The 203,426-nt window shown below is 68.8% G+C and carries 178 protein-coding genes, 2 tRNA genes and 2 pseudogenes; 97 read left to right on the forward strand and 85 right to left on the reverse strand.

Annotated features, from left to right (window positions below; all coding sequences use genetic code 11):
- Positions 1-992: HNH endonuclease signature motif containing protein (locus tag E3O46_RS16135; protein ID WP_134562084.1), on the forward strand; the 992-nt coding region annotated here is incomplete at its 5' end.
- Between the two features lie 38 nt (positions 993-1,030).
- Here E3O46_RS16135 and E3O46_RS16140 read toward each other — a convergent pair.
- Positions 1,031-2,323 (reverse strand): ATP-binding protein, encoded by a 1,293-nt coding sequence (locus E3O46_RS16140; protein ID WP_134449242.1) that lies wholly within the window; start codon positions 2,321-2,323, stop codon positions 1,031-1,033.
- A gap of 90 nt (positions 2,324-2,413) precedes the next feature.
- Between E3O46_RS16140 and E3O46_RS16145 the strand changes: the two genes are divergently transcribed.
- Complete coding sequence (locus E3O46_RS16145; RefSeq protein ID WP_241985124.1) at positions 2,414-2,908, forward strand: four-helix bundle copper-binding protein; 495 nt, start codon at positions 2,414-2,416, stop codon at positions 2,906-2,908.
- A 12-nt stretch (positions 2,909-2,920) separates the two neighbouring features.
- Here the strand turns inward: E3O46_RS16145 and E3O46_RS16150 are convergent, their stop codons facing one another.
- A complete protein-coding gene (locus tag E3O46_RS16150) occupies positions 2,921-3,295 on the reverse strand; it encodes a hypothetical protein (RefSeq protein ID WP_134449241.1) in 375 nt (124 codons plus the stop codon).
- A gap of 299 nt (positions 3,296-3,594) precedes the next feature.
- Here E3O46_RS16150 and E3O46_RS18885 point away from each other — a divergent pair, with 299 nt between their 5' ends.
- From E3O46_RS18885 to E3O46_RS16160, 3 genes are all read left to right on the forward strand, one after another.
- The gene (locus tag E3O46_RS18885; protein WP_255454126.1) at positions 3,595-3,720 is read left to right on the forward strand and encodes a hypothetical protein; all 126 of its coding nucleotides are present in this window, start codon (positions 3,595-3,597) and stop codon (positions 3,718-3,720) included.
- A gap of 7 nt (positions 3,721-3,727) precedes the next feature.
- The gene (locus tag E3O46_RS16155; protein WP_134449240.1) at positions 3,728-3,913 is read left to right on the forward strand and encodes a hypothetical protein; all 186 of its coding nucleotides are present in this window, start codon (positions 3,728-3,730) and stop codon (positions 3,911-3,913) included.
- A gap of 86 nt (positions 3,914-3,999) precedes the next feature.
- Positions 4,000-6,852: a putative bifunctional diguanylate cyclase/phosphodiesterase gene (locus E3O46_RS16160; protein ID WP_134449239.1), complete on the forward strand. Its 2,853-nt coding sequence runs from the start codon at positions 4,000-4,002 to the stop codon at positions 6,850-6,852.
- 42 nt (positions 6,853-6,894) lie between these two features.
- Here the strand turns inward: E3O46_RS16160 and E3O46_RS16165 are convergent, their stop codons facing one another.
- Complete coding sequence (locus tag E3O46_RS16165; RefSeq protein ID WP_241985123.1) at positions 6,895-7,902, reverse strand: acyl-CoA thioesterase; 1,008 nt, start codon at positions 7,900-7,902, stop codon at positions 6,895-6,897.
- A gap of 117 nt (positions 7,903-8,019) precedes the next feature.
- The gene (locus tag E3O46_RS16170) at positions 8,020-8,511 is read right to left on the reverse strand and encodes a heme-degrading domain-containing protein (protein ID WP_134449238.1); all 492 of its coding nucleotides are present in this window, start codon (positions 8,509-8,511) and stop codon (positions 8,020-8,022) included.
- Between the two features lie 146 nt (positions 8,512-8,657).
- Here E3O46_RS16170 and E3O46_RS16175 point away from each other — a divergent pair, with 146 nt between their 5' ends.
- Complete coding sequence (locus E3O46_RS16175) at positions 8,658-8,876, forward strand: three-helix bundle dimerization domain-containing protein (RefSeq protein WP_134449237.1); 219 nt, start codon at positions 8,658-8,660, stop codon at positions 8,874-8,876.
- Positions 8,877-8,883: 7 nt separating this feature from the next.
- On the opposite strand, the gene E3O46_RS16180 is transcribed toward E3O46_RS16175, so the two are convergent.
- A complete protein-coding gene (locus E3O46_RS16180; protein ID WP_134562085.1) occupies positions 8,884-9,597 on the reverse strand; it encodes an IclR family transcriptional regulator in 714 nt (237 codons plus the stop codon).
- Complete coding sequence (locus E3O46_RS16185) at positions 9,594-11,117, reverse strand: APC family permease (RefSeq protein ID WP_134562086.1); 1,524 nt, start codon at positions 11,115-11,117, stop codon at positions 9,594-9,596. Before E3O46_RS16185 ends, E3O46_RS16180 begins: the two co-directional genes overlap by 4 nt.
- Positions 11,118-11,391: 274 nt before the next feature.
- Here E3O46_RS16185 and E3O46_RS16190 point away from each other — a divergent pair, with 274 nt between their 5' ends.
- The 3 genes from E3O46_RS16190 to E3O46_RS16200 are packed head-to-tail and all read left to right on the forward strand — an operon-like array spanning position 11,392 to position 15,559.
- Positions 11,392-12,876: an APC family permease gene (locus E3O46_RS16190; protein WP_134562087.1), complete on the forward strand. Its 1,485-nt coding sequence runs from the start codon at positions 11,392-11,394 to the stop codon at positions 12,874-12,876.
- A 58-nt stretch (positions 12,877-12,934) separates the two neighbouring features.
- Positions 12,935-14,998, forward strand: coding sequence for a primary-amine oxidase (locus tag E3O46_RS16195; protein WP_134449233.1), 2,064 nt, complete (start codon positions 12,935-12,937; stop codon positions 14,996-14,998).
- 18 nt (positions 14,999-15,016) lie between these two features.
- Positions 15,017-15,559, forward strand: a complete 543-nt coding sequence (locus E3O46_RS16200; protein ID WP_134449232.1) for a hypothetical protein — start codon at positions 15,017-15,019, stop codon at positions 15,557-15,559.
- A gap of 27 nt (positions 15,560-15,586) precedes the next feature.
- Here E3O46_RS16200 and E3O46_RS16205 read toward each other — a convergent pair whose 3' ends face one another.
- Positions 15,587-16,114: a universal stress protein gene (locus tag E3O46_RS16205; RefSeq protein ID WP_134562088.1), complete on the reverse strand. Its 528-nt coding sequence runs from the start codon at positions 16,112-16,114 to the stop codon at positions 15,587-15,589.
- A 121-nt stretch (positions 16,115-16,235) separates the two neighbouring features.
- On the opposite strand from E3O46_RS16205, the gene E3O46_RS16210 reads away from it, so the two are divergent.
- Both E3O46_RS16210 and E3O46_RS16215 read left to right on the forward strand, forming a co-directional pair.
- On the forward strand, positions 16,236-17,525 hold the full coding sequence (locus E3O46_RS16210; protein ID WP_134449230.1) for a bifunctional glycosyltransferase family 2/GtrA family protein: 1,290 nt from the start codon (positions 16,236-16,238) through the stop codon (positions 17,523-17,525).
- A complete protein-coding gene (locus E3O46_RS16215; RefSeq protein ID WP_134562089.1) occupies positions 17,522-19,654 on the forward strand; it encodes a glycosyltransferase family 39 protein in 2,133 nt (710 codons plus the stop codon). Before E3O46_RS16210 ends, E3O46_RS16215 begins: the two co-directional genes overlap by 4 nt.
- A 220-nt stretch (positions 19,655-19,874) precedes the next feature.
- Here E3O46_RS16215 and E3O46_RS16220 read toward each other — a convergent pair whose 3' ends face one another.
- The 3 genes from E3O46_RS16220 to E3O46_RS16230 all read right to left on the reverse strand — a co-directional run bounded on the left by E3O46_RS16220 (position 19,875) and on the right by E3O46_RS16230 (position 22,678).
- Complete coding sequence (locus tag E3O46_RS16220) at positions 19,875-20,543, reverse strand: HAD hydrolase-like protein (RefSeq protein WP_241975487.1); 669 nt, start codon at positions 20,541-20,543, stop codon at positions 19,875-19,877.
- Positions 20,544-20,687: 144 nt separating this feature from the next.
- On the reverse strand, positions 20,688-21,383 hold the full coding sequence (gene nucS / locus E3O46_RS16225) for an endonuclease NucS (RefSeq protein ID WP_134449228.1): 696 nt from the start codon (positions 21,381-21,383) through the stop codon (positions 20,688-20,690).
- A 44-nt stretch (positions 21,384-21,427) separates the two neighbouring features.
- Positions 21,428-22,678 (reverse strand): MFS transporter, encoded by a 1,251-nt coding sequence (locus E3O46_RS16230; RefSeq protein ID WP_134562090.1) that lies wholly within the window; start codon positions 22,676-22,678, stop codon positions 21,428-21,430.
- Positions 22,679-22,792: 114 nt separating this feature from the next.
- Between E3O46_RS16230 and E3O46_RS16235 the strand changes: the two genes are divergently transcribed.
- The 9 genes from E3O46_RS16235 to E3O46_RS16275 all read left to right on the forward strand — a co-directional run bounded on the left by E3O46_RS16235 (position 22,793) and on the right by E3O46_RS16275 (position 33,031).
- Complete coding sequence (locus tag E3O46_RS16235; RefSeq protein ID WP_134449226.1) at positions 22,793-23,599, forward strand: IclR family transcriptional regulator; 807 nt, start codon at positions 22,793-22,795, stop codon at positions 23,597-23,599.
- A gap of 141 nt (positions 23,600-23,740) precedes the next feature.
- The gene (locus tag E3O46_RS16240) at positions 23,741-25,117 is read left to right on the forward strand and encodes a cytochrome P450 (RefSeq protein ID WP_241985122.1); all 1,377 of its coding nucleotides are present in this window, start codon (positions 23,741-23,743) and stop codon (positions 25,115-25,117) included.
- Positions 25,117-26,232 carry a PEP/pyruvate-binding domain-containing protein gene (locus E3O46_RS16245; RefSeq protein ID WP_134449224.1) on the forward strand — a complete coding sequence of 372 codons (1,116 nt, stop codon included), beginning with the start codon at positions 25,117-25,119 and terminating at the stop codon, positions 26,230-26,232. Before E3O46_RS16240 ends, E3O46_RS16245 begins: the two co-directional genes overlap by 1 nt.
- A gap of 78 nt (positions 26,233-26,310) precedes the next feature.
- Positions 26,311-28,233 (forward strand): PEP-utilizing enzyme, encoded by a 1,923-nt coding sequence (locus E3O46_RS16250; RefSeq protein WP_134449223.1) that lies wholly within the window; start codon positions 26,311-26,313, stop codon positions 28,231-28,233.
- A complete protein-coding gene (locus tag E3O46_RS16255) occupies positions 28,226-29,044 on the forward strand; it encodes an SDR family NAD(P)-dependent oxidoreductase (protein WP_134449222.1) in 819 nt (272 codons plus the stop codon). The genes E3O46_RS16250 and E3O46_RS16255 overlap by 8 nt, the downstream gene beginning before the upstream one ends.
- Positions 29,045-29,084: 40 nt before the next feature.
- Complete coding sequence (locus E3O46_RS16260; protein WP_134449221.1) at positions 29,085-29,405, forward strand: 2Fe-2S iron-sulfur cluster-binding protein; 321 nt, start codon at positions 29,085-29,087, stop codon at positions 29,403-29,405.
- Between the two features lie 5 nt (positions 29,406-29,410).
- Entirely contained in the window at positions 29,411-30,787 is a 1,377-nt protein-coding gene (locus E3O46_RS16265) for an NAD(P)/FAD-dependent oxidoreductase (RefSeq protein ID WP_134449220.1), read from the forward strand.
- A gap of 46 nt (positions 30,788-30,833) precedes the next feature.
- The gene (locus E3O46_RS16270) at positions 30,834-31,478 is read left to right on the forward strand and encodes an HD domain-containing protein (protein ID WP_134449219.1); all 645 of its coding nucleotides are present in this window, start codon (positions 30,834-30,836) and stop codon (positions 31,476-31,478) included.
- Entirely contained in the window at positions 31,478-33,031 is a 1,554-nt protein-coding gene (locus tag E3O46_RS16275) for an aldehyde dehydrogenase family protein (protein ID WP_134562091.1), read from the forward strand. Before E3O46_RS16270 ends, E3O46_RS16275 begins: the two co-directional genes overlap by 1 nt.
- Positions 33,032-33,155: 124 nt before the next feature.
- Here the strand turns inward: E3O46_RS16275 and E3O46_RS16280 are convergent, their stop codons facing one another.
- Positions 33,156-34,517, reverse strand: coding sequence for an MATE family efflux transporter (locus tag E3O46_RS16280; RefSeq protein WP_241987446.1), 1,362 nt, complete (start codon positions 34,515-34,517; stop codon positions 33,156-33,158).
- 80 nt (positions 34,518-34,597) lie between these two features.
- Between E3O46_RS16280 and E3O46_RS16285 the strand changes: the two genes are divergently transcribed.
- The 3 genes from E3O46_RS16285 (at position 34,598) to E3O46_RS16295 (ending at position 39,158) form a co-directional block, all read left to right on the forward strand.
- Positions 34,598-36,562 (forward strand): M13 family metallopeptidase, encoded by a 1,965-nt coding sequence (locus tag E3O46_RS16285; protein ID WP_134449216.1) that lies wholly within the window; start codon positions 34,598-34,600, stop codon positions 36,560-36,562.
- A gap of 104 nt (positions 36,563-36,666) precedes the next feature.
- Entirely contained in the window at positions 36,667-37,575 is a 909-nt protein-coding gene (locus tag E3O46_RS16290; protein WP_134449215.1) for a serine hydrolase, read from the forward strand.
- Positions 37,576-37,658: 83 nt separating this feature from the next.
- Positions 37,659-39,158, forward strand: a complete 1,500-nt coding sequence (locus tag E3O46_RS16295) for a purine-cytosine permease family protein (protein WP_134562093.1) — start codon at positions 37,659-37,661, stop codon at positions 39,156-39,158.
- A gap of 51 nt (positions 39,159-39,209) precedes the next feature.
- Here E3O46_RS16295 and E3O46_RS16300 read toward each other — a convergent pair whose 3' ends face one another.
- From E3O46_RS16300 to E3O46_RS16320, 5 genes are all read right to left on the reverse strand, one after another.
- Positions 39,210-39,842: a YdeI/OmpD-associated family protein gene (locus tag E3O46_RS16300; RefSeq protein WP_134449213.1), complete on the reverse strand. Its 633-nt coding sequence runs from the start codon at positions 39,840-39,842 to the stop codon at positions 39,210-39,212.
- 46 nt (positions 39,843-39,888) lie between these two features.
- A complete protein-coding gene (locus tag E3O46_RS16305; protein ID WP_134560695.1) occupies positions 39,889-41,244 on the reverse strand; it encodes an alpha/beta hydrolase in 1,356 nt (451 codons plus the stop codon).
- 2 nt (positions 41,245-41,246) lie between these two features.
- Positions 41,247-42,254, reverse strand: a complete 1,008-nt coding sequence (locus E3O46_RS16310; protein WP_134560694.1) for an alpha/beta hydrolase — start codon at positions 42,252-42,254, stop codon at positions 41,247-41,249.
- Positions 42,255-42,432: 178 nt separating this feature from the next.
- Positions 42,433-42,711, reverse strand: a complete 279-nt coding sequence (locus E3O46_RS18890) for a YbdD/YjiX family protein (RefSeq protein WP_416172962.1) — start codon at positions 42,709-42,711, stop codon at positions 42,433-42,435.
- 10 nt (positions 42,712-42,721) lie between these two features.
- Positions 42,722-45,031, reverse strand: coding sequence for a carbon starvation CstA family protein (locus E3O46_RS16320; RefSeq protein ID WP_134449210.1), 2,310 nt, complete (start codon positions 45,029-45,031; stop codon positions 42,722-42,724).
- Positions 45,032-45,241: 210 nt separating this feature from the next.
- On the opposite strand from E3O46_RS16320, the gene E3O46_RS16325 reads away from it, so the two are divergent.
- A complete protein-coding gene (locus E3O46_RS16325; RefSeq protein ID WP_134449209.1) occupies positions 45,242-46,627 on the forward strand; it encodes a glycine--tRNA ligase in 1,386 nt (461 codons plus the stop codon).
- A 103-nt stretch (positions 46,628-46,730) separates the two neighbouring features.
- Here E3O46_RS16325 and E3O46_RS16330 read toward each other — a convergent pair whose 3' ends face one another.
- On the reverse strand, positions 46,731-48,083 hold the full coding sequence (locus tag E3O46_RS16330; protein WP_134560693.1) for a glutamyl-tRNA reductase: 1,353 nt from the start codon (positions 48,081-48,083) through the stop codon (positions 46,731-46,733).
- An 83-nt stretch (positions 48,084-48,166) separates the two neighbouring features.
- Here E3O46_RS16330 and hemE point away from each other — a divergent pair, with 83 nt between their 5' ends.
- The 12 genes from hemE (at position 48,167) to E3O46_RS16390 (ending at position 58,755) form a co-directional block, all read left to right on the forward strand.
- Positions 48,167-49,363, forward strand: a complete 1,197-nt coding sequence (gene hemE, locus E3O46_RS16335; RefSeq protein ID WP_134560692.1) for a uroporphyrinogen decarboxylase — start codon at positions 48,167-48,169, stop codon at positions 49,361-49,363.
- Positions 49,364-49,374: 11 nt separating this feature from the next.
- Positions 49,375-50,952 (forward strand): protoporphyrinogen/coproporphyrinogen oxidase, encoded by a 1,578-nt coding sequence (locus tag E3O46_RS16340; protein ID WP_241987447.1) that lies wholly within the window; start codon positions 49,375-49,377, stop codon positions 50,950-50,952.
- Positions 50,953-51,047: 95 nt separating this feature from the next.
- Positions 51,048-51,443, forward strand: coding sequence for a YtxH domain-containing protein (locus tag E3O46_RS16345; protein ID WP_134449205.1), 396 nt, complete (start codon positions 51,048-51,050; stop codon positions 51,441-51,443).
- A complete protein-coding gene (locus E3O46_RS16350; RefSeq protein ID WP_166787372.1) occupies positions 51,440-51,898 on the forward strand; it encodes a phage holin family protein in 459 nt (152 codons plus the stop codon). Before E3O46_RS16345 ends, E3O46_RS16350 begins: the two co-directional genes overlap by 4 nt.
- Entirely contained in the window at positions 51,888-52,181 is a 294-nt protein-coding gene (locus tag E3O46_RS16355) for a DUF3618 domain-containing protein (protein ID WP_134449203.1), read from the forward strand. The genes E3O46_RS16350 and E3O46_RS16355 overlap by 11 nt, the downstream gene beginning before the upstream one ends.
- 79 nt (positions 52,182-52,260) lie before the next feature.
- Complete coding sequence (hemQ, locus tag E3O46_RS16360) at positions 52,261-53,025, forward strand: hydrogen peroxide-dependent heme synthase (RefSeq protein ID WP_134449202.1); 765 nt, start codon at positions 52,261-52,263, stop codon at positions 53,023-53,025.
- Positions 53,025-54,143, forward strand: coding sequence for a ferrochelatase (locus E3O46_RS16365; RefSeq protein ID WP_134449201.1), 1,119 nt, complete (start codon positions 53,025-53,027; stop codon positions 54,141-54,143). Before hemQ ends, E3O46_RS16365 begins: the two co-directional genes overlap by 1 nt.
- On the forward strand, positions 54,140-55,093 hold the full coding sequence (gene hemC, locus E3O46_RS16370) for a hydroxymethylbilane synthase (RefSeq protein ID WP_134562094.1): 954 nt from the start codon (positions 54,140-54,142) through the stop codon (positions 55,091-55,093). The genes E3O46_RS16365 and hemC overlap by 4 nt, the downstream gene beginning before the upstream one ends.
- A 3-nt stretch (positions 55,094-55,096) precedes the next feature.
- Entirely contained in the window at positions 55,097-55,888 is a 792-nt protein-coding gene (locus E3O46_RS16375) for a uroporphyrinogen-III synthase (RefSeq protein ID WP_134449199.1), read from the forward strand.
- Between the two features lie 129 nt (positions 55,889-56,017).
- The gene (hemB, locus tag E3O46_RS16380; RefSeq protein ID WP_416347623.1) at positions 56,018-57,001 is read left to right on the forward strand and encodes a porphobilinogen synthase; all 984 of its coding nucleotides are present in this window, start codon (positions 56,018-56,020) and stop codon (positions 56,999-57,001) included.
- Positions 57,001-58,332: a glutamate-1-semialdehyde 2,1-aminomutase gene (hemL, locus tag E3O46_RS16385; protein ID WP_134562148.1), complete on the forward strand. Its 1,332-nt coding sequence runs from the start codon at positions 57,001-57,003 to the stop codon at positions 58,330-58,332. The genes hemB and hemL overlap by 1 nt, the downstream gene beginning before the upstream one ends.
- A gap of 78 nt (positions 58,333-58,410) precedes the next feature.
- Positions 58,411-58,755 (forward strand): hypothetical protein, encoded by a 345-nt coding sequence (locus E3O46_RS16390; protein ID WP_134449197.1) that lies wholly within the window; start codon positions 58,411-58,413, stop codon positions 58,753-58,755.
- A gap of 25 nt (positions 58,756-58,780) precedes the next feature.
- Here the strand turns inward: E3O46_RS16390 and E3O46_RS16395 are convergent, their stop codons facing one another.
- From E3O46_RS16395 to E3O46_RS16410, 4 genes are all read right to left on the reverse strand, one after another.
- Positions 58,781-59,683 (reverse strand): hypothetical protein, encoded by a 903-nt coding sequence (locus E3O46_RS16395; protein ID WP_174775140.1) that lies wholly within the window; start codon positions 59,681-59,683, stop codon positions 58,781-58,783.
- Between the two features lie 155 nt (positions 59,684-59,838).
- Positions 59,839-61,623 (reverse strand): glutamine--fructose-6-phosphate transaminase (isomerizing), encoded by a 1,785-nt coding sequence (gene glmS / locus E3O46_RS16400; protein ID WP_134449196.1) that lies wholly within the window; start codon positions 61,621-61,623, stop codon positions 59,839-59,841.
- Complete coding sequence (locus tag E3O46_RS16405; protein ID WP_134562096.1) at positions 61,623-62,681, reverse strand: NAD-dependent epimerase/dehydratase family protein; 1,059 nt, start codon at positions 62,679-62,681, stop codon at positions 61,623-61,625. Before E3O46_RS16405 ends, glmS begins: the two co-directional genes overlap by 1 nt.
- An 84-nt stretch (positions 62,682-62,765) precedes the next feature.
- The gene (locus E3O46_RS16410; RefSeq protein ID WP_134449194.1) at positions 62,766-64,127 is read right to left on the reverse strand and encodes a nucleotide sugar dehydrogenase; all 1,362 of its coding nucleotides are present in this window, start codon (positions 64,125-64,127) and stop codon (positions 62,766-62,768) included.
- A 310-nt stretch (positions 64,128-64,437) separates the two neighbouring features.
- Between E3O46_RS16410 and E3O46_RS16415 the strand changes: the two genes are divergently transcribed.
- Entirely contained in the window at positions 64,438-65,775 is a 1,338-nt protein-coding gene (locus E3O46_RS16415; RefSeq protein WP_134449193.1) for a glycosyltransferase family 2 protein, read from the forward strand.
- Between the two features lie 41 nt (positions 65,776-65,816).
- On the opposite strand, the gene E3O46_RS16420 is transcribed toward E3O46_RS16415, so the two are convergent.
- Both E3O46_RS16420 and E3O46_RS16425 read right to left on the reverse strand, forming a co-directional pair.
- Positions 65,817-68,510 (reverse strand): helix-turn-helix transcriptional regulator, encoded by a 2,694-nt coding sequence (locus tag E3O46_RS16420; RefSeq protein ID WP_134562097.1) that lies wholly within the window; start codon positions 68,508-68,510, stop codon positions 65,817-65,819.
- A gap of 366 nt (positions 68,511-68,876) precedes the next feature.
- Positions 68,877-69,893, reverse strand: a complete 1,017-nt coding sequence (locus tag E3O46_RS16425; protein ID WP_134560689.1) for an MDR family oxidoreductase — start codon at positions 69,891-69,893, stop codon at positions 68,877-68,879.
- Positions 69,894-69,943: 50 nt separating this feature from the next.
- Here E3O46_RS16425 and E3O46_RS16430 point away from each other — a divergent pair, with 50 nt between their 5' ends.
- Entirely contained in the window at positions 69,944-71,389 is a 1,446-nt protein-coding gene (locus E3O46_RS16430; protein WP_478213401.1) for an LssY C-terminal domain-containing protein, read from the forward strand.
- Here the strand turns inward: E3O46_RS16430 and trhO are convergent.
- Together trhO and E3O46_RS16440 are read right to left on the reverse strand one after the other, a co-directional pair.
- Positions 71,358-72,251, reverse strand: coding sequence for an oxygen-dependent tRNA uridine(34) hydroxylase TrhO (gene trhO, locus E3O46_RS16435; RefSeq protein ID WP_134449190.1), 894 nt, complete (start codon positions 72,249-72,251; stop codon positions 71,358-71,360). The genes E3O46_RS16430 and trhO overlap by 32 nt on opposite strands.
- Before the next feature lie 112 nt (positions 72,252-72,363).
- Positions 72,364-74,064, reverse strand: a complete 1,701-nt coding sequence (locus E3O46_RS16440; protein WP_134449189.1) for a cation:proton antiporter — start codon at positions 74,062-74,064, stop codon at positions 72,364-72,366.
- 135 nt (positions 74,065-74,199) lie between these two features.
- Between E3O46_RS16440 and E3O46_RS16445 the strand changes: the two genes are divergently transcribed.
- On the forward strand, positions 74,200-74,745 hold the full coding sequence (locus E3O46_RS16445; protein WP_134562099.1) for a YbhB/YbcL family Raf kinase inhibitor-like protein: 546 nt from the start codon (positions 74,200-74,202) through the stop codon (positions 74,743-74,745).
- A 96-nt stretch (positions 74,746-74,841) separates the two neighbouring features.
- The gene (locus tag E3O46_RS16450) at positions 74,842-75,822 is read left to right on the forward strand and encodes an alpha/beta hydrolase (protein ID WP_241975507.1); all 981 of its coding nucleotides are present in this window, start codon (positions 74,842-74,844) and stop codon (positions 75,820-75,822) included.
- Positions 75,823-75,832: 10 nt separating this feature from the next.
- Here the strand turns inward: E3O46_RS16450 and E3O46_RS16455 are convergent, their stop codons facing one another.
- A complete protein-coding gene (locus tag E3O46_RS16455) occupies positions 75,833-76,471 on the reverse strand; it encodes a LysE family translocator (RefSeq protein ID WP_134562100.1) in 639 nt (212 codons plus the stop codon).
- A 42-nt stretch (positions 76,472-76,513) separates the two neighbouring features.
- Between E3O46_RS16455 and E3O46_RS16460 the strand changes: the two genes are divergently transcribed.
- A complete protein-coding gene (locus E3O46_RS16460) occupies positions 76,514-77,077 on the forward strand; it encodes an acyl-CoA thioesterase (RefSeq protein ID WP_134562101.1) in 564 nt (187 codons plus the stop codon).
- A gap of 91 nt (positions 77,078-77,168) precedes the next feature.
- Here the strand turns inward: E3O46_RS16460 and E3O46_RS16465 are convergent, their stop codons facing one another.
- The 5 genes from E3O46_RS16465 to E3O46_RS16485 all read right to left on the reverse strand — a co-directional run bounded on the left by E3O46_RS16465 (position 77,169) and on the right by E3O46_RS16485 (position 81,986).
- On the reverse strand, positions 77,169-77,702 hold the full coding sequence (locus E3O46_RS16465) for an SRPBCC domain-containing protein (RefSeq protein ID WP_134562102.1): 534 nt from the start codon (positions 77,700-77,702) through the stop codon (positions 77,169-77,171).
- 125 nt (positions 77,703-77,827) lie between these two features.
- The gene (locus tag E3O46_RS16470; RefSeq protein WP_134562103.1) at positions 77,828-79,444 is read right to left on the reverse strand and encodes a phytoene desaturase family protein; all 1,617 of its coding nucleotides are present in this window, start codon (positions 79,442-79,444) and stop codon (positions 77,828-77,830) included.
- Between the two features lie 66 nt (positions 79,445-79,510).
- Positions 79,511-80,446, reverse strand: a complete 936-nt coding sequence (locus E3O46_RS16475; RefSeq protein WP_134562104.1) for an aldo/keto reductase — start codon at positions 80,444-80,446, stop codon at positions 79,511-79,513.
- A gap of 147 nt (positions 80,447-80,593) precedes the next feature.
- Positions 80,594-80,986, reverse strand: a complete 393-nt coding sequence (locus E3O46_RS16480; protein WP_241987449.1) for an META domain-containing protein — start codon at positions 80,984-80,986, stop codon at positions 80,594-80,596.
- Positions 80,987-81,053: 67 nt separating this feature from the next.
- On the reverse strand, positions 81,054-81,986 hold the full coding sequence (locus E3O46_RS16485) for a LysR family transcriptional regulator (RefSeq protein WP_134562106.1): 933 nt from the start codon (positions 81,984-81,986) through the stop codon (positions 81,054-81,056).
- 163 nt (positions 81,987-82,149) lie between these two features.
- Between E3O46_RS16485 and E3O46_RS16490 the strand changes: the two genes are divergently transcribed.
- The 4 genes from E3O46_RS16490 (at position 82,150) to E3O46_RS16505 (ending at position 90,844) form a co-directional block, all read left to right on the forward strand.
- Positions 82,150-85,776, forward strand: a complete 3,627-nt coding sequence (locus tag E3O46_RS16490; protein ID WP_134562107.1) for a proline dehydrogenase family protein — start codon at positions 82,150-82,152, stop codon at positions 85,774-85,776.
- Between the two features lie 219 nt (positions 85,777-85,995).
- On the forward strand, positions 85,996-87,018 hold the full coding sequence (locus E3O46_RS16495; RefSeq protein ID WP_134560681.1) for a 3-oxoacyl-ACP synthase III: 1,023 nt from the start codon (positions 85,996-85,998) through the stop codon (positions 87,016-87,018).
- A gap of 11 nt (positions 87,019-87,029) precedes the next feature.
- Positions 87,030-89,873, forward strand: a complete 2,844-nt coding sequence (locus E3O46_RS16500; RefSeq protein WP_134562150.1) for an alpha/beta fold hydrolase — start codon at positions 87,030-87,032, stop codon at positions 89,871-89,873.
- Between the two features lie 5 nt (positions 89,874-89,878).
- Positions 89,879-90,844, forward strand: a complete 966-nt coding sequence (locus E3O46_RS16505) for an NAD-dependent epimerase/dehydratase family protein (protein ID WP_134562149.1) — start codon at positions 89,879-89,881, stop codon at positions 90,842-90,844.
- A 45-nt stretch (positions 90,845-90,889) separates the two neighbouring features.
- On the opposite strand, the gene E3O46_RS16510 is transcribed toward E3O46_RS16505, so the two are convergent.
- Positions 90,890-91,252 (reverse strand): GntR family transcriptional regulator, encoded by a 363-nt coding sequence (locus E3O46_RS16510; protein ID WP_134449178.1) that lies wholly within the window; start codon positions 91,250-91,252, stop codon positions 90,890-90,892.
- Positions 91,253-91,345: 93 nt separating this feature from the next.
- Here E3O46_RS16510 and E3O46_RS16515 point away from each other — a divergent pair, with 93 nt between their 5' ends.
- Both E3O46_RS16515 and E3O46_RS16520 read left to right on the forward strand, forming a co-directional pair.
- On the forward strand, positions 91,346-91,798 hold the full coding sequence (locus E3O46_RS16515) for a YdeI/OmpD-associated family protein (RefSeq protein ID WP_134562108.1): 453 nt from the start codon (positions 91,346-91,348) through the stop codon (positions 91,796-91,798).
- A gap of 108 nt (positions 91,799-91,906) precedes the next feature.
- Positions 91,907-92,680 carry an ABC transporter permease gene (locus tag E3O46_RS16520; RefSeq protein ID WP_198413731.1) on the forward strand — a complete coding sequence of 258 codons (774 nt, stop codon included), beginning with the start codon at positions 91,907-91,909 and terminating at the stop codon, positions 92,678-92,680.
- A gap of 40 nt (positions 92,681-92,720) precedes the next feature.
- Here E3O46_RS16520 and E3O46_RS16525 read toward each other — a convergent pair whose 3' ends face one another.
- On the reverse strand, positions 92,721-93,158 hold the full coding sequence (locus tag E3O46_RS16525; RefSeq protein ID WP_134449176.1) for an Lrp/AsnC family transcriptional regulator: 438 nt from the start codon (positions 93,156-93,158) through the stop codon (positions 92,721-92,723).
- Positions 93,159-93,433: 275 nt separating this feature from the next.
- On the opposite strand from E3O46_RS16525, the gene ddaH reads away from it, so the two are divergent.
- Together ddaH and rocD are read left to right on the forward strand one after the other, a co-directional pair.
- Positions 93,434-94,291 (forward strand): dimethylargininase, encoded by an 858-nt coding sequence (gene ddaH, locus E3O46_RS16530; RefSeq protein ID WP_134449175.1) that lies wholly within the window; start codon positions 93,434-93,436, stop codon positions 94,289-94,291.
- Positions 94,288-95,586, forward strand: a complete 1,299-nt coding sequence (gene rocD / locus E3O46_RS16535) for an ornithine--oxo-acid transaminase (protein WP_134449174.1) — start codon at positions 94,288-94,290, stop codon at positions 95,584-95,586. Before ddaH ends, rocD begins: the two co-directional genes overlap by 4 nt.
- A 66-nt stretch (positions 95,587-95,652) precedes the next feature.
- Here rocD and E3O46_RS16540 read toward each other — a convergent pair whose 3' ends face one another.
- Together E3O46_RS16540 and E3O46_RS16545 are read right to left on the reverse strand one after the other, a co-directional pair.
- The gene (locus tag E3O46_RS16540) at positions 95,653-96,915 is read right to left on the reverse strand and encodes an alpha-hydroxy acid oxidase (protein WP_134449173.1); all 1,263 of its coding nucleotides are present in this window, start codon (positions 96,913-96,915) and stop codon (positions 95,653-95,655) included.
- 86 nt (positions 96,916-97,001) lie between these two features.
- Positions 97,002-97,811: a FadR/GntR family transcriptional regulator gene (locus tag E3O46_RS16545; RefSeq protein ID WP_241985118.1), complete on the reverse strand. Its 810-nt coding sequence runs from the start codon at positions 97,809-97,811 to the stop codon at positions 97,002-97,004.
- 262 nt (positions 97,812-98,073) lie between these two features.
- Between E3O46_RS16545 and E3O46_RS16550 the strand changes: the two genes are divergently transcribed.
- Complete coding sequence (locus tag E3O46_RS16550; RefSeq protein ID WP_134560677.1) at positions 98,074-98,841, forward strand: dienelactone hydrolase family protein; 768 nt, start codon at positions 98,074-98,076, stop codon at positions 98,839-98,841.
- Between the two features lie 6 nt (positions 98,842-98,847).
- Here the strand turns inward: E3O46_RS16550 and E3O46_RS16555 are convergent, their stop codons facing one another.
- Both E3O46_RS16555 and E3O46_RS16560 read right to left on the reverse strand, forming a co-directional pair.
- Positions 98,848-99,438, reverse strand: coding sequence for a DJ-1/PfpI family protein (locus tag E3O46_RS16555; protein WP_134562109.1), 591 nt, complete (start codon positions 99,436-99,438; stop codon positions 98,848-98,850).
- Positions 99,439-99,591: 153 nt separating this feature from the next.
- Positions 99,592-99,987: a sortase gene (locus E3O46_RS16560; protein WP_134449169.1), complete on the reverse strand. Its 396-nt coding sequence runs from the start codon at positions 99,985-99,987 to the stop codon at positions 99,592-99,594.
- Positions 99,988-100,114: 127 nt separating this feature from the next.
- Here E3O46_RS16560 and E3O46_RS16565 point away from each other — a divergent pair, with 127 nt between their 5' ends.
- The gene (locus tag E3O46_RS16565) at positions 100,115-101,581 is read left to right on the forward strand and encodes a peptide MFS transporter (protein WP_134560675.1); all 1,467 of its coding nucleotides are present in this window, start codon (positions 100,115-100,117) and stop codon (positions 101,579-101,581) included.
- Between the two features lie 154 nt (positions 101,582-101,735).
- Here E3O46_RS16565 and E3O46_RS16570 read toward each other — a convergent pair whose 3' ends face one another.
- Both E3O46_RS16570 and E3O46_RS16575 read right to left on the reverse strand, forming a co-directional pair.
- On the reverse strand, positions 101,736-103,067 hold the full coding sequence (locus E3O46_RS16570) for an MFS transporter (protein ID WP_166787371.1): 1,332 nt from the start codon (positions 103,065-103,067) through the stop codon (positions 101,736-101,738).
- The gene (locus E3O46_RS16575; RefSeq protein ID WP_241975505.1) at positions 103,064-103,540 is read right to left on the reverse strand and encodes a MarR family winged helix-turn-helix transcriptional regulator; all 477 of its coding nucleotides are present in this window, start codon (positions 103,538-103,540) and stop codon (positions 103,064-103,066) included. Before E3O46_RS16575 ends, E3O46_RS16570 begins: the two co-directional genes overlap by 4 nt.
- Before the next feature lie 90 nt (positions 103,541-103,630).
- Here E3O46_RS16575 and E3O46_RS16580 point away from each other — a divergent pair, with 90 nt between their 5' ends.
- Entirely contained in the window at positions 103,631-104,494 is an 864-nt protein-coding gene (locus tag E3O46_RS16580) for an alpha/beta fold hydrolase (RefSeq protein WP_134449167.1), read from the forward strand.
- A gap of 9 nt (positions 104,495-104,503) precedes the next feature.
- The gene (locus tag E3O46_RS16585; RefSeq protein ID WP_134449166.1) at positions 104,504-105,553 is read left to right on the forward strand and encodes a lipoate-protein ligase LplAB; all 1,050 of its coding nucleotides are present in this window, start codon (positions 104,504-104,506) and stop codon (positions 105,551-105,553) included.
- A 36-nt stretch (positions 105,554-105,589) separates the two neighbouring features.
- Here E3O46_RS16585 and E3O46_RS16590 read toward each other — a convergent pair whose 3' ends face one another.
- Positions 105,590-105,943, reverse strand: coding sequence for a GNAT family N-acetyltransferase (locus tag E3O46_RS16590; protein ID WP_134449165.1), 354 nt, complete (start codon positions 105,941-105,943; stop codon positions 105,590-105,592).
- Positions 105,944-105,977: 34 nt separating this feature from the next.
- On the opposite strand from E3O46_RS16590, the gene E3O46_RS16595 reads away from it, so the two are divergent.
- Positions 105,978-106,934, forward strand: a complete 957-nt coding sequence (locus E3O46_RS16595; RefSeq protein ID WP_134562110.1) for a DNA-methyltransferase — start codon at positions 105,978-105,980, stop codon at positions 106,932-106,934.
- A gap of 27 nt (positions 106,935-106,961) precedes the next feature.
- Positions 106,962-107,885, forward strand: coding sequence for an LLM class F420-dependent oxidoreductase (locus tag E3O46_RS16600; RefSeq protein ID WP_134562111.1), 924 nt, complete (start codon positions 106,962-106,964; stop codon positions 107,883-107,885).
- A gap of 133 nt (positions 107,886-108,018) precedes the next feature.
- Here the strand turns inward: E3O46_RS16600 and E3O46_RS16605 are convergent, their stop codons facing one another.
- Positions 108,019-109,047, reverse strand: coding sequence for a LacI family DNA-binding transcriptional regulator (locus E3O46_RS16605; RefSeq protein ID WP_134449162.1), 1,029 nt, complete (start codon positions 109,045-109,047; stop codon positions 108,019-108,021).
- A gap of 306 nt (positions 109,048-109,353) precedes the next feature.
- Here E3O46_RS16605 and E3O46_RS16610 point away from each other — a divergent pair, with 306 nt between their 5' ends.
- The 3 genes from E3O46_RS16610 to E3O46_RS16620 all read left to right on the forward strand — a co-directional run bounded on the left by E3O46_RS16610 (position 109,354) and on the right by E3O46_RS16620 (position 112,823).
- A complete protein-coding gene (locus tag E3O46_RS16610; protein WP_134560671.1) occupies positions 109,354-110,685 on the forward strand; it encodes an ABC transporter substrate-binding protein in 1,332 nt (443 codons plus the stop codon).
- Positions 110,686-110,769: 84 nt separating this feature from the next.
- Positions 110,770-111,897, forward strand: coding sequence for a carbohydrate ABC transporter permease (locus E3O46_RS16615; protein ID WP_134449160.1), 1,128 nt, complete (start codon positions 110,770-110,772; stop codon positions 111,895-111,897).
- Positions 111,894-112,823 carry a carbohydrate ABC transporter permease gene (locus E3O46_RS16620; RefSeq protein WP_174775141.1) on the forward strand — a complete coding sequence of 310 codons (930 nt, stop codon included), beginning with the start codon at positions 111,894-111,896 and terminating at the stop codon, positions 112,821-112,823. Before E3O46_RS16615 ends, E3O46_RS16620 begins: the two co-directional genes overlap by 4 nt.
- A gap of 93 nt (positions 112,824-112,916) precedes the next feature.
- Here the strand turns inward: E3O46_RS16620 and E3O46_RS16625 are convergent, their stop codons facing one another.
- Entirely contained in the window at positions 112,917-113,597 is a 681-nt protein-coding gene (locus E3O46_RS16625) for an SDR family oxidoreductase (protein ID WP_134562112.1), read from the reverse strand.
- 80 nt (positions 113,598-113,677) lie between these two features.
- Complete coding sequence (locus tag E3O46_RS16630; protein ID WP_241987450.1) at positions 113,678-115,462, reverse strand: MDR family MFS transporter; 1,785 nt, start codon at positions 115,460-115,462, stop codon at positions 113,678-113,680.
- 155 nt (positions 115,463-115,617) lie between these two features.
- Here E3O46_RS16630 and E3O46_RS16635 point away from each other — a divergent pair, with 155 nt between their 5' ends.
- The 3 genes from E3O46_RS16635 (at position 115,618) to E3O46_RS16645 (ending at position 118,794) form a co-directional block, all read left to right on the forward strand.
- The gene (locus tag E3O46_RS16635; protein ID WP_134562113.1) at positions 115,618-116,463 is read left to right on the forward strand and encodes a M15 family metallopeptidase; all 846 of its coding nucleotides are present in this window, start codon (positions 115,618-115,620) and stop codon (positions 116,461-116,463) included.
- Positions 116,464-116,561: 98 nt separating this feature from the next.
- Complete coding sequence (locus tag E3O46_RS16640; RefSeq protein ID WP_134562114.1) at positions 116,562-117,932, forward strand: amidase domain-containing protein; 1,371 nt, start codon at positions 116,562-116,564, stop codon at positions 117,930-117,932.
- A gap of 97 nt (positions 117,933-118,029) precedes the next feature.
- Positions 118,030-118,794 (forward strand): amidase domain-containing protein, encoded by a 765-nt coding sequence (locus E3O46_RS16645; protein WP_134449156.1) that lies wholly within the window; start codon positions 118,030-118,032, stop codon positions 118,792-118,794.
- 85 nt (positions 118,795-118,879) lie between these two features.
- Here the strand turns inward: E3O46_RS16645 and pgm are convergent, their stop codons facing one another.
- Positions 118,880-120,496 (reverse strand): phosphoglucomutase (alpha-D-glucose-1,6-bisphosphate-dependent), encoded by a 1,617-nt coding sequence (gene pgm, locus E3O46_RS16650; protein ID WP_134562115.1) that lies wholly within the window; start codon positions 120,494-120,496, stop codon positions 118,880-118,882.
- A 35-nt stretch (positions 120,497-120,531) separates the two neighbouring features.
- On the opposite strand from pgm, the gene pheA reads away from it, so the two are divergent.
- Positions 120,532-121,467 carry a prephenate dehydratase gene (pheA, locus tag E3O46_RS16655; protein WP_134449154.1) on the forward strand — a complete coding sequence of 312 codons (936 nt, stop codon included), beginning with the start codon at positions 120,532-120,534 and terminating at the stop codon, positions 121,465-121,467.
- A gap of 153 nt (positions 121,468-121,620) precedes the next feature.
- Here the strand turns inward: pheA and E3O46_RS16660 are convergent, their stop codons facing one another.
- Positions 121,621-122,622 carry a diacylglycerol/lipid kinase family protein gene (locus E3O46_RS16660; RefSeq protein WP_134449153.1) on the reverse strand — a complete coding sequence of 334 codons (1,002 nt, stop codon included), beginning with the start codon at positions 122,620-122,622 and terminating at the stop codon, positions 121,621-121,623.
- A 48-nt stretch (positions 122,623-122,670) separates the two neighbouring features.
- Between E3O46_RS16660 and serS the strand changes: the two genes are divergently transcribed.
- The 5 genes from serS (at position 122,671) to E3O46_RS16685 (ending at position 126,478) form a co-directional block, all read left to right on the forward strand.
- Entirely contained in the window at positions 122,671-123,936 is a 1,266-nt protein-coding gene (gene serS / locus E3O46_RS16665) for a serine--tRNA ligase (protein ID WP_134449152.1), read from the forward strand.
- Positions 123,933-124,742, forward strand: a complete 810-nt coding sequence (locus tag E3O46_RS16670) for an HAD family hydrolase (RefSeq protein ID WP_134562116.1) — start codon at positions 123,933-123,935, stop codon at positions 124,740-124,742. Before serS ends, E3O46_RS16670 begins: the two co-directional genes overlap by 4 nt.
- 141 nt (positions 124,743-124,883) lie before the next feature.
- Positions 124,884-124,968 (forward strand) — tRNA-Ser (locus tag E3O46_RS16675).
- A 41-nt stretch (positions 124,969-125,009) separates the two neighbouring features.
- Complete coding sequence (locus E3O46_RS16680; protein ID WP_241975523.1) at positions 125,010-126,293, forward strand: LCP family protein; 1,284 nt, start codon at positions 125,010-125,012, stop codon at positions 126,291-126,293.
- 94 nt (positions 126,294-126,387) lie between these two features.
- Positions 126,388-126,478 (forward strand) — tRNA-Ser (locus E3O46_RS16685).
- A gap of 103 nt (positions 126,479-126,581) precedes the next feature.
- On the opposite strand, the pseudogene E3O46_RS16690 reads toward E3O46_RS16685, so the two are convergent.
- The 3 genes and pseudogenes from E3O46_RS16690 to E3O46_RS16700 form a co-directional block, all read right to left on the reverse strand.
- Positions 126,582-126,746 (reverse strand): annotated as a pseudogene (locus E3O46_RS16690) (tyrosine-type recombinase/integrase); the annotation flags it as partial.
- Between the two features lie 415 nt (positions 126,747-127,161).
- Positions 127,162-128,262 carry an SDR family oxidoreductase gene (locus E3O46_RS16695; protein ID WP_241975246.1) on the reverse strand — a complete coding sequence of 367 codons (1,101 nt, stop codon included), beginning with the start codon at positions 128,260-128,262 and terminating at the stop codon, positions 127,162-127,164.
- 10 nt (positions 128,263-128,272) lie between these two features.
- Positions 128,273-129,073, reverse strand: coding sequence for an alpha/beta hydrolase (locus E3O46_RS16700; protein ID WP_198413732.1), 801 nt, complete (start codon positions 129,071-129,073; stop codon positions 128,273-128,275).
- 228 nt (positions 129,074-129,301) lie between these two features.
- Here E3O46_RS16700 and E3O46_RS16705 point away from each other — a divergent pair, with 228 nt between their 5' ends.
- Complete coding sequence (locus tag E3O46_RS16705) at positions 129,302-129,874, forward strand: TetR/AcrR family transcriptional regulator (RefSeq protein ID WP_166787370.1); 573 nt, start codon at positions 129,302-129,304, stop codon at positions 129,872-129,874.
- 677 nt (positions 129,875-130,551) lie between these two features.
- Here E3O46_RS16705 and E3O46_RS16710 read toward each other — a convergent pair.
- Positions 130,552-131,874 carry a replication-associated recombination protein A gene (locus E3O46_RS16710; RefSeq protein ID WP_134562118.1) on the reverse strand — a complete coding sequence of 441 codons (1,323 nt, stop codon included), beginning with the start codon at positions 131,872-131,874 and terminating at the stop codon, positions 130,552-130,554.
- A gap of 82 nt (positions 131,875-131,956) precedes the next feature.
- Complete coding sequence (locus E3O46_RS16715; RefSeq protein WP_134562119.1) at positions 131,957-132,346, reverse strand: MmcQ/YjbR family DNA-binding protein; 390 nt, start codon at positions 132,344-132,346, stop codon at positions 131,957-131,959.
- A gap of 87 nt (positions 132,347-132,433) precedes the next feature.
- Between E3O46_RS16715 and E3O46_RS16720 the strand changes: the two genes are divergently transcribed.
- Positions 132,434-133,042 carry a TetR/AcrR family transcriptional regulator gene (locus tag E3O46_RS16720; RefSeq protein ID WP_134449146.1) on the forward strand — a complete coding sequence of 203 codons (609 nt, stop codon included), beginning with the start codon at positions 132,434-132,436 and terminating at the stop codon, positions 133,040-133,042.
- Here the strand turns inward: E3O46_RS16720 and E3O46_RS16725 are convergent.
- A complete protein-coding gene (locus E3O46_RS16725) occupies positions 133,039-133,929 on the reverse strand; it encodes an NADPH:quinone oxidoreductase family protein (protein ID WP_241975245.1) in 891 nt (296 codons plus the stop codon). The two genes, E3O46_RS16720 and E3O46_RS16725, sit on opposite strands and share 4 nt — an antisense overlap.
- Before the next feature lie 256 nt (positions 133,930-134,185).
- On the reverse strand, positions 134,186-134,659 hold the full coding sequence (locus tag E3O46_RS16730; RefSeq protein WP_134562121.1) for an aromatic ring-opening dioxygenase LigA: 474 nt from the start codon (positions 134,657-134,659) through the stop codon (positions 134,186-134,188).
- A gap of 244 nt (positions 134,660-134,903) precedes the next feature.
- On the opposite strand from E3O46_RS16730, the gene pgi reads away from it, so the two are divergent.
- Positions 134,904-136,631 (forward strand): glucose-6-phosphate isomerase, encoded by a 1,728-nt coding sequence (gene pgi, locus E3O46_RS16735; protein WP_134449144.1) that lies wholly within the window; start codon positions 134,904-134,906, stop codon positions 136,629-136,631.
- A gap of 56 nt (positions 136,632-136,687) precedes the next feature.
- On the opposite strand, the gene arr is transcribed toward pgi, so the two are convergent.
- Both arr and E3O46_RS16745 read right to left on the reverse strand, forming a co-directional pair.
- Positions 136,688-137,116, reverse strand: coding sequence for an NAD(+)--rifampin ADP-ribosyltransferase (gene arr, locus E3O46_RS16740; protein WP_134449143.1), 429 nt, complete (start codon positions 137,114-137,116; stop codon positions 136,688-136,690).
- 63 nt (positions 137,117-137,179) lie between these two features.
- On the reverse strand, positions 137,180-138,007 hold the full coding sequence (locus E3O46_RS16745) for a helix-turn-helix transcriptional regulator (protein WP_134562122.1): 828 nt from the start codon (positions 138,005-138,007) through the stop codon (positions 137,180-137,182).
- A gap of 85 nt (positions 138,008-138,092) precedes the next feature.
- Between E3O46_RS16745 and E3O46_RS16750 the strand changes: the two genes are divergently transcribed.
- The 3 genes from E3O46_RS16750 to E3O46_RS16760 are packed head-to-tail and all read left to right on the forward strand — an operon-like array spanning position 138,093 to position 140,769.
- Complete coding sequence (locus E3O46_RS16750; RefSeq protein WP_134558332.1) at positions 138,093-138,773, forward strand: SDR family NAD(P)-dependent oxidoreductase; 681 nt, start codon at positions 138,093-138,095, stop codon at positions 138,771-138,773.
- 57 nt (positions 138,774-138,830) lie between these two features.
- Positions 138,831-139,718 (forward strand): helix-turn-helix transcriptional regulator, encoded by an 888-nt coding sequence (locus E3O46_RS16755; protein ID WP_134558331.1) that lies wholly within the window; start codon positions 138,831-138,833, stop codon positions 139,716-139,718.
- A gap of 34 nt (positions 139,719-139,752) precedes the next feature.
- Entirely contained in the window at positions 139,753-140,769 is a 1,017-nt protein-coding gene (locus tag E3O46_RS16760; RefSeq protein ID WP_134449139.1) for an aldo/keto reductase, read from the forward strand.
- Between the two features lie 122 nt (positions 140,770-140,891).
- Here the strand turns inward: E3O46_RS16760 and E3O46_RS16765 are convergent, their stop codons facing one another.
- Entirely contained in the window at positions 140,892-141,533 is a 642-nt protein-coding gene (locus E3O46_RS16765; protein ID WP_134449138.1) for an NADPH-dependent F420 reductase, read from the reverse strand.
- Between the two features lie 70 nt (positions 141,534-141,603).
- Positions 141,604-142,725, reverse strand: coding sequence for a baeRF11 domain-containing protein (locus tag E3O46_RS16770; RefSeq protein WP_134562123.1), 1,122 nt, complete (start codon positions 142,723-142,725; stop codon positions 141,604-141,606).
- A gap of 186 nt (positions 142,726-142,911) precedes the next feature.
- Between E3O46_RS16770 and E3O46_RS16775 the strand changes: the two genes are divergently transcribed.
- On the forward strand, positions 142,912-143,901 hold the full coding sequence (locus tag E3O46_RS16775; RefSeq protein WP_134449136.1) for a potassium channel beta subunit family protein: 990 nt from the start codon (positions 142,912-142,914) through the stop codon (positions 143,899-143,901).
- Between the two features lie 38 nt (positions 143,902-143,939).
- Here the strand turns inward: E3O46_RS16775 and E3O46_RS16780 are convergent, their stop codons facing one another.
- Together E3O46_RS16780 and E3O46_RS16785 are read right to left on the reverse strand one after the other, a co-directional pair.
- Positions 143,940-146,459: a putative bifunctional diguanylate cyclase/phosphodiesterase gene (locus tag E3O46_RS16780; protein WP_134562124.1), complete on the reverse strand. Its 2,520-nt coding sequence runs from the start codon at positions 146,457-146,459 to the stop codon at positions 143,940-143,942.
- 182 nt (positions 146,460-146,641) lie between these two features.
- Positions 146,642-147,088 (reverse strand): VOC family protein, encoded by a 447-nt coding sequence (locus E3O46_RS16785; RefSeq protein ID WP_134449134.1) that lies wholly within the window; start codon positions 147,086-147,088, stop codon positions 146,642-146,644.
- Positions 147,089-147,401: 313 nt separating this feature from the next.
- Between E3O46_RS16785 and E3O46_RS16790 the strand changes: the two genes are divergently transcribed.
- The 3 genes from E3O46_RS16790 to E3O46_RS16800 all read left to right on the forward strand — a co-directional run bounded on the left by E3O46_RS16790 (position 147,402) and on the right by E3O46_RS16800 (position 152,265).
- Positions 147,402-148,421 (forward strand): ABC transporter permease, encoded by a 1,020-nt coding sequence (locus tag E3O46_RS16790; protein WP_134449133.1) that lies wholly within the window; start codon positions 147,402-147,404, stop codon positions 148,419-148,421.
- Positions 148,422-148,507: 86 nt separating this feature from the next.
- Positions 148,508-149,620: a substrate-binding domain-containing protein gene (locus E3O46_RS16795; RefSeq protein ID WP_134449132.1), complete on the forward strand. Its 1,113-nt coding sequence runs from the start codon at positions 148,508-148,510 to the stop codon at positions 149,618-149,620.
- Positions 149,621-149,718: 98 nt separating this feature from the next.
- Positions 149,719-152,265, forward strand: a complete 2,547-nt coding sequence (locus E3O46_RS16800; protein WP_241985115.1) for an ATP-binding cassette domain-containing protein — start codon at positions 149,719-149,721, stop codon at positions 152,263-152,265.
- Positions 152,266-152,343: 78 nt separating this feature from the next.
- Here the strand turns inward: E3O46_RS16800 and E3O46_RS16805 are convergent, their stop codons facing one another.
- Positions 152,344-153,222 carry an NAD(P)-dependent oxidoreductase gene (locus tag E3O46_RS16805; protein WP_134449131.1) on the reverse strand — a complete coding sequence of 293 codons (879 nt, stop codon included), beginning with the start codon at positions 153,220-153,222 and terminating at the stop codon, positions 152,344-152,346.
- 295 nt (positions 153,223-153,517) lie between these two features.
- Here E3O46_RS16805 and E3O46_RS16810 point away from each other — a divergent pair, with 295 nt between their 5' ends.
- The 5 genes from E3O46_RS16810 (at position 153,518) to E3O46_RS16830 (ending at position 158,386) form a co-directional block, all read left to right on the forward strand.
- On the forward strand, positions 153,518-153,748 hold the full coding sequence (locus tag E3O46_RS16810) for an SDR family oxidoreductase (RefSeq protein ID WP_134449130.1): 231 nt from the start codon (positions 153,518-153,520) through the stop codon (positions 153,746-153,748).
- A gap of 69 nt (positions 153,749-153,817) precedes the next feature.
- On the forward strand, positions 153,818-155,200 hold the full coding sequence (locus tag E3O46_RS16815) for a M24 family metallopeptidase (protein ID WP_134449129.1): 1,383 nt from the start codon (positions 153,818-153,820) through the stop codon (positions 155,198-155,200).
- A gap of 7 nt (positions 155,201-155,207) precedes the next feature.
- On the forward strand, positions 155,208-156,266 hold the full coding sequence (locus tag E3O46_RS16820; RefSeq protein WP_134449128.1) for a zinc-dependent alcohol dehydrogenase: 1,059 nt from the start codon (positions 155,208-155,210) through the stop codon (positions 156,264-156,266).
- Positions 156,263-157,321: a 2,3-butanediol dehydrogenase gene (locus tag E3O46_RS16825; protein WP_134449127.1), complete on the forward strand. Its 1,059-nt coding sequence runs from the start codon at positions 156,263-156,265 to the stop codon at positions 157,319-157,321. Before E3O46_RS16820 ends, E3O46_RS16825 begins: the two co-directional genes overlap by 4 nt.
- 84 nt (positions 157,322-157,405) lie before the next feature.
- Complete coding sequence (locus E3O46_RS16830; protein WP_134449126.1) at positions 157,406-158,386, forward strand: zinc-dependent alcohol dehydrogenase; 981 nt, start codon at positions 157,406-157,408, stop codon at positions 158,384-158,386.
- A 78-nt stretch (positions 158,387-158,464) separates the two neighbouring features.
- Here E3O46_RS16830 and E3O46_RS16835 read toward each other — a convergent pair whose 3' ends face one another.
- Positions 158,465-159,550: an SDR family oxidoreductase gene (locus E3O46_RS16835; protein WP_241975243.1), complete on the reverse strand. Its 1,086-nt coding sequence runs from the start codon at positions 159,548-159,550 to the stop codon at positions 158,465-158,467.
- 262 nt (positions 159,551-159,812) lie between these two features.
- On the opposite strand from E3O46_RS16835, the gene E3O46_RS16840 reads away from it, so the two are divergent.
- The 3 genes from E3O46_RS16840 to E3O46_RS16850 all read left to right on the forward strand — a co-directional run bounded on the left by E3O46_RS16840 (position 159,813) and on the right by E3O46_RS16850 (position 162,904).
- The gene (locus E3O46_RS16840; protein ID WP_134449124.1) at positions 159,813-160,460 is read left to right on the forward strand and encodes a helix-turn-helix domain-containing protein; all 648 of its coding nucleotides are present in this window, start codon (positions 159,813-159,815) and stop codon (positions 160,458-160,460) included.
- A 177-nt stretch (positions 160,461-160,637) separates the two neighbouring features.
- On the forward strand, positions 160,638-161,846 hold the full coding sequence (gene eboE, locus E3O46_RS16845) for a metabolite traffic protein EboE (RefSeq protein WP_134449123.1): 1,209 nt from the start codon (positions 160,638-160,640) through the stop codon (positions 161,844-161,846).
- Positions 161,843-162,904: a 2,3-butanediol dehydrogenase gene (locus E3O46_RS16850; RefSeq protein WP_134562125.1), complete on the forward strand. Its 1,062-nt coding sequence runs from the start codon at positions 161,843-161,845 to the stop codon at positions 162,902-162,904. The genes eboE and E3O46_RS16850 overlap by 4 nt, the downstream gene beginning before the upstream one ends.
- Positions 162,905-162,925: 21 nt before the next feature.
- Here E3O46_RS16850 and E3O46_RS16855 read toward each other — a convergent pair whose 3' ends face one another.
- Complete coding sequence (locus E3O46_RS16855) at positions 162,926-163,618, reverse strand: GntR family transcriptional regulator (protein WP_241975242.1); 693 nt, start codon at positions 163,616-163,618, stop codon at positions 162,926-162,928.
- Positions 163,615-164,148 carry a VOC family protein gene (locus E3O46_RS16860; RefSeq protein WP_134449121.1) on the reverse strand — a complete coding sequence of 178 codons (534 nt, stop codon included), beginning with the start codon at positions 164,146-164,148 and terminating at the stop codon, positions 163,615-163,617. The genes E3O46_RS16855 and E3O46_RS16860 overlap by 4 nt, the downstream gene beginning before the upstream one ends.
- A 173-nt stretch (positions 164,149-164,321) precedes the next feature.
- Here E3O46_RS16860 and E3O46_RS16865 point away from each other — a divergent pair, with 173 nt between their 5' ends.
- From E3O46_RS16865 to E3O46_RS16875, 3 genes are read left to right on the forward strand one after another with little or no spacing between them, the layout of a single operon-like run.
- Positions 164,322-166,508: an alpha-ketoacid dehydrogenase subunit alpha/beta gene (locus E3O46_RS16865; protein ID WP_134562126.1), complete on the forward strand. Its 2,187-nt coding sequence runs from the start codon at positions 164,322-164,324 to the stop codon at positions 166,506-166,508.
- Positions 166,508-167,836: a 2-oxo acid dehydrogenase subunit E2 gene (locus E3O46_RS16870; protein ID WP_134562127.1), complete on the forward strand. Its 1,329-nt coding sequence runs from the start codon at positions 166,508-166,510 to the stop codon at positions 167,834-167,836. The genes E3O46_RS16865 and E3O46_RS16870 overlap by 1 nt, the downstream gene beginning before the upstream one ends.
- Positions 167,837-167,887: 51 nt before the next feature.
- Positions 167,888-168,163: a hypothetical protein gene (locus E3O46_RS16875; RefSeq protein WP_134449118.1), complete on the forward strand. Its 276-nt coding sequence runs from the start codon at positions 167,888-167,890 to the stop codon at positions 168,161-168,163.
- Between the two features lie 18 nt (positions 168,164-168,181).
- On the opposite strand, the pseudogene E3O46_RS16885 reads toward E3O46_RS16875, so the two are convergent.
- A pseudogene (locus E3O46_RS16885) lies at positions 168,182-168,665 on the reverse strand (winged helix-turn-helix transcriptional regulator).
- A gap of 92 nt (positions 168,666-168,757) precedes the next feature.
- On the opposite strand from E3O46_RS16885, the gene E3O46_RS16890 reads away from it, so the two are divergent.
- Together E3O46_RS16890 and E3O46_RS16895 are read left to right on the forward strand one after the other, a co-directional pair.
- Positions 168,758-169,612 carry an NAD(P)H-binding protein gene (locus E3O46_RS16890; RefSeq protein WP_134562130.1) on the forward strand — a complete coding sequence of 285 codons (855 nt, stop codon included), beginning with the start codon at positions 168,758-168,760 and terminating at the stop codon, positions 169,610-169,612.
- 168 nt (positions 169,613-169,780) lie between these two features.
- Positions 169,781-170,278, forward strand: coding sequence for a GNAT family N-acetyltransferase (locus E3O46_RS16895; RefSeq protein WP_134449115.1), 498 nt, complete (start codon positions 169,781-169,783; stop codon positions 170,276-170,278).
- A gap of 228 nt (positions 170,279-170,506) precedes the next feature.
- Here the strand turns inward: E3O46_RS16895 and E3O46_RS16900 are convergent, their stop codons facing one another.
- The gene (locus E3O46_RS16900) at positions 170,507-171,523 is read right to left on the reverse strand and encodes a zinc-dependent alcohol dehydrogenase (protein ID WP_134562131.1); all 1,017 of its coding nucleotides are present in this window, start codon (positions 171,521-171,523) and stop codon (positions 170,507-170,509) included.
- A 78-nt stretch (positions 171,524-171,601) separates the two neighbouring features.
- Complete coding sequence (locus E3O46_RS16905) at positions 171,602-171,985, reverse strand: VOC family protein (protein ID WP_134449113.1); 384 nt, start codon at positions 171,983-171,985, stop codon at positions 171,602-171,604.
- A 99-nt stretch (positions 171,986-172,084) separates the two neighbouring features.
- On the opposite strand from E3O46_RS16905, the gene E3O46_RS16910 reads away from it, so the two are divergent.
- Together E3O46_RS16910 and E3O46_RS16915 are read left to right on the forward strand one after the other, a co-directional pair.
- Entirely contained in the window at positions 172,085-172,648 is a 564-nt protein-coding gene (locus E3O46_RS16910; protein WP_134562132.1) for an isochorismatase family protein, read from the forward strand.
- A 145-nt stretch (positions 172,649-172,793) separates the two neighbouring features.
- Positions 172,794-173,591, forward strand: coding sequence for a glycoside hydrolase family 25 domain-containing protein (locus E3O46_RS16915; protein ID WP_134562133.1), 798 nt, complete (start codon positions 172,794-172,796; stop codon positions 173,589-173,591).
- A gap of 25 nt (positions 173,592-173,616) precedes the next feature.
- On the opposite strand, the gene E3O46_RS16920 is transcribed toward E3O46_RS16915, so the two are convergent.
- Together E3O46_RS16920 and E3O46_RS16925 are read right to left on the reverse strand one after the other, a co-directional pair.
- Positions 173,617-174,435: a shikimate 5-dehydrogenase gene (locus E3O46_RS16920; protein WP_134449110.1), complete on the reverse strand. Its 819-nt coding sequence runs from the start codon at positions 174,433-174,435 to the stop codon at positions 173,617-173,619.
- An 88-nt stretch (positions 174,436-174,523) separates the two neighbouring features.
- Positions 174,524-175,381: a PhzF family phenazine biosynthesis protein gene (locus tag E3O46_RS16925; protein WP_134562134.1), complete on the reverse strand. Its 858-nt coding sequence runs from the start codon at positions 175,379-175,381 to the stop codon at positions 174,524-174,526.
- Positions 175,382-175,440: 59 nt separating this feature from the next.
- Between E3O46_RS16925 and E3O46_RS16930 the strand changes: the two genes are divergently transcribed.
- A complete protein-coding gene (locus E3O46_RS16930; protein ID WP_241987451.1) occupies positions 175,441-176,829 on the forward strand; it encodes an alpha-amylase family glycosyl hydrolase in 1,389 nt (462 codons plus the stop codon).
- A gap of 138 nt (positions 176,830-176,967) precedes the next feature.
- Here the strand turns inward: E3O46_RS16930 and E3O46_RS16935 are convergent, their stop codons facing one another.
- Positions 176,968-177,657 carry a DUF2461 domain-containing protein gene (locus tag E3O46_RS16935; protein WP_134562135.1) on the reverse strand — a complete coding sequence of 230 codons (690 nt, stop codon included), beginning with the start codon at positions 177,655-177,657 and terminating at the stop codon, positions 176,968-176,970.
- Between the two features lie 103 nt (positions 177,658-177,760).
- Between E3O46_RS16935 and E3O46_RS16940 the strand changes: the two genes are divergently transcribed.
- Positions 177,761-178,357 carry a DinB family protein gene (locus E3O46_RS16940; protein WP_134449107.1) on the forward strand — a complete coding sequence of 199 codons (597 nt, stop codon included), beginning with the start codon at positions 177,761-177,763 and terminating at the stop codon, positions 178,355-178,357.
- Positions 178,358-178,394: 37 nt separating this feature from the next.
- Here E3O46_RS16940 and E3O46_RS16945 read toward each other — a convergent pair whose 3' ends face one another.
- Positions 178,395-178,838, reverse strand: a complete 444-nt coding sequence (locus E3O46_RS16945; protein ID WP_322188778.1) for an Lrp/AsnC family transcriptional regulator — start codon at positions 178,836-178,838, stop codon at positions 178,395-178,397.
- A gap of 190 nt (positions 178,839-179,028) precedes the next feature.
- On the opposite strand from E3O46_RS16945, the gene ald reads away from it, so the two are divergent.
- Complete coding sequence (ald, locus tag E3O46_RS16950) at positions 179,029-180,144, forward strand: alanine dehydrogenase (protein ID WP_134558307.1); 1,116 nt, start codon at positions 179,029-179,031, stop codon at positions 180,142-180,144.
- Here the strand turns inward: ald and E3O46_RS16955 are convergent.
- The 3 genes from E3O46_RS16955 to E3O46_RS16965 are packed head-to-tail and all read right to left on the reverse strand — an operon-like array spanning position 180,141 to position 183,789.
- Positions 180,141-181,631 carry an alpha-amylase family glycosyl hydrolase gene (locus E3O46_RS16955; protein ID WP_134562136.1) on the reverse strand — a complete coding sequence of 497 codons (1,491 nt, stop codon included), beginning with the start codon at positions 181,629-181,631 and terminating at the stop codon, positions 180,141-180,143. The two genes, ald and E3O46_RS16955, sit on opposite strands and share 4 nt — an antisense overlap.
- 42 nt (positions 181,632-181,673) lie before the next feature.
- Positions 181,674-182,159 carry a DUF1003 domain-containing protein gene (locus tag E3O46_RS16960; protein WP_134562137.1) on the reverse strand — a complete coding sequence of 162 codons (486 nt, stop codon included), beginning with the start codon at positions 182,157-182,159 and terminating at the stop codon, positions 181,674-181,676.
- Between the two features lie 25 nt (positions 182,160-182,184).
- Entirely contained in the window at positions 182,185-183,789 is a 1,605-nt protein-coding gene (locus E3O46_RS16965; protein WP_134449102.1) for an APC family permease, read from the reverse strand.
- A 311-nt stretch (positions 183,790-184,100) separates the two neighbouring features.
- Here E3O46_RS16965 and E3O46_RS16970 point away from each other — a divergent pair, with 311 nt between their 5' ends.
- Positions 184,101-187,166 carry a cell wall-binding repeat-containing protein gene (locus tag E3O46_RS16970; RefSeq protein ID WP_134562138.1) on the forward strand — a complete coding sequence of 1,022 codons (3,066 nt, stop codon included), beginning with the start codon at positions 184,101-184,103 and terminating at the stop codon, positions 187,164-187,166.
- 76 nt (positions 187,167-187,242) lie between these two features.
- Here the strand turns inward: E3O46_RS16970 and E3O46_RS16975 are convergent, their stop codons facing one another.
- From E3O46_RS16975 to E3O46_RS17035, 13 genes are all read right to left on the reverse strand, one after another.
- The gene (locus E3O46_RS16975) at positions 187,243-187,905 is read right to left on the reverse strand and encodes a TetR/AcrR family transcriptional regulator (protein ID WP_134449100.1); all 663 of its coding nucleotides are present in this window, start codon (positions 187,903-187,905) and stop codon (positions 187,243-187,245) included.
- Between the two features lie 136 nt (positions 187,906-188,041).
- The gene (locus tag E3O46_RS16980; protein ID WP_134562139.1) at positions 188,042-189,871 is read right to left on the reverse strand and encodes a hypothetical protein; all 1,830 of its coding nucleotides are present in this window, start codon (positions 189,869-189,871) and stop codon (positions 188,042-188,044) included.
- Positions 189,868-191,136 (reverse strand): hypothetical protein, encoded by a 1,269-nt coding sequence (locus tag E3O46_RS16985; RefSeq protein WP_134562140.1) that lies wholly within the window; start codon positions 191,134-191,136, stop codon positions 189,868-189,870. Before E3O46_RS16985 ends, E3O46_RS16980 begins: the two co-directional genes overlap by 4 nt.
- Entirely contained in the window at positions 191,133-194,654 is a 3,522-nt protein-coding gene (locus tag E3O46_RS16990; protein WP_134562141.1) for a hypothetical protein, read from the reverse strand. The genes E3O46_RS16985 and E3O46_RS16990 overlap by 4 nt, the downstream gene beginning before the upstream one ends.
- A complete protein-coding gene (locus E3O46_RS16995; RefSeq protein ID WP_134562142.1) occupies positions 194,651-195,796 on the reverse strand; it encodes an endonuclease/exonuclease/phosphatase family protein in 1,146 nt (381 codons plus the stop codon). Before E3O46_RS16995 ends, E3O46_RS16990 begins: the two co-directional genes overlap by 4 nt.
- The gene (locus E3O46_RS17000) at positions 195,793-196,182 is read right to left on the reverse strand and encodes a response regulator (protein ID WP_134449095.1); all 390 of its coding nucleotides are present in this window, start codon (positions 196,180-196,182) and stop codon (positions 195,793-195,795) included. Before E3O46_RS17000 ends, E3O46_RS16995 begins: the two co-directional genes overlap by 4 nt.
- Before the next feature lie 9 nt (positions 196,183-196,191).
- Positions 196,192-196,560, reverse strand: coding sequence for an STAS domain-containing protein (locus E3O46_RS17005; RefSeq protein WP_134562143.1), 369 nt, complete (start codon positions 196,558-196,560; stop codon positions 196,192-196,194).
- Positions 196,557-197,015: an ATP-binding protein gene (locus tag E3O46_RS17010; protein ID WP_166787369.1), complete on the reverse strand. Its 459-nt coding sequence runs from the start codon at positions 197,013-197,015 to the stop codon at positions 196,557-196,559. Before E3O46_RS17010 ends, E3O46_RS17005 begins: the two co-directional genes overlap by 4 nt.
- Positions 196,999-198,411: a PP2C family protein-serine/threonine phosphatase gene (locus E3O46_RS17015; RefSeq protein WP_134562144.1), complete on the reverse strand. Its 1,413-nt coding sequence runs from the start codon at positions 198,409-198,411 to the stop codon at positions 196,999-197,001. The genes E3O46_RS17010 and E3O46_RS17015 overlap by 17 nt, the downstream gene beginning before the upstream one ends.
- Positions 198,408-198,740: an STAS domain-containing protein gene (locus E3O46_RS17020; protein ID WP_134559335.1), complete on the reverse strand. Its 333-nt coding sequence runs from the start codon at positions 198,738-198,740 to the stop codon at positions 198,408-198,410. The genes E3O46_RS17015 and E3O46_RS17020 overlap by 4 nt, the downstream gene beginning before the upstream one ends.
- A 9-nt stretch (positions 198,741-198,749) precedes the next feature.
- Positions 198,750-199,586, reverse strand: a complete 837-nt coding sequence (locus E3O46_RS17025; protein ID WP_134562145.1) for a dolichyl-phosphate beta-glucosyltransferase — start codon at positions 199,584-199,586, stop codon at positions 198,750-198,752.
- Positions 199,583-200,860 (reverse strand): oligosaccharide flippase family protein, encoded by a 1,278-nt coding sequence (locus E3O46_RS17030; protein ID WP_134562146.1) that lies wholly within the window; start codon positions 200,858-200,860, stop codon positions 199,583-199,585. The genes E3O46_RS17025 and E3O46_RS17030 overlap by 4 nt, the downstream gene beginning before the upstream one ends.
- Positions 200,857-202,044, reverse strand: a complete 1,188-nt coding sequence (locus E3O46_RS17035) for a glycosyltransferase (protein WP_134449088.1) — start codon at positions 202,042-202,044, stop codon at positions 200,857-200,859. The genes E3O46_RS17030 and E3O46_RS17035 overlap by 4 nt, the downstream gene beginning before the upstream one ends.
- A 321-nt stretch (positions 202,045-202,365) precedes the next feature.
- On the opposite strand from E3O46_RS17035, the gene E3O46_RS17040 reads away from it, so the two are divergent.
- The coding region (locus E3O46_RS17040; protein ID WP_198413733.1) for a class-II aminoacyl-tRNA synthetase family protein at positions 202,366-203,426 on the forward strand (1,061 nt) is incomplete at its 3' end.

Raw genomic sequence — 203,426 nt, forward strand, 5'->3', positions numbered from 1 at the left:
CCCCGGAGAAACTCGCGACGGCCCTGGCCCGGCTCCTCGCCGAAGCGCGCACGGTGAACGCTGACCAGCTGTTCAAGCGCGCCCGGCGGGTGCGGGACGTGCTCGATGAGGCCGGCATCGCCGCCCGCGAGAAGGCCGTCTACGACGACCGGTCCCTGCGGTTCTGGCGGCTCCACACCGGGCAGGTGCGCATGGTCGGCCTGTTCGCCCCGGAAGACGGCGAATACCTGATGAACACCTACGACGCCATCACCAGCCCCCGCCGGGGCGGGGTCCGGTTCGTGGACAAGGAGCAGGCCGCGTGGGCGAAGCGGGTGCAGGACGACCCGCGCAGCACCGAGCAGCTCACCGCGGACGCGTTCCTGGCCCTGATGAAACTCGGCGTGAAGGCCGACCCGAAACGCATCGCCGGAGGACGAAGCCCCGCCGTCCGCATGGTCACCATCCGCCCCACCGGCACCGCACCCACCGATGCCGCGCCAACCGAGGCCCCGTCACCCACAGCCGACGCTGCGGCGAACCCCGAAACCGCGGCACCCGCGCTCCAACCCGGCGTCATCGAGGGGACTGCGGTGACGGTCTCGGCCGAGACCTTGGAACGGAACCGGTGCGACACCGGGATCCTCGACGTCACCTTCGACGACCACGGCCACGGCGTCGACCTCGGCCGCGAACAACGCACCTTCAGCCCCTCCCAAAGGGTGGCCCTCTCCCTCCGCGACGGCGGCTGCCGGTGGCCCGGCTGCGACCGGCCACCCTCCTGGACCGAAACCCACCACATCCACCACTGGAAAGACGACACCGGCCAGACCAACCTCGACCACGGCATCCTGCTCTGCCGGGCCGACCACCTCAGGCTCCACAACGAACACTGGCGCATCACCCGCGACGACACCGGCCAGTACTGGCTCACCCCACCACCCGGACTCGACCCCGACCAGAAACCCGTACTGCTCACCAGCAAGAACGCGATCCTCCGCGACGATGACTGACGAGGTCGGGCGGTATTCGGACCGGTTGCCGGTACCGGTCAGAGCCGGGCGAGCCGCTCGATGTCCTCGAGGAACTCGGCCGCGACCTGCGGCGAGACCGTGGTACGGGTGGCACGGATCGCCGCGAGGTAGTCCTCGGTCCGGGGACCGCTCGGCGCATCCGCTGGAACCTCGTCCGCGGTGAAGAGTGCCCGTTCGAGTGCCTCCTGCGAAGCGCGGCGGGCTGCGTACTCGATATCGGCGGGCGAGAAGCCCTCGCTCGCGGCGACGAGGGCGCGGAAGTCGACCGTGCCGGCGACGAGCGCCGGCACGTAGCCGGCCCAGATGGCCGCGCGCGCCGCGGCATCCGGAAGCCCGATCGGGATGACGTAGTCGAAGCGTCCGTGCCGGAGCAGTGCGGAGTCGAGGGCGCGGATGAAGTTGGTCGCGCAGACCAGGAGGCGCCCCGGCCGCTCACGGAAGGCCGGGATGATCTTGAGCAGCTCGTTGGTGACGCCCTGCAGCGGCGACGGCGGTTCGCCGCCGCGCTGGGCCGCGATCTCCTCGACCTCGTCGATGAAGACCACGGCGTGCTCGAGTTCGGAGATCTTGAGGAAGGTCTCCCGCAGGGCGCCGGCAAGTCCCTTCGGGTCGCCGGCCAGCCGGGAGGGGAAGACCTCGACGAACGGCCACTCGAGCCGGGAGGCGATCGCCTTGGCGAAGGTGGTCTTGCCTGTTCCGGGAGGGCCGAAGAGCACGACGGCCTTGGGCGGAACGACCCCGTACTGTTCGGCGAGGTCCGGTTCGGCGAGCGGCATCACGAGCCGGCGCTCGAGGAGTTCCTTCTCGGCGCGCATGCCGCCGACGGCCGCCCAGAGATCGCGCGGCAGGATGCGCCCGCCGAGCTCACCGAGCGCCTTCAGCCCCTCGCGCTGCACCGGGATCTCGCGCTCGAAGTAGCTCAGCTGCTTCTTGACGACGAAGCCGCGGTTGAGGAAGGCGTCGACCCGGCTCTCGGTCTCCGGCATCAGCGCCGAGAGCTTGGTCAGGCCGTGCGGGGCCATCTTCGATTCGAGTGCTGCGAGCATGGCCGTGCCGATGCCCTGGCTTTGCCAGGACTGCGCGGTCGCGAGGAACACGATCCAGCCCTGGGCATGCGCAGCACGGCCGACCGCGGCCCCGATGACCTCGTCGCCGTGCATGGCGACGACGGCGTGGTCCTTCTGGCAGGAGGCGAGCACTTCGGACAGGCCGTAGACCGGTTCTGTCTTGGTCTCGGTGACCTCCTGCCAGAGCCGGAGGATCCCATCAAGGTCGTCAGCGTGGAAATCGCGGATCCGCCAGCCGGTCATGGTGCTCCTTCGCACGGGAATGTCTGTTCCCACAATCTAGGGCACTCGCCCCTTGAGGGCGCGTGAGCGTGCGGCGTAACATTTCGTAACGTGGACGCCGCGGTCATCAGCCGGCACGGACCGACGCCGGGCTTCCGGAGCGGGATGACGGAAATGATGAGCATGACAGCGCAGATGATGGACTCTTCGATGGCGATGAAGAGCATGAGCGGCCTCGACATGGCGGCGATGCAGGACATGATCGAGTGTTGCAGCGCGTGCGAGCAGGCCTGTACGGTCTGCGCGGACGACATGATGGCCATGGGCATGACCGGTATGTCGAAGTGCATGAGCATGTGCCTCGACTGCGCCGACATGACCCACACGATGATGCGAATGATGCTGCGCCCCTCCGGCTACGACATGCAGGTCATGATGGCCCAGATGGATGCCTGCATGAAGATGTGCATGGCCTGCGCCGCCGAGTGCATGATGCACGCCGAAATGAGCGAAGAGTGCAAGATGTGCGCTGAGGCCTGCCGTCAGTGCGCGGCCGCGTGCGAGCGGATGATGTCGGCGATGAAGTCCATGATGCCGATGGCGTAAAGCAGAGGTCCCTTAGGACAGGCCGACGAGGTCGGAGAAGCCCGACAGCTCGACCGGCGCCAGGAGCACGTTCACGCGCTCGGCTCCGATCGCGAGCACGTGATAGACGTCGTGCAGTGCGACTGGTTCACCGACGGAGGCCGAGGCGCCGAGGTCTGCGTGGTTCCACACCCACACCGTGGCGTGATCGTCGAGGGTCGTTAACGCGAGCCAGCCCGAGTGGGTGACGGCGGTCACGATCGCGTCGCGCCACTTGCTCGGCGTCGCCGCGGACACGCGCTGCTGGATCAGCGGAAGGGCATGACCTGGTGCACTGCCGGTGCAGGTGTGACCCTGTGAGCAGTCGGGACGCGGGATCTTCCGGAGGGTGGGGTGCTGCTGGGTCATTGTGGTCTCTGTCCCTTCGTGTCGCGGTGTCTATCTCGGTTGTCAGCAGCCTAGGTCGGCGACCGGCGGATGTCCCGGCATCCGTCATCCAAGGAAACAATGCAGCCCCGCCGTTCAGGCCTCCCTCGATGACCGGATTCCGGTCGGCGGATGTACCATGAATGTGCGATCCCGTCCACCCCTCGTGATGGGTCGGGTTTCCATCCACGGATGCGAAACCGTGTCAATCTCGATCGCTCACACAATGAACCAGGCTCAGCGGCGCGCCGTTCATCAACCGTTTGAGACTGAGAGAACCCATGGCCGACGTGACGAAGAACTCCACCATCCACTACGTGTCCGCCGTGCGCTGGTCGGCGCTCAAGCGCGAGTTCGCTGCCCGCCGCGGTCCGGTCGCGACGACGCGTGACGACGACGAGGACTGAGAACACCGTGTCCGAAGCGCCATCGTCAGGCGAACCCAACGCGGCTTCGCCGGCCAACCAGGTCTCACTGCCGCGCTGGAATGAACTCAAGCGCGAGTACAACCTGCGGCACAAGTCGCTGATGCGGTACTCCGCTCCCGCTGCGGACACCGCGACGACCCCGGCGACGAGCCCGGACGGCACCGCCGGCTGACCGACCGCTGTGCCCTCGCCCGCTGAGCAGCCGGCTCCAGACCGCCTCGTGTGCGGGTCCAGTCGATAGTATGCAACCAGGGGGCGATGATGACACTGGAGCCACGGGAGACGTCGAGCACGACAGTTTCCCTTCTCCTCGGCCATGTGCGCGCACACGGCGGAGTGGCTGCCGTTGCCGATGTCCTCGCCAGGGCCGGGGTCACGGAGTCGATCGACTGGCTTGAGGACACAGCAAACTGGGTGAGCTACGACACCAGGATCCGGCTCTTCGAGGCCGCGACGACCGTGCTTGACGACCCGCGCACGATGTACACGGTGGGCTCGACGGTCGTCACCGACGGGCTGCATCCGGTGCTCGTGCAGCTCCTGAGCGCCTTCGCATCACCCGCAGCGGTGTACCGCCAATTGCCGCGGTTCATTCCCAAGTTCACGACCACCTCGACAATGGACTCCGTTTCCGTGCGGGGGACGTCGGCAAGCCTTCGCTACCGGCTGCACGAGGGCTATCGTCCGTCACGTCTCGACTGCCAGTACGCCCAGGGCCTGTTCGCCGCTCTGCCGTCCATGTTCGGGCTCAATACCGCCATCGTGGTCCACCCGGAATGCCAGTGCGACGGATATGAGTGTTGCGTCTACGAAGTGACGTGGTCGACCCGGCGCCGCTGGTGGTCGTTGCGGTCATGGACCCATCCGACCAACAGGTCCCTTGTGCTCTTGCGCGAGAAGGTCAAGGAGGTTCAGCTCGCCGCAGCAGACCTCGTCGGAAGCGACGATGTCGACGACGTTCTCGCCCGCATCGTCGCCCGTGCGTCGTCTGCAGTGCTTGCGCCGGCGTACCTGCTCATCATGACGTCCGACCACGGTGAGCCCGTGCTTCGCTTCCAGGGACTCGATGCCCCCAAGGCGGCCAGGGTCGCCGCGCGGATCCTCCACGGCGACGCCCTCGGCGACCGGGCGGTGATCGTGGACGTGGCCTCCAGCCGGCGCACCTACGGACGCCTTGCCGCACTCTATTCCCTCGGTCACACCGCGATGGAGGGGGACAGGACCCTGCTCGAGGCATACGCCGGCCACGCCGCCTCGGCGCTCGACCTGTTCACGGCCCTCGACGACAGCAGGCGCGAAGAGAGCAGGGCGGCGGCCATGCTGGTGCTCGCCCATGAGCTCGCGACGAGCAATGGCAGCGAGGCCGTCGCCGATGCCGTCGCACTCGCGGTACCGGCGATCGCCGGCTGCGATGCCGCCGCGGTGCTGCTCTGGGACGCCGGCCCCGGCGTGATGCACGCGGTCGCAACCGCCGGGCTCGATATGCCCCAGAGGGAGCGGGTGCTCGCGTCGCCGATCCCCGCCGCGCAGACGCCCGAACTGGTCGAACTCCTCGCCCACCAGCGGCCGGTCCCGCTCTCGGCGACGACCGCGAGCCCGCAACTGGCCGGCCTCCTCGCGGAATGCGGAATGACCACGGCGATCATCGTGCCGCTGCTCGCCGGCGATGTGCTGATGGGCGTCGTCGCCGGCGGGTGGCGTTCCGCTCCTGCCTCGGGCATCTCGCCGAGCACGCTCGCGCGGATCGAGGGCGTCAGCCATCAGGGCGCCATCGCGTTGCAGAACGCCCGGCTCCTCGCCACGGTTCGTCACCAGTCCCTGCACGACCCGCTGACCGGCCTCGCCAACCGGATGCTGTTCGCGAGTGAGCTCGATGCTGCAGTGTCGACGTGCGCGGAGGGCTCGTGCACCGCCGTGATGTTCTGTGACCTGGACAACTTCAAACAGGTCAATGACGTGCTCGGTCACGGCGCCGGCGACGAACTCCTCCGCCAGATCGCGGTTCGGCTCCGCGGGTGCCTGGGTACCGAGGCGACCATCGGACGTCTCGGTGGCGATGAATTCGCGGTCCTCGCCCACGAACTTGCCGGTCACGAACAGGCGGTCCACCTCGCTCATCGCGTCGTCGACAGCCTCAACCGGCCCTTCCATGTCTCCGGCCACGACCTGCGCATCACCGCGAGCATCGGGGTCGCGGTGCACAACGGCCCGGGGGATGGCGGAGAACGGCTGCTCGCCGCCGCGGACACCGCCATGTACGACGCGAAACGGACCGGCCGGAACCAGGTCGCCCTCGCGGACGACAGCAACCGGACCGACCCGGTCTCCTCACTTCACAGCGAGCTCGTCGAGGCACTCGGACGGGCCGAGATGCGGCTGCACTACCAACCCGTCGTCGCGCTTTCCTCCCCTGACCGGGTCGTGGGGGCAGAAGCCCTGATCCGCTGGGACCATCCCCGCCTGGGCCTGCTGGCCCCCGCCGCTTTCCTGCCGCTCGCGGAGGAGACCGGCCTCGTCGCCGACCTGGACCTGTGGGTGCTCGGCGAGGCGCTCGCCGACCTCGCGGCCCTCGGCGACGCCGCTGACCTCGCCGCCATCGGGGAGGCACCGCTGCACGTCGCCGTGAACCTCGCCAGTGCCACCCTCGTCGATCCGCGGCTGATCCCGACCGTGCGCGCTGCCCTCAACCGCAACCGGCTCCGTCCTGAGCGGCTGGTCCTCGAGATCGTCGAGAGCAGGGCCCTCATCGATCTTCCTGGCGTCGTGGAACGCCTCACCGAACTCCGGCGGCTCGGCGTGTGCATTTCGCTCGACGATTTCGGGACCGGGTTCTCGACCCTGGCCTGGCTCAACACCCTGCCCGTCGACCAGATCAAGATCGACAGGACCTTCACCGCGAACCTGCCGGATGCAGCATCCGTCGCCCTGGTCGAGGGGATCATTGCGCTCGCGCAGAAGCTCGACATCGACGTAGTCGCCGAAGGAGTGGAGACCGAGGACCAGCTCGCTGCGCTTCGGGAAGCCGGCTGCGCTTTCGCCCAAGGTTACCTGCTCGGCCGGCCGAAGCCCGCGTTCGTGTCCGTAACGCAGGCGACGGTGAGCCGCGCCTGAGCCCACCGCCATCGGGTATCCCGCAGCAAGAAGCCGGCGGGGTCAGGGCTGTCGCATCAACTCGACGGGTACCGGCGCTAGTTGGGCACGCAGTGTGATCAGGTCACGAGCGTGGGCATCAAGCCGCAGATCCTCGTCGGTGTCGAGGGGCAACGGGGCGACCGCACGCGAGTGGCCATCCGAATCGAGTGTGACGAAGATGCTCATGCACTGCGTGGTGAGCTTGAGGTCCTCCGGCGTGCGCGGGCTGCCGGATCGCACCCGGATGCTGATGTGCATGCTGCTCGGCCCGGTGTGGATCAGCCGTGCATCCACTTCGACGATGTGGCCGATGTGGATCGGCCGGTAGAAGTGGATGCCGCCGGAGTAGACGGCGACAGCCGACTCCGAGCTCCAGCTCGCCGCACAGGCGAATGCGGCCTCGTCGATCCAGCGCATCACCGTGCCACCGTGGGCGTTCCCGCCCCAGTTCGCGGCGGACGGAGCGGCCAGGAAGCGGAAGACCGTACGCGGAGTGGTGCCGACCCCGGTGTATTCCTGGGATCGCATAGTGTTCTGGATGGTGCGGCGCAAGGCGAGCCGGGCCTTGGCGTTCTCCTCGAGTTCACGATCGGCTGCTGAGGTCGCGACCCATTCCGGCACCGGAATGGGCTTCCCGTCTTCGTCGATCGCCACGAAGACGAGGATGCAGTGTGTGGCCGGGGTGAACGTACGTTCGCGCACGTTCGCGGTGTCGACGGCGACGAGCACGTGCATGCTCGTGCGCCCGGTGTGGATCACACGTGCGCGGACCTCCACGAGGCTGCCAGGTGGGATCGGGCGGGTGAAGTGCACGTTGCCGACATAGGCCGTCACCGTGTCCGACGCGCTCCAACCGACCGCGCAGGCGTATGCGGCCTTGTCGATCCACTCGAGCACACTGCCTGCCGCGACAGTGATGCCGTCGGCGGCGGTGTCCTGCGGCACGGCCATGAACCGCAGGGTGATCCGGTCCCTGGAATCAGTGGCGGAGGCCGAGGCATCCTCGGTGTGTTCAGGGCTGCGAATCACGGGCACTCCAGGGGCTCGGCGTCGGGCTTTCAGCCAGAATCCCACAACCGCCGAGGAAGCGGAACCCGAGTGTTCGGATACTGACCGGCTGCTGGTGCGGCGAGCCGTGACCGGGTATCAGCCGCGTGTGACCAGGTGTGCCCTGAGCGCCTCGACGACGAGGTCGTGATCGAGCTGCTGGGCGAGACCGGAGACCCCGACGACGCCCATGAGCGCCCCGCGCACCCGCAGCGGAAAGGCGCCGCCGTGCGCGGCGTGCGTTCGCGGGTCAAGCCGGGAGGAGGTGTCGAAGTCGCGGCCCGCCGCGCGGAAACGGGTGCCGACGGCGAGCGAGGAGCTCGCAAACCGTCGCACGACCCTGAACTTGTTCTCGAGCCAGCCGTCGTTGTCCGCGCATGCCCCCGGCAGGGACGCGTGGAAGACCCGCTGGTCCCCGAACATGATCGCGATCGCGATCGGATGGTCCCGTTCGAGTCCGAGTTCCACGAGCAGGGAACCCACCGCCCAGGCGTCCGCGAAACCGAAGGAATCGAACTGGATGCTGCGCTCCTGCTCGAGGAGGAAGTCCAGCAGGCGTTCCTCCGCGGACTGTGTTGGTGCATCGGTCATCTCGAACCTTCCCAGGAAGTGCGGCAGGCGCCGCCCCGGACAGTCTTTCACTTCGGGTCTCCGTACGGGATGGTTCCTGAGCGTGGCGCGGCACGGAGTCGTCCTCCGCGTTTGACCCTGCCGGTCAGCAGGCAGAGACTGAAGGGGTGAATCGAAAAGAGGAAGACCGCGCGGTCGAGCAGATCATTGTGCGACTGGAAAAGAAGTTTCCCAACGAACCGCCGACGAGTATTGAGAAGACCGTGCACGAGCAGCAGCTCGCTCTCGCCCGGAACCCGCTGCGGGACTACATCCCCGTGCTGATCGAGCACGCGGTCAAGGACCGGTTGCGCCGGGCCGCACTGCACCTGCCCGCCGCGGCCTGAACCACCCTCAGGCGAGCAGGGGCGCGAGTTCCCGTGCGCCCATCCTGAGCAGGGCGAGGAATTCCGCAGGGTCGCCGATCCGTGCAGCAGGGGCCGACAGGCAGAGCCCAGCGACGAGCGTTCCCTCCCGGTTCCGGATCGGGATCGCGAGACAGCCGTTCCCCGGCGCCCACGGGCTCGGGAAGTACGCGTAGCCGTCGGTCCGGACCGTTGCGAGCTGCCCGGCCAGGTCCGGGTCCTCGCCGAGTACCCCCGACTCGGCCCCTCGACGTTCTGCGAGCAGCAGCCGGCCCATCGCGCTCGTCTCGAGCGCCCGCGCGCTCCTGACGGACACGCTCGGCGGGTAGTCGGGGTCCGGATCGATCACCCGGACCCCGTCGCTGTCGTAACGCACGAGGTGGATGCCGCCACGGATGCGGGAGCGCAGCCGGTCGACGACCTCGCGCACAGCCTCCGGTGGCTGGGCGGGCGCGACCAGGCGGGCGAGTTCGACGACCTTGCGGCCGAGGGCGAACCCGCGCAGGTCCGGCATCCGCACGAGGTACTCGTCCTGGACCAGCAGGTTGAGCAGCCGGTACGCTGTCGCCTTCGGCAGCCCGAGGCTGTCCGAGATCTCCCGCGCTGTGACCCCCGACCCGCAGCGGGCCACCTCCTCGAGCACCGTCAGGGCGCTCTGGATGGCCTTCGGCTGGCGGGCACCGAGGTGCGCGGCGCCCGTCACGGGCCGGCCCGGCCCGATTCCCGCGCCGCGGCATCCGCCGGGCCCGGCCCGCCGAGGACGTCGCCGGTCACGGGCACGTCATAGACCCCGATGGTGTCCCGAAGCCAGGGGCGCCTCCGCAATCGCAGGCCGCACCAGGCGAGGCCGAGCGCCATCACGCCGAGGAAGACCCAGACCCCGAGCGCCCTGGCCGAGCCGCTCTCGACGGCGAGGTAGGTGACGAGCACGGCGCCCAGCAGCACGGCGGCGAGCACCGCGAACAACACCGGCCAGAAGGTGGCCTCGCCGATCCGCCGGAGGAACACGGGCGCGGCGACGCAGACGAGCAGGTACGCGGTCATGTAGCCGCCAGCGGCCCCGACGATGAGCACCTCCATGGTCTGCCAGATGCTGCCGGACAGCGCGATCGTCGTGAGCAGCACCGCCGTGATCACCGTCATCGCGACGAGTGCAGCGCCGAACGGCGTGCGATAGCGCGGGTGGGTGCGCCCGAACCTGCTCGGCAGCAGGCCCTCCCGGCCCATCGAGAAGAGCACCCGCACGAGCGCGGTCGTCGACGCGATCGCACAGGCCAGGAACGAGGTCGCGATGCTGACGTCGAGGAGCAGGCCGACCGCGTCGATCCCGTATGCGGCGGCGAGATCGTTGACCGGGGACGCGCTCGCCGCGATCGTGCCACCGAGGGCGGAGAACCCGACGAGCTGGCTGAACGAGGCGAGCAGGTAGAGCATCCCCGACCCGAGCACGGTGAACACGATCGCCCGCGGGATGCTCGCGTACGGGCGTTTCGCCTCGACACCGAGGGTTGAGGCGCTCTCAAAGCCGACGAAGGCCGTGAGGGCGAGGGCGGACCCGACCGCGAAGTTGGCGGGGTCGATTCCGCCCGGCGCGAGCTGCGACCAGTCGAGCACCGGCCAGAGTCGCACGAGCAGCGCGACAACGAGCACGACGATGATGAGCACCGAGACCGCCTCGACGAGCAGGGTGATCCTGGTCGAGAGACGGATGCCGCGGGCCAGCACGAGCAGGCACAGTGCCGCCATGACGACGATCAGCAGGCCCGCGACGAGGACGGACCCGGTGAGCGCCGGCCAGAACCTGCCGACCACGATCGTGAGGTAGTACCCGGCGCCGCCGAGCGCGAACATCGAAATGAATCCGTAGCCGACGAGCAGGCCGACGCCGGCGACGAACGCCGCCATCGTGCCGAGCCCGCGGGAGACGAAGGTGTAGATCGACCCGGCAGCGGCGATGCGCCGGGTGAACTGGTTGATCGTCGTCGCGACGAGGAACGCGAGCAGCATCGCGGTCGCGAGCGACCACACCGTCGCGCCGCCGGCGACGACGGCGACGAGGAGCGGGATCGTGGTCGCGGCGGCGGATGGGGCGACGGCGGACACGGACTGCGCGAGCACGTCGAGGAATCCCACGCTGCGCCGGTCGAGGCCATCGACGGGCGAGCGGGTTCCGATGCCGTCGACCGGCTGCGGATCGTTGATGGCCCTGGCCAGTGCGGTCATCGGTCCGGCCTCGTTCTTTCTCGTTCACAAGCTCACGGTCGGGGGCGGCGGTGCGGAGCCTCAGGCTAACCATCCGGCGTTGCGGCCGCGCTTCGGGAGTGTTTCGGTCGCGTGACCGCCGAGTGGGACAACGGGCGGCCCGTGTCTCATTCGGGCCGCCCGGACGTTTACCCCGGCGAGACCGGTCGGCAACAGGGGTCCGACAGGCTGGCCGCAGACCTTCCGCACCGCCTCCCCGACTTTCCCTGACGAACCCGCTCGAGCTGGAGATGACATGACCCTCACGAAAGATCCAACGGCATCCGTTGGCACACTGCCCGCCGAACGTTCCCTGACCGGTTCCCTCGGCGTCACGTCGATCGTGCTGATGGTCGTGGCCGCCGCAGCGCCGCTCACCGTCATCGGCGGCTCGGCTCCGCTTGGCATCCTGCTCGGCAACGGGGTCGGATTCCCCTCGATGTTCGCCATCGCGGCGATCGTCCTGCTCTTCTTCTCCGTCGGCCTCGCCGCGATGACCAAGCACGTGCCGAAGCCCGGCGCGTTCTTCACCTTCGTGAACTACGGGCTCGGCAAGCCGGCCGGCCTCGCGACGGCCTTCCTCGCGCTTCTCACATACACGACCATCCAGGTCTCGGTCTACGGGTACGTCGGCTACATCCTGAGCGTCACGCTCACGGGCCTCGGCGCACCGGCCCTGCCCTGGTATCTCTACTCGCTCGCGGCCGTCGCCCTCGTCGGGTTCCTCGGCTACCGGCACATCGACCTGAGCTCGAAGGTGCTCGGGGTGCTCCTGCTCGGCGAGGTCGGCGTCGTGCTCGCGCTCGTCGTCGCGGTGGTCGTCAACGGCGGCCCTGAGGGCCTCTCGATGGCGCCCTTCGAACCGAACAACGTGCTCACCGGCTCCCCGGCGATCGGCCTGATGTTCGCGATCGCCGCCTTCATCGGCTTCGAGTCCACCGCGATCTTCCGTGACGAGGCGAAGGACCCCGGCCGCACCATCCCGCGGGCCACCTACGTCGCCGTGATCGGCATCGGCGTCTTCTACACGCTCGCGTCCTGGGCGCTTGTGATGGCGTGGGGACCGAGCGGCGTCGTCGCCCAGGCCGCGGAGAACCCGGGCGCGATGATCCTGATCACGACCCTCGCCTACCTCGGACCGATCGGGCAGGTCGTGATGAACGTGCTGCTCATCACGAGCATGTTCGCGTGCGTGCTGTCCTTCCACAACGTGATCACCCGCTACCAGCACTCGATGTCCAACGCCCGGGTCCTTCCCGACTTCCTCGGCCGGGTGCACACGAAGCACTCCGCACCCCACCTCTCCTCGATCGTGCAGACCGCGACAGCCGCGATCCTGACGATCCTGTTCGCGGTGCTCGGCCTCGACCCGGTGCTCCAGGTCTTTACCTGGTTCTCCGGCGTCGCGACCCTCGCGATCGCCGTCCTGATGGCCGTCACGAGCGTCGCGGTCGTCGTCTACTTCGCCCGCACCAGGAAGGACAGGCGACTCTGGAACACGGTGATCGCCCCGGTGCTCGGCCTCCTCGGACTGCTCGGCGCCGCGGTGCTCATCGCCACGAACTTCCCCTTCCTCGTCGGTGACGTCGACGCCGACGGTGCCCCCGTGTTCGGCGTCGTGAGCGCGGTCCTGCTCGGCCTCGTCGTGCTCTTCCCGCTCGGCGGACTCGTGCAGGCGCTCATCCTCAAGCGCACCAACCGGGTCGCATACGACCAGATCACGGATGCCATCGGCGGGTGACCCGCTGACCCCGCCCGCAGCATCCGCTCACCTCTCACCACCCTTCGACTGGAGAACCATGACCATCACCGATCTCGACACCCCGCACGGCCACCACGAACACGGCGGCCACGATCACGACCACGGCCAGCACGACGCCGGGACCGTGCCGAGCCACCCGGTCGGCAGCCTCACCGCCGCAGAGTTCGAGACCGTGCGCGACGTCGTCACGGCGGGCGCCGACTGGAACGCGACCACCCGCTTCGCCTATGTCGGGCTGTGGGAACCGCACAAGCGTGAGGTCCTCGCCTGGCAGGACGGCACCGGGCCGCTTCCCGACCGGCAGGCCCGGGTGATGCTTCTCGACATGGAGACCGGCCGGTCGACGGATAACATCGTCTCCATCCCCGGTCGCGCGGTGCTCACGACGAGCGTGCTCGACGGGTCGGCCGGCCAGCTGCCCGTGCTGCTCGCCGAGTTCGACGCGATCGCCGGGATCGTCGCCGAGGACCCGCGCTGGGTCGCCGCACTCGCCGCGCGGGGCACCACGATCGAAGAGGTCGTTGTCGTGCCGCTCTCTGCCGGGCACTACGACTACCCGGAAGAGGTCGGCCGCCGGATCGTCCGGGTGCTCGCGTTCCGCCAGGACTACCCGGAGGACCACCCCTGGGCGCACCCGGTCGATGGGCTCTCCGCCTACGTCGACACCGCCTCCCGCACCATCACGCGCCTCATCGACGTCGGCACCCTCGACATCCCGGCGGAGAGCGGCAACTTCGACGACCCGGCCGTGCAGGGCGCCCCGCTCACGACCCTCAAGCCGATCGTGATCTCCCAGCCGGAAGGACCGAGCTTCACGGTCGACGGCGAGTGGGTGAGCTGGGCGAACTGGAAGTTCCAGGTCGGCTTCGATACCCGCGAGGGCCTCGTGCTGCGCCAGCTCTCCTTCACGGACGCGGGGGAGGAGCGCCCGGTCATCTACCGGGCCTCGATCAACGAGATGCTCGTGCCATACGGGGACCCGTCCCCGGTGCGGTTCTGGCAGAACTATTTCGATACCGGAGAGTACCTCTTCGGCCGGTTCACCAACTCCCTCGCGCTCGGCTGCGACTGCGTCGGCGAGATCAAGTACTTCGACGCCGTCCTCGCCGACGAACTCGGCAACCCGTTCACGATCAAGAACGGCATCTGCATGCACGAGGAGGACGTCGGAACGCTCTGGAAGCACGGCGACATGTTCACCGGCTCCAACGAGGTGCGCCGGCAGCGGCGACTCGTGATCAGTTTCTTCACCACCGTCGGCAACTACGACTACGGGTTCTACTGGTACCTGTCCCTCGACGGCACCATCGAGTGCGAGGCCAAGCTCACCGGCATCCTCTTCACATCGGCATACCCGGGGATCGGGGAGCCTATCGGAGAGACCGCGATCGAGGGAGACTACGCGTATGCCAGCGAGGTCGCTCCCGGGCTCGGCGCCCCGTACCACCAGCACCTCTTCAGCGCGCGGCTCGACATGATGGTCGACGGGCTGTCCAACGCCGTCGACGAGATCGACGGCGTGCGCTTGCCGATGGGGCCGGGCAACCCGCACGGCAACGCCTTCACCAAGAAGACGACCCGGCTCACGAGTGAGGCGGGCTCCGGGCGGGTCGCCGACGCATCCGTCGCCAGGGCCTGGCACATCGTCAACACCGAGAAGACCAACCGGCTCGGGCGCCCGACCGGCTATGTTCTGCAGCCGGAGCAGTCTCCGACGCTGATGGCCGACCCGGGGTCTTCGATCGCGAAGCGCGCCGAGTTCGCAACGAAGCACCTCTTCGTGACGCAGTACGACCCGGCGGAGCAGTTCGCGGCCGGTGACTTCGTGCACCAGAACCCGGGCGGGGACGGCATCACGAAGTACATCGCGGGCGACAGGTCGATCGACGGCGAGGACATCGTGCTCTGGCACACCTTCGGGCCGACGCACTTCCCCCGGATCGAGGACTGGCCGGTGATGCCGGTCGACTACGCGAAGTTCACGCTCAAGCCATACGGCTTCTTCGGTGCGAACCCCGCGATGAACGTGCCGGCAAACGAACCGGTGTCGCACTGCTCGCACGGCCACGACGGCGCGGCGCACGAGCACACGCACCACTAGGACGAGAGGAGAGCGCTGGTGACCTGGGCACTGCACGGAATCATGATCGGCGGCGCGTCGCTCAACCTCTGCTGCGTGCTCGGCAGCCGGCGCTCCCGGTCGGGCCTCGCGGTCGTCTCCACCCTCGTGATGCTCGCCGCGATGACGGATTCCGCCTTCGGTGTCTTCGGCCTCGGGCCCTTGCCGTGGGCGGCGATCCTGATCGCCTGGGGACTGACCTGTTCGGCGCTGCTCCGCCGCCGTACCGCCACGGGCGCGCCTCGGAATGCGACACCTCACGGAGGTGCGGGGCAGACGATGCTGCTGCACCACCCGCTCGGCCTCGTGGTCACGGCCGGCCAGCTGATGGCGCACACGGTGATGTCCCCGGGCGGCGCCGCCGCAGCGGGGCACACCCACTCGGATTCGCTCTTGCTGCCCCTGGTCTGCGTGGCAGGCGGGGCGTTCGTGGTGTGGTCCCTCGTGCTGCTCGTGACCGAGAGCCGCACCCGGCTCGAACGCGGCAACCTCCTCGGGATGTCGGCCATGACGGCGGCGATGGCCGTGATGCCCTTCGCCTGAGCCGCTACGCAGGACTCCCGGTGGGAATCAGGCGGGCTCCCACGGCAGGCGCTGTTCGAAGGGGACCGGCGCGAGCGGGATCATCACGACCGGCCGGTGCTGGCGATGCGCGAGGCGCACCGCGATCGAACCGCTGAAGAAGGCCTGAAGTCCCGCTCGGACGCTTGACTCCCGGGTACCCACGACGATCATGGCGGCGCCGAGGGTGTCGGCGAGTGTGCCGATCGCGAGGGCGGGGTCCCCGGCGAGTGCCCGGGTGCTCCACGCGACCGGGCGGCCTTCGAGCGCAGCCGTGAGCCGTGCGGCGAGCCGGGGAGGAAGAGCCTCGTCGGCGAGGTCAACGACATCGGGATCGAAGGAGAGCGAGGTCACGCTGCCGTCCGGGTGTTCCTCGATCACGTAGCGTCCGGTGTCGACCCACGCGCAGACGAGCTCCGCACCGAAGTGCTCCGCGAAGACGGCGGCCTGCTGCACGACGGCATCCGGCTGGCCGGTGTCGACCCCGACGACGATCCTCGCGGTCTGCCGGCGATCATTCGGCTGTGCGGTGGTCACGGGGCCTCCTTCGACCCCACCCTAGCCCTGTCGGGCAGCACAGGCACCTCACAGGTCTTCCTTTCCGCACTCATAACGCGGCCAGTGCTCCGGCATAGGCTCTGGGCGGAGAGTGGCCACCATGACCCGATCAGCAGCTCTCGCCCTCGACGTCGTCGTGCCCGTGTACAACGAACAGCAGACCCTCGCGCGCAGCATCCGTGTGCTGCACGCGTACCTGACCGACCAGTTCGAGGAACCCTGGCGCGTCACCATTGCGAACAACGCCAGCACCGACAACACCGCCGCGATCGCCGACTCGCTCACGGCCGAACTGCCGGGCGTCCACGCCGTGCACCTCGTCGAGAAGGGCAGGGGCCGGGCGCTCAAGCGGGTCTGGCTCGCCTCGCCCGCCGCAGTCGTCGCATACGTCGACGTGGACCTCTCCACCGACCTCCGCGCGCTCCCGCCGCTCGTCGCCCCGCTGCTCTCCGGCCACTCCGATGTCGCCATCGGCAGCCGGCTGTCGCGCGGGTCCCGCGTCACCCGCGGCGGCAAGCGCGAGTTCATCTCCCGAAGCTACAACGCCCTCGTCCGCACGACGATGGGCGTCGAATTCAGCGACGCCCAGTGCGGCTTCAAGGCGATGCGCCGCGACGTCGCCCAGCGGGTGCTCCCCCTCGTGGAGGACAACGGCTGGTTCTTCGACACCGAGATGCTCATCATCGCCGAGCGCGCCGGGCTCCGGATCCACGAGGTGCCCGTCGACTGGATCGACGACCCCGACAGCCGGGTCGACGTCGTCGGTACCGCCGCCGACGACCTCAAGGGCCTGGTCCGGGTGGCGCACTCGCTCGTTACCGGCAGGATCCCCGTCGACGAGATCTACGCCGAGCTCGGCCGACCGCCGTTCGAACCGCCGACCCCGCCGACCTTCCTCGGCCAGGTGCTGCGCTTCGGCGTGATCGGCGTGCTGTCGACCATCGCGTTCGCGCTGCTCTACCTCGTGCTCCAGTACGTGATGCCGGCCCAGCTGGCCAATTTCCTGTCCCTGCTCATCACCGCGATCGCGAACACCTGGGCCAACCGACGCCTCACCTTCGGCGTGCGCGGGCGGCGAGGCGCGGTCAAGCACCAGGCGCAGGGCCTCGTGATCTTCGGCCTGGCCTGGCTCGTGACGAGCGGATCCCTCCTCGTGCTGCACCTTGTCCGCGCGGATGCCGGGCCCCAGGCCGAGATCATCGTGCTCACGGCGGCCAATCTCCTCGCGACCGTGATGCGGTTCGTGCTGCTGCGGCTCTGGGTCTTCCGGAGCCAGCGGACGCCGGCCCCGACCAGGACGGAACCACGCACCTCCCGCGACGAAGTGACCTCCCGCGACGAGCCCTCCCGGAGGGACGCCCCCGCCAGACAGGAAGTGACCAGTTCATGACGACCCAGGTTTCCCCGCGCCCCGCCGTCTCTCCGCTCGGCGCCCGCTTCGGTGCCCGCTTCGTGGCCAGCCTCGCGGCCCTGCCGCGCACCCTCGTGCGGGGCAGGGCCGGCTCCGCGCGCTGGGAACGGCCGGCCCTGCTGGGTCTCCTGCTCGCGACAGCGGTGCTCTACATCTGGGACCTCGGCGCGAGCGGCTGGGCCAACTCGTTCTACTCCGCCGCTGTGCAGGCCGGCTCGGTCGACTGGACCGCGTTCTTCTACGGGTCCTCCGACGCCGCCAACGCGATCACCGTCGACAAGCCGCCGGCGAGCCTGTGGCTGATGGCGCTCTCCGTGCGCCTGTTCGGACTCAGTTCGTGGAGCATCCTCGTGCCGGAGGCCCTGATGGGCGTCGCATCGGTCGGCGTGCTCTTCGCCACCGTGCGCCGCCGCTTCTCGGCAGGCACCGCCCTGCTCGCCGGCGCCGTGCTCGCCGTGACCCCCGTCGCCGCGCTGATGTTCCGGTTCAACAATCCGGATGCCCTGCTCGTTCTCCTCCTCAGCCTCGCCACCTACTTCACCCTGCGCGGTATCGAGACCGGCGCCCTGAAATGGGTGCTCTGGGCGGGAGCGATGGTGGGCTTCGGATTCCTGACCAAGCAGCTGCAGGCATTCCTGATCCTGCCTCCGCTCGCGGGCGTCTACCTGTACGCGGCGCCGCACCGGTTCCGCACCCGCCTCTGGCACTCGTTCGCGGCCCTCGGCGCCGTGATCGTCTCGGCAGGCTGGTGGGTCGCCATCGTCGAACTCGTCCCGGCGAACTGGCGTCCGTACATCGGTGGCTCGCAGACGAACAGCTTCCTCGAGCTGACGTTCGGGTACAACGGATTCGGCCGGCTCACCGGGAGCGAGACCGGGAGCGTCACGGGAGGCGCCGGCGGCACGGGTGCGGTGACGGGCGGCATGTGGGGTGAGACCGGGATCTTCCGGCTCTTCCTCGGCGAATTCGGCGGCCAGATCACCTGGCTGTTGCCCGCCGCGCTGGTGTTGTGCGTCGCGGCGCTCGTCGTGCTCCGCCGCGCCCCGCGGATCTCGCTCCGCCGGGCCACGCTCCTCCTCTTCGCCGGGTACCTCATCCTGACCGCGCTGGCCTTCAGCTTCATGGCCGGGATCTTCCACGCCTATTACACGGTCGCCCTCGCGCCCGCGCTCGCCGGAACTTTCGCGATCGGCGCGAGCCTCGTCTGGATGAAACGCACGGCGCTCTGGGCCCGGATCACGGCGGCCGTCGCGATGCTCGCGACGAGCGCCTGGGCGTGGGTGCTGCTCGACCGCGCCACCGACTGGCTGCCGTGGCTGAAGTTCGTCGTAGCCGCGCTCGGCCTGGTCGCCGCCGGACTGCTGATGGTGCCGCCGCGGGCGGCCTGGCTCAGGAGGCTGCCGGGGAAGTGGTGGGGCAGGGCTACGGTCGCGATCGCCCTCACCGGCGCACTGCTGGCACCCGTTGCCTACACGCTCGAGACCGTGTCGACGGCCCACACCGGGTCGATCGTCACGGCCGGCCCGACCGTTTCCGGCGGCATGGGCGGGATGGGCGGCGGTGGAATGCCCGGCGGACGGGCCGGGTTCCCCGGCGGCAACGCCGGCGGATTCGCCGGGGGCGGCACTCCGCCGGCCGGCCCGACTGGCGGGAACGGCACCGTCCCGAACGGCACCGTCCCGAACGGCACGACAGGGACGCTGCCGACCGGAGGGCGCCCCGGCGGTGCCGGAGGATTCATGGGATCAGCGAGTGTCAGTGCAAGCCTCGCCGCGCTGCTCTCTGTGAATTCCGGCAGCTACACCTGGATCGCCGCGGCGATCGGGTCGGACTCGGCCGCCGGCTACCAGCTCGCGACCCAACTGCCGGTGATGGCGATCGGCGGCTTCAACGGGAGCGACCCCGCCCCCACCCTCGCCGAGTTCCAGGCCGATGTGGCAGCAGGGAAGATCCACTACTTCATCGGTGGAACGACCGGCCAGGCCAACGGCGGATCGAGTGCCTCGAGCGAGATCGCCGCCTGGGTCGGGGAGAACTTCACCGCCCAGACCGTCGACAGCGTCACGCTCTACGACCTGTCTGCGGGTGCAACGGCGGCCAGCTCGTAGCGGGCGGACGGGCGAACGCCCGCAGCTACGGAAGGGACCGGGCCGCTGCAGTGGGTCCCGTCAGCGCCACGGCTCCACTCCAGGGATGATCTGCTGCATCCGTGGCTGAGTCGTTTCATGGCGACAGGGTCGCAGGGACCACCGACATTCGGTCGGAGAACACGATCGCTGCGGATGCCGGAGCGGAGCGTCGGGCGCGCGCCGCGGCATCCGCTGCAGGTCAGCCGAGGAGGAGCTTGGCGAGCTGGTCGACGGAGTAGACGGTCGCGGTCGCTGCGGCGGCCTCTGCGGGAGAGCCGTAGCCCCACTCGACGAGGATCGTCGGCACGCCGTGGGCTGCGGCGCCCTCCGCGTCGTAGCTGCGGTCGCCGACCATGACGGGGGTGCTGAGGCTCGTGCCGACGGCGGCGAGGCGGTTCAGGGCCTCTTCGACGATGTCGGCCTTGGCGCTGCGGGTCTCCGCGTCACTCGCCCCGACGATGACCGTGAAGAACCGGGCCAGGTCGAAGTGCTCGAGGATCGTGATCGCGGCGTGCTCCGGCTTGCTCGTGGCGAGGGCGAGGGGGATTCCGGCCTCGTGCACGCGCTGGAGCAGGCCGGCGACGCCCGGGTAGACGGCGGTGTCGAGCATGGCTTCGCCGTGATAGTCGGCGCGGTAGACCGCGACGGCCTCAGTGGCCTCCTCTGCCGTCATGCCGGCGTACTCACGGAAGGCGGCGAAGAGGGGCGGGCCGACATAGGCGAGCAACTCGGCGTCGGTCGGAACCGGTCGGCCGAGAAGGGCGAAGGTCCGGGCGAGGGAGTTGGTGATGGCCGGGGCGGAATCGGTGATGGTTCCGTCGAGGTCAAAAAGTATTGCACTCCAGGTGCGAGTCAAAGTCGAATTCACTCGCTAATCCTAGAGGCCAGAGGCCCGATTTCCCACGAAATGGGTAATTTTCTACTTTATGCCGGAATCCGATGGGCTGCTACTCCTGCCTTCATGAGAGCGCTCCCTCGAAAGAAAACGCCCGTCAGGGCCCTCCCGGGCAGGTCAGAACAGGCGGGATTGCGTGTCGTCGAGGCCGCGCATCGCGTCGTAGTCGAGCACGAGGCAGCGGATGCCGCGATCCTCTGCGAGCATCCGGGCCTGCGGCTTGATGACCTGTGCGGCGAAAACCCCGGCCACCGGGGCCAGGTGCGGGTCGCGGTTCATCAGCTCGAGGTACCTGGTGAGCTGCTCGACCCCGTCGATGTCGCCGCGGCGCTTGAGCTCGACCGCGACCGAGTGGCCGGCGGCGTCCCTGGCGAGGATGTCGACAGGGCCGATCGCCGTCATGTACTCGCGGCGGACGAGGGTGTGGCCGTCCCCGAGAAGATGGATGTGCTCGGCCAGCAGCTTCTGCAGGTGCGCCTCGACGCCGTCCTTGATCAGGCCGGGGTCGATGCCGAGTTCGTGGGCGGAGTCGTGCAGGACCTCGTGGATGCTGACGATGAGCTGGTCTGCGGTCTTCGCGTGGGTGACGGTCCAGACCTGGGTGATGCCGGCATCCGTCTGTTCGTCATCGGGGACCTGCTCGACGAGGGAGCACGGCGGGCTCATCCAGTTGAGCGGCTTGTAGGAGCCGCCGTCGGAGTGCACGAGCACGCTGCCGTCCGACTTGAGCAGGAGGAGGCGGGTGGCGAGCGGCAGGTGTGCGTTCAGCCTTCCGGCATAGTCGACGGAGCAGTTGGCAATTACGAGGCGCACGCATCGAGCTTAACCGGTCTGAAGCAACCGCTCGACAGGAGGGGTCAGCGGCGGTGGCGCTCGCGGGCGGCCGGAGCGGCGAGGCCGGCGAGGGCCATCAGGGCGACGATGAGGTACAGGGCGTTCAGGATGCCCCAGTTCTGGCCGAGAAGGCCGAGAACGGGCGGCCCGACGAGGAAGGCGAAGTAGCCGATCATGGCGACGGCGCTGACCCGGGCCGCGGAATTCCTCGTGTCGTCCGCGGCGGCCGACATGCCAACAGGGAAGCCGAGTGAGGCTCCGACGCCCCACAGCACGGTGCCCGCGTAGAGTGCAAAGTCGTTCGGCGCGAGGATGAACAGGAGCAGCCCGAGCACCCCGATGACGGCGCAGGCCCGCAGCACGGGAACACGGCCGAACCGGTCGATCACCGGCCCGCCGATCACCCGGCCGACGGTCATCGCTGCGACGAACACGCCGAAGACGATCGCGCCGGCGGTATTGCTGAAACCGTGGCCGTCGACGGAAGCGAGCGCGATCCAGTCGTTCGCCGAGCCCTCCGCGAACGTCATCCCGAGCACGATCGCACCGATCAACAGGACGCCCGGGTCTGCCCACACCGACAGGCTCGCTCGCAGCCGGCTGCGCCAGGTGCTGGCCGGCTCGCCAGGCGCACTCGTCTCGGCGGTGTTCTCGAGCTCAGGAATGGACCGAACGGCCACGACCGCGATCAGGAACACGAGCACCGCAATCGCCGTCAGGTGCCAGAACACCGAGACGGAGAGTGCGGATGCCGCGGCACCGAGCAGCGCCCCGACGACGGTTCCGAGGCTGAAGCAGGCGTGCATCAGCGGCATCAACGTCTTGCGAATCGCCCGTTCGGCCGCAGCGCCCTCGACGTTCATCATCACGTCGAGCGAACCCATCCCGAGGCCGACGGCGGCAAGGCCCGCGAAGACGACCGGGGCGGATTCGAGCAGGGTCGCGCCGGCACCGACCACGACCAGTCCGATCGAGGACGTCGCGACGCTGATCGTCATGGCCCGGGGGGCGCCGAAACGGGCGAGGAGCCGCACCGCGACGACCAGGCCGAGCACAGAGCCTGCCGAGAGGCCGAAGATGAGCACGCCGACGAGTGCGGTGTCGAGCCGCAGGCTGTCGCGAACCGCGGGGATGCGTGCGACCCAGCTGGCGAGGCCGAGTCCGCTGATGAAGAAGACCGCGAAGACGGCGTTGCGCCAGGCGAGGGTGCCGGGGCCGTTCGGTGATCCGGGGCTCGGAGCGGACGCATCCGTCGGTTCGGAGGGCGCGGTCATGGTCGTTTCCTTAACAGGCTCGGTCGGGGGGGGTATCCCGTCAACGCTATCCGATCTCCGGCGACGTACGATGGGGCTGGAGTCGAGCGCAGCGGGGCGCGAGGGGGGGGAATCGTGGCAGGACGCACCACCTCACCGGGGCAGACGGTGACCTCGCGCGTGCTCAGCATCCTGGCCGTCTTCGAGTCCAGCCCCTCCGCGCGGACCCTCTCCGAGATCTGCACCGAGAGCGGCCTTCCCCAGAGCACCGTGCACCGCCTGCTCGGCGAGCTGGAGGAATGGGGCGCCGTGCAGCGGGATGCCCGCGGCCGGTACCAGATCGGCCTCCGGCTCTGGGAACTCGGCCAGCATGCCGGACGGCAGCTGCGCGACGTCGTGCGCCCGTACCTGCAGGACCTGTTCGGCCTCACGCAGGAGACCGCCCACTTCGCCATCCGCGACGGCGCGGACGTGCTCTACATCGACCGGGTCTACGGGAGCAGGAGAGTCCCGCAGGCCTCCCGGGTGGGCGGGCGGCTGCCGATGCACGCGACCGCTGTCGGCCGGGCGATCCTCGCCTTCGAGGCGGGCTGGGTGCGTGACGCCGTGCTCGGCGCGGCGCTCGTGCAGCGCACCCCGTTCACCAAGGCCGACCCGGAGCAGCTCCGCCGGGAACTCGACAAGGTACGCGGCCAGGGCTTCGCCGTCGCCTCAGAGGAGGTGCGGCTCGGATCGTGCTCGCTCGCCGTCCCGGTGTTCCAGGCCGACGGAAGTATCTTCGGCGGACTCGGGATCGTGCTGCCCACCTCGCGGGCGCACCAGCTCGAACGCAACCTGCCCATCCTGCTCGGCACGGCCGAGCGCATCCAGGCGGGGATCGCGCACCTGCCGAAGGCTGCCCTGCAACCGTCGGCGCGTGCCCGCAAACCGCAGCAGTCCTGAACCGGCCTGAACGGGCGCCTCCCCAACTCCACTTCCGCCCAGTGGGACAAGCCCGGCGCTTCCCAGCTCCGGGAGCATTAGATGGAGCCAGATCCCCGCAGAAGTGGACAGTCCCCGCAGAAGTGGACAGAAGGAGCACTCGTGAACGCTCAGCCCGTGACGGCACAGCCCGCCACCACGCACCCGGCCGCAGCCCAGCCGGCCCCCGGCCAGCCCGCAGCAGCCCAGCCCGCAGCAGCCCAGTGCCCGGTCGATCACCGCGCGCTCGCCGCGGCCGCCGGCGGCCACCACGGCTATTCCCCGTTCGACATGAACGACCCGTTCCCTGCATACGCCGAGCTGCGCAACGAGCAGCCCGTCATGTTCGACGAGCGCATCGGCTACTACGTCGTCTCCCGCTACGCGGACGTCAAGGCCGTCTTCGACAACTGGGTCACCTTCAGCAGCGAGAACGCCCAGGCCCCCGTGCGGCCGCGCGGAGCCGCCGCGACGAAGATCATGAACGATGGCGGCTTCACCGCATACTCCGGCCTCTCGGCCCGCGTTCCCCCAGAGCACACCCGGATGCGCACGATCGTGCAGCAGGAGTTCAGCCCACGCCGGTACAAGGCCCTCGAGCCCACCATCCGCGAGAACACCGCGCGGCTCCTCACCCAGATGCTCGCGCATCCGGATGCCCGGGGCGATTTCCTGAAGGACGTCGCCGTCGACATCCCCACGATCACGATCCTCGGCCTGCTCGGCGTCGGGCCGGAAATGGTCCCGACCTACAAGAAATGGTCGGACTCGCGGGCCGCGATGACCTGGGGTGACCTGAGCGACGAGGAGCAGATCCCGCACGCGCACAACCTCGTCGACTACTGGACCGAATGCCGGCGCCTGGTCTCCGCCGCCCACGGGGCCATCGACGCCGGAACTGCCGGAACCGACCTCGTCACCGACCTCGTGCGCGCCCAGCTGGCCGGCGGAGAGATCTCCGACCACGAGATCGCGTCGGTCTGCTACAGCCTGCTCTTCGCCGGCCACGAGACCACGACGACGCTCATCTCCAACACGATCCGGATGCTGCTCAGCAACCCCGGCGAGTGGCAGAAGCTCGTCGAGGACCCCAAGCGGATTCCCGGGGCGATCGACGAGACGTTGCGCTACAGCCCCTCGATCGTCGGCTGGCGGCGCAAGGCCCTCGTCGACACCGAGATCGCCGGCACCCCGATCCCGAAGGGCGCGAACATCCTGCTGCTGATGGGATCTGCCAACCGGGACCCGAGCGTCTTCGAGGAGCCCGAGGTCTTCGACATCGAACGGGCCAACGCCCGCACCCACCTCTCCTTCGGCTTCGGCATCCACTACTGCCTCGGCAACATGCTCGCCAAGCTGCAGGACAAGATCGTTGTCGAAGAGACCATCCGGGCCGTCCCCGGCCTGAGGATCGTCGATTCCGAAGCGATCGTCTTCGGAGAAAACCTGTCGTTCAGGGCGCCGACGTCGGTTCCCGTCACCTGGGAGGGCAACGCCTGATGGAAACCGCAACCCCCGCTGTCACCGCAACACCGGCATCCCACGCCGCCTACATCCAGTTCTTCGACGGCGGGCTTCCGCCGCTGCACGAGCAGCTCGGCGGCAAGTGCGCGTCCCTCGTCGCACTCACCGCGGCCGGGATGCCGGTTCCCCCCGGCTTCGCCATCACGACGGCAGCATACGACGCCTTCATCCGCGAGGCCGGCATCGAGAAGGACATCCACGAGATGCTCGCGAACCTCGATCCCGACGACGTGACCGCCGTCGACCGGGTCTCGGCCCAGCTGCGCCTCGAGATCACCTCGCGGCCGGTGCCCGCCGAGTTGCACGCCACGACCATCGAGGCATACGAGGCACTGCAGTCGCGCTTCGAGTCCCCTGTCCCTGTCGCCGTGCGGTCCTCGGCGACGGCAGAGGACCTGCCGGATGCGAGCTTCGCCGGCCAGCAGGACACCTACCTCTGGCTCCTCGGCGTCAAAGACGTCACCGAGCACATCCGCGCGTGCTGGGCCTCGCTCTACACCTCCCGCGCCATCATCTACCGGCTGAAGAACAAGATCCCCAACGAAGGCCTCTCGATGGCCGTCGCGGTGCAGAAGATGGTGAACGCCCGGGTCGCCGGCGTCGCGATCACCATGGACCCGACCAATGGCGACCGCTCCAAGATCGTGATGGAGGCCTCGTACGGGCTCGGCGAGCTCGTCGTCTCCGGGCAGGTGACGCCGGACAACATCACCGTCGACAAGGTCATGCTCATGGTCGTGAAGCACTCGATCGGCGACAAGCACGCCGAACTCGTGCCCGACCCCGCGAGCAAGTCCCTCGTCGAACGCGAGGTCCCTGCCGACCGCCGCGGGCGCCTCTGCATCAGCGACACGGAGATCACCGCGATCGCCGCGATCGCCAAGCGCGCCGAGAAGCACTTCAAGTGCCCCCAGGACATCGAATGGGCCCTCGACCGCGACCTGCCGGACGGGGAGAACCTCTTGTTGCTGCAGTCCCGACCCGAGACGGTGTTCTCCTCGACGGCGTCGGGTTCGATTCCGACGCAGTCCGCCGGGTTCGGCATCGAGAGCATCACCCGCTCGCTGATGACGCAGGCCGGCAAGGCCTGATCTCCCGCGCATCCGCTGCGCCTCATCTTCCCCGCTCGTCCCCTCCACCCGCGTTTACCCACACAGAACGGTTGAACCATGACAGAGAAGTCATTCCCCAGCCCGTACGACCAGAAGCCCGCGGCCTCCGCAGAGGGCTGGAAGGACCTCTACGCCTACAACCTGGTCTTCCAGGAGAACCGGCGTGAGGTCGAAGAGGCCAAGTTCTGGTTCTGCGACAGCCAGCACTGGCCGACGGTGACAAAGCCCTTCGAGACCATCGGCTTCGAGTTCGCCGTCTCCTGCCTCGGCCAGTACAACTCCCGCCACCTGCTGATCCCGCCGGCCAACGGCATCGAGTTCCGCATCCACAACGGCTACGTGTTCATGTCGCCCGTCGGTGTTCCCGAGACCGAGATCGCCGCCCGCGTTCCCGAGTTCATGGCCCGCGCCGGCCACTACTTCCAGAACTGGGACGGCCTGCTCGAAAAATGGCAGGGCAAGATCCGCGGCACGATCGACGAGCTCAACGCCCTGTCCTTCGAGGCGCTGCCGAACGCGGTCCCGCTCGAGGACGTCACGAGCGGCAAGGGTCTCGGCCCGAACGACGAGCTCCTCGGCAACTTCGACAAGCTCGTGTCCCTCACCTACCGGGCCTGGCAGTACCACTTCGAGTTCCTCAACCTCGGCTACGTGGCCTACCTCGACTTCTTCAGCTTCTGCAAGGAGGTCTTCCCCGGCATCCCGGACCAGGCCGTCGCGAAGATGGTGCAGGGCGTCGACATGGAGCTCTTCCGACCGGATGACGAGCTCAAGAAGCTCGCCAAGCTCGCCGTCGAACTCGGCGTCGACGGTCACTTCGGCAACACCGAGAACCCGGAGGAAACCCTCGCCGCGATCGGCGCGGCCGCGGGCGGAGCGGAGTGGCTCGCGGCCTGGACCGAGGCACAGGATCCCTGGTTCAACTTCACCGTCGGCAACGGCTTCTACGCCCACGACAAGTACTGGATGGACCACCTCGAGCTGCCGCTCGGCTACATCGCCGACTACATCGTTCGCGTGCAGAACGGTGTCGGCATCGACCGTCCCGTCGCAGAGCTCGTCGCCGAGCGCGACCGCATCACCGAGGAATACTCCGAACTGCTCAGCCCAGAACAGCTCGCCGCGTTCCAGGGCAAGCTCGGTCTCGCGCGGCAGGTCTACCCCTACGTGGAGAACCACAACTTCTACATCGAGCACTGGACCATGGGCGTTTTCTGGCGGAAGGCCCGCCAGCTCTCGAAGATGCTCTCCGAGGCCGGGTTCTGGCCGGAGGCGAACGGAATGTTCTACCTCCGCCGCGACGAGGTGCGCGAGACGCTCTTCGACTACGTCACCGGCTGGGCCGTCGGCGCCCCCGCGATCGGCCCGGACTACTGGCCGGCCGAGGTCGCCCGGCGCAAGGTCATCGTCGACGCGCTCTCCGAGGAGCGCCCGCAGCCGGCGCTCAACACGCCGCCCGTTGTGATCACCGAGCCCTTCACCCTGATGCTCTGGGGCATCACGAGCGACCAGATCAAGAACTGGCTCGGCGACTCCGACGCGCCGGAGGGCGAGTTCCGCGGAATGGCCGCCTCGAGCGGCGTCGCGGAGGGTCCGGCCCGGGTCATCAGCAGTTCCGACCAGCTCTCCGAGGTGCAGGAGGGCGACATCCTGGTCGCTCCCGTCACGGCGCCGTCGTGGGGCCCGATCTTCGGGAAGATCCGCGCGACCGTCACCGACATCGGCGGCATGATGAGCCACGCGGCCATCGTCTGCCGTGAGTACGGGATGCCGGCGGTCACCGGAACCGGAACCGCTTCCGCCCAGATCAGGACGGGACAGTGGCTGCGGGTCGACGGCAACAACGGGACCGTGACGATCGTCGAAGATCACGGCGCCGAGCAGGACGTTGCCGGCCTGGCCCACGAGCACGACCTCGCCCTGGCCCCTGCCGCGGCCGCCCAGCTCGACGCCGTCCTCGCCGAGAGCAGCCATGCCTGAGCGCGGCGCGGCCGGGGTCTCGCAGAGGACGGTGCTGATCACCGGCGCCGCCGGCGGCCTGGGCCGTGCCTTCGCCCTGGGCTTCGCGGCCCAGGGCGACCGGGTGGTCGTCGCCGACGTCAACCTCGAGGGCGCGCGGGAGACCGTCGTTCTCGTGGAAGAGGCCGGCGGAACCGCCCTCGCCCTCCCGGTCGACGTCACCGACCTCGCCTCGGTCACCCGGCTGGCCGCGGATGCCGCCGGCTGGGTCCCCGAGGCCCGGCCCGGCGCATCCGCCCCCGGTACGGTGCCCCCGGCCCAGGCCGGCGTGATCGACGTCGTCATCAACAACGCCGCGATCTACGCGACCGTGACCCGTGCCCCCTTCACCGACCTCGACCCCGACGAGTGGGACCGGGTGATGGCCGTCAACCTCAAGGGGCCGTGGCTCGTCACCCGGGCCTGCACGCCCTACCTGCCGGACGGCGGAAAGGTGATCAACCTCTCCTCCGCCACGGTGATGAGCGGATCGGCCCAGTGGGCCCACTACGTGGCCTCGAAGGGCGGCGTCATCGCGCTGACCCGGGTGCTCGCCAAGGAACTCGGTGACCGCAACGTGACCGTCAACGCGATCGCTCCCGGCTTCACCCTGACCGAGGCCAGCTACGGGCTCATCGCGGGCGCCGAGAGCTACGGCGTCGACCGCGGCTCGCTCAAGCGGGCCTGCGAACCGGAGGACATCGTCGGGGCGGCCCTGTTCCTCGCCGCACCCGGCAGCGACTACGTCACCGGCCAGACCCTCGTGGTCGACGGCGGCCGGCAGTTCCTCTGACCCACCCGTAACCCAGAGAACCGAACCAGGAGACCGAGAAATGCCAACCGTGAGCTACGTCGCCTTCGACGGCACAGAGACCATCGTCACCGGATTCGCGGGCGATTCCGTGATGGAGACCGCGGTGCGCAACGGCGTTCCCGGGATCGTCGCCGAGTGCGGCGGCAGCCTGTCCTGCGCCACCTGCCACGTCTTCCTGTGCGCAGAGAGCGCGGGGCTGTTCCCGCCGAAGCTCGACCTCGAGGACGACATGCTCGACGGAACGGCCGTCGACCGGGAGGACAATTCCCGGCTCTCCTGCCAGCTGAAACTGACCGACGACGTGTCCGTGCACGTGCAGACCCCCGAAACGCAGGTGTGACCGGCATGGGCGACACGACCGCAGCACCCCGGCTGGGCACCCTCATCATCGGCAACTGCCAGGCCGGGGTGCAACTAGCCTCGACACTGCGCGAACTCGGCGACACCGACCCGATCACCCTCGTCGGCGAGGAGCCGCACGCCCCGTACCAGCGGCCGCCGCTCTCCAAGGCGTTCCTCAAGGGCGAGGCGACCGCTGACTCCCTGGCCTTCCGCACCCACGATTTCTACCGCGAGCATTCCATCGACCTCGTGCCGCGGGAGCGGATCTTCCGCATCGTCCGGAACGCGGACGGCGGCGTCGCGACGGCGGAGTCCGGGCGCACCTTCGCATTCGCCCGGCTCGCTCTCACCACCGGAGCCGCACCGCGCACGATCCCGTTCGAGGGCTCCGAGCTCGAGGGCGTCAGCTACCTGCGGACCGCGACGGAGGCGACCGTGCTCGAGCAGCAACTGCGTGAGGCGCGGAACGTCGTGGTCGTCGGCGGCGGCTTCATCGGCCTCGAGGTCGCAGCGGGGGCCAGGGCCGCCGGTAAGAACGTCACTGTGCTCGAGGCGGCTCCCCGCCTCGTCGGGAGGGCGGTCTCCGAGCAGACCAGCGAGTTCTACCTGCAGGCGCACCGGCGCCGCGGCATCCGCGTGGTGCTGAACGCGCAGGTCGTGCGGTTCGTCGGCGAGCACGACCGGGTCACCGGCGTCGAGCTCGGTCCGCGTGACGGCGACGGCTCAGGCGAGATCGTGGCGGCGGATGTCGTGCTGATCGGCGTCGGGGTCGTCCCGCGCACCGAGCTCGCCGTGCAGCTGGGCCTCGAGGTCGACAACGGGATCGTGGTGGACGCAAGGGCCCTCGCCTCCGACGGACTCACCGTGGCCGCCGGGGACTGCGCGAACATGCCGAACCCGTCGATCGGGGACTTCGGTGTCGGCCGCATCCGCCTCGAAAGCGTGCAGAACGCGGTCGAGCAGGCCAAGGTGGCCGCGGCCACCCTGCTCGGACTCCCGGCAGAGCACCGCACGGTGCCGTGGTTCTGGTCGGACCAGGCCGACCTCAAACTGCAGATCGCCGGGCTGAGCGGCGGGCACGACCGGGTCGTTCTGCGCGGCGAGCCGGACTCCGAGAAGTTCTCGGTGCTCTACTACCGGGGTGGCCGGCTCATCGCCGCTGACTGCATCAACAGCCCGCTCGACTTCATGGCCGTGAAGAACGCCCTCCACAAGGGCCTCTCTGTGCCGGCGGATGTTGCGACCGACACCACCGTTCCGCTCAAGAAACTCCTCGCGGCCGTCGAGACGGCGGATGCCGGGCGTGCGGTGCCTGCGCCGGCCGCCGTTGATCTCGCTCCTCCTGCAGTCCCCGTTCCCGCCGGCAGTCCGGCCGCTTAGCCCCAGCCTCCGCGCTCCGGCGCCCCAACCTCGAAGTGAGAACGCCATGACACTGCAGACCGACCAGTCCATCGACACCTCGCCCATCGCCGTCGCCGCGGACGGCCCGAGCGACCTCGACCCGCTCTGGCGCGCCGTCGAGACCGAGATGCGCACGCGCAGCAACGACATCCACGTGCCGATCTCCTTCGCTTTCGCCGAGCGGCTCTGCGAGGCCTACCCGGAGGCTGACGCCCTCGTCGTGCGGGTGGCCATCCTGCTGCACGACAGCGGCTGGGCCAGGGTGGACGAGACCAAGATCATCTCGGAGGGCTTCGGCGCGAACTGGCGCCAGGCCCAGATCCGCTTCGAGCACGAGCTCAAGGGCTGCATGATCGCCAGGGAGGTGCTGCCGGGCCTCGGCTACGACGAGGCCTTCATCACCCGGGTCACCGACATCATCGACGGCCATGACACCCGCGTCGAGTCGTACTCGATCGAGGACTCGCTCGTGCGCGACGCTGACCGGCTCTGGCGCTTCACCCCGGCCGGCATCGCCCTCGCCTCGAGCTGGTTCGGCCAGACGCCGTCGTTCTACTGCCGGCGCCTGCGGGCCGAGATCCTGCCGGAGCTCATCACCGCTGCCGGCCTCGAGATGGCGACGATCGAACTCGACAGGGCAGAGGCGCTGCTGAAGATCGCGGTGCTCTGATGACGGGGCAGTCGATCGACGCGGCACCGACAGCGGCGGCCACGGCTGCGGCCGGCCAGCCCGTCCAGACCACGAGGTTCCCGGCCACGCTGCCCTATCGGCACACCGACGACCTCTTCATCGACGGTGCCTGGCGTGCGGCGAGCGGAACCGGTCGGACCACGGTGACCAACCCCGCGACGGAAGCGGAGTGGGGCAGTGTACCGGTGGCATCCGCCGCCGACGTCGACCTCGCCGTCGCGGCCGCCCGCCGCGCGTTCGCGCGTGCCGGCGCCGGCGCTGACGGGTGGCGCGGGCTGGCCCCCTCGGTGCGCGCCGGGTACCTGGAACGCCTGGCCGGCGAGATCGAGAAGCGGGCGGCGGCGATCTCGCACACCAACACGTGGGAGAACGGCTCCCCGGTCGCCGAGACCGGGCGCGCGGCCTCGAATGCCGCAGCGATCTTCCGTTACTTCGCCGGACTGGCCGGGTACCTGGAGACCGCAGACGTGCGCCCGTTCCCCGACGGATCCGCCGAAACCGTCGTGCGGCAGGACCCGGTCGGCGTCTGCGCGCTCATCGCGCCGTGGAACTTCCCGATCAACCTCGTCGTGGCGAAGCTCGCGCCCGCGCTGATGGCCGGGTGCACCGTCGTGATCAAGCCGGCATCGCCGACGCCGCTCTCGATCCGCTTCCTTGCGGATGCCGCGGCAGCGGCAGGCATCCCGGCGGGCGTCGTGAACATCGTCACGGGGGACAGCGCCGTCGGCGACGCCCTCGTGCGGCACCCCGGAGTCGACAAAGTCGCCTTCACCGGCTCGACCCCGGTCGGCCGAAGAATCGCCGCGGCGTGCGGCGAGCTGCTGAGGCCGGTCACCCTCGAGCTCGGCGGCAAGTCGTCCGCGCTCGTTCTGCCGGACGTCGACCTCACGGCCATGCAGCAGGTGCTGATCCGCAGCTGCATGCGCAACACCGGGCAGACCTGTTACATCTCCACGCGTATCCTCGCGCCGGCCGGGCGCTACGACGAACTCGTCGACATGGTCACGGCGACGATCCAGGCCGCGCAGCAGGGCGACCCGATGGACCCGGACACCGTCTTCGGACCCGCCGCGACACGGGCGCAGCGCGACACGGTGCGCGGGTACATCCGCTCCGGCATCGCAGAGGGCGCCAGGGCGACCACGGGCGGTGACGTGCCGAGCGGCTTCGACCGCGGCTTCTTCGTGAAACCGACCGTGTTCGCCGACGTGACGCCGGGGATGCGGATCGCGCGCGAGGAGATCTTCGGGCCGGTCCTGTCGATCCTGCGCTACGACACGCTCGACGAGGCGATCGGCATCGCGAACAACACCGCGTTCGGCCTCGGCGGCACGGTGTTCTCAGCGGATGCCGACGCCGCGTTCGATGCGGCCGCCCGGATGGACACCGGTTCCGTCGGCCTCGGCTTTTTCGCCTCCAACCACAACGCGCCCTTCGCCGGGCGGCACGATTCCGGCCTCGGCGCCGAGTTCGGACGCGAGGGCCTGCACGCCTACCTGCGCCCGCAGTCCGTGCACCGCCGCATCCGCTAGCCGGGACTCTCCGGCACCGCCTGGCGCGCCAGGTGCGCCGGTGCGCGCCCGGTGTGCCTGGCGCGCGGGGGCGCACAGGGCGCGCGACGGGTGAACCGGGAGCGGTGGTGTCGGTGCGGGCGCGTCAGCGGGCGCCGACGACCATCCAGCGCGCGGCGCGGGCGCGCAGGCCGAGGGTGAGGCCGCGCGCGCCGAGGTAGCCGAAGGCGAACGCCGCCATGAGCCAGGCGAGCCCGACGGCGCCCTGCGGTGCCCAGGCGAGCACAGCCCAGGCCAGCGGCACGAAGACGAGCAGGTTCACCAGCCCGGTCACGGCGAGGTAGCGGGCATCGCCGGCGCCGATCAGCACGCCGTCGAGTACGAAGACGAGGCCGCAGAGCGGCCCGGACAGGCCGAGGACCACGAGTGTCAGGGGGAGGAGCGAGCTCACCTCTGCCGCCGTCGTGAACAGCCCGCCGAGCAGGGGGCTCGTCACGACGAGGAGGGCGCCGATGGCGGCACCCCCGAGCACACCCCACTCGAGGCAGCGCCGCAGCACCGCGCGCACCCCGGGGAGATCGCCGGCCCCGAGGCCGCGCCCGACGAGGGCCTGGGCGGCGATCGCGAGCGCGTCGAGGGCGAACGCCATCGCCGCGAACAGGGTCATCGCGATCTGGAACGCCGCGAGCTGGGGCGAGCCAAGGCTCGTGGCGACGAACACCGCGAGCAGCATCGCCGCACGCAGGCTCACCGTGCGCAGGAACAGCCAGCCGCCGCTCGACGCCCCCCGCAGCATCCCGCCGCGGTGCGGCCGCAGCCGGGCGCCCTCGCGCCTGGCGTGCCGCACGACCACGACGAGGTAGACCGCGACCATCGCCCACTGCGCGACGACCGTGCCGAGCGCCGAGCCGACCAGCCCGAGCCCGAGACCGTAGATGAAGAACAGGTTGAGCACGATGTTGGCCGCGAAGCCGAGCCCCGCCACCCAGAGCGGCGTGCGGGTGTCCTGCAGTCCGCGGAGGAGTCCCGTCGCCGCGAACACGAGCAGCATCGCCGGAAGTCCCAGCATCGACACGGTGAGGTACCGGGCGGATGCCGCGGCGACGGCAGGCTCCGCGCCGAACGCTCCCACGAGCTGCGGGCTCAGCGCCGCGCCGAGCAGCGCGAGCACCACACCGAGGCCGAGCGCGAGCCAGAGGCCGTCGATCCCGACGGACACGGCCCTGCCGCGGTCGCCCGCGCCGAGCCAGCGGGCGACGGCAGGGGTCGTGCTGTACGCGAGGAACACCATCAGCCCGACGATGGTCTGCAACACCGCGCTCGCGAGGCCGAGTCCGGCCAGGTCGACCGCGCCGAGATGCCCGACCATCGCCGAGTCGGCGAGCAGGAACAAGGGCTCGGCGACGAGGGCGCCGAACGCAGGGAGGGCGAGGCGCAGGATCTCACGGTCGATGGGCCGCTGGCGGAAGATGGCGATGCTCCCGACTCTAGCGTCGCTCGCCGACACCGCACGGTCCGGCGCCGTCCGGCGTCGCCCGGCGTCGCACCCCGGCTCGAATTCCCGGGCACAGCGAATAGCATGGACGCATGACTGAGCTGGGGACCGCATCCGGAATCGACCGCGACGAACTCGACCCGGGCATCCGCCCACAGGACGATCTCTTCCGCCACGTGAACGGGAAATGGATCGACCGCACCGAGATTCCGGCGGACAAGGCCCGCTGGGGATCCTTCTACCTCCTCGCCGAGGAATCAGAGAAGGCCGTGCGGGAGATCATCCTCGAGGCGCAGACCGCTGAACCCGGAACAGAAGCCCGCAAGTTCGGCGACCTCTACTCGAGTTTCATGGACGAGGCGCGGGTGAATGCGCTCGGCGCAACGCCGCTCGCGGCCGACCTCGCGACCGTCGACCGGATCGACTCCGTCGCCTCCCTGCTCGGCACCCTCGGCCGCCTCGAGCGCGCCGGCGTCGCAGGCGCTTTCCAGCTCTATGTCGACAATGACCCGGGCAACCCGGAGCGCTACCTCGTCTTCCTGGAGCAGGGCGGGCTCGGCCTGCCGGACGAGTCCTACTATCGCGAGGAGAAGTTCGCGGCCGTCCGCGAGGCGTACCGCTCCTTCCTCGAGCGGATGTTCGGCCTCGCCGGCGTCGACGACGCCGCTGCCAGGGCGCAGCGCGTCTTCGACCTCGAAACCGAACTCGCCGGGCACCACTGGGACAACGTGCGCTCCCGCGACAGCGAGAAGACCTACAACCTCAAGACCTGGGGCCAGGTCACGGCCCTCGCCGCCGGAGCGGACCTGCACCTCTGGCTCGCGGGCCTCGATGCCCCGGCGGGAGCCCTCGAGGAGATCGTCGTCCGCCAGCCGAGCTTCGTGACCGGCCTGGCCGAGATGCTGACCGAGGACGGGATCGTCGGATGGAAGGACTGGCTGCGCTGGCAGATCATCCGCTCGAGCGCCTCGTACCTCTCCGACGACTTCGTCGAGGCGAGCTTCGACTTCTATGGCCGCACCCTCACCGGGACACCTCAGCTGCGGGACCGCTGGAAGCGCGGCGTCTCCCTCGTCGAGGGATCCCTCGGCGAGGCCGTCGGCCGGATCTACGTCGAACGGCACTTCAAGCCGAGCGCGAAGGCGAGCATGGACGTGCTCGTCGGCCACCTCGTCGAGGCATACCGCCAGAGCGTCGCCGAGCTCGACTGGATGACCCCGGAGACGCGGGCGCGTGCCCAGGACAAGCTCGAGAAGTTCACGCCCAAGATCGGCTACCCCGACAAATGGCGCGACTACTCGACCCTGTGGATGGAGGCGGGCGACCTGATCAAGAACGTGCGTGCCGCGAACGAGTTCGAGTTCCAGCGCGAACTGGGCAAGATCGGCAAGCCCCTCGACCGCGACGAGTGGTTCATGACCCCGCAGACAATCAACGCCTATTACAACCCCGGCTTCAACGAGATCGTCTTCCCAGCGGCCATCCTGCAGTTCCCGTTCTTCTCAGACGAGCGGGATGCCGCGGCGAATTACGGCGCCATCGGTGCCGTCATCGGGCACGAAATCGGGCACGGCTTCGACGACCAGGGTTCGAAGTACGACGGCGACGGGCTCCTGACCGACTGGTGGACCGCTGACGACCGTGCGGCCTTCGAAGAGCGCACGGGCTCGCTCATCGAGCAGTTCAACGCCCTGGCGCCGAAGCAGATCCCCGAGCACCACGTGAACGGCGCGCTCACGATCGGCGAGAACATCGGCGACCTCGGCGGCCTTTCGATCGCCTGGAAGGCCTACCTGATCTCGCTCGACGGCGCAGAGCCGCCCGTGATCGACGGTCTCACCGGCGCCCAGCGCTTCTTCCTGTCCTGGGCCCAGGCCTGGCAGCTGAAGATGCGCGACGAGGAGGCCATCCGCCTGATCTCGATCGACCCGCACTCGCCGAATGAGTTCCGCTGCAACCAGATCGTGCGGAACATCGACGAGTTCTACGCGGCCTTCGGCGTTGCGGCAGGCGACGAACTCTGGCTCGACCCGGACAAACGCGTCACCATCTGGTAGCCCCGCCGGCGTCCGGCCCCGGCGTATGTCGGCTGTCTGGGCTATGGTGCTGAGGGGAACACGGAGCCGGAAATCGGAGCCGGAACACGGAGGGACCCGAAAAAGTGTCCACGCCAGCGCGGGAATCGGAGCGACGGTCGCGTCGCGGTGCCCCGAGCAGGGCGCGGCACGGCGTTTCGGAGTCGATGGCGAACTTCGGCCGCGGGTTCCAGGCCCTCGGCACCCTCGCCGTCGACGGCGTGCAGGTCTCGGCCCGCGCCACCGACCTCGCGACCGGCAAGGTCCTCTTCTCCGTTGACGACCACGTCGTGATGCCGACAGCGGGGATCGGAACCGTCCTCCTCCTCATCGAGGTCGCCGCCCGGCTCCCGAACGCCGAATTCGGCGCCCTCACCATCCTCGACCGCACCCCGGCGGACTCCGTCGGAGGGTCAGGCGTCTGGCAGCACCTGCAGGCCCCGTCGCTTCCCGTCGCTGACCTCGCGGCCCTGGTCGGGGGTCTCGGCGACAACCTCGCAGCGAACGTGCTGCTGCGCGCGGTCGGCCTCGCGGCCGTCCAGGCGCGCACCGAACAGCTCGGCATCTCCCACACCGCTCTGCTCGACCTCGTCCGCGACGAACGCGGCCCCGATCACGCACCCCAGCTCTCCGTCGGCAGCGCCCAGGAACTCACGGGACTCTTCATGTCCCTCGCCCGCGGGGAGGTCGTGGATGCCGCGACGAGCGAACGCGTGATCGGCTGGCTGTCCCTCGGCGCAGACCTCTCCCTCGTCGCGAGCGCCTTCGGGCTCGATCCCTTCGCGCACCGCGGCGGCGACCACGGGCTGCTCCTCGTCAACAAGACCGGAACGGGACCCGGCGTCCGGAGCGAGGCCGGCGTGCTCCGCGGCCCGCGGGCCGGCGTCGCCTATGCCGTCTCGATGTCCTTCGCCGACACCCGCCTGCCCCTGCGCCTCGCTGTCCTCGACGGGATGCGGGCCGTCGGCCTCGACCTGCTCGAGTACGTGCACTGAACCTGAGTTCCTGAGTTCCTGAGTTCCTGACCACCCGAACCGCCTGAACACCCCAAGAGACCCGCCGACGAGAGGGGCAGCGGATGTCCGCCAACGACCGGAAGCACACCGAAACGGACACCGGCCTGCCGGGGGCGAGTCCCGGCATCCGCCCGGTCTTCGAGGTGGAGCTCAATGGCATCAACGCCGTCGAACGCACGGAACACCGCGGCCGCCCGAGCGAGTTGTTCTGGCCGTGGTTCGCGGCGAACGTCTCGGTGCTCGGCATCAGCTACGGCTCGTTCCTGCTCGGTTTCGGCATCTCCTTCTGGCAGGCGACGATCGTCGGCCTCGTCGGGATCGTGCTCTCCTTCGCGCTCTGCGGGTTCGTGGCGCTCGCGGGCAAGCGCGGCCACGCGCCGACGATGACCCTGAGCAGGGCGGTCTTCGGAGTCGACGGCAACCGGGTGCCGTCCGCGTTGTCGTGGCTGCTCACCGTCGGCTGGGAGACCGTGCTCGCCTCGCTCGCCGTGCTCGCGACGGCGACGGTCTTCACCGAGCTCGGCTGGGACGGCGGGGCGCTCACCCAGGTGGTGGCCCTCGTCGTCGTGGCCGGCCTGATCGTGCTCGGTGGCGTCTTCGGCTTCGACCTGATCATGCGGCTGCAGAAATGGATCACGATCGTCACGGGCCTGCTCACTGTCGTCTACGTGTTCCTCGTCGTCGATCACATCGACTTCCCGGCCATCGCGGCGATCCCCGCAGGGGACACCCCCCACGTGATCGGCGCGCTCGTCTTCATGATGACGGGCTTCGGCCTCGGCTGGGTGCAGGCCGCCGCCGACTATTCCCGGTACCTTCCCCGCTCGGCCTCGAGCCGCGGCGTCGTCGGCTGGACGACGGCGGGCGCCTCGCTCGCCCCCGTCGTGCTGCTCCTCTTCGGGCTCCTGCTCGCCGGGTCATCGAGCGACCTCAGCGCCGCCATCGCCGTCGACCCGATCGGGGCGCTCACGACGATCCTGCCGGTCTGGTTCCTGGTTCCGTTCGCCCTCGTCGCGGTTCTCGGCCTGATCGGCGGCGCCGTCCTCGACATCTACTCCTCCGGGCTGGCGCTCCTCGCGGCGGGGCTTCGGGTGCCGCGCTTCGCGGCCGCCGGGATCGACGGGGTGATCATGGTGCTCGGCGCGATCTACGTCGTGTTCTTCGCCGGGAGCTTCCTCGGTCCGTTCCAGGGCTTCCTGATCACCCTCGGCGTGCCCGTCGCGGCCTGGTGCGGCATCTTCCTCGCCGATTTCGCGCTCCGCCGCTCCGACTACGACGCCGCGGGCCTCCTCGACCCGCGCGGGCGCTACGGGAGCGTGCGGGTCGGCGCGCTCGCACTCCTCGGGCTCGGGTCCGTCGTGGGCTGGGGCCTCGTCACCAACGGCTTCGCGGACTGGCTCGCCTGGCAGGGGTACCTGCTCGATCCCCTCGGCCTCGGCGGCCGGACGGGCGACTGGGCGTTCGCGAACCTCGGCGTGCTCGTCGCCCTCGTGATCGGCTTCTGCGGCATGCTCCTCGTCGGCCGCGGCGCCGTCCGCGCCCAGGAGCGGCAGCCCGTCTGATCCGCCCGCGTCGGCAGGCAGCGCGGCGCGGGGGCGCGGACGGGGCCGCGCTCAGTCGGGCGCCGGTGCGGGGTCGGCCGGGGGTTTCGGCTTCCACTGGTTGGCCCGTTCGCCCCGGCCGGCGAGCACAGCCGTCTCATCGATACGTTTTTGGCGGGTCGCCGGAGTCTTCGCCTGCACGATCCATTCGAGGATGCCGCGGCGAGCCGAGGGCGGGAACGCGTCCCACTGCGCGCGGGCACCCCCGATCCCGTCGAGAGCTGCGCCGAGGTCCGCGGGAACCGTGAGGTTCTCGACCTCGTCGAGCCGGGTCCAGGAACCGTCCGCCTCTGCGGCCGCGACGACGGCCTCCCCGGCCGGCAGCATCCGCCCCTCGCGCCTGAGCAGTTCGATGCGCAGCTTGTTCGGCCTCGCCCAGGCGCTGCCGCGCTTCCGCGGTGAGAAGTAGAGCATCGTCCGGTGCTCGTCCAGCCGGGCCGGTTTGCTGTCGATCCAGCCGACGGAGAGCGCCTCGAGAACGGCGTCCTCGTAGGCGAGGATCGGCCGGCCGGCGGCCTTCCGCCAGAAGACGAGCCAGACCGCGGTCGACACCGCGTGGTTCTCCACGAGCCAGGTCCGCCACTCCTCGACCGACTCAGGGTGGATGCGCGGTACCTGGTCACCGCCCGCGTCCCGTTCAGTCATGCGACGACCATACCCGCGTCCCGCGCCGCCCGGGTCGGGGGAGGGGTCAGGAGGGCGGAGCGAGGCCGAGGCGCGGGTAGAGCGCGGCGAAGCCGGCGTCGAGGCCTCCGTTCAGCGCCCCCACTTCGTGCCCGACGCCGGGGATCTCGGCGTATGACGCGGTCATTCCCGCGGCCTGGGCTGCGTCGACGAGCATCCGTTGCCCGGCGGCGACGCCCGGGTCAGCTGCGCCGGCAGTGAAGATCGCGAATGTCCCCGGGTAGCGGTGCCCGGCGAGAAGGTTCACCGGCTTCTGCGCGTCATAGGCCGCCTGGCTGCCGCCGAACACGTCGTTCAGGGTCTGGTCCTGGATCTCGGAGCCGGGGAATGACTCGCCGGAGATGTCGATCACGTTCGACCAGATGTCGGGATGCTTGGCCGCGAGGGAGATCGCGCACTGGCCGCCATTGGAGAACCCGGCGATCGTCCAGTACCGGTGGTCGTGCGTCACGTTGAGGTTCGCGGCAGCCCAGCCGACGACGTCCCTGGTGAGGAAGGTCTCCGCGTTTCCGTACCTCGCGGTGTCGAGGCACAGCGGGTCGACGGAGGGATCGCCCAGCTGGTCGGCGACGACGACGATCGGCGCGAGACCCCCGTGCTGGGAGGCCGCACGGTCGAGGCTCGCCGCGACGTATTCCGGGTCGGGGTTGCCGGGCTGGCCCAGCAGCATGATCACGAGCGGCAATGCCGGCGCGTCCGGGACGAGCGCCGCAGGGGGCAGGTAGATTCCGGCCGGCCGGGAGCGGAATCCGGAGACGGTGTTCGGGATCACCTGGCTCCCGGTGTTTCCCGCGGCGGGGATGTCGGCGGGTGGATTCCACGTCTGCCAGAGGGCGCGGCCCGTCCGGTCAGGGTTGGGGTCGACTCTCGAGCCAGGGTGGGAGCCGGTGCCTGCGACCGGGGTCGAGCGTGGCGCTGCCGGATTCAGTGCGATCGGCGGCAGCACGTTCACCCCGAGAAGCGCGCCGAGGGTGCGGTCAAGGCCATAGCCCGCATTGATCCCGAGCGCCCCCGTCGCGACGAAGAGCAGCACCGATGCGGCGGCGAGGCTCCGGCGTGCCGGCCGCGTCTTCCACAGGTTCACGAGTGCGATCCCGACGGCGGCGCAGGCCGCGCCGAGCCACGCGTACGCCACGGGTACGAGGCCCATCCCGAACACGTTGAAGACCCGCACCAGGAAGAACCAGAGGAGCACCGCGACAACGCCTCCGGAGGCGACCGCGACCGCGACGGTCATGAGCCAGCGCGGGGTCGGTCGTCGGGCGAGCAGGAAGACCACGGCCGCGCCGGACAGGGTGTACGCGCCGACGATGACGGGGCCGTGCAGGATATCCGTGCGCAGGAGCGCCTGGAGGGCGTCCACGCCTAGCCGAGCCCGAGTCGGCTGGCGAGCACGCCGAACGCCTCGGTGAGTCCACCGCCCAGCGCCTCGAAGGAGTGGCCCTCGCCGGGCACCTCGTAGTACGTCACCGCCACCCCCGCAGCCCTGGCCGTTCCGCTCAGATCCTTCAGCCCCGGTTCCATCACCGAGTCCTCCGAGCCGACCGTGAACACGGCCGTGGTGTCAGGGTAGCGGCTCCTGCCCAGCAGCGTGGCCGGTTTTGTCGCGTCGTAGGCAGCCTGGTCACCCCCGAACACGTCAGCCAGGACCTCCGGCTCCGTCTCGAGTCCCGCATACACCGTGCCGGAGGCGTCGATGAGGCTGCCCCAGACCTCCGGGTACCGGAGCGCGAGCGACAAGGCGCACTGGCCGCCGTTCGAGAACCCGGCGACGGTCCACGATTCGCGGCCGGCCTCGATGTTGAGGTTGCCCCGCGCCCAGGCGAGAACGTCCTCCTCGAGGTACGTCTCGACCCGGCCGTATTCCGCCGTGTCGAGGCACAGCGAGTCGACGTCCGGGTCGCCCAGCTGGTCGGCGACGAGCACGATCGGGGCGAGGCCGTTGTGGGCTGCGGCGAAGGCGTCGAGCACGGATGCGATCGGGCCGGCGTCCGGGTCGCCCGGCTGTCCCATCATCATCAGCACGAACGGCAGGGCTGGGGCGTCGGGGACGAGCGCGGCCGGCGGGAGGTAGACCTCGGCGTCGCGCGCGCTGAAACCCGAAGCGGTCGCCGGGATCCGGACGCTGCCGATGGTGCCCTGGGCGGGCAGGCCGGCCGGTGGCCGCCAGGTCGCGGAGAGGGGGGACGAGTCATCCACCCCCGGCGCGGGCGGTGCCGGCCTGTCGGGGAGAGACAGCGCGGGGACGGCCTGGTCCGGCTGCGCGAGTCCCGTCGCGACGCTGACCGTGAGGACGACGGTGGCGACGAGCAGCACCAGGCCGGCGGCGCCTGCGGCGATCCAGCGGCGCCGCGGGGTGAACCCGTTGCCCATCCGACCACCCTCTCCTGAAGCCGACGCGAGCCCTGCCACTCTGTCATTGCCGACGTTAGGAAGACAAGCTGGACATTCGGTGCGAGCGGCTGATTCCAGGCTCGCGAAAGCGGGTGAGCCGTCGGTCTGCCCCAGTCATGACGACGGCTCACCCGCTTTCGCGAGCCTCAGGAGTGGGTCAGCAGCAGCGGCCCTGCGGGTTGGCGTCCTGGCGGTCGGTCTGGTCCCGCCAGAACTCGCGCTCGGTCATCATCCGCTCGGTGGGGTGAGCAGGGTCCGCGGTCCCGTGCGCGGCCTCGTGGTGCGCCCGGTACTTGTCCCAGGCGTCCTCTCCCATCACCCCTTTGACGTACCAGGCCACGCTCCGCGCTGCCCGGCGGATGCCGCCGAGGAGCGCAGCGAGCGAGGTCCCGCCTGCCGAGGGCATCCGCTGCCCCCGGCGTGCCCCTGCTGTCATCACCGGACCGTCACCGGCCAGGGGTGCCCGCGCCGGCGTTCCGCGCCGTCCTGGCGTTCTTCTCGGCGGCAGCCTGGGCTTCCCAGCGGCCCTGCAGCTCCTTTTCGGCCGGGGTCGGCAGGAAGCCGGAGGGCGCGAACATCTGCGACGGGAGCGCAGGGTCCTCGTTGGTGCCGAAATCGCGGCTCTTCCAGGACTTCCAGGTCGCAACGACCGAGGAGACGATCACGATGATCGCGAGGGTGACGAAGAGGATCGACAGGAGACCCTGCACCATCGTGTTCCGTACCACGGCCTCCATGGCCGCGACGCTCGGCGCCGTTCCGAACGAGGTCTTCCCCGCCGCGAGGGCGTCGGAGAATGCCTTGTTCTGGGCGAAGTAACCGACCGCGGGGACGGTTGAGAAGATCTTCAGCATCGAGGCGTAGATCGTGATGATCGCGGCGAACGCGAGGGGCACGGCGACGATCCAGATGTACTTGAATTTGCCCTGCTTCGCGACGATCGCCATGCACACCGCGAGTGCGATTGCGGCCAGCAGCTGGTTCGCGATCCCGAAGAGCGGGAACAGGGTGTTGATGCCGCCGAGCGGGTCCGTGACGCCCATGATCAGCACGGCGCCCCAGAGGAGAACCATGATGCCCGTGGTGAGCCAGGCCCCCGTGCGCCAGGAGGTGTTCTTGAACTTCGGGAAGAAGTTGCCGAGGCTGTCCTGGAGCATGAAGCGCGCGACGCGGGTGCCCGCGTCGACGGCGGTGAGGATGAACAGCGCCTCGAACATGATCGCGAAGTGGTACCAGAACGCCATCATGCCCGAGCCTCCTGCGACCTGCTGCATGATGTGCGCGAGCCCGACCGAGAGCGTCGGGGCGCCGCCGGAGCGGGAGACGATCGTGGCCTCTCCGACGTCCTTCGCCGTCTGGGTGAGCATGTCGGGGGTGAGGTTGACCCCGGTGAGCCCGAGGCTGTTCACGAACGCGACAGCGCCTTCGACGGTGCCCCCGGTGAGGGCCGCCGAGGAGTTCATCGCGAAGTAGATGCCGCGGTCGATCGAGACGGCGGCGACGAGGGCCATGATCGCGACGAAGCTCTCCATGAGCATGCCGCCATAACCGATGAAGCGGGTCTGGCGTTCCTTCTCGATGAGCTTCGGGGTCGTGCCGGAGGCGATCAGGGCGTGGAAGCCGGAAAGGGCACCGCAGGCGATCGTGACGAAGAGGAACGGGAAGAGCGACCCGCTCACGACCGGTCCGCCGTTGGCGACGAACTCGCTGAATGCCGGGACCGTGATCTCCGGGCGCACGATGATGATCGCGATCGCGAGCATCCCGATCGTTCCGATCTTCATGAAGGTCGAGAGGTAGTCGCGCGGGGCGAGCAGCAGCCAGACCGGGAGGATCGCTGCGACGAAGCCGTAGATGATGATGCCGATCGCGAGCGGCACCGGGTCGACGTGGAAGAACGATGCTCCCCACGCCGTGTTCGAGATGGCGCCGCCGCCGATGATGGCGGCCAGGAGCAGCACGAACCCGATGATCGACACCTCGCTGACCTTGCCCGGGCGGAAGAAGCGCAGGTAGCAGCCCATGAAGAGCGCGATCGGGATGGTCATGCCGACTGAGAAGACGCCCCAGGGGCTCGCCGCGAGGGCGTTGACAACGACGAGGGCGAGGATCGCGACGATGATGACCATGATCGCCATCGTGGCGATCAGGGCGGCGGTGCCGCCGATCTTGCCGAGCTCGTCGCGGGCCATCTGGCCGAGCGAACGTCCGCCTCGGCGCATCGAGTAGAACAGCACGATGTAGTCCTGCACCGCACCGGCGAGAACGACGCCGACGATGATCCAGATCGTGCCGGGCAGGTAGCCCATCTGCGCGGCGAGCACCGGGCCGACGAGCGGGCCTGCCCCGGCGATCGCGGCGAAGTGGTGGCCGAACAGCACCCGGCGGTCCGTCGCCGCGAAGTCCTTGCCGTCCGCCTTGTACTCTGCGGGGGTCGCCCTGCGGTCATCGGGCTTCAGCAGGTGCTTCTGGATGTAGTTCGAGTAGAAGCGGTAGCCGATCAGGTAGGTGCACACCGCGGCGAAGACGAACCAGATGGCGTTCACGGTCTCGCCGCGGACAACCGCGAGCATGACCCAGCTCAGTCCGCCGAGGAGGGAGATGCCGGCCCAGAGTGCGATCTTGGCCGGGGTCCAGCGTCGCTCCTGGGCGTCGTGCTCGGTCTGGTCGAGTGCGACAGGGAGCAGGGACGGATCGCGATCGAGCGGACCGGCCCCCGTGAAAGCGTCGTGCGGCGTGCGGGGCCTGGTGCCCATGATCTCTCCTTTGAGGGTGGTGCAGATGGTGCTGAGGTGCGGTTCACGACCGTGCCGAATCCAAGCTGAGAAAAAGCTGAATTCGTGATGATTCCTTAGCAAGGCTAACAGCCAGAGGGGCGCACCGGGACGAGCGCCTAAAATGGGTACGCCTGACCGGGATTTTCCGCACGGCACGCCCCACATCCACCCTCGACCATTGGAGCCACCGTGGCCGCACCCTCCCGCCTCGATTCCGTCATCGCCCTCGCCCGCCACCGCGGGTTCGTCTTCCAGGCGGGTGAAATCTACGGCGGATCCCGGTCCGCGTGGGACTACGGGCCCCTCGGCGTCGAGCTCAAGGAGAACATCAAGAAGCAGTGGTGGCGCTTCATGGTCACGAGCCGCGACGACGTCGTCGGGCTCGACTCCTCGGTGATCCTGCCCAGGAAGGTGTGGGAGGCATCCGGTCACGTCGAGGTCTTCAGCGACCCCCTCGTCGAGTGCACGAGCTGTCACAAGCGTTTCCGCGCCGACCACCTCGAGGAGGAGTTCGAGGAGAAGAAGGGGCGCCCCGCAGAGGGCGGCCTCGACGGCATCCCCTGCCCGAACTGCGGCAACCGGCACATCTGGACGGAGCCGCGCGCCTTCTCCGGCCTGCTCAAGACCTATCTCGGTCCCGTCGACGACGAGGCGGGCATGCACTACCTGCGTCCAGAGACCGCGCAGGGCATCTTCGTGAACTTCGCCAACGTGCTCCAGGCTGCCAGGATGAAGCCCCCGTTCGGCATCGGCCAGATCGGCAAGAGCTTCCGCAACGAGATCACACCGGGCAACTTCATCTTCCGCACCCGCGAGTTCGAGCAGATGGAGATGGAATTCTTCGTCGAGCCCGGCACAGATGAGACCTGGCACGAGTACTGGCTCGAGCAGCGCATGAGCTGGTACACCGGCCTCGGCATCGAGCCGGAGAACCTGCGCTTCTTCGAACACCCGGCCGAGAAGCTCTCGCACTACTCCAAGCGCACCGTCGACATCGAGTACCGCTTCGGGTTCAGCGGGAGTGAGTTCGGCGAGCTCGAAGGCGTGGCGAACCGCACGGACTTCGACCTCAAGACGCACGCTGCGGCATCGGGCAAGGATCTCTCGTACTTCGACCAGACCAAGAACGAGCGCTGGGTGCCCTACGTGATCGAGCCGGCGGCCGGGCTCACCCGCTCGCTGATGGCGTTCCTCGTCGACGCGTACCACGAGGAGGAAGTGCCGAACGCGAAGGGCGGCGTCGACAAGCGCACCGTGCTCAAGCTCGACCCGCGCCTCGCGCCGATCAAGGCCGCCGTGCTTCCGCTGTCCCGCAACGAGGCGCTCTCGCCGATGGCGCGCTCCCTCGCTTCCCGCTTGCGCGAGTCGTGGAACGTCGACTTCGACGACGCCGGCGCGATCGGGCGCCGCTACCGCCGCCAGGACGAGATCGGCACCCCGTATTGCATCACGGTCGACTTCGACTCTCTCGAAGACCAGGCCGTCACCGTGCGCGACCGCGACACCATGCAGCAGGAGCGGGTGCCGCTCGACAAGCTCGACGCCTACCTCGCCGAGCGCCTCCGCGGAGCCTGACCCGAGCGCGGGCTTTTCGCCGCTGCGCGTGTGGTCCGCCACCCGCGCAGCGGCGCAGCTCCCGCGCTCGCCGAAGAGACGCCGAGACGCCGCGCGCGAGCGCTCAGGAGGCCCGGTGCGCCGATCCGGGGAACGGATCCAGGGGCGGAGCGGACTCGGCCACGGAGCCGGCGCCGGACTCGACCCGGATGCCGAAGAGGGCGTCGAGGCCGCCGGTGAACGCGGCCTGCTCACCGGCCCTCGCGAGTTCGCGTGAGCGCACCATCGGCGTGTGCAGCAGGACGCTCGCGAGATGCCGCAACGCCCGCTCGGTCTGTTCGGTATCGTCGCCGTGCGCGCGCGCCCGTTCGATCTCTGAATCGAGCAGGTCGAAGACGTGGCTGCGCAACGCGACGACCGCTGGGGTGAGGCTCTGCTCTTCCGCGACCGCAGAGAACTTGCGTGCGGCGCGGTCGACGAGCAGGCGGGCCTCGCTCGTCGCATTGAGCTCTTCGAGCGGGGCGTGGATGCGGATGGTCTCGAGGTCGAGCAGCTCGACTCCCGGGACCTCGGTGACGTCAGGAGCGACGTTGCGCGGCAGGCCGAGGTCGATGATGAGCCGTCGGCCGGCCGGAGCGACCGGCTGTGCTCCGGCGTCGACATCCGCGGTTGCTGCCGCGCCCTCCCGGAGCAGTGCGGCCGTGACGACGTGGTGTTCGACGGTCGTGCAGGTCAGGATCAGGTCGGCACGATCGGCTTCGACGGCGAATCCCGACTCGGTGATCGCGGTGATGCCATGCGAGCCCGCGAACTTGACGGCGCGCCCGGTGGGCGAGTAGACCCGCACGTCGGAGACGCCGAGGTCGCGGAGCGCTGCGAGGGCGGCGCCGGCGTAACGGCCGGTTCCGACGAGCAGCACGCGGGTGCTCGCCCAGTTCACGATGCGGGTCTCGGCGAGCTGCAGGGCGAGGCGCACGAGTGACCGCCCGGCCGCGCCGATTCCGGTGCGGTTCTTGATGCCGCGGGAGGTCTGCGACGCGCGCTGGAACAGCCGCTCGAGTTCGGGGGTGGTCGTGCCGCGCTCGCGGGCCTGCTCGAGGGAGCGGCGCACCTGGCCGGCGATCTCGCCCTCGCCGACGACGACGGATTCCAGGCCGCTCGTCACCGCGAACAGGTGCTCGGCGACGCCGTTGCCGTGCACGAAGTCGAGGGTCTCGCGGAGGACCTCAGCGGTGACGCCGGTGCCGGCGCTGACGCCCGCGATCGCGGCCTGTACGGCCTCGAGGGGGGAGGCGCCGTCGGGTTCGTCGAGGTCGAGGTAGGCCTCGAAGCGGTTGCAGGTTGCGACGATGACCGCTCCGGACAGGCTCGGGTATCGCTCGATGATGCCGCCTGCCGTGCCGGGCGCGCCGACGGACAGCTTCTCGAGTACATCGAAACTCGAGTTCTTGTGGTTCGCGGACAGGCAGATCAGCACTCGGTGAGTCTACTTTGTCCATCTGGGCGTGGATCATCTGCGGAAAGCGCTTGGCTCCTGAAAGTTTGACAGAATTGACACAAATGAACCTCGACGCTCAACACCCCCTCGCCTCCGGACTCACCGCCGATTCCCGCCTCATCCGCGCATACCAGGGCACCCGCCCGGAGGCCACCCCCGTGTGGTTCATGCGCCAGGCCGGGCGTTCCCTTCCCGAGTACCGGTCGCTGCGGGTCGGCACCCGGATGCTCGATGCGTGCCTCGACCCGGAAATGGCCAGTGAGATCACCCTCCAGCCCGTGCTCCGGCACCAGGTGGACGCGGGAATCCTGTTCAGCGACATCGTGATCCCGCTCAAGCTCGTCGGTGTCGACGTCGAGATCGTCGCCGGGATGGGGCCGGTGCTCGGCAAGGCCGTCCGCACCGCCCGCGACGTCGCCGAGCTCGTCTCCCTCGACCCCGCCGTGCTCGAGACCACCCTCGACCCGATCCGGAAGGCCGTCGCCCGAACGGTCGCCCAGCTCGGCGGGACCCCGCTGATCGGGTTCGCCGGGGCGCCGTTCACCCTTGCGGCCTACCTCGTCGAGGGCGGCCCGTCCAAGGACCACATCCACGCGCGCACCCTGATGCACGCCGACCCTGCGGCCTGGGCCTCCCTGATGGACTGGACCGCAGAGGTGACCGGCCGCTTCCTGCGCGCCCAGGTGCTCGCGGGAGCGAGCGCTGCACAGCTCTTCGATTCCTGGGCCGGTGCGCTCTCCCTGGCCGACTACAGCCGGTTCGTCGCCCCGGCGTCGGCTGCTGCGATCGCCCACGTGCGCGATCTCAGCTATGCCGAGACCGCGCCCGGTGCGGACGCACCGATCCGGCGCAACGTCCCCGTCGTGCACTTCGGCGTCGGCACCGGCGAACTTCTCCACGAGATGCACGCCGTCGGCGCGGACGTCGTCGGCGTCGACTACCGGGTGCCGCTCGACGAGGCCAATCGCCGACTCGGCGGGAACGTCCCCCTGCAGGGCAACCTCGACCCCGCGCTCCTCGCCGCGCCGTGGCCCGTCCTCGAGGCGCACGTCCTCGACGTGCTCGAGCGCGGGCGCACCGCTCCTGCCCACGTGCTCAACCTCGGCCACGGCGTCCCGCCGCTGACCGACCCGACCGTGCTCACCCGCCTCGTCGCATTCGTGCACGAGGTCACTGCCGGCGCTCACGGGGAGACCGGAGCACCCGGGGCATCCGCCACCGCACCGAGCGAGCCGGCGTCCACGCCGGCCGCGTCCTGAGCCGGCGAGCGATGAGCGAAGCGCCGCGGGGCGGGCGGATGAGCGGCGTGCGTGACGTCGTCGTCGTCGGCGGAGGGGTGGCCGGCCTCTCGGCTGCCCGCGAGTGCGCCAGGGTCGGGCTGAGCGTCACCGTGCTCGAGGCTGGACGCGACCTCGGCGGCGCGCTCGCGAGCCACGAGGTCGCCGGGCTCACCCTCGACAGCGGGGCGGAGAGCTTCGCGGTGCGCCGCAACGCCGTGGCCGAATTCATCGAAGGACTCGGTCTCGCCGAGCGGGTCGTGCAGCCGAACGCCGCCGGCGCGTGGCTCTGCCTGCCATCCGATCGTCCTGGCGGACCCGCGGTGAGCGTTCCGATGCCCCGGGCTGGCGTCCTCGGCATCCCCGGCTCCCCGCTCGCAGAGGACGTGCGCCGCGTGATCGGCTGGCCGGGAGCCCTGCGGGCCTGGCTCGACCGCCTCATGCCCGTGCTCACGATCGGCAGGGAGCACAGCCTCGGCGAACTCGTCCGCAAGCGGATGGGCCGCCGCGTCCTCGAACGCCTCGTCGAGCCGGTCACCGCGGGCGTCTACACCTCCTCAGCAGACGATCTCGAAGTCGACGTCGTCGCTCCCGGCCTCAACGCCGCCCTCACCGTGACCGGGTCGCTGTCCGGCGCCGTGCTCTCCCTCCGCAGCGCCGCTCCCGCCGGCTCCGCGGTCTCCGGGCTTCGCGGCGGCATGGCCGGCCTCGTGACCGCGCTCCGCGCCGAACTCGACCGCTTCGACGTCGAGGTGTTCACGGAGGCCGCCGTCACCAGCATCCGCCCCGTCACGGCCGGACCCTGGCAGGTCACGATCGCGCCCCGGCCGGAAGCCTCCGAAGAGTCCGGTGCCCCCGAAAGCCCCGAGAGCCCCGATACCCCCGAAGCTACCGCCGCGCCAGGGGGGCGCGAATCCGGCGACCTGCCAGAGACCCTGCCGGAGACCCTGTCGGCGCGGTTCGTCATCCTCGCGACGCCCGGCGCCCAGGCCCTCGCCCTCATCGCGCCGCTCGGACCTCAGCAGAAGGCGCTCGGCGCCCTGCACTGGCCGAAACCGACCCCGATCGAACTCGCCACCCTCGTGCTCGCCGCCCCTGAGCTCGACGCGCATCCGCGCGGCACCGGGGCCCTCGTCGCCGCCGGCGCACCCGGCATCACCGCAAAGGCACTGACCCACGTCACCGCGAAATGGGACTGGGTCGCCGAGACCGCGGGTCCCGGCGTGCACGTGCTCCGGTTGTCCTACGGCCGCGCGGGGCAGAAGAGCCCGAGCGCCCGCCTCACCGACGACGAACTCCTCTCCCTCGCCCTCGCGGATGCCTCCGCCATCCTCGGTACCCCGCTCTCCGCGGACCAGGTGCTCGGCTTCGACCGCACCCGGTGGGGCGACGCCCTCTCGCCGGCGACCGTCGGCGCCCGCGACCGCGTCGACCAGGTGCGTCGGGCCGTCGCGGCCCTCGAAGGGCTCGAGGTCACCGGGGCCTGGCTCTCCGGAACCGGGCTCGCCTCCGTCATCCCCGATGCCCTCGCGACCGCCGGCCGGACCCGTCGCGATGCGCTGGTTCTCTGAGCCGTTCTCCCCAGTAGTCCGGCAGTTTGCCCTCCACCGTTTCCGCAGGCGGGATACTCTGAGACGTACGTGAACGACGAAGAATGGAGTGACAGATGCGGGGAAAGCTTCTTTTTATCACCGGTGGACTCGTCGGTTACGTCCTGGGCTCCCGTGCCGGACGTAAGCGCTACGACCAGATCGTGGCCTCTGCCGAGAGCCTCTGGAACGCCGACCCCGTGCAGCGCCGCGTGACCGAGGTCCGCGACTTCGCCCTCGAGCGGGTCGGCGACGTGCCGGCCGCGCTCATCAACGCCGGCAAGAAGCTCGTCGGAACCCTCACGGACAAGACCGCGAAGGCCACGGATGCCGCGGGCCCAGGCCCCCGGTACGGCACGTCCTGGCCCACGAAACGCCCGGCAGCGTCAGCACCGTCGGCCACCCCGACGGCGACCCCTGACCACGGCACCCCCGACCCGGGCGCGCCCACATCGGAAGCACCCTCACTGTGACCGGATCGCCGGCCGCGACCGGAACCCAGACCGACAGCGCCCGCGCAGGCGGGTTCGGCCCGCGCCCGCGCAAGACCCTGATCACCCTCGTCTCCGAGCTGCCCGGGCAGATCGCCGCGCTCATCCACGCCGAGATCGAGGCCTTCAAGTCCGAGATGGCGGGCAAGGCGAAGAACATCGGCGTCGGCATCGGCCTCTTCGTCGTGGCCGGCGTGTTCGCATTCCTCGCGGTCATCGTCTTCGTCGCGCTCGCCGTGATCGCCCTCGCGCTCGTGCTGCCGCTCTGGCTCGCGACGCTCATCGTCGCGGTCGCCCTGCTCCTCATTGCCGCGATCCTCGTGCTGATCGGCGTCAACCGGGTGAAGGCCGGTACGCGCGCCGACCCGGACGGCCTCGCGGCAAGCATCCGCCGGGACGCAGACGCGATCAAGGGAGTCGGAGACTATGAGCACTGAACAGGACAAAACGACCGGTGCTGCAGCGACTCCGTCGAAGTCCACGCACGCGTTGCGCGCCGAGGCGACAGCCGCGCGCGCCCAGCTCGCGCTGACCCTCGACGCTATCGAGTACAAGCTCAACGTCCCGAAGCGGATGCGTGACCAGGAACGCCTCGCCCGGCGCCGCCTGCACAAGCTCGGCGAGGAGAACCCCACGGCACTGCTCGGGGTCGCCCTCGGCAGCGCCCTCGCGGTCGGAGCCGCGGTCTGGTTCGCGCTCAGGGCCGTCCTCGACGACTGAGGCCGACCGGACGGGCGTGCCCAGCCGGGCGCCAGCTGAGTCTTTTGGCTCTGGTCACAAAAAAGTAGAGACTGTACTCATGACTCAGCCGGCTGCCGGAGAGGCAGTAACCTCTTCCCACCCCGCCCCCGACGCCGACACCCTCACCGGTGACGCAACGGGTGCGGCATCGCCCCAGGGCTTCACCCTTTTCGCGGTGCTTCGCAAGGACCCGACGAACCCGGACGACCTCGACGGCCGCGACGTACCGCACGCGGTCCTCGAGCTCGACGACATCGTCGAACTCGTCGAGGCGGAGGGCGTCACCGTCCGCGGCTTCTACGACGTGTCCGGCCTCCGCGCCGATGCCGACCTGATGATCTGGACCCACGCCCCCGAGGCGGAGACCCTGCAGTGGGCGAACCGGGAGCTGCGCCGCAGCCGGCTCCTCAAGAGCCTGCTGCCGACCTGGAACGCGATGGGCGTGCACCGCGACGCCGAATTCAACAAGAGCCACGTGCCCGGCTTCCTCCGCGGCGTCGAACCGAAGGCCTGGCTGACCGTCTACCCGTTCGTCCGCAGCTACGAGTGGTACCTGCTCCCCGAGGCCGAGCGCAGCGCCATGCTCGCTGACCACGGCCGCAAGGGTGCCGCCTTCCGCGGTGCGATCGCGAACACCGTCTCCGCCTTCGCCCTCGGCGACTACGAATGGCTCCTCCCGATCGAGAGCGACGAGCTCACCGAGCTCGTCGACCTCATGCGCGAGCTCCGCAACACAGAGGCCCGCCGCCACGTGCGCGAAGAGGTCCCGTTCTACACCGGGCGCCGCATCTCCACCGCGGAACTCGTCGAGGTGCTCCAGTAGTGAGTGCGTACGACGCCATCCTCCTGGCCGGCTTCGGAGGACCCGAGGGGCAGGCCGACGTGATCCCCTTCCTCCGCAACGTCACGGGCGGCCGCGGCATCCCGGAGGAACGCCTCGAAGAGGTCGCGACGCACTACCGCCACTTCGGCGGCATCAGCCCGATCAACGCCCAGAACCGCGTGCTCCGCGCCGCACTCGAAGCAGAACTCGACCGCCGCGGCATCGACATCCCCGTGCTCTGGGGCAACCGCAACTGGGACCCCTACCTCCGCGACGTCGTCGCTGAGGCGCACGCCAACGGCCAGGACCGCCTGCTCGCGATCGTCACAAGCGCATACAGTTCTTACTCCGGCTGCCGCCAGTACCGTGAAGACCTCGCGGCCGCGCTCGAGGTCACGGGCCTGACCGGCGTGGTGCACATCGACAAGGTTCGCCAGTTCTTCGACCACCCCGGCTTCGTCACCCCCTTCATCGCCGGCGTGAGCAAGGGCCTCGCGGATGTCGCCGCCCAGATCCCGGGCATCGACCTCGCCACCGAGGTGGAGGTCCTGTTCTCGACGCACTCGATCCCGTCGACGGACGCCGCGAAGAGCGGACCTGCCGAGCGCGGCTTCGGTGAGGGCGGCGCATACGAGGCCCAGCACCTCGCCGTCGCGCACACGGTGATGACTGCTGTCGCCGCAGCGGATGCCGCGGCGAGCGAGACCCCGTGGCAGCTCGTCTTCCAGTCCCGGAGCGGGCCGCCGAGCATGCCATGGCTCGAGCCAGACATCAACGACGCCATCCGGCTGCTCCCGGCCAGGGGCATCCGTGCCGTCGTGATCGTGCCGCTCGGTTTCGTGAGCGACCACATGGAGGTCATGTGGGACCTCGACAACGAGGCGACGGAGACAGCGCACGAGCAGGGACTGTTCTCGGTGCGCGTACCCACGCCCGGGGTCGACCCTGCATACGTGAGCGGGCTGATCGACCTCGTGGTCGAGCGCCTCGAGGACACGCCGGCAGCCGAACGCCCCGCGATGACCCCGCTCGGACCCTGGTACGACGTCTGCCGGCCGGGCTGCTGCGAGAACGTGCGCCTCGGCTTCAAGCCAGCCCTCGCCGGGATCGCGCCGTGAGCACGATCAGGATCGGCACCCGGGGGAGCGCCCTCGCCCTCGCCCAGACCCAGGCGGTCGCCAACCGGATCGCAGCAGCAGCGGGCACCGAGGTCGAGCTCGTCGTGATCACGACCCACGGCGACACCTCGAAGGAACCCCTGTCCGGCCTCGGCGGGACGGGCGTGTTCGCGAGCGCCCTCCGCGAGTCCCTGCTGAACGGCGACTGCGACGCGATCGTGCACTCCTTCAAGGACCTGCCGACCGCGCTGTACCCCGGCCTCGTCGTCGGCGCAACGCCGCGCCGCGCAGACGCCCGCGACGTGCTCTGCGCCCGTGACGGACTGACCCTCGAGACCCTTCCGGAGGGCGCCAGGGTCGGCACCGGTTCCCCGCGCCGGGTCGCCCAGCTTCTGAATGCCCGGCCGGACCTGCACGTCGTCGACATCCGCGGCAACGTGGACACCCGGCTCGGCAGGGTCGCCGCAGGCGACCTCGACGCCGTTGTGCTCGCCGCGGCCGGCCTCAGCAGGCTCGGCCTCCTGAGCGCGGTCGAGGGCGAGTACCTCGAGCTCTCCGACTGGCCGACCGCGCCCGGCCAGGGTTCCCTCGCGATCGAGGTGCGGGAGGGCAGGCTTGATCGCCCGCTCGGAACCGCGCTCGCCGCGATCAACCATGCGACGAGCCAGGCCACCACGACCGCGGAGCGTCTCGTGCTCGCGCGACTCGAGGCCGGCTGCGCGGCCCCGATCGGCGCGATGGCGGCGATCGACGACGGCCTGTTGTTCCTGACTGCCACGGTGTACAGTCCTGATGGTGCCCGAAGTATCGTGAGTTCGCACGCCGCGACGCCCGATTCACATTCCGTCACCCACCTGGTCGAGGCCGCCCAGGACGTCTCCGAGCGTGTGGCCCGTGATCTGATCCAAGGCGGGGCTGCCGATTTTGCCCCCATGAAGGTGACTTCTTAAGAAATGACCTGGCGCTACAAGACCCTCTCCAATCCCACCAAGCCGCTTGCCGGCTGGCGGGTCCTCGTCCCGCGCGGCGGCCCGTGGGGTGACCACGTCGCCGCGGACCTCCGCTCCCGCGGTGCGCAGCCGATCGTGGCCCCGATGATCAACTTCGCCGCGACCGACAACGCCCCCGCGCTCGACGCGGCGCTCGCACGCCTCGCGGACGGTGACTTCGACTGGATGACGATCACGAGCGCGACGACCGTCGATGTGCTCTCCTCGCACCGCGCCGTCGTGGCTCCCGGCACCCGGATCGCCGCCGTCGGCGAGACCACCGCGGCGGCTCTCATCGCCGCCGGCTATCGCGTCGATCTCGTCCCCGCCGAGGACAACTCCGCCCGTGGCCTGCTCGCCGAGTGGGAAGCCGCCACCCAGGGTGTCGTGCCCCTGCGCATCCTCACCCTGCGCTCCGAGATCGCCAAGCCCCTGCTCACCGAGGGTCTGCGCCGGATCGGCCACGAGGTCGAGTCCGTCGTCGCCTATCGCACGATCGGCGTTCCCGTGGACCCGCGGGTCGTTGCGGATGTCGCGGCCGGCAAGGTGCAAGCGCTCCTGGTCACCTCGGGGAGCGTCGCAGAACAGGTGCAGGAGCAGTTCGGACCTGTCCCCGAGACGACCCTCGTCGCCTGCATCGGTCCGCGCACCGCCAAGGACGCCGCGGCCCTCGGACTCCGCGTCGACCTCGTTGCGGAAGCCCCCAGCGCCGAGGCGCTCATCGAGGCCCTCTCGCACTTCGCCGAACTCCGCTAGCGCCTCAACCTTCCCGCCCTCCCGCGAAAGCGGGTGAATCGTCGGTTTGGGCGCGCGTGAACGACGATTCACCCGCTTTCGCGGCGGCTCGAGTGGTGTCTCGTCTGGCGTGGGTAGGGTGGATGGGTGATTACTCCAGTTATTCGGCCTCGACGGATGCGTTCGAGTTCCTCGCTCCGCCGGCTCGCCCGTGAGACCCGCATCCACCCCGCCGAACTCGTGTTGCCGATGTTCGTCCGCGAAGGGCGGGAGTCGGTGGACATCACCTCCATGCCCGGCGTGGTGCAGCACTCGATCGACAGTGCGCGCCGGGCCGCAGCCGAGGCCGCCGCAGCAGGTATCGGCGGCGTGATGCTCTTCGGAGTGCCGGATGTGCGCGACGCCATCGGCTCCGGCGCGACCGACCCGCTCGGGATCCTCAATGTCGCGACCCGGGCCATCGCAGACGAGGTCGGCGACGCGCTCGTCGTGCAGACCGACCTGTGCCTCGACGAATTCACCGACCACGGCCACTGCGGGGTGCTCGCGCTCGACGGCAGTGTCGACAACGACGCGACCCTCGAGCGGTACAACGAGATGGCACTGATCCAGGCGGCCTCCGGTTCCCGGCTGCTCGGGCTCAGCGGCATGATGGACGGCCAGGTCGCCTCCGTTCGCGAGGCCCTCGACGGTTCGGGATTCCAGGACACCGCCGTCCTCGCATATTCGGCGAAGTACGCCTCCGCGTTCTACGGCCCCTTCCGCGAGGCCGTGCAGTCGACGCTCACGGGCGACCGGCGCAGCTACCAGCTCGACCCGGCCAACCGCAGGGAGGGCGTGCGCGAGGCCCTGCTCGACATCGAACAGGGCGCGGACGTCGTGATGGTCAAGCCGGCAGGCAGCTACCTCGATGTGCTCGCAGACGTCGCGGCCGTGAGTGATGTCCCGGTCTGGGCATACCAGGTGTCCGGTGAGTACGCGATGATCGAGGCGGCCGCCGCCCAGGGCTGGATCGACCGCCGCCGTTCGATCGAGGAATCGGTGCTCAGCATCCGCCGGGCAGGCGCAGACGCCGTGCTCACATACTGGGCCGTCGAACTCGCCGCCTGGCTTACCGAAGGAAACCGCCCGTGATGACCCGCAACGACGAGCTGTTCGCCCGCGCCCAGCGCGCCATCCCCGGCGGCGTGAACTCGCCGGTCCGGGCCTTCCGCTCGGTCGGCGGCACCCCGCTGTTCCTCGTGAAGGCCTCAGGAGCCTACGTCACCGACTCAGACGGCCGCGACTACGTCGACCTCGTCAGCTCCTGGGGGCCCGCGATCCTCGGCCACGCGCACCCCGAGGTCGTCCACGCGGTCCAGGCCGCTGCAGCACTCGGCTTGTCGTTCGGTGCGTCCACTCCGGGCGAGACCGAACTCGCCGAGCTGATCGAGGGCCGCGTCTCGGCCGTCGACAAGCTTCGCCTCGTCTCGACGGGCACGGAGGCGACGATGACCGCCATTCGCCTCGCCCGCGGCTTCACCGGTCGCGAGCTCCTGATCAAGTTCGCCGGCCACTACCACGGCCACTCCGACGGACTCCTGGCCCAGGCCGGCTCCGGGCTCGCGACCCTCGCCCTGCCCGGTTCCGCCGGTGTGACCGCTGCGACTGCGGCGCAGACCCTCGTGCTCCCGTACAACGACCTCGAGGCCGTGCGCGCCGCGTTCGAAGCCCACCCGGGGAGGATCGCCGCCGTCATCACCGAGGCCGCCGCCGCGAACATGGGCGTGGTCGCGCCAGACCCCGGCTTCAACGCAGCCCTGACCGAGCTCGCGCACTACTACGGTGCGCTGCTCATCATCGACGAGGTGCTCACCGGCTTCCGGGTCGGGCCGGCCGGGTACTGGGGCCTCGACAACGCGGGAGAGACCCCCGCGAAGCCGTACAGCCCCGACCTCTTCACGTTCGGCAAGGTCATCGGTGGCGGCCTGCCCGTCGCGGCCCTCGGCGGACGTGCCGACGTCATGGACTACCTCGCCCCCGCAGGCCCGGTCTACCAGGCCGGAACCCTGTCCGGGAACCCGGTCGCCGTCGCAGCGGGCATCGCGACCCTGCGCGCCCTCGACGACACCGTCTATCCGCGGCTCGATGCGACGGCGCTGCTGCTCTCGAACGCGGTCTCCGCCGCCTTCTCAGCAGAGGGTGTCGCGCACAGCGTGCAGCGGGCGGGCAACCTGTTCAGCTTCGCGTTCGGGGCGGATGCCGCAGCGCACCCCCCACGGGACTACGCCGCCGTGCAGCGCCAGGAGGCCTTCCGGTACGGCCCGTTCTTCCACGCGATGCTCGACGCCGGGGTGTCACTGCCGCCGTCGGTGTTCGAGGCCTGGTTCGTCTCTGCGGCCCACGACGAGCAGGCGATCGAGTGGATTCTCGACGCGTTGCCCGCGGCGGCGAAGGCGGCAGCGGCGGCCGTCGTGCCCGACTGACGGAGCGCACAGTTCCGCGTTACTGCATTGTGAGGTTTCGACAGCGGGAATACCGGCCGAACGGGGCAGACTAGGCCTATGGCTTCCTTGCGCGTTCATCCCGATCGGCTCGAGGTACACCTGACGAAGGCCGAGAAGACGCTCGCCTTCCGCCGCGAGGACATCGTCGTCGCACGGGACAACATCCGCTCGGTGACGATCACGGACGACCCGTGGATCTGGATCCGCGGGATCCGCGCCCCCGGCCTCGAGGTTCCACTCGTGCTCGCGGTCGGCACCTGGAAGTTCCACGGGGGCAAGGACTTCCTCGCGATCAAGCGCCGCCGCCAGGCCGTCGTGATCGACCTCATCGACGAGGACTTCTCGCGCGTGATCCTCACCACCAACCACGCTCCAGACCTGATCGCCTCGCTCAAGCTGTAGCCGGTCGCCGGTCGCGGGTCGCGTGCTACGGGCGCACTCCGCTCGTGGTGACGATCTTCGTCCAGGGCCCCGGCGGGACGTCGGCCGCCTCGACGAACTGCCAGTCGACCGTGTCGTTCTCCCCGTTGATGTCGCTGAATCGCAGGCAGCCGTTCAGGGCCGGGGAGACGTCCATGCCCGCTCCGTTGAACTTCTTGTTGGCCGGCCGGGCATCGTCCGCACCGAACACGTATGCGGCATCGTGGTACTGGCCGGGCCCGGCGTCCTCGATCTGGCCGTAACAGGTCTGGCCGTTCGAGCGGATGCGGACCCACCTGTTCTTCATCAGGCTCACGGTGTCATCGCCCGCCGAGCCCGCGTACGCAGACTGGCCGGCCCACGGCACGACCTTCTCGCGGGTCGCGAACGCCTGGGCGTCGTTGAGGTCGTCGAACGGGAGATCGAGGTAGAACGGGTTCTCCTTCGGAGCCAGCTGGGTCGGGAAGTAGTCGTTGGCCGCCGTCCGCACCTCGGTCTGGCAGTCGTCCGCCGTGCGGACGCCGTCGCAACCGCCATAGCTCGCCATCCACCCCGAGTCATACGTCGAATAGACCTGGCTGCCGTCCGCGGCGTTCGGGTCGAAGATCTCGCCGACCCAGAACGTCGTCGAGACGATCCCGGTGTGCCAGGGGTACGCCCCGACCGTGGGAGCCGTCGGGGCCGCGCTCGCGGACGGCGCGGGGGTCACGGATGGTGCGGGGCTCCCGCTGGGTGTCGGAGTGCCGGGGGACCGGCTGGCCGAGGGGGGAGCTGTGCTCTGGCCGGGTCGCGGAGCGGTCGACACCACGATCGTCAGCACGGCCAGAACCGTCAGGCCGATCGCGAGGAGACTGATCAGGAGTGCGCGCCGGCGAGGGGTCCCGCCCGCTGGCTCATCGTCTTCCGGCATTCGCCCTCCTCCAGCACACAGAACGTCCACATCGGGTCGGCAGCCGATGGCGTTGAGATGCTACCCGGCCTCTCGCGCGCTCACGGGTCATCTTCACCACCTTCCCAGCGGACCGTCGGCCGGCTCGCACCGGCCGCCGGCCGCCACCGCCCCGCTCAGTCGACGGTGACCGACTTGGCGAGGTTGCGGGGCTTGTCCGCGTCGAAGCCGAGCTCGACGGCGAGGCCGAGAGCGAGCATCTGCAGTGGAACGACGGCCGCGAGCGGCCCGCACGGTGCTCCGAGCGACAACGGGACTTCGACGCTGCTGCCCGGCCGGCCGATCGTGATGATGCGCCCGCCGCGCGCGCGCACCTCGGCGATATTCCCGGCCAGCCGGGGATCGTCGTCGTCGATCACGACGACAGGGGTGCCCTCCTCGACGAGCGCGAGCGGACCGTGCTTGAGTTCGCCGGCCGGGTAGGCCTCCGCCCAGCGGTACGTGATCTCCTTGAGCTTGAGTGCGCCCTCCGCGGCGTATGCGACGCCGGCGCCCCGCCCGAGGAACAGGAACCCCTTGGCGCCCCGCACCTCCTCGACGAGGGGAGGAAGCAGCGCCCGCGCGGCGGCTGCGGCCTCCGCGAGTTGTTCCGGAATCAGGTACAGGTCGTTGACGAGCCGGTGGGCCCTGGCCACATCCATCCTGCCGCTCGCGACGAGCGACGAGATCACGAGCCCGGTGCCGACGATGACCTGGCAGACGAACGTCTTCGTCGCGGCGACACCGATTTCCGGCCCGGCCGCGCAGCTCACGACGGCGTCGACCTTGCGACCGAGCGTCGAGTGCACGTTGTTGACGAGGGCAAGCACCGGGGAACCCTCCGGTCCCTCCTCGAGGGCCCGGAGCACGTCCGCGGTTTCGCCAGACTGGCTGATCATCACCGTGAGCGTTCCCGGTTCGACGACGGAGCCCGCCGCTTCGCTCGCGACGACGGAGGAGTGCCCGAGCCCGCCGAGCCGGCTGAGAGCGGAACCGATGACCTCTCCTGCGTTGAGGGAGGTCCCGCACGCGACCACACGCATCCGGTCGAACCGGGGCAGGCCGAGGTCGTTCCAGAGCTCGCCGGTCGCGATCCGGCCGCCGACCTCGTCGAGAAGGCGGGCCGCGGCCTCCGGCTGCTCCCGGATCTCGGCGGCCATATGGTCGTCGGCCTCGACGGTCAGCGAGAACTGCGGCCGCGGCGGCCGCGGGATGGCCGGGGGAACGGCGGCCGGGATCCCGGAGTTGGTCCAGACCAGGTCGTTCGTGACCTCGACGACGTCGCCGTCCGCGAGGATGTGGAATTCGTCGACCCAGTCGCCGATCGCAGAGATGTCGCTCGCGAGGAAGATCCCCGCCGCGGAACGGGCAGCGAGCAACGGCGAGCGGTGTGCGGCGGCGACCATGCGCCCTGTCCGTGCGTCGAGGACGACGAGGGCCCACGAGCCGGTCAGCTGGGCGACCGCGGCGCTCACCGCACCGAGCAGGTCGTCGGAGTCGAGCAGGCGGTCCTCGACGAGGTGGCAGATGACCTCACTGTCGACCTCGGAGGAGAACCGGTGCCCGGCATGCACGAGCTCGGCGCGCAGCCGGTCCGCGTTGTCGAGGATGCCGTTGTGCACGACGCTCAGGCGGCCCTCGCAGTCCTGGTGAGGATGCGCGTTCTGAACGCTCACGCCGCCGTGGGTGGCCCAGCGGGTGTGGCCGATGCCGGTGCCTGCGAGCAGGGGGCCGCCCCACTCCTCGACAAGCCCGGTGAGGGAGTCGACGCGCGAGATCGTGCGGAACACGGCCGTCGTGCCGTCTTCCGCGGACACGGCGATGCCCGCAGAGTCGTAGCCGCGGTACTCGAGGCGTTTGAGTCCCGCGACGAGATAGCCGGGCGCAGGTTCGATGGCGCGACAGGCGATGATCCCGCACATCAGAGCAGCCCGGGGATCTGGCTGCCGGCGGCGACGAGGCCGGGGGCGTGCGGATGCAGCGGCGAACCCGCGAGGGCCATGGCCTCGTTGGCGTTTCCGCCGCCCGCCGCGGCACCGGCCACGTTCCGGATCACGTCGTCGAGCGGGGTACTCGGTTCGAAGTCGACGAGCTTCCGCGCGAGGCCGTTGTTGGGGACCCGGCGACGCATGTCCTCGTAGCCGGGGGCGTACGCCTGCTCGTAGGGAATCAGGCTGATGTCGCTCGTCGAGCCGAGGACGTCGATCACGCGCTCGGCGAGGCCGAGGATCGAGATCTCCTGGGCGCCGCCCATGTTGACGGCCAGGCCGTACGCGGCCGGAGTCTCTGCGAGCCGGACGAGGGCGGGCACGATGTCGCCGACGTAGGAGAAGCAGCGGGTCTGTCGTCCGTCGCCGAAGACCGTGAGTGGTTCCCCTCGCTGCGCCTGGCCGACGAGGTTGGGAAAGACCATGCCGTAACGCCCGGTCTGCCGCGGCCCGACCGTATTGAACAGGCGCACGATGGCAACCGAGAGTCCGAACTCACTCCAGTAGGCGTGCGCGAACGCCTCATCGATCCCCTTCGCGGCGGCGTACGTCCACCGGGACTTGAGGGCGGAGCCGAGAATGCGGTCGGACTCCTCGTCGAGGCTGTCAGCGGTGTTCTTCCCGTAGACCTCGCTGGTCGACGCGAGCAACAGGGTCGCCCCCGCGGCGACGCACGCGTCGAGGACGTTCTCGGTGCCGTGGATGTTGGTGCGCAGGCTCGTCAGGGGCTCCTCGACGATGAGCTTGACGCCGACGGCCGCGGCGAGGTGGAAGACCCGGTCACGCCCGGAGATGAGGTCGGTGACGAGTGCCCTGTCGAGGATGCTGCCCTGGACGAACCGCAACCGGGGGTTGTCACTGACCCTGGCGAGGTTGCGGAGCGAACCCGTCGAGAGGTTGTCGAGCACGATGACGTCGTCACCCTGCTCCAGCAGGTATTCGGTGAGGTGGCTGCCGATGAAGCCGGCGCCGCCGGTGATCAATGATTTCACGGTGGTTCTCCGATCGAAGGGGTGGGCAGGGCAACGGATGCCGGGGGCCGAGCGGCCCCCGGCATCCGCCCGGGAAAGAAGGGGTCAGAGCTGCACGCGGCGGGGCAGGTCGGTGCGACGGTAGGTCGTGTCGAGCACGAGGACCTCCGGGGACAGCCACTCCCAGTCGACGTTGTCGTGGTCGGTGTGCAGGACCACGAGGTCGGCGCCGAATGCGTCCGGGTCGACCGTCGCGGTGAGCTCCCTGCCGTTCCTGAGCCGGACGGACCCGAAGAACGGGTCGTGGAACCCGACGTCCGCGCCCTGGTCGGCCAGCATGCTGAGGATATCCAGCGCAGGCGACTCACGGAGGTCGGCGACGTTGGGCTTGTAGGAGACTCCGACAACGAGCACGCGTGCGCCGCGGAGAGGCTTGCCCTGGTCGGCGAGGGTTTCGCGCACCCGCTCGAGGACCCGGCGCGGGCGGCCGGCGATCTCGCTCATCGCGTGTTCGATGACCGGCGCGTCGACGTGAGCCTTGCGGAGCTGCCAGAGCAGGTAGTGCGGGTCGCACGGGATGCAGTGCCCGCCGACGCCGGCGCCGGGGAAGAAGGGCATGAAACCGTAGGGCTTGGTCGCTGCGGCGTTGATGACCTCGATGACCGACAGCCCGAGGGCGAGGCACGCCTCGGCGAATTCGTTCGCGAGGGCGATGTTCACCGCCCGGAAGGTGTTCTCGAGGAGCTTGCTCATCTCGGCGACCTCGAGGGAGCTGACACCGTGGATGTTGCGGGCATAGCGGCCGAGGAGGGCGGCTCCTGCGGCCTGGCAGGCCGGGGTCGCGCCGCCGACCACCCGCGGCACGTCCTCGTGGGCGTAGCGGTCGTTGCCGGGGTCGATGCGTTCCGGGCTGAAGGACACGAAGATGTCCTTGCCTGCGGTCAGGCCGCGAACGAGCAGCGGGGTGACGAGGAGGTCCCTGGTGCAGCCGGGGTACGTCGTGGAAGTGAGCATCAGGAGCTGGCCGGGAACGGCGGCGTCGACGACCATCGTGCACGCGCTCGCGAGGATCTCGAGGTCGGGCGTGAGGTGTTCGTCGATCGGCGTGGGGACGCAGATGATGACCGCTGCCGCGTCGCCGAGGAGGTAGGTGTCACCCGTGATCTGGAAGTCGTCGCCCGACATCGCCGTCTCGAGGCGCTCCCGGTCTGACTCGAGGAGGTCGGCTTCACCGCTGCGGATCACGGCGAGCCGGCGTTCGCTCACGTCGACGCCGAGTACGCGGAGACCTGCGGCGTGCAGGGACAGCGCCGTCGGCAGCCCGACGTATCCGAGGCCCACGATGGCGACGTCGAAGTCGAACTGGGTGCGGGGGATGACCGGGATGAGCAGGGCGTCCGCGTTCGTGCGCTGGCGGCCCTGGTGCGTGAGCGGCAGGGAAGAGTCGTCGACGATTTCGATTGACATTCCAGGTCCTTTGTTCGGGTAAGTCTGTGTGGTTAGGTGCGGTTCGGTGGTTAGGTGCGGTTCGCGGATGCGCCGCCGTCAGTCGAGGAGTTTCGGGACTCGGCGAGGTGCGGCGTGTGGTGTTCCCTCGGCCAGTCTCTGCAGATGTTGCGATCCGGGCAAGCCATGGCCGGGACTCTGCGGGATCGTGTGGGCATCCCGCACCCGGATGTGGTTAACCGCACCTGTCTGCCGTCGCGGGCGCCCCGTCCCGCGTGTACGGTCGGACCACCGGAGCGACCCCGCGTCCGGCCGGTCGACGGAGAATCACATGCTGAGCCTGGTCGTGGTGCTCGTCCTCGTGGTCGGGGTGAACACCGCCCTGTGGGGCACGGTCGGTCTGGGCCGTGTTGTCGCGCAGGCGTTCCGGAAGCGGCCGCGGAGTGCGCGCCACCGGCTCGCACAGCAGGCCGCTGGCGGGGCGGCCTCCGGAGCAGGCGGCCGCGTCACCCCGAAGGACGTCGCCGTGCTGATCGCGGCGCACAATGAAGAACTCGTGATCCGCAACACGATCCGCTCGGCCGCCAGGCTCGTGCCCGTCGGCAATATCTTCATCGCCTCGGACGCGTCTAAGGACACGACGGCGGTGATCGCGGAGGAGAGCGGGGCGAACGTCGTCGAGCTCCTGCCCAACCGCGGCAAGGCCGGTGCGCTCGTCGCCGCGATCACGCACTTCCGGCTTGCCGAACGCTTTGAGATCGTGATGCTGCTCGACGCGGACACGCAGCTCGCGGACGACTACATGGAGACGGGCCTGCCGTACTTCGATGATCCCGGGGTCGTCGCCGTCGCCGGCCGCGCCGCGACGGTGACGGACCCGCCATCACCGACCCGGCTCGGCCGTTTTCTCGTGGCGTACCGCGAACGCTTCTATGTGGTCGTGCAGTTCCTCCTCAAGTACGGCCAGGCCGCCCGCTTCGCGAACGTGGTGTCGATCGTCCCCGGCTTCGCGAGCATGTATCGCAGCCGGATCCTCGCCGACATCGACATTTCCGCCCCGGGGCTCGCGATCGAGGACTTCAACATGACATTCGAGGTGCATGCCAAGAGGCTCGGCCGCATCGCCTTCCACCCCCTCGCGGCGATCGCGTACACCCAGGACCCCGACACCTTCCGGGACTACACGAAACAGCTGCGCCGGTGGACGCTCGGCTTCTGGCAGACGGTCCGCCGGCACGGTTTCCGGTTCGGGACCTTCTGGGGAGCCCTCGCCCTCTACGTCTTCGAACTCGTGACGAGCAGCATCATGATGCTGATCTTCCTGCCGCTGCTCCTGATGTCGCTTGCGGCCGCGGCCTGGGGCGAGGTCTCGGCAGACCCGGTGTCGATCGCGGTCGCGCAGGCCGTCCCTCCGGCGTCCATCGTCATCGGGGTGCTGGTGCCGGACTACCTGCTCACGATCCTGGTCGTGATCGTGACCGGGCGGGTGCATTACCTGGTGCTCGGGATCGGCTTCCCGCTCGTGCGCATCGTCGACGCGTTCATCTGCCTCCGGACCATCCCGCAGGCGTTCTTCGGCCGGTCGAGCGGCACCTGGAAGAGTCCGGAACGACGGAGCAACACGGCGGCGACACCCGGGATCGCGGTCGGCGACGCCCTGCCGGGGTAGCGCGACCTGACCGGTCCCTTTCGATCAGACCATCCCGTATATCAGACCATCCCGCTTGCCGCACCGTCTGACAGCACCGTGCCGGTGCCGGAGAGCAGCGCGATCAGGTGCGACCGGGACTTGGCACCGAGCTTGTTGTATGTGCGGGTGAGGCGTACCTCCACGGTGCGCAGGGAGACGAAGAGCTCGGCGGCGATCTCCTTGTTGCGCTTGCCCTGTTGCACGAGTTCGGCGACGAGCCGTTCGTCGGGGGCAAGGGTCGCGAGGAGGGGATTGACGCTCGGGGCGTGGGTGCCGAGACGGACGGCATCCGCTTTTCTGGCCCACGGGATGGCACCGAGCTGGGTGAAGATCATCCGCGCGGCCAGGTACTGGTCTGCGCCTTCCCTGCCGTGCCCGAGGCTCACGAGCCGGTCGGCGAAGCTCAGGAGGGTGCGGCCCTGCTCGAATTGCGAATCGCCAGGCTGCCAGAGGCCGGCGGCCTGTTCGAAGACGGCGATGGATGCCTCGCCGGGTGTCAACAGGGCCTCGGCCCGTGCCGTGGCGAGCACCGTCCACCGGGTGTGGAAGGGCCGGGCCCTGGCCCGGAACTCACGGAACTGGATCACGGCCTCCCGCAGCCGGCCGGACAGCACGTATGCCTCGATCAGGTCGACCTGGCTCCGGAGCAGCGAGGGGTTGCGGAATGCTGACCCTATTGCTCCGGCCCGGTGCAGGAATGCGATCGCATCGTCGAACCTGCCCTCCATGAGGGCGAACCGGCCCTGGTCTGCCACGAGCCGGGCGGCGAGAGCCGGATGGTCGCTCGTCGCGAAGCTGCGGTTGCAGAGCTCGATCGCCGCGTCCGCGCGCGCTCGGTCTCCGCGGGCCTGCCAGTACCAGGCCGTCAGCAGCTGGAGCGGGCGGCGATGCACCTGTTCCGTCCCGGATCCTGTGAGCGATTCGATGATGGCCATGGCCTCGAATTGGTTGCCGGCGAGGATCTCGTTCTCTGCGAGGTAGTACCTGGCCGTCTGCAGGACGATCGGGTCCGGCGGGGGCTCGAGGCCGACGACGGTGCGCAGCACGCGCCTGGCGTCGCCGTATCGGTCGATGAACGTGAGGCTGCGGCCGAGGACGGACAGTGCCCTGGCGCTCGTCTCCTCGGTCCAGCCGTGCCGGGACAGCCGCTCGAACATCCGGGTCGAAGGGCCGGGGTCACCCTCGAGAGCAGACAGCAGCAGTGCGGACAGCTCGTGGAGTTCGATGGACTCCGGGGTCGCGCTTTCGAGGAGGTGACGGCCCCTGGCGAGGGCTTCCCGCGCGGCGTCGACCTCCCAGCGCTCGGCGTGACTGAGGGCGCTCATGCCGAGCAGGCGCGCGAGGTCTTCCGCCCTGCCGCTCGCGCCGCGCGGTCCGACCCAGTCGTCGAGGTCGGTCGTGAGCAGCTGGTGGGTCGACATGAATTCGATCCCGCTGCGGAGGGTCGCGAGCTTTGTGACCGTGGCGATCGAGCCGGGCCTGCGCTGGCCGAGCCTGGCATAGCGGGCCGCATAGGAGAGTTCGCCCTGCAGGTACAGCGCCTCCGCGACCTCGAGCAGGGCTTCGGGGCTTCCGGTGGCGTCGAGCGCGAGGGCGAGGGCGCGTTCGGCGAGTTCGACGGACTGCCAGATCAGGCCCCTGCGGCCGAATTCGGCAGCGGAGGCGAGCAGTTCGTCCGAGGAGAGGCTGCCGGCATCCGCCCAGCTGCGGTGCCACGCGGCGAGGCCGGGATCCCCTCCGGGTGCGTCCTCGCTGCGGGCGGCACGGGCATGGAATTCGGCGCGGGTACCGGCGTCGATGGACCAATAGAGGTGGGAACGCAGCGCTGAGTCCGAAATCCGGAGGTACCGGCCGTCGCGGATGACGGTTCCCGCCGACAGGAGTTCTTCCAGGGCGCCGCGGATGGGGTCGCCGCTCTGGCGGATCGGATCCTGGCTGCTGAGGTAGGAGCAGGACAGCATCGCCAGGAGGAGGTGCTGGTCGTCCGGTTCCTGTGAGGTCCGGGTCGAGGGAGCGCGGGAGGCGCGGAACGGCAGGGCGACGGGGGCGGCGTTCCCGAGGTGCCTGCTGGTCAGGAGCCGGGCGTTCCTGGCGATTTCGGACGGACTTCCCGATGAGGAGGATGCCAGCATCCGCCGGAGTGCCTCGTCGGACTGGGGCCCGAGAAGCTCGGTGGCGAGGAGCATCGATTCGGCGAAGGTGAGGCGGTCGAGGGTGATGCGCGGGAGCGAGGCGAGCGGGCCGACGGGGGGCTCCGCGCACACGGTGCCCACGAGGCGCAGCCCCGTGCCGCCGAGGCGCGCCGCGACCATCGCGAAGACGGTCTGGCTCGGGAGGTCCATCAGGTCGAGGTCGTCGATCAGGAGGAGGGTTGTCTCGGGGGTGAAGTCGCGGATCAGGGCGAGGAGTTCCGCCGCGCGGGCGGCGAGCTGGGCATCCGCTTCGCCGGGGATGAGGAGTTCGCTCGAGAGCGCTGCGGCGGCCGGGGTCTGGAACGAGGCGACGAAGGCCGAGAGGCCGGAGAGCGGGAAGCCGGCTTCCGCAGGATTGATCCTGACCCGGAAGATCTCGATCCCTGGGATCGGTTCGACGGAGGCGAGCAGGCGCGATTTGCCGGATCCGGGCTCCCCGACGACCAGCATGGCTGACTCATGAGGGGCGGTTGCGAGTTCGAGGATCGCGCCCAGCGTGTCGCGGTGGATGCTGGACTTCATGCGACGACCCCAGGAATCATTCCGGGCCATTCCGGGGGTCGGTGAAGGAGTTCATTCATGAGACGGCGCTTCGTTTCGGGTAACGAGTGCGTGCGGATCACTCTGTTGGGGGAGTACAGCAGCCGCCTCGGGGATGAGTCGGTGCTCTGCATTACTACCTGTGTGCGGTCCCGGAATGGGTGGTCCGGGACCTGTCACCCCCGGTGAAGGGGGTTCCTGTTATGCAAGGTACGCTCATTTTCTTCCAAGGTATCCCCCACTAGTGGGGGATTACGGCGCGCCGAAAGCCTGGGGGTGCGCGGAGGGGCATCCGCTGTGATACCGGTACTGGGCGGTTCTGCCACGACTAAATCGTGTTTGACCGCGCTATTCGTGGATCGCGACGACCGTGCGCCCGTGCAGCCGACCCGCGAGGATGTCATCGGCCGCCGGGATCGCTTCCTCGAGCGTGATGCTCGACGTCAGGCCGTCGAGGAGCGCCAGGTCGAGGTCGGATTCGAGCCGCGACCATGCCTGTTCCCGGAGGGCCAATGGAGCCTCGACGGAATTGATGCCGACAAGGCTGACCCCGCGCAGGATGAAGGGCATCACCGTCGTCGGGAGGTCGGCGCCCTGGGCGAGGCCGCACGCGGTGATCACGGCCCCGTAGTTCGCCTGGGCGAGGACATTGGCGAGGGTGGCGCTTCCGACGGAGTCGACGGCCGCGGCCCAGCGCTGAGCCTGGAGCGGTTTTCCGGGCTCGGAGAGGCTGCTCCGGTCCAGGATCGCCTCGGCCCCGAGGCCGCGGAGGTAGTCGCCGAGTTCGTCGACGCGACCGGTCGATGCCGTCACCCGGTAGCCCCTGGCCGAGAGCAGGGCCACCGCGATCGAACCGACTCCGCCTGCGGCGCCGGTGACGAGCACAGGGCCGGAGTCCGGCGTTGTCCCGGCGCGTTCGAGCGCGAGCACGGCAAGCATGGCGGTGAATCCGGCCGTGCCGATCGCGGCGGCCCTGAGGGCGCTGATTCCGGCGGGCAGGCGTACCAGGGACGCGCCGGAGACCCTCGCGCGTTCGGCGAGGCCGCCGTGGTGGGTCTCGCCCAGGCCTGAGCCGTTCAGGATGACCCGGTCTCCTGGCGCCCAGCGCGGGTCCTCGCTCGACTCGACGGTGCCGACGAGGTCGATCCCGGCGATGAGGGGCCAGGAGCGGATGACCCCGGGGCGACCGGCGAGCGCGAGCCCGTCCTTGTAGTTGAGGCTCGAGTAGTCGACGGTGATGGTCACGTCACCCGGCATCAGGAAGGAATCGTCGACGAGCGTGAGCGCCGCGTGCTGCGACGTGGCGCCGTCCTCCGCAACGGTTCGTTCGACGACGATGGCGCGGAACTGAGTCTCAGGAGTCATGCTCCGAGCCTACTTCCCGCCCCTCGCCCGCGTTCGGCCTAGTCGGTAGCATGAGCGCTATGACCGCCGCCGTCGTGCCAGAGAAGGTGCGGGTCGTGCCGCGCCGGCTCTCGGTGAGCGCGGGAATCGACGCCTTTTTCTTCGTCTTCGCGGGGTTCGCCGCGGTCTGGCTCGCCGTTCTGCTCGTGAACGAGAGTTTTCAGCTCGGCTGGGGTGCGCTCTGGTTCGCTGTGCTCTTCTGGGTGCTTCTGGCCTACCTTGTGCTTCCGAGGCTGCACCGGATCCTGACCCAGCTGTACGTTCCCCGCTACTTCATCGGCAGGACCCGCACAAGCGACGGCCTCCTCGGCGACCCGGTCAACCTCGCTATCACCGGCACGGCGGAGCAGCTGCAGCAGGCGCTCGCCGCGGCAGGCTGGACGCGGGCGGACGACATCACGCCAGGCACGACCTGGAGGATGGTCTCGGCGACGCTCGCGAGGCGCAGTTATGACGAGGCGCCCGTCAGCCCGCTGTTCCTGTTCGACCGGATGCAGGACTTCGCCTACCAGCAGGAGGTCGCCGAGAATCCGGCCAAGCGGCACCACGTGCGGTTCTGGCGCTGCCCGGACGGCTGGCTGCTCCCCGGAGGGACGAGGGTCGACTGGCTCGCGGCGGGGACCTTCGATCGTGCCGTCGGCTTCTCGCTGTTCACCCTGCAGATCACGCACAAGATCGACGAGAACACCGACATCGAGCGGGACCACATCGTCCACTCGCTTCTGCACGCCGGCTCGGGGGCTCGGGTGCACCTGATCCGGGACTTCTCGAGCGGATACCACGCACGCAACGGCGGCGGCGACACGATCCAGACGGACGGCGACCTGCCCGTCGTCGACGTGTCCGGCATCGCGGTCTCCGGCGCTGCGGCTGCACGTGCGGGGTCTGCCGCGCCGGAACCGGCACCGACCGCGGCAGCGGCAGCGGCATCGACGGTGGCATCGACCGCGGCACCGACCGGGAACGCGGTGCCGTCCGAGCCCGGCACTCACCGGCGGCGGCCGGCATCGATCAGCGTCGGAGCCCTGATGCTCGGCGCGCGGGTCCTGTCCGGTCTCGGTGTCATCGTCCTCGCGGCGCTCGACTGGCCGGAGTTCGTCTCGGCCGTCGCACTCGACGGCACGACGGCGGGCACCGTCGACCCCGCGACGGCCGGGGTCGCCCTCGGGATCCTGCTGGCCGGCTACGGAGTCGTCCTCGCCCTCAACATCGGCTTCGCCGCATTCGTGTACTTCGGCCGGAACTGGGCACGGATCGTCGCGATGTCCTTCGCGACGGTGAGCATCGTCACGAGCTTCGTCGACTATGCCGTCAACGGGGCCGCGATCACCCTGCGGACCTCGCTCGTGAGCGTCACCTTCGACATCCTGATCCTGCTCGCCCTCTCGGCCAGGGACGCGAGGGAGTTCGCCCGCGCGCGGCCGGTCAGGAGTGCGCGGGGCAGGCGGGCGCCGTAGCGGCGCAGTCAGGGCAGACGACGAGCTGTGCGCGGCAGGACGGCTCGCGGCAGTTCTGCATCCGGTTGGTCGCTGCCGCGCAGCAGGCGCAGCGGCCGAGGACCGCGGTGTCCCCTGCGAAGTCGACGGACATCCGCTGGTCGAAGACATAGAGCGAACCGTCCCAGAGACCGGCATTCCCGTAGGCCTCGCCGTACCCCACGATGCCGCCATCGAGCTGGTAGACCTCGCCGAAGCCGCGGTCCTTCATCAGTGAGCTGAGCACCTCGCAGCGGATGCCGCCGGTGCAGTACGTCACGACCGGCCGGTTCTTGAGGTGGTCGTACCGGCCGCTGTCGAGCTCTGCGGCGAAGTCGCGGGTCGTCGCGACGTCGGGAACGACGGCGCCCCGGAAGCGTCCGATCTCCGCTTCGAAGGAGTTGCGGCCGTCGAAGAAGACCAGGTCGTCGCCGTGCTCGGCGGCGAGTTCGTGCAGCGCGGCGGGGGAGAGCCGGGTGCCGCCGCCCTGCACTCCTGCCGCGGTGACCGTGAGGTCGCCGGGAGCGCCGAAGCTCACGATCTCCTCGCGCACCTTCACCACGAGGCGCGGGAAGTCGAGGCTCAGGCCGGCCTCGTCGAGCCCGGTGCCTTCGCTCCACCGGAAGTCGATGTCGTGGAACGCCGGGTACTCGCGCGTCTTCCGCACGTAGCGTTTCACGGCCGGGAGGTCGCCGCCGATCGTGCCGTTGAGCCCGTCCTTCGAGATCAGGATGCGGCCGCGGAGGCCGAGGGCTTCGCACAGGTCGCGCTGCCAGAGCCGTACGGCCTCGGGGTCGGCGAGCGGCGTGAAGACGTAGTAGAGCAGGATCTTCGGAATGGCCACCGCGCCATGTTACCCGTCCTGGTTCGGCATAACTCCTGCAGATTCCCGCGGTTGACGGCCGGCGCCCCGGAATCACGCGGCAGGAATTCCACCGCCGGGGAATGTGCAGGAGTCATGCCCAGGGGTTGGAGGACAGCCGGGTTTCCTCGAGGTCGAGCATGCGCTGGGCCCTCTCGATGAGGTGCGAGCCGTATGCCCCGGTCTCACGGGCGTCGAGCAGGGCGGCGCGCTCACGTGCGAGCACGTGCAGCCGCAGCGCACGGTGCTGGTGGTGCGGGGCGCCGGTGGCCGGGGCCGCCGTCTCGTCGAGCGCCTGTGCACGGCGGATGCTGTCCGCACGCACCCGGGACAGCGCCTCCGCGGTGAACGGTTCACCACCGTCCTGCGCGAGCGCAGGGTTGCCGAGGCTCTCGAGACCGGCCGCGCTGATCTGGCCGACGAGGGCTGCGAAGCCACGCTGGTCATCCGCCTCGGCGCTTCCGGTGAGCCCGAGCCTGCGGATCAGCAGAGGCAGGGTGCCGCCCTGCACGAGCAGGGTCACGAGGGCAACGGTGAACGCGATGAAGATCAGCTGCGGCCGGTAGGGGATGCCGGTCGGCAGCGACTGCGCGGCGGCGAGTGCGACGACGCCTCGCATCCCCGACCAGCCGAGCACAGCGCCGTCCCGCCAGCCGAGGCTCTCGACCGTCTGGAAGTCGAGGTCCGCCCGCTTCCTGGTCAGCCTCCTGTGGGCCCTGGCCTGGGCGACGTCCTCGTGCCTGGCCGTGCGCAACCGCCGCAGTGCGGAGTCGACCTCCCGGCCGCCGGCGCGGGCCCTCCGCTCTTGTCGTTTGAGCTGGGCGATAAGGGGGACGACGAAGGCGCCCCGGACGACGACGAGGACGACGGTCGCGAGAAGCCCGATGCCGACGGCCTCGATGACGCTGACATGGTCCTCGTGCACCTCGCCGACCAGGTATTTCAGTTCGAAGCCCATCAGGAGGAAGACGCCGTTCTCGAGCACGAACTGGATCGTCCGCCAGTTCACCCGTTCGCTGATCCGCACCTCCGCCGTGAAGACCAGCGGCCCCCGATGCCCGGTCACGAGCCCGGCGACGACGACGGCGAGCACCCCGGACGCGTGGACGTGGTCGGTCGGGATGAACGCGAGGAACGGCACCGCGAATGAGATCGTCGTGTTGAGTACGACGTTCCCCAGGCGCGACCTCAGCCACACGGTCAGGTGCCCCACGACGAGACCGATCCCGATCGCGACTCCGACCGCGAACGCGAAGTCCCCGGCCACGCCGATCAGGGACACCCCGCCTGCCGTCGCCGCGATCGCACAGCGGAGCAGCACGAGGGCCGAGGCGTCGTTGAGCAGTCCCTCACCCTCCAGCAGGGTCACCACCCGGGGTGGAAGTCCCAGCCGGCGCCCCATCGAGGTCGCGGCGACCGCATCCGTCGGACTCACGACCGCACCGAGCGCGAGGGCGCCGGGAACGCTGAGTCCGGGCAGTAGCCAGTGGAACAGTGCTCCGCTCGCGACGGCGCTCACGATCACGAGCAGCACAGAGAGTCCGGTGATCGCCGTCGCGTTGCGGCGGAAGTCGTGCAACGGCACGTTGACCGCCGCCGAATAGAGGAGTGGAGGGAGGACGACCGCGAGGATGAGCTCGGGCGGGAAATCGAAGGCCGGTACGCCGGGGACGAGGCTCGCCGCGATCCCGATGAGCACGAGGAGGAGCGGGGCGGCGACTCCGAGCCGCGGCGCGATGACGGCAACCGACACGATGGTCAGGATGCCGAAGACGCCGAGAAGGGGATAGTCCATTGCTGGACCGTAGCGAGCCGGGCTGGACCCGACCGCTGTGCGACCTTGGCGGCGCCTGAGGATCTTCGAAGCGAGGACGCCTGGCGCCTAAACTGGGGGCAGCCCGCACAAGAACCCCCGCCGCCAGGAGGACCCATGACCACCGCCGATCCGCTCGCCGTCTACGGCGAGGTGCCGCTCTTCACGCTCTCGAGCACGGATGTGACCGACGGGGCACCGCTTTCGGCCGCGCAGTTCGGCGAGGAAGCCGATGGCCTCGACCGGTCGCCGCAGCTGTCCTGGAGCGGGTTCCCCGCCGACACGAAGAGTTTTGCGGTCACTCTCTACGACCCGGATGCCCCGACCGGCTCTGGCTTCTGGCACTGGGCGGTCTTCAACCTCCCGGCCGCCGTCACGTCCCTTCCCGCCGGAGCCGGCGCCCCCGGCGGTACCCAGTTGCCCGCCGGCGCGGTCACCCTGCCCAACGAGCTGCGGCTCACCTCCTTCATCGGTGCCGGCCCGCCGCCCGGAACCGGCACCCACCGCTATCAGTTCATCGTGCACGCAGTGGATGTCCCCACTCTCGACCTCGACCCCGGGTCGACTCCCGCCGTGCTCGGCTTCACCCTCCGGTTCCACACCCTCGGCCGCGCGGTCATCGAGGCGACCGGAGCATTCGGCGGGGCGGCGCTGCACCCCTAGAAGGCCTGTCCCCGACAGGAACATGAGGGCTTCTCAGGTCGCTCACACGCGCGGGACCTAGGTTCGTGCTGTGAACCAGATCCGCAGCACCCTCGCATGACCGCAGGAACCACCCTGAAACCCCGAGAAACCAGCCTCCGCCGTGTGCCCGTATGGGTCTGGCGGGCCTTGATGATCCGGCTCTCACCCGGCGAACTGCACAAGTTCAACCTCCAGCCGATCGATACTGTGGACTACCACATCGACGTCGACTACGTCGGGGATGAGAGCCGTGACCACCGGCTCGACGTGATGGTGCCGCACGACCCTGCCGGGCCGCTTCCGGTCTACGTGTACTTCCACGGGGGCGGCTGGACCTCCGGCGACAAGGCGCCGCTCACCAAGTACTGTGCGAGCCAGGCCGCAGACGGCATGGTCGTCGTCAACGCCAACTACCGGATGGCCACCCGGTTCCAGCTCAGGCACATGCTCGAGGACGGCAATGCGGTGCTCGACTGGGTGGCCCGCAACATTGCCGACTTCGGCGGGGACCCCACCCGGATCGTGCTCGGGGGGGATTCGGCCGGCGGTCACATCGCGGCGCTCCTGGCGGCATCCGCTTTCGAGCCGGAGCTCGCGGCCCACTACGGCATCGAACCCCACGTGGATCCGGGCAACCTCCGCGGTCTCGTGCAGCACTGCAGCATCGCCGACCTCTCGGTGATGTTCGAGCGCGGCTTCGTGCTGAGCCTCAACTTCCTGCGCATGCTGCTGCCCGAGCGGGGGCGCGGAGTCGTGCTGCGGGCCGCGGCGCGGTTCATGAACCCGATCGAATGGCTCGACAGCGGGTTCCCTCCGGTCTTCGTCACGACGAGCGAACGGGACTACTTCTACCGGGCGAACCTGAACTTCATCGCGGCGCTCAAGCGCAGGTCGATTCAGGTGGACAGCCTGATCTACGACCGGCGACAGGCGAACACCCATCACACCTGGCAGCAGGACGCGCGGCATCCGGAATCGCAGGAGGTGTACCGCCGTCTCGGCGCGTTCGTCCGTCGCGTCGCGGCCCTGCCCGTCCCGGTCCCCGTCGCCGTCTAGGGACGGCGGGTCAGCTCTGGGCGCCGGTCGCGGCGAGGACGCCGCCGAGGCCGATCATCATGACCCCGCCGCCCGCTGAAAGCTTCTCCAGCCGTTTCGGCGACTTCGCGAACCGGTCCCGCGCCGAGCCGGCGGCGATGGCCCAGACGCTGTCTCCGGCGAGGGCGAGCACCACGAAGACCGTGCCGAGGGTGAGGAGTTGCAGCGGCACCGCGCCCGCACGGTAGTCGACGAACTGGGGAAGCACGGCGACGAAGAACACGATGGACTTGGGGTTTGTGGCGCCGACGACCGACCCTTCGGCGAGCAGCCGCCACCACGGCCGGGCGACGAGCGTGACGCCGCGGGTCCGGGTGACCGCGCCGCGGTACCGGATCGCGTGGATGCCGAGGTAGACGATGTATGCGGCCCCGACGACCTTGACGATCGTGAACACCACGATCGACTGGGTCACGATCGCGCCGAGGCCGAGCGCGACGGCCGCGATGAGGGGCAGCATCCCGAGGGCGTTCCCGAGCACGCTCAGGAATCCGCCGAGGCGCCCGAGCGCCAGGGAGCGTCCGATCACGAACAGCACGGTCGGCCCCGGAAGCGCGATGAGGGCGACGGAAGCGAGCGCGAAGGTGAGCAGGTGATCGATCGGGACCATACCGGAATGCTACCCAATCGCCCGAGGCGTTAACATCGCAGGATGCATATGCTGATCCGCACCCTCTTCCACGGCTGGCTGTCGAAGCGGGGCCCCCGCGTCGGGTCCTACGACGTCGTCAGAACCCGGTTCGTGACCCTCCCGACCGACCAGGACATCCTGCGGCACATGAACAACGGGGTGTACCTGTCGATCATGGACATCGCCAGGCTCGACCTGCTGCACCGTACCGGCATCTGGCCGATCTTCACCGCACGCGGCTGGTACCCCGTCGTCGTGAGCGAGACCATCAGCTTCCGTAAATCGCTCACCGTCGGCCAGCGGTTCACCGTCGAGTCGCGCATCCTCGGTTTCGACGAGAAGGCCGTCTACGTGGAGCAGCGCTTCGTGCGACCGGATGCCGACGGTAACCCCGAGATCCTCGCGCTCGGCTTCATCCGGGGCCGCTTCCTCAAGCGCAGCGGGGGCGTCGTCGGAATCGAGGAACTGCTCGCCGCCGTCGGACCGGCGCCCGCCGGCCTCACCGTCCCGGCGTGGCTGCTCGAGTGGAGCGCCGACGTCGCCCTGCCCGCGACCCGCGCGGCCGCGCCGAGTCTCTGGGAGTAGCCGGCGGCAGCGGCCGTTTCGGCAGCGGGCACAGCAGCTTTGGCGCGCCGACGTCCGGGAGGGCTCGCACCCTCGGGGACGGTCGGCAGGACTATGCGCGCGGCGGTGCGGGGACGGGAACGACCGGGGGCTTGTCCGGGACGATGAGCTCGGAGTAGTAGAGCTCGTGCGCGCCCGCGTAGTGCTCGTGGCCGGGCACGGGGTGCCCCGTGCGCATCGCGACGAGGCGATCCAGGTAGTAGTCCCAGAACGGCCCGACGCGTGCCGCATCCGCAGCGGAGTGCAGGCGCTGCCCGAGGGTGAGCGTGGTCATGCCCGCGCCTTCGACGAGGTGCAGGATCAGGTGCCTCGCCGCGTCCCCTTCGCCGAGGTTGATGGTGAACCGCTTCGGCGGGATGCACTTGAGGATCGTCACGTACGTCCACTCGGCATCCGTTTCGGAGAGCTTGAAGCGCACGGCGCCTGTCTCCGGCGCACCGGTGTACGTGCCGATCCACCCGGCGAGGCCGCCTGGCCGGCTGACGCTCGCCCAGACGTCGTCGATGGGGGCGGTGAAGAGCCGATCGAGCATGAGGTACAGCCCGTCCTCGCGATGGGCAAGGCGACCGGTGGGTTTGGCTGACATGGGGACCTCCGCGATGAGTGAAACACGAGCCGTGCCTTCAGGCTAAACCCGTTGGGCGTCCCCGTGCCACAGCATCGCCCGACGGCTCCGTCAGCGAGCCCCCGGCCGCGGGTTCGGCCGTCGTTTCAGTCGTCGAGCTCTGCCTCGAGGACCGCCATTGCGGCGTTGTGCCCGCCGATGCCGCTGACCCCGCCGCCGCGCCGGGCGCCCGCGCCGCAGACCAGGATGCGCGGGTGCCGGGTCGCGACGCCCCAGCGCTCCGCCGCGGTGTCCCTCGGGGCGTCGTCGTCGAGGAACGGCCACTCGAGGGGACCGTGGAAGATGTTCCCGCCCGGCATTGCGAGGGCGTGTTCGAGGTCGAGGGTCGTCTTCGTCTCGATGCAGGGCCTGCCGGCGGCATCGGTCAGCATCAGGTCCTCGATCGGCTCGGCGAGAACCGAGTTGAGCGAGGCGAGCACGGCCTCCTGCAGCCTCGTCCGGGTGGCGTCGTTGTTCTCGTCGCTCAGCCAGCGGTTCGGCGCGTGCAGGCCGAAGACGGTGAGGGTGTGTGCGCCGGATGCCGCGAGTTCCGGCGAGAGGATGCTCGGGTCGCTCAGGGAGTGGCAGTAGATCTCGCACGGCAGCCGGTCCGGGATGATCCCGCGGACGGCCTCGTCGTACGCGCCTTCGAGCTGGGTGTACGTCTCGTTGATGTGGAAGGTTCCGCCGAACGCAGCCTCGGGGGAGACCGTCGTGTCGCGGAGCCGCGGCAGCCGGCGCAGCAGCAGGTTGACCTTGACCTGGGCGCCCTCCGGCTTCGGGAGGGCCCCTGGCGCGTCCGCACGCGCGGCCCCTGTCGTGCCCCGGCCGCCGGCATCCGCTTCGAGGAGCTGCTCGAGCACCCAGGGGGCGACCCCCGAGAGCACGACCGTCCCGGCGACCTCGCGGATGCTGCCGCCGCGCCGGTAGCGCACGGTTCCGTCCGGGCTGACGCTCGTCACCTCGGCGTCGGTCACGATCCGGGCGCCCGCCTGCCGCGCCGCCTTCTCGAGTTCGCCCGTCACGGCGCCCATCCCGCCGATCGGAACGTCCCAGTCCCCGGTCCCGTTGCCGATCACGTGGTAGAGGAAGCAGCGATTCGCGGCGAGGTCGCCCGCCTCCGCCGACGTGAAGGTGCCGATCAGGCCGTCGGTCGCGACGACGCCGCGCACGAGGTCGTTCGTGAATGCCTCGGTGATGGTCCGGCCGAGCGGATGTTCGACGAAGCGCTCCCACAGGGAGTCGTCGCCGAGCAGGCGCCTGGCCTCTGAGCGGGTCGGCAGGGGTTCGCAGACCGTGGGGAAGAGCGCCAGGGCGAGCCGCCCGGTGTCGGCGTAGAAGGCGGCCCAGGCGTCGGAATCGGCTCCGGCGCCGATCCGGTCGAAGCTCGCCCTGGTGGCTTCGGCGTCGCCGTTGTCGACGAGGAGGCCGCCGGCCGGGTCGGCCGGGTTCGGCGTGTATGAGGAGAAACGCCTGCGGGCGAGGTCGATCTCGAGGCCGAGTTCCTCGATGATCCGCTGCGGCAGCAGGCTGACGAGGTAGGAGTAGCGCGAGAGGCGGGCGTCGACGCCTGCGAACGCCTCGGCGGAGACCGCGGCACCGCCGACGTGTTCCGCGCGCTCAAGCACGATCACGCTGCGGCCGGCGAGGGCGAGGTACGCGGCGGCGGTCAATCCGTTGTGGCCGCCGCCGACGATGACAACGTCATGAGTGGGTTCCGTCACGCCTCGAGACTAGCAACGGGTGCCGCAGCGTGCGGGCCGGCGCGGGACATCCGGCCCGGACGGCGATCAGGGAACGATGTGCCCGGCGGCGCGGAACAGCTCGTACCACTCGGCCCTGGTGAGGGTCACATCGGATCCCTGGGCCGCCCCGGTGACGCGTCCGGGGGTGGTGGTGCCGAGAACGACCTGCATCCTGGCGGGGTGGCGGAGGATCCAGGCGGTCGCGATGGCGATCGGCGGGACGCCGTAGTGGGCGGAGAGCCTGTCGATGACGGAGTTGAGTTCGGGGTACTCGGGAGAGCCGAGGAAGACCCCCGTGAAGAAGCCGGCCTGGAACGGCGACCATGTCTGGATGGTGATGTCGTTCAGGCGGCAGTAATCGACGATTCCGCCCCCGTCGCGGGTCACGGCCTGCTCCTGCCCGCTCATGTTCGCGGCGACCCCCTGCGCGATGATCGGCGCATGCGTGAGCGAGAGCTGCAGCTGGTTGACGACGATCGGCTGGCGCACGTGCTTCCGGAGCAGGTCGATCTGGCGCGGTGTGTGGTTCGAGACGCCGAATGCCCGGACCTTGCCCGTGGCTTCGAGTTCGTCGAACGCGCGGGCGACCTCCTCGGGTTCGACGAGGGCGTCGGGGCGGTGCAGCAGCAGGATGTCGATGTGGTCGGTCCGCAGGGCTGCGAGGGACCCCTCGACGGATTCGATGATGTGCTCGTAGGAGAAATCGAAGTACGGCCCGTCCCCGACGATTCCCGTCTTGGTCTGGATCGTGATCTCGTCACGCTGGGAGGGGGTGAGCTGCAGCGCCTCCCCGAAGCGGCGTTCGCAGCCGTGCAGTTCGGAGCCGTAGATGTCGGCGTGGTCGAGGAAGTCGATCCCGGCGTCGCGGGCGGTGCGCACGAGTTCGCGGACCTCGTCGTCGCTCTTCTCCTGGATGCGCATCAGGCCGAGGATGACGTTCGGAGCGACGATATCGGTGCCGGGCAGGGTGAAAGTCTTCATGTGGATTCACGCTAGGCGAGGCGGGTACAGAAGTAAAACAACTGACGGTGATGCGATTGAGAAGGGCGAACGATCAATGTGTCGGCCGGGGCGGCGCGGTCGCCAGCGCCGCTCACCGCGGTCGCTGCTCCCCGCTGGCGTTGCCGATCAGGTCGGGTTGCTCGTCGGCTGGCGTTCGAGGGTGCCGATCTCTTTCCCGCCCTGGTCCGTGAGGGTCATCGTGGAGCCGTCGATGGTCGCGGACGTCGCGGATCCCAGCCAGGTATCGACACCCTCGCAGGCCATCAGGGTCGAGGCGATGGGCCCGAACTCGATCCGGTCCCCGCTCGTCTTCCAGGTGCCCACGAGCCGGTTGCAGCCGTCGGTGCCCGAGAGCGAACGGTCCTCGTGGAGCTCGAGGCTCGGCATCCGCGTGGCGTTGGGGTCGCCCCAGACGCCTGTCGCGGCGCTTTCGGCGGATGCCCCGCACCCGGACAGCGCGACGGCGACGCTTGCCGCCGCCGCGCCCACGAGAATTCGGCGGGCGAGGATGGTGATCACGGATGCTCCCATTCCGCACGCTGTCGCGGGCGTGCTCACCCCATTGAAGGCCCGCCCGTGACCATCGTCAAGGCGTGAGCATCGTCGCGGCGCGACCGTCGTCGCGGCGCGACCGTCGTCGCGGCGCGACCGCGCGGGCGAGCGCGTCGCGCACGGCGACGACGCCCGGCCGCTTCGTGCTCGAGCGGCGTGCCGCCGAGAAGAGGGTGCGGCGCGGGTGGCCGGGCAGGTCGACGAGGCGCACCGTGGGTTCGGCGCCGGCCCAGACCAGGTCGGGCAGGATGCCGACGGCGTTCCCCGATTCGATCAGGCGGATGTGCGCGATCAGGTCCGCGGTCTCGAACCGGACATCGGGTTCGAACCCGGCTTCGCGGCAGAGCTGGCTCGCCCACGACCGGGAGACGGTTCCTTCCGGTTCCATGACCCACGGCATCCGCGCCAGGCCTGCGAGATCAGCGCTCGCGCTCGCGGACGGCAGCGCGAGTCGCAGCGCATCCGTCGCCAGGTTGACCCTGTCGAGGTCCGCCCTGTGGGCACGCCCGTGCCCCGGGTACTGCTCGGCGAGGACGAGGTCGAAGTCCCTGGCACTCACTTCGAACAGGCCGCGCTCCGGCTCGCGCTCGGTCACCTCGACACGCAGCTGGGGGAATTCGGCGGCCAGGAGGGTCAACGCCCGGGGGATCACGGCGTGGGACGCGGACTGGAAGACCGCCACCCGCACGGTGCCCGAGACGGTCGTGAGCGAAGCCATCATCTCGGCCTCGGCGATCTCGAGCCGTTCGAGCAGGTGGGTGGTGTGGTCGACGAGGATCTCGGCCTGCGCTGTGAGCTGCACGCGGCGACCCACCTTGTGCAGGAGCTCGACGCCCGCCTCCTTCTCGAGCAGGGCGAGTTGCTGGGAGACCGCGGACGGGCTGTACGAGAGCGCCTCGGCGACCCCGGCGAGGGTCCCGCGGATCTTCAGTTCACGCAGCAGGCGCAACCTCCGGACGTCCAGCATCCCGTGCACCTTCCGCTCGGCTCCATTGCACACAAATCCTAACCACTACTCTGCACAAACGGTCGCTTTTACTTATCGGAAGTTCCCGCGACACTGGACTCAGATTCCGTCCCCCCGGAACGGCTCCCGGCCGTTGCGCGAGCGAAAGACTACCCTCGTGACCATGAGCAACTCACCGTCCGTCGTGCACCAGGCCCAGAGCGCGGAGGTTGTCACGCTCGTCAGGAAGTGGCTCGCGGAGAGCACCGCCATTCCGGCGGACGTCTCCGCGGAACGCCTCGCCGGCGTGCTCAAGGACCCGAACGGCCTCGACTTCACGGTCGGCTTCGTCGACGGCGTCATGCGCCCCCAGGACCTCATGGTCGCCGGCTACAACCTGCAGGCCGTCGCGAAGAAGGCCCCCGGCTTCCTGCCAGGGTACCTGCGCGGCGCCATCGGCCTCGGCGGCGTGCTCGGCCCCGTGCTGCCGTGGGTCGTCATCCCGGCCGCCCGCAAGGTGCTGCGACAGATGGTCGGCCACCTCGTCGTCGACGCGACGCCGGACAAGCTCGGTCCCGCGATCGCGAGCCTGCGCGAATCCGGCAACCGGCTCAACATCAACCTGCTCGGCGAGGCCGTGCTCGGAGAGAAGGAAGCCCTCCGCAGGCTCGAGGGCACGAGGGAACTGCTCGCCCGCCCCGACGTCGACTACGTCTCGATCAAGGTGTCTTCGATCGCGAGCCAGCTCTCGATGTGGTCGTTCGACGAGGCCGTGACCCGGGTCGTCGAGAGGCTGACCCCGCTCTACGAGCTCGCCGTGGCATCCGCTGTGCCGAAGTTCATCAACCTCGACATGGAGGAGTACCGCGACCTCGACCTCACGATCGCGGTCTTCGAACGCATCCTGGACCAGCCCCGCCTGCTCGGCCTCGAGGCCGGCATTGTGCTGCAGGCGTACCTGCCCGACGCGCTCGGCGCCCTCCAGGGCCTGACCCACTGGGCGCAGAACCGGCGCGCGGCCGGGGGAGCCCCGATCAAGGTGCGCGTCGTCAAGGGCGCCAACCTCGCCATGGAACACGTCGACGCGATCGTGCACGACTGGCCGCTCGCGACCTACGGCACCAAGCAGGACGCGGACACGAACTACAAGCGGGTGCTCAACTGGGCGCTGACCCCGCAGAACACGGATGCCGTCCGCATCGGCGTCGCCGGGCACAACCTCTTCGACGTGGCGTGGGCCCACCTCCTCGCCAAGCGGCGCGGCGTCGACGACCGGGTCGAGTTCGAGATGCTGCTGGGCATGGCGACGAGCCAGGCAGAGGCCGTGAGCCGGGACGTCGGCAGGCTGCTGCTCTACACGCCCGTCGTCAACCCGGCCGAGTTCGACGTGGCGATCAGCTACCTGATCCGCCGCCTCGAGGAGAACGCGAGCCAGGACAACTTCATGTCCGCCGTGTTCGAACTCACGACCTCGCCCCCGCTCTTCGAACGCGAGAAGGAGCGCTTCCTCGCCTCACTCCGGGCTCTCGAATCATCGGCCGGCCCCGAGGCCTTCGTGCCAGCGCCGAACCGAAGCCAGGACCGTTCTGCGGTCACCCAGCTCGAGGCGACAGAGTCGGCGGCCGAAGCGGCGCAGCACACCGACGATGACCTCGGCCTCACCAATGCCGTGCTCGGCTTCACCCGCGGCTCGCTCAGCGACACGGCCGCGGTCCTGACCCACGCGGGCGCGGGCGACGTGGCCGCCGGCATCCGCCGTTTCCACAACGAGCCGGACACCGACCCCTCGCTTCCGGCGAACCGCGCGTGGGGGCGCCGGATCCTCGCCCAGGTCGAGGGGTCACGCCTCGGCATCGACACGATCCTCGCCGCCCGCGTCGATACAGAGGAACAGCTCGACGCCATCATCGACACCGTCGCCGCGAGCGGCAACGAATGGGGCCAGCGCCCCGGCGGGGAGCGGGCCGCGATCCTGCACCGCGCCGGCCTCGCGCTCGCCGCGAACCGCGACCGCCTGATCGAGGTGATGGCCGCAGAGACCGGCAAGACCATCGCAGAGGGCGACCCCGAGGTGAGCGAGGCTATCGACTTCGCGCACTACTACGCCGAGAGCGCCCGGGCGCTCGACGCCGTGCAGGGCGCCATCTTCGTGCCCCCGCGCCTCACCGTCGTGACCCCGCCGTGGAACTTCCCCGTCGCGATCTCCGCCGGCGGGGTGCTCGCCGCACTCGCGGCAGGCTCCGGCGTCATCGTGAAGCCCGCGAAGCTCGCCCAGCGCTCCGGAGCGGTCATGGTCGAGGCGCTCTGGGAGGCCGGAGTGCCCCGCGACCTCCTCGCGCTCGTCGACCTCGCCGACCGGGAGCTCGGCACCCGGCTGATCGGGCACCCCGCGGTCGACCGGGTCATCCTCACCGGAGCATACGAAACCGCGCAGCTGTTCCGGAGCTTCCGCGAGGACCTGCCGCTGCTCGCAGAGACGAGCGGCAAGAACGCGATCATTGTGACCCCGTCCGCCGACCTCGACCTCGCCGCCGCCGACGTCGTCAAGAGCGCGTTCGGGCACGCCGGACAGAAGTGTTCCGCAGCGAGCCTCGTCATCCTCGTCGGTTCCGTCGCCAGGTCCGAGCGTTTCCTCGGCCAGCTCGTCGATGCCGCGACGAGCCTGCGGGTCGGACGACCCTCCGACCCGGTCACCCAGATGGGCCCGCTCATCGAACCTGCCAACGGCAAGCTCCTGCACGCCCTCACCGAACTCGGCGTCGGCGAGAGCTGGCTCGTCGAACCGAAACAGCAGGGCGAGGACGGCGCGCTGTGGTCGCCGGGCATCCGCACGGGAGTCGCTCCCGGTTCCTACTTCCACCTCACCGAGTTCTTCGGGCCCGTGCTGGGAGTGATGCATGCGCGCACACTCGAGGAAGCCATCCGCTTTCAGAACGCGGTCGACTACGGGCTCACCTCCGGACTGCACTCGCTCGATCCCGAGGAACTCGCGACCTGGCTCGAGACGATCGAGGCGGGCAACCTGTACGTCAACCGGGGGATCACGGGCGCGATCGTGCAGCGCCAGCCGTTCGGCGGCTGGAAGCGCTCGTCGGTGGGAGCAGGCACGAAGGCCGGCGGCCCGAACTATCTCTACGGCCTCGGCAGCTGGGTGACCAACCCGGGCAGGAACAGTTCGACCCTGCACCTGCGCGGCCTCGAACCGAGCGTCACGCAGCTCATCGAGGGGTCGCAGCCCGTGCTCGACTATGCCGACTTCGACGTACTGCGCCGCTCGGCCCTCAGCGACGCGCTCGCCTGGCGCGAGGAGTTCGCGGCGGTCAGGGACGTCTCCGCGCTCGGCGTCGAACGCAACCTGTTCCGCTACCGGACGTTGCCCGTCACGGTGCGCCTCGCCGAGGACGGCACCCTGTCGAACCTGCTGCGGGTGCTCATCGCCGCGACCCTCTCGAAGTCGCGTTTCACGGTGTCGAGCGCGCTGCCGATGCCGCCGATCGTGCGGGGCGCCCTCGCCGAGCGTGAGATCCCGGTCACGGTCGAGAGCGACGCCGAATGGCTCGCCCGCGCCGCAGCCGGCGGCATCACGACGAGCCGGGTTCGGCTGATCGGCGGCGACCCGCTGACCGGGGCGACGGATGCGGCGGCCCAGCTCGCGCACGCCCTCCGCGGCAGCCCCGACGTGGCCGTCTACGCCCACCCGGTCACCCAGGCAGGCAGGGTCGAGTTGTTGCCGTTCCTCCGTGAGCAGGCGATCTCGATCACGGCGCACCGCTTCGGCAACCCGAGCACCCTCTCCGCCGGCATCATCTGACCGCCCCGCCCCGCCCCGCGCGCTCACCCGAACCGCGAGAGCGGAGATTTGGCCCTTAAACCACGATGTTAAGGGCCAAAACTCCGCTCTCGCGGACGGGGTGGGCGGTCAGGGGGGAGCGGCACACAGCCTGCATACGAGGAACGATCAGTTGAGTGGGGGATAATACCGGGGACCGTGGCGTGCCAGCGGCGCCACAATTCGACAGGGGAACAGCACTTGGACGGAAACGCAACGACGTCGCACACAAACGTCGCGCTCTTGGCGGTCGCGAGCACCCTCGCACCGATCGTCACTACCTCGATCGAGATCGACCGTCGACTGCAGCCGGCCCTGAAACGCCTGCGTCTCCCGAGCGGCCTGCTCCAGCGCGTCGCCGGCGTCTACGAACGCCGCAACTGGGGCAGCGACCTCGCCTTCGACGACGCGGCCGTGTCAGCGGGCAAGCGTGCCCTGCGCGACGCGGGCGTCGAGCCGGGCCAGGTCGGTCTCCTGATCAACACCTCGGTCACCCGCAAGCACCTCGAGCCCTCCGTCGCCGTGCGCATCCACCACGGCCTCGGCCTGCCGTCGTCCGCCACCAACTTCGACATCGCGAACGCGTGCCTCGGGTTCGTGAACGGGATGACCCTCGCCGCGCAGCTGATCGACTCCGGCCAGGTCGACTACGCCGTGGTGATCGACGGCGAAGACGCCGACGAAATCCAGTCCAACACGATCGACCGGCTCGGGCGGCCCGACATCGGCCGCAAGGACTTCATGAGCGAATTCGCGAGCCTGACCCTCGGGTCAGGGGCGGCCGCGGCCGTCCTCGGACGTGCAGACCGGCATCCGGAAGGCCATCGCATGCTCGGCGGCGTCACCCGCGCCGCTACCCAGTTCAACGGGCTCTGCGTCGGCAGCGTCGACGGCATGTTCACCGACGCCAAGGCGTTGCTCAAGGGCGGCATGGAACTGGTCGTGTCGGCCTGGACGGAGGCGAAGCGCGACTGGAACTGGTCGAGCATGGACCGCTACATCCTGCACCAGGTCTCTGACGTGCACACCAACGCGATCGTGAAGGCCACCGGGCTCGACCGGGCGAGGGTGCCCCTCACCTACCCGCTGTTCGGCAACGTCGGGCCGGCGTCGATCCCGATCACCCTGGCCGAAGAGGCCAAGACCCTGCGTCGCGGCGACCGGGTGCTGCTCATGGGGGTCGGCTCCGGCCTCAACACCGCCATGATGGAACTGGCCTGGTGACCGGCCGCACCATGACCCACCCCCGGCAACAGCACCAGTACCGCCTGCCGCGCGCCGCTGCGACGCCCGCGCCGGCGTCCCTGCCGCCCGAGGGGCTGCCGGGACTCGACCCCGCGTTCTCGAGGCTGGTCGAGGCAGGGGAGCCGGGCGCCGGCATCCGCACCTGGCACCTGCTCGACAACGGGCCCGTGCTCGCGTCCCGCGGCATCACCCCGGTCGGCACGGTGCTGTGCGTGCACGGGAACCCGACCTGGTCGTACCTGTGGCGGTCGCTCGTGACGCAGGCGACGGATGCCGCCACGCGCGGCGAAGAGGCCTGGCGCGTGATCGCCGTCGACCAGCTCGAGATGGGCTTCTCCGAGCGCACCGGGACGGTGCGCCCGCTCGCCCGCCGGGTCGCAGACCTGGGCGACCTCACGGACGCGCTCGGCGCGGAACCGCTGGGACTCACCGGCCCGGTCGTCACCTTCGGCCACGACTGGGGCGGAGTCGTCTCGCTCGGCTGGGCGATCGACCACCCGGACCTGCTCGCGGGCGTGCTGCTGCTCAATACCGCCGTGCACCAGCCGGAGGACGCCGCGATCCCGGCGCCCCTGCGGCTGGCACTCCAGGGCGGCGTGCTCGGCACCGCGACCGTCACGACGCCCGCGTTCCTCGACACGACGCTCGCGCTCGCGCATCCGCCGCTGTCCGCCGCCGTCAAACGCGCCTACCGGGCGCCGTACCGGGGAGCGGCCCGCCGGGGCGGGATCGGCGCGTTCGTCGCCGACATCCCGGTCGGTCCCGGATCCGTCAGCACGCCGGAACTCGACCGCATCGCCTCTGGCCTTCGCGGCCTCGAGGTGCCGGCCCTGCTGCTCTGGGGTCCCACCGATCCGATCTTCAGCGACCGGTATCTCGACGATCTCCTCGACCGACTGCCCGACGCCGACGTTCACCGCTTCGAGGGGGCCGGGCACCTGGTGGCCGAGGACGTCGACTACGCCGCGGCCGCACTGACCTGGCTCGCCGACCGCGCCCCGCTCGCCGCCGTGCCCGCCGCCCTCACCGCCGCCGGGCCCGTTCCGGTCGAGAGCGCACGATCAGCAGGTCACTCTCGACCGGAACAGGACGTTTCGGACGGGGAACCCGCGCCCGAATCCGGCCGCGGCGACTACCGGCCGCTCTGGCACTACCTCGATGAATTCCGGGAGAGCGACGACATCGCCCTCGTCGACATGGCGCCCGGTCACGGTGCCGCCCAGCTCAGCGTCAGCTGGCGCGAGCTGTCCGCGCGCGTGCGCCGGCTGGCCGCAGGGCTCTACCAGATCGGCGTCCGCAAGGGCGACCGGGTCTCGCTTCTCGTTCCTCCGGGCGCCGACCTCACGGCCGTGTTGTATGCCTGCGTGCGCATCGGCGCCGTCGTCGTGGTCGCGGATGCCGGTCTCGGCCTCCGCGGCCTGACCCGGGCCGTCCGGGGCGCGCGCCCAGACCACGTCATTGGAGCGACCCCCGGGTTGGTCGCCGCCCGGGCGCTCGGCTGGCCCGGCCAGAAGATCGCCGCGGTCACCCTCGCCAGGCCGCTTGCCAGGCTCCTCGACGTCTCCTTCACCGTCGCCGAGCTGGAGTCGCTCGGCGCGGATGAGGGCCTGCCACCAGAGCCCACCGCGGCAGACACGGCAGCCGTGCTCTTCACGTCCGGGTCGACAGGGCCGGCCAAGGGCGTCGTCTACACGAACGGCCAGCTCGCCGCGGTCAGCCGGGCGCTTCGCGAGCAGTACGGCGTGGGCCCAGGGACGGGCCTCGTCGCCGGCTTCGCGCCGTTCGCCCTCCTCGGCCCCGCCCTCGGCGCACGCTCGGTGACCCCCGACATGGACGTCACGTCGCCGAAGACGCTCACCGCGACCGCGGTGGCCGCCGCTGTCGCCGCGATCGACGCATCCGTCGTGTTCCTGTCTCCGGCAGCCCTCACGAACGTCGTCGCGACCGCGGCACGCCTCACCCCCGCCGACCGGGCGTCTCTCGCCGCGGTGCGCAGCTTCCTGTCCGCAGGCGCGCCGGTCGCAGAGCCGCTCCTCGCGGCCGCAGCGCGGTTGATGCCGGACGCGACAGCGCATACCCCGTACGGCATGACCGAGGGCCTCCTGATGACGGATATCACCCTCGAGGGCATCCGGGTCGCGACCGCGGCCTCCGCTGGCGGCGTCTGCGTGGGATGCCCGACCGGGACCACCCGGATCCGGATCAGCGCTCTCGACGACCGGGGCGCGGCCACAGGCGCACTGTCCGAGGAGACCGGTGTCACCGGTGAGATCGTCGTCTCCGCGCCCCACGTCGAAGACCACTACGACCGGCTCTGGCTCACCGACCGGGCCGCCAGGCGCGGCGCGATCGCGGGCGAACGCTGGCACCGCACCGGCGACGTCGGCCACCTCGACGCCGACGGCCGGCTCTGGGTCGAGGGCCGGCTGCCGCACGTCATCGTCACCGCGGAGGGCGTCGTCACGCCGGTCGGCCCCGAGCAGGCCATCGAACGCGTTCGTCTGACCCCGCGCGATGCGGTCACCGCGGGCATGTCCGGCAGGCCGAACCCCGGACACCCCGGTGTCGCCCGTGCGGCCCTCGTCGGGGTCGGACCGGTGGGCACCCAACAGCTGGTCGCCGTCGTCGAGACGAGCCCGCCCGCCCGGCGGGTCGGACTCGCGACGGAGGCACTCGCTGCCGCGATCCGAACGGCATCGCCGGCACCTCTCGCTGCGGTGCTCGTGGTTCCCCAGCTGCCGACGGACATCCGGCACAATTCCAAGATCGACCGCAGCCGGCTCGCCCGGTGGGCGGGCGGCATCCTCTCCGGCGGGCGGATGACGCGACCGTGACCCCGTTGCGGGTGCTCGTCACCGGGGCGAGCGGTTTCCTCGGTCGCGCGGTCGCGGCAGAGCTGGTCGCGGCCGGACACGAGGTGAGCTGCTTCCAGCGGCGGCCGTCCGGCGTCGCAGGGGCCAGGGACCTGCTCGGTTCCGTGACCTCGGCCCGGGACGTGGATCATGCCGTCATCGGCATGGACGCCGTCGTTCACCTCGCGGCCAAGGTCTCCCTCGCGGGCGACCCGCGCGATTTCGAGGCCGTCAACGTCGGGGGCACCCGCTCCCTGCTCGCCGCGGCCGCGGATGCCGGGGTCTCGCGCTTCGTCTTCGTGTCGTCTCCCTCTGTGGCCCACGCCGGGACATCCATCGTCGGCAGCGATGCCGGCCCGGCGGATCCCGCTTGTGCCCGCGGCGACTACGCCCGGACCAAGGCCCGCGCGGAATTGCTCGCGCTCGACGCCGACTCTCCACTCATGCGGGTCGTGGCCGTGCGGCCGCACCTGGTCTGGGGCCCCGGGGACACCCAGCTCGTCGCCCGGATCGTCGAGCGGGCCAGGGCGGGGCGCCTTCCCCTGCTCGGGCACGGCGCAGCTCTCATCGACACGACCTACGTGGACAATGCGGCCACGGCGATCAGTGCAGCCCTCGACCGGGCGCGCGAGGTGCACGGCAACGCCTACGTGATCACCAATGGCGAGCCCCGGCCCGTCGCCGAGCTGCTCGCCGGCATGTGCCGGGCGGCCGGGGTCCGCCCACCGGCCTGGTCGGTTCCCGCCGCGCTCGCACGCGGCGGCGGCTCCGTGATCGAGGCCGCCTGGCGAGTGCGCCCGGGAGCCGACGAGCCCCCGATGACCCGCTTCCTCGCCGAACAGCTCTCGACCGCGCACTGGTTCGACCAACGCCGCACGCGCGCCGACCTGCACTGGACCCCCCAGGTGACCCTCGACGAGGGCTTCCGTCGCCTCGCCGCCGCATACACCTAGCTCCCCGCTTTCGCGGCTGGGCTGGGCGGGGCGCGTGCGGAGTGATCAGGGGCGGATGCCGAGCGCGGCCGAGACGAGCGCGAGCGCGTCGTCCGCGCCGAGGCCGAGCACGCGCATCCGTTCGGCGAAGTCGGCAGCGGCGCGTTGCGCCTGGCGCAGGGTCGGGTCGCCCGTTGCGGCGATGAAGGAACCCTGGCGGCCGCGGGTCTCGATCACCTCGCCCCGCTCGAGCTCGCGGTAGGCCCTGGCCACCGTGTTCGGGGCGAGTCCGAGTTCGTCGGCGAGCCGGCGCACGGTCGGCAGCTTGTCTCCGGGCGCCACGGCACCGGTCCGAACGGCCTCGAGCACCTGAAGCCGCAGTTGCTCGAACGGCGGCGTGGGGGAATGCTCGTCGATGGTCAGCTTCATGGTGCCGCACCCGGTTTCCTTGTGTTGGTTATGTACCAAGCTAGCCCGCAGGGACCCGTGCGCGGAACCGCTCGCTGCGGCATACTCGGTTCCATGAGATTCACGACCGTCCTCGAGCTTTCCGGCAAATCGGCAACGGGCATCCGCGTTCCCGAGGAGGTCGTCGCGGGCCTCGGCCCCGGCAAGCGCCACGCCATCACGGTCACGATCGGCGGTCATACCTACCGCAGCTCCGTCGCCCCCTACCGCGGCGCATTCATGATCGCGCTCAGCGCCGAGAACCGTGAACAGGCAGGCGTCGCCGCAGGGGACGAGATCGAGGTCGACGTCGAGCTCGACACCGAATCCCGGGTGGTCGAGGTGCCCGCAGACTTCGCCGCAGCGCTCGACGAGCAACCGGATGCCCGGGCCGCCTTCACGGCGCTGTCGTACAGCAACCAGCGCGCCCACGTCCTCGCGATCGAGAGCGCGAAGACGCCGGAGACCCGCCTGCGCCGGATCGAGGCGGCCCGGTCCGCACTCACGCCGGCCGCACCGACTCCCTAGCCTCCGGCCCGCCGTCGATTCCCGGTTCGGGAAGTGCTTTCCACTCAGAGGGCATGACTGACCCCGTGTGGAGCGAGGTCGAACCGGATGGCTCGCTAGGCTCAGAAGGTGACCTGGCCCGCCGACCTCCCCGCCGAACTGGGCGGACTCCTGCCCAGCCTCATCGGGGTGCTGCTGCTGATCGCGGTCGTGACCGCCCTGCTTCGCGGCTTCCACGTGCCCCGCCCGTACGCACCCGCCCTCGCGATCCTCCGGGGCACCCTCCAGCTCGCGGCGATCAGCCTCATCCTGAGCGGCATCATCTCCGATCCGCTCTGGGTCGGAGTCGGGCTCAGCGTGATGTTCATCGCCGCCGTGAGCACGGTCAACCGGCGTCTCGGGGCGACCCGGCAGCACTTCGGCTGGATCGCCGCAGCGATGGGCCTCGGCATCCTTGCGACACTCATCGTGGTGTTCTCGGTCGGCGCCATCGAATTCTCGCCGCGGTATGTGCTCTCCTACGGCGGAATCATCATCGGCAACGCGATGTCGATTGCGACCCTGACCGGCCGGCGCTTCGGCGAGGCCGTCACCGAGCACTGGGACGAGGTCGAGGGCTGGATGGCGCTCGGGGCGACCCCGCGGCAGTCGACGCTCGACCTGGCGCGCCGCGCCGTCTATTTCGCGATCATCCCCACGACCGACCAGACCAAGACCACGGGCCTCGTCACCCTGCCCGGAGCGTTCGTCGGCGCGATCTTCGGCGGAGCCTCGCCCCTCGAGGCCGGGCGCTTCCAGATCGTCGTGCTCGCCGGCATCCTCTGCGCCGGTGCGATCACGGCCGTCACCCTGATCCAGTTCCTCGCGCCGATCCGCATGAAGCCCGCCACGATCCCCACCTAGTCACCACCGACGAAGACCGCTCTCGCGGGCAGCGGCGCGGCTACTCGGCGGCGCGGTGGATGAGCCGGGAGAGCACGATCGCGCTGCGGGTGTGGTCGACGTTGGGTGCGAGGCGCACCTTCTCGAGTGCGGCCTCGAGCCCGGGAATGTCCCGCGCCCTGATGTGTACGATCGCGTCGGCGCTTCCCGTGACGGTTCCTGCGTCGACGACCTCCGGTACGCCGGAGAGGATGCGCAGGAGTTCGTCGGGGGCGACGGTCCCTCGGCAGAAGAGCTCGACATATGCCTCGGTGCTCATGCCATCGATCGCGGGGTCGACCTGGATCGTGAACCCGCGGATGATCCCGTCGGCGACGAGCCGGTCGACCCGGCGCTTGACCGCGGAGGCGGACAGCCCGACGACCGAGCCGATGTCCCCGTAGCCCGCGCGCGCATTCTGTCTCAGAAGGTCGAGTATGCCGCGGTCGAGGTTGTCCATTCCGAGAGTCTAGGGGGAATTCCGCGCACTGGCGTGGAATTCCTGCGCATATGCCGACGATCACGCCGATTATGCGCGCATATTGGCGTGCAACGTTGATTCACGCTGTGTGAGAATGAGCACGGCGTCTTTGCGCGGTGCCGTTCACCCGTTCGTTGTTCACTGTTCGACGTTCACGTTCGACCGCGCGGAGCTCTCATGAGTGACCTGGTCCGCCATCCACCCCGCGTTCCGATTCCGTCAGTAGCAGACGGAGCGCAGCCGAAGGAGACCTCATGACCATCGATCTCGACCCCACAACGACGCCGGAGACCGCGGCCACGGCCCCGGTGCGCACGGCCGTCAAGCGTACGGTGCTGATGTGCAAGCCCGACTACTTCACCGTCGTCTACCGGATCAACCCGTGGATGGACCCGGCCATCCCGACCGACACGAGCCTCGCCGTCGCCCAGTGGCAGACCCTCTACGACACCTACATCGGCCTCGGCTTCGACGTGCACCTGGTCGACCCGATCGACGGCCTGCCCGACATGGTCTACGCCGCCAACGGCGGTTTCGTCATCGACAACATCGCCTACGGCGCCGCGTTCACCTACCCGGAGCGCCAGCCGGAGGGCCCCGCCTACATGGACTGGTTCCGCGACAACGGCTTCGACGTCCGCGTGCCCGTCGAGATCAACGAGGGCGAGGGCGACTTCCTGCTCGTCGGAGACGTCATCCTCGCCGGCACCGGCTTCCGCAGCGCCTCGAACAGCCACGAAGAGGTGTCGGCGATCTACGGCCGCCCGGTGATCACGCTCAACCTCGTCAACCCGAGCTTCTACCACCTCGACACCGCGGTCGCCGTGCTCGACGACACCAACATCGCCTACCTGCCGAGCGCCTTCGACGAGCAGAGCCTCGCCGTGCTGCGCGAACGCTACCCCGACGCCATCATCGTCACCGAGGAGGACGCGGCGATCCTCGGCCTCAACTCCTACTCCGACGGCTACAACGTCGTCATCGCCGCCCGCGCGAAGGACTTCGAGCGCCAGCTCCGCGAACGTGGCTACAACCCGATCGGCGTCGACCTCTCCGAGCTCCTGCTCGGCGGCGGCGGCGTCAAGTGCTGCACCCTGGAGCTGCGCCGATGAGCACCGACACGAACATCCGTCCGGACGCGAACCGGGCCGACCAGACGAAGGATGCCGCACTCGGCACGCCGGGACAGGCATCCGCAACGCCCGCCGCCTTCATCGCCCTCGAAGAGGAGCATGCGGCCCACAACTACCACCCGCTTCCCGTCGTCGTCGCGACCGGCGACGGCGCCTGGGTGACGGATGTCGACGGCAAACGCTACCTGGACTGCCTCGCGGCGTACTCCGCGGTCAACTTCGGCCACTCGAACCCCGTGCTTCTCGATGCCGCCCGAGCCCAGCTGGGCCGGATCACGCTCACGAGCCGCGCGTTCCACAACGACCAGCTCGGCCCGTTCGTCACGGCTCTCGCCGAGCTCGCCCACAAGGACATGGTGCTCCCGATGAACACGGGCGCCGAGGCCGTTGAGTCCGGGATCAAGGTCGCCCGCGCCTGGGGTTACCGCGTGAAGGGCGTCGCGCCGGACCAGGCGAACATCATCGTCGCCGGGGGCAACTTCCACGGCCGCACCACCACCATCATCAGCTTCTCCGACGACGAGTCGGCCCGCGCCGGCTTCGGCCCGTTCACGCCCGGGTTCCGCACCGTCCCGTTCGGCGACGCCGCGGCCCTCGAGGCCGCGATCGATGAGAACACGGTCGCCGTGCTGCTCGAACCCATCCAGGGCGAGGCCGGCATCGTCGTGCCGCCCGCCGGGTACCTCCCCGCTGTGCGCGAGATCACCACGCGCCGCAACGTGCTCTTCATCGCCGATGAGATCCAGTCCGGTCTCGGCCGCACCGGAGCGACCTTCGCGTGCGACCTCGTCGGCGTCGTGCCCGACCTGTACCTCCTGGGCAAGGCCCTCGGCGGCGGGATCGTGCCCGTCTCTGCGGTCGTCGGCAACCGGGACGTCCTCGGCGTCCTGCAGCCCGGCGAGCACGGCTCGACCTTCGGTGGCAACCCGCTCGCCGCGGCCGTCGGCCTCGCCGTCGTGCGGATGCTGGCCGAGGGCGAGTACCAGGAGCGCGCCCGCGTGCTCGGTGCGCACTTGCACGAAGCCCTCAATGGCCTCGTCGGGCGAGGAGTCGTCGCGGTCCGTGGCGCCGGGCTCTGGGCCGGAATCGACATCGACCCGTCGCTCGCGAGCGGCCGCGCCGTGTGCGAGGCACTCATGGTCCGCGGCGTCCTGGCCAAGGACACCCACGGCTCCACGATCCGGCTCGCCCCGCCGCTCTGCGTGTCCGAGGCCGACCTCGACTGGGCCGTCGCCCAGCTCGCGGCCGTCCTCGACGGGTTCGCCGTCGCCTAGCGTCCGCGTCAGGTCGGCGCGAACTTCAACGAGTCGGCTCGGCTGAAACGGGCCGTCTCGGCCTCGCTAGCTTCGCGTCGCGGTCACGCCCTCCGGCCGGGCGATACGGCTCAGCCGGGCCAGCTGGGTGACGTGCCCGGGCTCGAGCTCCTCGAGGGACTTCACGCCGAGCAGTCGCATCGTGCGGGTGATCTGCTCCGACAGGATCGCGATCGCCCGGTCGACGCCGGCCTCGCCGCCGGCCATCAGCCCGTAGAGGTAGGCCCGGCCGACGAGGGTGAACCGTGCGCCGAGGGCCACGGCCGCGACGATGTCCGCGCCGCTCATGATGCCGGTGTCGAGGTGCACCTCGAGGTCGTTGCCCACCTCGCGGGCCACCTCGGGCAGCAAATGGAACGGGATCGGCGCGCGGTCGAGCTGGCGACCGCCGTGGTTGGAGAGGATGATCGCGTCGATGCCCATTTCGGCGAGCCTGGCGGCATCCGCCACGTTCTGAACGCCCTTGACGACGACCTTGCCCGGCCACTGCGCCTTGATCCAGGCGAGGTCTTCGAAGGTGACGGTCGGGTCGAACATGGTGTCGAGCAGTTCGCCGACGGTGCCGCTCCAGCGGTCGAGGGAGGCGAAGGCGAGCGGCTCGGTCGTGAGGAAGTTGATCCACCACTCCGGGCGCGGCAACGCGTTGACCACGGTGCCCACGGTGAGCTGCGGCGGGATGGAAAAGCCGTTGCGCTTGTCGCGGAGGCGCGCTCCGGCAACGGGCACGTCGACCGTCACGAGCAGCGTGTCGAAACCGGCCTTGGCGGCCCGGTCGACGAGCGCCATCGAACGGTCCCTGTCCTTCCACATGTAGAGCTGGAACCAGTTGCGTCCTGTGGGGTTGGCGGCCTTGACGTCCTCGATAGCGGTCGTGCCCATCGTGGAGAGCGAGAACGGGATGCCGGCCTTCGCTGCCGCGTGCGCGCCGGCGATCTCGCCCTCGGTCTGCATCATCCGGGTGAACCCGGTCGGTGCGATCCCGAACGGGAAAGCGACCGGAGCCCCGAGCACGTCCCAGCCCGTCGAGACCGTCGAGACGTCGCGGAGGATGGCGGGGTGGAACTCGATGTCCTCGAAGGCCTGGCGGGCGCGCGCGAGCGAGATCTCCGCCTCCGCTGCCCCCTCGGTGTAGTCGAAGGCAGCCTTGGGAGTGCGCCGCTTGGCGATCGCGCGCAGGTCATAGATGGTGAGGGCGCTCTCGAGGCGGCGCTTCTTCGCGTTGAGCTCCGGCACCTTGAACTGCATGAGTGGGGCGAGGTCTTTGATCTTGGGGATGCGTCGTTGGACCATGGTCAGGATTTCCGTTCTGGGGTTGGGCAGGGCGGGTCGGGGGCTGCGGCGGTCGGGAGATCGGGTGATCGGTGGGTCAGGTCAGGTCAGGTCAGGTCGGCTCGGGAGGGGAGCGGCGCCCGGACGGGGTCGGGATCGCGCGGTCCCGCCGTGAGCCGGGTCTCGGCGTAGTACCCGGCGATGTGGGCCTGGACGGCCCGGCGGGCCGCGGCGGGGTCGGCCGCGCGAATGCACGCGACGATCTCGCGGTGTTCGAGCCTGAGGCGGGCGGATGTCTCCGCCCACGACCCGAGCGCGGCAACGCCCGCGCGTGCGTACGCTTCGATCGCACTGCGTAGTCCGGCCATGGTCGCGGTGATGACCTGGTTCCCGGTTGCCTCGGCGAGGGCGAGGTGGAACTGGGCGTCGAGCGCGAGGAACTCGGACTCGGTCCGGCCCGGCGCATCCATCGCGTCGAGGAGCTGTTCAGCCGGTTCGAGCGACGCCGGTTCGAGCGACGCTGGGTCGTGCGCCTCGGCGAGTTCTGTGACGACGGCGGCCTCGAGCACGAGCCTGGTCTTCACGACGTCCTCGACCGGGAAGCCCTGGGCCGCGACCTGCAGCCGCATCAGCGCGGACATCCCGCCGCCGGGAAGCGCCACGATGATCGCCCCCGATGTCGGCCCGGAGCCCGTCGCGGTACGGATGAGTCCGAGCACCTCGAGCACCCGGATGGCCTCGCGCACGCTCGACCGGCCGACGCCGAGGGAGGCGGCGAGGGAGCGTTCGGGTGCGAGGCGATCCCCGGGTCGCAGCCGACCCGAGAGCAACTCGCCCTCGATCGATTCGAGCACGAGTTGCCAGGCCCTGCGCTCGTCGGGGAGTGCGCCCTGCGCGGGCACGGCGTCAACGGTCACGGGCTCCTCCTCGGCAATGGGGTGGTGTCGGTCGTTGCGGCGGCGGCCGTGAGACGAAGCCGCTGTGGTCTGACCACACACTACACGGCGACGCCTGCCCGGGTCCAGCCCTCTCCCCAACCCGCCCCTCCAACCGCGAGAGTACGAAAATGGCCCCTTCACGTCGTGCGGAGGGGCCATTTTCGTACTCTCGCGGAGTCGAAGGCGCGAACCATTGCGATAGGGTTCCTCCAACCCGAGCACGTCCAGGCCAGGAGGCCCCATGACCGCGAACCCAGCTCCCCAGCTGATCGACCTCGAACTTCCGGCCGCGAACGGCGGAAGCGCCGGACTCCGCGCGGTGCTCGGAGTGCCTGCCGGCTCCGGTCCCTGGCCCGGGGTTGTGCTCGTGCACGAGGCCTTCGGCATCAGTGACGTGATGCGCCGGCAGGTCGAACGACTGGCGGCGGCCGGCTACCTCGCACTGATGCCCGACCTCTTCACGGAGGGCGGCGCCCGGAAGTGCCTCGTCGCGACCTTCCGCGCCCTGACCGCGGGCGAGGGGCGCGCGTTCGTCGACATCGAGAACGCGCGGCACGCGCTCATCGCCCGGGCGGACTGCACGGGTGAGGTGGGTGTGCTCGGCTTCTGCATGGGCGGCGGCTTCGCGCTCGCGGCCGCCACGCGGGGGTTCGCCGCGGCATCCGTCAACTACGGCCGGCTGCCGAAAGACCTCGACGCAGCCCTGGCGGGTGCGTGCCCGATCGTCGGCAGCTATGGCGGCAGGGACCGCTCTCTCGTCGGCGCCGCTGCCCGGCTCGAGGGCGCGCTCGAGGATGCCGGCGTGCCGCACGACGTCAAGGAATACCCCACGGCCGGGCACTCCTTCCTCAACGATGCCGAAACAGGCCCGGCCGCGGTGCGCTTCCTCACGCAGCGTATCCTCGGCGCCGGCCCCGACCCGGAGGCCGCCGCTGACGCCTGGATCCGCATCGAGGCGTTCTTCGCCGAGCACCTCGCCTCGGCCGCGGACCCCGCGCCCGCCGACTGACCGGTCTCAGCGAGCCGATGCGAGGGCGGGTTCGGTGGGAGTGACACCGGATGCCGCGAGCAGCTTCATGAATTCGCGCATCCAGCTGGGGTGGTCCGGCCAGGCCCTGCCGGAGACGAGGTTGCCGTCGACGACGCCCGCGCCGTTCTCGAACACGCCCCCGCCGAGTTCGACGTCGATCTGCAGGGCCGGGTACGCAGAGCTCGTGCGGCCGTGGAGCACCCCGGCGGCGGCGAGCAGCATCGGGCCGTGGCACAGTGCGGCGACGGGAGCGTTCCGTTCGAAGAAGTGCCGGACGATCCGCTTCGCGTCCTCGTCGTTGCGGATGTACTCCGGTGCGCGGCCGCCGGGGACGACGATGGCCGCGTAGTCGGCCGGGTCGACGTCCTTGAACGCAACGTCGGCGTCCCAGGTGTGGCCGAGCTTCTCGGTGTAGGTGTCGAAGCCGTCCACGAAGTCATGGACGACGAACTGGAGCTTCCTCTTCTCCGGGGCGCCGATATGCACCTCGAAGCCCTCCTCGAGCAGCCGCTGGTAAGGGTAGAACACCTCGAGGGTCTCGGCGGCGTCGCCGGTGAGAATGAGGATCTTGGTCATGACGTTCCTCTCTGAACGGTGTGAATCTGAACGTTGCTGAACTCAGCGGACGGGTCGTCCGTTGACGCCTTCAGTGTTCCCCCGACCGGCGCGCCGGGCAAGTGCCACCGGCGCAGGCCGGTGCGGAACAGCTGGGAAAGGGTCCAGGCCGGCTCAGACGAACATCAGCACGACGCCGAGGACCGCCGATGCGAGCCCGGTGCCGAGCAGGATCAGCCCGGTCAGGCGCAGGGCCTTGCCCTCCGATTCCGGGGCATGCGTCACCCCGCGGGATGCGTCACGGGAGTGGTACCAGACCTGCACGTCGTCGCCCGGCGCGAGCCGGTGGCTCTCGTGCGTGTTCGCGGCCCGCTCGTGCACGTCCCCCGAGCGGTCGAACCAGCGGATGACCGTGTGCGATCCCGAGGACGCGATCACGCCATCCGTGGCGACCCAGCCGCCCTTGACACCGCGGATCGCAAGCCCGAGGACATAGAGGACGGCGCCTCCGACGAACCCGACGAGGGTCAGGACCTCGCTGATGAGCCCGATGAGGTCGTGCGCGTCCATTCGCCCCACTCTCGCCCGCACGTCTCGTGCTCGTTCGCCCTGTGACCACGATCGTATCGTGCCCCGGCGCGGCGCCGTGAGGGTCCCCGATGCCCCTGATCCGGGGGCCAGCGGATACAGTCGAGAGATGACCACGGTCGAAAAACCCGTCCCCGCCCACAAAGACCGCAGCTTCTTCGGGCAGCCGCGAGCTCTCGCCAATATCTTCGGCGTGGAAATGTGGGAGCGGTTCTCCTTCTATGGGATGCAGGGCATCCTGCTCCTGTACCTGTACTACTCCGCCGCCGAGGGCGGCCTGGGGATCGAGCAGGCGACGGCCGCCGGCATCGTCGGCGCGTACGGCGGAGGGGTCTATCTCTCGACGATCCTGGGCGCCTGGATCGCCGACCGGGTGCTCGGCAGCGAGAGGGTGCTGTTCTACAGCGCCATCGTGATCATGCTCGGGCATCTCGCCCTCGCCCTCGTGCCCGGCGTCGCAGGCGTGACCGTCGGACTCTTGCTGATCGCGCTCGGCAGCGGTGGCCTGAAGGCCAATGCGACGAGCGTCGTCGGTTCGCTGTACACACGGGACGACCCTCGCCTCGACGCAGGCTTCTCGCTCTTCTACCTCGGGATCAACCTGGGCGCGTTCTTCGGCCCGATCCTGACCGGGCTCCTGCAGACGACGGCCGGCTTCCACTTCGGCTTCGGCCTCGCCGCCGTCGGTATGGCGATCGGGCTCACCCAGTATTCCTTCGGACGCAGGAGCCTGCCCGAGATCGTGCACCAGGTTCCGAACCCGCTCCCGCGCTCGCGCTGGACCCCCTACCTCGTCGGCGCGGTTGCCGCCGCGGCGCTCGTCGTGGTGCTCGTGTTTGTCGGCGTGATCACAGCGGACGGCCTCGTCACCCTCGTGATCGCCCTGACGGTCATCGCGACGATCAGCTACTTCGTCGTCATCCTGCGCAACCGACAGATCAGCATCGTCGAGCGCAAGCGGGTCTACGCCTTCATCCCGCTCTTCCTCGCGAGCGCCGTGTTCTGGTCGCTCTCCCAGCAGCAGTTCACGGTCGTCACGATCTACACGGACGAGCGCCTCGACCGACACTTGTTCGGATGGGAAATCCCGGTGTCCTGGATCCAGTCCTTCAACCCGGTCTTCATCATCCTGCTCTCCGGCGTCTTCGCCGCGCTCTGGACCCGCTGGGGTAGCCGCCAGCCGTCGACTCCGGTCAAGTTCGCGCTCGGCACCGCGGTGATGGGCGTGGCCTTCCTCGGCTTCCTGCCGTTCGTGGGCGGCGGTGCCAACTCGACGCCGATGCTCGCGATGATCGGCATTCTCTTCGTGCTCACGGTCGCCGAGCTCCTGATCGGCCCTGTCGGCCTCGCGCTCACCACGAAGCTCGCGCCCGCGCCGTTCCGAACCCAGATGGTCGCCCTGTTCTTCCTGTCGATCGCCCTGGGCACTGCCGTGTCCGGTTCGCTTGCCCAGTGGTACACCGAGGTCCCCGAGACGCTCTACTTCAGCGTGATCGGCGGCGTCGCGATCCTGTTCGGCATCGGGCTCGCGGTCTTCGCCCGTCCGGTGCTCCGCCTCATGGGCGGCGTGCGCTAGCGGGGTCCCTGCCGCCCTGCGTATCGGCGAGCGGATGCCGCTGGCCGGGCCCACGGCATCCGTCGCCCCGCCGGTGCGGTCGCCGCCGCGCCGCTTTCGTCAGCCCGCTCCCGAAACGGCGGGCGCGGCCTGCCGAAACCGGCGCGGGCGCGACCTAGCGGGTCGCCTCGATGATCGCGATCTCGCGGGTGGCGGTCTCCACGTCGATGGGGTCGTGGTCGCGTCCGTCGCCGTCGTGGTGCACCTGCATGTGGGGCACGACCCCTCTGCGGTACCGAACGCGCAGGCTGCGGTACCTGATCAGCCAGAACAGCATGGCCCCCGCGGCCAGGATGCCCGAAAGAGCCGCGACGCCCAGCGCCCAGCGCGGGCCGAAGCGGTCGGCGACCCACCCGACGAACGGGGCGCCGAGCGGGGTGCCGCCGGCGAAAATGGCCATGTAGAGCGCCATCACCCGGCCACGCATCGCGGGCTTCGTGGTGGTCTGCACATAGGCGTTCGCGGTCGTCATGAGCGTGAGCGAGAACAGCCCGACGAAGACGAGCGAGACCGCGAAACTGAGATACGTGGGCATCACCGCGGCGATTCCGCACGCCACGCCGAAGAGCGCGGCGCCGGCGACGACGAGGCGCAGTCGCGGGCGGCTGCGACGGGCCGACAGCAGCGCGCCCGCGACCGAGCCGACGGCCATGATGGAACTCAGCAGCCCGAATTCGCCGGCGCCCATGTGGAATTCGACCGTCGCCATGGTTGCGGTGAAGATCGCGAAGTTGAGCCCGAAGGTTCCGATCAGGAAGACCGCGATCAGCACGACGATGATGTCTGGCCGATGCGCGACGTAGCGGAACCCGGCCATCAGCTGGCCCCGCTTCCGCGGCGCCCGCGGCTGGGGGCGCAGCTCGCTCGTGTGCAGCAGGGTCATCGCGACGACCGTCGCGGCGAAGGTGACGGCGTTGATCAGGAACACCCAGCCCGCGCCGACCGCGACCGTCAGCAGGCCGGCGACGGCCGGGCCGATCAGGCGGGCGCCGTTGAACGAGGCCGAATTCAGTGCGACCGCGTTGGACAGGTTGCTGTCGGGGACGAGCTCGGAGACGAAGGTCTGCCGTGCGGGAGAGTCGATCGCGGCGACGATCCCGAGTCCGAGCGCAAAGAGGTAGACATGCCAGAGCTGGGCGACGCCGGTCACGACGATCAGCCCGAGCCCGAGGGCCAGGACGCCCATCAGGCTCTGGGTCATGATCAAGAGCCTGCGCCGGTTGAACCGGTCCGCGATCAGGCCGGACCACGGCATCAGCAGGAGTTGCGGCCCGAACTGCAGGGCCATCACGATCCCGACCGCCGTTGCGTTGTGGTCGGTGAGCATCGTCAGGACGATCCAGTCCTGGGCGGTGCGCTGCATCCACGTTCCGATGTTCGACACGAGGGCGCCTGCGAACCAGATTCGATAGTTCGGGACGCTCAGGGAGCGGAACATGGTACTCAACTGTCGGTGAGCTCCTTCATGACGGTGATGGCCTCGGTGAGCACGCTGCGCTGTTCGGGGTTGAGCTTGGCGATGCGGAGGGCGAGCCAGGCATCCCGTCGGTTGCGGGTCTCGTGCATGAGGGTGCGACCGGAGTCGGTCACGGTGAGGATGATCTTGCGGCCGTCGTCCGTGGAGCCCGCCCGGTGGACGAGGCCGGCCGATACGAGCACCCCGACGGTGCGGCTCATCGAGGGCGGAGTGACCCGCTCATGCTCGCTGAGTTCGCGCAGGGTGAATGGACCGTTGAAGAAGAGGGAGCCGAGGGCGGAGAACTGGCTCGCGCTCAGCTCGTTGTCGGCCTTCTCCTGGCGCAGGCGGCGGGCGAGGCGACCGTTTGCGACGCGGAAGTCATGGCTGAGCTCTGCAACGCTCGGCCGATGTCCGGCGTGGGTGTCCGGCGGGGTCACGGCCGGTTCGAGCATGGATTCCATAACTCATAACTGTAACCGTTTAGCGAGGCTAAGTATTCCCGTGAATTCTCCCGTTCTGACAGAATTCTCCCGTTCTGTCAGACTGGCCGCGTGCCTACCTATACGGATGACTATGGCGTCACCTTCGAGTACTACGTCTGGCCGGTGCCGCGCCCGCGGGCGGTCGTTCAGGTGGTGCACGGCGTCGGTGAACACGCCAACCGCTATACCGAGCTCGTCGGCCGGCTGAACGAGGCCGGCTACACCGTGTACGCGGACGACCACCGCGGCCACGGGCAGACCGGGCTGCGACAGTATGCCGGCGACACGACCAGGCTCGGACGGCTCGGCCCCGGCGGGTTGCGGGCCGCGGTCGCCGGCGTGTATCAGCTGAGCGGCATCATCCGCTCGGCGCACCCGCACCTGCCGCTCGTTCTGCTGGGGCACAGCTGGGGCTCGTTCATGGCGCAGATGATCCTCAACGAGCACGCGGATGCCTATGCCGCGGTGGTCCTGACCGGTACCGCCTATCGCTGGCCGGGCTACCTCAACGGCGGGGACCTCAATGCGCGGCACAAGCACCTCGGAACGACGGGCGTCGAATGGCTCAGCCGTGATCCCGCGGTCGCGGACGCCTTTGTCGCCGATCCGCTGACGACCATGACGCCGCTCGCGAAGCTCTTCGGCCTCCGGGAGGCCGCGCGGCTCTTCGGACGTCCGGCGCGCGGACTGCCGGCCGACCTCCCGCTCCTGATCCTCGTCGGCGGGGACGACACCGTTGGCGGGGAGCGCAGCGCAACCATGCTCAAGAACGCATACGCGCGGCGCTCAGGGTTGCGGGACATTCGCCTGGTGGTATATCCCGGTGCCCGGCATGAAGTCTTCAACGAAACGAACCGCGCCGAGGTCTTCGACGAGCTGATCGGCTGGCTCGACAGGCAGTTACCCCCGGGGGTCGGCGGGATCGACGGTTAGGCTGGCCTCATGCATGGTGAATACAAGGTCCCTGGTGGCAAGCTCGTGGTCGTCGACCTGGACGTCGTCGACGACACGATCGTCAATTTCCGGCTGGCTGGGGACTTCTTCCTCGAGCCAGACGATGCCCTCGGGGCGATCAATGCGGCCGTGACCGGCCTGCCGGCCGGCACAGATGCTGCAGGGCTCGCCGCCGCGGTGCGCGCGGCCCTGCCACCCCAGGCCACCCTGCTCGGGTTCTCCCCCGAGGCCGTGGCGGTCGCGATCCGCAGGTCCCTCGCGCAGGCGAGTGGCTGGCGGGACTACGACTGGCAGCTCGTGCACTCCAAGGCCGTGCCCCCGGTGATGCAGATGGCGCTCGACGAGGTGCTCGCGATCGAGGTCGGCGAGGGCAGGCGTAAGCCCACGCTGCGGATCTGGGAGTGGACGGAGCCCGCCGTCGTCATCGGAAGCTTCCAGTCGCTCCGGAACGAGGTCGACGCCGAGCAGGCGGAGGCCCACGGCTTCACCGTCGTCCGCCGGATCAGCGGCGGCGGCGCCATGTTCATGGAGGCAGGCTCGGTCATCACATACTCGATCTACGCTCCCACCGCGCTCGTGCAGGGAATGACCTTCGCCGACTCCTACGCCTTCCTCGACGAATGGGTGCTCACCGCGCTGCGCTCGCTGGGCATCGACGCGCACTACCAGCCGCTCAACGACATCACGAGCCCGACCGGCAAGATCGGCGGCGCCGCGCAGAAGCGTCTCGGCAGCGGTGCCGTGCTGCACCACGTGACTATGAGCTACGACATGGACGGCGAGAAGATGGTGCAGGTACTGCGCATCGGTCGCGAAAAGCTCAGCGACAAGGGCATCACGAGCGCCGTCAAACGGGTCGACCCGCTCCGCAGCCAGACCGGCCTCAGCCGTGCCGAGATCATCGACAGGATGAAGCAGACCTTCACAACCCTGTACGGCGCGGTAGACGGGGACATCACCGAGGCGGAATACGCCGCCGCCGAGGCGCTCGTGGCGAGCAAGTTCGGCACCGACGAGTGGATCGCCCGCGTCCCCTGACCGACGGTCGAGGCCTGCTCGAGGGGGGGACGGCGGCTACCGGCCGCGGGTCAGCAGGTCCTGGTATTCGGCGTGCTTGTCGATCCACGCGACGACATAGGGGCAGACGGCGACGACCGTCAGGTCAGTGCGCTCGCGCATGTCGTCGAGGGCCTGCTCGACGAGGATGCTCGCGAGTCCTTCGCCCCGGTGCCGGGGGTCGACTTCGACGTGGGTGAAGAGCACCCGGGAGCCGTCGATCTCATAGTCGGCGAAACCCGCGGTCGTGTCCCCGAAGAGCAGGCTGTACCGGGAGAGGGCCGGCTCATGCCGGAAGGTGGGCCGCGCGGTATCCTGCGTCGTCGCATCCGCCGGAGTCGTTGATTCGGTCGTCGGGGAGTCTGTAGTCATCCCCATAGAGTAAGCCGACTGACACAATGAGGGAATGCCAACCGCGTGGTCCCCGTCCTCCCCCAACCGTGTCGTCCATGCAGACAACCTCGAAATCCTGCCTGCCCTTCCCGACGGGGCGTTCACGCTGATCTATCTCGACCCGCCCTTTAATACCGGTCGCAAGCAGAATCGGCGCACGACCACTTCGGTGCGAGTGGCTGCGGTGACCGGGTCTGTCCCTGACCCGGCATCGGCGGACGCCCCCCTGATTGGGGTCGCTGTGTCTTCGCCGCGAGCGGGCGGTTTGGCGGCCGCCGGCACCATCACGGGGTTCAAGGGGCAGCTCTACGAGCGGATCAAGGGCGACCTGCTCGGCTACGACGACCAGTTCGAGGACTACTGGGCCTTCCTCGAACCCAGGCTGATCGAGGCCTGGCGACTCCTCGCCGAAGACGGCACGCTCTACCTGCACCTCGACTACCGCGAGGCGCACTACGCCAAGGTCCTCCTCGACGCGCTCTTCGGCCGCGACTGCTTCCTCAACGAACTGATCTGGGCATACGACTACGGCGCGAAGTCCAAGAACCGCTGGCCGACCAAGCACGACACGATCCTCGTCTACGTGAAGAACCCGCAGCACTACTACTTCGACTCGACGACGGTCGACCGCGAGCCCTACATGGCCCCCGGCCTCGTCACGCCGGAGAAGGTCGCGCGCGGCAAGCTGCCCACGGATGTCTGGTGGCACACGATCGTGTCGCCGACGGGCAAGGAGAAGACCGGTTACCCCACGCAGAAGCCGGTCGGCATCCTGCGGCGGATGATCCAGGCCTCGAGTCGCGAGGGCGACTGGGTGCTCGACTTCTTCGCGGGCAGCGGCACGACGGGTGCCGTCGCCGAGTCCCTCGGCCGCCGCTTCCTGCTCGTCGACCAGAACCCGGAGTCGATCCAGGTGATGCGCACCCGGTTCGCGGCCCTTCCAGAGGTCGAATTCCTCGACGCGTCCTGATTCCGGGCCGTCTGGGAGACTGGACGGATGAGACTCCGCATCTTCACAGAACCCCAGCAGGGCGCCAGCTACGACGACATCCTCGCGGTCGCGCAGGCCACAGAGGCGCTCGGGTTCGATGCGTTCTTCCGCTCAGACCACTACATGGTCATGGGCGACGGCGGCGGGCTGCCCGGACCGACGGATGCCTGGACGACCCTCGCCGGACTCGCCCGCGAGACCAGCCGCATCCGCCTGGGCACCCTCGTCTCCTCGGTGACCTACCGGGCGCCGGGGATCCTCGCGATCCAGGTCGCCCAGGTCGACCAGATGTCGGGAGGCCGGGTCGAGCTCGGGCTCGGCACCGGCTGGTTCGAGAAGGAGCACCTCGCCTATGGCATCCCGTTCCCGGCCAAACGCTTCGGCATGCTCGAGGAGCAGCTCGAAATCGTCACCGGGCTCTGGGAGACGCCTGTCGGCGATCGATATGACTTCACCGGTGAGCATTACACCCTCGTCGTTTCCCCCGCCCTCCCGAAGCCCGCCCAGCAGCGGGTTCCCGTGATCGTCGGCGGCGGCGGGGCGAAGCGCACCCCGGCCCTCGCGGCCCGCTTCGCGACCGAGTTCAACCTGCCGTTCCCCGAGTTCGCCGATATTCCCGGCAAGTTCGCCGGCGTGCGGGCGGCGTGTGCGACGATCGGGCGGGACCCGGGGGAGTTGCACTATTCCGTGGCGCTCATCGCGGTCGCCGGGCGCGATGAGTCCGAGTTCGCACGCCGGGCCGCTGCGGTCGGCCGGGAGCCCGCCGAGCTGCGCGAGCACGGCCTCGCCGGTACCGCCGCGGAGGTCGTCGACCGTCTCGGCGCCCTCGCAGAAGCCGGCGTCGACACCGTCTACCTTCAGATCATGGACCTCGCCGACCTGGACCACCTCGACTTCATCGCCCGCGAGGTCGCACCCCGGCTTCCCTGAGCGTTCGAGCGCGGCTGTGGCCGGGCGCGAAGTTCCGCGAGAGTACACTTTCGGCCCCTAAACCGCGGGTTTAAGGGCCACAAGTGCACTCTCGCGAGCAGGGGGCGGTGCGGGGCGGATGCTGCGGAGCGGGTCAGGCGGACTCGCGCAGCACCAGGCTGGTCGGCATGATGTTGCGGTGCGGCACGGTCTCGTCGTCCGCGAGCAGGCGCAGGAGCAGGTCCGCCATTGCGAAGCCCATCTCCTTCGAGGGCTGGCTCACGGTGGTCATCCCGATCGGCCCCGAGGTGGCTGCCGGGCTGTCGTCGTATGCGACAACCGCGATGTCCCTCGGCACGGCCCTGCCCAGCTCGGCGAGGACGCCGAGCGCGCCGGTCGCCATCAGGTCACTCGCCACGAAGAGGGCGTCGATGTCCGGGCAGCGCTCGAGCAGGCGGCGGGTGGCCGCCGCGGCACCGGAGGCCGTGAAGTCGGCGTGCTCGACGGCATCCGTCGCGAGGCCCGCGTTCTCGAGCACCCGGCGGAACCCGGTGAGGCGGTCGATGCCTGCCGGCATGTCGACGGGCCCGGTGATCGTGCCGATCCGGCGCCTGCCGATGTCGACAAGGTGCTGGACGCCGCTCATGGAGCCCGCGATGTTGTCGACGTCGACGAAGTAATTGTTCGCGCCGGAGTCGTTGGTCGGGCGCCCACCGAAGACGACCGGCATCGTGGATTCGAGGTCGGCGACGAAGTTGTCCCCGGTGTGGTGCGAGATGACGAGTGCCCCGTCGACGTTTCCCGCGCGCAGGTAACGCATGGTCTTGTGACGCGGGTCAGTGGAGGCGACCAGAAGGTTGAGCGTGTAGTCGCTCTCGTCGAGGCGCTGGGTGATGCCCTGCACGACGGCGGCGAAGTAGGGATCGCCGAAGAACTTCGTCATGTCTTCCGGCACGACGAGGGCGACAGACTGGGTCTGCCGGCTGGCAAGCGAGCGGGCAGCGCGGTTGGGCACGTAATTGAGCCGTTCGATCGCGGCCGTGACCGACACGACGACCTCCGGCCGCACCTTGGGCGACCCGTTGACGACGCGGCTCACGGTGGCGCGGGACACGCCGGCCTCGGCCGCCACCATTTCGAGCGTCGGCTGCGGCGGACGCGCGTTGCGGACTCCCGATGTCATGGGGTCAGTCTATTTGGATGCGCGCAGCGCGCTGGCACACCGGAGCCGGAGCGCCGTCCCGAGGCGGGCGCGGGGCACTCCGCAGGGTCGCGGCCGAATGGGTTTCGTGTCGCCTTGACAAGGGATCGGTGGGTGACCTAGTGTTGCGTTGATCAGTGAGAGCGCTCTCATACCAAAATGAGAGCGCTCTCACAACCCCGTTGGGCGGGCGCCTCTCCCTGAGAGCCACCCGCCAGGCGCCGGTCGCTTGCAACACACATTTCTCGCATTACACACACGCACAAACACGCACACAAAGGAGTGACAGTGAAGTTCTCACGACGCACCAAGGTCGGGGCAGCAGTAGCCTGCGCCGCATCCTTCGCCCTCATTGCGACGGGCTGTTCATCGGCAGGAACCGGCACCTCAGCCAGTGCCGCACCGGTCGAGCTGACCGTCACGACGTTCGGCACCATGGGCATGGATGCTCTCTACGCCCAGTACGAGGCCTCGCACCCCGGTATCACCATCAAGGCCAACAACATCGACACCGGTGGCAATGCCCAGACGGATGCCTTCACCAAGATCGCGGCAGGCAGCGGCCTCTCCGACGTTCTCGCCGTCGAGGAAGGCTGGCTGGGCGCGATTCAGAACGTCTCGAGCCAGTTCACCGACCTCAAGGCTTACGGTGCAGACTCGGTCAAGGACCGCTGGGTTTCGTGGAAGGTCGACCAGGCCACCGACAAGGACGGTCGCATCATCGGATACGGCACGGATATCGGCCCGGAGGGCATCTGCTACAACAGCAAGGCCTTCGCAGCAGCCGGTCTCCCGACCGACCGCGCCGCAGTCGCCACCCTGCTCGGGGGCAGCGGCTCCACCTGGGACAAGTACTTCGCGGTGGGCGAGCAGTACCAGAAGGCAACCGGCAAGGCGTGGTTCGACCAGTCCGGCTTCATCTGGAACTCGATGGTCAACCAGCTCCCCGAGGGCTATTACACCAAGGACGGCAAGCTCAACGTCGAGAACAACGCAGACCTGAAGTCCGCATGGACGAAGCTCGCCGCCGCAAACGCGGCCGGCCTCTCCGCCAAGCAGACCCAGTGGGACTGGAACAAGGGCACGTCGTTCACCGACGGCACCTTCGCAACCTTCATGTGCCCGGGCTGGATGCTCGGAGTCGTCCAGGGCCAGGTCAAGACCGCCGGCGGCGACGCCGTCGGCGCGACGGCCGGCTGGGACTTCGCCGACGTCTTCCCCGGAGGAGCCGCCAACTGGGGCGGTTCGTTCCTGACCGTTCCGACGCAGTCCAAGCACCCGAAGGAAGCCGCTGAACTGGCCACCTGGCTGACCGACGCCAAGCAGGAAGTCGCCGAATTCCAGGCGGCAGGCGCGTTCCCGAGCGTCACGGCCGCCCAGACCGATCCTGCACTCGCTGCGGGGACCGGCATCTCGGCCTTCTTCAACGACGCACCGATCGCATCCATCCTGAGCAAGCGCGCCGACGGCGTGAAGGCCCAGTACAAGGGACCGGATGACTCCACGATCCAGGAGAAGGTCTTCGGACCGTCCACGATCTCCCTCGATCAGGGCGTGTCAGGCGACAAGGCCTGGTCCGACGCCATGACGCTGTTCAACCAGCTCATCGTCAACAAGTAGCAGCAAGCATCCGCTCGGTGGGAGTGCCCCGGTACCTGCGCCCGCAGGCGCCGGGGCACTCCCGCTCGAAGGCAGAAAGCCACCATGACACTCACACGTGAACCAGAAGCCAGCAGCCCGCCGCGGCCCGACCGTACCGGTCGCAAGAGCGCCCTCACCTACAAGCACCGGCTCAGCCGCCTGGACGTGAAGCTCTCGCCCTACCTGTACATCTCGCCGTTCTTCGTGCTCTTCGGCGTCGTCGGCCTGTTCCCGCTGGTCTACACCTTCGTGGTGTCGCTCAACCACTGGAACCTGCTGAGCGGCCCGGGGGAGTGGGTCGGATTCGACAACTACGCCGCCGAACTGAACGACCCGCTGTTCTGGAACTCGCTATTCAACACGATGAGCATCTTCCTGCTCTCGAGCATCCCGCAGCTCATCGCCGCGACCTTCATCGCGGCGGTTCTCGACCAGAACCTGCGGGCCAAGACCTTCTGGCGCATGAGCGTCCTGATCCCGTACGTGGTGACTCCGGTCGCCGTCGCGCTGATCTTCTCGAACATGTTCAGCGAGCAGAACGGCATGATCAACCACCTCCTGAGCTTCGTCGGCGTCGATCCGGTGATGTGGAAGACGGATGTCTTCCCCAGTCACATCGCGATCGCCAGCATGGTGAACTGGCGCTGGACCGGGTACAACGCCCTCATCCTCCTCGCCGCCATGCAATCGGTGCCGCGCGACATCCACGAATCGGCAGCCCTCGACGGGGCCGGATTCTTCCGCCGGTTCTTCTCGATCACGCTGCCGAGCATCCGCCCCACCATGATCTTCGTGATCATCACCGCCACCATCGGTGGCCTGCAGATCTTCACGGAGCCTCGCCTGTACGATGCGACGACCCCGACGCCGGGCGGCGCCCACCGGCAATTCCAGACCACCGTGCTCTATCTCTGGGAGATGGCGTTCCAGCGGCAGAACTTCGGCAAGGCCTCGGCCGTCGCCTTCATCCTGTTCCTCATCATCGTGGCGTTCGGCGTCCTGAACTTCCTGATTTCTCAGCGCATCGCCACCACGGATTCCCGCACGGACGTCAAGTCTGCGAAACGGGTGCTGCGGCGCAAGGCCGCGGCCGACCGGGAGGCTGCACTGGCGGCATCCGGAGCGGGCGAGCCCGTTGATTCCCCTCCATCCAGCACGCTCCCCACCGGCGCGAAGGAGCCCAGATCATGACCGGCACACTCACCCCAACTCCCACCGAGCCGGTTCGGCCGGCCCGGCCCGTCAAGCTCCGCGCCGAGAAGAACCCCGCCGGGCGGATGAAGGGCCACAAGGGCCTGGGGATCGACAGACGACCCGGTTTCCTCACGTACGGCATCCTGCTCGCCCTGTTCCTCGGTGGTGCGTACCCGCTCTGGTGGTCGGTCGTCGTCGGCTCGAGCTCGTCATCCGTATTGAGCCAGGAATGGCCGCCCCTCCTCCCGGGCGGACAGTTCTGGATCAACGTCGCCGCCGTCTTCGACACGATCCCGTTCTGGCAGGCGCTGCTCAACAGCGTCGTGGTGTCGACGATCATCACGGTCTCCGTGGTCTCGTTCTCCACGCTCGCCGGCTACGCCTTTGCGAAGCTGCGCTTCCGAGGCAGCAACGGGCTGATGGTCTTCGTCGTCGGGACCATGGCGATTCCCACCCAGCTTGGGATCATCCCGTTGTTCATCCTGATGCGTCAGTTCGGCTGGACCGGTTCCGTCGGTGCCATCATCATCCCGACCCTCGTCACCGCGTTCGGCGTGTTCTTCATGCGGCAGTACCTCGTCGACGTCATCCCCGACGAGCTCATCGAGGCAGCCCGTGTCGACGGCGCGAACATGATCACGACCTTCTGGAACGTCGCGGTGCCCGCGGCACGACCGGCGATGGCGATCCTTTCGCTGTTCACCTTCATGATGGCCTGGACGGACTTCCTCTGGCCGATGATCGTGTCCCCGCAGAACCCGACACTCCAGGTCGCGCTCAGCCAGCTCCAGTCCGCCAAGTACGTGGACTATTCCGTCGTCCTCGCCGGCGCCGTGCTCGCGACGCTTCCCCTGCTGATCCTGTTCGTCCTCGCCGGCAAGCAGCTCATCTCCGGCATCATGGCGGGCGCCGTCAAGGGCTGATTCCCGCCCGATCAGAAACGCGAAAGCGGGTGAATCGTCGTTCTCGAATGGTGAGAACGACGATTCACCCGCTTTCGCGTGCTACCGCCCGGGTCAGGCGAGGGCGGAGACCGCAGCCTGGACCGGCGTGCGGCCGGAGACCAGGTACAGCGTCTCGAGGGCGCCGGAGCCCGAGACGATGAGCGCGGCGAGAACCGCCGCGACGTCCGCGCGGGGGATCGTGCCGCGTACCTCCGGGATACCCGGACCGGTGTGCTCGAGGGTCACGAGCCCGGCGGCCGGCTCGTCAGTGAGACCGGCCGGGCGCACGATCGTCCAGGCGAGGTCCCGGCGCACGAGATCCTCCTCCGCGGCGAGCTTGGCACGGAGGTAGGCCACGAAGTCCGCGGGCACTCCGGCAGGCTCGGCGTCGTCGCGCACGAGGTCGGCCCCGGTCGACGAGACCTGCAGGAACCGGCGCACGCCTGCTGTCTCCGCCGCATCGGCGAGTAGAACGGATGCCCCCAGGTCGACGCTCGTCTTGCGCGCGTCGCCGCTGCCCCCGCCTGCGCCTGCGGCGAAGACGGCCACGTCGGCCCCGGACAGAACCTCCGCGAGCTCGGCGGGAGTCGTTGCCTCGAGATCGAGCACGACCGGGGTCGCGCCGTCGGTGCGGAGGTCGTCCGCCTGGTTCGGGTTCCGGATCAGTCCGATCACCTCGTGGCCGTCAGCCGTGAGGTCCCGGGTCAGAAGCCGGGCGATCTTTCCGTGTCCACCTGCAATTACAATACGCATCTCAAGGACAACGCCGCCGGGCGCTCCCGAATTCCCGCGCCCGGCATCCGCCCGCCAACCGCCCGTGTCGGGCGCCCGTGTCAGGCGCGGCCCGGGCGTTCGAATTCGTCGGTGTCGAGCCCCGGCTCGACGAGGGCTCCCATCGTGTCGGCGGCGTGCTGCGCGATCATGGCCTCGGAGGCCCGCTCGGTTGCCTGTGTCGCGGCGTGCTCGTCGGCCGCTTCCTGCATGGCGCTCGTCTTGCGGAGCGGATCGACCCTGAGGAAGAGGCTCAGTACGAAGGCGATCAGCACGACGACGAGGCTCACCCAGAACACCGTGACCGTGGCGTCGTTGAAGCCGACGAGGAAAGGCTGCGAGAGCCGAGGGTCCGCCGCGTTCAGGAACGAGGTGTCCCCGTCGAGGGCCGTCCCGAGCCCGGCCGGTTTCTGCAACAGGGCCAGGATGCCGGCGTTGGCTGGGTCGGCGAGCACGGCCGGATCGGAGGCGGCCGCCTTGACGCCGGCGACGATCGTCGGATTGCCGAATGCCGCGCCGAGGGTGTCCGGGATGCGGGTGAAGAGCACCGAGAACAGCACGGCGGTGCCGAGCGTGCCACCGATCTGACGGAAGAACGTCGAAGCGGATGTCGCGACGCCGATGTCCCGCGGTCCCACCGAGTTCTGGCTCGCGATGGTCAGCGTCTGCATGAGCTGGCCGAGACCGAGACCCACGAGGAGCATGCCCGTCATCATGAACCAGACCGGCTTGTCCGCGGTCGCGAAGGTGAAGAGCAAGAACCCGCCGGCCATGAACGCGGTGCCGACCGTGGGGAAGACGCGGTACTTGCCGGTGCGGGCGATGATCTGGCCGCTCACGATCGAGGAGATCATCAGGCCGAGGATCATCGGGAGCATCATGAAGCCGCTCTCGGTCGGGGTGGCGCCGTTCACGAGCTGCAGGTAGAGCGGGACGGTCATCATCGCGCCGAACATTCCGAAACCGACGAAGACGCCGAGCACTGTCGCCATCGAGAACGTCGCCGACCGGAAGAGCTTGAGCGGGATGAGCGCGTCATCGCCCATCAGTCGCTCGGCCACGATGAACAGCACGATGCCGAGCACGCCGGTCACGTAGCAGGCGACCGAGGTGAACGACCACCAGCCCCAGGTGCGGCCCTGTTCGGCGACGAGCAGCAGCGGCACTGCGGCGACGATGACTGTAACGGCACCCCACCAGTCGATCCGTACGGGACGCTTGAAGTGCGGGATGTGCAGGAAGCGGATCACGATGATGAGCGCGACGATGCCGATCGGGATGTTGATCAGGAACACCCACCGCCAGCCGGTGATGCCGAGGATCGTCGTCGCGCCGGAGAGGACACCGCCGATGAGCGGGCCGATGACGCTCGAAATGCCGAAGACGGCGAGGAAGTAGCCCTGGTACTTGGCGCGCTCCCGCGGCGCGAGCATGTCGCCCATGATCGTGAGCGGAAGGGCCATCAGGCCGCCGGCGCCGAGGCCCTGGATTGCCCTGAATACCGCGAGCTCATACATCGAGTGCGACATCCCGGCCAGGAGGGACCCGATCAGGAACACGGTGATCGCGATCAGGAACAGCGGCCGGCGCCCGAAGATGTCACTGAGTTTGCCGTAGATCGGCGTGCTGATGCACGAGACGATCAGGTACGCGGTCGTCACCCAGGCCTGCAGCGACATTCCGTCGAGGTCGTCGGCGATGGTGCGCATCGACGTCCCGACGATGGTCTGGTCGAGAGCCGACAGGAACATCCCGGCCATCAGGCCGAAGATGACGAACAGGATCTGCCGGTGCGACATCAGGGGAGCGGAGGCGGGCGAGGAGGCGGAAGCGGGAGGAGTTTGCATCGTCTGCAAAGTTACACGACGGGCAGGGAATCATCAACAGATTCCCGGACCCCGTTCCCGGCCGTTGGGGGGTGTTTCGGCACGCTCGTGGGGCGAGTCCCGGGACTAGGCTCATGAGCGTGCGTACAGAAGGTCAAACGGGGGGTTCACACAGGATGGGTTGGCGACGGATCACGGCTATCTCCCTCGCTGCCGTTCTCGTGGCCGGCGGGGCCGTCGCGCTCGGTTTTTTCGCGACGCACGCCCCGGCATCCGTCGCAACGGCGCTGCCCGGCGCGACGCCAGACCCCGGGTCTCCCGCGACGCACACGCCCGGCGACCGGCCGACACCCACGGATGCCGCGCGCCCGGCCCCGACCGCATCACCGACGCCGATAGCGTTGGTCCCGCGCTTCGACAAGGCGGCGCGTTCGCACGATGACCCGACCAGCATCTGGGTCGTCGTCGACAAGGACCGCCCCCTGCAGCCGGCCGATTACACCCCGCCGGATCTCGTGACCGTGCCCGTGCCGCACGTCTGGGAACCGCAGCTCCGCCGGGAGGCATCCGACGCCGTCGTGGCCCTTTTCGCCGCCTTCACGGCCGAGACCGGGCTGAAGCTGCAGTCGCAGAGTTCCTACCGCAGTTATCCCACCCAGGTCGCGGTGTACAACGACGACGTCTCGGCCCACGGGCAGGCCGTCGCGGACACGAGCACCGCCCGGCCGGGCACGAGCGAACACCAGACCGGCCTCGCGATCGACATCAGCGCCCTGCCGGCGAGTTGCTCCCTCGACGCCTGCTTCGGGGCGACTCCCCAGGGCACCTGGCTCGCGCACAACGCCTGGAAATACGGTTTCCTGCTCCGTTATCCGGAGGACAAGGTCGCCGTGACCGGCTACGCGTATGAACCGTGGCATTTCCGCTACATCGGCGTCGACCTCGCGACCGAAATGCACACGGATGGCGTGACCACTCTCGAGGAATTCTTCGGTCTCCCGGCGGCCCCGACCTATCACTAGGTCCGGCTCACGCATGGGTTTCGGAGGTTCCGCACAGGGTTCTGGCATGTGCGCGTGTTCGCATGTCGGGTCCCCGTCCGCCGTCCAGAAACGATTTCGTGCGCCCCCATACACGTCCTGAAGGTCCCGCCCGCTCCCGCCATCGCCGGGAAGATCCACTGCCCCTCCGCCCCATCAGCCCTCCACGGCCGACCGATTCGCCGTCCTCGGACTCCCTGTCGACAGGCTCCCTGGCGACCGCCGCCCGCTCCTCCGACTCCCTCGGCGTCGTCCGTTCCCGGCACCGCCTCGAGAAGGCGCCGTCCGGCCACCGCCCGCTGATCTGGCTGGCCGGCTCGGCCGCCGCCGCCAGCCTGTGCTTCGGCCTCTTCGTCCCGCTCTCGAGCCAGGCGTCCCCCGGGGTCGCCACCGCGGCATCCGCCCCACTCGCGGCCTCGCGCCCGGTGCCGGCGAGTGTCGTGGCCGCCGTGCCCGTCGTGGCCGGCAGCCCCGTCATCTACAGCGCGGTGAGCGCCGGCGACGGCGGCTCTGCCGGACCTGTCACCGGCGGAACGGTCGTGAGCGTCACCGGCTCCGGGCTCGCGGGAGTGTCGGGCGTGAGCTTCGGCGGCAACGCCGGCACCGTGCTCTCGGCGACCGACACGACGGTCACCATCTCGACGCCCGCGTCGACCGACTACGGCACCGGTTCCGTGGCGGTCTCGCTCGTCGACAGCACCGGGGCGATCGTTCCCGTCGCGAGCACCCCTGCGGATGCCGCGAACGCCGCCGCAGCGGCCGCGACAGCAGCCGCCGCGTCGAAGGCGTCTTCGGTCGCGTCGCTCTCGCAGGCGATCACGCCCCTCGTGGATGCCGCGGCCCCCCTCGCCGCCGCGACCCCGACCCCGGCCCCGAGCGGCGCAGCGAGCGCCCTCGCGAGCACCGGCGCCGCGGCCGACACCGCACCCGCTGTGGCCGTCGCCGCCGGCGTGAGCCCGCTCACCTTCCAGTACGTCCCCGACCCGCGCATCACGGCCCAGATCGGCTACGTGCGCGCCCACTGGAACTCATACAACTCCGCCGTCTACGGCGCCATCGGCGGCAACGACTGCGTCAACTTCACGAGCCAGTCGCTGATCGCGCGCGGGTGGACGATGGACGCCGAGTGGTCCTATAGCGCTGCAGGCGCCGGATACAGCTCCGCCTGGTCGAGCTCGACCGCGTTCGCCGCGTACCTGTCCGCCCACCCCGAGCGTGCCACGCCGCTCACCGCCGGCGAAAGCAGCCGGGTCAAGGTGGGCGACATCGTGCAATTCGACTGGGACCGCTCCGGCGACAAAGACCACACCGGAATCGTCACCCGCGTCGTCAAGGACGCCTCGGGAACGCACCTCTATTACGCAGGTCACACCGAAGATAGCCTCGACAAGTCCGTCGAGGAATCCCTCGCGAACACCGGGGGAACGGTGAGCTACTGGAGCGTCGCCTAGCCCGGCGATTCAGCGACACTTCATAGCTTGGCGGGCAGTTTTCCCATTGAAGTGTGATTATCTGGATATATCCCCCCCCAAATGAGACGAGGAATTCGTGCAGTTCACCCGACGCTTTCGCATCAGCGCAGCCGCGCTCGCGTTCGCTGCTCTCGTGATCGGCACCGCCGCCGTCGCATCCTGGGGCGACGACGATTCAGACTCGGCGCGAGCGGAGATCGCCACATCGGTGACCCCCACAGACACCGCGACCCCTCGGGCGACGCCGGCGGATGCCGGTGCTCCCGTCGCCGTCGACACCGCGCCTGTCGCGACCGCAACGCCGACACCCGCTCCGGCGCCCGTGACGACCGCCGCGCCCGCCCCCGTCGCGGCGGCTTCGACCGGCGGAGTGCAGGCCCAGGTCGACTACATGATCGCGCACTGGACGAACTACAACACGGCGGACTACGGCGTCGTCACCGACAACGACTGCGTCAACTTCACGAGCCAGTCCCTGATCCAGCGCGGCTGGGCCATGGACGGCAGCTGGTGGTCCAAGGGCACCGGCTCGTCCTTCACCCACTCGAACGCCTGGGTCAGCTCGACCGCGTTCCGCAACTACCTCGCGAGCTCTGGGCGTGCGACCGCGCTCACCGACCAGCAGCGCGACCAGGTCAAGGTCGGCGACGTCGTGCAGTTCGACTGGGACAACTCGGGCGACCGCGACCACACCGGCGTCGTGACCCGCATCGAGGGCAGCGGCGACGACATCGTCATCTACTACGCAGGCCACACCGACGACACCGACTACCGTTCCGTCGACTACGCGATCACCGTGAAGCACCCGGGCGCCACCGCGTACTACTGGAGCATCCCCTAACCACCGGCCGCGTCACACGACGGATGCCGCCGCCCGCGCCCGCCGACCGGCGAACGTGCGCGACGGCATCCGTCTACGAAAGTGTCTACGCGATGGCGGCGTCGACGATCGCCTTCGCCTCGAGCTGCACCTGGCGGAGGTGCTCCGGGCCCTTGAAGGACTCGGCGTAGATCTTGTAGACGTCCTCTGTGCCGCTCGGCCGGGCGGCGAACCAGGCGTTCTCGGTGACGACCTTGAGGCCGCCGATCGCGGCCCCGTTGCCTGGGGCGTGGCTGAGCTTCGCGAGGATCTTCTCGCCGGCGAGTTCGGTCGCGGTGATCGCGTCGCCGTCGAGCTTGCCGAGCTGGGCCTTCTGCGCGGGCGTCGCCGCGGCATCCACCCGGGCGTACGCCGGGTCGCCGAAGTGCTCGACGAGTTCGGCGTAGCGCTGGCTCGGGCTCTTGCCGGTGACGGCGAGGATCTCGGAGGCGAGCAGGGCCAGCAGGATACCGTCCTTGTCCGTCGTCCAGACCGTGCCGTCGAAGCGCACGAAGCTCGCACCGGCGCTCTCCTCGCCGCCGAACGCGACCGAACCGTCGATGAGCCCGGGCACGAACCACTTGAACCCGACCGGCACCTCCCAGAGGTCGCGGCCGAGGAAGCCGGCGACCCGGTCGATCATCGTCGAGGAGACGAGCGTCTTGCCGATCGCGGCGTCAGCGCGCCAGCCCTCGCGGTGGCTGTAGAGGTAGTCGATCGCGACGGCGAGGAAGTGGTTCGGGTTCATCAGGCCGCCGTCCGGCGTGACGATGCCGTGCCGGTCGGCGTCGGCGTCGTTGCCGGTGAGGATGTCGAAGTCGTCCTTGTGGGCGATGACCGAGGCCATCGCGGAGGGGCTCGACGGGTCCATCCGGATCTTGGAGTCCCAGTCCAGGGTCATGAAGCGCCAGGTCGGGTCGACCTTGGGGTTCGTGACGGTGAGATTGAGCTCGTAGCGGTCGCGGATCGCTCCCCAGTAGCCGACGCTCGCACCGCCGAGGGGGTCTGCGCCGATGCGGATGCCGCTCGCCTTGATGGCGGCCATGTCGATGATGTTCTCGAGGTCGTTCACGTACGCACCGCGGAAGTCGTAGGTCTCGACCGCGCTCGGTTCGCTCATCTTCACGTCGACGAGTCCGCCGGCGATGAGCTCGTTGGCGCGCGCGGCGATCCAGGAGGTGGCGTCGCTGTCGGCCGGTCCACCGTGCGGGGGGTTGTACTTGAAGCCGCCGTCGGTCGGGGGGTTGTGGCTGGGGGTGACGACGATGCCGTCGGCCTCATCGGTGTTCCCTGCCCGGTTGTAGGCGAGGATCGCGTGCGAGAGCGACGGGGTGGGCACGTAGTCGTCGAACTCGTCGACGAGCACGCGCACGCCGTTGCCGACGAGCACTTCGAGCGCCGTCGTGTACGCCGGGGCGCTCAGCGCGTGCGGGTCCGTCCCGATGAAAAGGGGGCCCGTGATGCCCTGATTGGTGCGGTACTCGACGATGGCCTGCGTCGTCGCGATGATGTGGTTCTCGTTGAAGGCCGTGTTCAGCGAACTGCCACGGTGCCCGGAGGTGCCGAATGCCACCCGTTGGGCGGGCACGGTCACATCGGGTTTCAGGTCGTAGTACGCCTTGATCAGCGCGTCGACATCGATCAGGTCTGATTCCAGGGCCGGAGTGCCCGCACGTTCATTCATGTCCCCAGTCTGGCACTGCAAGTAGGCTGTGAGCCATGTCCGAGACGCGCAAAGCCAGCTACAGCTTCCTGGGGCCGGCGGGCACCTTCACCGAGGCGGCACTCGCCCAGGTGCCCGAGGCGCGCGGCCAGGCCTGGCGCTCCGTCAACAACGTGGGCGAGGCGCTCGCCGACGTCGTCTCCGGTCGCAGCGTCGCCGCGATGATCGCGATCGAGAATTCCGTCGACGGCGGCGTGTCCGCCACCCAGGACGCGCTCGCGAAGGTGCCGGACCTCCGGATCATCGGCGAGTATCTCGTGCCGGTGAACTTCGTGCTCGTGGCCAGGCCGGGCACGACGCTTGCCGACGTGAAGATCGTCGCCGCGCATCCGGTCGCATACGCCCAGTGCCGGAACTGGCTCGAGACGAACGTTCCGCACCACGGCCACATCCCCGCCTCGAGCAATGTGGCGGCGCCGGCCTCACTGCTCGAGACCGAACAGGCGGATGCCGCGGTCGCCCCTCCGGGGATCGAGAACCATCTCGACCTCACGGTTCTCGCCACCGACATCGGTGACAACCCGAACGCCGTCACCCGGTTCGTGCTGGTCAGCCGCACGACCGTGATCCCGGAACGCACCGGTGCGGACAAGACGAGCCTCATCGTCGAGCTGCCGGAGGACCGCGCGGGGGCGCTCCTCGAATTGCTCGAGCAGTTCGCGACCCGCGGGGTCAACCTTTCGCTGATCCAGTCGCGTCCGATCGGCGACGCGCTCGGTCGCTACCGGTTCGTGATCGACGCCGACGGGCACATCCACGACGAACGCGTCGCCGACGCCCTGCTCGGCCTGCGCCGGTTCAGCCCGAAGGTGATCTTCCTCGGCTCGTACCCCCGGGCCGACCTGCAGCAGAACGAGTACACCAAGCGCTACGACGACGACGTCTACATCGGCGCGCGCGCCTGGCTCGACGCCCTCCTCCGCGGCGCCTGACCCGCCACCCCCGCCCCGCGCCCCGCCGCGCCGCTCCCCGGTCTCCTTCGGTCCGCGAGAGTACACTTTTGGCCCTCAAACCGCGGGTTTAAGGGCCAAAAGTGTACTCTCGCGAGCAGGAAAGCAGGCGGAGTGGGGCGGGGCCGGGGGGCGTTACGCGGAAGCGGGCGCGGGCATCCGCACCGTGAGCGCGCCGGGGTCGGCACGCAGGGAGACGGCGCGCACCGGGCCGAACTCGTCGCCGTCGATCTCGAACTCCTGCGGGTGCTCGAGCACGATCCTGATCCGTGAACCCCGAAGCGTCGTCATCACCCGTTCGTTGCTCGACTCGCTCTGGGCGATGATCCTGCGCCCGACCGCGGAGCGGCGCAGCACGCCGTTCTCCCACGTCACCCTGCGCCAGATGGTCAGCCAGCCGAGGACGCCCTTGGGCTGCAGCACGGCGATGTCGAGAATCCCGTCGTCCACCTGGGCATCGGGCAGGAACTGGATGTTGCCCGGCAGGACCCCGCAGTTCGCGACCAGGATCGTGCTCACGTGCGCCGGCCGGTCGGTGCGACCCTCGAGGCTATAACGGATGCGGAATGGCTTCGACTTCGGGATCACCCGCATGCCGGCATCGACATACGCGAGCCAGCCGACCTGTTTCTTGAGATCGGCGCTCGTGTTGGCGATCATCTGGGCATCGAGCCCGAGGCCGGCCATCACCAGGAAGACGTGTTCGGCTTTCTCACCCTCGGTGTCGGTGAGCACTGCGACGCCGAGGTCGATCGCCCGGTCCACGCCGCCGAACGCGATCTCCACCGCCGCATCGAGGCTCGCGAGCGGCAGCGCCAGGTTTCGGGCCAACAGGTTCCCCGTGCCGGCCGGCACGATCGCGAGGGCAACGCCCGTGTCGCGCAGGGCCTCGGCGACCGCGCGCACGGTGCCGTCCCCTCCCGCCGCGAGCACCACGGATGCCCCTTGTTCGATCGCCGTCCGGGTCGCCCGCTGACCGGCATCCGTCTCGGTCGTCGACAGCCACACCGTGCCCGACCACCCGGCGGCGGACTCGGCCGCTGCGACGCTCGCGCGGAGCTTGACCACGTCAACCTTGATCGGGTTGTACACGACGGCCGCTCGACGGCCGCTCGGAGTCTCACCGGGAGTATTCACGGGGTAAGGCTAGCAAGGCGCTCCGGCGGGCGCTTGTAGACTGGCACGGTGATTGATCCTGTACTGCTGCGAGAGAATCCCGATCTGATCAAGCGTTCGCAGAAGGCGCGGGGCGCTTCGGTCGAAGCTGTCGACGCCGCGCTCGCCGCGGACACGGCCAGGCGCACCTCGATCAAGGCCTACGAAGACCTGCGCGCCGCCCAGAACCAGTTCGGCAAGCAGGTCGCGAGCGCGCCCCCCGCCGAGAAGAAGGCCCTCGTCGCAGAGGCCCAGGCCCTCGCCGCCCGGGTCAAGGCCGCTGCGGCGACCGCGACGGATGCCGAGGCGGACTTCACCGGGATCGTCCGCACCCTCGCCAATCCCATCATCGACGGCGTCCCGGCCGGAGGCGAGGAGAACTTCACCACGCTCCGCACCCACGGCGAGATCCCCACCTTCGACTTCGAGGCCCGCGATCACCTCGAGCTGGGCGAAATGCTCGGCGCGATCGACATGGCCCGCGGCGCGAAGGTGTCCGGAGCGCGCTTCTACTTCATGCGCGGCATCGGAGCCCGGCTCGAGATCGCCCTGATGAACATGGCCCTCGACCGCGCGCTCCAGGCCGGGTTCATCCCCCTGATCACGCCCACGCTCGTCCGCCCGGAGATCATGGACGGCACCGGCTTCCTCGGCGAGCACGCCGACGAGATCTACTACCTTCCCGCCGACGACCTCTACCTCACCGGCACGAGCGAGGTCGCGCTCGCCGGGTACCACTCCGACGAGATCCTCGACCTGAATGATGGCCCGCTGCGCTACGCCGGCTGGTCCACCTGTTACCGCCGCGAGGCCGGCTCCGGCGGCAAGGACACCCGCGGCATCATCCGGGTGCACCAGTTCAACAAGCTCGAGATGTTCACCTACGTCCTCCCCGAGAACGCCGAGGCAGAGCACGACCGCCTCGTCGCCCTGCAGGAGGGCATGCTGCAGTCCCTCGGTCTCAGCTACCGCGTGATCGACGTCGCAGCGGGCGACCTCGGGTCGAGCGCGGCCCGCAAATTCGACATCGAGGCGTGGGTGCCCACCCAGAACGCCTACCGCGAGCTGACCAGCACGAGCAACTGCACCACGTACCAGGCCCGACGTCTGGACATCCGCTATCGCACCGAATCGGGCAAGACCGCGCCGGTCGCCACCCTCAACGGCACCCTCGCGACCACGCGTTGGATCGTCGCGATTCTCGAGACGCACCAGCGAGCGGATGGCTCGGTGCTCGTCCCCGAGGCGCTGCGGCCCTGGCTCGGCGGCCTCGAAGTCCTCGAGCCGATCCGATGACCGCGACCGTCTCGCCCTGGCTCGTCGCCCTCGACATCGACGGAACCACCGTGCACGAAGACGGTTCGATCAGCCCCTCCGTGCTCGAGGAAGTACAGCGGCTCACCCGCTCCGGGCACGAGATCATGCTCGCAACCGGTCGTTCGACGGCGGCCACCCTGCCGGTGCTCGAGCGCCTCGACATAACGCCCCGCTACGTGGTCTGCTCTAATGGCGCGATCACCCTGCGCCGGGACCTGACCGCGCCGACCGGGTATCGCCGCGAATGGGTCGAGACCTTCGACCCGAGCGAGGTGCTGCTCTCGATCCGCTCGCACCTCGGCGACGCACGCTACGCCGTCGAAGACGAGCACGGCTTCTACCGGTACACCGAACCCTTCCCGGATGCCACCATCGGCCTCGACAGTGAACACGTCGAGTTCGACGAGCTGCTCCGCCACGAGGCCACCCGCGTCGTCGTCATCTCGCCTGACCACGAGATGGAAGACTTCCTGCAGGTCGTCGAGCAGATGGGCCTCAACCGGGTGAGCTACTCGATCGGCTGGACCGCGTGGCTCGACATCGCGCCCGACGGCGTCAACAAGGCCACCGCAATGGAGCGGGTCCGAGCCGAGCTGGACATCCCCCGTGCCCGGGTGATGGCCGTCGGTGACGGACGCAACGACATCGAGATGCTCGAGTGGGCCGGGCTCGAGGGCCGCGGCGTTGCCATGGGCCAGTCCCCCCATGAGGTGCTCGCGGCGGCCGGGGAGATCACGGGAGCCGTGCTCGACGACGGCCTCGCCACGGTTCTCGCGTCGCTCTGACGCCGCTCCGGCACCCCTCCGAACCGCCTCGCTGCGGGCGTCCCAGCCTGCTGGCAGGGTGAGGAAGGCGCGATCGGCTAGAATCGGTCGGTATTCGTGTGTTGTCGACCGGGCGTTCTTCGCCGGACCGGGCCGCGAACGGGAGGGCTGTCCGAGCGGCCGATGGAGCCAGTCTTGAAAACTGGTGGACAGAAATGTCTCGTGGGTTCGAATCCCACGCCCTCCGCACGAACCCGTTACCCGGCCGGCACCACAGAAGGGATCTGAGTGAGCGACCAACCGAGACTCCGTTCCGCACGATCCCACAAGCTCAGCACCATCGCGCGGCACGGCCGGTTGAAGCACTCGAACCCGGTCGTCACCGTCGTCAAGTTCCTCGCAGCGGCCATGGCCGTCGTGCTCGTCAGCGGCGTCTCCGTCGCCGCGATCGCCACCCTCGACGTCGCATCGAGCGCGCAGCCCGGTGTGCACCTCGCCAACGAGACGAACGGCCCCGTCCCGCAGATCGGCGCCATCACAGGCGGCGTCAACCTCCTCATCGTCGGCAGTGACAGCCGCAAGGGCCAGGACCCGTCGTTCGGCCCGGAGGACTCCACCGGCGACCTCAACGACGTCACCATGCTCCTGCACATCTCGCAGGACCACACCAACGCCTCCGTGATCAGCTTCCCGCGCGACATGTTCGTGCCGATCCCGGCCTGCCCCGACCCGAGCGGCGGCACGTTCAATTCGATGAGCCGCCAGAAGATCAACACCACGCTCACGTACGGCGGGCTCGCCTGCACGGTGCTCACCGTGGAGAAGCTCACCGGTCTGACCATCCCCTTCGCGGCCGAGGTCCAGTTCAGCGGCGTGATGGCCATGTCCACCGCCGTCGGCGGCGTACCGGTCTGTGTCGCCGAGGAGATCCAGGACGAGTACACCGGCACCTTCCTCAAGCCCGGCATGCACACCCTCGAGGGTGTTGCGGCCCTGCAGTTCCTCCGTACCCGCCACGGTGTGGGCGACGGCAGCGACCTCACCCGGATCAACAACCAGCAGGTCTTCATGTCGGCCCTGGTGCGCACCATCAAGAGCGCGAGCACGCTGTCGGACCCGCTCAAGGTGTATTCGCTCGCGAAGGCCGTGACCGCCAACATGAAGCTCTCCGATAGCCTCAACAACGTCTCCGTGATCGCGTCGATCGCGGTCGCGCTCAAGGACATCGACCTGAACCAGGTCGTCTTCGTGCAGGTGCCCACCGGCGGCACGACCGGCGGAGTGCTCCCGCTCCAGCCCGACTTCAAGGAACTCTTCACCGCGGTCGCGGCCGACAAGGCCCTCAAGCTCGGCGGTACAACGGGGCGCGGCGCGACGCTCGACCCGAGCGCGACCGCGACTCCGACGCCCGCCGCGACGACGGATGCTTCCGCGACGCCCGATCCCACGGCATCCGCCGGCGCCACCCCGATCCCTACCCCGACGGACGCCACGACCCTGTCGGAGTCGGCGACCGGCCAGACCGCCGGGGAGCTGACCTGCTCCGTCGGCCGCACCCTCAACAACCAGTAGGCGCGGGCCTTCGGGCACCCGTGCAAACGGATGCCGCCGGTACGGTTATGATTACACTCGTGTGTTTGCTCGGTGAATTCTGCGCAGGCGCCAAGGAGACGTCGCATAGTACGGCTTAGTGCACCACCCTGCTAAGGTGGAGTACCCTTCACGGGGTACCGTGGGTTCAAATCCCACCGTCTCCGCACGTGTCTTCCCCCTACATCCCAGTGTTTTCAAGGGATGTGGGGGTTTTTCTTGGCCAAAATCCTCCCGTGGCAACACTTTGGCAACACTTGAGAACGTGGCAGCCTGATTCAGGAGGGTGGCAACGGCGTCCAGGTCGGCATCGAAGAGGTCCGCGTAGATGTCCAGGGTCATCGCGGCGGAGGCGTGGCCGAGCATCCGCTGCACCGATTTCACGTTCGCGCCGACGCTCACGGCGAGACTCGCGGCCGTGTGCCGGAGGTCATGGAGGGGCAGGTGACAGAGCGTGATCTGGCGATGGTCGACTGGCTGGGCATTGTGCGTTGGCGGAAGTCGATGCGATCCGGTGGGCCCTGGGCGCGATCTGGGCGACGCACGATGCGATCGGGCGGCAGCCGCCGAACCTGTTCCGGCAGACCACAAGGCATGAGGTCTCGGTCGCGACGGTCTCGGCCCGATATCTCGCTCTCGGCTGGCCATGCTCTTGAAGTGCCAACGTGGCTCGTGCAGTTGTCAGAGTCGAATCTTGACCGGAACGATAGACGAGGGCGCCGTCGGCCCTCTGCGATGCAGCTCCTGAACACCTGTTCCGATATTTGATGCGATGAGGAGTCGTTGAAGACCAAGGTGGTCGTGCGGCAGTTGGCTCACATGTGCTGCCGCACGACCCGTGGATCGTCCTTTAGCTTGCGCTGCGCGCTCCGACTACTCCGCCGTCGACGAGGAGGTCGGTGCCGGTGATGAAGGAAGCCGTCGGGCCGAGGAGGAAGGCTGCGGCGTCGGCGATGTCGTTCGGGGTTCCGAGTCGGCCGGCGCCGGAGGACTCGATCATGGCACGCATGACGTCGCCGTGTTCGCCGTTGAGTTCCTGCTGGCCGAGTGGGGTGGCGATAACCCCGGGGCTGATCGAGTTCACGCGGGCTCCGCGGCGGCCCCAGGCGACGCTCGCGGCCTCGACGCGCAAGATGTTGCCGCGCTTGGCGTAACCGTACGCCGCACCGGGGTCGGTGAGGGCGCTGATGAACGGCAGCTGCGCGAGACTGGCCGGGTCATCGTTAGCGAGCGCCTCTTCGTCCTGCTGTGTCAGGTCGATGCCGTATCCGGCCATGCTGGAAATGACGAGACCGGCACCGCCTGCCTCGACGACGGCCGCGAACTCCTCCAGCATGTTTGCCACACCGACCAGGTCGACGGCGGTGATTGCGGCGGCGGATGCCTGGACGGGCGACAGTCCGGCGGTGTGGATGACCTGGAACACGGGGCCCAGGGCCGCCGCCTCCGCCGCGAGCGCGGCCATCGATTCGCGGGAGGACACGTCGACCTTGCGGTCTGTCACGTCGTACCCGTCGCCGCGCAGGGCGGTGCGCACCCGGTCGAGGGCATCCTGGCTGAAGTCGGCGATGAGGAGGCGCTTGCCGGTGCCCTGGCGGCGGGCGATGAGCTCACCCATGCCACCGACCCCGATGACGACGACGACTTCGCCCCTTAACTTCGACGGGAGGTTGACCGGGGCTGCGAGGTCGCCCGCCTCCTCTTCAGCGTCTTCGGAGGGCGCTTCGCCGCCATTGGCGCGCAGGACGAGGTCATCGATCACGGACTGGGGCATCTGTCCCTGGCTGAGGCTGACGAGTTTCTGGAGTGCGAGCATGCGAACCGGCCTCAGCGCCGATTCGGTCTGTCCGCCGCCCGCGAGCAGGTCCCGGATCAGAGGAGCACCCACCGGATGCTTCAACCACTCGCCGATCGAGGACTTCGCGGTGAGGGGCTTGTCTGTCTTCGCCATGGGATTCTCCTTAGTTATTTCCGGTGATCGTGAGCTGTTGCTTCAGCCACGCGAGCGCGTCTGCAGAATATTTTTTTGCTATAGGAGCGCTGATGGCGACCGATTCGAAAGCGTGGGGTGCACCGGGGACGACGACGAGAGTGCAGTCGACGCCCGCCGCCGAGAGTCCTTCCGCATAGCTGCGGTCCTCTGTGAAGAACAGTTCGATGTCGCCCGTCCCGATCCACGCGGCAGGCAGGCCGGAGAGGTCACGACGTCGCGACGGCGCCGCGTAGGCAGGAACCTCGGGACCGCCGGGCGCGTCACCGAGGTACGCAGTCCAGCCGGTCAGATTAGATCGGTTGTTCCAAAGGAAATTGTTCTCGGCGTCTCGCGTGCGGTCTGCTGCCGTCCGATCGTCAAGCATCGGGCAGAACAGGAGTTGTGCGATGGGCTGCACCTGAAGTTCGTCGTGGATGCGCAGCGCGAGGCCCGCAGCGAGGCCCCCACCCGCGCTTTGTCCGCCTACCGCGATGCGCTCCGGGTCGATGCCGCGTGCTTTCGCATTGTCCTGCAGCCAGCGCCACGCCTGGAGGCAGTCGTCGAGTGGGGCAGGATAGGGATTCTCGGGTGCGAGGCGGTACTCGACGGACACGGTGACGATGTCGAGCTCGTCGGCGATCTGGATGAGGCGCGCGTCTTCCTGCGACGCCGCGCCGATCACCATGCCACCGCCGTGTAGGAAGAGCAATGCGGCGCCGGATCCCCCCGAAGCGGGAGTGAAGACGCGCACGCCAGCACCTGGTCCGAAGTCGATCTTCTCGAAGGTCATTCCTTTGGGGCGCTTCGGTTGGGTCGCAGCACGGAGGAGTCGACGGATGGCCCTGATCCGCCACAGTCGCCCGGTCGGCAGGTTCGGGACGAAACGATAGATTGCGCGCAGTTCAGGGTTGAGCTGGGAAGCCTTGATGGGAATCTCCTTGGTTGCGCGGCGGATGCGCTAGCGCCGATATTACGATACATCTGCCTCGTAATGCGAGTACGAACTTATACTAGACACATGACGAATGCTGCGCGAGGGAGACCCCGCAGTGAATCCGTTCGACGCTCCATCCTGGAAGCAGCCCGGGACCTGATCGCCGAGCGCGGCTATCAGCAGCTCAGCTTTCAAGCGATCGCAACGCGGTCAGGGTGCGGGCGCCAGACGATCTACCGGTGGTGGGCCTCCAAGGCCCTCATCGTCGCGGACCTCGTATTGGAGGGGCAACTCACGCTGCCCCAGCAACCGGTGCCGGACACGGGATCGCTCGACGTCGACTTGACTGAGTGGCTCGAACGGATCACGGCGTCCCTCCGGGACCCTGCCGTCGCCGCGCTCACGCGTGCGCTGATCTCGGCGGCCTCCGACGATCAGGGTCACGCCCAACTGCTGTACGCCATGACGACCGGTCCCTATCACCAGGGCCTGGTTGATCGGCTCGCGCGCGGCCAGTCGCTCGGCCAGCTTCGTGAGGCCGCGGACCCCGCGGCACTCGCGGATGCGCTCATCGGGACGGTGCTGTTCAGAACCCTCATCGCGGGTGCTCAGCCGGCGGGAGCGTCCGCCGTCATTCGGGCACTCACGGCTCCGTGATTATTCTCGCGCCGCGCCACGCCACGGCTGGCATGGACATCGTGGGCTTCGAGGTGCGGGACCGGGCTGTCGGAGCTAGTCACCAGGGCGGTCCCCGAGCGCGTCGAAGCTTGTACTGATGATGTTGTCCGGCCAGGCCGACGTGTCATCGACAAGCGGATTTGGAACGTCATCGACAATTCCAACCTAAACGCAGTTTGTGTTGGAGAGTGAACGACGAATCAAAGTCGAGTTGGAACGAGATCTCAAATGCAAACGAGATAGGTGTACTAGGCAATCGAGAGAAGGCCCGTGCTCACATCCTGCCTGCAGCTCAAGCAAAATGCGTTTGTCGCGAGTGAGTCAACAGCACCCTAACTCCGTGAATCTACGGGATTCGCGGACCCTCGGCTGTGCTTCGAGCAGCCGGTTTCGACTACGGATCAGGAGGTCGGGAGCGACGACCGCGTCTTGGCTCCAAGAAGGGCCGTGGCAACAAAATGGCAACACTAGTACAAAAACCCAGTGATCGAGCGACGTCCGAGTTATCGAACTTCCGCGTAATTATGCGGTTCGTGAGCGTCGAAGAGTCCAGATGATTGCTCGGCCAGAGTTCAAATCCCACCGTCTCCGCACTGTAAGGCCCCCGAGATCCGCGTAATCACGCGGAAGTCCGGGGGTCTTCTTCATCGCCCGGATTAGTCGGGGTCGGATTCGGGAGTACGGCCACTGGCGGCACCGTCCCGGAGCTGGGCCCAGTGGCGAAGCCGTGCGGAAATGGCTCGCTCATATCCCTCGGCGGAGGGTTCGTAGAAGGTCTGTCGGGGTATGCCCTCTGGGAAGAAGTTCGCGCCTGAGAACCCGTTCTCGGTGTCCGGGTCGTACTGATAGCCCTCGCCGTACCCGAGATCTTTCATGAGGCGGGTTGGGGCATTGAGGATGTGCGCGGGCGGCATCAGCGATCCGGTCCGCTTCGCGGCGGCGCGGGCCTTGTTGAATCCGCGATACACGCCGATCGACTTCGGCGCGGTTGCCAGGTAGATGACGGCCTGCGCGAGTGCGAGTTCTCCCTCTGGTGAACCGAGGCGGTCATAGACGTCCCAGGCGGCGAGGGCCTGTTGAACGGCGTTCGGGTCAGCCATGCCGATGTCCTCGGTGGCGAATCGGGTGATGCGGCGGGCGATGAACAGGGGGTCTTCACCGCCGTCGAGCATCCGTGCCAACCAGTACAGGGCTGCGTCTGGGTCGGAGCCGCGCATCGACTTGTGGAGAGCGGAGATGAGGTTGTAGTGGCCTTCCTGCGCTTTGTCGTATAGCGGTGCCCGTCTCTGCACGGCGGCCGCGAGGGCTGCCGGGTCGACGGGTGCGGGCAGGGCGTGTACCTGCTCGATCATGTTCAGCAGGTACCGGCCGTCACCGTCCGCCATCGCGATCAAAGCCTGACGCGCCTCATCGGTCAGCGGTAGCGGCTGACCGATGAGCGTTTCGGCTCGGGTGATGAGGGTGCTGAGTGCAACGTCGTCGAGGCGCTTCAGAACGAAGACCTGGGTGCGGGAGAGCAGTGCTCCGTTGAGTTCGAAGCTGGGGTTCTCCGTGGTCGCGCCAACGAGGATGACGGTACCGTCTTCGACGTAGGGAAGGAACGAGTCCTGCTGGGCGCGGTTGAAACGGTGGATCTCGTCGACGAACAGCAGCGTGCCTTGACCGACCTCGCGCCGGCGCCGCGCTGCTTGAAACACTTTTCGAAGGTCGGCGACGCCGGCGAAGGTGGCAGAAAGGGGTTCGAACGCGAGGTTGGTCTGCTCGGCGAGAAGCCGCGCGATCGTGGTCTTGCCGCACCCGGGTGGCCCCCAGAGCACCATCGACATGAGTCTCTGTGCGTTGACCATTCGCCCGATCGGTGCGTCCGCCCCAAGAACATGGCCCTGCCCGATGACGTCGTTCAGGGTGCGCGGCCGGAGCCGATCAGCCAGCGGCCGTGACTCGTCGTCGATGTCGAAGAGAGACGGTGCCTCGCTCACGACTGCCGCTTGTCAAAATAGTGACCGCTCGTGATCGTGCCGACGCTAGGGGTGTGCTGCTGCAGCTGCCCGCGCGAGAGCGTCACAGTCCGCTCCGGTGGCCGAACAGTTCGGGATCGACCGGGCGTTTTGCGCGTGGCAGATTCTCGACCACGAGGAGGTAGGACTCGGTGACGAGATCGTCGATGAGAGACTCGTGCAGGTCTCCGCCTGGATTCAAGGTGATCCAGTGCTGCTTGTTCATGTGGTAGCCCGGCGTGATGTCCTTGTGCTGCTGGCGGAGAGCTCGGCTGTCTTCCGGGTCCGCCTTGACGATCACGATCGATTCACCAGTAATTTCGGTGATCAGCATGAAGACCTTTCCACGGACTTTGAATACCTCCCAGTCGGGTCCGAAGGGGTACTCGAGCTCCGCGCCGGGAAGCTCCCCGACACGCTCTCGGGCGTGCTGCTGGAGTGTGTCGCCCTGCATGTCGTCCTCCTGGGGTCACTGCCCGTTTCTGGGATATCTGAATCTGCGTACAATGGTACATACTTTATCCGGCATCGAGGAGGTCGCGTGAGGAAGGGCAAGCCGAATGACCCGGAGCGCCGAACCCGGATCCTTCGGGCAGCACTGGAGGTCATCGCGTCAGAAGGCGTGCACGCGGCGTCATATCGACGCATCGCCGTGCAGGCCGGCGTGCCGCTCGGGTCCACGACGTACTATTTCGCCGACCTGGAGACGTTGATCGTCAGCGCGTTCGAGACCTTGAGAGACGGACTCGAACCGCGATACGCGGCCCCGATGCGCGACGCCCGTCTCGACACTGATGTCGTTGACGCGCTCGTGGCCGCCACGTGCGGGTCGACAGCTCCAACGCTCACGGACATCCGCTTGTATGAGGAGATGCACCTTTACGGCGCGCGCAGTCCCCGGGTTGCGGAAGTCCTCCGCGACCTCCAAGAGGAGTCCCTCATGGTTCTTCGCCGCTCTCTGCCTGATGGCACGGCCCGTGCTGTCGACGCCCTCATGTGGGGGTGGTGGAGCTACCGGGCACTCCACCCCGGCGATCCGCTCGATCAGGGCATGGTGCGCAGCGCCTATCGAGCTCTGGTCGATATAGCCGTCACCCGCATGGAGCGCGGCGACCGGCGAGGAGTAGCCGAGAGCACCCCCGGCGTCTAACGGCGGGGGTGCACCGTGAGAACGGTCTTTCCGACAGCCCGTCGTTCATCCAGGGCGGCGACCGCTTCGGCGGCCTCCTCGAATGCCACCACCTCGTGGATCACCGGGGCGAGCGCGCCTCGAGCGACGACCGGTGCCAGGCGTTCCCATTGGGCCGTAAGCGAGACGGAGCAGGTCGGCATCAGTCCCTCCCACGCGACGCCGATGATGGTCGTGTTGTTCAGGAGCAGGCGGTTCACCTTCACGGTGGGGATGCTGCCGCCCGTGAAACCGAGAACGAGGAGCCGCCCGCGGGTCGCCAGCGCACGCAGCGAGTCGGTGAACCGTTCGCCACCGACAGGATCGAGCACCATGTCCACCCCGCGGCCGTTCGTGATTCTGCGAGTCTCGCTCAGGAAGTCGTGAGGCCGGATGACGTGGTCTGCCCCGACGTCTCGCGCCAGTTGCGCCTTTTCCGGCGTGGAGACGACGGCGATGACCTCGGCGCCGCGCAGCTTCGCCTGTTGGGTGAGTGCGACTCCGAGACCGCCCGCGGCGCCATGGATGAGCACCGTCTCGCCCGCACGGAGATTGCCGCGTTCCCCCAGGGCGAATTCTGCGCTCAGGACGTTGATGGGCATGGCCGCCGCCGCGATGAAGTCGATCTCATCCGGAAGGGGCAGGACGCGATCCGCAGGCGTGACCACAAAGTCTGCGAACGCGCCAGAACCGGCAACGCCGAGAACGCGGTCGCCGGCCGTGAATCCCGAGTCGGCATCGGCGTCGACGACGATCCCGGAGAACTCGCTCCCAATTGTGAACGGAACCGGGACGCGCAGCTGGTACTCGCCCCGAGATTGCAGCACATCCGGGTAGGCGATCCCTGCGGCATGAACCTCTACGAGCACTTCGCCTCGTGCGCGGACGGGAATCGGGATCGTGTGTGTTTCGAGTAGCCGGGGTCCACCGTGTGTGGTGTTCCGCACTGCCCGCATTGTCGTCGCACGTGAGTTCATACGTTCAATCATGCCGACAAGTGACTTTGCGTCGGCCGCCAGACCTGGGATCTTCCGCGCGCCAACAGAGCCCGGGGCGAAAGTCATCCCTGGAGCGGCACGGCGCCAGCGGTGACAGCCCCGAGAATTCAGGCGCCAGATTGGTGAATCAGCGCGATCCACCTGCGTCGACTCGACGCAGTTGCGTACCCACGATCAGAAAGAAGGCCCCGAGTCCGCCGGCGAAGGCGCTGACCCCGTAGGCGAGCACGGACGTCAGCAGCGAGGTGCGCAGCGATGCCCCTGTTGAAAGCGCCGCGCTCTGTTTGCGCAGCTCGACTGCCTCGTCGCTGGTCGCGTCAAGGCCTCTCAGGGCCGCACTGATATCGGCGAATGTGCGCCCACCCGCTCCGCGCTCAGCATTGTTCTTGATGACGATCGCCTCGACGTAGGCCGTCACCGGCCCCTGCACCGTCTTGCCCGCGAGAATGGGCGCGTTGCAGGGTACTGTGATCTTTTCATCGCGCAGCTGCTTCGTGACCGTGAGCCACGCACCTGCTCCGACGGCGACGAAAAGCGAACCGGCCGCAATGGTAAGACCTGCGGTGCGGCGAAGGGCGATTGCAGTGGGCAACGACGACATCGATCATCCTTTCGTGAAGCGGAACACTCGAGTGTCACACAGTTCTGCATGCCGACTCCAGATGAAACTCGCTTGTGACGTGAGATCCGATTGCACCGAGCCCGCCGCCCGTCCCTGCTGCGTTCTGGTTGAACCGGTTGGCGTTAGACGGTCGCCGAACACGGCCATAGGCTGGTAAGCGGTCCGCCTCGCTGAACTGCGGGAGTCGCGGGCGGTTTGCTGATCCATTGTCCAGGAGGAATCCATGACCGAATTCGCCCCCGTTGATCCCACGTCTACCGACGCTTGGAGTCAGCTCGCCGGCATCGCCGAGGGATTCTCGCCTGATCTCCGCGAGTGGTTCGCCACCGACCCGGGACGAGCTGGTCGCTACACCTTGCAGGCCGGCGACCTCACGGTCGACCTGTCGAAGAATCTCCTGACCGAAGAGATCCTGGCCCACCTCGTGCAGCTCGCGAAGGACGTCGACGTCTCAGGCCGGTTCAACGCCATGATCACCGGCGAGCACATCAACGTCACCGAAGACCGTGCGGTTCTCCACACGGCGCTCCGCCGCCCGAAGAATGGCGCAGACCTCGTGCCGCCGACCGGCTTCGTCGTCGACGGTGCGGATGTCGACGCCGACGTCCACGCCACACTCGACAAGGTCTACGCATTCGCCGACAAGGTGAGGTCCGGCGCGTGGACCGGTATAACGGGCAAGGCCATTAAGACTGTCGTCAACATCGGGATCGGCGGGTCCGACCTCGGCCCCGTCATGGTCTACGAAGCGTTGAAACCGTATGTGCAGGCGGGCCTCGAGTGCCGCTTCGTCTCGAACATCGACCCGACGGATGTCTACGAGAAGACGGCGAACCTGGACCCGGAGACCACCCTTTTCATTGTCGCGTCCAAGACGTTCGGTACCCTCGAGACCCTCACGAACGCCCGGTTGGCACGCGAGTGGCTCTGGAACCAGCTCCTCGCCTCCGGCGCCATCGAGGACACTGACGCCGCCCGTGCTGCGGCCGTCGCCAAGCACTTCGTCGCCGTGTCGACCGCCCTCGACAAGGTCGCCGCATTCGGCATCGATCCCGAGAACGCCTTTGGATTCTGGGACTGGGTCGGCGGCCGTTTCTCGATCGACTCCGCCATCGGCACGTCCGTGGTCGTCGCCATCGGCCCGGACAACTGGCGCGAATTCCTGTCCGGTTTCCACACCATCGATGAGCACATGCGCACGGCGCCCCTCGAGCAGAACGTCCCGGTCCTGATGGGTCTTCTCAACGTCTGGTACTCCAACTTCCTCAAGGCCCAGAGCCATGCTGTGCTCCCATACGCCCAGTACCTCCACCGCTTCCCGGCGTACCTCCAGCAGCTCACCATGGAATCGAACGGAAAGAGCGTCCGCTGGGACGGGACAAGCGTCACGACCGACACCGGTGAGATCTTCTGGGGCGAACCGGGCACGAACGGACAGCACGCCTTCTACCAGCTCATCCACCAGGGCACGCGCCTGGTCCCCGCGGACTTCATCGCGGTCGCGAATCCCGCCCACCCGTTGAAAGATGAGACGGGCGACGGCGCCGCCGTCGAGCCAGGACAGGACGTCCACGGGCTGTTCATGGCGAACTTCTTCGCCCAGACGAAGGCGCTCGCCTTCGGGAAGACGGCCGCGGAGGTTCGTGCAGAAGGCACGGACGAGTCCGTGGTGCCGGCCCGCTCGTTCAGCGGGAACCGTCCGACGACGTCGATCCTCGCGCCGGCCCTCACGCCGAGCGTCGTCGGCCAGCTCATCGCGCTCTACGAGCACATCGTGTTCACCGAAGGCACGATCTGGGGCATCGATTCGTTCGACCAGTGGGGCGTCGAACTGGGCAAGCAGCTTGCGCTTCAGGTCGCTCCCGCCGTCGACGGGGATGCGGACGCACTCGCAGCCCAGGACTCCTCGACGAAGGCCCTGATCTCGAAGTACCTCGAGCTGCGCAACTGACGCCGACCGGGTACGTCACGCATGGTGACGTACCCGGTAGGGGTCTCCGGTCGCTCCTAGTCGTAGATGACCGCGAGACCCTGGCGCTTGAGTTCGGCGAGACCGTCGCGCATGGCCTGGAGCCGGTCGGGGGAGTGCCCTGTCCAGTCCTCGAGTTCGCCGACGATCGTGACCGGCTCCGTGGTGCGGTACGACAGGGTCGGGTTCCCGGGGAACTTCTTGTCCGTCACGTTGGGGTCGTCTTCGAGGGCACCCGTCGGTTCGACGATGTAGATCCGGCCGCGGCCGTCTCCGGCCGCGAGCTCGGCCCCCCACGTCGCGGCATCCAGGGTCGCCGTCAGGTAGACGTAGTTCGTCGTCCGTCCCGCTTCGAAGTTGGACCCGCGCCCGGGCACCAACAGGTCCCCCACGGCCAGGTCGGCTTTCGTGCCGTGAAAGAGGGCCCCCGATTCGTGGACTTCGAATGGTGTGGGTTCGTTTGTCATGCGCACTCCCTGAAAGGTCGATTCACGATCGTACCCGGCCGACCCCGTGCGAGAACAGGGCGGTCAGGCGAACGTCCGGATGGCGCTCACCCGCAGGAGGTCGAGCCTGGCAGCATCCGTTGAGCCAGGAACCACCGTGTACACGACGATCTTCAGGTCACTCCCGGGCGCCGCAAGGACATCGCAATCGAAGGTGATCGGGCCGACGAGAGCGTTCTGCACGGTCTTGCGGGACTCGCGGTGTTCCCCGAACGTCGCCGAACTCCATAACCGTTCGAACTCCTCCGAGGTCGCGCGCAGGTCGGCGATGAGTTCAGAGAGCGCGGTGTCGTCCGGGTACCGGGTCGAGGCCACGTGAACATCGGCGACGAGGTCCCGATGGAACTCAACGAGGTGCTCCGGGCTGTGCTCGACGAACGACGGGCCCCCGGCGAACCGGTTCCAGAGCAGGTTGGAACCGCGTCCCGCCGCCGGAGCCTCACCGAACAAGGTCAGCCAGAGGTCGTTGACCAGCAGGGCATCCCAGGCGGCAGAGAAGACCGCAACGGGGACTTCACTGAGCCGGTCGACGATGTGCCGAACTCCCGGCGTCACGTGCCGGGGGACCATGGTCTTCGTCGGCACCGCTACCCTGCCGATGCGGAACAGGTGGTCCCGTTCGTCGTTGGTGAGTCGAAGCGCGCGGGCGAGCGACCCGAGCACCTGCGGTGACGGATGCGTGGCGCGGCCCTGCTCGAGACGAACGACGTAGTCGACGCTGAGGTTGGCGAGCATCGCGAGCTCCTCGCGGCGCAGCCCGGGCGAGCGTCGGTCTCCACCGGACGGCAAACCCGCCTCAACGGGAGAGATCCGGTCGCGCCACGCGCGAAGCAGGGAAGCGAGTTCTGGCATGGCTCCACTCTGCCCTTCCCGGCTGGGCAGCGGGTGGTACTGGCAATCCCAGCAAGTGTCGCGGGCACGCCCGCAGGCTGGAATCATGACAACAACACTCATCACCGGTGCCAACAAGGGCCTCGGACTCGAAACCGCCCGCCGCCTCCTCCGGGCCGGACACACCGTCTATGCCGGCATGCGCGACACGGCCAACGGCACGGATGCTGCGGCTCTCGGCGCCCACGTCCTGCAGCTGGACGTCACGGACGACGAGTCCGTCGCATCCGCGATCGCCTCACTACCCGAGCTGGACGTTCTGATCAACAACGCCGGGATCGTCGGCTCGCACGCCGGAGTCGACGAATTCGGTGCGGACGACCTGGCCGCGGTCTTCGACACCAACGTGTACTCGATCGTCCGCGTCACCCGGGCCGCCCTGCCGCTGCTCAGAGCGTCCGGCAACGCCCGGATCGTCAACGTCGCCAGTGGGCTCGGGTTCCCGCGTTTTGTCACAGACCCCGCCCGCGTCGAATCGACGATCACCGGCCTCGGCTACATGACGTCCAAGGCCGCGGTGATCATGCTCACCCTGCAATACAGCAAAATGCTGCCGTCGATGCGGGTGAACACGATCGATCCGGGCTACACGTCCACCGATCTCAACGGTCACAGCGGGCCGCAGACCGTATCCGAGGGCACGGATGCTGCGGTGGCGATGGCGACGATCGGTCACGACGGTCCGACCGGAACGTTCAGCGACCGTGACGGTCTCATCGCCTACTGACGTTCCGGGTACTGGCAGGACCTCCCACCCTCGAGGGATGTGACGTACCGTTTTGGCGTGGACAACAAGACCGAGATTCGTGACTTCCTGGTGACGCGGCGGGCACGCATCACGCCCGAACAGGCCGGGCTGCCTGACTTCGGTGGGAAGAGGAGAGTCGCCGGACTCCGCCGCGAAGAGGTCGCGATGCTCGCCGGGGTGAGTGTGGACTATTACGTCAGGCTCGAACGCGGCAACCTCGGCGGCGTCTCCGAGAGTGTCCTCGAGGCCCTGGTACGTGCTCTCCAGCTCGATGAAACCGAGCGGGCTCACCTGTTCGACCTGGCACGGACGGCCAATGCTTCTGTCGGTACGCGGCGGCGACCAGCCGTCAGCCGGGTTCGCCCCGGTGTCATCATGGTGCTGGATTCGATCGCCGCACCGGCGTGGCTGCGTAACGGGCGGATGGACATCCTCGCGACGAACGCTCTGGGGCGCGCGTTGTACGCGCCGGTCTTCGACGGCCCGCTGACGCCCCCCAACACCGCGCGGTTCGCGTTCCTCGATCCGAGAGCGGTCGACTTCTGGCCCGACTGGAACCTGATCGCTTCCGGCACGGTCGCGACGCTCCGGGCGGAAGCGGGCAAGAACCCGTATGACAAGGGCCTGACCGACCTGATCGGGGAGCTCTCGACGAGAAGTGAGGAGTTCCGCATCCGCTGGGCTGCCCACGATGTCTACCAACACACGTCAGGGGAGAAACGGCTCCACCACCCCGTGGTCGGCGACCTCGAACTCACCTACGAGGCCATGCAGCTTGTGACGGACGAGGGGCTCACCCTGCTCGTGTACGGCGCCGAGCCGGGCTCGAAGTCCGCAGACGCCCTCGGCCTCCTGGCGAGCTGGGCTGCGACAGAGGCGCGGGAATCTCGCGCCCTGTCGATCGACGAGCACCACGCGGGCTGAGGAACCCCAGCCCGCCAACGAAAGGAAGAACCAGATGGACTACCGCCTCTTGGGACGCACCGGTGTAGAAGTGAGCCCCCTGTGCCTCGGCACGATGATGTTCGGCGCCTGGGGCAACCAGGACGTCGACGACTCGATCCGGGTCATCCACCACGCCCTGGATGCCGGGATCAACTTCGTCGACACTGCCGACGTCTACTCCGGAGGCGGATCAGAGGAGATCGTCGGGAAGGCGCTCGCGGGACGTCGTGACGATGTCGTCCTCGCCACCAAGTTCTTCATGCCGATGGGGAAGGGCCCGAACCAGAGCGGCGGGTCGCGTAAGTGGATCATGCAGGCCGTCGAAGGATCACTGCGCCGCCTCGGGACCGACTACCTCGACCTGTACCAGGTGCACCGCCCGAGCGCCGCGATGGACGTCGAAGAGACGCTCGGCGCGCTGACCGATCTGGTCAGGCAGGGCAAGGTCCGTTATATCGGCTCGTCGTCGTATTCCGGCAGCCAGATCGTCGAGGCGCAGGTGGCCGCACGCGACCGGAACCTCGCCAGGTTCGTCACCGAACAGCCGCCCTATTCGCTCCTCGTCCGCGGCATCGAGCAGGATGTCCTTCCCACGGCACGTCGCTACGGCATGGGCACCCTCACGTACAGCCCACTCGCCGGCGGGTGGCTCTCCGGCAAGTGGCGCAAGGACGCCGCTCCCGTCCCGACCTCGGCGGCACGCCCGAGCGCCCGTTTCGATATGACGAGCGTCGCCAACCAGCAGAAGCTCGAGGTCGTCGACGCCCTCGCCCGGGTCGCTGACGAGGCCGGTCTCACACTGATCCAGATGGCGATAGCGTTCGTGATCAACCACCCGGGAGTCACCTCGGCGATCATCGGCCCGCGCACGATGGAGCAACTCATCTCGCAGCTTCCCGCCGCGGACGTGATCCTTTCCACCGAGGTGCTCGACGCGATCGACGCTCTCGTCGCCCCCGGCGTCACCTTGAACCCCGACGACAACAGCTACGGAGCGACCGAGCTCACCCCGGCCGCGCGCCGCCGCTGACGATCGCCGTCCTGTCTCCGCGAGAGCGGAGTTTTGGCCCTTAAACCATGGGTTTAAGGGCCAAAACTCCGCTCTCGCGGTAGGGCGGATGCTGCGAGGCCGACGATGAGACCGTGCGAAGGTCAGACCGTGCGCGGGGCCTTCGCGAGGTTGGCCTCGAGCTCGGCGGTGTTCTGGCGGATGACGTAGGCCGGGCGGTCGCGCTCGACGCGCCAGCTCTCGGAGAGCGGGCCGATGTTCACGGTGTCGAAGCCGAATTCGTCATACAGCTTCGTGACGAAGTCGGAGGCATCCGCGAAGTCAGACGAGGTCGCGAGCGCGCGCCGCGCCGGGTCGCCGGCGGGGTGCGCGTCTCCGGTGATGTCGACGGCCATGATGTGGTTGAAGCCCTTCGCGACCCGGGACGTGGGCAGGTGCGCCTGCAGCATGCCGGTGACGGTCGCCTCGCCCTTGTCGAGGGCGTCGATGTGGCCGTCGCGTTCGAAGTAGTAGTTGTTGGTGTCGATCACGATCTTGCCGGCGAGTGGCTCGACGGGCACGTCCGCGTATGCCTTGAGCGGCACGGTCACGACGGCGACGTCTGCGGCCTCTGCCGCCTGGACGGCGGTTCCGGCCGTCGCCTTCGGGCCGAGTTCGGCCACGAGGTCCGCGAGGGTCTCCGGGCCGCGAGAGTTGCTGATCACGACGTCGTAGCCGCTCTCGATCGCCTTGCGGGCGACCTGGCTGCCGATGTTTCCTGCTCCGATGATTCCGATAGTTGTCATGATCGCGACAACGAGGTCCGGGCGGAAAATGTTCCCGCATCAGCGAAAAGTACGCGCCTGGCGAAATCGTTCACACGGCGAATCGGGTGATGGCCGCGGCCGGCCCTCCGCCGGGAACGTCGTCGGCGCGGACCGCGAGCACCCGCGCGCCCGAGAGCAGGGCCCGGCGGGCGATCTCGTCCACGACGCCGTAGTTGTGGGCGTCGTCGACGTCGTCGAAGGTGATCGCACCGGATTCCTCGTCGACGTACCCCGGGATCTTCCGGTCGATGTCGACAACGAGGGTGTCGATGGCGCCGTAGGTGGCGGCACGGGCGATATCGCTGAGGTCGGTGGCGCCGCGGCCCTCGTTGAAACGGGCCTCGATCAGATCGGAGAGTTCACCGAACTGGGCGGCATAGAGCCGGTCCAGCACGGGACGCGCGACGGCCGCGAGCTCCTCGGGAGTCCGTTCGTCGGGGTTTCCTTCGATGGTCGGGGCGGCGAGGAGCGGATACCCGCTGACCCCGCGGAAGATGCTGTTCAACGGTTCCGCGGTGGCCAGAATGAGTGGCAGGCCCGAACCCGTCACGAGTGGCCTGATCGCGGCATCCACCGATCGGGAATACTGGGCGAGGCGCACCTTCTGCCCCTCTGAGCCCTGGATGCGCCCGGACGGTGATCGGCCGCTGATCGACGGAAGACCGACGGCGCTCGCCGCGTCAGCAGGCAGGCCGGGCACGTCGACGACGTAGGCTCCCGCGTCCGGCGAGACCTCGACCAGCCGGGCCGCATTCTGCGACACGGCGAGCACGAACGCCGTTTGCGGGAAGGTGATCGCCCGGAGCAGGGGCTTGATGTACAGGCGATCGGCCACCTCGAGCACGGAGGGGAGCACGTTGGGCACCCGAAACGTCTGCAGGTGGCCCGAGTAGTGGAAGATCGCGAGCGACCGCGACAGGTAGGACCAGAACTGACGGTCCTGGATGAGGTCCGCGATCGCGTCCTCGAGCTCTTCGACGGCGGCCCGGCCCGCCCCGGCCTCGGTGAGCTGCCGGGCTGCGGCCGCAACCTGGTTGCGGAGCTCGATCCGGGACGGTTCGGATTCGGTCGGAACCGGACTCGTGGGCAGATAGATCGAGACGCAGAACGGTTCCCGCACGGCCGCCAGCTGCCGGATCGACGTTGGATTGGGGATGTCGGTGTGCAGCATGTCTGGCCCGTACCTTCCGGAGAGTCGTTGTCTGGTTTCTCGTGCGTCCCCCGCGACGACGACAGTGTAGCCCCGGCTCCGGAGGGCCGCGCGGCGCATCCGTGCAGCTGCGGGCCGTAGTGTTCCAGTGAGGTCCGATCGCCAGGATGTCTGGTTCGGGCCGGTCGCGACTGAGAGGGATTGAACATGGAGTATCGCCGTTTGGGCAAGTCCGGGCTGCAGGTCAGCGAGGTGTCCCTCGGGTCGTGGGTGACGTTCGGCAAGCAGGTGCGCGAGGACGACGCGCTGGCGTTGATGACGCTCGCCTATGACTCGGGGATCAACTTCTTCGACAACGCCGAAGGCTATGAAGCAGGTGCATCGGAGGCCCTGATGGGGGCCGCGCTGGAGAAGCTCGGCTGGGACCGTGATTCCTACGCCGTGTCGTCGAAGGTCTTCTGGGGCGGATCGAAGCCCACACAGCGGGGCTTGTCGCGCAAGCACGTGACCGAAGCCTGCCATGCCGCGCTGAAGCGCCTGCGGGTGGACTACCTCGACCTCTACTTCTGCCACCGTCCCGACATCGATACGCCGATCGAAGAGACGGTCTGGGCGATGCACAACCTCATCATGCAAGGCAAGGTGCTGTACTGGGGAACGTCGGAGTGGAGTGCGCAGCAGATCACCGAGGCCCACGCCGTCGCCCGTGCCCTGCACATCACGCCGCCGACCATGGAACAGCCGCAGTACAACATGTTCACGCGCCAGAAGGTGGAGAGCGAGTTCCTGCCGTTGTACGACACCTTCGGCCTCGGCACGACCATCTGGTCGCCGCTGGCCTCCGGGGTCCTCACCGGCAAGTACAACGACGGGGTTCCCTCGGACAGCCGGATGAACCTCCCGGGCTACGAGTGGCTCAGGGCGGAGTGGGAATCCGAAGCCGGGAAGGCCAAGCTCGAGAAGGTCCGCAGACTGGCGATCGTCGCCTCGGATGCCGGGCTGCCGTTGACGCACCTGGCGCTGCTCTGGTGCCTGCGCAACCCGCGGGTGTCGACGGTGATCCTGGGGGCGAGTAAGAAGGAACAACTGGCCGACAACCTCGCGGCCCTGGACTCGAAGGCCGCTCTGACCGCCGAGGTGGTCGCAGCGATCGAGGAGATCCTCGGCAACGAACCGCCTGCCCCCCAGCGCTACTGACCTCACCCGCGGGGCGCTGGCACCGTCCTTCGGTCGTCTTAGTGGACGAGGACCGCGACCGAAATGTCCGGCTGCGGGCGCGCGAAGAGATAACCCTGACCGTAGCGGCAGCCCATATCGCGGAGGAGCTCAAGCTGTTCGCTGGTCTCGATTCCCTCGGCGACGACGTCGAGTCCGAGGGAATCGGCCAGGTGCAGGATTCCGCGTACGATCGCCTGGTCGCGGTCAGAGGAGACAAGGTTGTCGATGAAGGTCATGTCGATCTTGAGTAGATCGACCTCCAGCGAACGGAGCTGGGCGAACGAGGAATAGCCGGTTCCGAAGTCGTCGATCGCGAGGCGGACGCCGAGATCACGCAGTTCGTCGAACGTGCGGGTCGCCGAATCCATGACGTCGATAACGGCGCTCTCGGTGAGTTCTAGCCAGAGCTGGCCGGGCGCCAGCCCGGTCTCGAGGAGGGCACGGCGAACGACGGTGCCGAAGTCCGAGCGCACGAACTGCCGCGCGGAGACATTGACGCTGACGGCTTGATCGGCATCGAGCGAAGTGGCCGCAGAACACGCCTGCCGAAGCACCGCGCGGCCGATGTCCCTGATCAGCCCGGTCTCCTCGGCGATCGCGATGAAATCGCCCGGCGCGACAATGCCGATTTCCGGTCGCCGCCAGCGCGCCAGGGCCTCGGCGGCCGCGACCCGCGGGTTCTGCAGGTCGACGATCGGCTGGTACCAGGTCTCGATCTCACTGCGTCCGACAGCAGTGCGAAGCCCGATCTCCGTGTCGACCCGCCGGCGGATGCGCCCGCGCAGGTCGTCGTTGAACACCTCATACCGGGCGCGACCCTGGTCCTTCGCCAGGTACATCGCCTGGTCGGCCTGCCGGAGCAGCGTCTCGGCGTCCTCGGTACCCGTGCTGACGGCGATGCCGATGCTCGTGTCGACCATTGCGGTCTGGTCGCCGATCTCAATGGGCAGGGACACCGCGGCTTGCACCGCCTTTGCGATCCGGCGTGCCTCCGCGCCCGTGCCGATGTCGGGACAGAGCACGACGAATTCATCGCCGCCGATCCGGGCGACCGTGTCAGAGGCCCGGACCGCCGCGCGCAGCCGGACCGCGATCTGGGCGAGGACCGCGTCGCCGGCGTGGTGGCCGAGGCTGTCGTTGACGACCTTGAAGCGGTCGAGGTCGATGAAGAGCAGGCCGACTCCACGGTGCGCCCTGGCGGCGAAGAGGAGTGCCTGGTCGAGCCGGTCGAGCAGGAGCAGGCGGTTGGGCAGGTCCGTCAGGGGGTCGTGAAAGGCGAGGTGCTCCACACGCGCCTCCGCCGCTCGCACGGCCGTGACGTCGGTGACGCTCAACAGGTAGCCGGTGACGCCGGTCGTGTCGAGAATCCGGGTGGCGCTCGCCTGCACCCATTTCGCCTCACCGGTCAGGGTCTGGAACCGGAACGTCGATTCAAAGGCGGCACCGGATGCGACGGTCGTCCTCCACGCGTCGATCACCCGCTCCGCGTCGTCGGCGTGGATGTTCCGGCCCCAGCCGTCTCCCCGCGACGCCTCGACGCTCAGTCCGGTCATTCGCATCCACTGCTCGTTGGTTGTGACGACGCCGCCGCCGGCGTCGAATTGCACGATGCCGACGGGCGCGATGCGGATGAGCGCGTGCAGTCGCTCGGCGGTCCTGGCCAGTTCGCGGGTACGGTCGTGCACCGCGCTCTCCAGGGTTGCATTGGCCACGGCCAGGGCGTCGAAAGCGCCGTCCCGTTGGATGTCGAGCGCGCGGAGCCGTCCGGCCGCGATCCAGGCGACGCCGAGGACGAGCCCGATGGTGGACGAGACGAGCAGCGCGTTGCCCAATTCGGCGTCGAACCAGCCTTCTCGCTGGGCCCAGAGGCGCAGCCAACCAAGAAAGAACGGACCGAGAATGATAATGGGGAGACCGCTTCGGAGTAGCCGGCCCGCACTCCGGCGGTCGCGGACCAGGCCGACCAGCCCGATATCCGGTCGTTCGTACAGGATGGCCGCGGCGATCGCGCCCACGCAGAGAACGGTGAGCGTGGAGATGTTCAGCGGCCGGCCGGGGTCACTCACGGCCGATACTCCGTAAGCGGCGCTGAGGATCGTCAGGAGCACCAGCAACAGGGTGAGAACGGCGAAGCCGGCGGTGACGGCGGCACCCGCCACGCCACGGAGGCAGAAGGCGAGTCCGAGGAGCACGAGGGAGAGTGCGGTCCCGATCGCCATTCTTGGTGGCGAGCCACCGAGGCGGAGCCCCGGCAGGAGAACGTCGACGCCCAGGCCAACGCCCGAGACGTATTCGGCGAGGGTCAGTCCGCCGATGACGGTCGCGACGGCGCCCAGCGCTGTCGCGACCGCCGGGCGGTCGGCGAGGGCGAGGGCGACCGCGAGAACGAGGAGCCCAACGATCGTTGTCGGCTTCATGACGTCGTGTGGCAACGCTGCGCCGGTCGACAGGTCGAGCATGTACCACCGGACCAGGGAGAAGAGGGTCACCAGGGCGACGAGGGCGGAAACGACCCGACTGTCACGGCTGACGCGCACCACCGCTCCCCCCAACTGCCGGGCATTGGTGCCGGTCGACACTTGAACAGTACTGGCTTCCGATGCGGTGCCGTGCACGCAGTCCGGTTCGCCTCCGCGAGAGCGGGTGAATCGTCGTTCTGCCGCGCTCAGAACGACGGCTCACCCGCTTTCGCGAGGAAGGGGGAGGTGTGGGGGCGGGCTCAGGCGGGCGACTCCCAGATTTCCAGCTGGATGCCGTCGGGGTCGCGCAGGTAGGCCCACTTGGAACCGATCAGGGCGCCGGAATCGAGAGTGACGGGCGGTGCGTTGAATACCGCGCCCTTCTCGACCAGGTCCCGGTATGCCGCGTCGAGGTCCGACACTTCGAGGCACACATGCGCGCTGCCGACATCACCATTGCTTCGATCGAAGTCGCGCCCCTCCGGGTTGTGGTATTCCAGGAATTCCAGGCGGGTGTTCCCGATCATGATCATCGAGAATGCCAGCGCGGCATCGTTCACCTGGACGCTGCGGGAGAGTGCCTCTCCCGAACCCTCGCTGACGGGACCAGGAGTGAGCCCGAACATTCGCGAGTACCACTCGAAGGAACGCTTCATGTCGCGCACCGTCACTCCGACGTGGTGCACTCCGAGAACCTGGAAGGCCATCTGACTCTCTCCTCTGCGTCCCGCCGCACTGCGGGTCGCTGTCGTCGTGTTGTCACTCGACTCACATTCTGCTGCGTCGGGATCGCTTTGTACAGTGTCACTACACAAGTGTGCACCGATCGCGCACGCCGGATCGCGGGGGATGGTCCTTCGCGGTGGTCGAGGACGATCCACCTTCCCCAAACCTCGGCGTTGCCGATTCTCGAATCGTTACCGGCAACTACTTGTGAACAGCTCAGGACTTTTGTAAAGTGACGCTCAACACACAGCGCGTGACATCGACGTTGCCCGGTGAGAATTGTTGGGAGAAAGCATGATCGACGCAACGGTGCGTGAACCGGCGAAGCTACTCAGTTCGCGACCTGTCGTCTCCAAGGGATTCGTCACCGTCGGCGTATCCACGGTGCTGCTCTTCGTGGTCTGCGCCCTTGTCGCGCCGACGAGCGTCTCCGGCGGGGCTGTGCTCGGGATGATCCCCTTCGCCGCCGTGCTTGCAATCGTCGGCCTCGGCCAGATGCTGGTCGTGCAGCAGGGCGGAATCGACCTTTCCATCCCCGGCGCCGTGTCGCTCGCCATCGTGATCGTCAGCCACGAGCCGGACGGTGACAACAGCAGGCTGTTGCCCGCGGTCGTTCTGGCGCTGGCCTACGCGATCGGGGCCGGCCTGCTCAATGGCTTCATGGTCGGCCGTCTCGGACTCAACTCGATCATCGCCACCCTGGGAACGAACGCACTGCTCTTCGGGGCCGTCCTGGGCATTTCCGGCGGCACGCCGCGCAGCACGACCAGCCTGCTGGCCGGAATCGCCGGCGGCCTGACCTGGGGCATCCCGAACTCAGCATTCTTCGCTCTCGCCGCGCTGGCGCTCGTGACCGTCATGGTCAAGCGCACGGTAGCCGGGCGGCGTTTCGAAGCCGTCGGGGCGAACCCGCTGACTGCCCGTGCGACGGGCCTGCGCGTGACGATCCATCAGTCGCTGGCTTTCGTGTGGGCCCAGCTGCTGTACTGCCTGGCCGGCATTCTGCTCGCCGGCATCACCAACCAGCCCACTGCCTTCCAGGGCGACGCATACCTGCTCCCGGCGGTCGCGGTCGTCGTGCTTGGCGGCACATCGTTGCTGGGTGGCCGCGGGTATCCCGTCGCCACGGTCATCGCGGCGTTGTTTCTGAGCCAGCTCGACCAGTTCGTGCTGTCACTCGGCGTGCCCTATGCGGTGCGCACCCTCGTGCAGGCGGCGGCGCTCGCCGTCGGCGTGGCACTGTACACGGTGGACTGGGCGGCATTCCGCCAGAGGTTCATCCGCAGGTCCCCCCGGATCGGCACCCCGGCATGACTGCTGCACACCGGGGACAAGGTTTTCGACGGAGCGGTCGAAATAGTGCGACAGAGGCGTCGCTCTCACAATGGAGGAAATCAAACATGAAACGTCCCAAGAGTCTCGCAATGCTCGTCATGTCCCTCGCCGCAGCTTCGCTGGCGCTCGCGGGCTGCAGCGGAACGTCATCGGGCTCGGGCTCCGGCTCGACGGCGGATGCCGGAACTTCTGTGGCAGGAGCACCGTCGTGGTGTGGTCCGAAAAAGATCTCCCTCGGTCTGCTCGACGGCTTCGGCGGAAACAGCTGGCGCCTGGTGACGACGGCGGCCGGTGCCGATGAGGCCAAGCTGTGCCCGAGCGTCACAAGCTACGAATACGCGGACGGCCAGGGTGACACCCAGAAGGCCATCTCGGACATCCAGGGCATGGTCGCCAAGGGTGTCAACGCCCTCGTCGTGTTCCCGGACGCCGGCCAGGCCATGCTGCCCGCCCTGCGCAGCGCATACAAGGCCGGCGTCGTGACCGTTCCCTACCGGGTCGACCCGGGCGGCAAGGACGGCGTGGACTACGACGCCTGGATCGGCGCGGACTTCGTGACCGATGGCAAGAACTGGGGTAACTGGCTCAAGACCAACCTCCCCGACGGCGGCAACATCCTCTTCATCAGCGGACCGAAGGGCAACAGCCAGGCCGTCGACGAGCTGACGGGCATGAAGTCGGTCATCACCGACCCGAAGTACGTCTTCATCGGCGAGACGCCCGAGGTCACCAACTGGGACCCGGCACTCACCCAGCAGGTGCTCACCGCGGACATCGCGAAGTACCCGAAGATCGACGCCATCGTCTCGGACTTCGGCCCGTCGCTCGTGGGCGCCCTTCCGGCCTTCGCGAAGAGCGGGCGTTCCGTGCCGGCCATCGTCACCTCTGACGGAAACTCCCTCGGTTGCTTCTACACGGACAACAGCGCGGCCAACCCGGACTTCAAGCTGATGACGGTCGCCACCGGAAACGACAACGTGCGACTCGCCGTCGACTACGCGGTCGCGAAGGCGACCGGTGGCGTGCTCCCGACCGACACGGTCTTCAAGGCCCCGGCCTTCGAAGACTCCGTGAGCGGAAAGCCGAGCACCGTGCAGTGCAAGAAGGACCTGCCCGGCGACATCTACCTCTCGGCGAAGATGTCGCCTGAGGACCAGGCGGCCCTGCTGAAGAAGTAGGCCAACCGGTGCCGCCGTCGGGTCGGTCGCGACTGTCGCGACCGACCCGACGGCTGGTTCGTTTCCCCACATTGCACAGACAGGAAAAGGTCACAACTGTGAACAACCACGACACCGTCGACGTGACGACGCCGGACAAGGTCGAGCCCGCCGCCCCCGCAACCCTCGTGATGTCCAACATCTCGAAGCTCTACTCCGGCGTCGCGGCCCTCTCGGACGTTTCCGTCGAGATCCTGCCCGGCGAAGTCCACGCCATCCTCGGCGAGAACGGCGCGGGCAAGTCGACGCTGATGAACGTGGCATCGGGTACGGCGCAACCCGACGGGGGCAGCATCACCTTCGAGGGCACCCCGATCGGCGTGCTGACACCGGCCATCGCCGTGCAGCTCGGAATCGCGATCGTCCACCAGCATCCCGCCGTGCTCCCGGACATGACCGTCCTGGAGAATCTGCAGGTCGCCCTGCCCGCCGCGGTCCTCGCGTCCGGTACGTCGCTGGAAGCCACTGCTCAGGCGCTGCTCGCCGACGCCGGCCTGAGCGTGCACCTTCAGGATCGCGTGGAACTCCTGTCCGTTGCCCAGAAGCACTTGCTCGAGATCGCCAAGGCTCTTGCCCTCAAGCCGAAACTCCTCATCCTCGACGAACCGACAGCGCCCCTCGGCCAGGGATCCGTCGACCTGCTGTTCGAACGTGTGCGGAGGTCCGTGTCGAACGGAACGGCCGTCGTCTACATCACCCACCGCCTGGCCGAAGTCCGTGAGCTCGCCGACAAGGTGACCGTGCTTCGGGACGGCCGCGTCCGCGGCAGCGCCCGCGTCGCCGACATCACCGACGACGAACTGCTCGCGATGATCGTGGGACGCAAGCTCGAATCGACCTTCCCGCCCAAGCACATCGGCTCGCCGGACGACGAGACGAACTTCTCGATCAACGGGTTGAGCGGCTCGGGATTCGCGAACATCTCGATCAGCGCCCGCCCGGGCGAGATCATCGGCATCGCCGGGGTCGTCGGAAACGGCCAGAGCGAACTGATGCGCGCGCTCGCCGGTCTCGACTACTTCACGGGAACGGTCGCCATCGCCGGCAAGACCTTGAACTCCCGGCAACTCCTGCAGGAGGCGGCATACATGCCCGCCGATCGGCACCGCGAGGGCCTCCTGATGTCCCTCTCGGTGCGCGAGAACGCCGCCGTCTCGGCACTGGCGAAGTTCAAGCGGGGACCGCTGCTCAGCCGCAAGCGTGAGTTGGGCACGGTGGCCGAGACGCTGGGTTCGCTCGCGGTCAAGGCCGCGTCGATGGATTCCGTCGTCTCCTCCCTGTCCGGCGGCAACCAGCAGAAGGTCGTCCTGGCGCGGGCGCTGCTCTCCGAGCCGCTGCTGGTCGTGGCCGATGAGCCGACGCAGGGCGTCGACGTGGGTGCCCGGGCCGAGATCTACCGGATCCTGCGTGAGGTCTCGGCCTCCGGCATCCCCGTCGTCGTCGCCTCATCCGACGCGAAGGAGCTCGAGGGGCTGTGCGACCAGGTCATCGTGATGTCGCGGGGGCACGCGCTCGAAGTGCTCCAGGGCGCTGCGATCAGCGAAGAACGCATGATCCACGCCGCCGTCCGCTCGACGACCCGATCGGTGTCCGTCGTCGCGGATGAATCGGTCTCGAAGCACTCCGGACTCCGTCGTTTCCTGCAGGGCGACTATGCCCCCGCGGTGCTCCTGGTCGGTGTCATTGCACTGCTCGGGTCGTTCCTGTTCAGCCAGAACGCCCGCTACCTCTCCGACTTCAACATCTACTCCGTGCTCACCCTCGTCACGGCGCTCGGTTTCATCGCTCTGGGGCAGACCATCTCGCTGCTGATCGGAGGTATCGATCTGTCCGTCGGGCCCCTCGCCGGGTTCCTGGTGGTGATCGGGTCGTTCTTCATCAACGACGACAAGTCCGTGGTGATGATCGTCCTCGGATTCGTGCTCATGATCGTCGTGGCGGCCGTCATCGGGGTGGTCAACGGCTCGCTGATCAGGTTCGCCCGGTTCACTCCCATCGCCGCGACGCTGACCGTGTACATCGCGTTGCAGGGATTCAGCTTCCTGCTCAGGAGCTCCCCGGACGGGTACATCAACTCGACGGTCACCGGAATCATCGGGTGGCAGCTCGGGCCGGTGCCTGTCGCATTCATCGTGCTCGTCGCGGCCACGCTCGTGACCGAGTTCTTCCTGAAGAAGCGACGCTGGGGCTGGAAGCTGCGCGCGACCGGGTCCAACGAGGAATCGGCGCGCAGGAACGGCATCAATATCAACCGGACCGTCATCCTCGCGTATGTGGCCACTTCACTGTTCGCGTTCGTGGGTGCCGTGATGCTGATGGCGCAGATCGGGGTCGGCGACCCCGCCCAGGGCGTCGGCTACACGCTCACGAGCATCACCGCGGTCGTGCTCGGTGGAACGAGCCTGCTCGGCGGGCGGGGCACCTTCATCGGCACACTCCTCGGTTCCATCCTGCTCGTGCAGGTACTCAATGCGACGTCTTTCCTCGGCTTGTCCCAGATGTGGCAGTACCTGTTCCAGGGGCTCCTCATCCTGGTGGCGGCGATCGTCTACTCGGTCGCACGACGCAACAACAAGCGCAGGAAGACGTCCTTCGCGCTCAGGTAGGCCGCCCGGTCACCGGTTCCGAGACGACAGAGCGCCGAGCCCGATCCGGTCCCGGCGCTCTGCCATCTGTCTTGCGCTTCACTCTGCGGTGCTGAGCCCGCGGGTGATCTCGGCGATGGCCGACCAGTCAAGGGGCGCGAGTTCGGGATCGGCGAGAGCCCGCTCGAACATGTCGCGCAACACGGGCGCCGTCGGGAGCACGACGCCGCTCGCAGCAGCAGCCCGCTCCGCGAGGGACAGGTCCTTGAGGCCGAGCCCGACGCTGAAACCGGGCGGGCTGTATGCCTTGCGGGCGATCAGGTTTCCGTAGCCCGTGTAGACGCTGCCCGTGAACGCGGCATCCGTCAGGATCTCGACGAACGTCATGCCATCGACTCCACCGTGTTCGACCAGGGTCACCGACTCGGCGAGGGCCTGGAGCGCGTGGATGAGGTTGTAGTTCACGCCGATCTTGACCAGGCTTGCCGTGCTCGGCCGCTCGCCGACGGCCCAGGTGCGCTTGCCGATCGCGTCGAGGTACGGCTGCGCCCTGGCTATGGCGCTCTTCGTGCCTGCCGCGACCACATTGAGCTTCCCGGCCGCCGCGATATTGGACCGGCCGAGCACGGGAGCCGCCACGTAGTCGATCCCGGCGAGGGAGTGCAGGTCGGTCAGCCGATCCGTCGCCTCGACGCTGAGCGTGGCGCAGTTGATGTGCAGGGTGCCGGCCGGCGCATCCGCGAGGGCCTCCGCACTGAAGACGGCCTCGGCGGCAGCGTCATTGGCGAGCATCGAGATCACGGTACCGACGCTGAGGGCGTCGGCGATGGAGACCGCCCGGGTGGCGCCGGCCGCGACGAGGGCGTCCGCCGCACCGGTCGATCGGTTCCAGACGTGCACCGAATGGCCGGACTCGATGAGCCGGCCTGCCATGGCAGAGCCCATTTCGCCGAGTCCGATGAAGCTGATGTCCGACATAGTTCACGCCTTCCAGATTGTCCTGAGGTTTCCGGATCCCGGCCAGCGGCCGGGCGCTCCGTCGCGCCGGATTGGGGCGCAACCGCCCTTTGTGCAGTTCCAGTGAACACTACCGTGAGTGCCCGGTCTGCTCAACGTGATTCCCCCGCGATGGCAGTGTTCGCTTGACAAGCCCGACGCCGCTGAGTTGAATGTCAACCAACACCTTGTGCAGTGAGACTGTACAAAATAGTATTGCTGCGATACCCCGGCCCCGACCGGACACCAGACTTCGTACTGCAAAGGAGCAGAACACGTGGGCATTCGACTCGCCGAAAAGACCGTCGTCGTCACAGGCAGCGCATCCGAGCTCGCCGAAATGGGGGCCGGCGACTCCCGCTTCGACTCGATGGCCGGCGACATCCTGATGGGCCGGCCTGCCGCGCCCGAAGACATCGTGCCCACAGCGGTGTTCCTCGCCGCGAGCGATTCCGACTGCATCACCGGTCAGGTCATCCCCGTCGAGGGCGGCATGAACCTCGTCTGATCCGGCAGCCCGCCCTCCGGCACTCTGCACGACACTCTGCACGACACTCAGCAAAGGAATGACACGACCGTGACCACAGCCACTTTCGGAACCAACGCCGTCGACTGGGAGGAGCGCATCCAGTTCGATCGCCTGCGCACGGACAGGCTCGCCAAGCTCCGGCGCGAGTTGTCCGGCTCGGACCTCGGGGCCGTGCTCGCCTTCGACTTCTCCAACATCCGCTACATGTCGTCGACCCACATCGGCACCTGGGCCATGGACAAGCTCATCCGCTTCTCGCTGCTCACCCGGCACAGCGACCCGATCGTCTGGGACTTCGGGTCCGCGGCCAAGCACCACCAGCTCTACAACCCCTGGCTGCAGACCACGACGGCCGAAGCGGATGCCGACCCGCACGCTCCGCACCACGGCGCGGTCCGGCCGCGGGCCGAGAACGGTGCCCGCGCCGGAATCTCGACCCTCCGCGGAGCCTTCCACCCCGACGCGGGGATCGCCGAGGGCGTCGCCAAGAAGATCAAGCGCGAACTGGAGAAGTTCGGCCTGCAGAACGAGCCGCTCGGCGTCGACGTGATCGAGCTGCCCATCCTGATGGCCCTGCAGAAGGAGGGGATCCGCGTCGTCGACGGCCAGCAGGTGTTCCTCAACGCCCGGGCGGTCAAGACCGGTGACGAGATCGCGCTGCTCACGCAGGCCGCGTCGATGGTGGATGCCGCGTACGAATCCCTGTATGAATTCCTTAGGCCGGGCGTGCGTGAGAACGAGGCCGTCGGGCTGGTTTCCAAGGTGCTCTACGACCTGGGGTCTGAGTACGTCGAGGGCGTGAACGCCATCTCGGGGGAGCGTTGCTCACCGCACCCGCACGTCTTCTCCGACCGGTTGATCCGGCCGGGCGACCCCGCCTTCTTCGACATCCTGCACAGCTACCAGGGCTACCGCACCTGCTACTACCGCACCTTCGCGGTCGGGTCGGCGAGCCGGGCGCAGCACGACGCCTACAAGATCGCCCGCCAGTACATGGACAGGGCGATCGCGCTCGTGCGCCCGGGGGCCACCACCGCCGACATCGTCAAGGTCTGGCCGACGGCCCAGGAATTCGGCTTCCCCGACGAGGAAGCCGCCTTCGCCCTGCAGTACGGCCACGGCGTCGGCCTGTCCATCTGGGAGAAGCCGATCTTCTCCCGGCTCGTGTCCCTCGACCACCCGGAGGTGCTCGTGGAGGGCATGGTCTTCGCCCTCGAGACCTACTGGCCGTCCGCCGACGGCATCGGGGCGGCCCGCATCGAAGAAGAAGTCGTCGTCACCGCCACGGGGTGCCAGGTGATCACCAAGTTCCCGGCAGAGGACCTGCTCGTTGCCGGCCAGCGCTACTACAGCGTCGGGGGGCCGTTGTCCCTGGTGCGCGACTCCCAGTCGCACCTCAACACCGCCGCCGGTCGCGGCGAAGCCGAGTAGGGCGCCGATGCGCGCCGCGGTCTACCACGCTGATCACGATGTCCGCCTCGAGGAGGTGCCCCCGCCCGTCCGGGCTCCGGGCGAAGCGCTGCTCGAGGTGCTGCGCAGCGGCATGTGCGGAACGGACGCCACCGAGTGGAAGGCCGGCCCGCTCACCTTCCCGGTGCAGCACCGCCACCCCGTCACCGGCCAGACCGGCCCGATGATTCCCGGCCACGAATTCGTCGGGAAGGTCCTCGAGGTCGACGAGTCGAGCCACTTTTCCGTCGGCGACATCGTCGCGAGCGGTGCGGGTGTGTCCTGCGGCGTCTGCGACCGGTGTGCGGAAGGTCGCACGAATCTCTGCGACCGGTACTACACACTGGGGCTCAACACCGACGGCGGTATGGCCGAGTTCGTCTCCTGCCCGGAGAGCACCCTCGTCCTCGTTCCCGAGGGACTCCCGATCGACCTCGCTGGCCTCGCCCAGCCGCTCGCCGTCGGCCTGCACGCCGCCCGTCGGTCCGGGGTGCGTGACGGTGACCGCGTGGTCCTGATCGGGGCGGGGGCGATCGGCTCCTTCGTGCTCGCCGGGCTGAAATCGCTCGTGTCCGCCGACGTGACCGTGATCGACTTCCCGGGGGCGCGGCTCGAGCGAGCCCGTCGCCTCGGCGCGACACGGGTCGTCGAGGCAGGTGCGGATGCCGCCGCCCGCGTCGCCGAGGCCATCGGGCCGTTCGGCGCCGACGTCGTGATCGAGGCCAGCGGGGCGCCCGGACAACTGAACAATGCCCTCGCGATGGTGCGCAAGGGCGGAACCATCCTCCAGGTCGGGCTGCCGTCGACAGAGCAGTCTGTGGACATCCATTCGCTCGTCATGCGCGAGATCACCGTGCGGACGACGCTTGCGCACGTGTGCGGCACCGACCTCGCCCCCGCTCTGGGTATTCTGGCGACGACCAATCTGGGCACCGAACTTCTCGACTCCGTCCGACCTCTTGACGACCTCGCCGAACAGCTCGAGCGACTCGCGACGGGCCGGCTCGAGGGCAAGGTACTTTTCGATCCACGACAAGGGGCAGCATGAAGGCAGCAGTTTTCCACGGCGCGCACGACATCCGCATCGAAGACGTGGACGGACCGCCACCCCTCGGCAGCCTCGACGTGCTGCTGCGGCCGTACTGGTGCGGCATCTGCGGCACAGACCTCCACGAGTACGCCATGGGGCCGATCGTCATTCCCTCGCACCCGCATCCGCTCACCGGGGCCACCGCCCCGCAGATTCTCGGGCACGAGTTCTCGGCGGAAGTGCTCGAGGTGGGTTCCGGCGTGCGGTCGGTGCGCGTCGGCCAGCGGGTGTCCGTGATGCCGTTGCTGTACTGCGGCAGCTGCTACTACTGCCGCCGCGGCCTGAACCACCTGTGCCAGTCGATGGCCTGCGTCGGCCTGAGCTTCGCCTCCGGAGGAATCTCGGAACTCGCGGTCGTGCCGGCCAGTCACGTGAGCGTGCTGCCCGATTCCGTCTCCGACCTCCAGGGCGCCCTCGTCGAGCCGGGAGCGGTGGCCGCCTACGGAGTCGACACGGCGCAGGTCCGGCCGGGGGACACCGTGCTCATCACCGGCGCCGGTCCGATCGGCGCACTCGCCTCGCTCTACGCCTCGGCTCTCGGTGCCCGCGTGTTCATCTCCGAGGTCAATCCGACCCGCGTCGCGCTCGCGAGGAGCCTGGACGTGGGCGAGGTGATCGATCCGTCCAAGATCGACGTCGCCGCCTGGGTCAAGGACCAGACCGAGGGAATCGGCGTCGACGCGGTGATCGAGTGCTCGGGCAACGAACGGGCCCTCCAGACGGCCATCGCCTCGGTGCGCTCGGCCGGGCGCATCTCGCAGACCGGCCTGCACACCAGGCAGGCGGCCATCGACCCCATGGTCCTCTCCGAACACGACATCACCCTCGCAGGCACCTGGTGCTATCCCGTCACGGACTGGCCGCGCATCATCGACCTGATCGCCCGCGGCCGGTACCCGGTCGAGAAGGTCGTGAGCGCCCAGATCAGCATGGCGGATGTCGTCGAGAAGGGCTTCGAAACCCTGCTCTCGCCGACCGGCGACCAGGTCAAGGTCCTCGTCAACGCACGCTGACGTCGATTCACACGGCTGACCTCGATCCACACTGACGCGCACCCCTCGCGCACCCTCTCCCGTCCCCACGATTGGAATCCCGATATGAAAGCGCTGCGCTTCGCGGAACAGAATGTTCCCCGGATTGACGAGCTGCCCATCCCCGCGATCGGAGCCGACGAAGTGCTCGTCGCCGCGCGATCCGTCGGGGTCTGCCACTCCGACATCGACCTGCTCGAGGGTCGGTACATCATCCCGTTCGAGTACCCGATCATTCCCGGACACGAATGGTCCGGTGAGGTGGTCGCGGTGGGAAACCGGGTGCAGGACTTCGCGGCCGGCGATCGGGTCGTCGGCGAGTGTGTCATCGGGGAGGACCACTTCGGGTTCTCGATCAGCGGTGCGGCCGCGGAGTTCTTCGTGGCCAGGCCCGAATGGCTGCACAAGCTTCCCGCGAGCGTGTCGTACACGAACGGCGCTCTTGTCGAGCCGTTCAGCGTCGCGTACTACGCGCTGATGCGGGTCGGGAACGTCAACGCGAGCGACACCCTCGTCGTGCTCGGTGCCGGACCGATCGGACTCGCCGTCACCGCGGCCGCCTCGGCCCTCGGCGCCGTGACGATCGTCGTAGAGCCTTCGCCAGAACGCCGGGATGCCGCGCTGCGACTCGGCGCCAGCCACGCCGTGCACCCCGACGATATCGTCGAGTTCCTGAACGAGCAGACGGACGGGCGCGGAGCGGATGTCGTCGTCGAGGCGAGCGGCCGGCCGGCCGTCATGGCCCAGGCGCTCGAACTCGCCGCCTTCCGGGGCCGGGTCGCCTACATCGGCATCGACGTCGGGCGCGAGGCGCCGGCGAAGCTCGGGCTCATCCAGTCCAAGGAGCTCAAGATCACCGGTTCGGTCGGCTCGCCCGGAGTGTGGCCGGAAACCCTGCGCTTCCTCGCTCACACCGGAATCGACCTGAGCCCGCTCGTCACCCAGAGGTTCGGGGCCGCCGACGCACTGGGCGCCCTGGAGGCCGCGCACCACCCGGCGACCACGATCAAGGCGCACATCGAATTCGACGCCGTGCTGCCCGCATAGCGAACAGATCTGAACGACGGATGTCCCGGACGAGCGCTGCTTGTCCGGGACATCCGTCGTTGGGGTGGGGGAAACGGCCTAGGGGATGATCTTCGCCGCGCGGTACCGCTCCACCTTGTCGAGGAAGCTGTCCGGCGTGGACCGGAAGCCCAGGAACCCGGCTTGGCGGCTCTTGTTCATGTCGGTGAAGCACTCGATGTTGCGGCCGAGGTCGCTGTCGGTGTGCCACCAGGAAGCGAGGCGGGTGACGTCCGTTTCAACGAGTCCTTCCCGTTCGGCGATGGCGCTCCAGACCTCGTCCTTGCCGGCCATCTGCGCGGTCAACGGGCGGGGTTCGCCCTCGAAACCGGCCCAGGGAACATCGAAGATCGCGGCGACCCGCGGCCAGAGCCAGCGCCAGCGGAAGACGTCGCCGTTGGCGATGTTGAACGCTTCGTTGGCACCCTCCGGGTGCGTGCCCGCCCAGATGATCTGCTCGGCGAGCAGGTCGACGTCGGTGACGTCTGTGACGCCGTTCCACTGGGTGGCTGAGCCGGGAAAGGTGAACGTCAGCCCGAGTTCCTTGCAGATCGCGGCGTAGACGGAGAGGGTGAGCACCATGTTCATCGCGTTGTCCGTTGCGAACCCGAAGACGGTGTGTGCGCGGTGCACGCTCCAGGTGAAGCCGTTCCGGGCGGCGGACCCGAACAGCTCGTCCTCCTGCGCGTAGTAGAAGTTCGGCTGCGGCAGCCGTGGCTCGTCCTCGTGGAACGGGGTCTCCGCGGTGACGCCGGTCGCATAGTTGTCGAACGGGCCGAGGTAGTGCTTGAGCCCGGTCATCAGGGCCACGTGCCTGACCGACTTCTCGCCTTCGAGCGCCGCGAGCACGTTGCGCACGAGGGCGCTGTTGACCTCGATGTTCTCGGTCTCGGTATCCCGCTTCACCCACGCCGTGATCACGACGAGTTCCGGGCGGGTGCCCGTGAGCGCGGCGGCGAGGGACTCGGGGTCCAGGAGGTCTGCCGTCACGGCGGTGATGCCGGGCGTCTCGGAGTGGCCTCGCCTCGAGAGGCCGGTCACGTCCCAGCCCGCGTCGACCAACTGCTTCACGACCGTCTGGCCCGTGATGCCCGTCGCTCCGACGATGAGCGCGCGCCGCCGGGGAACTGTTGAGGGGGATGTCACAAGTCGATCCTTTCCTGATGGACGGGACTTCCTTGTCGCCGTCCTGAGGTGTTCAATGATACTTAACATTGGAATTCCCGGCAAGCCGCGCCGGAACCGCCAGAACCGCCGATTTGGCCCTAGTGGCGGGGTATTCGGGGCTCTTCCTGTGTATATTTGTCCGTACTCACCTTTTTTTCGGAGCGTGGGGTGTGTAGCCGGGCTTCAATGATGATGCGAGGCAGGTCCTCGTCGTCGTCATGCTGATGTGTGACAGAGGAACATGATGGACAATTTAGGGTCTCGGCTGAAAGACATCAGGCTCAAGGCCGGCCTGACGTTGCGCGAGCTGGCCAGACAGGTCGACGTTTCGCCCTCCTTCGTCTCCCAGATCGAGAACGGCAAGTCACAGCCGTCCGTCGCGACCCTGTATGCCTTCGCCCAGTTGCTGAACGTGTCCGTCGACGACCTCTTCGAGAGTAAGCCGGCCCTCGACCCTGGAGTTCCGGCAGTCCACCCCGAAGAAGTCCTGAATCGGGGCGACGTGACGAATCCCTCGGAGGCGTGGCATCCGTCCGAGTATGCGAACCGGGTCTCCGTGGTGCATCCCTCTCATCGGTCGCGGCTCAACATGGCCGCAGGGGTCAACTGGGAACGTCTTGCCGCCACGCCGGAGCGCGACGTCAACTTCATGAAGATCGTCTACGCGCCGGGAGCCACGTCGACGGACGAGGGCGACACCGTCTCCCACGCCGGCTACGAGTACGGCTATGTCATCGCGGGTGAGTTGCAGGTGACGATCGGCGACGAGGCATTCACGCTGCATGCGGGCGAGTCGCTCGGCTTCGATTCCTCGATCCCGCACAGCCTGAAGAACACCGGAAGCATCGACGTCCAGGGAATCTGGTTCGTGCACGGCGCGCACGCTTAGCCGCTCAATTCCGTAAGGCACGCGTCGGGCGTTCGGTTGACAGCGATGCTGGAGACGTCGTAGCCTGTGTGTTAAGGAATACTTAACGGGTGTTCACTCTCGTCTTAGACGACGACACCCTTCCTTGATATCACGACGATGTGAGCCGGATGACCGGCGGAAAAGGACCAGACCTCCATGGATCTCGGACGCGGCCTCGGCCACCTGTCATATTCCACCCTCGTGCACGCGGGCGACACGTGGGCGGAGATGAAGGAGAGCCTGCACACCTTCGTCCCCGACGTCAAAGCCCGGGTCTCGCCCGATCAGCGCTTCGGCGTCTCACTGCGCATCTCGGCCGACTCGGCGAAGACCCTCGCAGCAAGCCCCGGAGAACGGGCAGAGCTCCGGACGTTCCTCGACGACAACGACCTGTACGTCTACACGGTGAACGCGTTCCCGTATGGGCCGTTCAAGGGCGATCTGGTGATGGAACGGGTCTATGAACCGGACTGGTCGACCGACGACAGGGTCGCGTATACGAACTCGGTCGCGGACATCCTCGCGGAGATCGCTCCGGCGGACGTGAGCCCCAGCATCCAGACGGCCCCGCTCGCGTTCGCTCCGAATGTCACGGACGACGACTACGTCGCCCGGTTCACCACCAACCTGTTCCTGGTCGTCGCCCACCTCGTCGAGCTCGAGGCGCGCACGGGTCGGCGGGTCAAGCTCGCCCTCGAGCCGGAGCCCGCGTGCTTCCTGGAGACCACGGCGGAGACCGTCGCGTTCTTCACCGAGCGGGTCTACTCGCCGCAGGGCATCGCCGAGCTCGCCCGGCTCGCCGGGCTGCCCCTGTCGGAGGCCGAAGGTGCGATGCGCCGATACCTCGGCATCGTCTTCGACATCGGCCACCAGTCCGTCGGATTCGAGGATATTCCGGCATCGCTCCGCAGCCTCGTCGACGCCGGGATCCCGATCTTCAAGCTCCAGGAGGCGGCGGCGCTCTGGGTCAGGGACCTCACCCCTGCACTCGTCCCCCAGCTGCGCGTCTTCACCGACACGATCTACCTGAGCCAGACGACGATGCGCCAGGACGGTGCGGTCACGAAGTACCTCACCCTCGGCGACGCGCTCGACGCGTTCGAGGCGAACCCGGTGCCCACCGAGATCCGCACCCACTTCCACGTTCCGGTCTTCCTCGAGGAACTCGGCCCGTTCGTCACGACGCGGTTCGCCGTGCAGCAGGCGCTGCAGATGCACCGTGAGACACCGCTCTCCGACCACCTGGAAATCGAGACGTATACCTGGGACGTGCTCCCGGCGCACCTCAAGACCGGCGACATCACCGACTACGTGACCCGCGAACTCGAGTTCGTCCGCGCCGAGCTGCTGGACCCCCGTCCATGAGGGCTGCCGTCTTCCACGGAGCCGGCGACATCCGCGTCGAGGAGGTCACGGCTCCCGAGTCGCCCCGCGCAGGCGAAATCCTGGTCAGGCCGTTGTGGTGCGGCATCTGCGGCACCGACCTGCACGAATACGCCCAGGGCCCGATCGTGATTCCGCGGGAGCCGCATCCGCTCACCCGGGTGTGCGGCTCGCAGATTCTGGGCCACGAATTCTCGGCCGAAGTGGTCGAGGTCGGCGACGGGGTGACCGCGGTGCGGCCGGGCGAGCGGGTGTCGGTGATGCCGCTGCTGTCCTGCGGGCACTGCTACTTCTGCCGCAGGGGACTGAACCACCTCTGCCGCACCATGGCCGCCGTCGGGCTCAGCTACCAGTGGGGCGGCATCGCCGACCTCGCCATCGTGCCCGCCGCGAACGTCACAGTGCTCCCCGACGGCGTGTCCGACCTGCAGGGCGCCGTCGTCGAACCGGGCGCTGTCGCGGCGTACGGGGTGGACACCGCCCGTGTGCGCCCCGGCGACAACGTGCTCATCACCGGGGCCGGTCCGATCGGCGCCCTCGCGTCGCTCTACGCAGCCTCGCTCGGGGCGAACGTCTTCGTCTCGGAGGTCAATCCGGTGCGCGCGGCGCTCGTGCGCAGCTTCGACGTCGGAGTGGTGCTCGACCCGACCGCCGTCGACGTGCCGGGCTGGCTTCGCGACCGGACAGACGGTATCGGTGTCGACGCGGTGATCGAATGCTCGGGGAACGAGCGGGCGCTGCAGGCGGCGATCGCCTCGGTGCGTTCTGCCGGGAGGATCTCCCAGACCGGGCTGCACACGAAGGCTGCGGCCATCGACCCGATGGTCATCTCCGAGCACGACATCACGATCTCGGGCACCTGGTGCTTCCCGGTCACCGACTGGCCGCGCATCATCGACCTGATCGACAGGGGTCGGTACCCGGTGGAGAAGGTCGTGACAGCCCAGATCGCGATGAAGGATGTCGTGGCCCAGGGCTTCGACACGCTGCTGTCACCGACCGGCGACCAGGTCAAGGTGCTCGTGCGCGCCGGCTCGTGATGCCGCGCCCCGAGTGGCCGCCTACTGGGCGAAGAGCGCCGGATGCGTGGACAGCTCGAGCCTGGTGCGGCGGATGTGGCCGGCCAGCATCCGCTCGGCCTCGTCGCCGTCGCCGCGCCTCAGCGCCCCGACGAGCAACTGGTGTTCGTAGTGGACGGCGCGGTTGACATCGGGCCCGATCAGGGTCGTGAAAGCGCGTCGATAGTGCTGGGTCGAGTTCCATAACCGGTGGATGGTCTCGCCCAGGATGGACGTCACGGCGCCGGAGTAGGAGAGCAGGTGGAACTCGCGGTCGAGGCGCAGGAACGTTTCGACGTCCGTGCCGGCCTGCATTTCATCGGCGAGTTCCTGCAGGCGGCCGAGGGTCTCCGGCGACAGATTGGGCAGGCTGTAGCGCAGCAGCAGGGGTTCGATGCGCTCGCGGATCTGGTACATCTCCTCGCACTCCGCGAGGCTCAGGTGGGAGACCCAGGCGCCGGTGTTCGCGACGAGGGTGACGAGGCCATCGGATTCCAGGATGCGCAGCGCCTCGCGAACGGGGAGCCGGCTCGCGCCGAACTGTTCGGCGACGTCCTCCTGGCGGATCCGGGTGCCGGGGGCGTATGCGCCGGACAGGATCTCGTCCCGCAATCGCGTGGCGATACGGCTGCCGGCGCTGCCGTCGCGGCTGGGGGCGCTGGCCATGGGGTCCGTCCGGTCGGTGGTGTCGGTCATTCGGCGGGGTGGGCCGGATGCCACAGTTTAGTGGCAGCATCCTTTTCGTAGGCCTTGCCGTCCGGGTAGCTCACGAGCTCGAACTGCATGCCCCAGGGGCTGCGGAAGTAGACCCAGCGCTGGCCGGTGCTCCAGCTGGAGCTCGACGTCGGTGCGCCCATGATCTCCACACCGTGCTCCTGCAGGTGCTCGAGGGCGGCATCGAAGTCGTCCACGTAGAACGCCAGGTGATGCCCGCCGATGTCGCTGTTCCTCGGTTCGGGAGCAGCGCCATCCGCCGGCTCGTACTGGAAGACCTCGAAGTTCGGCCCGTGACCGCATCGGAAGAATCGGAGTTCGCGCATCACCGTGCGCGGGTGCACGCCGAGGTGCTCGAGCATCCACTCGTCGTCGGGGTGGGCGAACGGCCCGAGCGCGTAGACGAGCTCGCAGCCGATCACGTCGACCAGGAACCGCTCGGCCTCGTCGAGGTCGGGAACCGTGAAACCGATGTGTTCCGTGCCGCGCAGACCCGGGATGCCGTGGACCATCGAGAACTCCTTCGTTCGTCGTTGATTTCTCTCATTGTATCCAAAGACCCGAAATCCGTGCATCCAGATCGGAGATATTGCGGACAATCCTTGGCATTGGATTCAATCAACGATACAGTGTTGGTCACATGTAGTCGATCCCCGCGATCGACACGACCAATGGAGACCGGCACATGCCTGAACGACGACGTTTGGATCCCCTGGCCCCGTGGATCGAACTCAGCACCACGGCGCAGGACTGGGCGAGTGCGGACCCGGCACTCCTGGCCACCATGCTCGGCCAGCTGCATCTCATCCGTGCCTTCGAAGAAACCGTGCTCGAACTCGCCGGCGAGGGCCTCGTGCACGGGCCAGCGCACTCCAGCATCGGCCAGGAGGGCGGGGCGGTCGGCTCGATCGTCGGCCTCGGGTCGACGGATGCGATCAACGGCTCGCACCGAGGGCACCACCAGTTCCTCGCCAAGGCGATCAACCATGTCTCCGGCGGCGCCCTCGACCCCGCGGCGCTCGTGACCGCGGACATTCAGACCGTGCTGCAGCGCACCCTCGCCGAGATTCTCGGGCTCGCCCAGGGCTACTGCCGGGGCCGCGGCGGCTCGATGCACCTGCAGTGGTTCGAGGCCGGCGCGCTCGGCACCAACGCGATCGTCGGCGGCGGGGTTCCGCTCGCGGCCGGCAACGCCTGGGCCCAGAAGCACGCGGGAACGACGGATGTCACGGTGAGCTACTTCGGGGACGGCGCGACCAACATCGGCTCGGTCCTTGAAACGATGAACCTCGCTTCGGCGTGGAAGCTGCCGCTTGCCTTCTTCATCGAGAACAACCTCTACGCTGTGTCGACCACGGTGGCCGAGTCGACCGGTGAGCCTCGGCTCTCTGCCCGCGCGCTCGGGTTCGGCATTCCCAGCTGGCGCGTCGACGGTATGGACCCGCTCGCCGTGCACCTGGCGACGAAGGAGGCCGAGCAGGTGATGCGGTCCGGCCAGGGACCCGCTGTCGTCGAGGTCGAGGTCTACCGCTTCTTCCACCAGAACGGACCGTACCCGGGCAGCGCCTTCGGCTACCGGACCAAGGAGGAAGAGGCGGCCTGGCGGGCCCGTGACCCGCTGGACCGGGTCGCCCGCGAAATGATCGCGCTCGGCCAGATCGACACGGCCGGCATCGCCGCGGTGCGCGAGCAGGCCCTGTCCGCGATGCGGGATGCAGTGGCCCAGCTGCTCGAGGCCGACCCGGAGTCGGCGGGGAAGCGCCGGATCCGGCCGGAGCTCTGGCCCGACGTCGACTTCGTCAATGTCGGGGTGCGGGGCGACGCGAGCGAACTGACCGGACTGCGCACGCTCGAGCCGACCGAATACCGGGGCGAGCTCGAAACAAAGAAGTTCGTCGACGCCGTCGCCGGCGTGATGGACCGCCGCATGGCAGAGGACGCACGGATCGTCGTGCTCGGCGAAGACGTGCACCGCCTCAACGGCGGCACGAACGGCGCCACCAAGGGGCTTGCGAAGAAGTTCGAGGGCCGTGTGCTCGGCACGCCGATCAGCGAGAACGCGTTCGCCGGCCTCGGCGGCGGGATGGCGCTCGACGGGCGCTACCGCCCGGTCGTTGAATTCATGTATCCGGACTTCATGTGGGTGGCCGCCGACCAGGTCTTCAACCAGATCGGCAAGGCGCGGCACATGTTCGGCGGCGAGAATCCGGTGCCCCTCGTGCTGCGCACGAAGGTCGCGATGGGAAGCGGCTACGGCTCGCAGCACCTGATGGACCCCGCGGGCATCTTCGCGACGAGCCCCGGCTGGCGGATCGTCGCACCGTCATCGGCGGCTGACTACATCGGCCTGATGAACACCGCTTTGGCCCTGCAGGACCCGGTGCTCGTCATCGAGCATGTCGACCTCTATGCCGACAGCGGTGACGTGCCCGCCGGCGACCTCGACTACTTCATCCCGCTGGGGAGGGCGGCCCTGCGCCGTGAAGGCACCGACGTCACCGTGATCAGCTACCTGTCCATGGTCAAGCACTCCCTCGAGGCCGTCGAACTGACCGGCATGAGCGCCGACGTCGTCGACTTGCGCTGGCTCGACCGGGCCTCGATCGACTGGGAGACCATCGGCACGAGCATCCGCAAGACCAACAGCGTGCTCATCGTCGAACAGGGGGCCCGCGGCACGTCGTATGGTGCCTGGCTGTCCGATGAGATCCAACGCCGGTTCTTCGACTACCTCGACCAGCCGGTCGAACGCGTGACCGGCGGCGAGGCAAGCCCGAGCATCTCACGCGTGCTCGAGCGGGCGGCCATTGCGCGCACCGAGGACGTCGTCGCCGGCCTCGAGATCATCAAGCTCGGTCTGGGAACCCGCTGATGGCAACGCTCGTGCGCATGCCGGAGGTGCTCGCCAATGCCGCAGAAGCCGCCATCCAGACCTGGCTGGTGAAGGTGGGCGACACTGTGGCGATCGGCCAGCCGCTCGCCGAGATCGAAACGGAGAAGGCGGTCGTCGAGTACCGCGCCGAGACGGAAGGTGTGCTCGCGCGCGTCATCGTCCCCGAGGGCGTGCCCGTCGAAGTGGGCGTGCCGATCGGCGTGATCGCCGCCGTCGGTGAGGCGGAGTCGGACATCGATGCCTTCCTCGCCGGGGACGTCCCGGAGCAGGCAGGGCCGGCGACCCCGGTGACGGCGGCCGCGGAGGCGGCGACGCCGGTCGGAGTGGTCCCGGCCGAATCGGCCCCGGACGGGGCGCAGGTACCGCTCGCCGCAGCCAGCGGCCAGCGTCAATTCGCCAGTCCGCTCGTGCGCCGCATCGCCAGGGAACGCGCGCTCGACCTATCCCGCGTCGTCGGCAGTGGCCCGAACGGGCGGATCGTGCGCCGGGACCTCGACACCCTCAAGCCCGCGCCCGTGACTGCAGCCGAGTCCCGGCCCGAGCCCGTCATGCCTGTGGCGTCTCCTGCGGTGTCCGTTCCAGCGGCACTCTCGGCCCGCACCACCGGCACATCCGTGGTCGACGCCTCCGGGTTCACCGATGTTCCCCACACGGGGATGCGACGGGCGATCGCGCGCCGCCTGACCGAGAGCAAGTCGACGGTTCCACACTTCTACATCACGGCGGACTGCCGCGTCGAGCGCCTCCTCGCCCTCCGCGGCGAGATCAACGCGACGTCGCCGCGGAAGATCTCGGTCAACGACTTTGTGGTCAAGGCCGTCGCGGTAGCGCTTGTCCGGGTGCCCGCGGCGAACGTGATCTGGACCGAGACCGCTACGAGACGATTCGAGCACGTCGATCTCTCGGTGGCGGTGTCCACCGAAACGGGACTGCTCACTCCGGTCCTGCGTGGCGTCGACGGCCTCACGCTGACGAGCATCAGCGAGAGGGTCGCCGACCTCGCCGGACGGGCGCGGAAGGGGAAGCTGAGGCAAGAGGAACTCGAGGGCGGCAGCTTTGCCGTCTCGAATCTCGGCATGTTCGGGGTCGACCAGTTCTCGGCCATCCTGAACCCGCCCCAGTCCGGCATTCTCGCCGTCGGCGCCGCGAAACAACGGCCGGTCGTCGACGCGGGACAGCTCTCGGTCGGCACCGTGATGACCGTCACCCTCTCGGCCGATCACCGTGTGGTCGACGGTGCGGTGGCCGCCGAATGGATGGCGCAGTTCGTGGCCTGTATCGAGAATCCACTCTCTATAATCATTTGAAGTCGGCGGGCTCTGATGACCGTCGACTTCCCCGTGAGCAAAGGCGCGCATATGGATCCCCGACTCGAACGTCTCGTAGCAGAGCGGGCATCCCTTGCCGCGGAATCGGAACGGCTGGCCGCGCTCCTCGCTGCAGAACGGAGCGGCAGGGCGCTGCGAGCGATCTCCCTCGCCTACGGGACGGGCTGCAAGGATGACTTCGAGCGGGAGCGCCAATGCCGCGCGGATGAAGAGCAGATGAAGCAGGTGCGTTCCCTCACTCGCGCCCTCGATCGTCAGTACCACCATCTGACCACAAGCGCCCGCGCCGCCCGCGAAAGCGGGTGAATCGTCGTTCTGTCGCGCTCAGAACGACGATTCACCCGCTTTCGCGCCAGGGAAAGCGGGCGTGCCGGTGATCTCGTCGGCGTTGTCCGCGATCCAGTCCATCAGGGGGACGAGGCGGTCGGCGAGCTCGTGGCCCCTGGCCGTCAACTCATAGTCGACGCGCGGCGGGATCGTCGCCTGCGCCTCCCGGTTCACGAAGCCGTCTGACTCGAGGGTGCGCAGGGTCGATGCGNCGCGGCGGGATCGTCGCCTGCGCCTCCCGGTTCACGAAGCCGTCTGACTCGAGGGTGCGCAGGGTCGATGCGAGCATCTTCTCGCTGATGCCCTCGATGGACCGCCGGAGCTCGCCCCAGCGGAGCGAGTCCTGCTGCAGGGCGAGCAGGATGAGCACGCCCCACTTGCTCGTGACGTGGTCGAGCACGGTGCGCGTGGCGCATTTGGCCGGGTAGACGCCGGCGACGGCACCGGGACGCGCCCGCGAGACGTCGAAACTAACCTTCATGCAGGTAGCTTACCTAAAGGTGGGTACCTGTGCGCGGGAAGGTACTCGGCCGTCCCGTGGTTGACTCTGACACGCCACCGAAAGGACAACACATGTCATACATCGTCACCGCCACCTCTGGTCACCTCGGCCACCTCATCGTCGAATCCCTCCTCGCCCGCGGCGCGGCCCCGGAGAGCATCGTTGCGACAGCCCGCAAGGTCGACAAGCTGTCCGCTCTCGCCGCACTCGGCGTGCGCACCGCAGTCCTCGACTACGGCAACCCCGAGACCGTGACCGCCGTCGTCGAACCGGGCGACGTGCTGATGCTCGTCTCCGGCAGCGAGGTCGGCCAGCGCGTGCCGCAGCACACCGCCGTGATCGCGGCCGCCCAGGCCGCCGGCGTCGGGCGCATCGTCTACACGAGCGCCCCGAAGGCCACGACCTCCGCGCTCGTGCTGGCCCCGGAGCACAAGGCCACCGAGGAGTTCCTGATCGCCTCGGGGGTCCCCTTCACCATCCTGCGCAACGGTTGGTACACCGAGAACTACACCGGTGAAATCGAGAAGGCACGCCAGGCCGGCGAGATCGTCGCGAGCGTCGGCGACGGCCGGGTCGCGAGCGCGAGCCGGGCCGACTATGCGGATGCCGCGGCCGCGGCCATCCTCGACGACTCGCTCGCGGGCAAGACCCTCGAGCTCTCGGGCGACCACGCCTGGGACTTCGCCGAACTCGCAGCCACGATCGGAACCCTCATCGACTCATCGGTGGCCTTCCGGAACCTGACACCCGCAGCACACGCGGAGCTGCTCGCGTCCTTCGGCCTCGACGAGGGCACGGTGGGCTTCGTCGTCGGTCTCGACGCCAACATCCGCGACGGGCTGCTCGGCGAGACGAGCGGCGACCTGGCCCGCCTGATCGGACGGCCGACGACGCCGCTCGCGGAGGGCCTCGCCGCGAGCGTCTAACCTCGCCTGTCCCGGCCCGGCCATGCCCCGGAGGTGGACCTGACGGCATCCGCCCCGGCCACGCCCCGGGGGGTGGACGCGGCGGCATCCGCCCCCGGGTCGGTAGGCTGTGCGATTGCAGAGATCGCACTGCACACACCCGAGCAGACGCAGATGAAGGACCCGACGATGAGTGGCAGTACCGAACGCCTGTTCCGTTTCGAGCGGGTGGAGTGGGACGACCCGCGCGCCGCCGTGCTGCGCGCGCGGATGGACGTGGAGATGACCGCGCGCTACGCCGGCCCTGGCAGCCCCGAACTCGATGACGCCGTGACCGCGGCGCTCAGGATCGACCCCGCCGACATTCTCGCGACCGTGCTCGTGGTCGACGGCGACGGCACCCCCATCGCCCACGCGGCCCTGCGCACCCATGATGGCGACTGGGAGGTCAAGCGCGTGATCGTCTCCGACGACCAGCGCGGGCGCGGGGTCGGCCGTGCCCTGATGAACGAGCTCGAGCGCATCGCCCGTGCCGCCGGCGTGCCGCGGCTCATCCTGCAGACCGGCAGCAAGCAACCGGATGCGGTCGCCCTCTACGAGAAGATCGGCTACACGCCGATCCCGATCTACGAACCGTACATCGAGGCGATCCCGCACTCGTTCTGCTTCGAGAAGCTGCTCGCCTGACCTGCACCGCTCCACATTCCCGCGTCGCCCCGCATCCGCTCGCCCCGCCGTGCCCCGAGAGTGCACGTGTGGCCCTGAAGGCCGCTTGACTTTGCCTGCGATTCAACGGCCGAAAGCGCACTCTCGCGAACGCCGGCGCGGGAGACGCTCCGTCGAATCGAATCGAATCGAATCGAATCGGTGCAGTGCGGGGCGGTGTCGTTTTTGGCGGCGTTGTCGGGAACGACGTCAGGCGAGCCGGGGGTCGACGTGCAGTTTGGGACCGAGGCCGGCGCCGGCGGGGCGATGCCCGGCCAGGATCTCTCGCACACCGCTGAGCCCGACCGTCGCGGCGACGAGCGGGCGCGGGTCGACGGCACCGCTCGCGTAGAGGTCGATCGTGCCCCTGAGCCCCGGGGAGGCGCTCAGGATGCCGACCGCCGTCACGTCCTTGAGAGCGAGGGTTCGGGTGTCGATCAGGCTCGGGCTGCCGGCGAGACCGACGTAGACCACGCGCTTCCCCGGCTCGACCAGGTCGAGGGCGCGGGCGGGCAGGGCGGCCGCGTTGGAGGCGTCGATGACGGCGTCGAAGGGCGACTCCGGCAGGTCGGCGTCGGTCCAGACTCCGTCGAAGCCGAGGCTCCTGGCGTAGTCCAGTGAGCGCGCGGACCGTCCCATCACGTGCACCTCTGCACCCTGCTGCCGGGCGAACAAGGCGATGAGCAGACCGATCGTGCCCGCTCCGAGGACGAGCGCCCGGTCGCCGGGTTCCAGTGCTGCACCCCGAACGGAACGCAGCGCGTTGCCGCCCGGTTCGACGAGCGCGCCGAGCACGTCGTCGACGGTGTCGGGCAGCTCGAACAGCGAGGTGGCGGGCACCGCGAGCTGTTCGGCGAGGGCACCGGGGAAGCCGCCGAGGATGCCGACCTCGAAGCGGAACTCGCAGACATGCTGCAGGCCGCGGAGGCACCGACGGCACACCCCGCAGCCGAGCATGGTGTCACCGGTGACCCGGCGACCGAGCCACCGCCGGTCGACGCCTGCGCCGAGCGCGGTTACGGTCCCGGCCCACTCATGGCCGATCCGCATCGGGTACCGGGCCTTGCCGTCGTGCAGGTACTGCATCTCGCCGGTGAAGAACTCGACGTCGGTTCCGCAGACGCCGACTCTCGCGACATCGACGACGACCTGGCCGGGCCCCGCAACCGGCGGGGCGACATCCTGCACGGATGCTTCCCCGGGCGCGGTGATGACAAAGGCCTTCATGGTGCTTCCTTTCGGCGTGGATCACGAGATCAGCCTGGGAAGCTCCACGAGCTGGTACGAAGCGGGTTCGGGTGCGCGTCAGGCAGGCTTCGCGTACCGGCCGATTTCCTGAAGCGCCCAGGAGTTGCCGTCAGGATCGCTGAAGTACGCGTACTTGACGCCACCCATGTCGTGGATCTCGGTGATCTGCAGGCCACGGTTCACGAGTTCGTCCCGTGCCGCGCCGATGTCGGAGACGACCAGGTGCAGGTTCTTGACCGTGCCGTGCTCAGGTCCATTCCCCATGCCGGTCCCGATGACCACGGAGCACGCCGAGCCCGGAGGGGTCAGCTGCACGATCCGCATTCCGTTGCCTGGCTGCACATCGTGATCCAGGTGGAAGCCGACAACATCCACGTAGAAGGCCTTGCTCCGTTCCACGTCCGCAACGGGCAACGGCACAAGCTCCAGTCGCATGTCCATGGTCGTCACTGTATCAAGGAGCGACAGCCACTCGCGGCGAACGGCGCCGCGGCGTAGCGTGGCCTCGTGACACCGTCCGAAAGCTTCTGAGGAGGAATCGTGACCACCCTCGACAACCGGCCGAACACCGCTCTGCTCGTCATCGACGTCCAGACCGGTTTCGTGAAAGACGCCTACGATCGGGACGCGATCGTCGGGAACGTCAGCACCGTCGTCAACAAGGCGCGAGCCGCCGGCGTCGACCTCATCTGGGTGCAGCACCACAACGACGACCAGCCGCAGGGGAGTGCTTCCTGGCAGCTCGTACCCGAACTCGTGCGCCTCGAGGCGGAACCGCTCGTGCACAAGGCGTACGCCGACGCCTTCGAGGACACCGACCTCGAGTCCGTGCTCGCCGAACGCGGCATCGGCGGTCTTGTGATCGCCGGTGCGCAAACGGATGAGTGCATCCGGTCGACGCTCCACGGCGCGATCGTCCGCGGCTACGACGCCATCCTCGTCAGTGATGCCCACACCACCGAGGACCTGAGCGGCTTTGGTGCGCCGCCGCCGGACCTGGTGATCGCCCACACCAACCTGTACTGGGAATACCACACGGCCCCCGGGCGGACAGCGGGCACGGTGACCACTGCCGACCTTGACTTCACGGCGCCGTCCTCCTGAGGCGACCGGGCCGGCGGACGGAAACAGCGCTTCGCTCGAGGCTGGGAAATCGCCGGGACGGACTTCCGTGGCCCGCGGGGGCGCAGCACACTGGATGCCGAAAGTGGAAGCTCAAACCTCGCGCGACCCGAACGTGGAGTGACGAATGGGCAGGATTACGCAGGCCTCGATAGTGCGACCGGGTCGGATCGGAAGGCGAGCCGGCGTCGGCATCCTGGCGGCGGCGCTCATCGTCGCGGGTGTCACGGCGGCCGCGCCGCGCGCCGAGGCGGAGGTCCGGACAGTAGCAACCGCTGCCGCTGCCGCGCACTCCGTGTCAGAGACAGTCCCCGCTGCCGCGGCAGTGTCCTCGGTGAAGGCCCTCGACTCCGACCAGGTCATCACCGACCCGGCGTGGTTCAACGCAGCCTATGCCGAGGGATTCCGGCTCTACATTCTGGCGTCGACCGACTGGGGCACCTGCACCCCCGCGGCCCACGCCCAGCCGCAACTGCAGATGGCCCTCGACGCCGGGCTGAAGCTCGCCGCATACACCCGCAATCCCGCCTGCTGGCAGGCCGGCATCGCTGCGACGGGTCCGTACAGCACCCGGCTCCAGTTCTTCGCCCTCGACATCGAGACCGGCAGCCCGCCCCTCACCCGGGACATGATCACGGGGGTGCAGGAGCTCGGAGTGCGCCCGGTCGTCTATAGCGGAGCGGCGATGTGGCCGCTCCTGATGGGAGAAACGACCGAATTCTCCGACGTCGCCCTGTGGGACACCGCAACCGGTCCCCTCGACTATCCGAGCTGGACTGCCGAAGTCCTCGCACCCGAACCGGTGCCGTACGGAGGCTGGAATGACTCGGGCAACCTGCGGATCGGCGTGCAGCAGGAGTTCGAGCGCACCCTGAACGGCGTCAGGGTCGACCTTGATTCCTTCGACGCCGAATTCCTGTATTGAGACGGCCTCCCGCCGGTGCCGCCCTCTACTGACGCGAGAAAGCGGATGCCGCGAGCACCTGCTCCGGGGTCGGCCGCACCCCGGTGTACAGCTCGAACTGGTGAGCGGCCTGCAGCGCGATGACCTCGGCCCCGGTCACGACCCGCTTCCCGGCCGCACGCGCCGCGCGGATCAGGGGCGTTTCCGCCGGAAGGGCGACCACATCGAAGACGGTCGTGGCCGCGTCGACGGTGCCGAGCGGGTATGCGAGGCTCTCGGACTCTGCGCCACCGCTCATCCCGATCGGGGTCACGTTGACGATCAGCGGTGCGGTCTCGGCTCCCGGGTCCGGCAGCCACCGGTAGCCGAGCTCGTCAGCGAGCAGGCGACCGCTGGTCTCGTTGCGGGCGATGATGGTTCCGTCGGAGAAACCGGCGTCCCGGAAGGCCGCACCGACGGCCTTCGCCATTCCACCGCTCCCTCGGAGCAGGAACGGTGTGCCCGGATCGATGCCGTGCTCGGCGATGAGCTCGGCAATGGCCAGGTAGTCGGTGTTCGACGCCTTCAGGACCCCGTTGTCGTTGACGATGGTGTTCACCGAGCGGATGGCGGTCGCGGAGGCATCCATCTCGTCGACGAGCGCGATGACGTCCTCTTTGAAGGGCATCGACACGGAGCAGCCGCGGATGCCGAGCGCCCGCACGCCGCCGATCGCCGCGGTGATGTCGGTTGTCGTGAATGCCTTGTAGATGAAGTCGAGGCCGAGCTCGTCGTAGAGGTAGTTGTGGAAACGGGTGCCGATGTTGCTCGGGCGGGCCGCGAGCGAGATGCACAGCTGCGTGTCCTTGTTGAGCGCTGGTTTCATGGTTCTTCTCCCGGGATGAGGTGCGGTCTTTCCACGGTAACCCGGACGCCCCGTCCGAAGGTCCGAGACGGGGTCGAGGAGATCGGGTTCAGGAGATGACCGAGGCTGTCCCGGACACCACGATGCCGCCGGTCTCGGGGATATCGACGGTGAGCAGGCTCGGGCGGCCGACGTGACGGCCCTGGTGGATCAACACTCGCGCCGGGGCGTCGACGAGGCGCAGCGCCCGGAGGTAGCCGCCGACGGAGGCCGCCGCAGAGCCCGTCGCCGGGTCCTCGGTCATGGTCCCGACCGGGAAGAGGTTCCGCGCCTCGAACTCGAGCGGCCCCAGCACGCGGAGGGTCGTCACGGTGCCCGCCCAGCCCTCTGCGTCCATCAGGGCACGCACCTGGGCAGGGTCGAACCGGAAGCCGTCGAAGGTCGCCGTCTCCGCGAAGACGAGCACGGGGTGCACGTTGCCCGCGAAGGCGAGCCGGGGCGGGTAGTCCGGGTGCAGGTCGGCGGTGTCGACGCCGAGCAGCCGCAGCAGGTGCTCGAGCACCGATGCCCCGATCGGCTCCACCCGCGGCTCGACACTCGTGAACGAGGCCACGATCCCGTCAGCGGTGCGCCGGGTGGCGATCCTCACCTCCCCGATCTTCGTCTCGAACACGAAGGATTCTGCGTCACCGCGGCCGGCGAGCGCAACGGCGGTCGCGATCGTCGCGTGACCGCAGAACGGCACTTCCGCCGTGGGGGAGAAGTAACGGATGCCCGCTCTTCCCGGGTCCTGCGGGGTCGGCGGCCGGGTCAGGAACGCGGTTTCCGCGTATCCGAGCGCCGCCGCGATCCGCTGCATCTCGGCGTCGGGGAGCGTGCTCGCGTCGAGCACGACACCGGCCGGGTTGCCACCGGTGGGCTCGGCGGCGAAGGCGGTCAGGCGCAGGATCTCGGTCTCGTCGGACATGCTCAACACCCTAGGCCACCGGTGCGACGCCGCCCCGGGGGGGTGCAAAGCTGAGAGACATGATGATCAGCAACACGGATGCCGCCGGGCGAGTCGAACCCGACTGGGTGCGCCACGCGATCTGGTGGCAGCTGTACCCGCTCGGTTTCGTCGGTAGCTACCCGATCGCCCCTGGCGAACCCGTTCCCGGTGCCGGCGAGCACCGCCTGCTGCGGATCGTGGCCTGGCTCGACCATGCGATCGAGCTCGGCGCATCGGGCGTTGCCCTCGGCCCGGTCTTCGCCTCGACGAGCCACGGCTACGACACGAGCGACTACTACCGTATCGACCCGCGCCTCGGCGATGAGGCCGACTTCGACACCCTCGTCGCCGAAGCGCACGCCCGCGGGCTGCGCGTGCTCCTCGACGGGGTGTTCAACCACGTCGGCCCGGATTTCCCGCGCTACCGTGAGGCGATCGAGCAGGGCCCCGGAAGTGCCGCGGCCGCCTGGTTCCAGGCGGGAACCCGGACCGGCCTCCCGGGAGGCGAGGCCGGTTTCGAAACCTTCGAGGGGCATCCGGGGCTCATCAGTCTCGACCACGGCAACCCGGAGGTCGCCGACTACGTGACCGGCGTCCTCGAGCACTGGCTCGACCGCGGCGCGGACGGCTGGCGGCTCGACGCCGCATACGCGGTCCCCGCCGAATTCTGGGCCGGGGTCCTGCCGCGGGTGCGGGAACGCCACCCGCAGGCGTGGTTCCTCGGCGAGGTCATCCACGGCGACTACCCGGCGATCGTCTCGGCGGCCACCCTCGACTCCGTCACGCAGTACGAGCTCTGGAAGGCGATCTGGAGCAGCCTCAACGATCACAACCCGCACGAGCTGGCCTGGTCGCTCGGCAGGCACAACGGCTTCCTCGACAGCTTCACCCCGGCGACCTTCGTCGGCAACCACGACGTCACCCGGATCTCGACCCGCCTCGAGGATCCGCGGCACCTCGCCCACGCGCTCGCCGTGCTCTTCACGACCGGAGGAACCCCGTCGATCTACGCGGGGGACGAATACGGCTACGCGGGCCTGAAGACCGAGGAGTACGGCGGCGACGACGCGATCCGGCCGGAGTTCCCGGCGGACGGCCCTCCGGCGCTCACCGACACCGAACGCACGGTCTACCGGCTGCACCAGGACATGATCGGGCTGCGCCGGCGGCATCCGTGGCTGCACGAGGCCCGAACCCGCATCCTGGACAGCGGGGCCGACCACCTCGTCTACGAGGCGCGGGCCGGTGACGACACGCTCGTCGTCGCGCTCAACCTCGGCGACCAGCCGTGCGGCGTCGACCTGGGCCGCTCGGGGCTGACCCAGCTCCTGCCGGGGGGCACGCCGGCGCCGCTGGGGCCGCGTGTCACGATCGCGCCGCACGGCTGGCAGGTGCTCGCGCCCGCCGCGAGCGACTCGGCACGGTAGACCCGATGCGGTCGGGGCCGGTCGGGTGCTGCAGGCCGTGCTGGCGATGACGAAGATCGAGATCCGTGTGCTCGAGGCCGCCTACGACGGTTCGTAGCGGCATCCGCCGGGCGCCCGGTCGAAGCGGCGCGGCCCCGGTCAGCGCCGCTGCTCGAGGCGGAGCGTGGCCAGAGGCACGTTCAGGAAGTCGATCAGGGGTGTCAGCGCCTCGAAACGTTCGATCACGAGCGTGAGGAAAGCATCCGTTTCGGCCACCGATGCCGGCAGGGTCGCGAAGGCGGCCCACTGGCGGCGGCGCAAGAGGTCGACCGCGGGGTGATCGACGGGGTATCCGCGCGGCGGACGCACCAGCGGATTGCCGTCGGCGGGGTCGAACATGCCCGTGAGCCGGGGATCGGCGAGCAGGGCGCGAAGCTCCCCGTGGTGCGCGACGATGTGGTCGCGAATCGCCGTGAGCTGCTCGGGGGAGGGCGCATAGCTGCCGCCCGCGACCAGGACCTCGTGGCCGGAGACGCTGAGGAAGTAACCGGCACCGGTCTTCTCCGAACCCCCGAGAGGCCAGGACGCGGCGACGTTCGTCTTGTACGGGGACTTGTCCTTCGAGAACCGCACGTCGCGGTAAATGCGCATAATCGCCTTCTGCGGCGGCCGCACGTGCCCGGGCGCGAATCCCGCGAGGGACTCGTTGACCCGGTCGACCAGGTCGAGCATCGGCTCCCTGACCTCGCTCAGGTACGCCGGCTTGTGTTCCTCGAACCAGCCCCGGTCGTTGTGTCCTTCCAACTCGCGCAGGAACTGCAGCGCCTCACCGGAAAAGTGCGTTGTCATACTCTCGCCTCCTCTCGTAGTCTGGCAGCACCGGTGGTCGGGCCGACGCCCGAATGCGGTCGAACGCTGGTCAGCGTCAGTGGCCCGTGCTACTTTTTGCGGCATGGAGCAGAGAGAGCTATTTCTTCAGTCGGATGCCGCGTTGCGCTCCGTCATCGACCGGATCACGCCGGAGCAGCTGACCCTGCCGGCTCCCGCGGAGTGGACCAGCACGGAGAATCCCACGATCAGGGACATCCTCGCCGCGCACGCGCGCGACGAGGCCTGGGTCGGGGACGTGCTCGCGGGCCACACCATCGAGGAAGTCGGTGACCGCTTCAACGGCGACCTGCTCGGCGGGGACCCGATCGCGAGCTACGACCGGCTCAACGACGAGGCCACCGCCGCCGTGCGGCAGGACCTCGATCCCGCAGCGATCGTGCACCTCCAGTATGGCGATTACCCGCTCGCCGAGTACCTGCAGCACACGAGCATCTACCGGGCCTTCCAGGCGTGGTCGATCGCGAACTACCTCGGCCTGGAGTACGCGCTGCCGGCTCCACTGGTCGACTTGCTCTGGGAGCAGATCCTGCCCCAGGTGGACGACTGGCGCCAGTATGGAGTCTTCCCTCCCGAGGTCGAGGTTCCCGCCGACGCCGACAAGGAGACCCGGCTGCTCGGCACGACCGGCTTCTGGAAGCCCAGCCGCAGCACGGACTGACCGGCGCCAACCGACGGGGTCCCTCGGCGCCCGGCTGCTACTTTCCCGAGGAGAGCCCGTTGTAGTGGTGCTCGAAGACCAGGCTCGTGCGCGTCGAGGCGACCGCGGGGTTCGCCGACAGGTTCTCGAGCACGAAGTCGCGCACATCGTCGGAGTCGCGGGCCACGAGATGGATGATGAAGTCCTCTGTGCCGCCGAGGAAGAAGACCTGCACGACCCGCGGCATCGCCCGGATCTCGTCCCGGAACGCCGGGATCTGCGTGCGCGCCCCCGATCGGATGCTGACACTGATCAGCGCCTGAAGGCCGAGCCCGAGCGCCTTCGGGTCGACGAGCGTCGTGAACCGGGTGATGATGCCGCGCGTGACGAGGGAGCGCACCCGGGCGATGCACGTCGATTCCGCGATCCCCGCCGCGGTCGCGAGCCGGCTGTTGCTCATCCGCGAGTCGGCCTGGAGGAGGGCCACGAGCGTACTGTCCACGGTATCGAGTTCATCGCCGCCCCGAATCCTCTTCGTTTCCGTCATGCGTGGGCCCCTCTCAACTGAATATCGCGCTGTCTTTCGACCAAGTATCGCGGATTCCACGCTTGTCACGTGCACGAAACGAATACCGAGCATTATTTTCCCTATCCACCGGTAAGTCCGGCCCAAACCGCAGACGGAGTTCCCCATGAAGGTCGGCATCCCCACCGAGATCAAGAACAACGAGAATCGGGTGGCCATCACCCCGGCCGGCGTGCACGAACTCTCCATCCGCGGCCACGAGGTCCTCGTGCAGGCGGGCGCCGGCGTCGGCTCCGGGTTCAGCGACGACGCCTTCCGCGTCGCGGGCGCGGCCATCCTCGGCACTGCCGCCGAGGTCTGGGCCGCCGCGGAGCTGCTACTCAAGGTCAAGGAACCCATCGAAGCCGAATACCCGCTGATGCGCGACGGGCAGGTGCTCTTCACCTACCTGCACCTCGCCGCGTCCCGTCCGACCACGGATGCCCTCCTCACCTCCGGCACGACGGCGATCGCCTACGAGACCGTCCAGCTCGCCGACCGCAGCCTGCCGCTGCTGTCCCCGATGAGCGAGGTCGCCGGGCGCCTGTCCGTCCAGGTCGGCGCGTACCACCTGATGAGCGCGAACGGCGGAAACGGCATCCTGCTCGGCGGCGTCGCGGGCACCCCCAAGGCGAAGGTCGTCATCATCGGCGGCGGGGTCGCAGGTGAGCACGCCGCGGCGAACGCCCTCGGCATGGGAGCGGACGTCACGATCATCGACCTCTCGATCGCCCGGTTGCGGCAGCTGGAGAACCGGTTCACCGGCGCCATCCAGACCCGCGCATCCACCCGCTACGAGATCGCGGAGCAGGTCCGTGGCGCCGACCTCGTGATCGGCTCCGTGCTCATCCCCGGGGCGCAGGCGCCGAAGCTCGTCACCGACGCCATGGTCGCCACGATGAAGCCGGGTTCCGTGCTCGTGGACATCGCGATCGACCAGGGCGGCTGCTTCGAGGGATCCCACGCCACGACCCACGACAAGCCCACCTTCGCCGTGCACGACAGCATCTACTACTGCGTCGCCAACATGCCGGGAGCAGTCCCCGCGACGTCGACCCGTGCGCTCACCAACGCGACCCTGCCCTACGTGATCGCGCTCGCCGACAAGGGTTGGAAGCAGGCCATCTCCGACGATGCCGCACTCGCCAAGGGCCTGAACGTGCACGCGGGCCGCATCACGAACGAGCACGTGGCCGCCGCGTTCGGCGCCCCGGTCCTGACCCTCGCGGAGATCGTCGGCTAGCCGACGGTCCAGGCTGCGAGGGACTCGACCGTGTCGAGGACCTCGCTGCCGTCGGCATCCGCCAGCTGGATGCGGAAACTCGTCGCGGCCCGCGCGGTGCACACCGTCAGGACCGCGCGGGCATCGCGGGCCGCATTCACCCAGCGCAGCTCGAGCACGTCCCTGCCATAGGCCGACCAGGTGAACTGGCCGTCGAACGCGGGATGGGCGGAACGGAGCCGCACGAGGCCGAGCTGGGCGCGGGTCACGTCGCTCGCGAGCGCCTCCTCGACCTCGGCGGCCGGGTAGCGGTGCCGGTTCACGTCACGCCCGCTCCCGGTCTCGGCGAACTGCTCCCGGTCGTCGAAACCGCCGAGCAGGCCGACGTAGTAGGTCTGCGGGCGTCCGGGCAGGAAGTGCTGCACGGCACGCGCGACCAGATAGGCGACGACGTCGCCGCCGAGCGTACTGAAGAACGTGGCATTGATCTGATGCGGCAGGGTCGACCATTCCGGCACGACCGAGGCGACGGATGAGTGCCCGTGCGTGGCTTCGGCGGCTCGCGCGAACACCTCCGCCATTTCCGCTTCGCTCAGCAGCCCCGGCCGTCCTCCGGCCGGACCGGCGTCGATCACGCCGATGCCGTCGTGGGTGTCGAGCACCGTGACCGCGTTGGCCGGACGGATCTCGAACCAGTGCGCGAGGCGGTCGACCGTGCCGGTGCCCAGGGAGTGCAACAGGAGCGGCGCGAGCGCGAAGTCGTAGACCCAGTCGACGAGGGGCGCGATCGCGAGCTGCTGGGCGTAGTGCCCGTGCACCTCGACGAGCACGGCGAGGTTCTCCGCGCGGGCGAGGTCCGTGACGACCTCGACGAAGGCGAGAGTCTCCGGGGTCATGAAGCTGTCGGTGCCCGGGGTCTTCACGGCGTAGCCGACCGCGTCGAGCCGCACCGTCGATACGCCGCCGTCGGCGAGCACGCGGAGCACCCGGCGCAGGTAGGCGATGGCGACCGGATTGGCGACGTCGAGGTCGACCTGGCTGGGCAGGAACGTCGTCCAGACGAGATGCCGGGAGCCGTCTGACCCGCGGTATCCCGTGAAGGGCAGTCCCGGCCGCGGTCGGTAGAACGCCGTCAGTTCGGCCTCGGTTGCGCCGTGCGGGAAGACGGTGCCATAGGTGAGGAACATGCCGTCCCAGGGCGACTCCGCGCCGCGGGCCAGCCAGTCGGTGAACTCCACCGAGGACGCCGAGACGTGGTTGACCACGAGATCGGCGGTCAGCCCGCGGTCGCCTGCCAGGTCGCGGACCTCGGGCCAGGTGCCGAGGCGCGGATCGACCGCCGTGTGGTCGACCGGGTCGAAGCCGGCATCCGCCCCGTCGAACGGCACGTAGAACGGCAGCACGTGCACACTGCCGAAGTCCCGCAGGGGCCCGTCGAGGAGCGCGGCCAGCGCGGGGATCGTGCCGCCGATGCGGTCGGCGTAGACGAGGAGTTCAACGTCGGTCATGGGTACCTGCCTTCCCTAGAGCCGCCACCCTACGCTGCACGGTCAACTCGCGGGTGAACCGAGGGGAGCTGCGGTGACCGCGGCGACAGGAGCGGCTCCGACGATGTGGGCATGGATTTCCTTCGTGAGCTCATGAACGCGCCGGGTGAGCTCGGTGTTGGTGAGCAGTTCCTGGTCGCTCATCTTGAAATCATGGTCGGCCTTCGCCTGCTGGAATCCGGCCTGCCGGTTCTGGCCGATCATCACGAACGTCGAGAGGAAGATGGCCTCGAGAGACACCACGAGGGTCAGGGTCGGCCACGGACTCGGTTCGAAGAACAGCATCCAGCCGGCGAACACGACGGCATGCAGGTAGACGAACCGCATCGATCCCGCGAAGGCCGTGACGGCATCCGCGATGCGCAGCTGCACACTCGCGGCACGACGCTTCGCCTCAGCGAGCACGATCGGGTGGTGGTCGCCGGTCGCCAGGATGTGCCTGGGGAGGATGGACGACAGGTGCGGGGTAGCCGCGGTGCTGGTGCTCATGCCCCGAGGCTACCCGGCGCGCTTGCTATTCGGGCACGACCAGTGCGGGGGTGTCCTGGCGCAGCGTCTCGCCGCGGAAGAAGCTCGGCCTGGCCAGGAAGGTGAGGCCCATGACGGCGAGTCCGAGTACGAGCAGGCCGACGCCGATCACGAAGACCAGTCCGATCCCGAAGAGCTCCGAACCGCTGCCGAAGTCGGGGCTCCAGGCGCTCACGGCGGTCTGCACGAACACGACGGTGAGGATCAGCCCGCCCGCCGCCGGCACCAGGAGCCGCAGGAAGAAGTTGCGCACGCTCGAGAACAGGCTCTGGCGGAAGTACCAGACGCAGGCGAAGGAGGTGAGTGCGTAGTAGAAGCAGATCATCAGCCCGAGCGACTGGATGGTGTCGTTCAGGACGTTGACGCTGATGATCGTCATGACGGCGTAGAACCCGGCCGCGATGGCCCCGGCTGCGATCGTCGCGAAGCCGGGCGAGCCGAAGCGCTTGCTGACCCTGGCGAAGTGCGGCGGGAGGGCGTGGTAGTGCGCCATCGACAGCAGGGTGCGGGCAGGGGAGGCCATCGTCGACTGCAGCGAGGAGGCGGAACTGGCCAGCACGGCCATCGACATCAGGATCGCGACCGGCCCCATCACGGGCCCGGCGATCGCGGCGAAGATGTTGCCCTGGTTGTCCGGGTTGCTCAGGCCGATTCCCTCGGCGCCGACGCCGGACACCATCATGGTGGCCACGATCAGCACGAGGTAGAGGCCGAGCACGACGAGGGCGGTCAGGGTGCCGGCCTTGCCCGCGGTCCCCTTCGTTCCCTTGGTCTCCTCGTTCACGGTGAGGCAGACGTCCCAGCCCCAGTAGACGAAGATCGCCAGGGAGATGCCGGCGGCCAGCTGGCTGAAACTGTCGACCCTGGTGGGATCGAACCAGGTCCAGTCGAAGGCGAGCGCGGTGGTGGACGCACCGTTCGTCGCGTTGACGATGGCCGAGACGCTGAAGATGAGGAGGACGACGATCTGGAAGCCGACCATGCTGTACTGCACGAGCTTGGTGGCGTGCAGCCCGCGGTAGCTCACCCAGACGGCGAGGGCCACGAAGACGAGACAGGTTGCGATGTTGATGAAGGTATTGTCGGCGAGCGCGGCGAGATCCGGGTTGGCGAAGACCTCGCCGAGGAAGACGTAGAAGAAGCTGACGGCCACGCCGGCGAGGCTCGAGAGCACGATGATGTTGGCCGCGAGCATGCCCCAGCCGCTCATCCAACCGACGAAGGGACCGAACGCCTTGGTGGTCCAGGTGAAGGAGGTTCCGCTGTCGGGGGAGTCGGCATTGAGCTCCCGGTAGGCGAGGGCGACGAGGATCATCGGGATGAACGCCAGGATGAACACGGCCGGCAGCTGCTTGCCGACCTCGGCAACGGTCGCGCCGAGCGAGCTTGTGAGGCTGTACGCCGGGGCGACGGAGGAGATGCCGAGCACGACGACGGCGAGCAAGCCGAGCTGCCCGCCTTTGAGGCCCTTCTTCGTGATGCCGTGCTTGCTCCCCGCCGCGTCGTGCAGCGTTGAGCTGTGCACGAGGTGGACGTCGGTGAACGGCTGCGATGAGGTCGGCGCCGACCCTCGGGTGGACTGCTGGGTCATGTGTGGTCCCTTTCCTCGGGCCGGGCGCATCGACGCGCGAACGGCCCGTTCGGGTACTGCGGTGTATCCGATGGACTAAATGAATTGAGTTCGTTTATTCTGGGGGTGAGTCAGGCGGATTGCAAGCACTTACCGCAGATTCACCGGCGGGCGCCAGAGCGGCGCGTGTGGTTAACCGCAAACTTGCGTGGTAATTCGCAGGTAAACCGCCTTTTTCCGGCGCTCTGCTTGTTCGGGTATCAATCGCTCAGCACACTGGGCGCAGGTGCTGGGATTCCAGGATCAGTCACGATTCACGAGGAGCACCTCCCATGACCGGATTTTCGCTGGCCCCTGCACGCTCGCTCAGGCTCATCGCGGTCCTCGCCGCCGTCGCCGTGGGCATCACCCTCGGCGCGACCCCGGCGCGCGCCGCTGTCACGGACCCGCAGACGGTCGTCAGCCTGACCTTCGACGACGGCAACGCCGACCAGCTCGCCGCGGTGGCCACCCTGAACCAGTTCGGGATGAAGGGCACCTTCTTCATCACCACCGGCTTCATCGACAACCCCGGCTGGCTGACCAGGGCAGACCTCACGAGCATCGCCGCCGCCGGTCACGAGATCGCCGGCCACACGGTCACCCACCCCGACCTCCTCACCCTCCCCCCGGACGAAGCCACCCGGCAGGTCTGCCAGGGCCGGGCGACCCTCGCCGACTGGGGCTTCCCGACGCGAAGCTTCGCCTACCCCTTCGCAACGGTGGATGCCGCGACCGAGGCGATCGTCCAGGCCTGCGGGTTCAACAGCGCCCGCGGCCTCGGCGACATCGACACCCGGTTCGGCTGCACGGGCTGCGGATTCGCCGAAACCATTCCTCCGGCCGACGCGTACCTCACCCGCGCCCCCGACGAGGTCGACACGACCTGGACCCTCGCAGACCTCGAGAACACGGTCACGAACGCCGAGACGGCGGGCGGGGGCTGGGTGCAGCTCACCTTCCACCACCTCTGCGCCGGAAGCTGCGACGCGCTCTCCGTCGACCCAGCGGTCTTCGCCCAGTTCGCTGCCTGGCTCTCCACGCGTGCCGCATCCAACAACACCACGGTCAAGACCGTCGGAGACGTCATCGGCGGCGCCGTCAAGCCGGTCGTTCCCGTCACGACGACCTCGACAGTGGCCCCCGGTCCCGGCGTGAACGGGGTGGTCAACCCGAGCCTCGAGACAGCGGGAACCACTGGCCTCCCACAGTGCTGGGCCGTCGGCGGTTTCGGCACGAACACCGCGGCCTTCAGCACGGTCTCCGCCGCGCACACCGGCACCAAGGCCGAGCAGCTGGTCGTGAGCAACCTCGTCAGCGGCGACTCGAAACTCATCCTCACCCAGGACCTCGGCGCCTGCGCCCCCACGGTCACCCCCGGGCACACCTACTCCCTGCGCGCGTGGTACACCTCAACGGTCACCACCCAGTTCGACGTCTATCTGCGCAACTCGATCGGCAGCTGGAGCTACTGGACGTCGAGTCCGTACTTCCCGGCAGGCTCCGCATACGCGCAGGCCCTCTACACGACGGCGGCCATCCCGGCCGGCACGACCGGACTGAGCTTCGGCCTCAACCTGATCCTCAACGGAACCCTCGTGACCGACGACTACGCCCTCTATGACAGCGTCGGCGCCCCGGGAATCCTCGTGCCCGCCACCCCGACCGTGACCGGTTCCGCCTCCGTCGGCAGCACCCTGACCGCGGTCCCCGGCGCCTGGTCGCCGGCCACAGCAGCCTTCGCCTACCAGTGGCTGCGTGACGGCGCGGACATCCCCGGGGCGACATCCGCCACCTATACGCCCGTCGCGGCCGACCTCGGCACGGCCCTTTCGGTGCGCGTCACGGGATCCGCGCCCGGTTACCTGCCGGTCTCCGCGGCGGCGACCTCGGTGCCGACCGCCGTCGTCGTCGCCGGTACTCTCGTCGTCGGCACCCCCACGATCACCGGGACGGCCGCCGTCGGCGCGCTCCTCACGGCGATACCGGGCACCTGGGCGCCGGCCGGCGTGAACTTCGCCTACCAGTGGCTCGCCAACGGCACGCCCATCGCAGGGGCCACCGCCGCCGGCTACACCCCGGTCGCCGCGGATGCCGGCACGACGCTCACCGTGCGGGTCACCGGCACGGCGCCCGGCTACCAGCCCGCTTCAGCTGTCTCTGCGCCCACCGGTGCGGTCGCGGCCGGCGGGATCGGAACGGCCACGCCGGTGATCTCCGGGACCGCTTCGGTCGGCGCGGTACTGACCGCGATCCCGGGCACCTGGACGCCTGCCGGGGTGGGTTTCGCCTACCAGTGGCTCGCAAACGGCACGGCCATCTCGGGCGCCACGTCGGCCGGCTACACCCCGGTCGCCGCGGATGCCGGAGCGGCGCTCACCGTCCGGGTCACCGGCTCGGCGCCCGGCTACCAGCCCGCGTCAGCGGTCTCGGCGCCCACGGCACCGGTCTCCCTCGCGACGGTCACCCGGGTCGCGGGAACCGACCCGTACTCGACGGCGATCGCCGTCTCCCAGGGCTTCGCGCCCGGCGTCTCCCGCGTCTACCTCGTCAGCGGCACGAGCTTCGCCGACGCCCTCAGCGCCGGGCCAGCCGCCGCGCACTTCGGCGGCCCCGTGCTCCTGACCGGTCTCACCGCGCTTCCGGCAGGGGTCAGGGCCGAACTGGTCCGGCTGCACCCGGGCAAGATCGTCATCGTCGGCGGAACCGCAAGCGTGTCCGCGGCGGTCTCGGCCGAGCTCGCGGGCATCGCACCCGTCGCACGGCTCGCCGGCGCCGACCGGTACGCCACCTCCCGCCTCGTGGCAGCGGATGCCTTCGGCAGCCTCGCGGCGACGGCCTACGTCGCGACAGGGGCCGACTTCCCCGGAGCGCTCGCGGCAGCATCCGCCGCCGCCCGCGCGGGCGCACCGGTCGTTCTCGTGCCGGCCGGCGGCTTCCTGCCCGACCTCGCAACGGCCGCCCTGCTGCGCACCCTGCACACCAGGACCGTGAAGATCGCGGGCGGGACGGCGGACGTGACGAGCCTCACCGAGTTCTGGCTGAAGCTGCAACTCGGCGGCGCCTCGGTGACCCGGTACAGCGGCGCAGATCGCTACGCGACCAGCGCGGCGCTCAACCTCAACGCCTTCACGTCCGCGACGACGGTGTACCTCGCGAGCGGAACGAGCTACCAGGATGCCCTGGTCGGCTCGGCGCTCGCCGGGGCGAAGTCGGCTCCGCTGTATCTCACGCCCGCGACGTGTGTGCCCCGGGCGACGCTCACCGCGATCACCCGCCTCGGCGCGACCCGGGTGGTCCTGATCGGGACGGCGACCGCCCTCACCGGTGACGTCGCGGCGCTCAAGCCGTGCCCGTGAGCCAGTGATGCTCCGGGCGCCGCACGACCCGAGGCGCCCGCGGCAGCTCGCACGGCACGACAGGCCGGGCGGATGCTCAGGGTTGGCGCAGGCCGCCGATCCGGTCGACGAGGGCCTCGAGTCCGAACTCGAACGCGACATCCGCCCGCGCCCTGCCCGCGTTCTGCTGCCCGTGCCGCACCGCTGCGCTGAAGATCGGACTCGACTCGGCGAGCGCACCGGTCTCGAATATGTCGGCCGGAGCCGTCACATCGAAAGCCGCGCCGAAGATGAACGACTCGAGTGCGACGATCGAGGGCACGATCTGTGCAGAAGGCACCCCGGCGGAGGACAGTCCCGCCGCGACGGTCTCGTACATGCGCAGGGTTTGCGGTGCGCCCGTGACCGGGAGCACCGCAACAATCGAGATCAACGGAACGTGCGTTGCGAAGATGTCCCGGTACGACCAGGCCCAGCGGCGCAGGGCCGTGTCCCACGGCTCTGAGCCGAAGCCGGCCACATCGACCATCGTCATCACGTGGTCCTGCAACCACTGCAGCACGACGTGCTTCGATGCCGCGTGGTTGTAGAGCGCGGAGGGAGCCACTCCCAGACTCCTGGCCAGGCCGGACATCGTGAAACTTTCGTAGCCGGCCGCCCCGATCAGCCGGAGGGCCGCAGCGGTGATGCGCGGTTTCGTCAGAACCGTCTCAAGCGGCCTTCCGGCCCTGCGGTGACCGGCGTCGTCTGCGTCGCTCATCGGGCTCTTCTCTCGGTGGGCAGTCTCGGTGGATGGCGTCGTTACAGTACATCACCCTGGTGACGCATCACCCAGGCGACGACACGGGGTCAGATCGCACTGTCGAGGAGGACCTGGACGAGGGCGCGCGTGGCAATCACTGTGGTGTGCTTCCTGGGCGGTCGTGCTGACCTGTTGTGGGGGAGTCCGCGGGACCCGGCTTCTGCAGCCTGCGCTTGCGCCGGCGGTGACGGACCCACAGCAGCACCCCGGCGCCGGCGAGCAGGGCCGCGAACACCAGGATCCAGAATTTCGAGGTGGCGTAGTCGAGAAGGCCCGGTGCCGGAATCGTCGTGAGCTGGGCGCCGGCCTCGAAGAGCACGGCGGCGGGCTTGGCAGAGCCGTCGGCGCGGAGCAGCCCGCCGGCATCCGTCTTCGTGTCGGCGAAGGCCGCCACGCTGAGGCGGGACAGTCCGGCGCGCTCCGCGGCCAGGAGTACCCGGGCGACGTCGGAGGCCTGCCGTGCCTCGGTCTTCGGCAGGGGTCCCCAGCCGCCCTCGGTGCTGAGCCCGGTCACCGTCAGCAGCACGGCCCGGTCGGGGAGCGCGGCGCGCACAGCCCCGATCGCTGCGGTCGGGTCACCGCCTCCGGTCAGGTGCAGGGACACGGCGTCGACCAGCCGGGCCATCGACGGATCGGCCGCGGCCGCACTCGTCGCCCAGGAGACGGTCTGCGGCGTGCCAGGGTCGAGCTCCCGCAGGACGGAGCCGGCGTGCAGGAGGAACGCCCGGATCTCGGCGGGGCTCGGAGACCCGGTCGTGCGCTGCTCCGGCCGGTCGGCGAGGTCCCAGAGGGCGAGGGCCGGTTGGCCGCGCACCGCGGTCGCGATGGCCGTGAGGTGGGCGTCGGCAGCGACCCAGTTCGCGGGGGTGAGGTCGGGGAAGCCGTCGAAGAGGACGAGGTCGACCCGCAGTCCGTGCCGGTCGGCCTGCTCGAGCAACGTGATCAGGCCGGTGATGGCGTCGTCGGTGGGTTTCGCGCCGCCCAGCTCGGTGTACGGGAGCGGAACCCGGATGGTGTCGAAACCGAGGGCCCGCAGGCGGGCGAAGTCGGCCCCCAGGGTGGCCGGGGCGAGCAGGGTGGGGGCGGGAATGGGAACGACGGAGGGCGCAGGGGTCGGGGTCGCGCCGGGAGTCGGTGTCGGTGTGGCGCTCGCCGTGACGGCGACCGGAAGGACGGGCGCCCAGCCGGCCGGGCGGTACTCGGTGGCCAGGCTCGCCGGCACGGTGAAGGGTGTCGTCGTCGGGGTGCCGGTGATCGCGGTCGCTCCGGCGGCATCCGTCGTCAGTGTGGCAGTGTCGCTCCCTGCGGAGCGCCGGAGCTGGCGGATGCGCCAGAAGCCGTCTTCGAGCACCATCACGACGTCGTAGCTCTCGTGGCTGAGCAGTACCGTCTCATTCAGCCCGGTGCCGACCGTGCGTGCGATGTTCGCACCCCCGTCGTGGAAGGCGACGGTCGCGCCGTCGAGGGCGTAGAACTCGAGTTCGAGGGAGTGGCGCAGGTCCCAGGTCGCGCTCGGGCCGGTGCGGGGCAGATCGAGCACGGCACGCCGGGCCGCCCCGCTGAAGGTGTCGTTGACGGCAGGCCGCTCGCCCGTGGACTGGAAACGCCCGATCGCGGCCCAGGCCCGGATATAGCTGGCTGCGATCATCATGCGCGTCGCGGGCTCGAGCACTCGTTCGCGCTGCCACGCGTCTGGCAGCCAGCTGACGAGCTGGCTTGCGTTGACCGGAACCGTCGCGACTTCGTGGAGCCCGGACGAGACCTTCGCCCCTGTCGAACTCTGCAGCGTGATCTGCCCGCTGAGCACGAGGAGCCCGACGGTCGCGGCGACGAGGCCGAGGCCGAGCAGCGCGGCGATCAGCCGTTTGATGCGGCTGCGCCTGAAGTTCCCCGGGACGCGGACCGGGAGCCTGGGCCTCGTCATCGGAGCGTCTCCACGTTTTCTGCGCCGAGCACCGAGACGGTGACCGTGACCGGACTGACGAGCGGCCTGGTCGCGACGAGGATGTCGAGCACGCCGTTCACGAGCCCGGCGCTTGCGGAGCCGGCCTCGCCGATGGCGTCGACCACGGAGACGCGGGCCGTCGTTCCATCCGGCACGAATGTGCCGCCGAAGCGGTTGACCGGGCCGATACTCACGAAGACGCCGGCGTCGACCAGGCGTGCGCTCAGGTCGACAGTACCGACGGTGGCCGCGAACGGCAGTGTGAGGGCGCTCGCCGAGTGCACACCGCGACAGAGCCCGGTGATCTGGAACGCGCCCGGCGTTCCCGGCGCCTGCAGCGAGAGCTGGGCGACGCCGGAGATCGTGGCCGCGGTCGTGCGCCCCGCGCCTTCAGGGCCCGTCCATTCCACCGTGACCTGGGTGCCGTCCGGCTCGACATTGCCGAAGCGATCCCGCAGCACGGAAGTCCGGATCGGGACGAGCGTCTGGCCGTCGGCCCCCGCGTTGGCGGCCAACACGGGCTCGACGGGCTCGAGTGAGAAGGGGAGCGGTGGCCCGGCGACTTCGTCGAGGCTGACGCTCGGTCCGGTCACGGGACCGGAAGCGACCCAGACCTGGCCACGACCGGCCAGGGTGCCCGAGACGAGTTCCTGGAAGGCGAGCAGGTGCGACACGACCGCTCCGCTCGAACTCCGCACTCCGACGGGGTTCTCGCGGGAGACCAGCACCGGTGAACCCTCTGCGATGGAATTACCCCAGGCGTCGACAGGGATCGTGACGACCATGGACAGGTCTGCGGCGTCGGCCACGATGGAGCGAGCGCCGACGACGGCCTGTATCGGGCCGACCGCGGCCCCGGGGGTGAGCTCGGTGGCACCCCGCACGACCGTTCCACCGGAACTCGCCACGAGGGTGACGGACCCTGCGCTGCGGGTCAGGGCGACCGGAAGCCGGAATTCCGCCGTGTCGTCGACACTCACGGCGGTGAGCACGAGCTGGCCGAGCGAACCGATCGCGACGAGTTGCACCGTCGCGCCGTCGGCGGCCCCCGCGACGGTCACCGGAATCTCCGCGCCCGCCGGCGCGGTCGGCGCGACTTGCAGCACGAGGGCGGTCGCAGCGTTCTGTGCTGCCCGCGCTTCCGCGCGGGAGCCGGCTCCGGAATCCGTGGGGAGCCCGATCGCCAGGCCGAGGGCGAGCGTGACGATCAGGCCGACTGCGCGGCGCGTGCCCGGCCGCGTCACGGCTGGCTCGCTCTGGCGTAGGTCGTCGCCGTGAGAGACAGCCCGGAAAAGCCCGTATCGGCGGGCAGGGCGATCGAGGCGGCGAGCGCGGATGCCGGCGGAGAGTGGGCAGGACCCGCGTAGCCGGTCGTCGGCACCCCGGAGGCTGCGATCGGGGTGCGTGACGCGAGCGGAATGCGGAAATCGCTGACCGATTGCGGGGCGATGCTGTGCTCGAGATAGGCATGATCGACCCAGGCCAGGCTGCCGTCCGCTGCCGTATAGGACACCAGGAGGTGCGGAACGGAGGCTTCCACCGTGCTGTCGTTGCGCAGCTCGCCGAGAACGGCGTAGCCGTCGACGGCCGAGCCGGTGAGCCGCAGGTGCTGCACTTGCAGGCCGCGCGCGCTCGCCCGCGGGGTCACGACGGCGCGGGCGTAGACGGCCACCGACGACACTGTCGCGCCGGCGGCGAGCACGAAGGGGGTGATCGTCTGAGGGTCGAACTCGACAGGGCCGTGGATATTGGAGGACGTGGCCGGTGCTGCGACGGTGACGCTTGTCGCGGAGGGGGGCGTCACCGCCGTCGTGTCCTTGAGGCCGCCGTCGGCTTCGAGGCCGTAGTCGCCGGTACCGGCGATGCTCTGGAACTCGATCCGGAAGGGGCTCGTCGCTCCGGGCAGCAGCTTGTGAACGAGTACCTGGGCGGCATCCCAGCTGGCGAGCAGCGCGCCGTCCTGATCGCGCAGCTGCGCTTCGACGGTGACGTCTGCGGGGTCGACGTCGGTGTTCGTCACCTCGCCGATCACGACCCAGCGACCGTTCACGAGCAGGGAGCTGACGTTGCCGAGGGTCAGCTCGGGCCGGTCGAGCACGTCCATCGTGGAGGTTCCGTCCGAGCTGAGTGCGCGACGACCCTGGGAGAGGAAGCCGACGGCGGGTCGGCTGGTGAACTGGTCCGGCGGAGACGTCGCGTCTCCGGCGGGAAGGTCGATGAACCAGCCGGTCGGTTCCTGGATCAGGGTCACAGGGGTGATCACCCGATACGACTGCAGGGAGGTGAGATAGTCGAGGGTTGCGGTCATCACCTGCCTGCCCGGGGTGCTCGAGGCCGGCACTGCGGTGACGGATGCGAGCTTCGCGAAGGAGGCGACAAGGCCTCCGTCCCTGCCGAGTTCCTGCTGGTACACCGTGTAGTCCGGCCGGGTCGAGGGATCGAGCAGGGCGTATGCGGCGGCGAAGCGGCGGAAATCGAGGTGTCCGTAGTAGTCCTCGACGACTTCGGCAGCCGTGGGCTGGCGCGGCTTCGCCACTGCGAGGGCGCCGCCGGCAGCGACCATGACCAGCATCAGGGTCACGACGGCCGCCTGCCAGCGGCGGCGGCGCTTCCGGACCCGGGCGCGTGCCCGCGTGCGGAGGCGCGGCAGTGCCCCGCCCCAGGGCAGCCAGCCGCCGGCCGGGGGCGCGGGCTCCTCGGTGTGCGGGATGCGGTCGCTCGCCCCGGCGAGGGCGGCGTCGACGGCGCCGACGGCGCGGGTCACCGGGCTCGTGAGCTTCTTCAGTGCGGAGCGCAGGAGGCGGGCGGCCGTGCGGGGCGGGCGGGCGAGCATCCGTCGCAGCCTGGCCGGCACGACACGGCGCACGACGGCGCCGACGCCGGGCACCCGCGTGGGCGCTCCGATCAGGGACCACACCATGAGCACAAGCGCCAGGGCGATGGAGGCGGGCGGGATCAGTCCCCACCACAGGCGCTCCCAGAGCGGTGCCTGGTGCGAGACCTCGTTCGTCGGCAGCGGGGCGACGTCGGAGCGTTCCCAGATTTCGATGCCGTTCTCGAGCGGACCGAGGTCGGTCCAGCCGCTCGCGTCGAGCAGCGGGGAGTAGAAGGCATCGTTGCTGAAGACGTATTTGAGCGAGTACCGGCCGGGCACCGCCAGGAACTGTTGCAGGCTCCCGATCCCGGGCACACCGGAGTACTTCGCGCCCTCGAGGCGCTCGATCGGCCGGGACGTCAGCTCGGGCAGCTGCCGGGCAGAGTGATAGTCGCCGTCGACGGTTCCGGCGGTCATATTGGTACCGAGCCAGGCCATCTGGTCGCCGAATCCCAGTGTGAGGTACCGCCACTGGGAGTGCTGATCCTTGTTCATGAAGGTCGTGATCGGGGTGACGTCGATCGGGGCAGGCTGGAATGCCCGGTACTGCGTGAGGTTCGCCGCGTAGAGGGTCGTGGTGAGGTGTGCGGCCAGCAGCAGGCCCGGAAGGACCACCGAGAGCGTGCGCCCGACATGCGCGAGCAGCCAGGCTCGGATCGAACCGTTCGTGACGCTCGACACGAACTGACCGACGAGCGGCAGGATGGAGATGGTCGCCCAGAACGTGAAGCGGTCGAGTGTGAGGATGTCGTACGCGCCGCCCAGGAGGATCTTGGGAAATGGCGTGGTGCCGCCGGTGCCGAGGAACGCGAGCACGCCGAGGGAGAGGGTGAGCGGCCACGCCTTGCCCGCCATGCCGCGAATCAATGCGTATGGCAGCACAAGCAGCGTCGTGCCCCAGGGGATCAGCCAGAAGACCAGGCCGGCGTTGACATTGACCAGGAAACTGTCGCGGCTGGCGTGCGGGATGGAGACCTGGGTGATCGGGTCGCTCTTGGAGTACAGCCAGTACGGAAGGACGACGCAGAGCAGGGCAGTGACCACCAGCGCCCCGAGGATCCCGGTCCGCACGAGGGAGGGCATCACCCGGCGGATCCGGCGGGCGATCAGCGGCCAGAGCAGCCGGAAGCTGAACCGCGGCGGGTGTCCGTCCTTTTCGCCGGCGAGCGGGGTGCGCACGGCGAACACGAGTGCCCCGAGCAGGACGGGCCCGAGGAAGAAGAGCGATCCGAACAGGGTCGTGACATGGTGGCAGGCCGTGGTGGCCATGATGCAGCCGACCCCGGCGAGCAGGGCCTTCCGGTTGCCGGTGCGCACCCAGGTATTCGCGAAGGGCAGCCCGTTGAGCAGGAACCCGAGCGAGAGCGTGGTGGGAAGCTGGCCGAAGACGTGCACGGTTTCAGCGATGGACGACGCCAGCACCAGGGCGATGGCCGCCCAGCCTGCTGAGGTGCGGTTGACCCAGATGCCGCTCCAGCGGTAGACCCCGATGGTGAGGTTGAGGAGGGCGAAGACCTGCACGACGACGAAGCCGGGGCGCAACCCGATGATCTTGCTCAGGGCCGCGATCATGAAGTGGCCGCCCGGCGGGTAGCTCAGGGTAGAGAACCCGGTGTACCAGCGGGTGTCCCAGCTCGAGAACCAGTCTCTGGCGTAGTGGTCGGCGAAGAAGATGTGCACGTAGGCGTCGTAGGTGCGCTGGTAACTTCCGGCGAGCAGCAAAGAGCCGTGGAACACGAGCACGAGGATGAGCGCGATGAAGAGCAGGCGGTGGCGGCGCACGAAGCCCTTGCGCGAGCGCCCGTCCGGCGCTTCTTCCGGCCGGTGCACCCTCGCCTTCTCCGCTGCCGGAACGGGGACCGGGGCCGGCTCCGTCACCAGGGTCATGGCGTCGGAGTCTCCGGCGACGAAGGACTCTGAGACGAAGGACTCTGAGACGAAGGACTCTGAGACGAAGGACTCTGAGACGAAGGACTCTGGGACGACGGACTCTGCGACGACGGGAGGGCGAGGTCGACGACGAGGCGGCGGTGGTCGCTCCCCGCGCTCGTCTGGTCGGTCACGGCGACGACCGTGACCTGTTGGCTGACGAGCAGATGGTCGAGGCGCATCAGCGGAGGAACGACGCCGTCCCAGCGTGGCCAGGTCGCCCCGAAACCGCGGCCGGACTCCACGAAGGCGTCCCGCAGCCCGGTGGCGACGAGCCGCCGCAGCGGCGCATGGTCGAGGGTCGCGTTGAAATCGCCCGCGAGGATGAGGGTGCCGGTGTCGCTTGCCGCGATCCGGGCCAGCTCGGCGTACTGTCCCCGCCAGAGCACGGTGTTCTCCGAGGTGACGGGTGCTACCGCGTGCACATCGATGATCCGTACGAGTCCTGCGGGCGTGTGGATGCGCGCCTCGAGCATCGGGGACCCGGCTACGTCGATCGGGCCGCCGTCTTCGATCGGCAGGCGGGAGAAGATCGCCGAGCCATGGTATCCGGGGAGCGCGTCGAGGATCCGTTCCGGGTAGGCCGCCCAGAGCGGCGAGGCGGCGAGCGTGGCCAGGTGTTCGGGGGTGACCTCTTCGAGCACGATCACGTCGGCATCCGTCGCGACGAGCTCGCCGGCGAGGGTGGCGAGCTCGGTGTTGTCGAGGAGGACGTTGGCGCTGACGATCCGGAGCGGAGTGGCGCCGACGGGTGCCGTGCGCGGGCCGTTCCATCCGATGGCCGGAATCAGCAGGGTGGCCTGCACGACAACGAGGGCGAGCGCAACCGTGCCGAGGGCGAGTGGCCACCGGAGGCGGGCCGGCCCGTCGGAACGTCTGCGGGCCCGCCGGGCCCGTCGCACGAGCACGATTCCCGTGCCCGCGAGCAGAGGATACGCCGGGAGGAGCAGCCACACCGTGATGCCCTGCACCCCGATCAGCAGTGGTTCGGTTTCACTGGACAGCGCCCGGATCAGGGCGCTCGCGGTCATGCCGCCTGCTGCCAGCCAGCCGAGGCCGCACGCAGTCCTGGTCAGGGCACGCGTGACGCCGCGACTCACCGGTCCCTTTGGCGCGGCAGGATCGTCGCGAGGCACTCGGAGAGCGCGCGGGAGCTGATCGGCTTGATCAGGTGCCCATCGATCACGCTCGCGAGGTCGAGTCCGACAGAGGAATGTTCCACGATGCCGGTCACGAGTACGAAGAGCGGGCGAGCCGGCGCCGGTGGCAGCGCGTTCAGCAGGTCGACACCGGTGCCGCCCGGCATCGAGAAGTCGGAGAAGATCGCCGTGAAGGTGCCAGACCGGGCGAGCGCGATCGCCGGGGCGACATCGTCGGCCTCGGTGACGTCCCAGCCCGCCCTGCGCAACATATGGGAGAGGACGAGGCGGGACACGGTTTCGTCGTCGACGACCAGGGCCGTGTTGGACAGGGATTCGGCGGTCATGGCGCGGCCTCAGTCGTCCTGCTGCTGCGGCAGCATCCGGAAGATCTGGTCGAACTGGGTGAGCCGGAACACCCGCATCGCATTGTCCGAGTCCGGACGCACGAGTACAACGTCGCCACCGTGTGCCCGGCAGGAACGCCGCTGCCAGACGAGCACGGCGAGGCCGGCACTGTCCACGAAATCGACGGCAGCGAGGTCGAACACGATCTGGGGGCATCCGGCTATGTCGGACTCGTCGAGCCGGGCGCGCAGGTCGGATGCGGCGACGGCGTCGAGTTGACCGCCGAGCGTCACAACAGTGAGTCCGGCGGCCGGCGTCGCGACGCCGACCGTGAGGCCGCTGTCCCTCGATGTGCGGACGGTGTCTGGATCGATCATGGCTGGTGCTCATTTCCGGTCTTCTGGGAGTCGGCCGGCGGGGTGCGGTTGACGCGGAGGGTCCATCGGTTCCCGGCGTCGACCCGGCGGTAGTCGAGATCGTTGACGAGTTTGCGGACCAGCATGAGGCCGTATCCGCGTTCCTGGGGAACCCCGGCCACAGGGATCCTGACCCCGGCCGGGTCGAAGGGCAGGCCGGGATCGGTCACGCAGATCTCGACGACGGAATCGGTGATTCCGGCGCTGAACCGGATCTCCGCAGCGACCGGCAGGCCGGCGTGGTCGATGATGTTCATCGCGACCTCGTGGACGGCGAGTTCCAGGCGTGCGGCGATCGCGCCGGCCTCATCGTCGGGGAGCTCGCCGAGCACCCCGTGCAGCCACGGACCGATCTTGCGGACCATCGCCGTTGTGCCCTCGATGACAAGCTCGGTCGGGTCAGCTGACGCGGTCATGAATCGCCTCCACGGCTCGGAGGATGACGAGGGTGCGGTCATCGGAGGGCGGGGTTCCATCCGCGTGTCTTTTCACGGCATCCAGAATATGGTGTCCGAGCCGCTCGGCGGACTCTCCCGGGAGCTCGGCACAGAGTTCGGCCAGACGGTCGTAGCCGAGCATCACCCCGCTGGAGTTCTCCTGTTCGGCGAGTCCGTCGGAACCGAGCACCAGTGCGTCGTTCCGCTGCAGGTCGAAGCGCACTGTCCGACCTCGTGGCTCGGGTAACACGCCGAGCGGTGGCATTGACGCCGGAATGAGCGTTATGATCCCGTCCAGGACGAGCATCACCGGGGAATGGCCGGCGTTGCACACGTGCAGGGCGCCCGTACTGGGCCGGTATGCGCCGAGGGCGACGGTGATGAACAGTCCGACATCGTCGAGATAGTCGTAGAGTTCGATGCCCATCGCGCACATCGCCCCCGCAGGATCGTCTGCGTCGTGGGTGAGGAAGGCCACCCGGGCGGCGCTGACGGCACGCGTCATCACCATCGCCGCGGGAAGACCCTTTCCGGCGACGTCGCCCACGGTGAACCACAGCACATCGCCCACCACGGCGAAGGCGAAGAAGTCCCCGCCGGCAAGGCTCGCCGGAATGGTGTCGGAGAACACCTCGACCCCGGAGAGGGTCGGCGCAGGCTGGGAGAAGACTGCCTGGGCAAGGCTTGATGCGACCTGGTGCTCGCGCTCGAAAGTGGCGCGCTTGATCTCGAGGAGATGCAGCCGGGTGAGCGCGAACTGCATGTCGGCGGCCGCAACCGCCGCCCTGACGAGGCGCAGGTCGCCCGTGGTGTAGACCGGTCCGTTCGTCCTGAGGAATGCGAGCGCGCGGATGCCCCCGCTCTGGTCGTTGAGGGGTGCGATCACAGCGTTCCCCTGGCCGACGAGTCTCGGCTCCGGGTCATCAGTACTCTTCGTCGCCTCGCGGATGACCTCCGTGAGCTCGGGCGAGTCCGAGGACGGCCCTCCCGTGGTGTGCACCAGGCGATCGTCGACCATCGCGACGAGGTCCGACGCGGTCAGTACCCTGGCTTGGTCGAGCAGGTCGCGAAGCGCCTCGGACCTGCCGAGGGTGCTCAGGTTCACCTGGGTGAGCGCCCGAAGGGCAATCAGGTGGTCCTGGCTTGTGATCAGGGCTTCCGTGACGTCGTCCTGGGCGGAGTAGATCCCGTGGATCGCACGGCGGATGGCGTTGGCTGCGTCGATGGCGTCGGGGGCCGCGTCCCCGGAGACGGTCCAGTCGGAACCGGGCGGTCGGTGGATCTCGCCGGCCCCGGCCGCCACAAGTAAGCGCTCGAGAGCGGCGTCGGCGAGGTCGCTCTCGATCAGGTGGGTTTCGGGGGAAGCGGGGGTCATGATGTGGTCGTGGTCGGGTCCGTCCGGGACTCCAGGGTGAAGACCTGCTGGAGTTCGGTCAGTTCGAGGATGATCCGGACAGGGTCGGAGACGTTCACGAGGATGACTTCGCCGCCGATTGCCTTGGCAGCCTTCTGCGAGCGCAACAGTTCGGCGAGGGCGCTCGAGTCGACGAACACGACGTTCGAGAGGTCGAGTCGCAGGGTCGCGTTCTCCGGTCGGATCAGGAGGTCGACGACGTTGCGGAAGTCCGCGGTCTCGTGGGCGTCGAAACGGCCGGCAAGGCTGACTGTCGTGTGGCCGATTCCGGATTCGGTGCGTATTCTCATCGTGATTTCCTATTTGATCGATGCGACGGATGCGGGGGACGAGGCTCGCGAGACCGGTGAATGGCCGGTGACGGTGTACCCGCCGCGCAGGTCGTGGACCTTGATCTTGACGAGGTCGGCGACGAACTGCAGGCTCACCTTGGCGGCGTCGACCGTGGAACCGGGCGCGTCGATCCATTCGACGGGGACTTCGGCCGTGGTCAGCCCAAGACGCCCGGCGAGGTAGATCAACTCGAGATCGAAGGAGAACCCATCGACGACCTGGAGGGTGAACAGCGACCGGGCCGCCGGGGCGGTGAAGAGCTTGAAGCCGCACTGCGTGTCCGCGATCTCGATACCGAACCCGACGGACACCATCACGTGCAGGCCCCGGCTCAGGACCTTCCGCAGGGCGCTCTTTCCGCTCACCGCCGCGCCGGCGGCTGCCCGCGAGCCGACGACGACGTCGTAGCCGGCATCGATCTTCGCCATGAGGTGGTCGAATTGCTCGATCGGCGTTGACTGGTCCGCGTCCGCGAACAGGATGAATTCACCGCGGGCCGCGAGCATTCCCCTGCGGACGGCGTCGCCCTTTCCGGTGTTCTTGGCGGCGACGAGCACGGTCATGTTCGGAAAGCGCAGGTCCTGCAGGAGGGAGACTGTCGTGTCCGTGGAGCCGTCGTCGGCGATGATCAACTCCCAGGGCTCGCCCCTCGAACACATGTGGGTGGCGATTGCACCGACAGTCGGCAGGATTCGCCACTCCTCGTTGTATGCCGGAATGACGACCGAGACGCGCGGCGGCACAGTCGACTTCTCGGTGACCCACTTGCGATAGGCCTGGTAGGTGCCGGTTTCCGCGGTCATCGGGGCAACCCTTCTTCGGTGGGAATGTGGGGGGAAGATCTGGTGAGGAGGTGCCGGGCGGCCATCACGCCGAGCAGGAGCACCATCGCCACGAATTGCACGATGATCAGTTGCGCGGTCGACTCGTGCCAGACAAGCAGCAGCACGAGCTGCACGACGGATGCTCCGAACAGCAGCCAGGACTGGGTGTTGCGTCCCTGCGACAACTCGTGGCTGGCTACGAGGTTTGCAACGGCGAAGAGGGTCGTCATCCCCGCGTATGCGGCGAGGGGCGCCGAGAGGTCGCCGTAGGCCGGGCCGAGAATGAAGCCCAGCACGGGACCGCCCAGGACCAGCGCGCCCAGTGTGCACGCGGCACCGATCCCGGCGACGGCCGCTATGCCGCCGGTCAGCAAGGACCCGGTGTCACCGCCGCTCGCGTGCCGTCGAGCCACGACAGGGAACACGACGGTCGCGACCGACCACGCCAGGAAGAACACCGCCCGCCCGACGAGAGCGATCGCGGCGTAGATCCCCGCGGCATCCGGGGAGAAGAATGCCTTTGCGACGAGCACGTCGCTGTTGTTGGCGATGATCTGGCCGATCAGGAGTACCGACACCAGGGCGGCGTAGCTGCGCACCGTGACCAGGTCGGGGGCGGTACCCGTGAGCCCTGGTCCGGTCCTGGCGAGCAGCTTCACGGCGAGCCACGTGGCGACGAACGACGCCGTGAGACCGATGGTCGCGCCGTTGACACCGAAGCCGAGTGCGACGAGGGCCACACCGCAGCCGAGACGCACAACCATCTCCACCACGAAGGACGTGGCGAGACCGGGGAAGCGCAGCCGGCCCTGCATGACACCACGACCGACGGACTGCACGAGGTAGAACGGCATTCCGGCGCCGAGGATGACGAATGGCCAGAACGACGCGGTGTGGAAGACCTGCGACCAGAGGGTGCTGCCTCCGGCGAGGATCGCCCCGGTCAGGATGCCGGCACCGAGCGCATAACCGCGCAGGGTGCGGGCGAGCCGGTCGGAGCGGTCCGGCTCGCCGGACTCGTCATAGATTCCGACGAAGCGGGCCGCCACGAGCTGCAGGCAGAGCGCGATCGAGGTGATCGTGAGCATGAGCGTCACCATCAGGTTGGCATCCGAGAACTCGGCGGGGGTCAGTACCCGGCCGAGGAACAGGTTGAGCACGTAGTTCCCGGCATTGGCCACGATCATGGCCACGGCAAGAGCGGTACCGCCGCCCACCAGGGAGGGAGTCCGTGAGGAAGGTTCCGCCGTCATCGCATGGCCCGCCTGTCGAGCAGCCGCTGGATGTGGATCAGGTGCCAGTGCACGACCTCGGACATCGGGATGCCCGAGGCGGCCGCGAAGTTGCGGCGGCCGAGGGACACCCGCTGTTCGGGGTGGTCGAGCACCTCGGCCAGGGCGTCGGCGAGGCTGGTCGCGTCACCCGGTTCGAAGTAGACGCCGAGGAAGCCCTCTTCTTCGATGATGTCGATCAGGTCGCCGATGCGGGGCAGCACGGCGGCACGACCATACTCCCCGGCCTGGTGCAGCACACCCGAACTCCCGGTCGTCGACGTGTACGGGAAAGCGACGACGGTCGCGGCGGAGAAGAGCGGCGCCACCTCCTCCTCGGCGACATAGCCAGTGAAGACGAGGTCAGGCAGATCGGAGAACCGTTCGGCGACCGACTGCATGTAGCCGGCGGAATTCGGGCTGTCCGTACCCGCGAGCACCAACTCGAGGTCGTCGTACCCGCGGTCGAGGAGCTCCTGGTATGCCTCGACGAGCACGTCGACGGTCTTGTACGTGCCCCATTTGCCGAACGCGAGGATGCGCCGGCGTCCGTCCGGTATGCCGAAAGACGGGAATGCGACCTCCTCGAAGCTTCCGTGCGGTGCGAGGAGCGCGTTCGTCGCGCCGTAGCTCTCCTGCAGGTATTCCACATAGCGCGGGATGGTCAGCGCCACGAGGTCGGCGCGGAGCAGGGCGCGGGTGAGGATGCGTCCGGCGAACTTCATCAGGCGCGCCGTCGTCGCGGAGCCGGCGAAGCCGGCATCCTGCATGTCGACGTTGTCCGCGAGGTTGTGCAGCACGACGACGGTCGGTACCCGGAACAACCGCAGCACGGCCGGGATCAGCAGCCCGAGTGCCCCGGGGATGCGCTTGTCCCCGAAGGTGGCGAACTGGAGGTTGAAGAGCACGGCGTCCGGGCGTGTGCGCCGGATCGCCCGGGTGAGTCGCACGATATTCGTGACGCTGTTGAAGGTCCAGCTCGGATAAGCCGTCACGCCGTCGAGGGGGGCCGGACTGCCGGCATCCGTCACGTCGGCGTACAGCAGCACCTCGCCGACCTCGGCCTGCCGGGCGAGGTGTTTGACGAGGTGGAAGCCGAACTCGTTCAGGCTGTTGCGGCCCGGGGGAAAGGCCGTGACGACACCGACCCGCAGTTTCCCGCTCATCGGGCCGGGACCAGGTCCGACGGCGTCAGAGCGTGTGGGCTCATGCGTACCCCCTGTGGATCGTGAAAACCGTAACGGCGCTCGCCGACGGTTGTGTTGCACTCAATGGCCTGCCCAACGAGCTCGGAACCGAGCACATCTCGTGGTGAAACCGGGCAGTGCACCACCTGACTTACTCCTGTGTTCGCGCGGTGTCTTCGGGGGTACCGTGCAGACACAGTATGACGTATCCTCAGGGGGAATTGTATGCAAATCTGGTCGATCCGGAATGTGCACATACCTACCCGTTTCCTCGTTCGACCAAGAAGAGAGGCCCCAGACATGGGACCTGACCGCACCGGCTCCGACCCGTCGCACTCGTCGCCGCGCGACGCGTTCGTGATGCCTCGGCTGATGCTTGTTGCCTTCGTCGTGGTGGGCCTGGGGATCGCCGCCTATGCCTGGGCCACCGTGGCCACCGACGTGGCGGAACGTCCGGTCTGGGTCGACTACACGTACTACCTCGGACTCGAATTCGCGGTGGCGGGCCTCGTCCTGGCGCGCGTCATTCTCGTGAAGTCCGAACGACTCGCCTGGGCCTTGCTCGGCGCGGCGATGCTGTGCATCGCCGCGGCAGACACTGCCGAGTCGATTCTCTTCCCGCCGCGGGCTCCCCATACGGCTTCCCTGGCAGCCATCATTTTCTTCGCCCTCTTCCTGGTGTTCTCGGTGTCGTTCCTTCTCGTTCTGATGCGGCGACGGCTGAACCCGACGTCGGCGACCGTGTGGCTGGATGGTGTCATCGCCGGACTCGGCCTCGTGGCGGTTGCGGCGGCGTTGCTGTTCCGACCGGTGTCGGACATCGTCCTGGACGACATCCTGGGACTCGCATACCCGGTCTCGCCCCTGATCCTCGTAGCCCTGCTCGTGTGCGCCCTCACCGTATACGGCCGACGCCCGAGCCGGGCGTGGTTCCTGCTGGTCATCGCCTTCCTGGGCTTCGCACTGGCCAACACCTTCCTGGTGGCCGGCGTCGCCGACGGCACCTATGTCCGGGGCGGAATCGTCGATGTCGCGTGGCCCGTTGTCGGCGTCCTGCTCGGTCTCGCCGCATGGAGTCCTGGCGTTTCGGCCCTGCCCGACCGCGCGAGTGCCACGCTCGCTCTCGCCGCACCCGCGATTTTCAGCATCGGCGCACTCTGCGTGATCGTCGTGAACGAGTTCGTGCCGCTCGCCTCGCTTGCCGTCTTCGTCTCGTTCTGCACCCTGTTGGTCGGTGCGGTGCGCCTGGTGCTCGCGGTGCGGGATGCTGATCGGTTGCGGGTGCGGCAGGTGGAGTTGAATGTGAGTCTGGGGTTGGCGCGGGATGCGGCGTTGGCGGCGACGACGGCGAAGTCGGCGTT

This window comes from Cryobacterium glucosi (assembly GCF_004402235.1).
In the GTDB taxonomy this organism is placed as follows: Bacteria; Actinomycetota; Actinomycetes; order Actinomycetales; family Microbacteriaceae; genus Cryobacterium; species Cryobacterium glucosi.

Bases quoted from the DNA above. Each gene is read 5' to 3' on its own strand.
- E3O46_RS16140 (WP_134449242.1), bottom strand. From the start codon at position 2,323: ATGACCGGCTGGCGGATCCGCGATTTCCACGCTGACGACCTTGATGGG.
- E3O46_RS16150 (WP_134449241.1), bottom strand. From the start codon at position 3,295: ATGACCCAGCAGCACCCCACCCTCCGGAAGATCCCGCGTCCCGACTGC.
- E3O46_RS18885 (WP_255454126.1), top strand. From the start codon at position 3,595: ATGGCCGACGTGACGAAGAACTCCACCATCCACTACGTGTCCGCCGTG.
- E3O46_RS16160 (WP_134449239.1), top strand. From the start codon at position 4,000: ATGATGACACTGGAGCCACGGGAGACGTCGAGCACGACAGTTTCCCTT.
- E3O46_RS16170 (WP_134449238.1), bottom strand. From the start codon at position 8,511: ATGACCGATGCACCAACACAGTCCGCGGAGGAACGCCTGCTGGACTTC.
- E3O46_RS16185 (WP_134562086.1), bottom strand. From the start codon at position 11,117: ATGACCGCACTGGCCAGGGCCATCAACGATCCGCAGCCGGTCGACGGC.
- E3O46_RS16190 (WP_134562087.1), top strand. From the start codon at position 11,392: ATGACCCTCACGAAAGATCCAACGGCATCCGTTGGCACACTGCCCGCC.
- E3O46_RS16195 (WP_134449233.1), top strand. From the start codon at position 12,935: ATGACCATCACCGATCTCGACACCCCGCACGGCCACCACGAACACGGC.
- E3O46_RS16210 (WP_134449230.1), top strand. From the start codon at position 16,236: ATGACCCGATCAGCAGCTCTCGCCCTCGACGTCGTCGTGCCCGTGTAC.
- E3O46_RS16215 (WP_134562089.1), top strand. From the start codon at position 17,522: ATGACGACCCAGGTTTCCCCGCGCCCCGCCGTCTCTCCGCTCGGCGCC.
- E3O46_RS16230 (WP_134562090.1), bottom strand. From the start codon at position 22,678: ATGACCGCGCCCTCCGAACCGACGGATGCGTCCGCTCCGAGCCCCGGA.
- E3O46_RS16245 (WP_134449224.1), top strand. From the start codon at position 25,117: ATGGAAACCGCAACCCCCGCTGTCACCGCAACACCGGCATCCCACGCC.
- E3O46_RS16250 (WP_134449223.1), top strand. From the start codon at position 26,311: ATGACAGAGAAGTCATTCCCCAGCCCGTACGACCAGAAGCCCGCGGCC.
- E3O46_RS16255 (WP_134449222.1), top strand. From the start codon at position 28,226: ATGCCTGAGCGCGGCGCGGCCGGGGTCTCGCAGAGGACGGTGCTGATC.
- E3O46_RS16260 (WP_134449221.1), top strand. From the start codon at position 29,085: ATGCCAACCGTGAGCTACGTCGCCTTCGACGGCACAGAGACCATCGTC.
- E3O46_RS16265 (WP_134449220.1), top strand. From the start codon at position 29,411: ATGGGCGACACGACCGCAGCACCCCGGCTGGGCACCCTCATCATCGGC.
- E3O46_RS16270 (WP_134449219.1), top strand. From the start codon at position 30,834: ATGACACTGCAGACCGACCAGTCCATCGACACCTCGCCCATCGCCGTC.
- E3O46_RS16275 (WP_134562091.1), top strand. From the start codon at position 31,478: ATGACGGGGCAGTCGATCGACGCGGCACCGACAGCGGCGGCCACGGCT.
- E3O46_RS16285 (WP_134449216.1), top strand. From the start codon at position 34,598: ATGACTGAGCTGGGGACCGCATCCGGAATCGACCGCGACGAACTCGAC.
- E3O46_RS16295 (WP_134562093.1), top strand. From the start codon at position 37,659: ATGTCCGCCAACGACCGGAAGCACACCGAAACGGACACCGGCCTGCCG.
- E3O46_RS16300 (WP_134449213.1), bottom strand. From the start codon at position 39,842: ATGACTGAACGGGACGCGGGCGGTGACCAGGTACCGCGCATCCACCCT.
- E3O46_RS16310 (WP_134560694.1), bottom strand. From the start codon at position 42,254: ATGGGCAACGGGTTCACCCCGCGGCGCCGCTGGATCGCCGCAGGCGCC.
- E3O46_RS18890 (WP_416172962.1), bottom strand. From the start codon at position 42,711: ATGACAGCAGGGGCACGCCGGGGGCAGCGGATGCCCTCGGCAGGCGGG.
- E3O46_RS16320 (WP_134449210.1), bottom strand. From the start codon at position 45,031: ATGGGCACCAGGCCCCGCACGCCGCACGACGCTTTCACGGGGGCCGGT.
- hemE (WP_134560692.1), top strand. From the start codon at position 48,167: ATGAACCTCGACGCTCAACACCCCCTCGCCTCCGGACTCACCGCCGAT.
- E3O46_RS16340 (WP_241987447.1), top strand. From the start codon at position 49,375: ATGAGCGAAGCGCCGCGGGGCGGGCGGATGAGCGGCGTGCGTGACGTC.
- E3O46_RS16345 (WP_134449205.1), top strand. From the start codon at position 51,048: ATGCGGGGAAAGCTTCTTTTTATCACCGGTGGACTCGTCGGTTACGTC.
- E3O46_RS16355 (WP_134449203.1), top strand. From the start codon at position 51,888: ATGAGCACTGAACAGGACAAAACGACCGGTGCTGCAGCGACTCCGTCG.
- hemQ (WP_134449202.1), top strand. From the start codon at position 52,261: ATGACTCAGCCGGCTGCCGGAGAGGCAGTAACCTCTTCCCACCCCGCC.
- E3O46_RS16375 (WP_134449199.1), top strand. From the start codon at position 55,097: ATGACCTGGCGCTACAAGACCCTCTCCAATCCCACCAAGCCGCTTGCC.
- hemL (WP_134562148.1), top strand. From the start codon at position 57,001: ATGACCCGCAACGACGAGCTGTTCGCCCGCGCCCAGCGCGCCATCCCC.
- E3O46_RS16390 (WP_134449197.1), top strand. From the start codon at position 58,411: ATGGCTTCCTTGCGCGTTCATCCCGATCGGCTCGAGGTACACCTGACG.
- E3O46_RS16395 (WP_174775140.1), bottom strand. From the start codon at position 59,683: ATGCCGGAAGACGATGAGCCAGCGGGCGGGACCCCTCGCCGGCGCGCA.
- glmS (WP_134449196.1), bottom strand. From the start codon at position 61,623: ATGTGCGGGATCATCGCCTGTCGCGCCATCGAACCTGCGCCCGGCTAT.
- E3O46_RS16410 (WP_134449194.1), bottom strand. From the start codon at position 64,127: ATGTCAATCGAAATCGTCGACGACTCTTCCCTGCCGCTCACGCACCAG.
- E3O46_RS16415 (WP_134449193.1), top strand. From the start codon at position 64,438: ATGCTGAGCCTGGTCGTGGTGCTCGTCCTCGTGGTCGGGGTGAACACC.
- E3O46_RS16420 (WP_134562097.1), bottom strand. From the start codon at position 68,510: ATGAAGTCCAGCATCCACCGCGACACGCTGGGCGCGATCCTCGAACTC.
- E3O46_RS16425 (WP_134560689.1), bottom strand. From the start codon at position 69,893: ATGACTCCTGAGACTCAGTTCCGCGCCATCGTCGTCGAACGAACCGTT.
- E3O46_RS16430 (WP_478213401.1), top strand. From the start codon at position 69,944: ATGAGCGCTATGACCGCCGCCGTCGTGCCAGAGAAGGTGCGGGTCGTG.
- E3O46_RS16440 (WP_134449189.1), bottom strand. From the start codon at position 74,064: ATGGACTATCCCCTTCTCGGCGTCTTCGGCATCCTGACCATCGTGTCG.
- E3O46_RS16445 (WP_134562099.1), top strand. From the start codon at position 74,200: ATGACCACCGCCGATCCGCTCGCCGTCTACGGCGAGGTGCCGCTCTTC.
- E3O46_RS16450 (WP_241975507.1), top strand. From the start codon at position 74,842: ATGACCGCAGGAACCACCCTGAAACCCCGAGAAACCAGCCTCCGCCGT.
- E3O46_RS16455 (WP_134562100.1), bottom strand. From the start codon at position 76,471: ATGGTCCCGATCGATCACCTGCTCACCTTCGCGCTCGCTTCCGTCGCC.
- E3O46_RS16460 (WP_134562101.1), top strand. From the start codon at position 76,514: ATGCATATGCTGATCCGCACCCTCTTCCACGGCTGGCTGTCGAAGCGG.
- E3O46_RS16465 (WP_134562102.1), bottom strand. From the start codon at position 77,702: ATGTCAGCCAAACCCACCGGTCGCCTTGCCCATCGCGAGGACGGGCTG.
- E3O46_RS16475 (WP_134562104.1), bottom strand. From the start codon at position 80,446: ATGAAGACTTTCACCCTGCCCGGCACCGATATCGTCGCTCCGAACGTC.
- E3O46_RS16485 (WP_134562106.1), bottom strand. From the start codon at position 81,986: ATGCTGGACGTCCGGAGGTTGCGCCTGCTGCGTGAACTGAAGATCCGC.
- E3O46_RS16490 (WP_134562107.1), top strand. From the start codon at position 82,150: ATGAGCAACTCACCGTCCGTCGTGCACCAGGCCCAGAGCGCGGAGGTT.
- E3O46_RS16500 (WP_134562150.1), top strand. From the start codon at position 87,030: ATGACCCACCCCCGGCAACAGCACCAGTACCGCCTGCCGCGCGCCGCT.
- E3O46_RS16510 (WP_134449178.1), bottom strand. From the start codon at position 91,252: ATGAAGCTGACCATCGACGAGCATTCCCCCACGCCGCCGTTCGAGCAA.
- E3O46_RS16515 (WP_134562108.1), top strand. From the start codon at position 91,346: ATGAGATTCACGACCGTCCTCGAGCTTTCCGGCAAATCGGCAACGGGC.
- E3O46_RS16525 (WP_134449176.1), bottom strand. From the start codon at position 93,158: ATGGACAACCTCGACCGCGGCATACTCGACCTTCTGAGACAGAATGCG.
- ddaH (WP_134449175.1), top strand. From the start codon at position 93,434: ATGACCATCGATCTCGACCCCACAACGACGCCGGAGACCGCGGCCACG.
- rocD (WP_134449174.1), top strand. From the start codon at position 94,288: ATGAGCACCGACACGAACATCCGTCCGGACGCGAACCGGGCCGACCAG.
- E3O46_RS16540 (WP_134449173.1), bottom strand. From the start codon at position 96,915: ATGGTCCAACGACGCATCCCCAAGATCAAAGACCTCGCCCCACTCATG.
- E3O46_RS16550 (WP_134560677.1), top strand. From the start codon at position 98,074: ATGACCGCGAACCCAGCTCCCCAGCTGATCGACCTCGAACTTCCGGCC.
- E3O46_RS16555 (WP_134562109.1), bottom strand. From the start codon at position 99,438: ATGACCAAGATCCTCATTCTCACCGGCGACGCCGCCGAGACCCTCGAG.
- E3O46_RS16560 (WP_134449169.1), bottom strand. From the start codon at position 99,987: ATGGACGCGCACGACCTCATCGGGCTCATCAGCGAGGTCCTGACCCTC.
- E3O46_RS16565 (WP_134560675.1), top strand. From the start codon at position 100,115: ATGACCACGGTCGAAAAACCCGTCCCCGCCCACAAAGACCGCAGCTTC.
- E3O46_RS16575 (WP_241975505.1), bottom strand. From the start codon at position 103,540: ATGGAATCCATGCTCGAACCGGCCGTGACCCCGCCGGACACCCACGCC.
- E3O46_RS16585 (WP_134449166.1), top strand. From the start codon at position 104,504: ATGCATGGTGAATACAAGGTCCCTGGTGGCAAGCTCGTGGTCGTCGAC.
- E3O46_RS16590 (WP_134449165.1), bottom strand. From the start codon at position 105,943: ATGACTACAGACTCCCCGACGACCGAATCAACGACTCCGGCGGATGCG.
- E3O46_RS16595 (WP_134562110.1), top strand. From the start codon at position 105,978: ATGCCAACCGCGTGGTCCCCGTCCTCCCCCAACCGTGTCGTCCATGCA.
- E3O46_RS16600 (WP_134562111.1), top strand. From the start codon at position 106,962: ATGAGACTCCGCATCTTCACAGAACCCCAGCAGGGCGCCAGCTACGAC.
- E3O46_RS16605 (WP_134449162.1), bottom strand. From the start codon at position 109,047: ATGACATCGGGAGTCCGCAACGCGCGTCCGCCGCAGCCGACGCTCGAA.
- E3O46_RS16615 (WP_134449160.1), top strand. From the start codon at position 110,770: ATGACACTCACACGTGAACCAGAAGCCAGCAGCCCGCCGCGGCCCGAC.
- E3O46_RS16620 (WP_174775141.1), top strand. From the start codon at position 111,894: ATGACCGGCACACTCACCCCAACTCCCACCGAGCCGGTTCGGCCGGCC.
- E3O46_RS16625 (WP_134562112.1), bottom strand. From the start codon at position 113,597: ATGCGTATTGTAATTGCAGGTGGACACGGAAAGATCGCCCGGCTTCTG.
- E3O46_RS16630 (WP_241987450.1), bottom strand. From the start codon at position 115,462: ATGCAAACTCCTCCCGCTTCCGCCTCCTCGCCCGCCTCCGCTCCCCTG.
- E3O46_RS16635 (WP_134562113.1), top strand. From the start codon at position 115,618: ATGGGTTGGCGACGGATCACGGCTATCTCCCTCGCTGCCGTTCTCGTG.
- pgm (WP_134562115.1), bottom strand. From the start codon at position 120,496: ATGAATGAACGTGCGGGCACTCCGGCCCTGGAATCAGACCTGATCGAT.
- pheA (WP_134449154.1), top strand. From the start codon at position 120,532: ATGTCCGAGACGCGCAAAGCCAGCTACAGCTTCCTGGGGCCGGCGGGC.
- E3O46_RS16670 (WP_134562116.1), top strand. From the start codon at position 123,933: ATGACCGCGACCGTCTCGCCCTGGCTCGTCGCCCTCGACATCGACGGA.
- E3O46_RS16695 (WP_241975246.1), bottom strand. From the start codon at position 128,262: ATGGCGAAGACAGACAAGCCCCTCACCGCGAAGTCCTCGATCGGCGAG.
- E3O46_RS16700 (WP_198413732.1), bottom strand. From the start codon at position 129,073: ATGACCTTCGAGAAGATCGACTTCGGACCAGGTGCTGGCGTGCGCGTC.
- E3O46_RS16705 (WP_166787370.1), top strand. From the start codon at position 129,302: ATGACGAATGCTGCGCGAGGGAGACCCCGCAGTGAATCCGTTCGACGC.
- E3O46_RS16715 (WP_134562119.1), bottom strand. From the start codon at position 132,346: ATGCAGGGCGACACACTCCAGCAGCACGCCCGAGAGCGTGTCGGGGAG.
- E3O46_RS16730 (WP_134562121.1), bottom strand. From the start codon at position 134,659: ATGTCGTCGTTGCCCACTGCAATCGCCCTTCGCCGCACCGCAGGTCTT.
- pgi (WP_134449144.1), top strand. From the start codon at position 134,904: ATGACCGAATTCGCCCCCGTTGATCCCACGTCTACCGACGCTTGGAGT.
- arr (WP_134449143.1), bottom strand. From the start codon at position 137,116: ATGACAAACGAACCCACACCATTCGAAGTCCACGAATCGGGGGCCCTC.
- E3O46_RS16745 (WP_134562122.1), bottom strand. From the start codon at position 138,007: ATGCCAGAACTCGCTTCCCTGCTTCGCGCGTGGCGCGACCGGATCTCT.
- E3O46_RS16750 (WP_134558332.1), top strand. From the start codon at position 138,093: ATGACAACAACACTCATCACCGGTGCCAACAAGGGCCTCGGACTCGAA.
- E3O46_RS16760 (WP_134449139.1), top strand. From the start codon at position 139,753: ATGGACTACCGCCTCTTGGGACGCACCGGTGTAGAAGTGAGCCCCCTG.
- E3O46_RS16765 (WP_134449138.1), bottom strand. From the start codon at position 141,533: ATGACAACTATCGGAATCATCGGAGCAGGAAACATCGGCAGCCAGGTC.
- E3O46_RS16770 (WP_134562123.1), bottom strand. From the start codon at position 142,725: ATGCTGCACACCGACATCCCCAATCCAACGTCGATCCGGCAGCTGGCG.
- E3O46_RS16775 (WP_134449136.1), top strand. From the start codon at position 142,912: ATGGAGTATCGCCGTTTGGGCAAGTCCGGGCTGCAGGTCAGCGAGGTG.
- E3O46_RS16785 (WP_134449134.1), bottom strand. From the start codon at position 147,088: ATGGCCTTCCAGGTTCTCGGAGTGCACCACGTCGGAGTGACGGTGCGC.
- E3O46_RS16790 (WP_134449133.1), top strand. From the start codon at position 147,402: ATGATCGACGCAACGGTGCGTGAACCGGCGAAGCTACTCAGTTCGCGA.
- E3O46_RS16795 (WP_134449132.1), top strand. From the start codon at position 148,508: ATGAAACGTCCCAAGAGTCTCGCAATGCTCGTCATGTCCCTCGCCGCA.
- E3O46_RS16805 (WP_134449131.1), bottom strand. From the start codon at position 153,222: ATGTCGGACATCAGCTTCATCGGACTCGGCGAAATGGGCTCTGCCATG.
- E3O46_RS16820 (WP_134449128.1), top strand. From the start codon at position 155,208: ATGCGCGCCGCGGTCTACCACGCTGATCACGATGTCCGCCTCGAGGAG.
- E3O46_RS16825 (WP_134449127.1), top strand. From the start codon at position 156,263: ATGAAGGCAGCAGTTTTCCACGGCGCGCACGACATCCGCATCGAAGAC.
- E3O46_RS16830 (WP_134449126.1), top strand. From the start codon at position 157,406: ATGAAAGCGCTGCGCTTCGCGGAACAGAATGTTCCCCGGATTGACGAG.
- E3O46_RS16840 (WP_134449124.1), top strand. From the start codon at position 159,813: ATGATGGACAATTTAGGGTCTCGGCTGAAAGACATCAGGCTCAAGGCC.
- eboE (WP_134449123.1), top strand. From the start codon at position 160,638: ATGGATCTCGGACGCGGCCTCGGCCACCTGTCATATTCCACCCTCGTG.
- E3O46_RS16850 (WP_134562125.1), top strand. From the start codon at position 161,843: ATGAGGGCTGCCGTCTTCCACGGAGCCGGCGACATCCGCGTCGAGGAG.
- E3O46_RS16855 (WP_241975242.1), bottom strand. From the start codon at position 163,618: ATGACCGACACCACCGACCGGACGGACCCCATGGCCAGCGCCCCCAGC.
- E3O46_RS16860 (WP_134449121.1), bottom strand. From the start codon at position 164,148: ATGGTCCACGGCATCCCGGGTCTGCGCGGCACGGAACACATCGGTTTC.
- E3O46_RS16865 (WP_134562126.1), top strand. From the start codon at position 164,322: ATGCCTGAACGACGACGTTTGGATCCCCTGGCCCCGTGGATCGAACTC.
- E3O46_RS16870 (WP_134562127.1), top strand. From the start codon at position 166,508: ATGGCAACGCTCGTGCGCATGCCGGAGGTGCTCGCCAATGCCGCAGAA.
- E3O46_RS16875 (WP_134449118.1), top strand. From the start codon at position 167,888: ATGGATCCCCGACTCGAACGTCTCGTAGCAGAGCGGGCATCCCTTGCC.
- E3O46_RS16890 (WP_134562130.1), top strand. From the start codon at position 168,758: ATGTCATACATCGTCACCGCCACCTCTGGTCACCTCGGCCACCTCATC.
- E3O46_RS16895 (WP_134449115.1), top strand. From the start codon at position 169,781: ATGAGTGGCAGTACCGAACGCCTGTTCCGTTTCGAGCGGGTGGAGTGG.
- E3O46_RS16900 (WP_134562131.1), bottom strand. From the start codon at position 171,523: ATGAAGGCCTTTGTCATCACCGCGCCCGGGGAAGCATCCGTGCAGGAT.
- E3O46_RS16905 (WP_134449113.1), bottom strand. From the start codon at position 171,985: ATGGACATGCGACTGGAGCTTGTGCCGTTGCCCGTTGCGGACGTGGAA.
- E3O46_RS16915 (WP_134562133.1), top strand. From the start codon at position 172,794: ATGGGCAGGATTACGCAGGCCTCGATAGTGCGACCGGGTCGGATCGGA.
- E3O46_RS16920 (WP_134449110.1), bottom strand. From the start codon at position 174,435: ATGAAACCAGCGCTCAACAAGGACACGCAGCTGTGCATCTCGCTCGCG.
- E3O46_RS16925 (WP_134562134.1), bottom strand. From the start codon at position 175,381: ATGTCCGACGAGACCGAGATCCTGCGCCTGACCGCCTTCGCCGCCGAG.
- E3O46_RS16930 (WP_241987451.1), top strand. From the start codon at position 175,441: ATGATGATCAGCAACACGGATGCCGCCGGGCGAGTCGAACCCGACTGG.
- E3O46_RS16935 (WP_134562135.1), bottom strand. From the start codon at position 177,657: ATGACAACGCACTTTTCCGGTGAGGCGCTGCAGTTCCTGCGCGAGTTG.
- E3O46_RS16940 (WP_134449107.1), top strand. From the start codon at position 177,761: ATGGAGCAGAGAGAGCTATTTCTTCAGTCGGATGCCGCGTTGCGCTCC.
- ald (WP_134558307.1), top strand. From the start codon at position 179,029: ATGAAGGTCGGCATCCCCACCGAGATCAAGAACAACGAGAATCGGGTG.
- E3O46_RS16955 (WP_134562136.1), bottom strand. From the start codon at position 181,631: ATGACCGACGTTGAACTCCTCGTCTACGCCGACCGCATCGGCGGCACG.
- E3O46_RS16960 (WP_134562137.1), bottom strand. From the start codon at position 182,159: ATGAGCACCAGCACCGCGGCTACCCCGCACCTGTCGTCCATCCTCCCC.
- E3O46_RS16965 (WP_134449102.1), bottom strand. From the start codon at position 183,789: ATGACCCAGCAGTCCACCCGAGGGTCGGCGCCGACCTCATCGCAGCCG.
- E3O46_RS16970 (WP_134562138.1), top strand. From the start codon at position 184,101: ATGACCGGATTTTCGCTGGCCCCTGCACGCTCGCTCAGGCTCATCGCG.
- E3O46_RS16975 (WP_134449100.1), bottom strand. From the start codon at position 187,905: ATGAGCGACGCAGACGACGCCGGTCACCGCAGGGCCGGAAGGCCGCTT.
- E3O46_RS16980 (WP_134562139.1), bottom strand. From the start codon at position 189,871: ATGACGAGGCCCAGGCTCCCGGTCCGCGTCCCGGGGAACTTCAGGCGC.
- E3O46_RS16990 (WP_134562141.1), bottom strand. From the start codon at position 194,654: ATGACCCTGGTGACGGAGCCGGCCCCGGTCCCCGTTCCGGCAGCGGAG.
- E3O46_RS17000 (WP_134449095.1), bottom strand. From the start codon at position 196,182: ATGACCGCCGAATCCCTGTCCAACACGGCCCTGGTCGTCGACGACGAA.
- E3O46_RS17005 (WP_134562143.1), bottom strand. From the start codon at position 196,560: ATGATCGATCCAGACACCGTCCGCACATCGAGGGACAGCGGCCTCACG.
- E3O46_RS17010 (WP_166787369.1), bottom strand. From the start codon at position 197,015: ATGACCGCGTCAGCTGACCCGACCGAGCTTGTCATCGAGGGCACAACG.
- E3O46_RS17015 (WP_134562144.1), bottom strand. From the start codon at position 198,411: ATGACCCCCGCTTCCCCCGAAACCCACCTGATCGAGAGCGACCTCGCC.
- E3O46_RS17020 (WP_134559335.1), bottom strand. From the start codon at position 198,740: ATGAGAATACGCACCGAATCCGGAATCGGCCACACGACAGTCAGCCTT.
- E3O46_RS17025 (WP_134562145.1), bottom strand. From the start codon at position 199,586: ATGACCGCGGAAACCGGCACCTACCAGGCCTATCGCAAGTGGGTCACC.
- E3O46_RS17030 (WP_134562146.1), bottom strand. From the start codon at position 200,860: ATGACGGCGGAACCTTCCTCACGGACTCCCTCCCTGGTGGGCGGCGGT.
- E3O46_RS17035 (WP_134449088.1), bottom strand. From the start codon at position 202,044: ATGAGCGGGAAACTGCGGGTCGGTGTCGTCACGGCCTTTCCCCCGGGC.